Annotated in this window: 224 protein-coding genes, 1 tRNA gene, 3 pseudogenes and 1 riboswitch (1 of these 229 cut by a window edge); of the genes and pseudogenes, 128 read left to right on the forward strand and 100 right to left on the reverse strand. The window is 55.4% G+C overall.

Annotation, left to right across the window (positions count from 1 at the left end):
- Positions 1–108 precede the first annotated feature (108 nt).
- From CAP48_RS04215 to CAP48_RS04245, 8 genes are read right to left on the reverse strand one after another with little or no spacing between them, the layout of a single operon-like run.
- A complete protein-coding gene (locus CAP48_RS04215) occupies positions 109–801 on the reverse strand; it encodes a GntR family transcriptional regulator (RefSeq protein WP_100694790.1) in 693 nt (230 codons plus the stop codon).
- Positions 802–848: 47 nt separating this feature from the next.
- The gene (locus CAP48_RS04220) at positions 849–1613 is read right to left on the reverse strand and encodes an enoyl-CoA hydratase-related protein (protein WP_100694791.1); all 765 of its coding nucleotides are present in this window, start codon (positions 1611–1613) and stop codon (positions 849–851) included.
- 10 nt (positions 1614–1623) lie between these two features.
- On the reverse strand, positions 1624–2112 hold the full coding sequence (locus CAP48_RS04225) for a MaoC/PaaZ C-terminal domain-containing protein (protein ID WP_100694792.1): 489 nt from the start codon (positions 2110–2112) through the stop codon (positions 1624–1626).
- Between the two features lie 24 nt (positions 2113–2136).
- The gene (locus CAP48_RS04230; protein WP_100694793.1) at positions 2137–3069 is read right to left on the reverse strand and encodes a dihydrodipicolinate synthase family protein; all 933 of its coding nucleotides are present in this window, start codon (positions 3067–3069) and stop codon (positions 2137–2139) included.
- A complete protein-coding gene (locus CAP48_RS20395) occupies positions 3066–3755 on the reverse strand; it encodes a hypothetical protein (RefSeq protein ID WP_242444326.1) in 690 nt (229 codons plus the stop codon). The genes CAP48_RS04230 and CAP48_RS20395 overlap by 4 nt, the downstream gene beginning before the upstream one ends.
- Positions 3694–4623 carry a CoA-transferase gene (locus CAP48_RS20400; protein ID WP_242444327.1) on the reverse strand — a complete coding sequence of 310 codons (930 nt, stop codon included), beginning with the start codon at positions 4621–4623 and terminating at the stop codon, positions 3694–3696. The genes CAP48_RS20395 and CAP48_RS20400 overlap by 62 nt, the downstream gene beginning before the upstream one ends.
- 12 nt (positions 4624–4635) lie before the next feature.
- The gene (locus CAP48_RS04240; RefSeq protein WP_100694794.1) at positions 4636–5778 is read right to left on the reverse strand and encodes an acyl-CoA dehydrogenase family protein; all 1143 of its coding nucleotides are present in this window, start codon (positions 5776–5778) and stop codon (positions 4636–4638) included.
- A 39-nt stretch (positions 5779–5817) separates the two neighbouring features.
- A complete protein-coding gene (locus tag CAP48_RS04245; RefSeq protein ID WP_161495198.1) occupies positions 5818–6276 on the reverse strand; it encodes a hypothetical protein in 459 nt (152 codons plus the stop codon).
- 56 nt (positions 6277–6332) lie between these two features.
- On the opposite strand from CAP48_RS04245, the gene dapA reads away from it, so the two are divergent.
- From dapA to CAP48_RS04270, 5 genes are all read left to right on the forward strand, one after another.
- Positions 6333–7217 (forward strand): 4-hydroxy-tetrahydrodipicolinate synthase, encoded by an 885-nt coding sequence (gene dapA, locus CAP48_RS04250; RefSeq protein ID WP_100694796.1) that lies wholly within the window; start codon positions 6333–6335, stop codon positions 7215–7217.
- Between the two features lie 95 nt (positions 7218–7312).
- Positions 7313–8305 carry a TRAP transporter substrate-binding protein gene (locus tag CAP48_RS04255; protein WP_197707239.1) on the forward strand — a complete coding sequence of 331 codons (993 nt, stop codon included), beginning with the start codon at positions 7313–7315 and terminating at the stop codon, positions 8303–8305.
- A gap of 17 nt (positions 8306–8322) precedes the next feature.
- On the forward strand, positions 8323–8844 hold the full coding sequence (locus tag CAP48_RS04260) for a TRAP transporter small permease (protein ID WP_100694797.1): 522 nt from the start codon (positions 8323–8325) through the stop codon (positions 8842–8844).
- An 11-nt stretch (positions 8845–8855) separates the two neighbouring features.
- Positions 8856–10130, forward strand: a complete 1275-nt coding sequence (locus tag CAP48_RS04265; protein ID WP_197707240.1) for a TRAP transporter large permease — start codon at positions 8856–8858, stop codon at positions 10128–10130.
- A gap of 10 nt (positions 10131–10140) precedes the next feature.
- On the forward strand, positions 10141–10644 hold the full coding sequence (locus tag CAP48_RS04270) for an ureidoglycolate lyase (protein WP_100694799.1): 504 nt from the start codon (positions 10141–10143) through the stop codon (positions 10642–10644).
- 409 nt (positions 10645–11053) lie between these two features.
- On the opposite strand, the gene CAP48_RS04280 is transcribed toward CAP48_RS04270, so the two are convergent.
- The gene (locus tag CAP48_RS04280) at positions 11054–12076 is read right to left on the reverse strand and encodes a tripartite tricarboxylate transporter substrate binding protein (RefSeq protein ID WP_242444328.1); all 1023 of its coding nucleotides are present in this window, start codon (positions 12074–12076) and stop codon (positions 11054–11056) included.
- Positions 12077–12088: 12 nt separating this feature from the next.
- Positions 12089–12889, reverse strand: a complete 801-nt coding sequence (locus CAP48_RS04285; RefSeq protein WP_100694801.1) for a mandelate racemase/muconate lactonizing enzyme family protein — start codon at positions 12887–12889, stop codon at positions 12089–12091.
- Between the two features lie 32 nt (positions 12890–12921).
- Between CAP48_RS04285 and CAP48_RS04290 the strand changes: the two genes are divergently transcribed.
- Positions 12922–13997, forward strand: a protein-coding gene (locus tag CAP48_RS04290) for an IS3 family transposase (RefSeq protein WP_369806312.1) whose coding sequence is annotated in 2 segments (ribosomal slippage) — positions 12922–13177 and positions 13177–13997 — 1077 coding nt in all. Because the reading frame shifts where the segments join, the coding sequence is not laid out codon by codon here.
- Here CAP48_RS04290 and CAP48_RS04295 read toward each other — a convergent pair.
- A complete protein-coding gene (locus CAP48_RS04295) occupies positions 13979–14425 on the reverse strand; it encodes a hypothetical protein (protein ID WP_100694802.1) in 447 nt (148 codons plus the stop codon). The two genes, CAP48_RS04290 and CAP48_RS04295, sit on opposite strands and share 19 nt — an antisense overlap.
- Positions 14426–14589: 164 nt before the next feature.
- Here CAP48_RS04295 and CAP48_RS04300 point away from each other — a divergent pair, with 164 nt between their 5' ends.
- Entirely contained in the window at positions 14590–15519 is a 930-nt protein-coding gene (locus CAP48_RS04300; RefSeq protein ID WP_100694803.1) for a LysR family transcriptional regulator, read from the forward strand.
- Positions 15520–15886: 367 nt separating this feature from the next.
- On the opposite strand, the gene CAP48_RS20610 is transcribed toward CAP48_RS04300, so the two are convergent.
- The 9 genes from CAP48_RS20610 to CAP48_RS04345 all read right to left on the reverse strand — a co-directional run bounded on the left by CAP48_RS20610 (position 15887) and on the right by CAP48_RS04345 (position 23908).
- On the reverse strand, positions 15887–16087 hold the full coding sequence (locus CAP48_RS20610; protein WP_369806323.1) for a hypothetical protein: 201 nt from the start codon (positions 16085–16087) through the stop codon (positions 15887–15889).
- Positions 16087–16626 carry a hypothetical protein gene (locus tag CAP48_RS20330; protein WP_197707268.1) on the reverse strand — a complete coding sequence of 180 codons (540 nt, stop codon included), beginning with the start codon at positions 16624–16626 and terminating at the stop codon, positions 16087–16089. Before CAP48_RS20330 ends, CAP48_RS20610 begins: the two co-directional genes overlap by 1 nt.
- A 461-nt stretch (positions 16627–17087) precedes the next feature.
- Positions 17088–18386 (reverse strand): TRAP transporter large permease, encoded by a 1299-nt coding sequence (locus tag CAP48_RS04315; protein WP_100694804.1) that lies wholly within the window; start codon positions 18384–18386, stop codon positions 17088–17090.
- 21 nt (positions 18387–18407) lie between these two features.
- Positions 18408–18935, reverse strand: coding sequence for a TRAP transporter small permease (locus CAP48_RS04320; protein ID WP_100694805.1), 528 nt, complete (start codon positions 18933–18935; stop codon positions 18408–18410).
- Positions 18936–18960: 25 nt separating this feature from the next.
- Positions 18961–20019, reverse strand: coding sequence for a TRAP transporter substrate-binding protein (locus CAP48_RS04325; protein ID WP_100694806.1), 1059 nt, complete (start codon positions 20017–20019; stop codon positions 18961–18963).
- A 95-nt stretch (positions 20020–20114) separates the two neighbouring features.
- Complete coding sequence (locus tag CAP48_RS04330; RefSeq protein ID WP_100694807.1) at positions 20115–21008, reverse strand: NAD(P)-dependent oxidoreductase; 894 nt, start codon at positions 21006–21008, stop codon at positions 20115–20117.
- Positions 21005–21997 (reverse strand): transketolase family protein, encoded by a 993-nt coding sequence (locus CAP48_RS04335; protein ID WP_100694808.1) that lies wholly within the window; start codon positions 21995–21997, stop codon positions 21005–21007. The genes CAP48_RS04330 and CAP48_RS04335 overlap by 4 nt, the downstream gene beginning before the upstream one ends.
- 1 nt (position 21998) lies before the next feature.
- Positions 21999–22862 carry a transketolase gene (locus CAP48_RS04340; protein ID WP_100694809.1) on the reverse strand — a complete coding sequence of 288 codons (864 nt, stop codon included), beginning with the start codon at positions 22860–22862 and terminating at the stop codon, positions 21999–22001.
- A 14-nt stretch (positions 22863–22876) separates the two neighbouring features.
- Positions 22877–23908 (reverse strand): LacI family DNA-binding transcriptional regulator, encoded by a 1032-nt coding sequence (locus CAP48_RS04345; protein WP_100694810.1) that lies wholly within the window; start codon positions 23906–23908, stop codon positions 22877–22879.
- A gap of 300 nt (positions 23909–24208) precedes the next feature.
- Between CAP48_RS04345 and CAP48_RS04350 the strand changes: the two are divergent.
- Positions 24209–24923 (forward strand): annotated as a pseudogene (locus tag CAP48_RS04350) (type III restriction endonuclease subunit R); the annotation flags it as partial.
- A 348-nt stretch (positions 24924–25271) separates the two neighbouring features.
- On the opposite strand, the gene glmS reads toward CAP48_RS04350, so the two are convergent.
- The gene (gene glmS, locus CAP48_RS04355; RefSeq protein ID WP_100694811.1) at positions 25272–27104 is read right to left on the reverse strand and encodes a glutamine--fructose-6-phosphate transaminase (isomerizing); all 1833 of its coding nucleotides are present in this window, start codon (positions 27102–27104) and stop codon (positions 25272–25274) included.
- A gap of 509 nt (positions 27105–27613) precedes the next feature.
- Here glmS and CAP48_RS04360 point away from each other — a divergent pair.
- A complete protein-coding gene (locus CAP48_RS04360; protein WP_100694812.1) occupies positions 27614–28075 on the forward strand; it encodes an Lrp/AsnC family transcriptional regulator in 462 nt (153 codons plus the stop codon).
- 245 nt (positions 28076–28320) lie between these two features.
- Here CAP48_RS04360 and CAP48_RS20015 read toward each other — a convergent pair whose 3' ends face one another.
- From CAP48_RS20015 to CAP48_RS04390, 7 genes are all read right to left on the reverse strand, one after another.
- Positions 28321–28581, reverse strand: a complete 261-nt coding sequence (locus CAP48_RS20015; protein WP_153045652.1) for a hypothetical protein — start codon at positions 28579–28581, stop codon at positions 28321–28323.
- Positions 28582–28958: 377 nt separating this feature from the next.
- Positions 28959–30026 carry a glycosyltransferase gene (locus CAP48_RS04365; protein ID WP_100694813.1) on the reverse strand — a complete coding sequence of 356 codons (1068 nt, stop codon included), beginning with the start codon at positions 30024–30026 and terminating at the stop codon, positions 28959–28961.
- A gap of 21 nt (positions 30027–30047) precedes the next feature.
- Entirely contained in the window at positions 30048–30851 is an 804-nt protein-coding gene (locus CAP48_RS04370; RefSeq protein WP_100694814.1) for a glycosyltransferase family 2 protein, read from the reverse strand.
- Complete coding sequence (locus CAP48_RS04375; protein ID WP_100694815.1) at positions 30841–32250, reverse strand: MFS transporter; 1410 nt, start codon at positions 32248–32250, stop codon at positions 30841–30843. Before CAP48_RS04375 ends, CAP48_RS04370 begins: the two co-directional genes overlap by 11 nt.
- A 4-nt stretch (positions 32251–32254) precedes the next feature.
- Positions 32255–33631 carry a bifunctional UDP-N-acetylglucosamine diphosphorylase/glucosamine-1-phosphate N-acetyltransferase GlmU gene (gene glmU, locus CAP48_RS04380; protein ID WP_100694816.1) on the reverse strand — a complete coding sequence of 459 codons (1377 nt, stop codon included), beginning with the start codon at positions 33629–33631 and terminating at the stop codon, positions 32255–32257.
- An 88-nt stretch (positions 33632–33719) separates the two neighbouring features.
- Positions 33720–34418, reverse strand: coding sequence for a PhaM family polyhydroxyalkanoate granule multifunctional regulatory protein (locus CAP48_RS04385; RefSeq protein WP_100694817.1), 699 nt, complete (start codon positions 34416–34418; stop codon positions 33720–33722).
- Positions 34415–35260 (reverse strand): NUDIX hydrolase family protein, encoded by an 846-nt coding sequence (locus tag CAP48_RS04390; RefSeq protein ID WP_242444329.1) that lies wholly within the window; start codon positions 35258–35260, stop codon positions 34415–34417. The genes CAP48_RS04385 and CAP48_RS04390 overlap by 4 nt, the downstream gene beginning before the upstream one ends.
- Before the next feature lie 248 nt (positions 35261–35508).
- On the opposite strand from CAP48_RS04390, the pseudogene coxB reads away from it, so the two are divergent.
- From coxB to CAP48_RS04410, 5 genes and pseudogenes are all read left to right on the forward strand, one after another.
- Positions 35509–36321, forward strand: a pseudogene (coxB, locus tag CAP48_RS04395) (cytochrome c oxidase subunit II); the annotation flags it as partial.
- A gap of 88 nt (positions 36322–36409) precedes the next feature.
- A complete protein-coding gene (gene ctaD, locus CAP48_RS04400; RefSeq protein WP_100694819.1) occupies positions 36410–38011 on the forward strand; it encodes a cytochrome c oxidase subunit I in 1602 nt (533 codons plus the stop codon).
- A gap of 9 nt (positions 38012–38020) precedes the next feature.
- A complete protein-coding gene (locus CAP48_RS20405) occupies positions 38021–38131 on the forward strand; it encodes a cytochrome oxidase small assembly protein (protein ID WP_242444330.1) in 111 nt (36 codons plus the stop codon).
- A 32-nt stretch (positions 38132–38163) separates the two neighbouring features.
- A complete protein-coding gene (locus tag CAP48_RS04405) occupies positions 38164–38388 on the forward strand; it encodes a DUF2970 domain-containing protein (protein WP_100694820.1) in 225 nt (74 codons plus the stop codon).
- 31 nt (positions 38389–38419) lie between these two features.
- Positions 38420–39295: a cytochrome c oxidase subunit 3 gene (locus CAP48_RS04410; RefSeq protein WP_100694821.1), complete on the forward strand. Its 876-nt coding sequence runs from the start codon at positions 38420–38422 to the stop codon at positions 39293–39295.
- A 210-nt stretch (positions 39296–39505) separates the two neighbouring features.
- Here the strand turns inward: CAP48_RS04410 and CAP48_RS04415 are convergent, their stop codons facing one another.
- Positions 39506–39718 carry a twin transmembrane helix small protein gene (locus CAP48_RS04415; protein WP_100694822.1) on the reverse strand — a complete coding sequence of 71 codons (213 nt, stop codon included), beginning with the start codon at positions 39716–39718 and terminating at the stop codon, positions 39506–39508.
- 35 nt (positions 39719–39753) lie between these two features.
- On the opposite strand from CAP48_RS04415, the gene CAP48_RS04420 reads away from it, so the two are divergent.
- The 5 genes from CAP48_RS04420 to CAP48_RS04440 all read left to right on the forward strand — a co-directional run bounded on the left by CAP48_RS04420 (position 39754) and on the right by CAP48_RS04440 (position 43934).
- Positions 39754–40533 (forward strand): SURF1 family protein, encoded by a 780-nt coding sequence (locus tag CAP48_RS04420; protein ID WP_242444331.1) that lies wholly within the window; start codon positions 39754–39756, stop codon positions 40531–40533.
- Entirely contained in the window at positions 40530–41192 is a 663-nt protein-coding gene (locus CAP48_RS04425; RefSeq protein WP_242444332.1) for a hypothetical protein, read from the forward strand. Before CAP48_RS04420 ends, CAP48_RS04425 begins: the two co-directional genes overlap by 4 nt.
- 17 nt (positions 41193–41209) lie before the next feature.
- Positions 41210–42223 (forward strand): heme A synthase, encoded by a 1014-nt coding sequence (locus tag CAP48_RS04430; protein ID WP_100696598.1) that lies wholly within the window; start codon positions 41210–41212, stop codon positions 42221–42223.
- Positions 42220–43122, forward strand: a complete 903-nt coding sequence (cyoE, locus tag CAP48_RS04435; protein WP_100694824.1) for a heme o synthase — start codon at positions 42220–42222, stop codon at positions 43120–43122. Before CAP48_RS04430 ends, cyoE begins: the two co-directional genes overlap by 4 nt.
- Positions 43123–43274: 152 nt before the next feature.
- Positions 43275–43934: an SCO family protein gene (locus CAP48_RS04440; RefSeq protein WP_100694825.1), complete on the forward strand. Its 660-nt coding sequence runs from the start codon at positions 43275–43277 to the stop codon at positions 43932–43934.
- Positions 43935–44115: 181 nt separating this feature from the next.
- Here CAP48_RS04440 and CAP48_RS04445 read toward each other — a convergent pair whose 3' ends face one another.
- The 3 genes from CAP48_RS04445 to fghA all read right to left on the reverse strand — a co-directional run bounded on the left by CAP48_RS04445 (position 44116) and on the right by fghA (position 49526).
- Complete coding sequence (locus CAP48_RS04445; RefSeq protein ID WP_100694826.1) at positions 44116–46890, reverse strand: cation:proton antiporter; 2775 nt, start codon at positions 46888–46890, stop codon at positions 44116–44118.
- Between the two features lie 451 nt (positions 46891–47341).
- Positions 47342–48220 carry an RNA polymerase sigma factor RpoH gene (gene rpoH / locus CAP48_RS04450; RefSeq protein WP_100694827.1) on the reverse strand — a complete coding sequence of 293 codons (879 nt, stop codon included), beginning with the start codon at positions 48218–48220 and terminating at the stop codon, positions 47342–47344.
- A gap of 454 nt (positions 48221–48674) precedes the next feature.
- Positions 48675–49526 carry an S-formylglutathione hydrolase gene (fghA, locus tag CAP48_RS04455; RefSeq protein WP_100694828.1) on the reverse strand — a complete coding sequence of 284 codons (852 nt, stop codon included), beginning with the start codon at positions 49524–49526 and terminating at the stop codon, positions 48675–48677.
- Positions 49527–49625: 99 nt separating this feature from the next.
- On the opposite strand from fghA, the gene CAP48_RS04460 reads away from it, so the two are divergent.
- The 3 genes from CAP48_RS04460 (at position 49626) to glpK (ending at position 54086) form a co-directional block, all read left to right on the forward strand.
- Positions 49626–50423 (forward strand): hypothetical protein, encoded by a 798-nt coding sequence (locus tag CAP48_RS04460; protein WP_242444333.1) that lies wholly within the window; start codon positions 49626–49628, stop codon positions 50421–50423.
- A gap of 193 nt (positions 50424–50616) precedes the next feature.
- On the forward strand, positions 50617–52515 hold the full coding sequence (locus tag CAP48_RS04465) for an LTA synthase family protein (protein ID WP_100694830.1): 1899 nt from the start codon (positions 50617–50619) through the stop codon (positions 52513–52515).
- 62 nt (positions 52516–52577) lie between these two features.
- Positions 52578–54086 carry a glycerol kinase GlpK gene (gene glpK / locus CAP48_RS04470; protein ID WP_100694831.1) on the forward strand — a complete coding sequence of 503 codons (1509 nt, stop codon included), beginning with the start codon at positions 52578–52580 and terminating at the stop codon, positions 54084–54086.
- A gap of 49 nt (positions 54087–54135) precedes the next feature.
- On the opposite strand, the gene dbpA is transcribed toward glpK, so the two are convergent.
- Complete coding sequence (gene dbpA / locus CAP48_RS04475) at positions 54136–55509, reverse strand: ATP-dependent RNA helicase DbpA (protein ID WP_100694832.1); 1374 nt, start codon at positions 55507–55509, stop codon at positions 54136–54138.
- Positions 55510–55854: 345 nt separating this feature from the next.
- Here dbpA and CAP48_RS04480 point away from each other — a divergent pair, with 345 nt between their 5' ends.
- The 22 genes from CAP48_RS04480 (at position 55855) to tatC (ending at position 77275) form a co-directional block, all read left to right on the forward strand.
- Positions 55855–60603: a glutamate synthase-related protein gene (locus tag CAP48_RS04480; protein WP_100694833.1), complete on the forward strand. Its 4749-nt coding sequence runs from the start codon at positions 55855–55857 to the stop codon at positions 60601–60603.
- Between the two features lie 13 nt (positions 60604–60616).
- Complete coding sequence (locus tag CAP48_RS04485; protein ID WP_100694834.1) at positions 60617–62083, forward strand: glutamate synthase subunit beta; 1467 nt, start codon at positions 60617–60619, stop codon at positions 62081–62083.
- 183 nt (positions 62084–62266) lie between these two features.
- On the forward strand, positions 62267–63103 hold the full coding sequence (locus CAP48_RS04490; protein ID WP_100694835.1) for an ABC transporter ATP-binding protein: 837 nt from the start codon (positions 62267–62269) through the stop codon (positions 63101–63103).
- A complete protein-coding gene (gene mlaE, locus CAP48_RS04495; protein WP_100694836.1) occupies positions 63100–63882 on the forward strand; it encodes a lipid asymmetry maintenance ABC transporter permease subunit MlaE in 783 nt (260 codons plus the stop codon). The genes CAP48_RS04490 and mlaE overlap by 4 nt, the downstream gene beginning before the upstream one ends.
- Before the next feature lie 40 nt (positions 63883–63922).
- Positions 63923–64471: an outer membrane lipid asymmetry maintenance protein MlaD gene (gene mlaD, locus CAP48_RS04500; protein ID WP_100694837.1), complete on the forward strand. Its 549-nt coding sequence runs from the start codon at positions 63923–63925 to the stop codon at positions 64469–64471.
- 113 nt (positions 64472–64584) lie between these two features.
- Complete coding sequence (locus tag CAP48_RS04505) at positions 64585–65604, forward strand: VacJ family lipoprotein (protein ID WP_100694838.1); 1020 nt, start codon at positions 64585–64587, stop codon at positions 65602–65604.
- Between the two features lie 184 nt (positions 65605–65788).
- Complete coding sequence (locus tag CAP48_RS04510; RefSeq protein WP_100694839.1) at positions 65789–66397, forward strand: phospholipid-binding protein MlaC; 609 nt, start codon at positions 65789–65791, stop codon at positions 66395–66397.
- A 67-nt stretch (positions 66398–66464) separates the two neighbouring features.
- Entirely contained in the window at positions 66465–67265 is an 801-nt protein-coding gene (locus tag CAP48_RS04515; RefSeq protein WP_100694840.1) for an ABC transporter ATP-binding protein, read from the forward strand.
- The gene (locus CAP48_RS04520; protein WP_100694841.1) at positions 67262–68047 is read left to right on the forward strand and encodes an ABC transporter permease; all 786 of its coding nucleotides are present in this window, start codon (positions 67262–67264) and stop codon (positions 68045–68047) included. Before CAP48_RS04515 ends, CAP48_RS04520 begins: the two co-directional genes overlap by 4 nt.
- A gap of 2 nt (positions 68048–68049) precedes the next feature.
- Positions 68050–68292, forward strand: coding sequence for a BolA family protein (locus CAP48_RS04525; RefSeq protein ID WP_192871286.1), 243 nt, complete (start codon positions 68050–68052; stop codon positions 68290–68292).
- Positions 68285–69541, forward strand: coding sequence for a UDP-N-acetylglucosamine 1-carboxyvinyltransferase (gene murA, locus CAP48_RS04530; protein ID WP_100694843.1), 1257 nt, complete (start codon positions 68285–68287; stop codon positions 69539–69541). Before CAP48_RS04525 ends, murA begins: the two co-directional genes overlap by 8 nt.
- A gap of 5 nt (positions 69542–69546) precedes the next feature.
- Positions 69547–70215 (forward strand): ATP phosphoribosyltransferase, encoded by a 669-nt coding sequence (hisG, locus tag CAP48_RS04535; protein WP_100694844.1) that lies wholly within the window; start codon positions 69547–69549, stop codon positions 70213–70215.
- A 9-nt stretch (positions 70216–70224) separates the two neighbouring features.
- The gene (hisD, locus tag CAP48_RS04540) at positions 70225–71535 is read left to right on the forward strand and encodes a histidinol dehydrogenase (RefSeq protein WP_100694845.1); all 1311 of its coding nucleotides are present in this window, start codon (positions 70225–70227) and stop codon (positions 71533–71535) included.
- A 9-nt stretch (positions 71536–71544) separates the two neighbouring features.
- Positions 71545–72132 carry an imidazoleglycerol-phosphate dehydratase HisB gene (gene hisB, locus CAP48_RS04545; RefSeq protein ID WP_100694846.1) on the forward strand — a complete coding sequence of 196 codons (588 nt, stop codon included), beginning with the start codon at positions 71545–71547 and terminating at the stop codon, positions 72130–72132.
- Between the two features lie 16 nt (positions 72133–72148).
- Complete coding sequence (hisH, locus tag CAP48_RS04550) at positions 72149–72832, forward strand: imidazole glycerol phosphate synthase subunit HisH (protein ID WP_100694847.1); 684 nt, start codon at positions 72149–72151, stop codon at positions 72830–72832.
- A 90-nt stretch (positions 72833–72922) separates the two neighbouring features.
- Entirely contained in the window at positions 72923–73675 is a 753-nt protein-coding gene (gene hisA / locus CAP48_RS04555; RefSeq protein WP_100694848.1) for a 1-(5-phosphoribosyl)-5-[(5-phosphoribosylamino)methylideneamino]imidazole-4-carboxamide isomerase, read from the forward strand.
- The gene (gene hisF / locus CAP48_RS04560) at positions 73672–74475 is read left to right on the forward strand and encodes an imidazole glycerol phosphate synthase subunit HisF (RefSeq protein WP_100694849.1); all 804 of its coding nucleotides are present in this window, start codon (positions 73672–73674) and stop codon (positions 74473–74475) included. Before hisA ends, hisF begins: the two co-directional genes overlap by 4 nt.
- Complete coding sequence (gene hisI / locus CAP48_RS04565; protein ID WP_100694850.1) at positions 74472–74864, forward strand: phosphoribosyl-AMP cyclohydrolase; 393 nt, start codon at positions 74472–74474, stop codon at positions 74862–74864. Before hisF ends, hisI begins: the two co-directional genes overlap by 4 nt.
- Positions 74861–75250, forward strand: coding sequence for a phosphoribosyl-ATP diphosphatase (locus tag CAP48_RS04570; RefSeq protein ID WP_100694851.1), 390 nt, complete (start codon positions 74861–74863; stop codon positions 75248–75250). Before hisI ends, CAP48_RS04570 begins: the two co-directional genes overlap by 4 nt.
- A gap of 90 nt (positions 75251–75340) precedes the next feature.
- A complete protein-coding gene (tatA, locus tag CAP48_RS04575) occupies positions 75341–75616 on the forward strand; it encodes a Sec-independent protein translocase subunit TatA (protein ID WP_100694852.1) in 276 nt (91 codons plus the stop codon).
- A gap of 67 nt (positions 75617–75683) precedes the next feature.
- On the forward strand, positions 75684–76484 hold the full coding sequence (gene tatB, locus CAP48_RS04580) for a Sec-independent protein translocase protein TatB (RefSeq protein WP_100694853.1): 801 nt from the start codon (positions 75684–75686) through the stop codon (positions 76482–76484).
- Positions 76484–77275, forward strand: a complete 792-nt coding sequence (gene tatC, locus CAP48_RS04585) for a twin-arginine translocase subunit TatC (protein ID WP_100694854.1) — start codon at positions 76484–76486, stop codon at positions 77273–77275. Before tatB ends, tatC begins: the two co-directional genes overlap by 1 nt.
- A 412-nt stretch (positions 77276–77687) precedes the next feature.
- Here the strand turns inward: tatC and CAP48_RS04590 are convergent, their stop codons facing one another.
- Positions 77688–78839, reverse strand: coding sequence for a S1C family serine protease (locus CAP48_RS04590; protein WP_100694855.1), 1152 nt, complete (start codon positions 78837–78839; stop codon positions 77688–77690).
- Between the two features lie 11 nt (positions 78840–78850).
- Here CAP48_RS04590 and CAP48_RS04595 point away from each other — a divergent pair, with 11 nt between their 5' ends.
- A complete protein-coding gene (locus CAP48_RS04595) occupies positions 78851–79636 on the forward strand; it encodes a Nif3-like dinuclear metal center hexameric protein (protein WP_100694856.1) in 786 nt (261 codons plus the stop codon).
- A 223-nt stretch (positions 79637–79859) separates the two neighbouring features.
- On the opposite strand, the gene mscL is transcribed toward CAP48_RS04595, so the two are convergent.
- Entirely contained in the window at positions 79860–80315 is a 456-nt protein-coding gene (gene mscL, locus CAP48_RS04600; protein ID WP_100694857.1) for a large conductance mechanosensitive channel protein MscL, read from the reverse strand.
- A 120-nt stretch (positions 80316–80435) separates the two neighbouring features.
- On the opposite strand from mscL, the gene petA reads away from it, so the two are divergent.
- From petA to CAP48_RS04630, 6 genes are all read left to right on the forward strand, one after another.
- Positions 80436–81077 carry a ubiquinol-cytochrome c reductase iron-sulfur subunit gene (gene petA, locus CAP48_RS04605; protein ID WP_100694858.1) on the forward strand — a complete coding sequence of 214 codons (642 nt, stop codon included), beginning with the start codon at positions 80436–80438 and terminating at the stop codon, positions 81075–81077.
- 51 nt (positions 81078–81128) lie between these two features.
- On the forward strand, positions 81129–82514 hold the full coding sequence (locus tag CAP48_RS04610) for a cytochrome bc complex cytochrome b subunit (RefSeq protein WP_100694859.1): 1386 nt from the start codon (positions 81129–81131) through the stop codon (positions 82512–82514).
- A 22-nt stretch (positions 82515–82536) separates the two neighbouring features.
- Entirely contained in the window at positions 82537–83388 is an 852-nt protein-coding gene (locus CAP48_RS04615) for a cytochrome c1 (RefSeq protein ID WP_100694860.1), read from the forward strand.
- A gap of 140 nt (positions 83389–83528) precedes the next feature.
- Entirely contained in the window at positions 83529–84140 is a 612-nt protein-coding gene (locus CAP48_RS04620) for a glutathione S-transferase N-terminal domain-containing protein (protein WP_014749335.1), read from the forward strand.
- 45 nt (positions 84141–84185) lie between these two features.
- Entirely contained in the window at positions 84186–84614 is a 429-nt protein-coding gene (locus CAP48_RS04625; protein WP_100694861.1) for a ClpXP protease specificity-enhancing factor, read from the forward strand.
- A 189-nt stretch (positions 84615–84803) separates the two neighbouring features.
- Positions 84804–84879, forward strand: a tRNA-Thr gene (locus tag CAP48_RS04630).
- A 345-nt stretch (positions 84880–85224) separates the two neighbouring features.
- On the opposite strand, the gene CAP48_RS04635 is transcribed toward CAP48_RS04630, so the two are convergent.
- Positions 85225–85788, reverse strand: coding sequence for a cob(I)yrinic acid a,c-diamide adenosyltransferase (locus CAP48_RS04635; protein WP_100694862.1), 564 nt, complete (start codon positions 85786–85788; stop codon positions 85225–85227).
- A gap of 302 nt (positions 85789–86090) precedes the next feature.
- Between CAP48_RS04635 and CAP48_RS04640 the strand changes: the two genes are divergently transcribed.
- The gene (locus CAP48_RS04640) at positions 86091–86384 is read left to right on the forward strand and encodes a copper-binding protein (protein ID WP_100694863.1); all 294 of its coding nucleotides are present in this window, start codon (positions 86091–86093) and stop codon (positions 86382–86384) included.
- 250 nt (positions 86385–86634) lie between these two features.
- On the opposite strand, the gene hslU is transcribed toward CAP48_RS04640, so the two are convergent.
- The 5 genes from hslU to CAP48_RS04665 all read right to left on the reverse strand — a co-directional run bounded on the left by hslU (position 86635) and on the right by CAP48_RS04665 (position 91116).
- Entirely contained in the window at positions 86635–87966 is a 1332-nt protein-coding gene (hslU, locus tag CAP48_RS04645; RefSeq protein WP_100694864.1) for an ATP-dependent protease ATPase subunit HslU, read from the reverse strand.
- Positions 87967–87979: 13 nt separating this feature from the next.
- Positions 87980–88513: an ATP-dependent protease subunit HslV gene (hslV, locus tag CAP48_RS04650; RefSeq protein ID WP_100694865.1), complete on the reverse strand. Its 534-nt coding sequence runs from the start codon at positions 88511–88513 to the stop codon at positions 87980–87982.
- A gap of 72 nt (positions 88514–88585) precedes the next feature.
- The gene (gene dksA / locus CAP48_RS04655; RefSeq protein WP_014749341.1) at positions 88586–89035 is read right to left on the reverse strand and encodes an RNA polymerase-binding protein DksA; all 450 of its coding nucleotides are present in this window, start codon (positions 89033–89035) and stop codon (positions 88586–88588) included.
- A 100-nt stretch (positions 89036–89135) separates the two neighbouring features.
- Positions 89136–90242: a GTP-binding protein gene (locus tag CAP48_RS04660; RefSeq protein WP_100694866.1), complete on the reverse strand. Its 1107-nt coding sequence runs from the start codon at positions 90240–90242 to the stop codon at positions 89136–89138.
- Between the two features lie 352 nt (positions 90243–90594).
- On the reverse strand, positions 90595–91116 hold the full coding sequence (locus tag CAP48_RS04665; protein WP_100694867.1) for a Fur family transcriptional regulator: 522 nt from the start codon (positions 91114–91116) through the stop codon (positions 90595–90597).
- A gap of 258 nt (positions 91117–91374) precedes the next feature.
- Here CAP48_RS04665 and CAP48_RS04670 point away from each other — a divergent pair, with 258 nt between their 5' ends.
- The 3 genes from CAP48_RS04670 to CAP48_RS04680 are packed head-to-tail and all read left to right on the forward strand — an operon-like array spanning position 91375 to position 93344.
- Positions 91375–91671: a hypothetical protein gene (locus CAP48_RS04670; protein WP_100694868.1), complete on the forward strand. Its 297-nt coding sequence runs from the start codon at positions 91375–91377 to the stop codon at positions 91669–91671.
- Between the two features lie 39 nt (positions 91672–91710).
- The gene (locus tag CAP48_RS04675; protein WP_242444334.1) at positions 91711–92487 is read left to right on the forward strand and encodes a metal ABC transporter ATP-binding protein; all 777 of its coding nucleotides are present in this window, start codon (positions 91711–91713) and stop codon (positions 92485–92487) included.
- Complete coding sequence (locus CAP48_RS04680) at positions 92487–93344, forward strand: metal ABC transporter permease (RefSeq protein WP_100694869.1); 858 nt, start codon at positions 92487–92489, stop codon at positions 93342–93344. The genes CAP48_RS04675 and CAP48_RS04680 overlap by 1 nt, the downstream gene beginning before the upstream one ends.
- 9 nt (positions 93345–93353) lie before the next feature.
- Here CAP48_RS04680 and xerC read toward each other — a convergent pair whose 3' ends face one another.
- The 6 genes from xerC to CAP48_RS04710 form a co-directional block, all read right to left on the reverse strand.
- The gene (xerC, locus tag CAP48_RS04685; RefSeq protein WP_100694870.1) at positions 93354–94322 is read right to left on the reverse strand and encodes a tyrosine recombinase XerC; all 969 of its coding nucleotides are present in this window, start codon (positions 94320–94322) and stop codon (positions 93354–93356) included.
- A gap of 52 nt (positions 94323–94374) precedes the next feature.
- The gene (locus CAP48_RS04690) at positions 94375–95037 is read right to left on the reverse strand and encodes a DUF484 family protein (protein ID WP_100694871.1); all 663 of its coding nucleotides are present in this window, start codon (positions 95035–95037) and stop codon (positions 94375–94377) included.
- A gap of 12 nt (positions 95038–95049) precedes the next feature.
- Entirely contained in the window at positions 95050–95937 is an 888-nt protein-coding gene (gene dapF, locus CAP48_RS04695; protein ID WP_100694872.1) for a diaminopimelate epimerase, read from the reverse strand.
- A gap of 79 nt (positions 95938–96016) precedes the next feature.
- Positions 96017–96898 (reverse strand): lysophospholipid acyltransferase family protein, encoded by an 882-nt coding sequence (locus CAP48_RS04700; RefSeq protein ID WP_100694873.1) that lies wholly within the window; start codon positions 96896–96898, stop codon positions 96017–96019.
- Positions 96899–96915: 17 nt separating this feature from the next.
- Positions 96916–97191: a hypothetical protein gene (locus tag CAP48_RS04705; protein WP_100694874.1), complete on the reverse strand. Its 276-nt coding sequence runs from the start codon at positions 97189–97191 to the stop codon at positions 96916–96918.
- A 297-nt stretch (positions 97192–97488) separates the two neighbouring features.
- Complete coding sequence (locus tag CAP48_RS04710) at positions 97489–97674, reverse strand: hypothetical protein (RefSeq protein WP_100694875.1); 186 nt, start codon at positions 97672–97674, stop codon at positions 97489–97491.
- Positions 97675–97880: 206 nt separating this feature from the next.
- Here CAP48_RS04710 and metK point away from each other — a divergent pair, with 206 nt between their 5' ends.
- From metK to metF, 4 genes are all read left to right on the forward strand, one after another.
- Positions 97881–99047, forward strand: a complete 1167-nt coding sequence (gene metK / locus CAP48_RS04715; protein WP_100694876.1) for a methionine adenosyltransferase — start codon at positions 97881–97883, stop codon at positions 99045–99047.
- 13 nt (positions 99048–99060) lie between these two features.
- Positions 99061–99142, forward strand: a riboswitch (S-adenosyl-L-homocysteine riboswitch).
- A 69-nt stretch (positions 99143–99211) separates the two neighbouring features.
- Positions 99212–100606, forward strand: a complete 1395-nt coding sequence (gene ahcY, locus CAP48_RS04720) for an adenosylhomocysteinase (protein ID WP_100694877.1) — start codon at positions 99212–99214, stop codon at positions 100604–100606.
- 278 nt (positions 100607–100884) lie between these two features.
- Positions 100885–101220 (forward strand): phage holin family protein, encoded by a 336-nt coding sequence (locus tag CAP48_RS04730; protein ID WP_100694879.1) that lies wholly within the window; start codon positions 100885–100887, stop codon positions 101218–101220.
- A gap of 4 nt (positions 101221–101224) precedes the next feature.
- Positions 101225–102067: a methylenetetrahydrofolate reductase [NAD(P)H] gene (gene metF, locus CAP48_RS04735; RefSeq protein WP_100694880.1), complete on the forward strand. Its 843-nt coding sequence runs from the start codon at positions 101225–101227 to the stop codon at positions 102065–102067.
- A 3-nt stretch (positions 102068–102070) separates the two neighbouring features.
- Here the strand turns inward: metF and CAP48_RS04740 are convergent, their stop codons facing one another.
- Entirely contained in the window at positions 102071–102700 is a 630-nt protein-coding gene (locus tag CAP48_RS04740; protein ID WP_100694881.1) for a 5-formyltetrahydrofolate cyclo-ligase, read from the reverse strand.
- A gap of 32 nt (positions 102701–102732) precedes the next feature.
- Here CAP48_RS04740 and CAP48_RS04745 point away from each other — a divergent pair, with 32 nt between their 5' ends.
- Together CAP48_RS04745 and CAP48_RS04750 are read left to right on the forward strand one after the other, a co-directional pair.
- A complete protein-coding gene (locus CAP48_RS04745; protein WP_242444335.1) occupies positions 102733–104823 on the forward strand; it encodes a lytic transglycosylase domain-containing protein in 2091 nt (696 codons plus the stop codon).
- A complete protein-coding gene (locus CAP48_RS04750; protein WP_100694883.1) occupies positions 104823–105992 on the forward strand; it encodes a tRNA CCA-pyrophosphorylase in 1170 nt (389 codons plus the stop codon). Before CAP48_RS04745 ends, CAP48_RS04750 begins: the two co-directional genes overlap by 1 nt.
- A gap of 86 nt (positions 105993–106078) precedes the next feature.
- Here CAP48_RS04750 and CAP48_RS04755 read toward each other — a convergent pair whose 3' ends face one another.
- The gene (locus CAP48_RS04755; RefSeq protein ID WP_100694884.1) at positions 106079–106669 is read right to left on the reverse strand and encodes a UbiX family flavin prenyltransferase; all 591 of its coding nucleotides are present in this window, start codon (positions 106667–106669) and stop codon (positions 106079–106081) included.
- Between the two features lie 394 nt (positions 106670–107063).
- Between CAP48_RS04755 and CAP48_RS04760 the strand changes: the two genes are divergently transcribed.
- Entirely contained in the window at positions 107064–107864 is an 801-nt protein-coding gene (locus CAP48_RS04760) for a TIGR02444 family protein (RefSeq protein WP_161495199.1), read from the forward strand.
- 158 nt (positions 107865–108022) lie between these two features.
- Here CAP48_RS04760 and CAP48_RS04765 read toward each other — a convergent pair whose 3' ends face one another.
- Positions 108023–108394: a DUF4870 domain-containing protein gene (locus CAP48_RS04765; RefSeq protein WP_100694886.1), complete on the reverse strand. Its 372-nt coding sequence runs from the start codon at positions 108392–108394 to the stop codon at positions 108023–108025.
- 299 nt (positions 108395–108693) lie between these two features.
- Between CAP48_RS04765 and CAP48_RS04770 the strand changes: the two genes are divergently transcribed.
- Entirely contained in the window at positions 108694–108963 is a 270-nt protein-coding gene (locus tag CAP48_RS04770; protein WP_100694887.1) for a hypothetical protein, read from the forward strand.
- A gap of 87 nt (positions 108964–109050) precedes the next feature.
- On the opposite strand, the gene CAP48_RS04775 is transcribed toward CAP48_RS04770, so the two are convergent.
- From CAP48_RS04775 to rpe, 10 genes are all read right to left on the reverse strand, one after another.
- Complete coding sequence (locus CAP48_RS04775; RefSeq protein WP_242444336.1) at positions 109051–110025, reverse strand: cation diffusion facilitator family transporter; 975 nt, start codon at positions 110023–110025, stop codon at positions 109051–109053.
- Between the two features lie 452 nt (positions 110026–110477).
- Positions 110478–111722, reverse strand: coding sequence for a class I SAM-dependent methyltransferase (locus CAP48_RS04780; protein ID WP_100694889.1), 1245 nt, complete (start codon positions 111720–111722; stop codon positions 110478–110480).
- Positions 111723–111762: 40 nt separating this feature from the next.
- Positions 111763–113400, reverse strand: coding sequence for a DEAD/DEAH box helicase (locus CAP48_RS04785; protein WP_100694890.1), 1638 nt, complete (start codon positions 113398–113400; stop codon positions 111763–111765).
- Positions 113401–114091: 691 nt separating this feature from the next.
- Complete coding sequence (locus CAP48_RS04795) at positions 114092–114628, reverse strand: HIT family protein (RefSeq protein ID WP_100694892.1); 537 nt, start codon at positions 114626–114628, stop codon at positions 114092–114094.
- 34 nt (positions 114629–114662) lie between these two features.
- Positions 114663–115457 (reverse strand): indole-3-glycerol phosphate synthase TrpC, encoded by a 795-nt coding sequence (gene trpC, locus CAP48_RS04800; RefSeq protein ID WP_100694893.1) that lies wholly within the window; start codon positions 115455–115457, stop codon positions 114663–114665.
- Entirely contained in the window at positions 115454–116485 is a 1032-nt protein-coding gene (gene trpD / locus CAP48_RS04805) for an anthranilate phosphoribosyltransferase (protein ID WP_100694894.1), read from the reverse strand. The genes trpC and trpD overlap by 4 nt, the downstream gene beginning before the upstream one ends.
- Positions 116482–117051 carry an aminodeoxychorismate/anthranilate synthase component II gene (locus tag CAP48_RS04810; protein WP_100694895.1) on the reverse strand — a complete coding sequence of 190 codons (570 nt, stop codon included), beginning with the start codon at positions 117049–117051 and terminating at the stop codon, positions 116482–116484. Before CAP48_RS04810 ends, trpD begins: the two co-directional genes overlap by 4 nt.
- Positions 117052–117060: 9 nt before the next feature.
- Positions 117061–118581: an anthranilate synthase component I gene (trpE, locus tag CAP48_RS04815; protein WP_100696600.1), complete on the reverse strand. Its 1521-nt coding sequence runs from the start codon at positions 118579–118581 to the stop codon at positions 117061–117063.
- 227 nt (positions 118582–118808) lie between these two features.
- Positions 118809–119513: a phosphoglycolate phosphatase gene (locus CAP48_RS04820; protein ID WP_100694896.1), complete on the reverse strand. Its 705-nt coding sequence runs from the start codon at positions 119511–119513 to the stop codon at positions 118809–118811.
- A complete protein-coding gene (gene rpe, locus CAP48_RS04825; protein ID WP_100694897.1) occupies positions 119510–120205 on the reverse strand; it encodes a ribulose-phosphate 3-epimerase in 696 nt (231 codons plus the stop codon). The genes CAP48_RS04820 and rpe overlap by 4 nt, the downstream gene beginning before the upstream one ends.
- A 94-nt stretch (positions 120206–120299) precedes the next feature.
- Here rpe and apaG point away from each other — a divergent pair, with 94 nt between their 5' ends.
- From apaG to CAP48_RS04845, 4 genes are all read left to right on the forward strand, one after another.
- Positions 120300–120671 (forward strand): Co2+/Mg2+ efflux protein ApaG, encoded by a 372-nt coding sequence (gene apaG, locus CAP48_RS04830; RefSeq protein WP_100694898.1) that lies wholly within the window; start codon positions 120300–120302, stop codon positions 120669–120671.
- Between the two features lie 65 nt (positions 120672–120736).
- Positions 120737–122020, forward strand: coding sequence for a murein transglycosylase A (locus CAP48_RS04835; RefSeq protein ID WP_100694899.1), 1284 nt, complete (start codon positions 120737–120739; stop codon positions 122018–122020).
- A 5-nt stretch (positions 122021–122025) separates the two neighbouring features.
- Positions 122026–123195 carry an FAD-dependent monooxygenase gene (locus CAP48_RS04840; protein WP_100696602.1) on the forward strand — a complete coding sequence of 390 codons (1170 nt, stop codon included), beginning with the start codon at positions 122026–122028 and terminating at the stop codon, positions 123193–123195.
- Positions 123196–123390: 195 nt separating this feature from the next.
- Positions 123391–124152, forward strand: a complete 762-nt coding sequence (locus CAP48_RS04845) for a DsbC family protein (protein WP_100694900.1) — start codon at positions 123391–123393, stop codon at positions 124150–124152.
- A 215-nt stretch (positions 124153–124367) separates the two neighbouring features.
- Here the strand turns inward: CAP48_RS04845 and CAP48_RS04850 are convergent, their stop codons facing one another.
- From CAP48_RS04850 to CAP48_RS04875, 6 genes are all read right to left on the reverse strand, one after another.
- Positions 124368–125096 (reverse strand): pyrimidine 5'-nucleotidase, encoded by a 729-nt coding sequence (locus CAP48_RS04850; protein ID WP_100694901.1) that lies wholly within the window; start codon positions 125094–125096, stop codon positions 124368–124370.
- Between the two features lie 46 nt (positions 125097–125142).
- Positions 125143–126045: an acetylglutamate kinase gene (gene argB / locus CAP48_RS04855; RefSeq protein ID WP_100694902.1), complete on the reverse strand. Its 903-nt coding sequence runs from the start codon at positions 126043–126045 to the stop codon at positions 125143–125145.
- Between the two features lie 24 nt (positions 126046–126069).
- A complete protein-coding gene (locus CAP48_RS04860) occupies positions 126070–126561 on the reverse strand; it encodes a TlpA disulfide reductase family protein (RefSeq protein WP_192871287.1) in 492 nt (163 codons plus the stop codon).
- Positions 126562–126573: 12 nt separating this feature from the next.
- Positions 126574–127278 (reverse strand): BON domain-containing protein, encoded by a 705-nt coding sequence (locus CAP48_RS04865; protein ID WP_100694903.1) that lies wholly within the window; start codon positions 127276–127278, stop codon positions 126574–126576.
- Positions 127275–127868 (reverse strand): phosphoheptose isomerase, encoded by a 594-nt coding sequence (locus CAP48_RS04870; protein WP_100694904.1) that lies wholly within the window; start codon positions 127866–127868, stop codon positions 127275–127277. Before CAP48_RS04870 ends, CAP48_RS04865 begins: the two co-directional genes overlap by 4 nt.
- Before the next feature lie 123 nt (positions 127869–127991).
- Positions 127992–128633, reverse strand: coding sequence for a YraN family protein (locus tag CAP48_RS04875; RefSeq protein WP_242444337.1), 642 nt, complete (start codon positions 128631–128633; stop codon positions 127992–127994).
- Between the two features lie 19 nt (positions 128634–128652).
- Here CAP48_RS04875 and rsmI point away from each other — a divergent pair, with 19 nt between their 5' ends.
- Positions 128653–129615 carry a 16S rRNA (cytidine(1402)-2'-O)-methyltransferase gene (gene rsmI / locus CAP48_RS04880; RefSeq protein ID WP_369806324.1) on the forward strand — a complete coding sequence of 321 codons (963 nt, stop codon included), beginning with the start codon at positions 128653–128655 and terminating at the stop codon, positions 129613–129615.
- 280 nt (positions 129616–129895) lie between these two features.
- Here the strand turns inward: rsmI and CAP48_RS20410 are convergent, their stop codons facing one another.
- From CAP48_RS20410 to CAP48_RS04930, 10 genes are all read right to left on the reverse strand, one after another.
- The gene (locus CAP48_RS20410) at positions 129896–131182 is read right to left on the reverse strand and encodes a septal ring lytic transglycosylase RlpA family protein (protein ID WP_242444338.1); all 1287 of its coding nucleotides are present in this window, start codon (positions 131180–131182) and stop codon (positions 129896–129898) included.
- Position 131183: 1 nt separating this feature from the next.
- Positions 131184–132050, reverse strand: a complete 867-nt coding sequence (gene rapZ / locus CAP48_RS04890; RefSeq protein WP_100694907.1) for an RNase adapter RapZ — start codon at positions 132048–132050, stop codon at positions 131184–131186.
- Between the two features lie 264 nt (positions 132051–132314).
- Entirely contained in the window at positions 132315–133247 is a 933-nt protein-coding gene (gene hprK, locus CAP48_RS04895) for an HPr(Ser) kinase/phosphatase (RefSeq protein WP_100694908.1), read from the reverse strand.
- A gap of 14 nt (positions 133248–133261) precedes the next feature.
- Positions 133262–133720 (reverse strand): PTS sugar transporter subunit IIA, encoded by a 459-nt coding sequence (locus CAP48_RS04900; protein ID WP_100694909.1) that lies wholly within the window; start codon positions 133718–133720, stop codon positions 133262–133264.
- A gap of 104 nt (positions 133721–133824) precedes the next feature.
- Positions 133825–134145: a ribosome hibernation-promoting factor, HPF/YfiA family gene (gene hpf, locus CAP48_RS04905; RefSeq protein WP_100694910.1), complete on the reverse strand. Its 321-nt coding sequence runs from the start codon at positions 134143–134145 to the stop codon at positions 133825–133827.
- A 224-nt stretch (positions 134146–134369) separates the two neighbouring features.
- On the reverse strand, positions 134370–135161 hold the full coding sequence (lptB, locus tag CAP48_RS04910; protein WP_100694911.1) for an LPS export ABC transporter ATP-binding protein: 792 nt from the start codon (positions 135159–135161) through the stop codon (positions 134370–134372).
- A gap of 3 nt (positions 135162–135164) precedes the next feature.
- Positions 135165–135872 (reverse strand): lipopolysaccharide transport periplasmic protein LptA, encoded by a 708-nt coding sequence (lptA, locus tag CAP48_RS04915; RefSeq protein ID WP_100694912.1) that lies wholly within the window; start codon positions 135870–135872, stop codon positions 135165–135167.
- Entirely contained in the window at positions 135869–136495 is a 627-nt protein-coding gene (gene lptC / locus CAP48_RS04920) for an LPS export ABC transporter periplasmic protein LptC (protein ID WP_100694913.1), read from the reverse strand. Before lptC ends, lptA begins: the two co-directional genes overlap by 4 nt.
- 4 nt (positions 136496–136499) lie before the next feature.
- Positions 136500–137096 carry an HAD family hydrolase gene (locus tag CAP48_RS04925; protein ID WP_100694914.1) on the reverse strand — a complete coding sequence of 199 codons (597 nt, stop codon included), beginning with the start codon at positions 137094–137096 and terminating at the stop codon, positions 136500–136502.
- Between the two features lie 3 nt (positions 137097–137099).
- On the reverse strand, positions 137100–138089 hold the full coding sequence (locus tag CAP48_RS04930; protein ID WP_100694915.1) for an SIS domain-containing protein: 990 nt from the start codon (positions 138087–138089) through the stop codon (positions 137100–137102).
- A gap of 493 nt (positions 138090–138582) precedes the next feature.
- Between CAP48_RS04930 and purT the strand changes: the two genes are divergently transcribed.
- Positions 138583–139809, forward strand: a complete 1227-nt coding sequence (gene purT, locus CAP48_RS04940) for a formate-dependent phosphoribosylglycinamide formyltransferase (RefSeq protein ID WP_100694917.1) — start codon at positions 138583–138585, stop codon at positions 139807–139809.
- Between the two features lie 90 nt (positions 139810–139899).
- Positions 139900–140439, forward strand: coding sequence for an adenine phosphoribosyltransferase (locus CAP48_RS04945; protein WP_192871288.1), 540 nt, complete (start codon positions 139900–139902; stop codon positions 140437–140439).
- Between the two features lie 174 nt (positions 140440–140613).
- Here the strand turns inward: CAP48_RS04945 and ilvA are convergent, their stop codons facing one another.
- A complete protein-coding gene (ilvA, locus tag CAP48_RS04950; RefSeq protein WP_100694918.1) occupies positions 140614–142122 on the reverse strand; it encodes a threonine ammonia-lyase, biosynthetic in 1509 nt (502 codons plus the stop codon).
- Positions 142123–142238: 116 nt separating this feature from the next.
- Between ilvA and CAP48_RS04955 the strand changes: the two genes are divergently transcribed.
- Positions 142239–142832 (forward strand): YqaA family protein, encoded by a 594-nt coding sequence (locus CAP48_RS04955; RefSeq protein WP_192871289.1) that lies wholly within the window; start codon positions 142239–142241, stop codon positions 142830–142832.
- A gap of 82 nt (positions 142833–142914) precedes the next feature.
- Here the strand turns inward: CAP48_RS04955 and CAP48_RS20615 are convergent, their stop codons facing one another.
- The gene (locus CAP48_RS20615; RefSeq protein ID WP_153045653.1) at positions 142915–143100 is read right to left on the reverse strand and encodes a TRAP transporter large permease subunit; all 186 of its coding nucleotides are present in this window, start codon (positions 143098–143100) and stop codon (positions 142915–142917) included.
- Positions 143101–143274: 174 nt separating this feature from the next.
- Complete coding sequence (locus CAP48_RS04960; RefSeq protein WP_100694920.1) at positions 143275–143970, reverse strand: FadR/GntR family transcriptional regulator; 696 nt, start codon at positions 143968–143970, stop codon at positions 143275–143277.
- Positions 143971–144017: 47 nt separating this feature from the next.
- Between CAP48_RS04960 and CAP48_RS04965 the strand changes: the two genes are divergently transcribed.
- From CAP48_RS04965 to CAP48_RS04980, 4 genes are all read left to right on the forward strand, one after another.
- Positions 144018–144680 (forward strand): GntR family transcriptional regulator, encoded by a 663-nt coding sequence (locus CAP48_RS04965; protein ID WP_100694921.1) that lies wholly within the window; start codon positions 144018–144020, stop codon positions 144678–144680.
- 136 nt (positions 144681–144816) lie between these two features.
- A complete protein-coding gene (locus tag CAP48_RS04970) occupies positions 144817–145710 on the forward strand; it encodes a TauD/TfdA family dioxygenase (protein ID WP_100694922.1) in 894 nt (297 codons plus the stop codon).
- A 57-nt stretch (positions 145711–145767) separates the two neighbouring features.
- Complete coding sequence (locus CAP48_RS04975; RefSeq protein ID WP_100694923.1) at positions 145768–146757, forward strand: tripartite tricarboxylate transporter substrate binding protein; 990 nt, start codon at positions 145768–145770, stop codon at positions 146755–146757.
- 57 nt (positions 146758–146814) lie between these two features.
- Positions 146815–147651 carry a fumarylacetoacetate hydrolase family protein gene (locus CAP48_RS04980; RefSeq protein WP_100696610.1) on the forward strand — a complete coding sequence of 279 codons (837 nt, stop codon included), beginning with the start codon at positions 146815–146817 and terminating at the stop codon, positions 147649–147651.
- A 232-nt stretch (positions 147652–147883) separates the two neighbouring features.
- Here the strand turns inward: CAP48_RS04980 and nadE are convergent, their stop codons facing one another.
- The 6 genes from nadE to phoB all read right to left on the reverse strand — a co-directional run bounded on the left by nadE (position 147884) and on the right by phoB (position 153866).
- Positions 147884–148750: an NAD(+) synthase gene (nadE, locus tag CAP48_RS04985; RefSeq protein WP_100694924.1), complete on the reverse strand. Its 867-nt coding sequence runs from the start codon at positions 148748–148750 to the stop codon at positions 147884–147886.
- Between the two features lie 144 nt (positions 148751–148894).
- Positions 148895–149647 carry a LamB/YcsF family protein gene (locus tag CAP48_RS04990; protein ID WP_100694925.1) on the reverse strand — a complete coding sequence of 251 codons (753 nt, stop codon included), beginning with the start codon at positions 149645–149647 and terminating at the stop codon, positions 148895–148897.
- Positions 149648–149761: 114 nt separating this feature from the next.
- Positions 149762–150790, reverse strand: a complete 1029-nt coding sequence (locus CAP48_RS04995; protein WP_100694926.1) for a biotin-dependent carboxyltransferase family protein — start codon at positions 150788–150790, stop codon at positions 149762–149764.
- Between the two features lie 9 nt (positions 150791–150799).
- Positions 150800–151558 carry a 5-oxoprolinase subunit PxpB gene (gene pxpB, locus CAP48_RS05000; protein ID WP_100694927.1) on the reverse strand — a complete coding sequence of 253 codons (759 nt, stop codon included), beginning with the start codon at positions 151556–151558 and terminating at the stop codon, positions 150800–150802.
- Between the two features lie 142 nt (positions 151559–151700).
- Entirely contained in the window at positions 151701–153041 is a 1341-nt protein-coding gene (gene phoR, locus CAP48_RS05005; protein WP_100694928.1) for a phosphate regulon sensor histidine kinase PhoR, read from the reverse strand.
- A 129-nt stretch (positions 153042–153170) separates the two neighbouring features.
- Positions 153171–153866 carry a phosphate regulon transcriptional regulator PhoB gene (phoB, locus tag CAP48_RS05010; RefSeq protein WP_100694929.1) on the reverse strand — a complete coding sequence of 232 codons (696 nt, stop codon included), beginning with the start codon at positions 153864–153866 and terminating at the stop codon, positions 153171–153173.
- Positions 153867–153984: 118 nt separating this feature from the next.
- On the opposite strand from phoB, the gene ubiE reads away from it, so the two are divergent.
- The 9 genes from ubiE to CAP48_RS05055 all read left to right on the forward strand — a co-directional run bounded on the left by ubiE (position 153985) and on the right by CAP48_RS05055 (position 162763).
- Positions 153985–154752, forward strand: coding sequence for a bifunctional demethylmenaquinone methyltransferase/2-methoxy-6-polyprenyl-1,4-benzoquinol methylase UbiE (gene ubiE / locus CAP48_RS05015; RefSeq protein WP_100694930.1), 768 nt, complete (start codon positions 153985–153987; stop codon positions 154750–154752).
- A 168-nt stretch (positions 154753–154920) separates the two neighbouring features.
- Positions 154921–155919, forward strand: a complete 999-nt coding sequence (locus CAP48_RS05020) for a Tim44 domain-containing protein (protein WP_100694931.1) — start codon at positions 154921–154923, stop codon at positions 155917–155919.
- A 214-nt stretch (positions 155920–156133) separates the two neighbouring features.
- Positions 156134–156922 (forward strand): ABC transporter ATP-binding protein, encoded by a 789-nt coding sequence (locus tag CAP48_RS05025; RefSeq protein WP_100694932.1) that lies wholly within the window; start codon positions 156134–156136, stop codon positions 156920–156922.
- A gap of 196 nt (positions 156923–157118) precedes the next feature.
- Complete coding sequence (locus CAP48_RS05030) at positions 157119–158117, forward strand: ABC transporter substrate-binding protein (protein WP_100694933.1); 999 nt, start codon at positions 157119–157121, stop codon at positions 158115–158117.
- Entirely contained in the window at positions 158114–158887 is a 774-nt protein-coding gene (locus CAP48_RS05035) for an ABC transporter permease (RefSeq protein ID WP_100694934.1), read from the forward strand. Before CAP48_RS05030 ends, CAP48_RS05035 begins: the two co-directional genes overlap by 4 nt.
- Positions 158888–158940: 53 nt before the next feature.
- Complete coding sequence (locus CAP48_RS05040) at positions 158941–159780, forward strand: transporter substrate-binding domain-containing protein (RefSeq protein ID WP_100694935.1); 840 nt, start codon at positions 158941–158943, stop codon at positions 159778–159780.
- A 291-nt stretch (positions 159781–160071) separates the two neighbouring features.
- Entirely contained in the window at positions 160072–160701 is a 630-nt protein-coding gene (locus CAP48_RS05045) for an SCP2 domain-containing protein (RefSeq protein WP_100694936.1), read from the forward strand.
- Entirely contained in the window at positions 160698–162269 is a 1572-nt protein-coding gene (gene ubiB, locus CAP48_RS05050; RefSeq protein WP_242444339.1) for a ubiquinone biosynthesis regulatory protein kinase UbiB, read from the forward strand. The genes CAP48_RS05045 and ubiB overlap by 4 nt, the downstream gene beginning before the upstream one ends.
- Positions 162269–162763: an adenylyltransferase/cytidyltransferase family protein gene (locus CAP48_RS05055; protein WP_369806325.1), complete on the forward strand. Its 495-nt coding sequence runs from the start codon at positions 162269–162271 to the stop codon at positions 162761–162763. Before ubiB ends, CAP48_RS05055 begins: the two co-directional genes overlap by 1 nt.
- A gap of 107 nt (positions 162764–162870) precedes the next feature.
- Here CAP48_RS05055 and CAP48_RS05060 read toward each other — a convergent pair whose 3' ends face one another.
- A complete protein-coding gene (locus CAP48_RS05060; protein WP_100694937.1) occupies positions 162871–163548 on the reverse strand; it encodes a protein-L-isoaspartate O-methyltransferase in 678 nt (225 codons plus the stop codon).
- A 76-nt stretch (positions 163549–163624) separates the two neighbouring features.
- Positions 163625–164437, reverse strand: coding sequence for a bifunctional hydroxymethylpyrimidine kinase/phosphomethylpyrimidine kinase (thiD, locus tag CAP48_RS05065; RefSeq protein WP_100694938.1), 813 nt, complete (start codon positions 164435–164437; stop codon positions 163625–163627).
- Between the two features lie 124 nt (positions 164438–164561).
- Between thiD and ppk2 the strand changes: the two genes are divergently transcribed.
- Positions 164562–165755, forward strand: a complete 1194-nt coding sequence (gene ppk2, locus CAP48_RS05070) for a polyphosphate kinase 2 (RefSeq protein ID WP_100694939.1) — start codon at positions 164562–164564, stop codon at positions 165753–165755.
- A gap of 168 nt (positions 165756–165923) precedes the next feature.
- Here the strand turns inward: ppk2 and CAP48_RS05075 are convergent, their stop codons facing one another.
- A complete protein-coding gene (locus CAP48_RS05075) occupies positions 165924–166367 on the reverse strand; it encodes a MarR family winged helix-turn-helix transcriptional regulator (RefSeq protein ID WP_100694940.1) in 444 nt (147 codons plus the stop codon).
- 321 nt (positions 166368–166688) lie between these two features.
- On the opposite strand from CAP48_RS05075, the gene CAP48_RS05080 reads away from it, so the two are divergent.
- The gene (locus tag CAP48_RS05080; RefSeq protein WP_100694941.1) at positions 166689–167225 is read left to right on the forward strand and encodes a VOC family protein; all 537 of its coding nucleotides are present in this window, start codon (positions 166689–166691) and stop codon (positions 167223–167225) included.
- A 219-nt stretch (positions 167226–167444) separates the two neighbouring features.
- Here CAP48_RS05080 and CAP48_RS05085 read toward each other — a convergent pair whose 3' ends face one another.
- Together CAP48_RS05085 and CAP48_RS20415 are read right to left on the reverse strand one after the other, a co-directional pair.
- Positions 167445–167942, reverse strand: a complete 498-nt coding sequence (locus tag CAP48_RS05085; protein ID WP_100694942.1) for a C40 family peptidase — start codon at positions 167940–167942, stop codon at positions 167445–167447.
- A gap of 126 nt (positions 167943–168068) precedes the next feature.
- Positions 168069–168248 (reverse strand): annotated as a pseudogene (locus CAP48_RS20415) (oxidoreductase); the annotation flags it as partial.
- A gap of 221 nt (positions 168249–168469) precedes the next feature.
- Between CAP48_RS20415 and CAP48_RS05095 the strand changes: the two are divergent.
- From CAP48_RS05095 to CAP48_RS05130, 8 genes are all read left to right on the forward strand, one after another.
- A complete protein-coding gene (locus CAP48_RS05095) occupies positions 168470–169339 on the forward strand; it encodes a MurR/RpiR family transcriptional regulator (RefSeq protein WP_100694943.1) in 870 nt (289 codons plus the stop codon).
- Positions 169336–170307, forward strand: coding sequence for an isoaspartyl peptidase/L-asparaginase family protein (locus CAP48_RS05100; protein ID WP_100694944.1), 972 nt, complete (start codon positions 169336–169338; stop codon positions 170305–170307). The genes CAP48_RS05095 and CAP48_RS05100 overlap by 4 nt, the downstream gene beginning before the upstream one ends.
- A 122-nt stretch (positions 170308–170429) precedes the next feature.
- The gene (locus CAP48_RS05105) at positions 170430–172268 is read left to right on the forward strand and encodes a dipeptide ABC transporter ATP-binding protein (protein WP_369806341.1); all 1839 of its coding nucleotides are present in this window, start codon (positions 170430–170432) and stop codon (positions 172266–172268) included.
- Positions 172269–172331: 63 nt separating this feature from the next.
- Entirely contained in the window at positions 172332–173882 is a 1551-nt protein-coding gene (gene gsiB, locus CAP48_RS05110; protein WP_100694945.1) for a glutathione ABC transporter substrate-binding protein GsiB, read from the forward strand.
- 77 nt (positions 173883–173959) lie between these two features.
- Entirely contained in the window at positions 173960–174880 is a 921-nt protein-coding gene (gene gsiC, locus CAP48_RS05115) for a glutathione ABC transporter permease GsiC (protein WP_100694946.1), read from the forward strand.
- A 10-nt stretch (positions 174881–174890) separates the two neighbouring features.
- On the forward strand, positions 174891–175793 hold the full coding sequence (gene gsiD / locus CAP48_RS05120; RefSeq protein WP_100694947.1) for a glutathione ABC transporter permease GsiD: 903 nt from the start codon (positions 174891–174893) through the stop codon (positions 175791–175793).
- Between the two features lie 48 nt (positions 175794–175841).
- Complete coding sequence (locus CAP48_RS05125; protein ID WP_100694948.1) at positions 175842–176945, forward strand: P1 family peptidase; 1104 nt, start codon at positions 175842–175844, stop codon at positions 176943–176945.
- 183 nt (positions 176946–177128) lie between these two features.
- On the forward strand, positions 177129–177953 hold the full coding sequence (locus tag CAP48_RS05130; protein WP_100694949.1) for a M55 family metallopeptidase: 825 nt from the start codon (positions 177129–177131) through the stop codon (positions 177951–177953).
- 35 nt (positions 177954–177988) lie between these two features.
- Here the strand turns inward: CAP48_RS05130 and CAP48_RS05135 are convergent, their stop codons facing one another.
- Together CAP48_RS05135 and CAP48_RS05140 are read right to left on the reverse strand one after the other, a co-directional pair.
- The gene (locus CAP48_RS05135) at positions 177989–178633 is read right to left on the reverse strand and encodes a VOC family protein (protein ID WP_100694950.1); all 645 of its coding nucleotides are present in this window, start codon (positions 178631–178633) and stop codon (positions 177989–177991) included.
- Positions 178630–179448 carry an aspartate/glutamate racemase family protein gene (locus CAP48_RS05140; protein WP_100696617.1) on the reverse strand — a complete coding sequence of 273 codons (819 nt, stop codon included), beginning with the start codon at positions 179446–179448 and terminating at the stop codon, positions 178630–178632. Before CAP48_RS05140 ends, CAP48_RS05135 begins: the two co-directional genes overlap by 4 nt.
- 244 nt (positions 179449–179692) lie before the next feature.
- On the opposite strand from CAP48_RS05140, the gene gorA reads away from it, so the two are divergent.
- Positions 179693–181042, forward strand: coding sequence for a glutathione-disulfide reductase (gene gorA / locus CAP48_RS05145; RefSeq protein ID WP_100694951.1), 1350 nt, complete (start codon positions 179693–179695; stop codon positions 181040–181042).
- A gap of 167 nt (positions 181043–181209) precedes the next feature.
- On the opposite strand, the gene CAP48_RS05150 is transcribed toward gorA, so the two are convergent.
- The gene (locus CAP48_RS05150) at positions 181210–182457 is read right to left on the reverse strand and encodes an FAD-binding oxidoreductase (protein ID WP_100696619.1); all 1248 of its coding nucleotides are present in this window, start codon (positions 182455–182457) and stop codon (positions 181210–181212) included.
- Between the two features lie 132 nt (positions 182458–182589).
- On the opposite strand from CAP48_RS05150, the gene CAP48_RS05155 reads away from it, so the two are divergent.
- From CAP48_RS05155 to CAP48_RS05260, 22 genes are all read left to right on the forward strand, one after another.
- Positions 182590–183561 (forward strand): threo-3-hydroxy-L-aspartate ammonia-lyase, encoded by a 972-nt coding sequence (locus CAP48_RS05155; RefSeq protein WP_100694952.1) that lies wholly within the window; start codon positions 182590–182592, stop codon positions 183559–183561.
- 20 nt (positions 183562–183581) lie between these two features.
- Positions 183582–184877: a YbfB/YjiJ family MFS transporter gene (locus tag CAP48_RS05160; protein ID WP_100694953.1), complete on the forward strand. Its 1296-nt coding sequence runs from the start codon at positions 183582–183584 to the stop codon at positions 184875–184877.
- A 511-nt stretch (positions 184878–185388) separates the two neighbouring features.
- Positions 185389–186234: a phosphonate ABC transporter ATP-binding protein gene (gene phnC, locus CAP48_RS05165; protein ID WP_100694954.1), complete on the forward strand. Its 846-nt coding sequence runs from the start codon at positions 185389–185391 to the stop codon at positions 186232–186234.
- 23 nt (positions 186235–186257) lie between these two features.
- On the forward strand, positions 186258–187253 hold the full coding sequence (gene phnD / locus CAP48_RS05170; protein ID WP_100694955.1) for a phosphonate ABC transporter substrate-binding protein: 996 nt from the start codon (positions 186258–186260) through the stop codon (positions 187251–187253).
- Positions 187254–187307: 54 nt separating this feature from the next.
- Positions 187308–188120, forward strand: a complete 813-nt coding sequence (gene phnE / locus CAP48_RS05175) for a phosphonate ABC transporter, permease protein PhnE (RefSeq protein ID WP_369806326.1) — start codon at positions 187308–187310, stop codon at positions 188118–188120.
- A gap of 39 nt (positions 188121–188159) precedes the next feature.
- Positions 188160–188873, forward strand: coding sequence for a phosphonate metabolism transcriptional regulator PhnF (gene phnF, locus CAP48_RS05180; protein ID WP_242444340.1), 714 nt, complete (start codon positions 188160–188162; stop codon positions 188871–188873).
- Entirely contained in the window at positions 188870–189319 is a 450-nt protein-coding gene (phnG, locus tag CAP48_RS05185) for a phosphonate C-P lyase system protein PhnG (protein WP_100694957.1), read from the forward strand. Before phnF ends, phnG begins: the two co-directional genes overlap by 4 nt.
- Positions 189316–189900, forward strand: coding sequence for a phosphonate C-P lyase system protein PhnH (gene phnH / locus CAP48_RS05190; RefSeq protein WP_100694958.1), 585 nt, complete (start codon positions 189316–189318; stop codon positions 189898–189900). The genes phnG and phnH overlap by 4 nt, the downstream gene beginning before the upstream one ends.
- Before the next feature lie 9 nt (positions 189901–189909).
- Positions 189910–191217, forward strand: a complete 1308-nt coding sequence (locus CAP48_RS05195) for a carbon-phosphorus lyase complex subunit PhnI (protein ID WP_100694959.1) — start codon at positions 189910–189912, stop codon at positions 191215–191217.
- Complete coding sequence (locus CAP48_RS05200; protein WP_100694960.1) at positions 191214–192068, forward strand: alpha-D-ribose 1-methylphosphonate 5-phosphate C-P-lyase PhnJ; 855 nt, start codon at positions 191214–191216, stop codon at positions 192066–192068. The genes CAP48_RS05195 and CAP48_RS05200 overlap by 4 nt, the downstream gene beginning before the upstream one ends.
- Positions 192065–192895 (forward strand): phosphonate C-P lyase system protein PhnK, encoded by an 831-nt coding sequence (gene phnK / locus CAP48_RS05205; RefSeq protein WP_100694961.1) that lies wholly within the window; start codon positions 192065–192067, stop codon positions 192893–192895. Before CAP48_RS05200 ends, phnK begins: the two co-directional genes overlap by 4 nt.
- 34 nt (positions 192896–192929) lie before the next feature.
- Complete coding sequence (gene phnL / locus CAP48_RS05210; protein WP_100694962.1) at positions 192930–193634, forward strand: phosphonate C-P lyase system protein PhnL; 705 nt, start codon at positions 192930–192932, stop codon at positions 193632–193634.
- Positions 193624–194769: an alpha-D-ribose 1-methylphosphonate 5-triphosphate diphosphatase gene (locus CAP48_RS05215; protein WP_100694963.1), complete on the forward strand. Its 1146-nt coding sequence runs from the start codon at positions 193624–193626 to the stop codon at positions 194767–194769. Before phnL ends, CAP48_RS05215 begins: the two co-directional genes overlap by 11 nt.
- A complete protein-coding gene (gene phnN / locus CAP48_RS05220; protein WP_100694964.1) occupies positions 194769–195350 on the forward strand; it encodes a phosphonate metabolism protein/1,5-bisphosphokinase (PRPP-forming) PhnN in 582 nt (193 codons plus the stop codon). The genes CAP48_RS05215 and phnN overlap by 1 nt, the downstream gene beginning before the upstream one ends.
- The gene (phnP, locus tag CAP48_RS05225) at positions 195347–196105 is read left to right on the forward strand and encodes a phosphonate metabolism protein PhnP (RefSeq protein ID WP_100694965.1); all 759 of its coding nucleotides are present in this window, start codon (positions 195347–195349) and stop codon (positions 196103–196105) included. The genes phnN and phnP overlap by 4 nt, the downstream gene beginning before the upstream one ends.
- Positions 196106–196336: 231 nt before the next feature.
- Positions 196337–196876 carry an iron transporter gene (locus tag CAP48_RS05230; protein WP_100694966.1) on the forward strand — a complete coding sequence of 180 codons (540 nt, stop codon included), beginning with the start codon at positions 196337–196339 and terminating at the stop codon, positions 196874–196876.
- 2 nt (positions 196877–196878) lie between these two features.
- Positions 196879–197235: a cupredoxin domain-containing protein gene (locus CAP48_RS05235; protein ID WP_100694967.1), complete on the forward strand. Its 357-nt coding sequence runs from the start codon at positions 196879–196881 to the stop codon at positions 197233–197235.
- A 27-nt stretch (positions 197236–197262) separates the two neighbouring features.
- Positions 197263–198108: an FTR1 family protein gene (locus CAP48_RS05240; RefSeq protein WP_100694968.1), complete on the forward strand. Its 846-nt coding sequence runs from the start codon at positions 197263–197265 to the stop codon at positions 198106–198108.
- Positions 198109–198232: 124 nt separating this feature from the next.
- On the forward strand, positions 198233–199600 hold the full coding sequence (locus tag CAP48_RS05245; protein ID WP_100694969.1) for a 4Fe-4S binding protein: 1368 nt from the start codon (positions 198233–198235) through the stop codon (positions 199598–199600).
- A gap of 129 nt (positions 199601–199729) precedes the next feature.
- A complete protein-coding gene (locus tag CAP48_RS05250; protein WP_100694970.1) occupies positions 199730–201040 on the forward strand; it encodes a mechanosensitive ion channel family protein in 1311 nt (436 codons plus the stop codon).
- A 12-nt stretch (positions 201041–201052) separates the two neighbouring features.
- Positions 201053–201832, forward strand: a complete 780-nt coding sequence (locus tag CAP48_RS05255; RefSeq protein ID WP_100694971.1) for a 2-keto-4-pentenoate hydratase — start codon at positions 201053–201055, stop codon at positions 201830–201832.
- A gap of 552 nt (positions 201833–202384) precedes the next feature.
- Positions 202385–203437 carry an AraC family transcriptional regulator gene (locus CAP48_RS05260; RefSeq protein WP_100694972.1) on the forward strand — a complete coding sequence of 351 codons (1053 nt, stop codon included), beginning with the start codon at positions 202385–202387 and terminating at the stop codon, positions 203435–203437.
- 268 nt (positions 203438–203705) lie between these two features.
- On the opposite strand, the gene CAP48_RS05270 is transcribed toward CAP48_RS05260, so the two are convergent.
- The 5 genes from CAP48_RS05270 to CAP48_RS05290 form a co-directional block, all read right to left on the reverse strand.
- Complete coding sequence (locus CAP48_RS05270) at positions 203706–204713, reverse strand: tripartite tricarboxylate transporter substrate binding protein (protein WP_100694974.1); 1008 nt, start codon at positions 204711–204713, stop codon at positions 203706–203708.
- A 149-nt stretch (positions 204714–204862) separates the two neighbouring features.
- A complete protein-coding gene (locus CAP48_RS05275; RefSeq protein WP_100694975.1) occupies positions 204863–207313 on the reverse strand; it encodes a CoA transferase in 2451 nt (816 codons plus the stop codon).
- 33 nt (positions 207314–207346) lie between these two features.
- Positions 207347–210664 (reverse strand): carboxyl transferase domain-containing protein, encoded by a 3318-nt coding sequence (locus tag CAP48_RS05280; protein WP_100694976.1) that lies wholly within the window; start codon positions 210662–210664, stop codon positions 207347–207349.
- Between the two features lie 75 nt (positions 210665–210739).
- Positions 210740–211180: a PaaI family thioesterase gene (locus CAP48_RS05285; RefSeq protein WP_255411698.1), complete on the reverse strand. Its 441-nt coding sequence runs from the start codon at positions 211178–211180 to the stop codon at positions 210740–210742.
- Positions 211181–211220: 40 nt separating this feature from the next.
- Positions 211221–212219, reverse strand: a complete 999-nt coding sequence (locus tag CAP48_RS05290) for a tripartite tricarboxylate transporter substrate binding protein (protein WP_100694977.1) — start codon at positions 212217–212219, stop codon at positions 211221–211223.
- A gap of 344 nt (positions 212220–212563) precedes the next feature.
- On the opposite strand from CAP48_RS05290, the gene CAP48_RS05295 reads away from it, so the two are divergent.
- Positions 212564–213493 (forward strand): LysR family transcriptional regulator, encoded by a 930-nt coding sequence (locus CAP48_RS05295; protein ID WP_100694978.1) that lies wholly within the window; start codon positions 212564–212566, stop codon positions 213491–213493.
- Between the two features lie 273 nt (positions 213494–213766).
- On the opposite strand, the gene CAP48_RS05300 is transcribed toward CAP48_RS05295, so the two are convergent.
- Positions 213767–214549, reverse strand: coding sequence for a transporter substrate-binding domain-containing protein (locus CAP48_RS05300; RefSeq protein ID WP_100694979.1), 783 nt, complete (start codon positions 214547–214549; stop codon positions 213767–213769).
- A gap of 134 nt (positions 214550–214683) precedes the next feature.
- Here CAP48_RS05300 and CAP48_RS05305 point away from each other — a divergent pair, with 134 nt between their 5' ends.
- The 7 genes from CAP48_RS05305 to CAP48_RS05335 all read left to right on the forward strand — a co-directional run bounded on the left by CAP48_RS05305 (position 214684) and on the right by CAP48_RS05335 (position 221381).
- Positions 214684–215181: a DNA-deoxyinosine glycosylase gene (locus CAP48_RS05305; RefSeq protein ID WP_100694980.1), complete on the forward strand. Its 498-nt coding sequence runs from the start codon at positions 214684–214686 to the stop codon at positions 215179–215181.
- 297 nt (positions 215182–215478) lie between these two features.
- Positions 215479–216516, forward strand: coding sequence for an ABC transporter substrate-binding protein (locus tag CAP48_RS05310; protein ID WP_100694981.1), 1038 nt, complete (start codon positions 215479–215481; stop codon positions 216514–216516).
- A 4-nt stretch (positions 216517–216520) separates the two neighbouring features.
- Positions 216521–217330: an ABC transporter ATP-binding protein gene (locus tag CAP48_RS05315; RefSeq protein ID WP_100694982.1), complete on the forward strand. Its 810-nt coding sequence runs from the start codon at positions 216521–216523 to the stop codon at positions 217328–217330.
- Between the two features lies 1 nt (position 217331).
- Positions 217332–218126, forward strand: a complete 795-nt coding sequence (locus CAP48_RS05320) for an ABC transporter permease (RefSeq protein ID WP_100694983.1) — start codon at positions 217332–217334, stop codon at positions 218124–218126.
- Positions 218127–218208: 82 nt separating this feature from the next.
- Entirely contained in the window at positions 218209–219300 is a 1092-nt protein-coding gene (locus CAP48_RS05325; RefSeq protein ID WP_100694984.1) for a tartrate dehydrogenase, read from the forward strand.
- A 34-nt stretch (positions 219301–219334) separates the two neighbouring features.
- On the forward strand, positions 219335–220327 hold the full coding sequence (locus CAP48_RS05330) for an asparaginase (protein WP_100694985.1): 993 nt from the start codon (positions 219335–219337) through the stop codon (positions 220325–220327).
- A gap of 40 nt (positions 220328–220367) precedes the next feature.
- Positions 220368–221381, forward strand: a complete 1014-nt coding sequence (locus CAP48_RS05335) for an aldo/keto reductase (protein WP_100694986.1) — start codon at positions 220368–220370, stop codon at positions 221379–221381.
- A 37-nt stretch (positions 221382–221418) separates the two neighbouring features.
- Here CAP48_RS05335 and CAP48_RS05340 read toward each other — a convergent pair whose 3' ends face one another.
- Positions 221419–223488, reverse strand: coding sequence for a sigma-54-dependent Fis family transcriptional regulator (locus CAP48_RS05340; protein ID WP_100694987.1), 2070 nt, complete (start codon positions 223486–223488; stop codon positions 221419–221421).
- A gap of 531 nt (positions 223489–224019) precedes the next feature.
- Between CAP48_RS05340 and CAP48_RS05345 the strand changes: the two genes are divergently transcribed.
- The 3 genes in view from CAP48_RS05345 to CAP48_RS05355 are tightly spaced (at most 59 nt apart) and all read left to right on the forward strand, a layout consistent with a single transcriptional unit that may run on beyond the window.
- Positions 224020–226167, forward strand: a complete 2148-nt coding sequence (locus tag CAP48_RS05345) for a hydantoinase/oxoprolinase family protein (protein WP_100694988.1) — start codon at positions 224020–224022, stop codon at positions 226165–226167.
- A 16-nt stretch (positions 226168–226183) separates the two neighbouring features.
- Positions 226184–228511 carry a hydantoinase B/oxoprolinase family protein gene (locus CAP48_RS05350; protein WP_192871291.1) on the forward strand — a complete coding sequence of 776 codons (2328 nt, stop codon included), beginning with the start codon at positions 226184–226186 and terminating at the stop codon, positions 228509–228511.
- Positions 228512–228570: 59 nt separating this feature from the next.
- On the forward strand, positions 228571–228651 hold the beginning of the coding sequence (locus tag CAP48_RS05355) for an acetone carboxylase subunit gamma (RefSeq protein ID WP_100694989.1). The gene runs 426 nt beyond the window's last position; 81 of the gene's 507 nt are visible here — the first part of the coding sequence; it begins with the start codon at positions 228571–228573; its stop codon lies beyond the right edge, outside the window.

Genomic DNA, 228651 nt, shown 5'->3' on the forward strand with positions numbered 1-228651 from the left:
AATGCTGCTTGCCGCCGCACATCGGCGTGAACGGGAGGCGGTGGTAGAGCGACGGGTTGATGCCGAAGTGAATGTCGCTACGCCACGGGTTAACGATACTCGCGCAAATTAGGATGGCTCTGCGTCGAACCGCTGGATGAGGTCTTCGACGGCCGCAGCATGTTGCATACGCAATACGGCTTCGGCCTGTTGCAGGTCATGACGCCGCAGCGCCTCGATCAGCATGCGTTTTTCGCGTACAAGACCACGCTGGCGTGCCTCTCCATAACCAAATTGGCGCCGGAACGAACCGATCAGCTCCCAGCCGCGTTCGAAAACACGCAATGCCTCCATATTGCCGCCGATTTCCATTAACTTACCGTGAAACTTGCGGTTCAGCCTGAGTGAAGCGTCAAGATCGTCTCGTTCCACCGCCTCGGCAAAGTCGTCAACAATGTCTGAGAGTAGCTGAAGTTTGGCGGTTGTCAGGTATTTGATGCTGCGGCGAATCGCAAAAATGCGCAACTCCGTATTCAATTCAAACAAATCCTCGATGAATTGGCGGTCCAACCGGCGTACGGTTGCGCCCCGGTTCGGTGCGATTTCGACCAGGCCTTCCCCTTCAAGGGTGCGCAAGGCTTCACGAACGGGCATGGCACTGAAATTCAATTGGCGGGACAGTTCGGCTACTTTCAGGCGTTCGGTAGGAGAGTAGCGTCCCGCGAGAATAGCCTCTCGTATGACTTCAGTGACTTTGTCTACGACAGTCGACGAAATGTCGTCAGCCTTGGCAGGGATGGTTTTTTTTGTACGGGTAGTCATGTAAAGAATCTGGTGCGGTGACAGAGTATTTTACGCCAGACAGAGGCTTATCGGCCTGAAAAAACGGGTCTTCTTTTTTCCAGAAATGCCGCAATCCCTTCATTATGATCATGAGTCTGCCATAGTAGCAGCTTACGTTCGAGACTCAGGCTTTCGTCCAGCGATTTGGTGTAAGTCATTAGAACCTCTTCTTTGATCATTCGGACGGCGATCGGCGACATGTCGCCGATCGTCTGGGCAATTTCACAGGCGCGAGCGAGCGCGCCGCCCGCAGGCGTGATTTCGGTCGCCAGACCCCAATCGCAGGCCTTCGGGCCGTCTATTAGCGAGCCTGTCATAATCATCCACATAGCCCGGGATTTGCCTATCGCACGCGGCAGGCGTTGCGTACCGCCATCGCCCGGGAACGCCCCGATTTTGACTTCGGGCAGGCCAAACCTGGCGTTCTGGCCAGCAATGACAATGTCGCATAGCAATGTCATCTCGCAGCCTCCGCCTAAAGCGTAACCTTCGACGGCGGCGATCAGGGGCTTGGGAAAGTTCTCCAGAGTTTTCCAGGCGAGCAGCCGTTCACTCTGGCCCCACATGGGAATTCCCGTGTTTGACATTTCTTTAATATCGGCGCCCGCGCAAAAGGCCTTATCGTCGCCGGTCAGTACAACGACGCGTACTGAATCGTCATTCTGTGCTGCATGCAATGCAGTAGCGGTCTCCTGTAGCAGGGCTAGACTGAGTGCGTTACGGGCATGTGGCCGGTTAAATCGGATCACCTGGGTAGACGGGGCAAGCGCAGAGACCTGGATGTTAGGCATAGTCGTTCCTTTAGGCCGATGTCTGCTGGGCTGGTTTTCGATATAGTAGCGAGGCATGCTCGGCGTCAATCACGGTTTCGTCATGCTGATTGATCAGAGTGGTGCGCTCGATAATGATGCCGTGGGGGCCGTTACGGCTTTCTCGTTTGCTGATGAATTCTACTCGTACGTGTACCGTATCGCCGGTAACGATTGGTTTTCTGAATCTGACTTTGTCCCAGCCAAGCGAGGCGACCGACGTGTTCTGATAAAGCTGCAATTCCGCCTTCAGGCCCTCAATGATCGAAAGGCCGAATAGCCCATGAACGATGGGGACGCCGAACTGTGTGTTGCGGCAGTATTTCTCATCGGTGTGCAGTGGATGCTGATCGCGCGTGAGATCAGCGAATCGTCTGATTTCCTGGTTGGTAAAAGTGTGGGAATCTGTCAAAACAACATCACCTATTTCGACATCTTCGTAGTAAAGGTCGACGAAAGCTTCACGTGGTTTGGTTTGCATGATAAATGTCTCGAAAGAAGTAATTTAAAGTGATTTCAGACCTGCGCTGTCTACTACCGCAGCAATTCGTCTCGCGGTGTCTGCCGTTACTGGCAGAAGCGGCGGGCGCGGCGTTGCATTTTCGATGACACCCATATGGGCCAGGCCGACTTTGAGGCGCGTATGCATATCGATCAGGGGCGGCGCTCCGTAAATGGAACGGACGATCGGATACAGTCTGTCGTTCACGGAGCTCATAGCATTGAAATCATTGGCGCTTGCGGCACGCCATAGTTCGCACAGTAAATGGGGAACCATGCTGGCCATTCCCGAGAGAATGCCGTCGGCGCCAATGGCGACCTGGGCAAATAGCCAATGGTAATTGGAGGGCAAAATTGATATGTGCGGCGCTTTTTCCCGCAGCATGCGCAAGTTGTCTTCATATAGCTGGATATCGCCACTACCTTCTTTGATGGCGATAATCCGCTCATAGCCTGCGAGTTCGGCCAGAACCGAGGTGCTGAAGCCCAAACCGGCACGGACATCCTGTTGGAAAATGGATACAGGTAATTGGGTGGCATCAAGAACACTGTCGACGTAATGCAGCAGATAACGCGGATCGTTCGAGGCCCCTGCAGCAAATTGCGGCATCGGAAAGAGCACGGCGACGTCTGCTCCGGCCTGTTCGGCCTCCTTGGCCTGGATGATGGCGTCCGAAGTGCAATAGGGGATGATGCCTGCCAGCAGAGGTTTGTCTTTGCCGATGAAAGAGCGTGTGCGCGTAATCACTTCAATACGCTCCTGGGGCGACAATGTGGCGCCCTCGCCGGCGTGTCCGTTAACAAAGACAGCATTGATCCCGGTGGGGGTGGTGCAATATTCGAGCAGCCGGTCGTAACTGCTCCAATCGATTGAGAAGTCTGCCTTAAACGGCAGCACCGTGGCTACAGTGACTTCATTCAGTACAATATTGGTCATGCCGGTTTCCTTGTCAGGTTTTCTTTCAGGCCCATGCGTCCTGAGACAAACAGGCGGGGGTCCATGGATGTGAGATTGGGAGATATTTCCGGTGTGAATTCGAGCTGGTCCAGAATGTCGCGTTGAAGATCCACCCCCGGTGCAATTTCAGTCAGCGTCAGTCCCGTTGACTCAAGCTTGAAGACAGCACGCTCCGTAACGATGGTTACGTCCTGGCCGCGTTCGCGGGCCAGCCTGCCGTTAAAGCTGATCTGACCGACTTTGGCAACGAATTTGCGTAACCGGCCTTCCTTGCTGATATGGACCTTGCCTTGTTCAATTGCGACGCCAAGGCCGCCGCCGGTCAGGGTGCCGCTGAATACAATACGCTTGGCATTCTGGGAAATGTTGATAAAGCCGCCGGCGCCATCATAGCGTTCACCAAACCGGGTGACGTTGACATTTCCGTCGACGTCAACTTCGGCAAAAGAAAGAAAGGCGCAATCCAGGCCTCCTCCATCATAAAAGTCGAATTGATATGGCTGATCAAGAATTGCACGCGGATTGTAAGCTGTCCCGAATTCCCGGGCGTAGCCGGGCACGCCGCCGACGACGCCGGACTCGACGGTCAGCGTGATGTGGTCATCAATTTCTTCTTCGGCTGCCACATTGGGGATCATCGCCGAGATACCCACGCCCAGATTCACGACGTCGCCGTACCGTAATTCGAGCGCGGCGCGCGATTATACGACGTTCTGTCAGCGGATCGGGCTGTAATGTGGATATCGGCACACGGGTTTCGCCGCTGCGGCTGGGATCGTATTGCGTTGCGTAAGTTTGCTTCTGATCGGGGTCCAGGACAATATGATCAATCAGAAAGCCGGGTATTTTGACCATTTGAGGATGCAGGGTTCCGCGGCGCACCAGGCGTTTCACCTGACATACCACGATTCCACCCGCATTGTGCACTGCCTGGGCGATAGACAGATCCTCGCGCGTTGTACCTTCATGTTCCATGGAGACATAGCCGTCTTCATCGGCACTGGTGCCTCGCAAAAGTGCGATTGTCGGTGTAGGAGCACGGTAAAAAAGATACTGTTTCCCACCGATTTCGAACAGTTCGATCAGATTTTCGTGCGTGCGCGAGTTCATTCGACCGCCTTCCTGCCGTGGGTCCATATAAGTATGCAGTCCCACATGGGTGAGTACGCCGGGCTGTTTGCCCGCCATCGCCCGGCATAGTTGTGCCATCACACCCTGAGGAAAGTTATACCCTTCGATCTGTTCCTCGCGAATCAGCTTCATGAAAGGAAGCTGTAAACCGAAGTTGCCGCCAATCACGCGTTGTATCAGGCCGGTATATGCCAGCCGGCAAAAACCCTGCTCGGTTACGGCGCCGACGCCTGTGACGTGAAACAACGTCAATCTCTGTGGCGTGTGCGTGTCAAGGAAGCGTTGTTCAAGCGCCTGCAATATGCTTTCAGGCACGCCGGTTCCGCCGTTGCCGCCCACGACAAGAACGTCGTCGTTCTTCACCAGATCGGCCGCTTCCTGCGCGGTCATCAGATTGATCATGTCAGGGATCTCCTATGCGAATTCTTTCTCAAGTTGACGCGCGATAATCAAGCGCTGGATCTGATTCGTGCCTTCATAGATCTGCGCCAGCCGAAGATCGCGGAAAATCCGTTCGATGCGATATTCCTTCGAATAGCCGTTGCCCCCATGGATTTGCAGGGAGTTCGACGCATGTTTTATCGCCATGTCCGTTGTGAACAATTTGGCATGTGCTGCTTCTTTTGCTATGGGTAACCCGGCGTCGTGAAGACGGGCAGCGTGATGGATCAGCAATCGGGCGGCGGAAATATCTGTGGACATATCGGCCAGCATGAACTGCACCGCCTGGAATTTGATAATCGGCGAATTAAACTGTCTGCGTGTCTGGGCGTACGAAATTGCGTCTTCCATAGCGGCCTGCGCCATTCCCAGCGCCATGGACGACATCATAAGCCGTGAAAAATTGAAGTTTCTCATCGCCATTTTGAACGCCTGATGTTCTGGTCCGATGCAATGGTCTATCGGTACCCGCACGCTGTCAAAAATAACCTGGCAGTCTTCGAGGCCATGCATGCCTAATAGCTCTTCAGATTTTCCGCGTATGACGCCTGGCCTGTCGGTTTCCACCAATATGCAACTGATGCCTTTATGACCGGCGTTTTTATCTGTTTTTGCGAACACCATGATAAAGTCGGCTATTTGCCCAAACGTCACCCAGGCCTTGACTCCATTGATGACATACTCATCGCCGTCGCGCTCGGCTGTTGTACGCATTGCAGCAACATCCGAGCCGTGGTCCGGCTCCGTGGCGGCAGAAGCAGGCAGAATCGAGCCATCAAGAACACCGGGAATAAATGATTTCTGAAAGTCATTGCCATGTTCTTGTAGAAATAGGGCTGCTTCGACAGGTAGCGCATACGCATTGCCAAGTGCGCCGGAGCCACGCGCAATTTCTTCCATGGCAATACAAGTGGCCATGGTACCTAAATCGCTACCACCCCCGGACTCCGCCAGGCCGGCGCCAAACAGTCCCATATCAGCGAGCCCTTGATAAAGCTGGCGCGGGAAGCAGTCATTCCGGTCAATGTCTGCGGCGGCAGGCATGACGGCATGTTCGACGTAACGACGTACGGAATCACGGAGCTGTCGCTGCTCCTCGGTATAAAAAGTGTCCAAAGTGCATCTCCCTGAATTGAGAATAATTTGATCAAATATTTAGGTATTTATGTGATTTTTGGATTCGAGTATCCCGCCATGTGAAACTTCGCTGGGATCGCGATCCAGAAAATACACAACAATCTGCTTGGGCGAAGTGGTGTCATACGCGAGCATCGTCGCTTCGGTAATGCGTGCTGCGGCTACCATTCGGTCTGTTTCGGTTCGCATGAACGCATGGATTTTGATGAAAATGCGATTGACGGACGCTTTATCGTGAAATCGTCCCGCGTGGCCGTACCCACGTGCGCTTACATCAAAAAAATAGATTGATACGATGGATCGAGAAATGTCGTACGCCATGCATAAACTTTCGGTTAAGAGTTCTGTTGCAACTTCTCTTTGTGCGGACGTGGCTTCGAAATCAAATACTTCTATGAATGGCATATTGCCTCCTGCTGCTTTTGTTTTGTCTGAAAATTTATTGACAAGCATAATAATATGATGATCAAATGTCAATTAATAACTAAGATATTTGATCAAAATAATCATATCAGAGTAGGAGGAATGAACCGATGGCGGATTTTCGAGGCAATTACACGGTGATGGTCACACCCTTTGACGAGGCTGGAAAGGTGGACGAGGGCGGCTTGCGCCGCTTTGTCGACTGGCAGATCGCCGAAGGCGTGCAAGGTCTGATTCCACTTGGCAGCACGGGGGAGTTTCTGTCCATGACGCGTGCAGAGCGTACTCAGGTGGCATCGGTTGTTATTCAGCAGGCTGCAGGCCGCGTGCCGGTGCTGGTCGGCACGGCAGCGGAGTGGACGGATGAGGCAGTCGATATGAGTCGGGAAGCCGAAAGGCTAGGAGCGGACGGCGTGATGATTGTGCCTCCCTTTTACTCATCTCCGACAGAAGACGAAATTTTTATCCATTACGAACGGATCGCTCAGGTCATGAGTATTCCGATCATGGTGTATAACAACCCTAGTACTTCCAATGTGGACTTGAGTGCGCAGCTGGTCGCTCGTTTATCGCACATTGACAATGTTTCCTATATCAAGGAATCTAGTGGAGATGTCACTCGTACCACGCGCATCCTTGACTTATGTGGCGACAGGATCACCGTATTCGCGGGCTATCATCCCTGGGAAAGCTACTTGGTCGGGGCGCAGGGATACGTGTCTGTCTTCTCTAATATCGCCCCCCGATTATCGACCGAATTGTTCAACGCGACGGTCGAACGTAAGGATCCCGAGACCGGTCGTCAAATCTACCATCGCGTACTCCCGTTGCTGGATGCATTAAGTGGGGATCTGTATGTATCGGCGACCAAAGCGGCACTGAACCTGATCGGTATGCCGGTTGGAGAGCCGAGAGCACCACGCTTGCCATTACCCGCCTGCCGACTGGCTCCACTCAAATCAGTCCTGAACGGATTGGGTCTTATCGAAAACTGAAGCATTTTGTCAGCGCCGTTGACGAAATAATCTGTGCGCAAAAAGCCGGCAGATGTCGGGCCGGCCTGCTTTATTCAATAAAAGGAGAGTTGGAGATGAAAGTGCTCAAGACGAGTTTGACTCACGCGCTGTTGGCGTTACTGGCGCTATATATGATTTCTATAGCGCCAGCTCGTGCCGCCGATATCGTTCTCAAGGCCAGTCATAATGCTAACCAGGATGAACCGTACCACTCCGGGATGGAACGCATGGGGGAACTCCTGAAGCAGAAGACAGGAGACAAGGCCGAAATTCAGGTATTTGCGAATGCACAACTGGGCGATGAAATGGAAAGTGTCCAGGGAACCCAGTTGGGTATTGTCGATATCGCCGTTACTGCCAATGAAGTGATGGCCAATTTTGCCCCTGATATGAGCGTGTTCGGCCTGCCCTACCTGTTTAAAGATGCGGAGCATATGGATCGCGCCGTTGGTTCCAAACAGGTACATGACCAAGTCGACCAGATCCTGACCGCCAAAGGATATCGATTGCTGGGCATTTTCTTTGCAGGCACCCGTCACATTATGTCAAAACGGCCAATAGGATCGATCAACGATATAAAAGGCATGAAGATCCGTACTTTGAATAATCCGATCCATATCGAAGCATTCAAAAGCTTTGGCGCTAACCCCACTCCCATGCCGTATACCGAGCTTTATGGGGCTTTGGAAACGGGTGTGGTCGATGGCGCGGAGGCAGCCAATACCAATTATCACTCCCGTAAATTTTACGAAGTCGCGCCAAACTGGGCAATGACGGGCTGGATAGAAATGGTTTCGCCTGTTGTCATTGGTGCGGCGAAGTTCGATTCATTACCCAAAGATATTCAAACTGCATTACTTGAAGCAGGCGCAGAGGCGTCGAAAATGGAACGCAAAGTGTATCGCGATAGCGACCAACAGCGCCTGGCGCAATTGAAACAACTGAAAGTCAATATTACTCACCCGGATATTGAGGCTTTCCGTTCTGCCTCGCAAAAGATCTACGAGAGCTATGTCAAGACGGACGGGCAAAAACAATTACTACAGACTATCCGAACTATGGACTAAAAGAAGGAGCAGGCAGAATGAAATCACATCTACAGGAATTTGCGCGCTGGGTAAACAGATTACAGCAATTGATGTCGGCGATTGTGGTTGTCCTGTTCACCGTTATGATGGGTGTTGTCCTTTTACAGATCGGCAGCCGCTATCTTTTGAGTTATGCCACTGCCTGGGCAACGGAACTATCGACATTCTGCCAAGTGTGGCTCGTCCTGCTGGGAGCTGGTGTCGCCATGGCCCGCAACCAGCACATGGCAATCGATTTGTTGCCGGCCATGCTCCCGCTTCGTTATGCTCGTATCGCCAGTATCCTGATTGCGCTCGTTGTTCTATTGTTTTTGGGGATGATGGCTTATGGCAGCATTCCGTTGGTCAGACTGGGTACGGTACAGTCTTCTCCTGCCATGGGGGTGCCCCTGTGGCTGGTCTATGCGTGTCTGCCTATCGGTGCCGCGTACATTGCGCTTGAACTGGTGGTCTCGGTTGTGCGACGCTGGGACAATCCGTTTGCCGCTCCCGAAATCGTCGATGTAGAGGTGGCATGATGAGCATGATCATGATCTGTTTTCTAGGTTTTCTGGCTCTTGGCGTGCCGCTCGTCTTTGTATTGGGGGCTGCGGCGATGATCACGTTGTTGGTGACGACCGACGTTCCCCTGACCCTGATCAGTCAGCGCATGTTCGCCGGATTGAATTCGTTTACGCTGATGGCGATTCCGTTCTTTATTTTTGCCGGTGTCATCATGGATGCGGGAGGCATCTCGCGCCGCATTGTCGATTTTTCGTCTGCGCTGATCGGCTGGATGACAGGAAGCTTGTTGCACGTGGCCTGCGTCACATCAGCGGGCCTGGCTGCGGTATCCGGATCAGGTTCGGCGGATGTCGCGGCTGTATCCTCCATTATGCAGCCTCAATTGCGACGCCGTCGATATGATGTCGATTTTTCTGCGGCAATGATCGCGTGCGCGGGAGCGATGGCACAGGTCATTCCGCCAAGTTTGACGATGGTTGTCATCGCTGTCATCGGCAATATGTCGATTGGCGCTTTGTTTCTATCGGGAGTGGTGCCGGGGTTGCTGTGTATCGGGCTTTTGCTGATTGTGTCATACTTCTTTGCGCGAAAAGGGGGCGCGCAATACAAGGAAGCGGAGCCCTTTTCATTTGTCAAGCTGCTACGGGCCACCTATGCCGCGCTACCGGCCTTCGGCATGCCTGTACTTATCGTAGGCGGTATTATCGGCGGTATCTTCACGCCGACCGAAGCGGCTGCCATGGCGGGCTTCTATGGCATGCTTGTCGGTCTGATTATATACCGTGAACTGAAACTCAGCGATCTTCCGCAACTCGTCCTGCGGGCAGCCTCGCTGTCGGCAGCCGTCATGCTGATCATTGGCACCGCTACCGTGTTTTCGTGGCTGGTTGCTAATGCTAACGTACCAACCATGTTGGCAAGCTGGCTGCGTAGCGTATCGGAGAGTCCGCTGATGTTTTTACTTTTCGTCAACGGCTTGTTCCTGCTGATTGGCATGTTCATGGAGACCATTGCCGCCATTCTTATTGTTGCTCCTGTGCTGTTGCCGATTGCCGCCAGCTTTGGCATTGATCCGATTCACTTTGCCTTGGTTGTCGTATTCAATTGTGCACTTGGCACTGTCACGCCACCGTATGGCATCTGCCTTCTGGTGGCATCAACCGTGGCCAACCGATCGCCAATCCAGGTATGGAAAAAATCATTTCCGCCCATATTAGCCATGGTCGTGGTATTAGCACTTATTACCTTTTTCCCTGAAATGTCACTGTGGTTGCCGAGATCAGCCGGCTTATTGAACTGAGCAGACAAATATGAATTTCAGGACTTTGAGGATAGAGCCACTTACACACAGCGAATTTTCCCCGTATGGCGATGTTATCGAGGTGCATGGCGCGACACAGCATTTCACGATCAATGACGGTAATACGGAGCGCTACCATGATTTGGCGCGGCTTGACCCCGGCCCGGAAGGCAAGGTCATTGTCTCCATTTTTCGCGGCCAGCCGCACAAGGCGCCAATCGAAATCAGCATGCTGGAGCGACATCCATTAGGCAGCCAGACTTTTATGCCACTCTCCGGGAAACCCTATCTCGCTGTTGTAGCACGGCCTGACGCAGAGCCTGAGATCGAAGCTGTACGCGTTTTTTTGTGTCAGGGGAACCAGGGTGTGAACTACGCAGCTGGTGTCTGGCATCATCCTTTATTGGCTCTTGAGGTCGTTTGCGATTTTCTTGTTATCGACCGCAGCGGCCCGGGCAATAACTGTGATTTCGCCCGCTTAGTACAGCCGGGACTGATCATTTCATCTTCGTGAGCAGTACACGGCTACCGTGGTGCTTAACAGCGCGCCATTTAGCACGCTGTCATGCTTGCTCCAATCAACCCGCGTTGCGGGGCACGGGCGTATTGAGCAACTGCTGCTCCCACAAGAACGCAATGCCGCTGCCGGCGACATGCTGGACAAGCACTTCGCTTAGCTCGGCGGGGTTGAAAGAAAAGAATACAGTTTGTCGATTTTTACATAGAGAAGTTCTTTTGTACCGTCGCTGTGAAACAAGGTAAAGCCCAGTTATATGCATAATTTACTGTTGTTATGTTCCGGTCATGAAAAGAAAATGCAGTCGCTTAAGTGCTGAGTAGCCCGATTTCGATGGCGTTTTATCCCGAAATCGGCCTGAGATTTTCAAACTGATCAGCACCAATAACACCTTATGTACACCAGATTACTGTTTTATTTTTTCAAACCCTATCCGTTCCGTGGTTTCGCGCCACGCAGAGATGTCCTGCTTGATCTGCTCTCCATACGCCTGTGGGGTAGTCGCAGCAGGAAATACGCCCAGCCTTTCAAAAGTTTTTTTCACGTTTGAGTCATTGAGTGCAGCATTTAGCGCTGCGTTCAAGGTTGTGACGACCGAAGGTGGTGTGTTGGCAGGGGATACGACACCGTACCAGGTGGGGTTATTCAAATCCGGGAGGCCTGCCTCAGTGTACGTGGGCACGTCGGGCAGATCATTGAGACGCGCTTCGGACTGGACTGCCAATGCGCAAAATTTTCCGTCTTTAACGTGCGATAGAGCCGAACTCACGCTATCGAACACGGCGTCGATTTGGCCCGAATAGAGATCGTTAATAGCCGGAGCCAGTCCTTTATAGGGGACGTGAAGCATTTGCGTGCCTGTCGCTGCCTGAAAACGCATGCCCGTTAAGTGAGAGAGCGTGCCCGTACCCGCTGAGCCAAAGGCAACTTTTCCCGGAGCGTTTTTAAGGTTGTCTACAAAAGTCTGCATCTTGCAGTCTGGTGCCATCTTATGTGATGTGATCAGGATGCCTGGGGATACTACAATCCGGCCAATCGGCGCGAAATCGCCTACGGGATCATACGTTAGCTTTTCGTAGATGCTCGGTGCGATAGCGTGAGTTGAAGCATTGGCGATCAAAAGTGTATATCCATCAGGCGCAGCCCGGCGTACTTTGGTCACAGCAATAGAGCCAGCAGCGCCGGCGCGATTCTCGATCACAATCGTTTGGCCCAGCTTTTTGCTCATCTCTACTTGAACAGTGCGAGCCGCGGTGTCGGCGGGGCCCCCTGGCGCCATCGGCACGACAAGTGTGATAGGCCGGTCAGGGTAGCTATCTGTCTGAGCGAGAACGGGGAAACTTGTGGCAAGCGGACTGGAAAGTACCAATAATAAAGCCGACCTGATACTTGGTTTTTTAATGAGAGTATTCATTTTTGTCTTCTCCATACTGATTTTGTGTCAACGAAGCAGATAGCCATGCCCATCACGACCAGCATTCATTGCTTCGTCTGGTGAATTGACCTGGGCATCTTTCAGTTGTTCGTAATCTGGGGTAAAACCCAGTCCGGGGCCTTTGGGTATTTCCATACGGCCATTAATCGGATCTGGCGTGCCGACGAAAAACCGCTTGCCAGTCTGCCACATCCCGTAGTGAAACTCGACGGGCCCGCCATTCATCACACCAGCCAGTAGATGCATATTAAAAATGGGCCAGCCGCCTCCGTTTGACATGGGCAAGTTGAAAGCTTGTGCCAGGTGTGCCACTTTCAGGGATTCTGTGTAGCCTCCGTTGTAAAGCACATTTGGCTGTATTACGTCTACGGATTGATTGACGATCAGCTCCCGATAGCGCCAACGGTGTCCTTCCATTTGTCCAGCAGCGATAGGAATCGAAGTATGCTGACGTAAGTCTGCAAGCGCGCGGGCATCGTTCTGCTGAATGGGTTCTTCAAACCACGTAAGATTGCACTCTTCGATCTCACTGCACAATAGCCGTGCTTCATGGAGGTTGAAATAGCAGTTGGCGTCAATCATCAGCTGTACGTTCGGTCCGATCGCATCCCGGGCGGCCCTCACTCGTCGCGCATCGTCCTGCCATGTCCGGGACGGTTCGCCCACGACCATTTTGAGAGCTCGGTGTCCTTCTGCCACGAATTTACGTCCATATTCGGCTAGCTGATCTTCGTCGAAGAACGGATATCCGAAGGTAGTATACGTATTGTAACTATCCCCTAAAATAATACAGCTGAAGCGTAGAATTTTTCTTACACTAAGAAAAAAGGATTTTTACGATGAGCAAACGGATGACAGAAAGCCAAATTGTGGCGATGTTGAAAGAAGCGGAAGCTGGGATACCGATTAAAGAGCTGTGCCGCAAGCATCATGTAGGTAACTCCACATTTTATAAATGGCGAGCCAAATATGGCGGCATGGAGCTCTCCGACGTAAAACGACTCAAAGAGCTCGAGGAGGAGAATCGTCGCTTAAAGCAGATGTATGCTGATTTAAGTTTGAAGTCTCAGTTGCAGGAAGAAATCATAAAAAAGCTGTAGTGCCTGTTGCGACGCGTAAAGACTGGGCAAAAGCGCTACAGGCACAGCATGACATCAGCGTTGTTTTAAGCTGCATGATTACGGGGATGAGTCGCACCGCGTTTTACTATCAGCCTAAACGTTGTGATGATAGCGAGGTAATTACAGTGCTAAACACGCTGGTTGAAAGACATCAACGTTGGGGGTTCCCCAAGTGTTTTAAGCGCATACGCGCTTTAGGTTACCGCTGGAATCATAAGCGTGTACAGCGTGTTTATAATGCATTGCGACTCAACATAAAGACAAAGCGCAAGCAACGCGTGCCTGCTCGCCAACCCGAACCACTCGTCGTACCTAAAAGTACGGGTCAGTGTTGGTCGATGGATTTTATGTCGGACCGCTTAGAAAATAACGTGCGATTTCGTACATTTAATGTGATTGACGATTGCAATCGCGAGTTGCTAGGAATCGATATTGGCACGGGCTTGCCGTCTGCTCGTGTCACCCGTTACCTAGATGGGCTGGCCTCTTGGCACGGCTACCCACGTAGAGTTCGTGTCGATAATGGCCCCGAGTTCACCTCCGCGGAGTTCGTTCAGTGGGCACATCAACATGGCGTTTATATTGATTATACGCAGCCCGGTTGCCCCTATCAAAACGCCTATATTGAGCGCTTCAATCGTACGTACCGCCAAGAGGTATTAGATTTATATCTTTTTACGTCGTTGAAGCAAGTTCAACACATCACGGAACACTGGACAACGATTTACAACACCGAAAGACCGCACGATTCACTCAATGACATGACACCCATTGACTATAAATTAACATTATAAATTCTATGTGTGTGGTGTATTAAAGATGGGGTATTTACAGTATCGGCCCAGTCACGGTATCCGCCCAGCAATTCGCAGACGGTGCGCCCTTCCTTTTTACCTCGTATGTCCCAAAGGGCAATATCGATCGCCGATAAAGCGTTCGATATAACTCCTGTATATGCACGGTTATTCAACTTTTTCCATACAGTGGAGTGAATCTTCTCCGTGTGATAGGGGTCCATCCCCTTGAGCGTTGGGAGCAGATGATCGGTGATTGCCGAGATGACTGCCCAGGGCAGGAACTGGCCCGTAATACCGAGACCCGAAATCCCTTCGTCGGTTTCAACTTCGACGAAGACAAATGATCTGCTTTCGATGGACTTCCCGATTCCGGGAAGGTCTATTTCGTTTCGATGTAGTGAAGCTTTAATATCAGTAATTTTCATATTGGAGTATGGATAAAGAAGAGGCCCCTGGCCTGTTGCAATCGATTGGTTGTATGCATGCGAATGGTTTGATATGCATGCTGCGTACTTTAATCGTGTCCGAGTCATCAGTCCAATTCAATGATAATATCGATTAATGAGTTTTATAGATAGGAATTGCCACAATGAATGCAACACTCAGACACCTTCGATGCTTTGTGGAAGTGGCGCTCTGGCAGAGTGTCACCAAAGCGGCGCTTCAACTGAACGTATCACAATCGGCGCTTACACTCACACTGCAGCAACTGGAAGCGTCCATCGGCGTGCGGTTATTTGACCGAACGACGCGGACGCTGCTACTCACGGCGGCGGGGGAAGAGTTTCTTCCCACCGCGCACAGGCTACTGGAGGATTTCGATTCTGCTTTGGGAAAGATGCGCGCGATCGGGGCACGGACTCGGGGTCACGTCAATATCGCCGTGGTGCCTTCAATCATGGCACTTGTGATACCAAAAATGATAGGCAAATTTATGAAATTATGCCCGAATGTCACTGTACATCTTCGGGAAGATGGTTCCACCGCTGCAGAGCAACGGGTTTTGAGTCGGGAAGCAGACTTTGGTATCACTAGTCCATTGAACCGCCTCTCAAATCTGCGTTATACGCCCCTTTTTGACGATCAATTTGCGGTTGTATTCAATACCGGGCATCCTCTGGCAAACTTAAAACGTGTTTGTTGGAGTGATTTGAATCCGTATCCGGTTATTGGTTTTTCACAGGACAGCCGACTCGCAATGCAAGTGAGGCAGATGCAATCGCCGACCGTGCCCAATCATGTACGAAGTCCGCTATGTCAGGTCAGTCATACGGCCACAATTGAATCTTTGGTTAACCAGGGATTGGGCATATGTGCATTGCCGTCACTTTCTGCGCAAAGAGTACCGTTGAATAAACTGGAATGCCGGCTGCTTGAAGAACCAGCATATCACCGACAGGTATGTCTGGTTCAGCCCGATCAGCGCAGCCTGTCGCCTGCGGCCGAAGTTATGCTTGATCTGATCCTGGAAGAAATCCCGCGTTCAGCCGTATCTGCTGGTGTCAGGATGCTTATCTAGCACTTGAAAGTGTCATTTCGCTCGCCGCCAGCATCTACCACTGCTTACCGTACCTTGTTCTCATTCACATTCCTGGACACGTCATGGAGCTGTAGCACGGCTGCATTGCGCCCGGTACGACGGCAGACAATGTTCAGATCGACAGTTATGCCGTCCTTGCGTCGAATGGGTCGGAATATCGCTACATAAAAGAGCTTTGTTTGTGCGTTCCGAAATGAGATGCGTCAGGTATCACCATATGGTCGAACTCTCCCTTCAACAACAATGGCGTTGACACTGTCCGCTTGGGCAATTTTCGACCCGATATGCTCACGCGCTGGCGCACGTTTGTGGTCACCTTGTCTATGGAGCCTGCGCGGCCAGCAATTTAAGCGCCAACTTGCTTAATCCAGTCGCGTATGTTCATTCCAACACGCTCAATGTCTGTTCGATTCAGTGTGCCGCTATGCATAATTACGTTCCGTGACCGCTCAATAACGTCCATAAGTCCGGTGGCCCACTCGATTGTTGGAATGTGAGCTTCAAAGAGTGTCCAGTTTTGCCTCAGGATGCTGACAAGGTCTCCCATTAGGGTGTAGTTAATCGGATTGTCCTCTCGTTGGACATGCCAACGGATTTTGTCCTGCGAATCTTCTCCGATACACAGGCATCCCACCTGTTTGCACCGATTTCTTCAGACAGCACTTTGGTAATTAGATCGTGTACTGAATTCTCAAAACCTGCAATAGCAATATATATGTTGGCCATAGCGCGGGCATCATCTATGGGATGGTCGTCAAGCAGATCTAACGACAAAACTCTTGCAATCTCGGACGAATCGAATTCTGCGAGTCGGCGGTTCCGCCGTCCTGCAGTATCAAGCGCCTGCTCAGTGAGATGTGCTCGATATACAAATTCGTACAGGAGGCTTTCTGGTGAGGTCATAGCAGATGGCGTCGGAGACTTTGGAACAGAGCATCGTAGACTTGTGGTGTGATCATTCGATAGCTTTTTGTCATTCTGATTATTATTGTGCGTTTCATCTGTGCCTGGGCCTGGCGTCGAGTGAGTGCTTGCTGTCGATTGAAAATTTCCTAGCTTTACCAGGGTAGTAAAAGTCATTGCCATTTTGTCTCCTTTCTAGTCCATGCACTCAGTCTATTTGCTACTAATCTATACTATTAATACAAAATGCACCATTTCAACTAACAGGAGACAGCAAATACGATAGGTATGAACATGCGATATATCCCGAGTAGGAGTTTTTCCCCGCATAACCAATGCCCATTTTTGACACCGGCAAAATCAGGCGTTATATATTTTATCGAGTTATCCATACTGGCATAAATAGAAGCCCCGAATGCACCCGAAAGTACACCGGTTTGCAATTTTCATAAAAGTAGGGGCCCCTACGCCCCCGTTGTCTATATTGAACATCACCACCGGGACATATCCGAGCTGGCCAAAATATGCAGGAAGCGAGGATGTGAATAGCGCGGCTTCCATTCACTGCGTGAACGATTGAGAAAATTGATCTATTAAGGATGACTTTTAGCAGCAGCGCCAATTTTAAAACACAATTCCAGCCGTCATTTTCCCATTCCAAGTGCATTCGGCAGACCTGTAGCTATTTCTGGAACGAACGTAACAAGCAATACTATAAACAACAGTACTGCCAGATAAGGCAATACACTCAAGCTTAGCCTTTCTACGGAAACCTTCGAAATACGTGATGCTACAAATAAATTTACCCCCAGTGGCGGAGTGAGCAACGCCATTTCATTCGTGATGACCAGGATAATACCAAAGTGAATAGGGTCTATACCTACCAGATGGAGCATAGGGAGTACCACAGGTACGAGGATAATGATTGTGGATAATGTTTCCATAAACATGCCCAGTACAATCAACACAACGATAAGCATTAAAAGAATAATTTCCGGCTGTGTGGATATACTCAAAACTGCTTCGGCCAATTTTTGCGGAATTTGTTCATATGTCATGATTTTTCCGAACAACGTGGACGTGCCGACGATGATCAGCACGGCACCGCACATATTGACACCCTCCAACAGCGCCTTATAAATATGGATTGGCTTTAATACACGATTGACAACACCGGCCACGAATAACGAATAAACGATAGCAAGTACTGAAGCCTCTACAGTTGTCGCAACACCTGAATATATTGAACCCAGGATAATGACCGGTGTCATTAACGAAAAAAAACCCTTTTTGCAAGCTTGTAGAAATACACCCAAATTGAACGATTGGGCGTACTGGCCGCCATTGAACCCATTTCTGCGGGCGAGCAGCCAAGCCATCGCGGACATCGAAAAGGCCACGACAAACCCAGGGATAAATCCAGCAGTAAACATACCAGTTAAGGAAACATTCGCCAAAATGCCGTAAATAATCATAGGATTACTTGGAGGTATGAGGATTCCGATCGTGCCGCCAGACGACGCAACAGCACCGGCATATTCTTTGCTGTATCCATTTTTAATCATCGTCGGAACCAGTAATGCACCGACAGCTGCCACGGTGCCTGGTCCGGAACCAGAGATTGCAGCAAAAAACGTACACGCCATAATCGTTGTTATACCAAGGCCACCATACATCCTGCCGACAAGCTGCTTGACGACGTCCACAATCTGGGAAGTAATATTTCCATGTTCCATTATTACCCCTGCAATAATAAAGCAGGGTATGGCCAGTAGTGGAAACATATTCAAGCCATCAAAAATCGAATTATGAATAACGGACATTGGCAAATAATCGCCAGCCACCAATGCAACTATCGATGCTATTGCCAAACTCATGAATATTGGCATGCCCATAAGGAATAGCACTGCCAGTGAAATGAGAACGAGGGTTGAAACTTCCATGGGAGCTTCCTCTAGTATGTATTATTGGAGCGGCTGCTCAATGTCTTCCCTGACCAGTCCTGTCAAAGTGCCGTCTCGCCATCTTATGTAATAATTCTCGATGATCCGCCAGCTCATCGCTATGAAACTAAGCGGAATAATCATTTCTATGTAGGCACGTACAATACCTAATGTCGGTGATAATTCAGGAAATTCGATGCCAGAACGAATGACATCCCATGACCACCAGGCAATCAATATATTGAATACCACCCATACTAGATCACACAAAATTCTGAAATACAGCCGGTATCTGAGCGGAAATAGCAGAAACTGTGCTGAGATACGTACATGCGCGGCATGCTTGGCAACCATCGGAACCGCAGCGAACGTAGCCCAGAGAAAAGTATATCTACTTAACTCTTCACTCCAGGGCACACCAGCTCCTGTGAAACTACGCATTCCCACCTGAACCACCAGACACAGCACCATTGCGCCCATGCAGGTAACACTGAGTATTTCTTCAAAATGATCATACAGCCATCGAATTGACAGTTTTTTTTTCATCATCTGACTCCTTATCGTTTATAAGGTCTCACGATTTCTTCGACATGATTTCCTGGGCTTCATCCATCATGCTCTTGCCTCCAATCTGCTTGTAGAACTTCGGCCAGATAGCGCGCGCTTTTTCCTGCCAAATAAGTCCGTCAGTTGGAGTACTGACCTGCATTCCGTGATCCACACACTCCTTCTTGGCCTGTGCCTCCAGCTTCTCAGCGTATTGCCATTCTGCTTCAGCTGCTGCCCTTGCTGCTTTAGTCACAAGTTCTTTAGATGGTTGGTCCAAACGACGAAACCACTGTTCGCTCACCAGCATAGGTCCAACCCAAAGCATGTACGGAATTTCAGTCACGTACTTTTGAACTTCCCAGAATTTATTGTCGCGGTTGACTGAGTACGGATTCTCCTGTCCATCAACAACGCCTTGTTGCAAAGCATTAAAAGTTTCTGCCCAAGCCAGAGGATGAGGCTCTACTCCCCAGGAACGAAATGCATCCAATTGCACGTCAACAGAAGGAACACGGATTTTCAATCCTTTCAAATCATCGATTTTCGTTATAGGATGTTTTGAATTGGTAATGTGACGATAGCCACCAATAAGCCAGGACAACGGGCGCGCACCACTCTGCTTGGCAATGGTTTCGCCGATTTTGTCCGTGAAAGCAGTGTCTCCGAATAATCTGGCCGCAGCATCTGTATCCGGGAACATATAAGGGAGTGAAAATATATTCGCCTGTGCTGCAAACGGCGTTAAATTGCCGACTGCCAGAACAGCCAGTTGAATTTCCTGATCCCGTAATTGCCGGACATTGGATTGCTCGTCGCCAAGGGCGCCACCATAGAAAGTCTGAACTTTAATCTGTCCATTCGACTCCTTCTCAACGATCTCTTTGAATTTATCAATAGCATAAGTGTGCACCCCTCCATTCGGGCTTGAAGTTGCTGCACGTATCGTCATACTCTTATATTCGAGCGCGTGGGCGGATACCAGCGGACTCAGAGCAATCAATGACAAGCCGACTTTTAGAAGCGAGGATGGCTGGCGTAATATGGTGGTGAAATGCTCGCGCTTGGATGATAATAGTGATTTCATGGCATGTCTCCTGATATTGTCCGGTCTGACGCCGGTTTGTATAAATATAAATAAAAGCGAACACTTGCTTGAACAAATTCCAAGCAAGCATGGTTCTATGCTGGCCGCAATCCGGCAATATCTTCAAGTACGTGAAGCATAGAAGTGCAGTCTTCTTCTGATCTTCCCCAGGGGGCCGCCAATCCAAAAGATTGTCTCGCCGCCGCTCCGATAAACAACGGAGCACCCAATTGGTCTCCCAGCTTTAACGCCAACGTAATGTCTTTCAAGCCCATTTTCAAAGGGAACTCGGGAGTGACGTCACCACGCAAAACTTTTCTTGGAAAGTTCGTCAACATTTGACCCTTTCCAGCTGGTGTTGAGCCAAAGACACGCATCGCAATCTCCCGGTCAATGCCTGCAAGACGCGCAAAAGTGAGGCCTTCGGCAGCGACGACCATATTCACCATTGAGATATAGTTGTTTATGAGTTTGAGTCGAATTGCCGTACCCAACGGGCCGACATGCAAAATATCTTCTTCTTTACCCAACTGACTCAACACTGGCATAGCGGTTGCCAAATCGTCGGATTCGCCGCCGGCAAGCACCAATAACTCACCTCGGGCCGCCTCACTCATGCCCCGACAAACGGGAACATCCATGGACCGAATACCCAATGCGCTGAGGCGTTCGGCGCAGCAATGTATATAATTTGCATCCGATGTGCTCATCTCCAGAAGCAAGGCCCCTGAGCGAAGCCCCTTTACTGCACCTGAAGCCCCAAATAAGGCCTGCTCAACGGCTTTCTCATTCGGAAGCATCGTGATGATGATATCTGCATCGATAGCAGTCTTCTCCGGCGTCTCGCCAAAGGTAAACCGTTCATCTACCAAACGCGTCTGGGCCTCGGGTGATAGATCAAAACCAACAACCTGATGGTCGCCCTGAATAAGGCGCCGGACCATAGGAATTCCCATCTTTCCAAGGCCGAAAAAGGCGATACGCATCATAGATCCTTTTTCTTGACGAGGTCGATTGCTGCGGCGACGATAGCATTTGTATCCATACCATATTTTTGGAGTAAAAATGCCCGTGATCCTCCTTCAGCAAAGGTATCCTGCAACCCGATTCTATGCAGGCGAGCAGCCACACCCTCTTGAGCCAAACACTCGGCCACAGCACTTCCCAGGCCTCCGATAATGGAATGATTTTCGGCGGTTATCACGGCACGGCAGCGACGCGCCTGTTCGAGGACGAGCGCTGTATCCAGCGGTTTGATGGATGCCATATTAACCACTGAAATTTCAATGCCGTCCGCGGAAAGCCGATCTGACGCCTCCAGTGCAGTCTCGACCATGATGCCGACCGCAAAAACGACCAGATCTGAACCTTCTCGCAATATGCTGCCTCTTCCGAAATCAAAATCACCGGCAGTCATTTCTGGACGTTTGGATAGCGCATCACGACGCATCCTCATATAGACGGGGCCAGGGCGGGCGCAACTTGCCTTTACTATCGCTGCAATCTGTTCTGGACCGGATGGTTCGGCAATCGCAACATTTGGTAATGCACGCATCAGGGCAATATCATCGATGGCCTGATGCGACACACCTAAGAGGGTTAAGACGCCGGGCAAAAAGCCGACCATTTTTACATTGGTGCGAGGATAGGCAACCTGCATGGCTATTTGATCAAACGTTCTGCGTGTCGAGAACACACTGAAAGTATGGGTCACAGCAATGTGGCCACAGCGTGCCATGCCAGCAGCCATACCCATCATGTTAGCTTCAGCAATGCCGACGTGAACGAACTGATCTGGGAGTCGATCCCGAATCTGATCTGTTTCCGTTGAGGCCACAAGGTCAGCGCAAAGGCAGATCAGCTCAGGACGACGTTCGGCTTCGGCGAACAGGGCATCGCCGTATGCGCGAGGCATTTCCTCAGCCTGCCCTCGAGCAATAAAATCATCAACCTTCAAATCATCCAGACTAGCACCCATATTAGTTCTCCCTCACGGCCGGTTTTGATTCATGTAATTCACGTAATGCCTTGTCGGCCATATCTGGAGGTAACTTCAAATTATGTCCAAGTATCCCTTCCAAACTTGGGACGCCTTTACCCACTAACGTACGTGCGATTATTACTGTCGGTTGACCACGAAACAGCCTTGCCTTATCAAAGGCATCGACAATTTCATCAATATCATGACCATCAATCTTGAGAACATTCCAATTGAATGCAATGAATTTGTCAGCTACAGGTTCCATGTTCATGACCAATTCAGTATCGCCCTCCACCTGCATCTGGTTCCAGTCTATGATCATGCAAAGATTGTCCAGGCCATAATGGCCGGCAGCCATGGTTGCTTCCCAGACCTGACCCTCCTGCAATTCGCCGTCACCCAGCATCACATAACAGCGATAAGAACTTTTCTTGCGTTTTCCTGACAATGCCATGCCTACAGCGACTGATAAACCCTGTCCCAAAGAACCGCAGGTTGCCTCGACGATGGGGCCTAATCGTTCGGACATATTGATCTCATACGGTGAGCCATCTTGGCAATATGTCGTTAATACGTCGCTGGGCAGCAGACCGGCCTGGGCGAGCGCAGCGCCAAAGATTGCTGAATTATGTGCAGTAGACAGAAGAAACCGGTCCCGATCCGGCCAGTTTGGCTCGTCTTTCCTGTAGTTCAACTCTCGCCCATAAAGCGCAGCGAATAGATCAGCGGCTCCCAGACCTTGTTGCACGTAACCTTGGCCGGTTCCGGCAACCAGTGTGACGACATTACAGCGAAGTTCATATGCCATCAGTTCAAGACTCTGGGCAGAACGTTTTATTGGCGTGTCTGACATTACATTCATGTAATTCTCTTGTTTTAGTTTGAAGTAAGTTTGGTTGGCGCAGGACCGGTGCTTTGTCGCAAAATCAACTCAAGTTCGAGTCGCGTACTTTGCGGCATGGGATTCCCGCCACTGACTTCCAACAGCATCTCGGCTGCTCGTTGTCCCATCTGTATGGCTGGTGATCTCATGGTTGTAAGAGGAGGGTGAAAATGTGCCGCCATAGCCAAATCATCAAATCCGGTGATTGAGATATCTTTCGGAATACTGATTTTCTGCGCCTGGCATTCCAAGATTGCACCAAATGCCTGTACATCATTCCCGCACACGACTGCGGTGGGCCGCTGTGGAAGCTCAAGAAATTTACGCATGGCCGCTCTGCTGGATGGAATATCGTAGGCGCACTCAATCGTTAGCGACTGATCCGGTTCGATACCCCGGGCACGCATCGCTTCGTGGTACCCGGTTATGCGTGCTACAGCACGATCATTGTCACAAGTGATGCCGCCTATCACTCCGATGCGTCGATGCCCAAGATCCAGAAGCAAATCGGCCAGCCTGAATGCTTCTTTTTTATTATTCCAACCAATACTGGGAACGTTCTCATCAAATACCGACGTAATAACATAAGGAATTTTACGGCTATCAAGAAATTCATAAACCTCAGAGGCACGAGAAGCGCCTACCAGCACGATTCCTCCGATATTAAGTTGCGCCAGCGTTCGCAACTGCGCCATCTCGTCTTTTGAATTATAGTTGCTGGCGGCTATCAATACGTGCAACCCATGCTCAGCCATAATAGCCTGGAAACCTTCTAGAAGCTTGGCAAATATGGCGTTATCTAGCGTTGGAACCACTGCGGCGTAGGTAAATGAGCGTTGTGTTACCAACGATCTGGCATTACCGTCAGGAATGTAATTATGTGCCTTGATTGCTTCTTCAATGATGCGCAGCGTCTCGCTTGCCACCTGTTTTGGTGAGTTAATCGCGCGTGACACCGTTGATTTTGATAGCCCAGTCTCCCGGGCAATATCCACAATAGTAATTTGACGTTTTGGTATTTTCATAGCATTAAATTGGGAACGTTCCCAGAATATTAAAATCAAAATAAAATAGCGTCAAGTTAGGGTAAACGATGAATGCTCTAGATAGATCGTAGATTTTGGGCTAGGGCAATTGCAGGTCGGGGTTGAAATAGTTGTCAGCGCTCACGATAGAATCTTTTTGTTAACAAAATAACAATAGATTAATGGCCGAATGTAAATCGGAGTGATGATTGCTCGGTTGTGGAAGCCGTTGTGGCTCGGGCCCCCCGCCGCGTCTAGCTCTTGAGGAACCTATGATTAATGCGTGTTACGCCAATGGATATCGTCCACGCACTGGTGGGTTTTGACGATATTTACTACTTCATGCATGCCGATCTGCTCTATGATATTTCAGGACAGATGGTGCAGCATTTGCGCGGCTATTTGTCAGAGGATGAAGCCATCAGCAGTGTGGACCGTGTGGGCCGGGATCTACGCCTAATTGCGCGAGAAATTCATGCGTAGATGATGGCGCATTTCGAAGAGAGCGTGACGGGTGGATTCGATGTCCAGGTCAGCGGCGGCTTCACAGAGCTCAAATCATGCAATTGCACGGCTACAGCGGGTCAGGCGCCACACTATTTTTGAGAAACAGTGGGAGAGGCGGGGCGCATTAAGGCGATGTTGTTCGGCGGCTTCACAAAATGCTTGCACCTCCTCCAGAAATTTGATTCGGATACGGAGCGCCGCTTTGCTGTCATCCTTGAGCGCGATGCTGATAAGTGGTTCAAGCCTGCTAAGGGGCAATTTCAGCTTTTCTACAGATTGGGTAGCGAGCAACCGGAGTACATCCCCCACTTTGTGGTTGAGACTTCGTACAGGCATCAACACGCAAGAAGTACAGGTCAAGGCCGATGCGGCTGTCAATTGGCGTAAGCATGAGTCAGACTATGCTGATTCGGTCGATAGTAAGCCTTGGCGTTATCTGCTGGTGCCACACGACGATATTGCGAAGTCAAAGCAACTGACTGATTTTTTGAGGTTTATGAGGGCTTGAGGAGCTACAGCACCGGGCGACTTGCTCACCTCACCTATCGCTGTGGATGCAGGTGATTTTTCACGGCCTAACCTATCTCCCAAGATAGGTGGCAGTGATTTGCGTTCTTTCGCGCCCTTTGTTCTTTTTTCTCATCGATCTGAGAAAGCTGCATTGCGAGGCCCAGATTTCGGTGCATAAGGCAGTTTACATAATTTACGCCTTTATAGGAAACACCATCAAAATTGATGTTATTTCAATGGTGTTTCTGTAATTAGGAGACGTTGAGGGAATATAAAAACGACGGACTTTATTTTCTTTAGACAGACTTTATTGCTCCTTATCAACATCCAACAACAGCTTGCCTTCTTACTCCACCGTCACGCTCTTGGCCAGGTTTCGTGGTTTATCTACGTCCGTTCCGCGTGCCACCGCCGTGTGATATGACAGCAGTTGCAGCGGGATGGTATGCAGAATCGGAGAGAGTTTGCCGTAGTGCTCTGGCATGTGAATCAGGTGCATGCCTTCGCTGGCCTTGATTTTTGAATCACTGTCGGCAAACACATACAGCTCGCCACCCCGTGCGCTCACTTCCTGCATATTGGATTTGAGTTTTTCCAGCAGCTCGTCGTTGGGTGCGATGGTGACCACCGGCATTTGTTCTGTCACCAGTGCCAGCGGGCCGTGTTTGAGTTCGCCTGCAGGATAGGCTTCAGCGTGGATGTAGCTGATTTCCTTGAGCTTGAGCGCGCCTTCCATGGCTATCGGATAATGCATGCCGCGTCCCAGGAACAGGGCGTTTTCCTTGTTGGCAAAACGATCGGCCCAGGCAATGATCTGTGGCTCCAGTGCCAGGATGGCGCCAATCGCGGTAGGCAGGTGGCGCAGCTGTTTGATGTACTGGTTTTCTTGCACATCGTTTAACCGGCCTTTGACTTTGGCGATGGTCAGGGCCAGCAGGAACAGGCCAACCAGCTGGGTGGTAAAGGCTTTGGTTGAAGCTACGCCAATTTCCACGCCGGCGTGGGTAATGAAATTGAGTTTGCATTCGCGCACCATGGCGCTGGTCTGTACGTTGCAGATGGTCAGCGTGTTTTCCATGCCCAGGGTGCGTGCGTGCTTGAGCGCAGCCAGTGTATCGGCCGTTTCGCCAGACTGGGAAATGGTAATGATCAGGCTATTGGGGTTGGGTACGCTGTCACGATAACGATACTCGCTGGCAATTTCCACGTTCACTGCGATTTTGGCAATGGATTCTATCCAGTATTTGGCGGTCAGGCCGGCGTAGTAGCTGGTGCCGCAAGCCAGGATAAGAATGTTGTCGATATTTTTGAAGATTTTTGCCGCATCATCGCCGAACAGTTCTGGCTCGATCGATTCGATACCGTCAATGGTGTCGCCCACGGCGCGAGGCTGTTCGAAGATTTCCTTTTGCATATAGTGGCGATAGGGGCCCAGTTCGGCAGCGGCGGTATGAGCGTGCACGACATTGACCTTGCGCTCTACGGGTTTGCCGTCGATATCCACAATCCAGATTTTCTGCAACTGTAAATCAACCACGTCGCCATCTTCCAGGTAGACGATATTGTCGGTGGTGCCGGCCAGGGCGAGGGCGTCGGAAGCCAGGAAATTTTCGTTTTCTCCGCGACCAACAATCAGCGGTGAGCCGTGGCGTGCGCCCACGACGCGATGGGGTTCATCATGGCAGAATACGGCGATGGCGTAGGCGCCGGTCAGGCGGCGAACGGTTTGCTGGACTGTTTCGAACAGATCGCCGTTATACAGATGGTCGATCAAATGGGCGATTACTTCAGTGTCGGTCTGGCTCTCGAAAACGTAGCCATGGCTTTTGAGTTCGTCACGCAGTTCGTCATGGTTTTCGATAATCCCGTTATGAACCAGCGCGATACGTGGTTTGCTGTTGGCAGGACCGGAAAAATGCGGGTGTGCATTACGCGTGGCAGGCACACCATGCGTGGCCCAGCGGGTATGCGCAATACCGGTAAAACCGGCGATGTGGTCTTCCCGGATCTGGGTTTCGAGTTCCGATACGCGCTGTGTGCTGCGCGTGCGGCGCAATTGGCCGTCCATATGCACCGCGACACCACATGAATCGTAACCACGATATTCGAGCCGTTTCAGGCCTTCAACAAGGACCGGTGTGATGTCACGTTGCGCCACAGCGCCAACAATTCCGCACATGCGATAACTCCATTTGTTCTGAATAAGAAAGGTGTATTGTGCACCTTCCGTGGGGAAATTAATAATCTTATTTTTGTTAAAAATGAAATATTAATTCATGAAGTTATAAAATAGACGTTTTATTTCATTTGTATAGATTTTTGAAATTATATTTCATTACAAAGCTGTAATAAGAAGCAAGATTGTCGTGGCCTGCTAACATAGTCCTATATTGTGGACGGTGCGCAACCATGGACCGGATATCACCGGTACGGTGGTATTCCAAACACGGCAAAATCGCAAGTAGGACGAATCACCGATAGCAAATTCATGGGGTTGTGCGCATTGTGGGTAGCGAAGTCATGCACATGGCGACGAATGAGATAGCGAATCGCGAACAGTGCGGCATCGCGGGCAAGGTGAAATTAAGCTCGGGGCGAAATGGCTGAGCCGACCTTTGCGCACTGTGACAGGTCGCGCGTGGGCAGACTGCACGCCGGCAGGCCGCTTAATGGAATTGAGAGGAAAAAATGGAACTTGACGAGCTGGATAAGCGCATTCTGCAGCAGCTGCAGAAAGATAGTAATCTGACCAACCAGGCGTTGTCTGAGATTGTGCATGCGTCAGCCCCTACCTGTCTGCGGCGCGTACGCCAGTTGCACCAGCGGGGCATCATTCAGAAAACGGTGGCCATTGTTGATCCGACACGTGTGGCTACGACATTGACTGCGATTGTTGAAGTCACTCTGGACGTGCAAACGGCAGAGGCTTATCGCGATTTTGAAGAAAGTGTGGCCCGCGAGCAAAGTATTCTTCAGGCCTACCGGGTCTCCAGCGGTCCCGATTTCGTGCTGATTGTGCAGGTTCAGGATATGCCGGCCTATCATGCTTTGGTTCATCGATTCTTTACCGCGCAGAAAAATGTACGGAACGTGCGCAGTTTCTTCTCGGTTCATCGCAGCAAGTTCGAAACGCAGGTTGCCATAGATTGAGGCGTACCGCGCATTGCAAGCAATATGCAGCAATGACGGGCAATGCACCAGAGGGCATCTCAGAAAACGGAAAAATCTTACGCTCAGACGGTTGAAACTGCCGAAAATTCCCAGCAATTTTCTTAACAAGAATTAACATCAAAAATTGCGGTTTTCAATTTCTGTAGCAACGTTAAAAAACTTTCTGCACGCAAAAAGAATTTTCTGCTGGGCTTGAGTCCTTTGGCCAGCCGAATATGGTCTGCTCACGAACTGTGAGACGGTCTCGTATTAAAGTTAAAGTTTTGGGTCCCACCTTCTGGATTGAGGCCATAGGCAACAGCAATTGCTTCGAGAGGCCTGGACTTGCCTGATCCATTTTCTCCGGCCAAATAGGTAATTTTTGGGTGAAATTCTAAACGATCCAGAGATTTAACCGCTGCTAAGTTATAGGGATAAATATTATGAGATTCCACGGTTTCACGGCGAAAAATAAGGTGTTGTAGAAACTGGGTACGTAATGCCATAGAAATTAGTAAAAGCCGAAGTCTCGTGTGAATAAATTATTTTTCTGTCTCAGTACAAAAAACAAAGGGCACTAACGTGCCCTAGATTTCGTAGCGCGTGTACTTGTAATTTTTTTACTATCCTGGCTGCTGCGAAGCTATAGCGGAATTAGTCTCAAATTCTCATGAGAAACTGGTTGATTATCGGCTAAATTTAATGCTAAGGCACCAGTGTTTGATAGTTGAAATCGGTACAAGAAAATTTTCCCCCTAACGTGGTTGACGAGAATGCATGGTGGGGGCGATGAGGTGATCGCTTGATTAATCCATAAATTGTTACTGCGAGTTATGGGGAGATACGTTCATCCCCGTGCTTGATTCGTGTGGCGAGATCTGCGCTATCGAGTCAGGCTGGTCAGTTGCTCGAACTGAGCCAGATAGCGTGCGCTCATGCGGCCAATATCATGGTGGTCCTGTACGTATTGCCATGCCTTGTCGGCACGTGACTTGGCCTCTAATGGGTGCGCCAGCGCCTGTTGCAGGGCTGCGGCCATTGCCGCGTCATTGCCTGTCTCACATAAATAACCGCGCTCATCATCCAGCAGCTCGGCCAGCCCGCCGGCGTTGGTCGATACTACTGGTATGCGCAATGCGAACGCGTCCAGTACGCTGCTGCCTAATGCTTCTTCGCGACTGGCCATGACAAAAATATCAAACAGGCTGTATAGATCTTCGATGTTCTGGCGAAAGCCGGCCAGGTGATATACCTGTTGCAGGCCGTGCTCCCGGATCAGTGCCCGGGCCTGGTCTGAGCAATCTCCCTCGGCGCCAAAGTGCAGGAAAATAAAATCCTGTCGCAGCGCATGCAGCCGGGCGATGGCGCGAACCAGCGTCAGTGGATCTTTGACGGAAACGAGCGCGGCCGTGGTGGCCAGCACTTTTTTGTGGCCAATGGCAAATTCGTCACGGACCTGCTGCGCATGCGCTGTGTTGATCTGCCTGGGTTCGATCGTGCTGGAAATCAGGATGGGATCGATCCCCAGCCTGCGTGGCTCGGTCGCAGCCATCTGGCTGATGGCCACAAATAGATCTGCCTTGCGCCACTTGCTTAGGGTGCGCCATTGTCGTTGCGGGTTGACGGGCAGGGAGGTGCGGCGGGTAAATACCAAGCGCGCCTTGCCGAAAAAACGGCGCGTGATGGCTGCCCAGGTAAGCGAGCCAGCGGTTTGTACATGGACGATGTCGAAGTCACGGGCATGCTGCAGCAAATACAATGCCTGTTCAAATGGCCGCTGGCGTGTCACAACGGTAAAGTTTTCCTGTTGCGCCGCCTGTGCCAGTGGTTGTCCGGCTCGCGCCAGCAGAGCCACCTGGTGGCCGGCATCGCGAAAGGCACGCATGCAGTAAAGTGTCTGGCGTTCACCGCCGCGCCAGCCTTTTTCGAAATTTACCTGCAGGATTTTCATGATGACTATGCTTGTGCTGAATTAGCGCGGTGGCTTGGCCTGCCTGGTGCGGGACCACAGGCAGGCATATTTATTGAAGACCGATTGCGCAGCCATGACCGATAGCAGAAAGCCGGCCCTGCCATCCAATATGCCCAGGCGCAGAAAATAGGTTCTAAAAAAACGCGCGACCGCATGCAGTGTGGCGGTTGCCAGCGATCCCTTCTTTCCGGCGGCAGCGCGTTGCTCTGCCCAGGCAATGGCATAGCCCGCCGATTTGCGCAAATGCTCATCGACCGTCGCGTAGGTAAAGTGCAGCAGATCGCCCTTCAGGGTGGCAAGGTCAACCCCGGCGGGTAGCACCAGCGATTCGTGCACCAGGGCATTATCGTATTGCGTCAGCGTCCTGGGATGTAGTCGTTCAACGTGACCGGGATACCAGCCGCAATGACGAATGAATTGACCGAAGGCCCAGGACAGGCGCGCCACCTGATAAATCGTATTGGGTGCCGGGTTTTGCAGTACGGCTTCAATGCTGGCGCGCAGTTCTGGAGTGACGCGTTCGTCAGCGTCCAGCCACAGAATCCAGTCGGCGGTAACATGCGTTTGTGCGCGTTGCCGTTGCGGGCCAAATCCCGGCCAGTCGGCGCTGGTGTAGAAAGCCTGTGTATAACGGCGCGCAATCTGTTCAGTTGCATCGGTACTGCCCGAGTCCAGAATGACGATTTCATCGGCCCAGTCAGCAACCGAATCCAGGCACGCCGCAAGGTGATGCGCTTCATTCTTGACGATCAGCGCAACGGCCAGTGTGGCGCGTCTTGCGGGATTGGCGGCTTCAGCAGGCATCACTGTCAAGACCTTTGACATAGCGGAACAGGTTGATGATAACCGCAATTATAACCAGTGCGCTGGCAAAGCCCATGACATACATCGGGCCGTTGTGCTGGTCGATATGGAAGCTGATGGCCACGCATGCTGCGCCGATACCCTGGCCGAACAGACGTGTGGTCGCCTGCACGCCACCTGTCGCACCGCTGCGCTTTAACGGCGTGGACAGCAGCATGGCGCGGTTATTGGGCGTTTGAAAGAAGCCGAATCCCATACCAGCCACAAACATGGGGGCAACGTAATACCAAAGGGAAATGTCAGCAGGCAGCGCCATCAGCGAAATAATCCCGATAGCCATCAATGCCGCGCCGATACCGGCCAGTAGCGACGCCTTGAAATATCGGCATAGTTTGGCTGACAGTGAAGCGATGACGACACTGCCGACGGGCCAGACGCCAAACAGGAGTCCGACTTTTTGCAGGGGTATGCCCAAATTATGCAGATAATAAAACGGCAAAGCCAGCATGGAAATCATTTGTGCCGTAAACGTAAGCGCAGAGACGATGACGGCGTATTTGAAAATCGGGTAGCGAAACAGATCGACGGGCACCAGCGGGTTGGTCTGCGGTAAGGAGCGCCGGATCAGAAAGTAGCCACAGGTAGTCGCAATTGCAAGCACCAACAGGCCTCGTCCGGGATTGCGGCCGATAGCATCCAGGCCGATCAGCAACAACGCGAACGTCACAATATTCAGTATGGCGCTCAGATAATCAAAGCGACCCTTACGGGGTGAGGCCGCTTCGGGCAGATAGCCGGCTGCATACATAGCAAACAGGCAGATCGGGACCGTGAAGCCGAAGATCCATGGCCACGAGGCGACAGACAGAATAGCCGCGCCCACGGAAGGGCCCACCACAGACATGACACCGACCGTCATGGCGTTGATGCTGATGCCCGCAGCCAGTTTATGCGCCGGGTAAATATGGCGCACCAGCCCGCCGAACAGGCACATCATGGAAGAGGCACCCAGCCCCTGGAGCATGCGCGCGGCGACCAGGCTAGGCAGATTGCCCGACAGCGCGCATAGAAGCGAGGCAATCGTAAACAGTCCCAGGCCGAGCCGGAACATCCGCTTGAAGCCGACGCGTTCTGCCACCGCCGATAATGGCAACAGGGTCGCCATCACGGAAATCATATAAGCGTTGACGATCCAGATGGAGTCTGCTTCGCCGACATTCAGTTCTCGTGAGATGGTCGGCAGGGCGATATTGGCGATATTGGCATCCAGCACCGTGACGCCGATACAGCACAGCAGCGCCCCCGCCGCCCAGTAACGGGCGGGAGCGGGAAGGCCGGTGGAGTTTCTGGGCGCGGCGGGCGCGGATGTATCGGAACTGCGGTCAGAGGCTTGGTTCATGCCATCAGTCTTGTTTCTTTGTCGGTCGTGTCCAGTTCTCCACGGTTGTCTGGCGAATGCGCGACAGCGTCAGTTTGTTGGCCGGTGCATCTTTGGTCAAGGTAGTGCCGGCCGCCAGTGTAGCGCCTTTACCCACGGTAACGGGTGCTACCAGTTGCGTATCGGACCCTACGAAGACGTCGTCTTCAATGATGGTCTTGGATTTGTTTACGCCGTCATAGTTGCAGGTGATGGTGCCTGCCCCGATATTGACCTGGGCGCCGATCTCGGCATCGCCCAGATAGCTCAGATGATTGGCCTTGCTGCCCTGGCCGAGTTTCGTTTTTTTGAGCTCAACAAAATTGCCGACGTGAGAATCGGCAGCCAGTTCTGCGCCGGGACGCAATCTGGCGTATGGGCCGATTTTGACGTTTTCAGCTGCCGTGGCCTGCTCCAGGTGACTGAATGCTTCTACCTCGGTGCCGGCGCCCAATGTCACATCGCGCAGCACGCAATGCGGGCCGATGCGCACGCCGTCAGCCAATATCACCTTGCCTTCAAAAACGCAGCCGACATCAATAAAGACATCACGTCCGCATTTGAGCGTGCCGCGCAGATCAAAGCGGGCGGGATCGGCTAGCGTGACACCCTGTACCAGCAGGCGCTGTGCCTGTTCAGCCTGCCAGGCGCGTTCCAGCTGCGCCTGCTGCACGCGGCTGTTGACGCCCAGGGTTTCCCAATTGGCATCGGGCTGGGCAGCATTGACGGGTACGTTGTCCTGGACCGACAGGGCGATGGTGTCGGTCAGGTAATACTCGCCCTGTGCATTATTGTTATTGATGCGACCCAGCCAGTCTTTCAGTTTTGCCGTGGGCGCAGCCAAAATGCCGGTGTTGACCTCACAAATTTTATGCTCCTGCTCGGTGGCGTCCTTGTGTTCGACAATGCGCTGCACTTGTCCACTGTCGTTGCGAATGATGCGTCCGTACCCGGTTGGGTCGGCCAGCGTTTCTGTCAGCACCGCCATGCCGTCGGCGCGAGCCTGCAGCAATCGTTTCAGTGTGGCCGGCTGCACCAGCGGGACGTCTCCATACAGCACGATAGTGGTGTCGGCGGCATCGTCGCCTCCGACCAGGAGCGGCAGCGCCTGCTGGACGGCGTGGCCTGTGCCGTATTGGGGCTGTTGCAGAGCATATTCAATGTCGGTTTGATCGGCAAAGGCATTTTTTACCGTGTCAGCGCCGTGTCCTACCACCACAATGATGCGGTCGGGAGAAAGTTGCCGTGCGCTGTCGATGACCTGAGCGAGCATGGGTTTGCCGGCCAGGGTATGCAAAACCTTGGGCAGATCCGACTGCATGCGTTTACCCATACCTGCTGCGAGAATGACGATATTTAACATAGATAGGTGTGTCGTAAAGTTGGAATTGGAAAAAAATAGGACAAGAGACGGGACGCAGCGATGGCGTCCTTTTGTATAAAGAGATGTGTCAGGTCGTGTTGCGCCCTGCAGCGCGGCGCTTTGTGGCAGGGCGGCTGGCAGCGGTGCGTTTTTTCGCCGCGGGTTTGACCGGCTCTTGCGGGTCGGCCGGTACATCGGGCTCCGGATTGGGCGGTGTTTTTACGGGAGCGGGTTCCTTATGCATGGCCTGCGTAGCCTGGGTTGCAGCCTGTGCCAATTGCGAGAATTGTCCCTGCAGCATGTCCCACCATGCCTGCGAGGCCTGGCTAACTGAGTCGGCCGCAAAATCCTTGCTTTTTTTGTCGGTGGCTTTTTCTTTGCCGCCTGTCTTGGACTTGCCGGCTGGCTTGGCCGGTTCGGCGGCGGCCGTCTTTTTCAGGCCAAACAGATCGTCCAGCGAGCGATCCTGGTTCTGTGTCTGCAGGGTGTCGACAAACGTTTTGAGGGTGTGAATACTGGCGCGCTGGATTTCCAGTCCCTGGATCGTGCCCGAGAGCATGGACAGGTTCATGGTTAGCCAGCTTTCTATACTCTTGAGTTCCTGGATGCGCTTATCCAAGTCTTCCGGATTCAGTGCGGGTGGCATGGAAAAGACCGGATTGCCTGCGTGCTGCATTTGTGCAAACTGCTGCCAGGCCTTGTTCATCATGTCCAGGCTTTGCATGATGGGATTGCTGGCGCTGTCGGCCCCCAGGCCCGGTCGATCAAACGGATTGCTGTTCGTCATGAAGTTCTCCCTGCGTTTTGATGCTGTGCGGCAAACTGCGCGAGTAATGTTTCAGAGCTGCGGCTGAGCATGCCTTCCAGTATAACAAGGGATGCTTCCAGGGTAATCTGTCTCTGGGCTATCAGTTGAACTGCCTGCTGCTGGCTGACGATCCGGATTTCCGATACTTCGCCGTCCATATTGCGCGGCGCGACGTGTGGCGCAAGAATGCAGTCGCTGACCAAAATGTCCTCCACCTGATAGCCCTCGGGTAACCGACGGTGCATGCGCAGCAGCGTGCGCAATGGCGTGCGGCATGTGAGATCGCTTTCAGGCAGTCCGGCCTCTTCAAGCGTTTCGCGTAGCAGCGCCTGTTCCCGATCTTCCGAGCCGTTGGCAAGGCCGCCGGCCAGCGTATCCCACATGCCCGGGTCGGTTGCCTTGGTCATGGCGCGTTTGGCGATGTACAGTTGCAGGTCGGGCGTCCAGGCGTTCAAGTGGACGGCATGTGTCAGCAGGCCCAGCGGACGCATGGCCGAACGTTCCATTTTTGCAAGATTCTCTCCTTCGGCATATACTGTGAGCAGTTCATTTCGCCAGGTTTTGAGCAGACCTGCGTCGCGCAAAATAATAGCGATGTCAGCCAGCAGCGGCTCCAGTTCAAATCGGGGCGTCCCTGGATCGGCAAGGTGTACGGCGGTTGCAGTGGTCCGCACCTGCGGCAAATGAGCGATGGCGGCAAGTGCCTGTGGCGTGATAAAACCGGCCAGCTTGCCAGCGATGGTCAGCGGCAATGAATATTCTGGCGGCACTTCCTGTATTGATTGCAACAGGGCGGCGTAAAGGGCGGGAATTCGGTTCAAGGTTGCATCAATGTCGTGTCAAACATGCAACGATTGTATTCGCAAAACGTTCCCGCGCCGCTTCGCGTGCGCTTTTATATGGTTAAATGAACTATCTTTGACACAGGTTAAGGCGTCTTCGGTATAATCCTGTACCGCAAAGGGTTGTGATTGGTACGCTTTATGCGGTTGCCGTCAGCTACGATAATCAGGCGCGATCCGATCAGTTTCATACGAAAAACGGAAAAGCGCACAAAAATGAGGTCAACATGAAGAAGTTGCAAGGTTTACTTGGTCTTGGAGCGCTCCTGCCAGCCTGTACGGCTTGGGCTGACGTCCAGGATATGCCAGGTGGTCCTAAGGTATTGCAAGTCAATCTGCATAAGGGTGTCACCGAAATCGCCGAGAGCATGTACAGTCTGCATACCATGATGCTGGTTATCTGTACTGTTATTTTTATTGGCGTCTTTGGCGTCATGTTCTATTCGATCTGGGCGCACCGCAAATCCAAGGGTTTCAAGGCTTCCGTATTCCATGAGCACATGGGCGTGGAAGTGGCATGGACGGTCGTGCCGTTCATTATCGTGATCGCCATGGCGTTGCCGGCAACGAAAACCGTTGTGGCAATGAAAGATACCAGTAATGCCGATATCACGGTCAAGGCGACCGGCTATCAGTGGAAGTGGGGCTATGAATACGTCGATGGCGAGGCCAAGGGCATCAGTTTCATGTCTAATCTGACGACGCCTTACGACCAGATTGATGGCGGCGCCGAGAAATCCAATACCTACCTGATGGAAGTGGACAACGAGTTGGTTGTTCCCGCAGGTAAAAAAGTTCGCGTCGTGCTGACAGCCGATGACGTCATTCATTCATTTTTTGTACCTGAGCTGGGTATAAAGCAAGATGCCATTCCTGGTTTCCTGCGTGATGCCTGGTTCCGTACCGATAAAATCGGGGTCTATCGCGGCCAGTGTGCCGAGTTGTGTGGTCAGAACCACGCATTCATGCCAATCGTTGTCCGCGTCGTGTCTGCTGAAGACTACGACAAGTGGATTGCCGAGCAGCAGAAAGTAGCAGCACAATGAAAATGACATTCAGAACTTTATATTCGCAATATTGCGCCTGTGATATCTGCAAGCCAGGCACGCAGCAGGCAAGGAGTCAAAAATGAGTAGTACTGTAGTGGGTCACGCTCCTGATCATCACGGACATGATGACCATCACCACGCCGCCCCAACGGGCTGGCGCCGCTGGCTGTTTGCCACCAATCACAAGGATATCGGTACGATGTACCTGTTATTCTCGTTTTTGATGCTACTGGAAGGTGGCGCGCTGGCGTTGCTGATTCGCGCCGAGCTTTTTGAACCGGGCATACAGTTCTTCCGGCCCGACCTGTTCAATCAGTTCACGACCATGCACGGTCTGATCATGATTTTTGGTGCGATCATGCCCGCGCTGGTTGGTTTTGCCAACTATATTATTCCTCTGCAGATCGGCGCTTCCGATATGGCTTTTGCGCGGATGAATAACTTCAGCTTCTGGCTGCTGCCTGTTGGCGCCATTCTGCTGACAGGATCATTCTTCGTTCCTGGCGGTGCAACGGCTGCCGGCTGGACGCTTTATGCGCCGCTGTCCCTGCAAATGGGTCCTGGTATGGATATGGCCATTTTTGCTGTCCATATTCTGGGTGCTTCGTCCATCATGGGTGCCATCAATATTATGGTAACCGTTCTGAACATGCGTGCGCCTGGCATGACGCTGATGAAAATGCCGCTGTTCTGCTGGACATGGCTGATTACGGCTTTCCTGCTTATCGCTGTGATGCCCGTATTGGCTGCCGCAGTCACGATGCTGCTGGCTGACCGCCATTTTGGTACGGCCTTTTTCAACGCCGCTGCCGGTGGCGACCCTGTTCTGTATCAGCACGTGTTCTGGTTTTTCGGACACCCTGAAGTGTATATTATGATTCTGCCGGCTTTTGGTATTGTCTCGGCAATCATTCCTACCTTCTCGCGCAAGCGCCTGTTTGGTTACGCTTCCATGGTGTACGCGACTGCAGCGATCGCTGTGCTCTCGTTCATTGTTTGGGCGCACCATATGTTTGCGACCGGTATGCCGGTCACAGGCCAGCTGTACTTTATGTACGCCACCATGCTTATTTCCATTCCGACTGGCGTGAAGGTGTTCAACTGGGTTGCGACTATGTGGCGCGGTTCGCTGACATTTGAAACGCCAATGCTGTTTTCCGTCGGCTTTATCTTTGTGTTCACCGTAGGTGGCTTTACCGGGCTGATCCTGGCGGTGGCACCGATCGACATCGCTGTACACGATACCTATTATGTTGTGGCTCACTTTCACTACGTGCTGGTAGCCGGCTCCCTGTTTGCGCTGTTTGCAGGCACTTATTACTGGCTGCCAAAATGGACAGGCCGCATGTACAACGAAAAACTGGGCAAGATTCACTTCTGGTCTACCATGATTTCGTTCAACTTGACGTTCTTCCCGATGCACTTCCTGGGACTGGCCGGTATGCCGCGTCGCTATGTTGACTACGCGCCGCAGTTCACCGATTTCCACCAGATTGCCACGATTGGCGCCTTCTGGTTCGGGATCTCGCAACTGTTGTTCCTGTACGTTGTGCTCAAAACATATCGTGGATCCGGTGAAACGGCGACTGCCCAGGTATGGGAAGGCGCAGAGGGGCTGGAGTGGACATTGCCTTCTCCGCTGCCGTTCCATACATTTGAAACGCCACCTGTTGTCAAGTAACGTAACGCTATGACGCCAGAGCAAAAACGTAGGAACAGAATTACCGGTTTGATCCTGTTTGGATTGGTAATCGTCATCTTCCTGTGGGCTATTTTCGGTCATGTGTTGTCAGAAGCGTAAAGGCTTCTGACACATTCAGGAAGGATGTGGCAATGAGTGACGATTTGCGGGAATTATCCAAGAGAAAGCTGAACTTCTTTCAGACCATGAAAGCAGTGCTGTGGGGGTTGTTCGGCGTGCGCCGCGGCTCCAGCTATCAGGACGATATTTCACGGCTCAATCCGGTACATCTGATCCTGGGTGGCATCATAGCGACAGTCCTGTTTATTATTTTATTGGTGATGGTGGCGCGCTGGGCAATTACCAGCCTCACCTAGTTGTTGAAAGCGTTCCATGAGGGAGAACATTATGAGTGCGAGCCACTCGGTTCAGGTAAAAGAAGCACCGTATTATTACGTGCCGGCCGATTCGGCCCATCCGGTTAAGACCAGTTTCACACTGCTGCTTATTTTGCTTGGTGCTGTAGGCTGGGTTAACCATGTTCCGTACAGCAAGTATGTGGTGCTGGTCGGCTTTCTTGGTTTATTCGTGGTGCTGTACCAGTGGTTCGGCGATGCTATCCGCGAGTCCGAAACAGGTATGAACAGCAAGCGCGTGGACTTGTCTTACCGCTGGAGTATGGGCTGGTTCATCTTTTCCGAAGTGATGTTCTTTGCTGCTTTCTTCGGTTCGCTCTGGTATGCGCGTGAAGTGACGACGCCCTGGCTTAGCGACATGGACCACCAATGGCTGCTTTGGCCCGGCTTTACCGGCCAGTGGCCGAACCTGGGTCCTGCGGGCATTGTGAGTCACTTTGAAACGGTGGGTCCTTTCTGGCTGCCAACGATCAATACCTTGCTGCTGCTCACTTCGGGCCTGACGCTGACGCTGTCTCACCACGCAGTGCGTGCTGAGCACCGCAAGAGCGCAATTATCTGGCTGTTCATTACGATCGCGCTGGGCTTCACCTTTGTGTTTTTCCAGGCTGAGGAATACATTCATGCCTATTCCGAGTTGAACCTGCGTTTTGACTCCGGTATTTACGGTTCGTTGTTCTATATGCTTACGGGCTTTCACGGGTTCCACGTCCTGCTGGGCGCAACCATGCTGACAGTCATCCTGTTTCGTCTGATTCGCGGTCACTTTACCGTCGACAATCACTTCGGTTTCGAGGGCGCCGCGTGGTACTGGCACTTTGTGGACGTGGTGTGGTTGGGCTTGTATTTGTTCGTTTACTGGTTCTGATACACAGCTACGCGACAAAATAAGGCAAAGGGTCGGTCAGCCGACCCTTTGCTGTTTCAGCATAAAAAGACGCTGTTACAGCAAAGCGCAGTCATTGGCGGTATGATGTCAAGTGGTGTTGCCCCGCTGCCTCAATGGCAGGCTCTGGCGCATGTTGCCAACGGGCTGGCAAGCCCTGGCAAATATTTGGTAATGGATCGTGGCCGTTGTTTAGTGCGCGCTCTGCGTAAAGCCGGTACTGTCGATCCAGCCCATATGATGGGCAAATAGTACGAAAAGAAACAGCGCAATAGATAGTCCGATACGCACGGTAAGTGCGTTGACTGTGCGATTGGTTGTGCCTTTGTCGCGCATAAGGTAGAAAAAGGCGGATGCCAGACTGCCTATGATCACGAGAAAGGCGAGTCCGATAAAGATACGCATGGGTTAACTCCTGACTGGAATAGAATATTGTAGTAATGAAACGGAAATTAATAAACTGGAAAACAGTAACGATGCTGATTCTGCTGGCATTGCTGACTGTGATTTTCGTTTCTCTGGGCCGATGGCAATTGCATCGCGCCGATGAGCGCCGGGTGATTGCTCAGCGTATCGAAAGCGGACGAGCGCTGCCGCCGCTGACCATTGACAAACATATCCGGTCTTCCGATATCGTCCAATGGCGTCCTGCCACTGTAGCGGGGCACTGGCTGGGCGCGTTCAGCGTACTGCTTAACCGAAACCAGAATGGTCGCCCCGGATACTGGCTGGCAACGCCCATGTTATTGCAGGAAGGCTCGCGCGAGGCTGTCATGGTTTTGCGCGGGTGGTTTCCACAGGTGCTAACACCTGATGCCATGCCCGAGTTCCCCTTGCCCGAAGGGCGCCAGACAGTAAGTGGCGACATTGCCCTGCGTGTTCCGCGCCTGTTTGAACTGTGGAATTTTGGCGCCAAGCCGGTCGCGCAGTTGCCACAACAGATTCCGCAAAGCAGCGGACCGCTGCCGCAAGTACAGAATCTGGATCTGGCCGAGTTTGCCAAGGTCAGCGGCCTGCATATGTTGCCGCTGGTGTTGATGCAGACTGGTCCCTCTGAGCAGGGGCTGGTTCGCGATTGGCCGCATCCTTCCATTGATGCGGATACGAATACGGGCTATGCAATTCAGTGGTTCGCTTTTGCCGCCATTGCTGCACTGGCCTTATTGATCAGCCTGATCCGGCTGCGTCTGAAAAGTACAAAGGAAACGTCGTCGTCATGAATACCACCCGCCCGTCCGAATCCGGGATTGCCGTAAAGTCGGCCGTAAAGCGCTCCAATATGCCCTTGTATCTGATCATGCTGACATGTATCGTGCCTATGCTTGCGGCGGTCTTGCTTTATTATGTGCCTTCGCTGAGACCTGATGGTTCGACCAATTACGGCAATTTCGTGCAGCCGCAACGCCCCATGCCGTCAGCAGATACGCTGCGTCTGACCACGCTGGACGGCAAACCTTTTGATCTTCAGACACTGAAGGGCAAATGGCTGCTGCTGACCTCCGATGGCGGCGCCTGCCCCGATTCCTGCGCCCAGAAGCTGCATTTTACGCGTAACGGACACGCCAGCCAGGGCAAGAACGTCCAGCGCATTCAGCGAGTCTGGTTCGTCACGGATGACCAGCCTGTGCCCGATAAAGTATTGCAAGCCTATAAAGGCACGATCATGTTGCGGGCTGATCCCAAGGCGCTGAGTCAATTTCTGCTGGACGAAGCCGACAGGACCGGCGATGAAGTTGCAGTGGAAAAGAAAATGGACTCTTATTTGTGGATTATCGATCCCAATGGCAACCTGATTATGCATTACCCTGGCAATCAAACAGATCCCATACGTTTTCGCGGTGACCTGGCCAAACTGCTGCACGCTTCGACCATTGGCTGATGCTTATGAATTCGGCAATTGAGCGCATACGCACCCGCTACCGCAGGCTGGTATTTCTGACCTGGTTTTTTACGCTGGATCTGATTATGTTCGGCGCCTTTGTGCGCCTGACTGATTCCGGGCTGGGCTGCCCCGATTGGCCCGGCTGCTACGGTAAGGCCAGCCCTTTGGGCGCCTCCGAACATATCGCCACTGCGCTGGAGCAGCAACCTTTTGGCCCGGTTTCCATGTCCAAGGCATGGATTGAAATGATTCACCGGTACTGGGGCACCTTGCTGGGCATGATGATTATCGGCATCGTGTACATGGCTTGGCGCTATCGGCGCGAGCTTGGCCGGTCACCGGCGCTGGCCACGGTGACGTTGATCGCTGTCTGCGTACAGGGCGCTTTTGGCGCCTGGACGGTCACGCACAAACTGATGCCATTGGTGGTGACCACGCACTTGGTGCTGGGCATGCTGCTGCTGGCCATGATGACATGGCTGGCTGCACGCGAAAAGCCCCATGTGGGTATTGCCGCCCGTGCGCGCAACTGGCGACCGTGGATGGCTGTGGGGTTTGTGATTCTGATCGTGCAGTTGTTTCTCGGTGGCTGGGTCAGCACCAACTATGCGGCGCTGGCATGCATGGATTTCCCGACGTGTCACGGCGCCTGGGTGCCTGAGATGGATTATGCTGGCGGTTATTCCCTTGTGCGGGCGCTGGGCGAGTTGCCGACCGGTGAAATTATTTCCCAGGAAGCGCTGACCGCGATACACTGGACCCATCGCAATTTTGCTGTTTTAGTTTTTGTTTTCCTGTTCGCGCTGGCCTGTGTCGCGCGGCGGGAACCCGGTCTTAAAGGGCCTGCCGATCTGCTGATCGCGTTGCTTATTGTTCAGGTACTGACCGGACTGACAACCATTTTCTTTCAATGGCCGCTGCTTATCGCGGTGCTGCACACAGGCGGCGCTGCCGGGCTGACCATCGCCTGCGTCACGCTGCTGGTGCGTATGTCCCGCGGCGGCAAAGGTTCATTTCTGCCACTATGACAACTGCTATTCATTCTGATGCCGGACTGTTGCGACAGTATCTGGTCCTGACCAAGCCGCGCGTGACCCAGCTAGCCGTGTTTTGCGCAGTTATCGGCATGTTCCTGGCTTCGCCGGGGCTGCCGCCGGTGCAGACACTGATTGCTGCGACAGTCGGTATCTGGCTGCTTGCGGCCGCTGCATTTGCCATCAATTGCCTGATTGAGTTTGAGATTGATGCGCGCATGTTGCGAACTGCACGCCGGCCCACGGCCAAGGGCACGATCACATCTTTGCAGGTCATCGTCCTGTCGGGCATCGTAGGCGGAGCCGGCATGCTGGTGTTGTATCATCTGGTGAACCCGCTGACCATGTGGCTGACCTTTGCCACCTTCATCGGTTATGCGCTGATCTACACCATTATTCTCAAGCCCCGCACCTCGCAAAATATCGTGATTGGTGGCTTGTCCGGCGCGATGCCGCCTGCACTGGGCTGGGCGGCGGTTGCCAATGCGGTGCCGGCTGAAGCGTGGCTGCTGGTGCTGATTATTTTTGTCTGGACCCCGCCGCACTTCTGGGCGCTGGCGCTGTACCGCGAACATGATTATCGCAATGCCGGTCTGCCCATGCTGCCGGTCACGCACGGCAAGGACTTCACGCGCCTGCATATTCTGCTGTATACCTTGATGCTGCTGGTCATCACCATATTGCCATTTGTGATTCGCATGAGCGGTTATATGTACCTGATCAGCGCACTTGTGCTGGGCGCCATTTTCATCGGCTATGCGTACAAGCTCTACAAGGCGTACAGTGATGAGCTGGCGCGCAGGACCTTCCGCTATTCGATCCTTTATCTGTCGCTGTTGTTTCTGGCGTTGCTGGTCGATCACTGGATTTTGATGTCCGGCCTGGCTGGCTAACCAATTTGCTTCCTGTCGTCATGTCCTGTCGGCAAGCCGGAGGGTGACGACAAGTGTGATTTTCCCTTTACTGCGCCGGCCAACGTTCCCGGCGGTAGCTTATGTATGTGAAGTTCCGTGTGCACGGTTTTTGTTGTTTCCTGGAGTGAATAATGAAGCGGTTTCTGCCCCTGCGATTTGCGACCCGAACGGTCCTGGCAATGGCGATGGCTGTCATGCTGGCAGCGTGTGACAATGGTGCGCCAGACAATGTCGGCACAACATCTGCCAATGCATCCACCGCGAACGCGCCGGCGTCTTCAGCTGCTTTCACCGGCACCGATATCACAGGAACCGGGTTCGGCAAGGATATTGACCTGGTGGATCACGATGGCACGGCAATTGAGTTGCAGCAGGCCTACCACGGCAAGGTCATGGTGATTTTCTTCGGGTTTACACAATGTCCTGACGTTTGTCCCACTACCATGGCCGAGCTGGCGCAGGTAAAGGAAAAACTCACGCCCGAGCAGCGCGACCGGGTGCAGGTCATCATGATCAGTGTCGATCCTGAACGTGATACTCCCGCCGTCCTGAAGCAGTATGTGAGCGCCTTTGATCCGTCATTTGTGGGTCTCACAGGATCGGCTGAACAAATTGCCAAGGTTGCCGCTTCTTTCAAGGCCTACTACAAAAAAGTCGAGAGCGACCAGAGCTACACGATGGATCACAGTTCCGGCTTGTATGTGCTGGATACGGAAGGCGAGTCCCGCTTGCTGATCAAGCCCAATACGCCACCGGAAGCGATCGCGGCCGATATCCAGAACTTATTGTAGCGTAGCGGTGACTTCGCCTTTATGCGTTGCGTCATCGGCCCTGTGTTGCGGTTCCCTCATCTCGCAATCCCCCTACTGTGGTGCAGGACGGGTCCCCCGTTTTCCCGGCCCGCCAACCCGCCACAGTGCGTGAGGCGTCCGTTTGGGCGTTGCCAGGGCGTCCAGGTGCTGTTCCCGGCGATCAGTGCTTGAGATGCTCGTTTTCCGGCGTGCCGGTGCCTGAGGTGTCTGTCTCCGGTTCGCCAGTATTTGAAGTGTCAGTTCCGGGCATGGCATCGCTTGCGGTGTCGGTTCCCGGCATATTGGTGGCTGAAGTGCCCGTCCCTGCGGTGCGAAGATCTGGCTGCACCGTTCCTGACACAGGCATCGACTCCTCGCGTTGCGCTTCTGACCGGGCAGATATGCCGCCGGGTGCGGCGGCTGTTTCTGATTCGTTCTTATGATCGGTTTTGCTTGCGGTTTTTTCCGCGTATTGTTCCCATACTTCCAGCGCCCGCAAGCGCTGTTTGACCACCAGGTCGATTTTCTCTTTGATATCGGGAAATTTTTTCATCAGCGCATGAAAATCCCTGGCTTGCAGAAACAGCAGTTTTGAGTAACCCATGGAGCGCACGCTTTGCGTGAGGGTCTTGTCGGTCAGCATGCTCAGTTCTCCGAGCATTTGCCCCGAGCCCAGCTCTACGCGAGACGAATCGGGCAGGGTGATCGTCACGGCGCCCGACGCCACAAAAAACATGACTTTATGCCCATGTCTGTCGGTCTGCGGCACGGTTTGGTTGGGCAACATCAGGCGTGGCCTGAGCAGCTTGCTCAGAGGGGTCAGCGCGGTGTCGTCCATTTCTTCGAATAAGGGCACGCGCTTGACCAGTTCCTTGGCGCTAAGCGATACATCCAGGCTGGGATGGCGAAACAGGGGCTCCCAGCGCATATTGACCTGGGAGATCAGATTGTTATACACCTCTTTGGTAACCAGCGACTGTTCCAGCATTTCGTTATAGCGCGTCACTTCCAGCGAACGGGCAATACGCGCCAGGTAGTCTTCCTGTGTCCAATGCGCATAAACCGGATAGGTCAGGTTCAGGGCGCTGAGCGCGTTATCGATGGCGTGCAGCCGCGCGACCAGGATCCGTTCTGCCTTGCCGGCGATCTGCTGCCCCAGCAATGGCGTCAGGTCGTCCTTGCAGAAGCGGATCAACTGGCTGACTACCGAGTGCTTGCTGATCAGTTTGATAATGCGCTGGGACAGTTCATGAGCCAGCCATGGGCTGAAATTGAAATTGGTCTGCAAGCGCAGTGCAATTTTGAAGGCGTTGGTATAACGAATATCGTGACGCAACGCTCGGGTGTAGGCCCTGGCGCCGCCAGCGCGCGCGGCATCGCCCAGGTTTTCTGCATTGGATAAGAGTGTCTGTGCCGCCTGCCATGGGATCAGCTGCTTCTTGAGCGAATCAAAAAACAGCTCTTCTTCTCGGTTGGAGATAATGGCTAGCGCAACCGACAACCGCTCGCCCTTGTTCAGGTGATCGGTTTCGTCCTTTTGAATATCGGCCATCCCCTTGGCGAACACCGCATCCACCTGCTTCTTGGCACTGGTTTCCACTTTCAGCAGGCCGGCCAGTTCATCGGTCTGTTCCTTGACGTCATCCAGGGCGATGACCAGTGCCTGATTGCGCAGTCCCTGTTCGACCGGACTCAGCTGATCCAATCCCAGTCTGGAGATGAGCGGCCGCAAGGTCAGACCGTTGATCAGCAATGTTGCCAGCACATAGCAGGTGGTCGCCGCTGCGACAAAATGGCGCACATCTGCGGCAATTGCGGTCTGTTCGGTGACTGCCAGCGCCAGTGCCAGCGAAATGGCGCCGCGCAAGCCTCCCCAGCACATGACGGCACGAAAAGGACGACTTACGTGGGTGGACATATTCAGCAGTGTCAGTAGCGGGATCACGCCGAACACCACGGCGGCACGTGCGGCCAGCGTGGTGATAAACAGGAGGACGACCAGCAATGCTTCCTTCAGGCTCATATCCACGACCAATCGAGGAATAAGCATGGCAGCCAGAATGAAAATCAAGGAATTGGCCCAGAAGCCGAATTGCTCCCAGGCATGCCCAAGTTGCTCAAAGGTGGACGGCGACATTCTTGTGCGTCCGGCCGAACCCACGACCAGCCCCGCAACCACGGTGGCAACGACCCCGGAAACGTGGAAATAGTGTTCGGAAATGAAAAAGGTCAGATAGGCTGTGCAGATTGTCAGGCTGATTTCGGCGGTCGGCCAGCCGCGCATGTAATGAAAAAGCCGGCACGTGATATGACCGAATACGAAACCGATCAGGCCGCCAATCAGGAAGCTGTACAGGAAGTGGCCGGCAATGCTTTCAATACTGAGTTCCGCCTGACGCGTTATGACAGATATAAAAACGGTGTACAGGGCAATGGCCGCCGCGTCATTGAGCAGGGATTCGCCTTCCACGAGCGTCGTCAGGCGTTTTGGGGCACCCACCTCTCGGAAAATACCTACTACGGCCACCGGGTCGGTCGTGGCAACAATCGCTCCAAGCAGCAGACAGATCGCCAGGCTGTGGCCGGAGAACTCGGCCATGATCAGGCCCACGCTGACAGTGCAAACCAGCACGGCCACGATCGCCATGGTCAATATTGGACTGATGTCGACCATAATGCGGCGCACATTCATGGCCATGGAGGTTTCGAACAACAGGATCGGCAGGAAAACAATCAGAAATGTTTGCGAGGAGATGGAAAATCCGTGCAGGGCGTGCAGGAAGTCACCAATAAAAGGCAGGTGAACGCCATTGGCCTGGACTACCAGCCCCAACGCAGCGCCCAAAATCGCAAGTGTGACGGTATGAGGCAGACCCAGCCGACTTGCCAGAGATGGCATAAAGCAGGCAATTGTCAATAATCCGGCCAGTGCAAATACGAAGTATTGGATTTCCATAAGAGAACAATATTCTGATACTGCGGAAACCCACTATACCCGGATAATTTTTTGTGCAGACAGATATTTTTGGTGCGGACAAAAAAAAGGGGCTTCAAAAGAAGCGCCCTGAACATCCGTTTCAAAGGGGAGGGGAAAGAGGAGAAGCAGAAACGGACGGATCCGGCCAAGTGTCAAGGACACGGATGAGCGAATCATGGTGATTAGTCAGGGCCGGCCCTGCGAAGTTCCGAAAGTTCTATCCGGAATATTTCAGCCGGTTACGCTTAGAGCATGGGCTTCGGACTAAGGTGGGGAGTGCGGAGTGCGGAGTGAGGAGTGAGGAGTGAGGAGCGTGCTCGAGCCGGGTCGCACGAATCATTGCGAGCACGATAACGCAGCACCCCGCGAGCGTCGGCGCCATAGAAAAAGGGCATCACAAGGACGCCCTTTTGTGGCTGAAGCAATTGCGTTATGCGGCGAATGCGCCACGCATTTTCTTGAGCGCAGCCGATTCGATCTGGCGGATACGCTCTGCCGAGACACCAAACTCGTCGGCCAGTTCATGCAGCGTAGAGCCGCCACCTTCGTCCTGAAGCCAACGCGCCTCGATGATACGACGGGAGCGGGGATCCAGGACCGCCAGCGCGTTGGATACGCCGGCGCCTTGCATATCGTCATGGGCGCGGCGATCCAGCACCATGCCGGGCTCCTGCTCTCCATCATCGGAAAGGTAGGAGATGGGCGCGAAGTCATCGCTATCGTCGTCCTGGGACTCCAGCGACATGTCGCGCCCGGTCAGGCGAACTTCCATTTCGCTGACGTCTTCGGGACGCACATTAAGTTTGGAGGCAATGCCTTCAATGTGCTCGGGCGTAAGCGTCTGACCATCGGCACGCATGCTGCGCAAGTTGAAGAACAGTTTGCGCTGCGCCTTGGTCGTCGCGATTTTTACCAGCCGCCAGTTGCGGATGATGTATTCATGAATTTCGGCTTTGATCCAGTGCACGGCAAAGGAGACGAGCCGCACACCGCGGGTCACGTCGAAACGTTTGACCGCTTTCATGAGGCCGATATTGCCTTCCTGGATAAGATCAGCGTGAGGCAACCCATAACCCAGGTACTGGCGGGAAATGGAGACAACTAGCCGCAAATGAGACATGATCAGTTCGCGCGCGGCGTTCAGATCGCCTTTTTCCTGAAGCGTTTCTCCCAATTCCCTTTCGCGCTCTGGCGTAAGCATGGGAATGCGGTTCACTGCACTGATATAAGATTCGATCGTGCCTAGCGCCCCGGGATTGGAAATCGCTGAGGCAATCGAGTTTTGCAGCGTAAGCGCTTGATTTGACATGATTTTGTATATCTCCTGACAAGGAATATTCAAAGTACTTATATATTAGCACTCTCTGTCACCGAGTGCTAATATTGACTGCGCATAAGCTAAAAAGTTCCGTTTCGAACGGTTATGCAGCCGCACCGGCTACACCGGGATAAAACAGCCAGCATTCGGTTGCTCACATGCAACGCAGAGCTATCGGGTTCCGCGATTGCCGGCAACGCGACTGCTGTGAGCCAGTGCCAGCAAGCAACTGGCCGTCATAAAACCACAAATGACCGCGTTGCGTTCATCCAGGCTAACGCTCTTTATTATAAGACCGCCGCTATGCCTGGGTAGTTCCTTCAGTTGTCTTGTTCAGATTATGACAGCGGCGTGCGTAATGGAGCACATGGGACATCATGGCTGCCGGTATTAATAGATATCAGCGGCCCGGGAACCCGCTGGTCCCCGGTGTGCCTCTTGCTTGTTATTTCAGGCGTTCGGCGTGGAAACGCAGATGATCTTCCATGAACGTGGAAATGAAATAATAGCCATGGTCATAATGCTCATGGCGGCGCAGTGTCAATGGTTGTTCTGCCTTGGCGCAGGCCGCCTCAAGCAACTCGGGCAGCAGTTGGCCGTCGGCCAGGAATTTGTCGGCCAGCCCCTGGTCAACCAGGATGCCGTCAGGAAAAGGCGTTTTGGCTTTTTCTATCAGTTTGCTGGCGTCGTAGTTTTCCCAAGTTGTGCGATCCTGTCCGAGATAGCCGCTGAACGCCTTTTCGCCCCATGGGCACTCCATTGGAGCGCTAATCGGTGCAAAAGCCGATACGGAACGGAACAGTTCGGGATTCTTCAGTGCAATGGTCAGTGCGCCGTGCCCGCCCATGGAATGGCCGAAAATGCCGGTGCGGCTTTGATCGCCGCCAAATTCGGGGATGAACTGGAGTACTTCACGGGTGATATAACTGTACATTTTGTAATTGTCTTTCCAGCCTGGCTCGGTCGCATCTAGGTAGAATCCGGCACCGGTGCCAAAATCCCAGCCTTCGTCTTCGCCCGGCACATTCGCGCCGCGCGGGCTGGTGTCTGGTGCAATCAGGAGCAAGCCCAACTCGGCTGCCATGCGTTGCGCACCGGCCTTGGTCATGAATGTTTCTTCGGTGCAGGTCAGGCCGGCCAGGTAAATGAGCGCAGGAACCGGGCCGCGAGCTGCTTGCGGCGGTATGAAGACAGAAAACTGCATTGGCAGGCCAATTTCGCTAGACGTATGTCGATAAAAACGCTGCGAGCCATTAAAGCAGTAATGTTCACTTAAAAGTTCGAATTTTTCACTCATGGTCAAGCCCTTGCTCCAAAATATGATGATTGTTGTCGATTTTTGCCAAGTTTAAGGCTATCTTCTACCATAGCATTGTTTCGATCACGGTTACAATACATGCAAAAAATCGCCGATAACCCACAGGTTTACCGGTTCTTGCGGCCATTGCGGCTGCTTACCCAGTGTACAGTACATCTCATGGCCCGTTTACCCCGGCTTTACGCTCCTGGCATCCCTCAACTGGTTCACGCACGGTTCTTATTCCCGCTTTCAACGCGAGCAGCGTCGGGCAGCCGCACGCTCGATACGCTGCAGCAATGGCTTTTCGATGGCTATGCCAGGCATGGCGTCATGTTGCATGCCTGGACTTTGACCGATGACGGAATCTTGCTGCTGGCCACGCCGGGCGACGACAAATCGCTGTCGCGCCTGATCCAGATGCTGGGTCGGAATCTGGCCACCACGCTGCGCAAAGGTCCTGTCTTCAGCGGGCGCTACCGTTCAACGCTGGTTGAGCCGGGAGCCTGGGTCATTCCGTCGATGATCTGGCTGGAGTCATGGGTTGCCAGGGAAAAGGGCGCCAGCGACAGCGAGTTATGGCCGTGGTCTTCTGCGGGTTTTCATACGGGGGCCTTTATGGGATATTCGCCGGCACTGAACGACCACGCCGACTACTGGTCTTCCGGCAACACGCCCTTTGACCGGCAGGCGGCCTATAAGCACCACTACACTGAAGGCCTGTCTTCGGGACAATTGCAACAGATTGCACAGGCCCTGCACGGGCAATGGGCGTTGGGTTCGCCCGAATTTATCGAGCAGCTGAATGCGGTGGCCAGCCGTCGCCCCATGCAGGGCAGGCGAGGTCGTCCGCGCACCCGGCCTATCGCGCACGAGGGCGAGTCACACAAAGCATAGTCCGTTACAGCGCAGTTCGACCGGCTGGCTTGGCCAGGATCTGGCGGCTGATCAGATGCTTTGGCCTCTGGTGTTGGCTTTGAAAAGGACGTGTTCAAACCGTAGCAACCGGTCAGGCTTTTAGAAAAATATTACACTGCTTTTCAGTAGAGTTGCGTATACTCCACGTTTGCTGCGGCTTCTGGAAGTTATTTTGCGATATCAACTGCTTACGTTTGTTCTGACACTGTTTCTTGTGTTTTTCGTCAGCCGTATTCTATTAGTACTGTGGCAGCGCAAGCGCGTTGCGGCAGCCGATGGCTTTGCCCGGGTATTTCTGGGCGGCTTGCGCATGGACCTGAATCAGATAGCAACGTATGCTGTGCTGCCGGCGGTGCTTACGCCATGGCTGCAAGAGCGCCAGTGGTTCGTGACAGTGACGGGCATCTGGTTTGGTGTCTGGTGGCTCGGTTGCGTATTCATGGAAATATGTACCCCCCAGTTCATCGACGAATATGACTCGCGTCCGAATCGGCTCTTTGTCGAATATTTGAAGCACCCCAAAGAAGTTTGCGGCATGCTGTGGCGCGGCTACAAGAAAGTGCTGGCTGCGGGGTTGCTGGTTTTTGCTGTGATGATTGTGCTGGCGCTGCATCTGTTTTCAGGCTATATGCCAACGCCGCTGGGACCCTGGTGGCTCAGGCCCATTGAGTCGCTGGTATACGCGGGCGCAGGCTTTCTCATGATTCGCGGTACGCTCAAGAAGCGCCCCATTAATCCGTCTACTGTGGCGTTTGCCGGCGACGGCATGGTCAATAGCCTGGCGCTCAATTCCATGTATAGCCTGCAGTACGCGATCTATGCCATGAAATATGAAATGTCGGCTGAAGACGTCTATGGCAAAATGCCGGCCGAGCAAATGAACCGGATCGTGTGTGAGCAGGCCGGTATCGAAGTGGCGACCGATCCCGGCAAGTGTGCCGCCACACGGCATGTGCAGCCGGTAACGTGCAACGGGGCCAGGCCACTTAATATCGTGCTGATTGTTCAGGAGAGCCTGGGTGCGCAATATGTGCAGACGCTGGGTGGACAGCCGCTGACCCCCAACCTGGATGCCCTGTATGATCAGGGCTGGGGCTTTACCCGCGCCTATGCGACGGGAACCCGCTCGGTGCGAGGGCTCGAAGCGCTGTCTGCCGGGTTTCCTCCTACCATCACCCAGTCGGTATTTAAGCTGCCAGGCGCGCAAAGCGGATTCTTTACCATCGCCGATGTGCTGGGCCAGCACCATGGTTACCATTCGCGGTTTCTGTACGGAGGCGAAGCGCATTTCGATAATATGAAAGGCTTCTTCCTGGGCAATGGCTTTCGTGAGGTGGTGGACGGCCCCCAGTTCAAGGATCCGGCGTTTTTGGGTACCTGGGGCTACTGCGACGAAGATATGTTCAATCAGCTTGATCGTCTGTTGCAGGAAGATCAGACGCGCAGCGAACCGGCGCTGACTCTGGCATTCAGTGTCAGCAATCACTCGCCCTGGGAGTATCCGCAGGGGTGTATTGAAACCACGGGCAATCCGGCGTCGGTAGAGAATACCGTGCGCTATGCGGACTATGCCATCGGCCGTTTCTTTGATACGGCCAAAACGCGCGAATATTGGGACAATACGGTGTTTGTGGTGGTAGCGGACCATGATTCCCGCGTATTCGGCGCAGACCTGATTCCGCTCAGGCATTTTCATATTCCGGCTGTCATTCTTGGCGGCACAATCACGCCGCGCCGCGATGACCGCCTTATCAGTCAAATTGATCTGGCGCCTACGTTATTGTCGCTGGCGGGCGCTGCATGCGAGCATCCCATGATCGGCCAGGATCTGACTCGCCAGACGCCCGACCGGGCCATCATGCAATATGGTGACCGTTACGGCTATCTGCAAGGCGATCGCCTCACGGTTCTTGAGCCCCATCTGGATCCGCGACAGTTCCGCTATACTGCGCCGGAAACGTTCGAACCCATATCGCCTGACGAGACACTGATTCAATTGGCACGTGCCCACGCGCTTTGGCCCTTTAGTGTTTACCGGGATAAAAGCTATACTGTACCGAAACAACCTTAAGGACAGGCGGCGGAACGCCATTTGAGCTTGCAGCTGCCTGGCTTCATTTGCGGAGACCGAGTATGGATTATTTGCTGGCGCTGGATCAGGGAACGTCCAGTTCCCGCAGTATTCTGTTTGACTGCGATGGCCGTATTTTCGGCATTGCCCAGCAGGAATTCACCCAGCATTATCCGCAGTCGGGCTGGGTCGAGCATGATGCCATGGAAATCTGGCGCACCCAGCTGGTCACGATGCAAAAGGTACTACACCAGTCCGGCGTGAGTATCGAGCGAGTGCGCGCGGTTGGCATTACCAATCAGCGCGAAACATCGGTTCTATGGGACCGGAAAACCGGCCAGCCGCTGGGCCCAGCTATTGTCTGGCAGGATCGTCGTGGGGAAGCGCTATGCCGCCAGTTGCGTGAACAGGGACATGAAACGCTGATTCGCGAGCAAACCGGCCTGCGTCTGGATGCCTATTTTTCCGCGAGTAAACTGGCCTGGATGCTGGAGCATGTGCCGCAGGCCAGGGCGCGTGCTGAAAAGGGCGAATTGCTGTTCGGCACAATCGACACCTGGCTGATCTGGCAATTGACCGGCGGGAACGTTCACGCCACCGATGTCACCAACGCTTCGCGCACCTTGCTGTTGAATGCGCATACGGGGCAATGGGACCAGCAACTGCTGGACTTGTTTCACATTCCCAGCAGTCTGCTGCCGCAGGTGCTGCCCTCCAGTGCTCATTACGGAGACATCCGGGAAGACCTGCTAGGCCATGTGCTGCCCATTTGTGGCGTGGCGGGCGATCAGCATAGCGCGCTTTTCGGCCAGGCCTGCACGCGTGCCGGGATGGCCAAAAATACTTACGGCACCGGTTGCTTTGCCTTGCTGCACACCGGTGAACACTTTACTCGTTCGGAAAACGGGCTGCTGACGACACGCGTGGCACAGTACGGTGAGGGGCAACCTGAGTTCGCGCTGGAAGGCAGTGTTTTCGTGGCGGGGGCGGCCGTGCAGTGGTTGCGGGACGGACTAGGCATTATCAAAAAAAGCAGTGATGTGCAGGCGCTTGCCCTGTCGGTCCCCGACAGCGGCGGAGTGGTGTTTGTACCCGCCTTTACCGGCCTGGGTGCGCCGTACTGGAACGCCGAGGCTCGCGGAACATTGGTCGGAATCAGTCGTGCCACCACGGCAGCCCATATTGCCCGCGCGGCTGTCGAAAGTATTGCTTATCAAAGCGCTGCGCTGTTGTCGGCGATGGCGCGCGACGGCGTGGGGCTGGAGCAGCTACGGGTCGATGGCGGGGCCAGTGTGAACGATGCGCTGATGCAATTTCAGGCCGACCTGCTGGGTATTCCCGTATTGCGGCCGCAAGTGGTTGAAACAACGGCGCTGGGCGCTGCCTATCTGGCGGGCCTGCAGTCTGGGGTGTGGTCCGATGTCAGGCAGATCGGGCAGATGTGGCGCATCGACAAAACCTTTGAGCCCGCCATGAGCCGGGATCAGGCACAAGCCCGCATGGCGCAGTGGGAACAGGCGGTGGGACAAACGGTAAGCGGCACGCGCGCAAATGCTGGCGAGCCAGCCTGAGTTTTTGGAAGCCAGCTTGAGCTGTTCGGCGCAGGCTCGAACGGTTTGTTTAGCTCAGAAAGCGCATCTGGAACGATCGGCCCTTGACGGGACGCTGACTCAGGCGCTGCAAGGTATCTTCTGCTATTTTGCGATCAATGGCCACGAACGCCACGAAATCAAAAAGGCTGATTTTGCCGACCTGATCTGCCTGCAGGCCCAGGTCTTTGGTAAGGGCTCCCAGCAGATCGCCTGGTCGCAGCTTGTCCTTTTTGCCGCCACGAATGCAGATGGTGCGCATGGGCGGCGTAAAGGTCCCGCGAGCGCGCTGCAGCGAGTCCATGTCAAGCCAGGCCAGCGGCTTGCCCAGTGCCTGTTCGATGCGCTCGGCGCGAAATTTCTCTTTGGGTGTGCATAAGGTCAGGGCCAGCCCGCCTCGTCCGGCCACCCGACCGGTGCGGCCGATTCGATGAATATGGGTTTCCACGTTGGGTGACATATCGACGTTAATGACGGCATCCAGTGTGGAAATATCCAGGCCTCGCGCCGCCACATCGGTCGCCACCAGAACCGAGCAACTCTGTCCGATAAAGTCGACCAGAACATCTTCACGGTCGCGCTGGTCCATATCGCCGTGCAGGGTGCGCGCTTCAATGCCGCGTTCCAGCAGGGAACTGGTCAGCGCCTCGCATTGGGCCTTGGTGTTGCAAAAGGCCAGCGTAGAGACGGGGCGATAGGCATGGAGCAGTGTGGCGGTGGTGTCGAATCGGTCGGTGTCTTCGGTAGACACGAACCAGGAGTCGGTTTCAGGGTGATCGGGTTTGTCGTCTGCCCGAACGTGCACCGGGTTCACCAGAAATCCCTCGCTCGCTTTCAGGATGGCGGGCGGGAACGTTGCAGAAAACAGCAGATTCTGCCGTTTGAGCGGGCAGGCCTGCGTGATCGCACTGATGTCTTCGTAAAAGCCCATGTCGATCATGCGATCGGCTTCATCCAGCACCAGTACCTTGACGGCAGACAGATTTAATACATCGCGATCTACCAAATCCAGCACGCGACCGGGCGTGCCTACCACAATATGTGCACCATGCTGGAGCGATTCTGCCTGCGGTTTCAGCGCCGTGCCCCCATATAGTGCAAGCACTTTGATGTTGCCCAGTGCCCGCGCCAGCTTGCGGACCTCCTGTGCGACCTGCTCGGCCAATTCCCGCGTCGGACACAGGACCAGCGCCTGGCAGCCGAAATAGGCGGGGTTCAGCCGTTGCAGCAGGCCCAGTGCAAAAGCCAGGGTTTTACCGCTACCCGTTTTTGCCTGGGCCAGCACGTCGCGGCCCTCCAGTACGGCTGGCAGGCTGGCCGACTGAATCGGCGTCATGGTCTGAAAGCCCAGTTCGGCCAGGTTTTTCTGCTGAGCATCGGAAAGGGGAAGGGTGGAAAAAGACATGGTGACCTGGTGGTGACGAAAGGCAGGGGTTTGCCTTTCTGTGAATAAGCGCGATAGGAAAAGCGCAATGAAATCGACGACTTATTGTACCGTAATCGATGCACAGCTTTAATCTGTCCCTATTTAAAATTGAACCAAAATAGTGCGCTAATTGATAGGGTACGTCCCTAATTATTTTGCTTGCCACGACTGTCGTAATGGCGGTATTCTTTCTCATCCATTATTGCGCTGCACGATAAAGGTCCGCAGTAAGCGCTTCGATCCCGCGCGTTTATCCCGGCGCACCTTTTGCGTGGCCGCTTTTACGCAGCACCTTTTTTTACGCAGCACCCTGCGGAGTTTCCTATGTCAGTTCACTCACTTTCTTGCACCGAACAGGTGTCGGTTATCGACGCGCCCGCCATCGGGCACCGCCCCCATCGCATGCCAAAAGCTCAGGGCATGTACGATCCGGCCAATGAGCACGACGCCTGTGGTGTCGGTTTTGTGGCCAATATCAAGGGCCGCAAAAGCCATGCCATTATCCAGCAGGGCCTGAAGATTCTCGAAAACCTGGATCACCGCGGCGCAGTGGGCGCCGACAAGCTCATGGGCGATGGTGCCGGGATCCTGATCCAGATTCCCGATACGCTTTATCGCGAGGAAATGGCCAGGCAGGGCGTGACACTGCCCCCCGAGGGCGAATACGGTGTGGCCATGGTGTTCCTGCCCAAGGAAACCGCCTCGCGTCTGGCCTGTGAAAAAGAACTGGAACGCGCCGTGCGCGACGAAGGCCAGGTGCTGCTGGGATGGCGCGATGTGCCCATTGACCATGATATGGAAATGTCGCCCACCGTGCGCGATTGCGAGCCGCTTATTCGCCAGCTCTTTATTGGCCGTGGGCCCGACGTCATGGTGCCTGATGCGCTGGAGCGCAAGCTCTACGTTATCCGCAAAACAGCCAGCCACGCGATTCAAAACATGCGCCTGGCGCATGGCCAGGAATATTTTGTGCCGTCGGCTTCAGTCCGCACTGTTGTCTACAAGGGACTGCTGTTGGCCAACCAGGTTGGCATCTACTATCGTGACCTGGCCGATACGCGCGCTATCTCTGCGCTGGCGCTGGTTCACCAGCGGTTCTCCACCAATACGTTCCCGGCCTGGCCGCTGGCCCACCCCTATCGCATGATCGCGCATAATGGCGAGATCAACACCGTCAAGGGCAACTTCAACTGGTTGCGTGCTCGTGAAGGCATGATGGAGTCCGCCGTGCTGGGCGACGACCTGAAAAAACTGTATCCGATCGTTTACGAGGGCCAGTCTGATACTGCCACGTTCGACAATTGCCTGGAACTGCTGGTCACTTCCGGTTATTCATTGTCCCATGCCATGATGATGATGATTCCCGAAGCGTGGGAGCAGCATGCCACGATGGATGAGAACCGACGTGCATTCTACGAATACAACGCAGCCAGGATGGAACCCTGGGATGGCCCGGCGGCTGTGGCGTTTACCGATGGTCGGCAGATCGGCGCCACATTGGACCGCAACGGCCTGCGGCCCGCCCGCTATCTGATTACCGACGACGATATGGTGATCCTCGCTTCCGAGGCCGGCACGCTGACCGTGCCGGAAAACCGCATCATCAAAAAATGGCGATTGCAGCCGGGTCGTATGCTGCTGATTGACCTGGAGCAGGGTCGCATCATCGGCGATGATGAAATCAAATCGCAGTTGTCCAATAACCGTCCGTATGGCCAGTGGATCAAGCGCCTGCGCGTCAAGCTCGACGACATTCTCATCCACGAGAAGAATCACCCGCAAGCGATCAGTGCGCCGTCCGCCATGCTGGATCGTCAGCAGGCTTTTGGCTGGACTCAGGAAGATCTCAAGTTTATTGTCCAGCCCATGGCCAACAACGGCGAAGAAGCCATTGGCTCCATGGGTAACGATACGCCACTGGCCGTACTCTCATCCCGTCCGAAGTCGTTCTACAATTATTTCCGGCAGCTGTTTGCGCAAGTTACCAATCCGCCTATAGATCCGATCCGTGAGCAACTCGTGATGTCGCTGGTGTCCTTTATCGGGCCCAAGCCGAATCTGCTGGATATCAATAACGTGAATCCGCCGCAGCGGATCGAAGTGTCGCAGCCCATTCTGGACTTTGCCGGCATGGCGGTGCTGCGCGATATTGAAAAATATACCGACAACAAGTTCCGCAGTGCCGAGCTGGATATCACCTATCCGGCAAGCTGGGGTAGTGAAGGCATCGAAGCCTGTGTCGCCGCCTTGTGTTCCAGCGCCGCAGACGCAGTGCGCAGCGGGCTCAACATCCTGATTCTGTCGGATCGCAATATGGATGCCGAACGGGTGGCCATTCCGGCCTTGCTGGCAACGTCGGCCGTGCACCAGCATCTGATCCGCGAGGGCCTGCGCACCGCTACCGGCCTGGTGGTGGAAACCGGCTCGGCACGCGAAGTGCATCACTTTGCGCTGCTCGGTGGCTTTGGCGCCGAAGCTATTTATCCGAATCTGATCATGGAAACCCTGGCGGGCTTTCCCGAACCGGAAAAAGCAGTCAAAAACTATGTGAAAGCGGTGGGCAAAGGCCTGAACAAGGTCATGTCCAAAATGGGCATTTCGACCTATATGTCGTATACGGGCGCGCAGATTTTCGAAGCCGTCGGCCTGCAATCGGCGCTGGTTGACAAGTATTTCAGCGGCACGCCCAGCAAGATAGAGGGCATCAATATTTTCCAGGTGGCTGAAGAAGCGTTGCGACTGCATCAGGCAGCCTACAGCGAAGACCCGGTCTTGAAAAATGCATTGGACGCCGGCGGCGAGTATGAATATCGCGTTCGTGGCGAAGACCACATGTGGACGCCCGACTCCATTGCCAAGCTGCAGCATTCCACGCGTGCCAATAACTATCGCACCTACAAGGAGTACGCCCAGCTGATCAACGATCAGTCGCGCCGTCACATGACTTTCCGTGGCCTGTTCGAGTTTCGCGTTGATCCGGCCAAGGCCATTGCGCTCGAAGAGGTCGAGCCGGCCAAGGAAATTGTCAAGCGCTTTGCCACCGGCGCCATGTCGCTGGGATCCATCTCTACCGAAGCGCACTCGGTGCTGGCCGTGGCCATGAACCGCATTGGCGGCAAGTCCAACACAGGCGAGGGTGGCGAAGACGAATTGCGCTACCGTAACGAGCTGCGCACTGGCGCCAGCGGCATCAAAAAAGGCGACTCGCTGGCATCGGTGCTGGGCACGGATCGCATCGAAGTCAATGTGCCGCTGCAGGAAGGCGATTCACTGCGTTCAAAAATCAAACAGGTTGCGTCGGGCCGTTTTGGCGTCAGCGCAGAATATCTGTCCAGCGCCGACCAGATTCAGATCAAGATGGCGCAGGGCGCCAAGCCCGGCGAGGGTGGCCAGTTGCCTGGCCACAAAGTATCCGAATACATTGCCAAGCTGCGTTATTCGGTACCGGGCGTGGGCCTGATTTCTCCACCGCCGCATCATGATATTTATTCTATTGAAGATCTGGCGCAGCTGATTCACGATCTGAAAAACGTCAATCCCTCTGCGTCCATCTCGACCAAACTGGTGTCCGAGGTTGGCGTGGGCACGGTGGCGGCCGGTGTGGCCAAGGCCAAGTCCGATCACATCGTGATTGCCGGGCATGACGGCGGCACAGGAGCCTCGCCGATCTCTTCCATCAAGCACGCCGGCACCTCGTGGGAACTGGGATTGTCTGAAACCCAGCAGACGCTTGTGCTCAACAAATTGCGCAGCCGCGTACGCGTGCAGGCCGATGGCCAGATGAAGACCGGACGCGATGTGGTCATTGGCGCGCTACTGGGGGCCGACGAATTCGGTTTTGCGACGGCACCTCTGGTTGTGGAGGGATGTATCATGATGCGCAAATGTCATCTGAATACCTGTCCGGTTGGTGTTGCAACACAGGATCCGGTGCTGCGCAAAAAGTTTCAGGGCAAGCCCGAACACGTGGTCAATTTCTTTTTCTTCATCGCCGAAGAAGTGCGCGAAATCATGGCGCAACTGGGTATCCGCAAGTTTGATGAGCTTGTCGGTCGCGCCGATCTGCTGGACATGCGTGCCGGTATCGAGCACTGGAAGGCGCGGGGCCTGGACTTTAGCAATCTCTTTCACCAGCCTGAGGTGGATACCGGGGTGCGACACACCGAAGAGCAGGATCATGGCCTGGACAAGGCGCTGGATATTCAATTGCTCGAGCGCAGCAAGGCCGCGGTGGAGCGCGGCGAGAAAGTGTCGTTCATTGTGCCGATTCGCAACCGCAACCGGACGGTGGGGGCTATGCTGTCTGGCGCTGTCGCCCGTAAATATGGCCATGAAGGATTACCCGAAGACACCATTCACGTTCAGTTGAACGGCACCGCAGGCCAGAGCTTTGGTGCCTTTTTGGCTCATGGCATTACGTTTGATCTGGTCGGCGAAGGCAATGACTACGTGGGTAAGGGGCTGTCTGGCGGGCGCATTATTGTGCGCTCCCCCAATGATTTTCGCGGCTATGGTCCTGATCATATTATTGCGGGCAATACCTTGCTTTATGGCGCATTGGCTGGCGATGCCTACTTCAATGGCGTTGTCGGCGAGCGGTTTGCCGTGCGCAACTCCGGCGCAGCCACCGTTGTGGAAGGCACGGGCGATCACGGTTGTGAATACATGACCGGCGGCACGGTCGTTGTGCTTGGGCAGACCGGCCGCAATTTTGCCGCGGGTATGTCTGGCGGTGTGGCGTATGTATGGGATCCAGAAGGGGAGCTCAGATCACGATGCAACATGACCATGGTCGAGCTGGGTGAAGTGCTGTCCCATGAAGATCAGCTCAAGGAAAACCGGCAGGACGGCTGGCATTGTGTCCAGCGCGGGCAGGAGCGCCAGACCGATGAATCTATTCTGCGCACACTGGTGGAAAACCATTTTCGCCTCACGGGCAGCTTCCGCGCGCGCGATTTACTCGGAGACTGGAGCAAGGCCCGCAAGCAATTTGTCAAGGTGATGCCTTCCGACTATAAACGGGCACTGGCAGAAATTTGGCAGTCAGAACAAACCGCGCGCAAAGCAGCTTAAGGAACGATCTATTATGGGTAAAATTACCGGTTTTATTGAATTTGAGCGGGTCGCTGAATCATACGAGGCGCCGGGTGCGCGCCTGAAACACTATAAAGAGTTTGTGCTGGCGCTTGAAGACAAACAGGCGCAGGTGCAGGGTGCGCGTTGTATGGATTGCGGCATTCCGTTTTGCAATACTGGCTGCCCGGTCAACAATATTATTCCCGACTGGAATGACTTGGTGTACCGTAATGAGTGGAAGCAGGCGCTGGACGTGCTGCATTCGACCAACAATTTCCCGGAGTTTACCGGCCGCATCTGTCCGGCGCCTTGTGAAGAGGCCTGTACGCTCAATATCAATAATGATCCGGTCGGTATCAAGTCTATCGAACATGCCATTATCGACAAGGGGTGGAGCCAAGGCTGGGTCGTGCCGCAGCCGCCCCTGAGAAAAAGCGGTAAAAAAGTCGCCGTTGTCGGCTCCGGCCCAGCCGGGCTGGCCGCCGCGCAGCAATTGGCGCGCGCCGGCCATAGCGTGACGGTCTTTGAAAAAAGCAACCGTATTGGCGGGCTGTTGCGCTATGGCATTCCCGACTTCAAGCTGGACAAGAGTCTGATCGAGCGTCGGGTGGCGCAAATGGAGGCCGAGGGTGTTGAATTTCAGGCCTCTACGTATGTGGGCGCCGCAGGCGATGCCACCGAAGACGGGCTGAACGTGATCACGACCGCACAACTGGACAAGCAGTTCGACTCGGTCGTTATGGCCGGTGGTTCTGAAATGCCGCGTGATCTGCCGGTGCCCGGACGCGAGCTGACTGGCGTTTACTTTGCCATGGATTTTCTGCGTCAGCAGAACAAGCGCAACGCGGGTGACCGCATGGGAAACCAGATCTCGGCTGCCGGCAAGCACGTTGTTGTGATTGGCGGCGGCGATACCGGGTCCGATTGTGTTGGGACCAGTAACCGCCAGGGCGCGGCATCGGTCACGCAGATTGAGCTCATGCCCCGGCCGCCGGAGCACGAGAACAAGGCGCTGACATGGCCCTACTGGCCCGCCAAACTGCGCACGTCGTCCTCTCATGCCGAGGGATGCGAGCGCGACTGGGCGATCACCACCAAATGCTTCAAAGGCGACAAGGGCAAGCTGAAAAAGATAGTCTGTGTGCGGGTGGAGTGGATCAAGGACGAAACCACCGGCCAGATGAAAATGCAGGAAGTCGAAGGTTCCGAATTCGAACTCAAGGCGGACCTGGTTTTTCTGGCCATGGGTTTTGTTTCTCCTGTGGCAGCGGTGCTTGATGCGTTCGGTGTAGAAAAGAACCAGCGCGGCAATGTCAAAGCCAATGAGCAGAACTATCGCACATCCCGTGACAAAATTTTTGCTGCTGGCGATATGCGGCGCGGCCAATCACTGGTGGTCTGGGCCATCCGCGAAGGGCGTCAGTGCGCGCGTGCAGTGGACGAATTTCTGATGGGCAGCTCGCTGCTGCCGCGCTGATTTTCTGCTGGCGCGGCTGTTCGGTAATTGTTACGCGTGATTACGCAAATTCGGATAGCTCTCTTTTATTTGCGCAAGTGTCTGTTTGCAACCTGCACAGACACTTGCGCATTTGTGCGTTTTGCTTTTACCAACTCCTTTTAAACAGATACAATAGGGTCTCTTTTTCAAGAAAATTCTTTGATGACAGCAGAGTCACGTCACTCCTCCTCGCCGCTAATCCGGTTCGCGGATGTCACCCTTGGTTACGATACACGCGTCATTTTGCGGGATTTGAATCTCGAAGTACACAAAGGCGAAGTGGTTGCCCTTATTGGTGGTTCCGGTTCCGGAAAAACGACGCTGTTGCGGGCCGCAACCGGCCAGCTTCGCGCGCAAAAAGGCACCGTCACGGTTTTTGAACATGACATCAATCGCATGACGCCCCAGCAACTGGGCGGCGTGCGTCGTCGTATGGGTGTGCTGTTTCAGCAAGGCGCATTGTTCACCGATCTGAGCGTTTTTGGCAACGTTGCGTTTCCCCTGCGCGAACTGAGTCAGGACAGCGAAGCCGTGATCCTTGACAAGGTGCTGGACAAGCTGGATCAGGTTGGCCTGCGGCGCGCGGCACATTTGAGCGTGTCGGAGATTTCCGGGGGTATGGCACGCCGCGTCGCGCTGGCCCGGGCCATTGTGCTGGAGCCGGAAATTATTTTGTTCGATGAACCGTTTGCCGGTCTGGACCCGATTTCACTTGGCATGACGGCCCGCCTGATCCGCAGTCTGACCGACAAGCTCGGATGCGCCACCGTGCTTATTACTCACGATCTTGAAGAGTCTTTTCTGATTGCTGACCAGGTTTACATGGTGGGTGACGGCAGCCTGGTGGTATCGGGCACGCCCGAGCAGGTGCGCCAGACGGACAATTCACTGGCGCGACAGTTCCTCAAGGGCGCATCCAGCGGACCGGTGGTGTTCGAGTATCCGCCTTCCGACGATTTTGATCGCTGGCTGCGCCGTCATCGCGAGGGTATCAAATGATCGTCAATTGGATTACGGCGCTGGGAACACGCATTACCCGGCCCATTCTGACGCTGGGCGTTTTCTTTCGGTTTTTCCTTGCCGTACTGGCGCGTACGAGTATTGTGTTCCGACGCCCAAGGCTGGTGATCGAACAGATCCACTTTATCGGCAACTATTCGCTGATTATTATCGCGGTATCCGGCCTGTTCGTGGGTTTTGTGCTGGGTTTGCAGGGTTACTATACGCTGACCCGCTATGGCTCCGAAGAGGCGCTGGGCGTCATGGTAGCCCTCGGCCTGGTGCGCGAACTGGGGCCGGTAGTGACTGCGTTGCTGTTTGCCGGCAGGGCTGGCACCTCCATTACCGCGGAAATCGGCCTGATGAAAGCCGGCGAACAAATTGCCGCCATTGAAGTGATGGGGATCAATCCGTTAAAGCGTATTGTGGTGCCGCGTTTCTGGGGGGGCGTGATCGCCATGCCAATTCTGGCGCTGATTTTCTCGGCTGTCGGTATTACTGGAGGCTGGCTGGTCGCCGTAGTGCTCATTGGCGTGGATGGTGGCTCATTCTGGTCGCAAATGCAGAGCGCGGTCGATATCAGAAACGATATTCTGGCAGGATTTTTCAAAAGCGTCGTCTTTGGTCTGGCAGTCATGCTGGTTTCAGTCTATGAGGGCTGGATGGCGCGAGCCACCCCCGAAGGCGTCGCCCGCGCCACGACCCGCACAGTTGTGGTCAGTTCGCTATTAGTGCTTGCGCTCGATTTCCTGCTTACCGCAGTGATGTTCGGTGGTTAGTCGCGTTTTGTGACATGCACACGAAAAAGGTTAATTTCAAATGAGTAAGAAAACAGATTTTCTGGTTGGTTTGTTCGTATTGCTGGGTATTGTGGCTGCGATCTTCCTGATGCTGCAGGCCGGCAACCTGCGGACCTTTTCCATCGGGCAGACCTATCATGTTACCGGCAAATTCGAAAATATCGGCGCGCTTAAAGTGCGTTCTCCGGTCAAGAGCAACGGCGTGGTAGTCGGCCGCGTCAGCAATATCGCGTTTGACAATAAAGTATTCAAGGCGGTCGTGGGCATGGATATCGATGCCGGCTACCAGTTCCCCGAAGACAGCTCGGCGTCTATCATGACTTCGGGTCTGCTGGGTGAACAGTATGTTGGCCTGACCCCGGGCGCCGAGGAAAAGAATCTGGCCGATAATAGTGAAATCACCTATACGCAAAGTGCCGTCGTGCTTGAAGAGTTGATCAGCAAGTTCCTGTTTTCCAAGGCCGAGTCTGAAGGCTCCAGTGCGCCGGGCGGTTCTGGCGCAGAGCAGCAGGACGACTCGCCACCGGCGCTAACGCCACCGGCATCGGCACCGGCGCCTGTGCAATAATCGTTCAATTACTGGTATATTTAGGCTAACGCAAGGGCGGGATAGTCTGGTGTTTTGAGCCGCTGGCTGGAAAGACCCAGAATCGACCTGCCAAATACAACAACGAGTGTCATATGAAACAAACACAAATACGCCTGATCGGCCTGGGATCCACGCTGGCGCTGCTTGCCGGTTGTGCGACGGTTAAAAATCCCACGCCTGGCGATCCGCTGGAAAGCTATAACCGCAGCATGTTTGCATTCAATGATGCCGTCGACCGTAATCTTCTGACACCCGTTGCCAAGGGCTACAAGGCGGTTGTGCCTAGTCCGGTACGCACCTGCGTGACCAATATTTTCAATAACTTTGGTGATATCTGGTCCGGCGTCAACAGCTTTTTGCAGGGCCGTGGCCTGGATTCGGTCAATACCTTTGGGCGGGTGCTGTTTAACTCCACCATGGGCCTCGGTGGATGTATCGACGTCGCATCTATGAAAGGCGCGCCGCGCATCCGTAACGATTTCGGTACGACCCTGGGCGTCTGGGGGATCGGTCAAGGTCCTTATTTTGTCCTGCCGTTGTTGGGCCCTTCTACGATCCGCGATACCGCCGGTACGGTGGGCGATGGATTCGGCGGATCCGCGGTCTATGCGTCGCCGGGTGCAATCAACGACGTCCCGGTCCGCAATACAGTCTGGGGAATCAGTCTTGTTAATTCCCGAGCCAATCTGCTCAACGCCAGTGATCTGATGGACGATGTCGCGCTGGATCGTTACAGCTTCCTGCGTGATGCCTATTTGCAACGTCGTGAGGCGCTGCTGAACCAGAAACTGGGCCCTGTGATTCTGAACCAGCCAGATGCGCAGGACCGAGGCAATGGCGGTCTGCCCTCATACGATGACCCCGAGGCCGACAATACTGGTGCAGCTGGCGGCGCCGCCGATCCAAATCTGCCGGTATATGACGATCCGCAAGCGGATGCTGCCACGGCAGCTGGCGCTGCCCAAACCGGACAGAAGCCGGACTCCCGACCGTCGAGTGCGCCCGTGACAGGCCCTGCCCAAACTGGACAGAAGCCGGTTTCCGCGCCAGCATCTGGCCCGGCCAGTGCCGATCCGTCTTTGCCGGTCTATTCTGATCCGGAAAGCAAGTAATTGCGCGCACGATAACAACAGCCTGAAATGCGATTTTGATCCCATCGCTTTCAGGCTGTTTCATTCGGCAGGTTCTTTTACTCTTACTGACATTTCCCATGTATGCTCGGAAATACAATAAGTTAATTGGGGCAGGAGCCGGCCACCCGGGCTGCCACGTCACAGATCAGAAAGGAGATCACGTATGAAATTCGCAGGTATTCTCAGGACCACGCAGGCCGCCATGATCGCCGGGTTTCTGTCAGCAGGAGCCATGCAGGCGGCCGTGGCTGCTCAGGACCCGAATCAGTTTGTTGAGCAGATCGCCGATAACACCCTGCAGGCTGTGAACCAGAACGATGCGGCCAAAAGCGGCGACGTCAGTGCCATCAACGGCATTGTCACACAATATCTGATGCCGCATATCAATATGGAAAAAACGACTCGGCTGGCTGTCGGCCAGCCCTGGCGCCAGGCCAGCGAGCAACAGCGTTCGGCGCTGGTCAATGGATTCAAGCAGACATTGTTGCGCACCTACAGTGGGGCCTTCCGTAATGTGACGCCCAGCACCACAATCACAATGCAGCCGTTTCGTGGTGATGCCAATGCCAGCGATGTTGTCGTGCGCTCAACGATTACCGCAGGGCAGGGGCCTGTCTCGGTTGATTATCGTCTGGAAAAAGCCGGCGACGGCTGGAAAATCTATGACCTGAATGTGGAAAACATCTGGCTGATACAGAATTACCGCAATCAGTTTGCCGGCCAGATTTCGCAAGGCGGCATTGATGGCCTGATCAAGGCGCTCAATCGCTGATTGTGCGGGCGTTTGGGCTATAATGGAATGCTTGCTTCATTGGTGAGGCAAGCATTTTTTTATAGCCATGTCTGCCGTTCACGTACAACATCTTTCCAAAGTCTATGAAAGTGCCCGCAATGCGGGCTGGCGGCGTTTCCTGCCGCCGCGGGATGACGCCTCGCGCCAGCCGTTTCGGGCGCTCGATGATGTGAGTTTCACGGTCGAAGAAGGCGAATTCTTCGGCCTGCTCGGTCCCAATGGGGCCGGCAAGACCACGCTTATATCCCTGCTTGCGGGTCTGTCGCGTCCTACCGCTGGCGCGGCAAGCATTTACGGTTTCGATGTGGCATCGCAGTATAAGCAGGCTCGCCGCTCGCTGGGCGTGGTGCCGCAGGAACTGGTGTACGATCCGTTTTTTACGGTGCGCGAAACGCTGCGCCTGCAATCGGGTTATTTCGGTATCCACCGTAACGACGACTGGATCGACGAGATTCTGCATAACCTGGGCCTCACTGACAAGGCGCAGGCCAATATGCGCGCGTTGTCCGGCGGCATGAAGCGGCGTGTGCTGGTCGCCCAGGCACTGGTGCACCGCCCTCCCGTGATTATTCTGGATGAACCGACGGCCGGCGTAGACGTCGACCTGCGCCGCAGCCTGTGGGACTTTATCTCAAGACTGAACAAAAGCGGCCATACTATCATGCTGACCACCCATTATCTGGAAGAGGCCGAGGCCTTGTGCAACCGCATCGCGCTGCTCAAGCGCGGGCAAATCGTCGCCCTGGATACGACCCAGGCGCTTATGGCGCGCGTGGGCGGACGTGACCTTGAAGAGGCTTTTGTACACATTATGCATAACGGCATGCAGGAGCGCGCCGCATCATGAGCCCGCTGCAGAAGGATATCAAGTTCGGTTCCGGCTTTCCGACCCTGCTCTACAAGGAATTGCTGCGTTTCTGGAAAGTGGCGTTCCAGACGGTTGCCGCGCCGGTCATGACAGCCATGCTGTATCTGCTGGTGTTTGCGCACGTGCTGGAAGATCGTGTCCGCATGTACGATTCGGTCCCGTATACCGCCTTCCTGATTCCCGGGCTCATGATGATGAGCATGTTGCAAAACGCTTTTGCCAATCCCTCATCGTCGCTGATTCAAAGCCGCATTACCGGCAATCTGGTGTTTGTGCTGCTGCCGCCGCTGTCGCATTACGAATTTTTTGCGGCATATGTGATCGCCGCCGTCCTGCGTGCTCTTGCGGTCGGGCTCGGAATCTGGATTGTAGCCACGTTCTTCGTGCCCATCTGGCCAGCCAGCGTCGTGTGGGTATTGGTGTTTGCGGTGCTTTCCTGTTGTATCCTGGCGGTGCTGGGCATTATTGCCGGCCTGTGGTCGGAAAAGTTCGACCAACTGGCGGCGTTTCAGAATTTTCTGATCATGCCCGCGACTTTTTTATCGGGTGTGTTTTATTCCATTCACTCGCTGCCGCCTTTTTGGCAGTCGGTATCGCACTGGAATCCGGTTTTCTACATGATTGACGGTTTCCGCTACGGATTTTTCGAAGTATCGGATGTCTCGCCATGGCACAGCGTTGCCGTGGTCGCGGCCTTTTTTGCGTTGCTTTCTGCTTACGCCCTGCGTCTGCTTGCTCAGGGATATAAACTCCGGACATGACTATGTTACCTACCCCCGAACAGATTCAGCAATACATCGAATCGCACCTTCCCTGTGAGCACATCGAAGTGCGCGGCGATGGCTCGCACTTCGAGGCGCTGATCGTCAGCAGCGTTTTTGAAGGAAAGCGCCTTATCGCGCGACACCAGGCAGTGTACGCTGCGCTAGGCGAAAGAATGAAGGCCGAAATTCACGCGCTTTCAATGAAAACCCTGACTCCCGACGAGTACCGCAAGCATGGATAAACTCAGAATTGTCGGCGGGCGACGCCTGAACGGCGAAATCGGCATTTCCGGCGCCAAGAATGCGGCCTTGCCGATTCTGTGCGCGGCACTGCTCACGGCAGAGCCCGTGACGCTGCGCAACGTGCCGCAGCTCAACGACATTAGCACCACGGTGCGCCTGCTGGCTGACCTGGGCGTGAAGATCACCCAGGAACCCGGCGGTATTGTGCATTTGCAGGCTGATCAGATCAGCAGTCTGCAAGCGTCATACGAGCTGGTAAAGACCATGCGCGCCTCCATCCTGGTACTGGGCCCGCTGCTGGCGCGCTTTGGGCAGGCCAAGGTCAGCCTGCCCGGCGGCTGCTCCATCGGTCAGCGCCCGGTAGACCAGCATATCAAGGGCCTGACGGCGCTGGGCGCAGACATCGCCGTAGAGCACGGATTTGTCGTGGCAAGCGCCACACGCCTGAAGGGCGCCTCTATTATGACCGATATGGTGACGGTTGGCGGTACTGAACAATTCCTGATGGCAGCGGCATTGGCCGATGGACAGACTGTGCTGGAGAACGCCGCGCGCGAACCTGAAGTGGTGGATCTGGCCGAAATGCTGATCGCCATGGGCGCGCGTATTTCCGGCCACGGCACGGACCGGATCGTGATTGACGGCGTTGAGCGCCTGCACGGCACAGACTACACTGTGGTGCCTGATCGGATCGAAGCCGGCTCTTTCCTGTGTGCGGTCGGCGCAGCCGGCGGCGACATTATGTTGCGCAATGCCGCGCCCGATACCATGGGCGCCACGCTGGACAAGCTGATTGACGCCGGCGTGACAATCGAAACGGGTGCAGACTGGATTCGGGCCTCAATGCATTCACGGCCCAGGGCCGTGGGCTTTCGGACTCGCGAATACCCGGGGTTTCCGACAGATATGCAGGCCCAATTGCTGGCGCTGAACACGGTGGCGGTCGGCACGGCAGTGGTTGTGGAAAATATTTTCGAGAACCGTTACATGCATGTGCCCGAACTGATGCGTATGGGGGCAGATATTGAGCTGGACGGCCACACGGCAGTTATCAACGGTGTGTCGCAGCTCATGGGGGCCCAGGTCATGGCGACCGATCTGCGGGCCTCGGCCAGCCTGGTTATTGCCGGCCTGGCAGCGACCGGTGAAACCATCATAGATCGCATCTACCATCTGGATCGGGGTTACGAAAAAATGGAAGACAAGCTGCAGGCGGTGGGCGCCGACATCCAGCGACTGCGGAGCTGATCATCATGACACAGAATCCTCAACTGACCATGGCCCTGTCAAAAGGGCGTATCTTCGAAGAAACGCTGCCGCTGCTGGAGCAGGCAGGCATCGTCGTGACCGAGCATCCCGACCAGTCGCGCAAGTTGATACTGCCCACCAGCCGCGATGATTTGCGGATTTTGATTGTGCGCGCCTCCGATGTGCCCACCTATGTCCAATATGGCGCGGCCGACTTCGGCATTGCCGGCAAAGATGTGCTGTACGAATACAGCAAAGAGCACCCGGGCGGCCTGTATCAGCCGATCGACCTGGATATTGCACGTTGCCGGCTGGCCATTGCCGTTCGTGAAGGCTTTGATTATGAAGCCGCTGTGCGCCAGGGCGCGCGATTGCGTGTGGCGACCAAGTATGTCAACGTCGCGCGCGAGCATTTTGCCCGCAAGGGTGTGTATGTTGATATTATCAAGTTGTATGGCTCCATGGAGCTGGCGCCTCTGGTGGGACTGGCCGACGCCATTGTCGATGTCGTCTCTACCGGCGGTACGCTGCGTGCCAATGGCCTGGTCGCCGTCGAAGACGTCATGCCGGTTTCTTCGCGCCTGATCGTCAACCAGGCGGCGCTCAAAACACGTGCTGCGGTACTGCAGCCCATCCTGGATGCTTTTGAACGTGCGACGCCCTCGCAGGATTAATCTGAGCTTATGAAACCTGTAATTAATCGACTGGACTCCCGTAGCGACGGCTTTGCCGCAGCGCTGCGGCGGCTGCTGGCTTTCGAGGCAGGCGAAAACGCCCATATTGAGCAGGCGGTCGCCGATATTTTGCAAGACGTCAGGCAGCGCGGCGACGCCGCTGTCCTGGAATACACCGCCCGTTTCGACCGCTTGGCGGTGGCCGGTATGCCGGATTTGGAAATTTCCGCTGCAGACTGCAAGGCCGCGCTGGCCGCGCTGGAGCCGGCCCGTCGCAAGGCGCTGGAGCAGGCCGCGCATCGCGTGCGCATTTATCATGACAGGCAACGAGCCGAATCCTGGCAGTACCAGGAAGAGGATGGCACCGTGCTGGGTCAGAAAATCACGCCTATGGATCGCGTCGGCCTTTACGTGCCGGGCGGCAAGGCCGCCTATCCCTCTTCAGTGCTGATGAACGCGATTCCGGCCAAGGTAGCCGGGGTGAGCGAAGTGATTATGGTCACGCCCACGCCCGATGGCGTGCGCAACCCGCTGGTGCTGGCCGCTGCGGCCGTGGCCGGGGTCGACCGCGTGGTGGCCATCGGTGGTGCCCAGGCCGTGGCCGCGCTGGCCTATGGGACCGACAGTATTGCCGCCGTGGATAAAATCGTCGGTCCTGGCAACGCCTATGTGGCTGCGGCCAAGCGCCGGGTTTTCGGTACGGTAGGCATTGATATGGTCGCTGGTCCGAGTGAAATTCTGATTATCTGTGACGGCACAACGCCGCCAGACTGGATTGCCATGGACCTGTTTTCCCAGGCCGAACACGACGAGCTGGCCCAGGCCATTTTGCTGTGCCCCGATGCCGGATTCCTGGAACAGGTGCAGGAGGCGATTGAGCGACTGCTGCCCACCATGCCGCGCTCCGATATTCTCAGGCAAAGCCTGTCGGCTCGCGGCGCGCTGATTCTGGTGCGTGATCTTGACGAAGCGGTCACTATTGCAAATGAAATTGCCCCGGAGCACTTGGAGATTTCCACGGCAAATGCCGCGGCGCTTGCTGAAAAAATCCGCCATGCGGGTGCGATTTTTCTGGGACCATTTTCTTCCGAAGCACTGGGTGACTATTGCGCCGGACCCAACCACGTGCTGCCAACGGCGCGTACGGCTCGCTTTTCCTCGCCGCTGGGCGTCTATGATTTTCAGAAACGCAGCAGTATTATCCAGGTGTCCGAGGCAGGAGCGATTACACTAGGGGCGATTGCTGCTGAGCTGGCTGATGGCGAAGGCCTCCCGGCGCATGCACAGAGCGCGCGTTACCGCCTCAATTCCACTACCTGATGATAAGTTATGCGAACCGCTGACATTACCCGAAATACCAATGAAACCCGCGTTGCGGTTTCCCTGAACCTGGATGGCACAGGCAAACAGTCCATCGATACCGGCGTGCCTTTTCTGGATCACATGATCGACCAGATTGCCCGCCACGGCCTGATTGACCTTGATGTCAAGTGTGAAGGCGATGTGCATATCGACGATCACCACACGGTGGAAGACGTTGGTATTACGCTGGGCCAGGCCGTAGCCAAGGCCGTGGGCGACAAAAAAGGCATCACCCGCTATGGGCATTCCTATGTGCCGCTGGATGAGGCGTTGTCACGCGTGGTCATCGATTTCTCGGGTCGGCCCGGACTTGAATACCACATTCCGTTTACCCGCTCGCATGTGGGGCGCTTCGATGTTGACCTGACGCGTGAATTTTTCCAGGGATTTGTCAACCATGCTTTGGTGACCATGCATATCGACAATCTGCGTGGCTCAAATTCGCATCATCAGGCCGAAACCGTGTTCAAGGCATTCGGACGCGCCTTGCGCATGGCGCTGACGCCCGATGTGCGCAGCCAAGGCGTGATTCCTTCCACCAAAGGCGTGCTGTAATGTCGGGAATGCCTGGATGAGCAGCAAAATTGCCATTGTTGATTATGGTATGGGGAACCTGCATTCAGTAGCACGCGCCCTGCGTCATGTCGCAAGCGATGCCGATGTTTACCTGGCATCTGATGTGGCGGCGCTGGACAAAGCGGATCGGATCGTTTTCCCCGGACAGGGCGCGATGCCAGATTGCATGCGCAACCTGCAACGCTGTGGACTGATGGAAGCGGTGATTCGTGCGGCCGATAGCAAGCCCCTCTTGGGCGTCTGTGTTGGCGAGCAAATGTTGATGCAGCACAGCGAAGAGGGCGATGTACCGTGCCTGGGCATTTTCCCGGGGACGGTGCGCAAGTTTTCGGGACCGCAATTTGCCGTGAATCTACAGGAGCAGTCCGATACGTCTGTCATGCTCGTGCAGCACGAAGCACGTCCGCTCAAAGTGCCGCATATGGGCTGGAGCCGGGTGAAGCAGGCAAAGGCCCATGCGCTGTGGGATGGTATTGAGGACAATAGCTACTTTTATTTCGTACACAGTTATTATGTAGACCCGGCGCAAGAGGCCATTTCGGTCGGAGAGACCGTGTACGGACACAATTTTACCTGCGCCGTGGCGCGGGACAATATTTTTGCGGTACAGTTCCATCCCGAAAAAAGCGGCGAATATGGCTTGCGTCTTTATCGGAATTTTGTAAACTGGAATATCTGACCATTACGGTCCTGGCAGTTGGGTGAATTGTGAAATCGCCTCATGCGTTCATGATTTTATTTTTATTCTCATTTTGATAATCTAATTGTTATGCTGCTCATACCAGCCATTGATTTGAAGGACGGACGTTGTGTCCGCCTGCGCCAAGGGGACTTGCAGGACGCCACCATTTTTTCCGAAGACCCGGTTACCGTCGCGGAACAATGGTATGACCAGGGCGCAAGACGCCTGCATCTGGTCGACCTGAACGGAGCCGTTGCCGGCAAGCCCAGGAACGAAGACGTGATCAAGGCCATTGTACGTGCCGTTGGAGACGACATTCCTGTCCAGATCGGTGGGGGCATCCGGGATCTGGATACCATCGAACGGTACCTGGATTTCGGCATCCGATACATTATTATCGGCACCGCCGCGGTGAAGGATCCTGGATTTTTACAGGATGCCTGCAGCGCTTTTCCGGGCAATATCATCGTGGGGCTCGATGCCAGGGATGGCAAGGTGGCCACTGACGGCTGGAGCAAGCTGACCAAGCACGATGTGCTTGATCTGGGCCGCAAGTTCGAAGATTATGGCGTTGAGTCCATCATTTATACCGATATCGGCCGCGACGGCATGTTGACTGGCGTCAATATCGAAGCCACCGTGCGTCTGGCACAACACGTCAGGATTCCGGTGATTGCCTCTGGCGGTGTCACAGACCTGACCGATATTGAAGCGTTATGCGAGGTGGAGCAGGAAGGCGTCGAAGGCGTCATTCTGGGACGCAGCATCTACGAAGGCACCCTGGATTTCCAGGCAGCGCAGGATCTGGCCGACGAGTTGAACGGGGATGAACTGGAGTGACACATTCAACGGCTCCGGCGCATACCCTGACCACGCGCGTGATACCGTGCCTGGATGTTACAGCTGGCCGCGTCGTCAAAGGCGTGAATTTCGTTCAGCTGCGCGATGCCGGTGATCCGGTGGAAATCGCCAGGCGCTATAACGAGCAGGGAGCCGACGAACTCACTTTTCTGGATATTACCGCCACCAGCGACGGCAAGGATCTGACCTTGTCCATGATAGAGCAGGTGGCATCCGAAGTATTTATTCCGCTCACCGTCGGCGGCGGGGTGCGCGCGCTACCCGATGTGCAGCGCCTGCTCAATGCCGGCGCCGACAAGGTATCCATCAATAGTGCTGCCGTCAATGAGCCGGAACTGGTGCGTGCCTGCGCCGATTATTATGGCTCGCAATGCATTGTGGTGGCCGTTGATGCCCGACGCGTTTCGGCTGCGGGTGAGCCGTTGCGCTGGGAGGTATTTACTCATGGCGGACGCAAACCTACCGGTATTGATGCCGTTGCGTGGGCTGTGCGAATGGCGCGATACGGCGCCGGTGAACTACTCATCACAAGCATGGATCAGGACGGCACACAAGCCGGCTTTGACTTGCAACTAACCCGGACCATCTCCGACGCCGTTGCGGTGCCGGTGATCGCTTCGGGTGGCGTAGGCAATTTGCAGCATCTTTGCGATGGCGTCAATGAAGGACGCGCCAGCGCCGTGCTGGCTGCCAGCATCTTTCACTACGGCGATTACAGTATCGCGCAAGCCAAGGCGTATATGACGGAACGCGGAATACAAGTCAGGAACACGCAATGAACTGGATAGATGACGTCGTATTCGATGCAGACGGCCTGGTGCCCGCCATTGCGCAGGACTGGCAAAGCGGCCGCATCCTGATGGTGGCCTGGATGAACCGCGAGGCGTTGATCGAAACCGCGCAAACCGACAGGGCCGTTTATTGGTCGCGTTCGCGCAAGCGGTTGTGGCGCAAGGGCGAAGAGTCGGGCAATACCCAGCGGGTATGTTCGCTGCGTCTGGATTGCGACGGAGATGTGATATTGCTTACCGTTGAGCAGCAGGGCGGTGTGGCGTGCCATACCGGCAGAGAGAGCTGTTTTTATCGTGAACTTGCCGGCACGGCGCAGGAGCGGCAATGGCAAGTCACTGACGCGGTGCTCAAAAACCCCGAGAGTATGTACAAATGACGCAAGCGCACTCGTCTACCCCCACCGGTGCCGACATTCTGACCCGTCTGGCCGATGTGCTTGAAACGCGCCGGCCGCAGGCCGGCGGTGATTCACAATCGTCATATACGGCCAAATTGCTGGCGCGTGGGCCTGACGCCTTCCTGAAGAAAATCGGAGAGGAAGCAACCGAGCTGGTTATGGCCGCAAAAGATGGCGTGCCCGAGCGGATCGTGTCTGAAACGGCTGATTTGTGGTTTCATTGCCTGGTCGCGTTAACCCATTATGGGCTTCGGCCTGAAGATGTGCTGGCTGAGCTTGCGCGTCGAGAGGGCCTGTCAGGGCTGGCGGAAAAGGCGGCGCGTAACCACGAAGGCGCCGACAACACACCGGATCGCAGTGCATAACTGCAATTACGGTCATGATATTTCCCTATTGATTCGCCAATTAATTGGTATAGTATGCGTATTCACGCAATCTGATTTCAGGAGTAAAACATGGGCAGTCTAAGTATCTGGCACTGGTTGATCGTACTGGTCATCATCGCCCTCATTTTCGGTACCAAAAAGCTGCGCAACGTAGGCGAAGATCTGGGTGGTGCAGTCAAGGGGTTCAAAAAAGGCATCAAGGATGCTAATGAAGAAGCTGATTCATCCAACGACGATGGACTCAATCGCAAGGTAGCCGACACGCAGGACCCGGCCAGGCCCGACGCGGCAGCGCGCGCCAATCCGGATGCGATCGACGTGCAGGCTCGCGAAAAGTCTGAGTAAACACGTCGTGCCGATGGTCGGCATCAGTGGTGGCATATCCCGCCGATCTTCTTGAAAAGTAGCAAGCATGTTTGGTTTAAGTTTCGGAGAACTGTTCGTTATTGGTGTTGTGGGGCTTATTGTGATCGGCCCCGAACGCCTGCCGACGGTCGCCCGCACACTGGGCCACCTGGTGGGGCGTGCGCAGCGCTACGTGAACGATGTCAAAAGTGATATTCAGCGGGAAGTGGATATCCAGGAAATTTCCAAAATAAAAGAAGAAATGCAGTCTGCCGTCAGCGATGTCAAATCGTCGGTGGAAGACACTGCCAGCGCCTTGCGCAACCCGGTCAATGCCTTGCGGGACGATCTGGAGCATACCGGCAATTCGCTGCGCGATAGCGTCAGTCCGAACACCATGACAACATCGCAAGACCAACTGGATGCCGCCGGTGCAGAAAACCGTTCGACCGATACGCGCACGGACGCCCCCGGCGTAGAAAATATTGCGGCCGATGGGCGGGTGGATGCCTCCACCGCAGAAGATCTTTCTGCGGATACACGGGCAGGTGTCGCAGGCGCAGAAAATTCTGCAGCCCAGAACAAGGTGGATGGCACCTGTGCTGATGCCGGCGCGGCAGCCGGTCCGCAGTCGTCCACTGCCGGGGTCGCCGATCTGATGGCGCCTCTTGCAGAGCCTGCAGTCGAGCCGGCCGTGCGATCGGATGCGGCGACCGCTGGAAAAGCATCGGCTGCAACGGCGCCGGCCGGGCCGGCGTCTGGCGACAAGACTGCGACAGCCGCGCCTGACGAGGCTGAACCTCATGTCAAACCCACCGAAGCCGATGCGCCGGCTTCTGCCGTTACCCGTTCCGATAAGCATTCCTGATGGCCAATCCAATTCTTCCTCCCGATAACGCGCAGGAAAATCTGCCTGAAGACAGCTTTTTTTCCCATCTGATCGAATTGCGTTCCCGGCTGATCCGGGCATTGCTGGCCGTGATCGGGGTTTTTGCCATTCTGTGTATCTATCCCGGTACCGGCACGGTCTATGATTTTATTGCGCAGCCCATGATTGCGTCGTTGCCGGCCGGCAACCGGATGATCGCCACCGGCGTGATTACGCCGTTTCTGGTGCCCCTCAAAGTAACCCTGTTGCTGGCATTCATGATCACTCTGCCTTACGTGCTATACCAGGCCTGGGCCTTTATCGCACCGGGCCTGTATCGTCATGAAAAACAACTGGCTATGCCGCTGGTTGTCTCCAGTACGTTGCTGTTCTTTTTTGGAATGGCATTCTGCTACTACATTGTTTTTCATACCATCTTTCATTTCATCGCCATGGTCTCGCCCGAGTCGATCAATTTCGCCCCGGATATCGAGGCCTATCTTGGTTTTGTGATGACCATGTTTCTGGCGTTTGGTGTCACCTTTGAAGTGCCTATTGTCGTTGTCGTGCTTGTCAGCACGGGCATGGTTTCCGTGGATAAGCTCAAGGCCATGCGTGGCTATGTCATTGTCGGGGCCTTTATCGTGGCGGCAATAGTCACGCCGCCCGACGTCATGTCGCAATTTTTGCTGGCGGTTCCGCTGTGCTTGTTATTTGAACTGGGGCTGTTTGCCGCACGCTTTATCAAAGTTCGCCAGCTGAATAAACAGGATTCCGAAGCCGAAGATTAGAACGGTTTGCGCATTGGCGTGCGCCGCCCCTTCGCGGCGCACTGTTCCGTAGCCGCGCGTTGTCCCATAGCCGCACTCCGATCAAGCCAAGGTCGAATCGGCTGTCCCGGCCTCCTGCTGCTTTGTGTTTAGCGCTGGCGCTTCAATTGTCCTGTCGTCATTTCTCACTGTATTTTTTCGCTCCGCATCCACATCACTGTGCACGGGCGCGATAGCCGCATTGCCGGCGTTCAAGCGGCAAGCGGACAGAGGGTCAATTGATGATTATCAGTGGCGCCGATTCGCACCCGCCTATTGTGCTGGTGCCCCAGACCGGCTGCGGGGGATCTCAAGGCAGGAGCGACAAAAAGCAGACCGCAGAAAGACTTGGCAGGGCCTTGGCGGGACCTTCTGTGCGCCGTATCTATCGCGGTCAGTTAGTGGTGGCTATCTGGGGGCGTTTGCCCAGCGTTACGATGAAGTCATGCTTTTTGCCGCCACGCAAAACCGTGAAGGTGACTTTCGATTGGGGGGCAAACTCGGCGATTTTGTTTAGCAAATGATCGGTACCGGTAATATCTTCGCCATTGGCAGCAAGCAGAATGTCGCCCACCAGCAGGCCAGCCTGTCCGGCCGGACCGTTGGAGGCCAGCGTGGCAATAATCACGCCATTGGTGTTTTTCAAATTGAATGCGCGAGCCAGATCAGTGGTAATGTCCTGAGGCTCCACCCCCAGCCAGCCGCGAGAGACACTGCCGGTGTTAATAATTTCATACATGATGCGCATCGCGGTATCGGCCGGCGTGGCAAAGCCGATGCCCAGCGAGCCGCCGGCGGCCGATTCGGTGTAGATGGCAGTGTTGATGCCGATCAGGTCGCCCCGTGTGTTGATCAGCGCGCCGCCCGAGTTGCCCGGATTGATGGCGGCATCGGTCTGGATGAAATTCTCATAGGTGTTGATTCCCAGCCCGGTGCGGCCCAGCGCCGATACAATGCCCATTGTCGTAGTCTGGCCTACGCCGAACGGGTTGCCGATAGCCAGCACCATATCTCCGATGCGCGGTGTATTCCCGGCGTTGTAGTGAATCACGGGCAGATCAGGAAGATCGGCCTTGAGTACGGCCAGGTCGGTATCCGGATCGGTGCCGATCAGCTTGGCCGGCGCCTTGCGACCATCGGCAAGGCCGACTTCTATCGAGTCGGCGGCTTCAATCACGTGATAATTTGTCAGAATATAGCCCTTGTCAGAGGCGATGACTCCGGAGCCCAGGTTGGTGGGCCCCATTGTATTCAAATCCTTGTTATCCTTAATGAAAGGCTTGAGCGCAGGAACATCAGGCAGGTTCTTGAAGGGCGATTCGATGTTTTTCGTCGTGTAGATATTCACAACGGAAGGCGTGGCGGCCGCAACGGCCGATGCGAAGCTCAGGCTCTCATTGGCTGAGGTAAGCACCGTGGCGGGCAAGACGCGCGGATGGTCGTCGGCGTTACGCGTCAGCCAGCCCGGGCGCAATGTTGTAATAGTAAAGACCAACGCCAGGCAGACGGTGACCGCCTGAGATAACAGTAACCAAAAACGATACATAGGAAGACGTCGTGAATAAAATTCTCGTGCAGGATTTGCTGGGCTGGCTGGACCAGCACTTACAACCAGCTCTCTTTCAAGATTATGCACCAAACGGGCTGCAGGTGCAGGGTAAGCCCGAAATAAAAAAAGTGATTACGGGCGTCACGGCCTCGGCGCGACTGTTGCAAATTGCCGCAGATAAAGGGGCTGACGCCGTTCTGGTTCATCACGGATGGTTCTGGAAAGGCGAAAATCCCTGTGTGGTCGGCAGTAAATATCGCCGCATGGAACTGGCGATACGGCACGGCCTGAACGTCATAGGCTACCATTTGCCGCTGGATGCGCACCCGCAATGGGGTAACAATGCGCAATTGGCACGGGTGCTGGGCCTGATTCCCGACCGGGCCGATGATGGCAGCGGACAGCCGGTCGTGTTCGGCAGGGGCGGGTTGATCTGGTCAGGTGCCTTGCCGCCCAAGCTGCGTACGCTGGGCGATCTGGGCGCGCAGATTGAGACGGCTCTGGGGCGGACTCCGTTGCTTATAGGCAACAGTGACCAGTCCGTGAAACGCATCGCCTGGTGTACCGGAGGCGCTCAAGGCATGTTCGAGGAGGCGATTGCGCGGGGGGTTGACGTCTATCTGACCGGAGAGGCTTCGGAGCAGGTCTATCATCAAGCGATGGAGTCTGGCGTGGCCTATATCGGGGCCGGTCATCATGCGACCGAACGCTATGGCGTCCAGGCGTTGGGGCAGGCAGTGGCAGAGCAGTTTGGTCTGGATGTAGAATTCGTGGATCTGCCCAACCCGGTCTAGCCGGTGCGGGCCGCAGATGCGGCACACTCGCCGGCCAGCTGCAAAGCGCTCCCGCAGGCACGCTATGTTTTACTCAATACGACAATAGTCAGGTAGCGTCAATGTGGTAAGCACAAAAAAAACAACATCTGCAATGAATGACAGATGTTGTTTTTTCTCCAAGCCTTGCCATCAAGGGCCGGCCTCGTGAGCCAAGGCCAGCCGTGGCTACGAATATCGCAGATCAGACCGTAGGTTTCTGACGCAGCAGATCGCGGATCTCTTTTAGGAGAGCGACATCGGCCGGATCGGCGGCAGCTTCGGCTTCTTTTTCTTTTTCAAAGGTGGCGCGCGCTTTGGCGACGGCTTTGACCAGGCAGAAAATAACCAGGGCCAGCAGGATGAAATTAATAAGGATTGTCACGAAATTACCGTAGGCCAGCAGATTGGCGCCGGCATTGCTCATGGCTTCGTAAGTGCGCGCGCCCGTATAGCCTTCGGGCTCGGATAAGACAATGAATTTATTGGCAAAATCAACAGATCCACCGAGGATGAAATTGATCATGGGCATGATAACGTCTTTTACTAAAGAATCAATGATCTTTCCAAAGGCGGCGCCGATAATCACACCGACCGCCAGATCAATCATATTGCCCTTGATTGCAAACTCTTTGAACTCGTTTATAAAACCTTTACTCATGATTATGTCCTTTTTTCCACGCCCGGCACGGGCACCGGTATATAATAAACGGTTGCCAAATTATGTACACATAAAATATAGTAAATTTTAGTACCTTGAGTGTATCAACAAGGATGGATAATGAGTCAGGATTCTATACAGCAGTATGATAATCAGGGGCCCGCTACGCCTGCGGTGCTTCCCTCTGATCCGCAAAGACGCTTCTGGCTGGGTACAGCCTGTGCGGTCGGTGGTGTCGCCGGAGTGGCAACAGCCGTTCCCTTCGTCGCTTCAATGAGCCCGTCCGATCGGGCCAAGGCAGCGGGCGCGCCGGTAGAAATCGCTTTGGGTGGCATCGCCCCCGGCGCCATGATTACTGCCGAATGGCAGGGCAAGCCGGTATGGATCATCCATCGCACGCAAGCCATGATTGATGGCCTGTCCAAAAATACGCACCTTGCCGATCCCAATTCCGAGCGTCCTGACTATACGCCTGATTTTGCCAAGAACGAAATGCGTTCACGCAAGCCGGAATGGTTTATTTGCGTTGGAATTTGTACGCACCTGGGCTGTTCTCCTTCACCCCGTTTCGCCATCGGCGGCTCCGAGGGTATGGGCGCCGACTGGGAAGGCGGCTTTCTGTGTCCCTGCCATGGTTCTCATTTCGATCTGGCCGGCCGTGTATTCAAGAATCAGCCCGCGCCTGACAATCTTCTCATTCCCCCTTATTACTTCGTCGACGATAATACAGTTATGGTTGGCTTAGAAGAAGCGGAAGGCTGATCCAAATGATCCGTCTATTCTCTTGCCTAGTTAGAAAAGGAGCCCTGTAAAATGGCTGGCGAAAAAGTTGTTGAAACAACAGGATTGTTGGGTTGGGTGGATCGGCGTTTCCCACTGACAAGTCTGTGGAAAGCTCATCTGTCCGAGTATTACGCACCCAAGAACTTCAATTTCTGGTATTTCTTCGGATCACTGGCTCTGCTGGTGCTGGTTATCCAGATCGTGACCGGTATTTTCATGGTCATGCACTACAAACCCGATGCCGCCCTGGCGTTTACATCGGTCGAATACATCATGCGCGAAGTGCCTTATGGCTGGATTATCCGCTATATGCACTCGACAGGCGCTTCCATGTTTTTTGTGGTGGTGTATCTGCATATGTTGCGTGGCCTGTTCTACGGCTCCTATCGCAAACCACGCGAACTGGTCTGGATCTTCGGCGTGGCCATTTTCCTCTGTCTAATGGCCGAAGCCTTCTTCGGGTATTTGCTGCCATGGGGACAAATGTCCTTCTGGGGCGCGCAGGTCATTGTGAATCTGTTCTCCGCCATTCCTTATGTCGGTCCTGACCTGTCTATCTGGATTCGCGGCGACTTTGTCGTATCCGATGCCACACTGAATCGTTTCTTTGCTTTCCACGTGATCGCAATTCCCCTGGTGCTCATTGGCCTGGTTGCCGCCCACCTGATTGCTCTGCATGAAGTTGGCTCGAACAACCCCGATGGCGTTGAAATCAAAGAGAAGAAAGACGCCAACGGCCGTCCGCTGGATGGTATTCCATTCCATCCTTACTATTCCGTGCACGATCTGATGGGCGTGGTCGGTTTCCTTATTGTGTTTGCTGCAATCATGTTCTTTGCGCCAACCATGGGTGGCTATTTCCTGGAAGCCAATAACTTCCTGCCGGCAGACCCGTTCAAGACACCACCGCACATCGCGCCTGTCTGGTATTTCACACCGTTTTACTCCATGCTGCGTGCCACGACAGATGAGTTTACCTGGGTGCTGGTAGCCTTGGCGCTGATCTTCGCCGTGGGCCTGCTGTTTAGCAAAAACCTCAAGGGCATCTGGAAAATCATTTTCCCTGTCATTCTGGTGCTGCTTGCTGTTGCACTGCGTGCTTACGATGCGAAATTCTGGGGTGTGGTTATCATGGGCGGCACCGTCGTTATCCTGGGCTTTATGCCCTGGCTTGATCATTCTCCGGTCAAATCCATCCGCTACCGTCCGGGTTGGCACAAGCTGTTGTATGCCGTATTCCTGATCAACTTCGTGATCCTGGGTATTATTGGTACAAAAGCGCCAAGTCCAGTCCTGAATATTATTTCTCAAGTGGGTACACTGATTTACCTGGCTTTCTTCCTGTTCATGCCAATCTGGAGCCGGCTGGGCACATTCAAGAAAGTCCCTGATCGTGTGACCTTCCGTCCCCACTAAGTTGAAAAATACAGGAATGAACATGTTTAAAAAGTTAATAGGCGCGTTATTACTGGCCGTCACTTTTGCTACTCCTGTCCTGGCCGCCGAAGGTGGCGTGGAGTGGGATCGTGCGCCCAGCCGTATCAACAATATGGCTTCCCTGCAACATGGGGCAAAGCTTTTCGTCAACTACTGTCTGAATTGTCACAGTGCCAATTCCATGCGCTACAACAAGCTCACGGAACTTGGCCTGACCGACGAACAGATCAAGGAAAACCTGCTGTTTACTGGCGATAAGGTCGGTGAGCTTATGCATGTTGCCATGAGCCCGGCTGACGCCAAGGCCTGGTTTGGCGCAGCGCCCCCTGACTTGTCAGTCATGGCGCGTGCCAAGGCAGACAATATGGGTCAGGACGGTACTGACTACCTCTATACCTATCTGCGTACGTTTTACCGTGATGCTTCCCGTCCGCTGGGCTGGAACAACCTGGTATTTCCGAACGTTGGCATGCCCCATGCCATGTGGAATCTGCAAGGTCCGCGCGAGCTGATCACCGTTGACGTCCAGTCTGTGGAAAAAGACGGCAAGCAGGAATGGCACAAGGTCACCACGAAAGTGGATTCCGAGGGCTTCAAGTCTGTTGTGAGCGATGAGCTTTTGCCCGAATACCATGGCAGCGCATCGTCGCACTCTACCCTGAAGTACCTGGATCCTTCCCTGCAGGCGAAGTTTGACAACGATATTGCTGACCTGACCGCTTTCCTTGGCTGGATGTCAGAGCCGGAACAACTGTTGCGCAAGAAGGTGGGCGTATGGGTTCTGTTGTTCCTCGGTCTGTTCTTTATCGTGGTCTGGAGACTGAACGCCTCTTACTGGAAACACGTTAAGTAAGCGTTCCGGGCAGTCTTGGGCAGGATGTTGACGTCCTTCCTTTGCTGCCCATGTCAGAACCACTGTGATCCGGGTCAGTGCTTGTTGTATGATGGCACTGACCTTTTCTTTTTTTTATTTTTTGCGGGAGACTGCACACCATGATGGTGCTTTATTCTGGAACCACGTGTCCATTTTCTCAACGGTGCCGTTTCGTTCTCTACGAGAAAGGCATGGACTTTGAGGTTCGTGATATAGACCTGTTCAACAAGCCCGAAGATATCTCGGTGATGAACCCTTATGGTCGCGTGCCCATCCTGGTAGAGCGCGACCTGATCCTGTATGAGTCCAATATCATCAACGAGTATATTGATGAGCGCTTTCCGCACCCGCAACTGATGCCCGCAGACCCTGTCATGCGCGCGCGCACCCGTTTGTTCCTGCATAATTTCGAGAAGGAACTGTTTGTGCATGTCGGCGTACTGGAAGATCGTTCCGCCCGTTCCGACGAGAAAAAGCTGGAAAATGCCCGTCGCATGATTCGTGATCGCCTGTCTCAACTGGCGCCATTGCTGATCAAAAATCGTTACATGCTTGGCGAAGAATTCTCTATGCTTGACGTGACCATGGCGCCTTTGTTGTGGCGTCTGGACCATTACGGTATTGAGTTGCCAAAAAATGCAGCGCCTATCCAGAAATATGCCGAGCGTATTTTCTCCCGTCCTGCATATATCGAGGCATTGACGCCGTCAGAAAAGGTAATGCGTCGCTGATCCGTTGCAGGACAGTTAGCACAGCCGCAGACCAAAGGAAAGTGAATGGAAAAACCATCTACCAAACCATATCTGTTGCGTGCCTGGCATGAGTGGTGTACCGATGCCGGTTACACCCCTCATCTGGTGGTCCATGTGGATGCGGCCTGCCAGGTACCCAGGGAATTTGTCCGTGATGAGCGTGTTACCCTGAATGTAGGCGCCATGGCGACCAACCGCCTGATCATGGGCAACGACTGGATCGAGTTTCAGGCGCGTTTTAGCGGGGTTTCCCGGCAAATTTCCGTTCCCGTGGCGCGAGTCGAAGCCATTTACGCGCGTGAAACACAGGAAGGGATGCAATTTGAGATCGAGGATTATGATCCGGCCGCTGATACCGGTTCAGATGCTCACGATTCGACAGGGCCCGATGATGATCCGCCACCGCCTCCCAGTCCGAAAGAGAAGGCGCCCTGGCTTAAGGTTGTCAAGTAATCTGAAGGCTTGCGGCTTTTTGTGGAAACGGCGGTGATAAAAAGCCGTTGCCTGGAAAGATCGGGGCGTGATGAAAATGCGCCGAATGCGGGCTTTTGCAGCCAAAACCAGACAGCGGCAGCACTTTTTTGATCACCTGGGCCTTAAAACTGGACATATCCGCTACGCATCACATATAATCTTTCTTTCGCCGGTTTAGCTCAGTTGGTAGAGCAGCTGATTTGTAATCAGAAGGTCGAGGGTTCAACTCCTTTAACCGGCACCAGAATTTCAAACGCCCCGTTGTTACTCATACTTTTGCTATGGGTGCAACGGGGCTTTTGTTTTGGGCGCTACGGCGGCTTATATTGCGGCTGTTGATGCTTAGGCGACCTATGCCGCGGCAACTTTTATCAAGCATGCATGATGTGTGGGTTGGTGGCGCCTGGCGCAATCGACTCTAAAATTACAGATAGCTACGACATTCGTGCTCTGCCAATTCAGGGATCAGGGCATTGCTTCCAGCCGGATGCCAGGGGCATAACGACCCCAGGCAATGTGCAGGAATTTTGCAGTCTTCCAAGCCGCACGCACAACATACGGGGGTGATTGCCGGGGCCAGGCGGCGCGATTAAGGGGCCGATTGTTTATTTGCCGCCTGCCAGAAAATATCGCTTTGTCCTGCACGCTGGTTCAGCACACGCGCAATAACGAACAGACAATCGGACAGTCGGTTCAGATAATGTCGTGCCGTGTCGCTAACGGGTTCGGTCGCATTGACGGCAACTACGCTACGTTCTGCGCGTCTGCAAAGGCTGCGACAGACATGGGCTTGCGCCGCCGCTGTGCAGCCCCCAGGCAGAATGAATTCGCGCAACGGGGGCAGGGTCGTATGATGTGTTTGCACCGCCTGCTCGAGCATCGTGATGTGTTCTTCAGCCAGTGCGGTGTAGCCAGGCACGCTAAGCTCAGCGCCCAGATCGAACAATCGGTGCTGGACCTGCTGCAGCAACTGGATGATGTCCTGCTGCAGGGATGGATCAGTCAACAGCAACCCAAGTTGGCTGTTGAGTTCGTCTACATCGCCGATTGCCTGAATACGGATACTGCTTTTGGAAATACGCGAACCATCACCCAGACCGGTGGTGCCGTCGTCGCCGGTTTTGGTAATGATTGAAGTCAGTCGGTCATTCATGGTGCAGGGAAGCTCCTTTTAATCGGTGAAGATACATTGCCGACAGCCTTGTCACGCAATTTGGATAGTTTGTCGATCGATAATTTGTTAATCGTTTACAGAGCTGCATCCTGCAAAGTCACCCTGTCATCGACCTTTCAACAGGTATGGTCCGATTTTACCTGGCCGCGGGTCAGTAGGGCCATGAACGCCAAGTGTCCTGTCGCCCTGAATCGCCATGTAACGATTGAAACGCCCCTGTGTCATCGGGCGCTGTCTTTTGTCCTAAAATGAACATTGAAACGCAAATACCGGAGATGTGCATGAAAAAGTCAATTGCAACTGTAATGTTGGGGCTGGCTGCGGCTATGGCAGTTACCAGTGTGGCTTACGCCCAGGAAACCGGACGTGGCAGTGGAGAAGTGCGCCGCATTCAACCTGAACAGGGCAAGATTGCCATCAAACAGGACGCCATCAGCGATCTGAAGCTGCCGGCCATGACGCTGTCCTACAAGATTGATGCCGCGCTACTCAAGAATATCAAGCCGGGTGATTCAGTCAGTTTTACGGCCGAACGGGTTGGCAAAGATTACGTCATCAAGGAAATAAGCAACTAGCCAGAAGACCTCTCCGTGACGCCGGTCGCGGCAATGATTCGGTAGGTGCGAGTGTCGTCATCCAGAGCCCGTCTGGCGCGAGGCCTGTGTGATGAGCAGCGTATCGGGTCAATTTATACGAGCCAGCGGCCGATATAAAAAAGGTGCAGTTCAATGCGAACTGCACCTTTTTCGTTTCAGCCGTCTGTCTACTGCCATTGCTAACAGCTAACAGCTAACAGCTAACAGCTAACAGCTAACAGCTAACAGCTTACAGTACGTACCGCGCCAGGTCCTGGCTGCTGGCGGCTTCCTCCAGCTTGCTGTTGACGTATTCTGCATCGATTTTGACGACTTTGCCGCTACTGGTTGTGGCATCGAACGACAGATCTTCGAGCAGTTTTTCCATGACAGTGTAAAGGCGACGCGCTCCGATGTTTTCGGTGCGTTCGTTCACATCGAAGGCAAGTTCAGCCAGCCGATGTATGCCTTCGTCGGAAAATTCAAGCGCAACGTCTTCCGTGGCCATCAGTGCGGTGTACTGCTTAGTCAGAGAGGCATCGGTATCCGACAGGATGCGAACAAAGTCCGCAGTGGTGAGCGATTCGAGTTCTACGCGGATCGGGAACCGGCCCTGCAGCTCGGGAATCAGGTCGGAAGGGCGCGACAGATGAAATGCACCGGATGCAATAAACAGAATGTGGTCGGTGCGCACCATGCCGTATTTGGTGTTGACGGTCGTGCCTTCCACCAATGGCAGCAGGTCGCGCTGGACGCCCTGGCGTGACACATCGCCGCCGCCATGTTCCTGACGTGTCGCTATCTTGTCGATTTCATCCAGAAACACAATACCCTGTTGCTCGGCGTTTCTGACTGCGGCTGCGCGGATTTCCTCTTCGTTCACCCGTTTGGCAGCCTCTTCGTCCACCAGCAGCTTGAAGGCGTTCTTGACGGTCATTTTCGTGGCTTTTTTCTTGTCACGACTCAAACCGGCAAACATACCCTTGAGCTGTTCAGTCATATCTTCCATGCCGGGCGGCGCCATGATTTCCATCTGTGGCATAGGCTGGTTGACGTCAATTTCAATTTCGGTATCATCCAGCTGGCCTTCGCGCAGTTTCTTGCGGAATGTCTGGCGTGCGGTATTTTCCTGTCGCATGGGCTCGCCATTGCTGTCGCGTGGCGGCGCCACCAGTACATCCAGGATCCGGTCTTCGGCCGCGTCTTCAGCCTGAGTCCGCACACGACGTGTTTCCAGCTCGCGGGTTTGCTTGATGGAAATTTCAACAAGATCACGAATAATGGTATCTACGTCGCGACCAACATAGCCGACTTCGGTAAATTTGGTCGCTTCAATCTTGATAAACGGCGCATTGGCCAGTTTGGCCAGGCGGCGGGCAATTTCCGTTTTGCCCACGCCGGTTGGGCCGATCATCAGGATATTTTTGGGGTGAATTTCATTTCGCAGGGGCTCAGGCACCTGCTGACGACGCCAGCGGTTGCGAAGAGCAACTGCGACGGATTTTTTTGCCTTGTTCTGTCCGACAATATTTTTGTCCAGTTCAGACACAATTTCTTTAGGGGTCATGACACTCGCTGACATTCTGATATTCCGGTTAGAGTGTTTCAACAATGTGATTGCTGTTCGTGTAAATACACAGATCACCTGCGATCTCCAGCGACTTTTTGACGATGGTCTCGGGAGGCAGATCGGTATTTTGCAAGAGCGCAAGCGCAGCAGACTGTGCATAGGCGCCGCCGGAGCCGATAGCGGCTATCCCGTTTTCCGGTTCCAGAACGTCGCCGTTGCCGGTCAGGATCAGGGTGTGTTCGGCGTCGGCCACGATCAGCATGGCTTCGAGTCGGCGCAGTACACGATCGGTTCGCCAGTCGCGGGTGAGTTCTACGGCGGCTCGCATCAGGTGGCCCTGATATTTTTCGAGCTTGGCCTCGAAGCGTTCCTGAAGGGTAAAGGCGTCTGCCGTGGCGCCTGCGAAGCCGGCGAGGATTTTATCGTGGTATAAGCGGCGGATTTTGCGGGCAGTGCCTTTGATGACAATATTGCCCAGAGTAACCTGACCATCGCCGCCGAGCGCGACCTGATTGCCGCGTCGGACGCAAACGATGGTAGTAGCGTGAAATTGTTCCATAGAGCCTTCCTGTTGGTTCCCTAGTTAGATAGGGGCGGGGCAGAAAGATTTCAAGGAACCCGGGTCAATTAATTAATCACCGTACATTTTCTGGCGTTTTTCACGCCGTTCCTGCGCTTCCAGCGACAGGGTAGCGGTAGGCCGGGCCAGCAGACGACGCAGGCCGATGGGTTCGCCTGTTTCCTCACACCAGCCATAGTCGCGCGACTCGATCAGGGCAAGCGATTGCTGCACTTTTTTGAGCAGCTTGCGCTCACGATCACGCGTACGCAATTCCAGCGCGTGTTCCTCTTCAATGGTGGCGCGGTCGGCCGGATCAGGAACGAACTGGGTTTCACGCAGGTTCTCGGTAGTGACACCTGCATTATTGATGATTTCATCTTCCAGGCGCTTTAAGCGGTCGCGGAAAAACGCCAGTTGCTCATCGTTCATATAGTCAGATTCGGGCATGGCGAGCAGTTGCTCTTCGGTCAGAAGAGGAGCTTGCGTTGTTGCATCTGTTTTTTTAGCTGCCTTAGCCATAAAACACTCCATATATCACTTCAATAATGTTGAACAAAGCGCCGAATGGGATTGAAACAGCGCGATCACATTCGTGCGCGATTGATGCCGCCGGTGCCCGCTACTTTTGTACCAGACACTGGTTCAGCCCGTTCAGGATGACATCCTTGGGCAGTTTACGACCAATAAACACCATAGTGTTTGAAGGCTTCTCCTTAGGCCCCCATGGTTTGCCGGGTTCTGCACCCATCAGCATGTGCACACCCTGAAAAATCATGCGCTGACGCATGCCCTTCATATAAAGGATCCCCTTGTACCGATACAGGTCGGGACCGAATACCTGGACAACGCCGCTCAGGAACTCTTCAAGACGCTCCGGTATGAACGGTTTATCGGATTTAAAGACAAAAGCGCCGATTTCATCATCATGATGGGGATGATGATGATCGTGATGATCGTGTCCGTGGTGATGGTCGTCATGGGCGTGTCCGTGCTCATGATCGTGATTGTGTCCATGATCGTGGTCATGGGCTGCGTCCGGATGCTCGTCTTTCAGGAACGCCGGATCGATATCCAGAATGGTGTTCAGGTTAAATCCACTGATATCCAGCACTTTGTTGATGTCAATCTCGCCAAATTGAACCGGCATGATTTCAGCGCGCGGATTCATGTGCAGCAGGCGGTGTCGCAAGGCGGCGTATTCCTCGTCGGTAACCAGGTCTTTTTTGGATACCAGGATCCGGTCGGCGAATCCTACCTGTTTCTGGGCCTCGGGCTGGGTATCCAGCGTTTCCATGCCGTGTTTGGCATCGACGACTGTAATTACTGCATCAAGCCGGTAAAAAGCGGCCACGCTGTCGTCCATGAAGAACGTCTGGCATACCGGACCGGGATTGGCCACGCCGGTGGTCTCGATCACCACGCGTTCGAATTTCAACTCGCCTTTCTGGCGGCGATTTTTCAGATCGGTAAGCGTATTGAGCAAATCGCCGCGAACCGTGCAGCAGACGCAGCCGTTGGACAGCTCGATAATCTGCTCATCGCTTTCCTGCACCAGTAGTTCGTTATCGATGCTTTCCGGTCCGAATTCATTTTCGATGATGGCAATGCGGTTGCCGTGATATTCGGTCAGGATGCGTTTCAGGAGTGTGGTTTTACCTGCTCCCAGAAAACCGGTAAGAACGGTGACGGGGATCATTTTGTCTGCTTGTGCTTGCGTTTTTGTCATAGCGTTTAAACGTCCTACCAGCAACAGAAACCGGCTGGTTCCAAAAAGACGTCCCTAAAGTCAATCGCAGGATTACATCATAGCTTTGCAAATGTAGCAAACGTTAATTGTCTCTCGGACAAAATAAACGCGAATACTCGGGACAAACCCTAACGGCTTGATTTGTGTAATGAAATTTACATTTTGGCGAGCCCACGGATCACGCTGGATTTACACGACGCGGAACGCATCCCAATCGCGCAGGTATGGTGTTGGCTGGTGCCTTTACCTGCAGATTGGGATTATTTATGGTGCAGCAGCGCATTTCAGTTGCGATTTCAGAAGGAGTGATCAGGACGGTCGGGCGCAGTCGTTACGGCGTCGTTTGTTCCTGCTTGTTGCTACAGTCTATGCAGATGGCGCGCAATTCGGTTTCGCTGGTGGTTTGAACAAATCCAGCCGCCTGTATCATGTCCTGCAGTTGATGACTGATAAGTGGTGCGCTCAGTTCGGCGACCTTGCCGCAACAGGTGCATACGACCAGCAGATCATGATGATGGCCCGATACGTCCTGGCAGGCGGTCCACGCGTTGACGGCATCCAGCCGGTGAATCAGTCCCTCTTCCACCAGAAAGTCCAGTGCGCGGTAGACGGTCGGCGGTTTTGCCTGGGGATAGAGTTGCTTCATGGCTTCAAGCAATTCATAGGCTTTCAGGCTGCGGCCGGCTTCCAGCAGCAGCGTCAACACATGCTGGCGTATCGGTGTCAGACGCGTTCCGCGTTGCTCGCAATGGCGAATGGCTTCCAGTAACTGGTAAGCGACCGAATGGGGATGGGCAGCATGCGAGTGGGTGTGTTGCAGGTGGTCGTGGTCGGGCAGCGTTCTGGAAGTCATATGGCAGGCTTTCGTTGGACGGTGATGGGGCAATGATACTGCCATCCGGCTTGAGGAGGAAACTTTCCGCTTATATTTTAAGGTATTGGGCGACAGATGTGTATATAATGATATAACATATCATTTTCGATGCGCAGCCTTCACTTGCCAATACGCTTAACCGGTGAATAAGGCGTTGTCTTGCGCTTTTGGCCGTGCTGTGCAGTATCCGGCACTGCCTGACATTTGCGACCCAGATATCCGTTGAATCCGACAATTATGCAAAATGAAACTTTGTTCCCCGCCTTGCGACGCGTTTATCCCGCAACGATTGCCACGCCATTCGTTCAACCGGCTCGTGCGGCTGCGGCAGACACCGTTGGCGGCGTACCTGCCGGACAATTGAATTCATCTTTGACGGCGGTCGCCAGGGCGTCGCGCCGGGAGGCCGATTCAACGCCCACGATTTTTCTGGCTTCTGCGCTCGCCAGGCTCGGGCCTGTGCTGGGTGTTATCCTGCTCTTATGGGGACTGATTGCCTGGTCGGCCGGATGGCTGGGTGCATTGGTGGGCTGAGCGCCCATCACCCGCAATTTCGGACAGAAACCGATACTTATGCCAACCTTCGCCACGACCCCTCGCGCGCCGGCTGACCGGTTGGCTGACGCCTCCCCGACATCCCCGCGGCCGGTAATTCAGCTCGATGGCGTGAGTGTGGGATGGAACGGCGTGCCGGCGCTTAGCGGCGTAACCGGTGCTTTCTTGGAGGGGTCGCTGACGGCCATTCTGGGGCCTAATGGCGCTGGTAAATCGACACTGCTCAAGACCGTGACGGGCCAGCTGGCGGCAAGTGCAGGGCGGGTGACTATCCACGAACCGTTCAAAGCCGGTATTTCCCTGTTGCCGCAAATCAGTGATATTGACCGCAGTTTTCCCATTACCACCTACGATCTTGTCTCCATGGGCGCGTGGCGCCGCGTGGGCGCTTTTCGCCGTTACGACAAGGAGGAACGCCAGCGCATTTGTGATGCATTGACAACCGTTGGCCTGACAGACAAATCCCGTGACCTGATTTCCAGCCTGTCGGGCGGGCAGATGCAGCGTGCGCTGTTTGCCCGTCTTATTGTGTGTAATGCGCCGGTCATGATTCTGGATGAGCCTTTTACCGCGGTTGACGAGGGCACCTGTGATTTGTTGTTGCAGATTCTTCTGGGCTGGCACCGCGAAGGGCGCACCGTACTGGTGGTACTGCATGATGCCGGGCTTGTGCGCGCGTGCTTTCCGCAAACGCTGTTGCTTGCGCGGCAAGTGGTAGCTTGGGGAGACACGGCAAGTGTGCTTACCGATGCCAATCTGAATCGGGCCCGTTCGCTGGCGCTGGGGGGCTTCTGATGACAGAGGCGGTCGTAGCGGTGCTGGTGGCGCCGTTTACTGAGTTTGCATTTATGAGTCGGGCCCTGTTCGGCTCGGTATTCGTATCTCTGGCGGCGGGGCCCCTGGGCGTTTTTTTGATTTTGCGTCGCATGAGCCTGATGGCCGACTCCATGTCGCATGCGATTTTGCCTGGCGTGGCCGTGGCGTTTTTGCTGGCCGGTGTTTCCATGACGGCCATGCTGATCGGCGGCCTGGCTACGGGTTTGCTGGTTGCCGTGCTCGCCGGCAGCGTTGCGCGTTCTACCGGCCTGAAGGAAGATGCCAGTTTCGCCGCGTTCTACTTGATCTCTCTGGGCCTGGGCGTGCTGCTGATTTCGCTCAAGGGCTCAAATCTGGATCTGTTGCATGTCCTGTTCGGCACCGTGCTGGGCCTGGATGACAACCACCTGCTTTTTATCATGTGCGTATCCAGTGCGACTCTGGTTGTGCTGGCGCTGATGTACCGGCCGCTGGTCATTGAATGCCTGGATCCGGCTTTTCTGAAAATGGAAGGCGGGGGCGGATCGCTCGTTCACGTCGGATTTCTGATTCTGCTGGTGGTCAATCTGGTGGCCGGCTACCAGGTCATGGGCACGCTTCTGGTGGTGGGGATGATGATGTTGCCGGCTGCTGCCGCGCGTTTCTGGGGACGGACATTGGGTCGACAGCTTGTCCTGGCCGTTTGCCTGGGCATCGTGGCGTCCTATGTCGGCCTGGTGCTGTCCTATCACTTCGGTCTGCCCGCTTCCAGCGCCATCATCCTGTCAGCAGGCGCGCTGTATATATTGTCGATGCTGTTTGGCAATCAGCACGGCGTGCTGCGCTCGGGTCGCTAACCAATCGCCTTACTCTTTTTTGTCTTTATCGTCCATCTTCGCCCGCGGGTGCGCCTTGTCGTAGACCTGTGCCAGATGCTGGAAATCAAGTCTGGTGTAAATTTGCGTGGTGGCAATATTGGCGTGTCCCAGCATTTCCTGAACGGCGCGCAAATCCTGGGCCGATTGCAGCACGTGGCTGGCAAAACTATGGCGCAGGACGTGAGGATGTACCTGGGCCGGCACGCCGCTGCGCAGGCTCAGTTTCTTCAGTTGCAGTTGCACGACCCGAGGCGCAATGCGGCGACCGCGCGCACCCAGGAAAACGGCGGCCTGATCGTCGATGGCGCTGGCAGGGGGAAGCAGTTTGTGCCTGACGGCAAGCCATTGCCTGACTGCATTGACCGCCGTGCGACCCAGGGGTACGCTGCGGGTTTTGCCGCCCTTGCCGGTGACCGACACCTCGCCTTCGTCCAGATCAAGCCAACTGACCGATTCGTAGCCATCTTTGCGCGTGTACTGGATATCCAGGCTGACCAGTTCGGCCAGGCGCAGGCCGCTGGAGTAGAGCACTTCGAACATGGCCTGATCACGCAGGTCAGTCGGTTCTGTACCAGTGGCAATGGTGGGGTGGTCCAGCAGCGCCTGGGTTTGTTCCACCGATAGCGCCTTGGGCAGCGAGCGCGCGATTTTCGGGGTTCTCACGTCCAGTGCGGGATTGACTTTGACCGAGGTTTGCGGGATCCACCATTGATAAAATCCACGCCAGGCCGATAGAATCCTGGCCAGACTGCGCGCACTGTAATCCTGGGCGTGCAAGCGCGCAATGGCATGTCGGATTTGTGCATTGCTCAGACGCTCGGCAGCAACGTCCGGATAAAAACCCACCAGCAATACCAGATCGCGCCGATAGGCAGCCAGCGTGTGACTGGCGTAGCGCTGATTTGTCTGCAAATACTGCAGCCATTTTTCCATGGGATCGGGCAGTGTGCGTGTCATGGGTTTTGTCTCAGGTTTTGCCGCGCCCGGTTCAATGGCTGCGCGGCAGCAGTCAGGACGCGCTGCTCAGGCGACTGAGGCTGGCGCTGGCCAGCTTGCCAAGAATTTCAAGAAACGTGGTGCCCATGTCGGGTTTGAAGTGCTCGGCTCCTTCTGCGGCAAACACCAGCGCACCAAACGTGTGCGCGTTGTAGCTTAGCGGCACAATTGCCACCGAGCCCGGCTTGCTGTCGAACCAGTCATGTGCGGGCAGATAGCCTTCCTGGCCGCAATAGGGTTTTTGCAATGTGCTCACATAGGCCTGCAGCATATCGTCGGTGCTTTGAAAGCGCTCGTCTTTGAGGGCCGGAAGATTCCACAAGCGCAACGCGACTTCAAGCATGTCGAACTCTAGGCGAAGGCCGTCGACCACCCGTTGCGGCAGGCGTTGCGCATCCGGTTCTGCCAGCATGCGAGTACACCAAAGGGTGACGTGATCACTGATGGTTTCATTGGAGTGGGCATTGTGCAGTAATTCGGACAATTTCCATTCCAGTTCCTTGTTGCGGGTGCGCAGTGTCAGGATCTGGCGTTCGCCCAATGACAGCGTGCTGCGCGCATGAGGATGCGGCACCTTCAGCGTCGTGAAAATATCGGCGTGTTCATCAAAAAAAGCAGGATTGTCCTGCAGAAATTGAGCAACGGTTTCTGCTGTCAGTGTGGCAGCTTCAGACATGAATGCATTCCTTTATAAAGCGGTGCGGTTGCGATATTGCGTAACCAGGCGATCGATGTTTATTTCACTTGAAAATACCGTAACGGCCGGTCCGCGCATGGTAAGTTGGGTGCCGTCCCAGGCGATGTGCAGATCGCCGCCTCGGGTATGGACGGTCACTGGCGATTGCAGGCGCCCGCGACGGATGCCTGCGACGACGGCCGCACAGGCGCCGGTGCCGCAAGCGAGCGTCTCGCCTGCTCCTCTTTCATAAACCCGCAAATTGATGTTGTGGCTATCCAGAATTTGCATGAATCCGGCATTGACCCGATTGGCAAAGCGCCGATGCTGTTCGATAAGCGGTCCCTGCGCGGCGACAGGTGCGGTGGCGACATCGTCCACAATCTGCACGGCATGCGGGTTGGAAATTGCCACCAATGACAAGTTTACTGTGTCGCCATTGGCTAGCGGCAATGACCATAGCGTGTCGTCATGTTCGCGCGTGCCGGTCAGATCGCTTGAGTCAAATGCGACGGCCTCAGGTTCAAAGCGGGTTTGCCCCATATTGACCGTGACCGTTGCGTCGTCCGCCTCTTCAAGCGTGATGAGGCCGGTGGCAATTTCGGCCTTCAGCGGATTGCGCGACGACAGTTTCTGCTCGTGCACAAACCGGACGAAACAGCGTGCGCCATTGCCGCAATGCTCCACTTCACTGCCATCGGCGTTGAAAATACGATATCGAAAATCGGCCTGCGGATGGTTTGGCGCTTCAACCAGCAGGATCTGGTCGGCACCGATGCCAAACTGGCGATGAGCCAGGGCACGGGCGCGTTCGGGCGTCATGTCGATAGACTGTCGCACGCCATCGAGCACGACAAAATCGTTACCGGCGCCATGCATTTTCGAGAAAGACCAGATCATTGAACGTATTCCTGATTAAACCGCGGGGTTGAGCATTATTATCACCGATCCGGCGCGGTCGCACCATGGCAGCGCCGCCCTAGTAGAATTTCTTTTCACCTTCCGGGCGGGTCTTGAAGCGCCGATGCACCCAGTAGTATTGGGGAGGATCGGCGCGTACCCAGTCTTCGAGCTGTTGATTGCAAAACAGCGTGGCCTGCTCCAGGCTCATCTGACCCGGAAAGTCGGCAAGGGCGGGCAGAACGCGCGTGTGATAGCGCCCGGTGACGCTATCCCAGCGAGTCACAATCGGAATCACATCGGCTTTCCAGGTGCGCGCGATCTGAGCAGTCGCAGGCAGGGTGGCTGCCGGCACGCCGAAGAACGGGACAAAAATGGCCCCGTTACGGCCAAAATCCATGTCTGGCAGGTAGTAGACCGGCGTGCCCTGTCGCAGTTGCCGGATCAGCCCGCGTATTCCTTCCTTTCGGGAAATCTGGGTGACGTCATTGAAGCGACCGCGTCCCTTGAGCATCACGGCATCGACCTGCGGATCGGAAGCCGGCGTATACATGGTGGCTGACTTGGCCAGGTGCATAGACAATATGGTAGCGGCCGCGTCCAGGCCGACAAAGTGCGGTGCAAACATCAAGGTGGGGCGGCAGGAGTCGATGCTGTTCTGAATGTGTTCATAACCACTAAGATGGATCATGCGTCGGATTTTTTCTTCCGAGCCGTACCACAACACCGCGCGATCGATCATGGTCTGGGCCAGCGCACGGAAGTGTTCGCGCAGCCAGCGTTCGCGCTGCGCCGGCGACGCTTGCGGGAAACATAATTGCAAATTGGTACTGACGATGAAGTGGCGACGCTTCATCAGAACACGCATCAGGGTCGCGCATACACTGCCCAGGCCAAGGCGCAGGCTGTCCGGTAATACATTGATGGCGCGGAAAAGAAAAACGAGTAATGCGGATTTCATAATAGTTGAAGATAAGGCTAAGGCGTACTGACAGCAGACGCAATGCGTTGTGCCAGGCACGTCGCTGGCTGCGGGTCTGACAGCATAGGCGGCAGACGGGTGCGATCCAGGATTTTTTCGATTGTAATGGAGAAAGGGATGGCATTGGCCGGGTACAGGCGCTCAGAAGCAAGACGGGGCTGGTAAAACACGGGTTTGATGACCGCGTATTGACGAGGACCGAATGGGTGCCCTGGACGATTGACGGACATCATCACCCTCGGTTTTTCACAATTGGCAAAATCCGTGACCATTCGATATATTGGCACCTGAACCGATGCGGCGTACACCGCAGCGGTCCCTGATCAATAGGTGGGTATCATAGACACCAGCATCAATACGATCAGGGTAAGTAGAAGTACGATAAGATCCGATTCATCGTAATCTCCTATCAGATTGGCCCGGCTTCGGTCGGGCCTTTTACCGTTGGCTGGTTATCAGCGCTGTGGCCAAGGCGCATGTCCTTCGCCACAGCGATAGGCTCCCCAAGCCCGTATCCTCGTGAACTGCCGTTGCGTCCACATTGTCCGCCCCGGTTTTCTGCATCGCCGCTACCCACAATGACATGGCATGACCATCGTCCACGAATTCCCCAGAACATCGCCCATGACATCGCCCATGACATCGCCCATGACATCGCCCATGACATCGCCCATGACATCGCGGTCAGGGCCTTGCGGCCCAGCCGCCGCTCTTTTATCTACCGTCAACAGGGTTTTTCGGGCCTTCAGTGTCAAATTGTCTTAAAATGATTTCCGGTCGCTGAGTTAACCGACAACTTGCGGGGCGACGGCTGGAAACACAGAACACATGTCAGACTTGGCTTGTGTTCTTCCAGATACATTCCGCTAAAGCGTCGCGCCAGTATCCATCCCATTCGGTGCTGCGCGTTCTTTTAAAGAATGTCGGTTTTGTTTTTTTGACACTATTAATTGGACGCAACATGGCCCACAACGATTTTCTCTTTACTTCCGAATCCGTTTCCGAAGGTCACCCCGATAAGGTTGCTGACCAGATTTCCGACGCTATTCTTGATGCACTGCTTGAGCAGGATCCCAATTCCCGTGTGGCCGCCGAAACGATGTGCAACACCGGGTTGGTCGTACTGGCTGGTGAAATTAGCACCAAGGCCAATATTGACTATATCCAGGTTGCACGCGACACCATTAAGCGCATCGGCTATGACAATACTGAATACGGCATTGACTACAAGGGCTGCGCGGTTCTGGTCGCCTATGACAAGCAGTCTCCCGATATTGCGCAAGGGGTAGATCGTAGTGAAGAAGACCTTCTGAACCAGGGGGCCGGAGACCAGGGCCTGATGTTTGGTTTTGCGTGCGACGAAACGCCTGACCTGATGCCTGCCCCGATCTGGTATGCCCATCGCCTGGTGCAGCGCCAGAGCGAACTGCGCAAGGACGGCCGGCTGCAATGGCTGCGTCCCGATGCCAAATCGCAGGTCACGTTCCGCTACGTCGATGGCAAGCCCGTGGAAGTCCATACCGTGGTTCTCTCAACCCAGCATTCGCCGGACATTTCCCAAAGCGATATCCGTGAAGCGGTGATTGAGGAAATTATCAAGCCCACGTTTGCCGAAGGCCTGATCACACCACAGACCAAGTTTCTGATTAATCCCACAGGCAAATTCATTATTGGCGGTCCTCAGGGCGATTGCGGCCTGACTGGTCGCAAAATCATTGTCGATACCTATGGCGGCGCATGCCCTCATGGCGGCGGCGCGTTTTCGGGCAAGGATCCGTCCAAGGTGGACCGTTCTGCAGCCTATGCGGCCCGTTATGTCGCCAAGAATATTGTTGCTGCGGGCCTGGCGCGCCAGTGCCAGATCCAGGTCAGCTATGCCATTGGTGTGGCCGAACCGATCAACATTACTGTGTATACGGAAGGCACCGGTGTGATCCCCGATGACGAAATCGCCAAACTGGTGCACGAGCATTTTGACCTGCGTCCACGCGGCATCGTTCAGATGCTGGATCTGCTGCGTCCAATCTATTGCAAAGCTGCCGCCTATGGTCACTTTGGTCGCTCCGAACCCGAGTTCAGCTGGGAAGCGCAGGACAAGGCGGAGGTTCTGAAAAAAGCGATCGCTTAAGGTATAATCGTCGTGTCCTGAGGGGCGTTGCGACATGATCTTACGGTCATGCCAGGCTCAGGATACGATCAGGTAACGAACCGCGCTCATCATATACTGCTTTGCTGGTCTATGGTGAGACGCAACTCACAGTCGGCATCGCAGTATGTTTCAGGATGAAAACTATGACTGCTGATTACAAAATTGCCGATATCGCGCTGGCCGACTGGGGCCGACGTGAACTGTCTATTGCCGAAACCGAAATGCCGGGCTTGATGGCCACGCGCGAAGAATTCGCCAAATCCCAACCTCTGAAAGGCGCCCGCATTGCCGGCAGCCTGCACATGACTATCCAGACAGGCGTGCTTATCGAGACGCTCACTGCGCTGGGCGCGGAAGTCCGCTGGGCTTCGTGCAATATTTTCTCCACCCAGGATCACGCTGCGGCGGCCATTGCCGCCAGTGGCGTACCGGTGTTCGCCATCAAGGGTGAAACGCTGGCCGATTACTGGGAATATACCCACCGCATTTTCGACTGGCCGGGTGAGCAGGCCAATATGATCCTTGACGATGGCGGCGACGCCACCACCTTGTTGCATCTGGGCGCCAAGGCCGAAAAGGACATTTCCGTATTGGACAATCCGGGCAGCGAAGAGGAAACCGTGCTGTTTGCCGCGATTCGCGCACGACTGGCCACAGATGCGACCTGGTATTCGACCAGGCTGGCCAATATCATCGGGGTGACCGAAGAGACCACGACCGGCGTGCATCGCCTGTATCAAATGGCGCAAAAAGGCGAGTTGCAAGTCCCTGCCATCAACGTCAATGACTCGGTCACCAAATCCAAATTCGATAACCTGTATGGTTGCCGCGAATCGCTGGTAGACGGTATCAAACGCGCGACCGATGTCATGGTGGCAGGCAAGATCGCCGTGGTCGCAGGCTTCGGCGACGTGGGCAAGGGCTGCGCCCAGGCGCTGTCCGCCCTGCGTGCGCAGGTATGGGTCACGGAAGTAGACCCGATCTGCGCGCTGCAGGCGTCCATGGAAGGCTATAGAGTCGTTACCATGGAAGAGGCAGCGGACAAGGCCGATATCTTTGTCACAGCAACCGGCAATTATCATGTGATTACCCGTGATCATATGGAACGCATGAAAAACGAAGCCATTGTCTGCAACATTGGTCACTTCGACAACGAGATCGATGTGGCTGCGGTCGAAGACCTGCAATGGGAAGAGATCAAGCCGCAGGTAGATCACATTATCTTTCCCGATGGCAAGCGTATTATTCTGCTGGCCAAGGGCCGTCTGGTGAATCTGGGTTGCGCAACAGGCCATCCTTCATTTGTGATGTCGGCCTCGTTTACCAACCAGACGATCGCACAGATCGAACTGTTTACCCGCACGGACCAGTATCAGAAAGGTCAGGTGTATGTGCTGCCCAAACATCTGGATGAGAAGGTGGCTCGCCTGCATCTGAAGCAACTGGGCGTCAACCTCTCAACGTTGTCGCAGAAACAGGCCGACTATATCGGAGTGCCGGCGCAGGGTCCATTCAAGCCGGATCATTATCGTTATTGATCGACGCGCGCGATGTATTCGGCCGGTTTTGAGTTATTACAACTGTGATTGACTGGCCGAAGGCGTTTTCGTCACGGAATTGCCGGGCAGACGTGTTGTGGAGGCGGCAGATTTTGCGGATTGCGCAGTGCGTTCAATTGCCGGCAAAGTTGTGCAACTGAACGCAAGTGCGAATAGCAGCGTGAGCACAGGGCGCACGTTGTATTGGTATGGGTGTTCGTTGGTATTAATGTTCATTGGTGTTAGTGTTCTATTAGGGAAATGAAAGGAGAAGTAATATGACATTGCTGTTAACCTGGGTCCTGCAGGCGCTGGCCCTTATGATTGTTGCCTATATTCTGCCTGGCATTACCGTTACCAGTTTTGTATCGGCGCTAATTGCCGCTGTCATTCTGGGGCTGGTCAATACGGTCGTTTATCCCATTCTTGCCATTCTGACGTTGCCGATCACCGTCGTTACGCTGGGGCTGTTCCTGCTTGTGCTCAACGTACTGATGTTCTGGCTGGCCGGTTCGGTCTTCAATGGTTTCAAAGTCGATGGCTTCTGGTGGGCCGTGATTGGCGCCATCCTGTATTCCATCATTTCTGCAATTTTGCTGAGTATTCTGAATTAACGTTATGAGTTCTTTTTCCGACGAGGCATTCAGCCTGGAGTTTTTCCCGCCGCGCGATCAGGTATCGCGTGAGCGGCTGGTGGGCACGGCCAAGCAGTTGATGGCCATGCATCCTCGTTATGTGAGTGTCACTTTCGGGGCGGGTGGCTCCACCCGGGACGGGACGGCAGAAACCGTATCCCTGTTCTCGCAACTGGGTTGCGAAGCTGCCCCGCATCTGTCGTGCATCGGCGCCAGCCGCGAATCGCTGGTGCAGTTGCTTGATCAGTACAAAGCCAAGGGCATTCGTCGTATTGTGGCTTTGCGCGGCGATCTGCCCTCGGGCATGGGCGGCAATGATTCTGATTTTCGATATGCGTCCGAGCTGGTCAAATTGATTCGCGAGCATTCAGGCGACTGGTTTCATGTCGAAGTGGCCGCGTATCCCGAAATGCACCCGCAGGCCGACAGTCCCGAACAGGACCTGGATAACTTCGTGACCAAGGTCAACGAAGGCGCAAACAGCGCCATTACGCAGTATTTCTTCAACGCAGATGCCTATTTTGACTTTGCAGACAGGGCGGTGCAGCGCGGCGTCAGTATTCCGATCGTGCCGGGCATTATGCCCATTACCAACCATACGCAATTGCTGCGATTTTCCCAAACTTGCGGCGCCGAGGTGCCGCGCTGGATCCGCCTGCGCCTGGCGCAATTTGGTGACGACAAGGCTTCTATCCGGGCTTTTGGCACCGAGGTGATCACGCAGCTTTGCCAGCGACTGATTGACGGGGGCGTGCCGGGTATTCATTTTTATACCTTGAATAACGCCGAGGCCACATTGTCAGTGTGGAAGAACCTGCGCTATTGATCGTCACGCATCGTTGCTTGCAGGCCGTTGCGGTATGATCCAGCCGCCCGGTGTCACAATGGCGTCCAGCGGCATATCGTGGGCAGCAGGCAGATACGCGGTATCAATCAGACCTTCATCCCAACCAATGCCCACACTCATCGCCTTGTGGCCTTGCTGCATTAGCGCATGCAGGGTACGGTCATAGTAACCTTTCCCATAGCCAAGCCGGTGGCCGTCGCGCGTATAGCCCAGGGTCGGCACTAAAATCAGGGAAGGCAGCGTAGCCGGCGTGCTCATTTGCGGTTCGGGTATGTTGAAGGCGCCGGCGCGCATGGGGGCGTCGGGCGACCAGCGATAAAAGTGCAGCGGCGCATCACGCTGTTCAATGACCGGCAGACTCACCTCGTGATCGAGCGCGTGCAAATCATGCAGCAGCGAAACCAGGTCCGGCTCGCCCCGTATGGGCCAGAAACCGGCAACCGAGCCGATGGCGCCATGTGCCGGTAACCGGCAATCTTGATGGCGGCCCTGCAGCCAGTCCAAAATATGCTGTTTTATTTGTACACTTAGCATCTGGCGACGCGAGTCGGAGATGGCCGAACGGGCCGCGAGCAGGGATTGACGTAAAGTCGGTGTATCGGCGGATGTCATGACCTGTGGCGATATAGAATGTGGTACAGAACATGACTATAACAGGACAGCATATGCAACAGCAGGCGCGAGCAGATAACGGATTTAACAAAGGCGTCGCAGGCAGGCTGCGCCGACGGTCGATGCAGGCCCTGTGGGGCATGCTCGGCTCGGGCATGCTGTTGGCTGGCTGCGCCGAATCCGTACAGAACACTGAGGCCGGCAGAACATCGCTTTCTGCGCAAAATTTGGCGGTTGCCTCCACTGCCGTTGTGTACGGTCAGGCGCCGCGCGCCGTGCCGCAAGCGGCCAGGGCGGCAGTGGTGTCCGCCAGACAGGCCATGCAGCGTCGCCAATGGGAGGCGCTGCCCAGCTTGGCGCAACAGGCCCGTGACGACCATGAACTTGGCAGCTATCCGATGTATTGGTATTTGCGCCAGATGCTGAGCGACCCCGCACAGCCGGTTCCGACACAGCAAATCTATACATTTTTACAGCAAAATAAGAACCCCTATCTGGAAAACCGCCTGAAATCGGACTGGATCCTGGCTTTGGCCAAGCGTGGAGATTTTGACACCATACGGCGCATTGGTACGGTGGCCAGCCGAACATCGCAGGTCGATTGCGCTATCCTGCACGCGCGTTTCCTGGGCAACGGACAGGTCTCGGCCGCACAGGCGCTTGATGTATTCCAACCGGGCGATGCCTGCTGGAATATGCTCCAGCAACTGACGACAGCCAAGGTCATCACTGGTGAGCACCTGGAGCCGTTGCTGCGCGACGCCGTCGAATATGACAGCAAGGTCACCGCCAGGCGTTATGCGGCGCTGGCGTTCTCGTCTGCGGGGCTGTCGTCCTATGATGCCCTGGTAGCCAATCCCATGGGCTGGCTGGCAACCCAGAGCGGCTCTGCGGATGGCGAACTGCAGCAGTTGCGAGCCCTCGCCTTCAGTCGTCTGGCCCGCCAGGACAGAGACGGCGGAGCGGCTTTTCTGCAGGCGCAAGGCAGTACATTGCTAAGCGAACGCAATCGTCAGTGGGCCTGGACGCAGTTCGGACTGATTGCGGCTCTGAACCTGGAGGCGCGTGCCGACCAATGGTATCGGATGGCTGGCGGCGGCTTTCGCCTGAGCGACTACAACCACGCCTGGCGCACTCGCATGGCGCTACGCCAGCCCACCATCGATTGGAAGTGGGTGGAGCAGACCATCCGAATGATGGGGCCAGAGCAACAGAAAGAACCGGTCTGGGTCTACTGGTATGGTCGAGCCCGCGCCGGCCAGGGTGACAAGGGCGGCTCGGCAAGTGCCTGGCAATCCATTTTGCATGATCATGGTTTTTACGGTCAGCTCGCGACCGAAGCGCTGGGGCAAAAAATTACCGTTCCGGCGCAGCCGGCAGAGCCGACCTCTGCTGAAATCAGTAAAGCGATGACGCACGAAGGCCTGCAGCGCGCTATTGCCCTGTTCCGACTCGGCTGGCGCCCGGAAGCGGTAGGCGAATGGAATTTTGCGATCCGCGGCATGAACGATAGAGAGTTGATGGCGGCGGCCGAATGGGCCTTGCGCGAGCAGGTCTATGATCGTGCCATCAATACCTCTATGCTGACCAAAAATGCTTTCAATTTCCGGCAGCGATACCTGGCGCCATTCGAAGGCCGCGTCAGCAAACAAGCGCGAGCGGTCGGCGTTGATCCTGCCTGGGTATATGGGCTGATCCGCCAGGAGTCGCGGTTTGTGACGGCAGCCCGCTCGTCGGTGGGCGCCGCCGGACTGATGCAGGTGATGCCCGGCACGGCGCGACTGGTGTCGCGCAAACTGGGGCTCAGTTATTCAGCGGCCAGCGCCAATGATTTTGATACCAACACGTTGCTGGGCACGTCTTATCTGAAAATGACTCTGGACGATTTGAACGGCTCTGAGGTTTTGGCTACTGCCGGTTATAACGCGGGACCGAACCGGGCCAGGCGCTGGCGCGACTCGCTGAGCCAGCCACTGGAAGGCGCAATTTTCGCCGAAACCATTCCCTTTACCGAAACCCGCCTGTATGTCAAACATGTCTTGTCCAATGCCACCTGGTATGACGCCCGCTTCAGCGGACGGCCTCAATCGATTGTCGAACGGCTCGGACAGGTGAGGCCCTGATGGCAGTCACAGACGGGCTTGATGTTTATGTCGTAGGTGGCGCGGTCCGTGACGAGCTGCTGGGGCTGCCACAAGGGGACCGCGACTGGGTCGTGGTGGGAGCCAGTCCCCAGGAAATGGTTCGGCGCGGCTTTCAGCCCGTAGGCGGTGATTTTCCGGTGTTTTTGCATCCGCAAACCAAAGAGGAATACGCCCTGGCGCGTACCGAAAGAAAAGCGGGACGCGGCTACAAAGGCTTTACCTTCCATACGGGTCCCGACGTGACGCTGGAAGAGGATTTGAAGCGCCGTGACCTGACCATCAATGCCATGGCGCGCCGGGCCGATGGTACGCTGGTCGATCCCTTGCGAGGTCGTGATGATCTTGAACGACGGGTATTTCGGCATGCCAGCGATGCGTTTGCGGAAGATCCCGTGCGCATACTGCGTCTGGCGCGTTTTGCTGCACGCTTCACTGACTTTACCTTGGCCGGCGACACCCTGCAGTTGTGTCGCGAGATGGTGCGCAATGGCGAGGTCAACGCCCTGGTGCCCGAGCGGGTTTGGAAAGAGGTCTCGCGCGGGCTCATGAACGAAAAGCCATCGCGCATGTTTGTTGTTTTGCAGGACACCAACGCGCTCGCTGTCGTGATGCCGCAACTGCAATGGAATACAGAAGTGGCGCAATCGACCGATTTGTCGGCCGCCAGGATTCTGTCTTTACCTTCGCGCTACGCAGCATCGCTCTCGCAAACGCAGGAACATGCCGCCCTGAGTACGCACCTTAAAGTGCCTGCCGAGTGCGCCGACTACGCGCGCTTGACGCAGGTGCTCTCTGCGCGCTTTGATATGCTGCCACTGCCGCCTAGTCCCACTGCGCAGGCGTATTTGTCCAGCCGGGCGCAATATGTGCTGGAAACACTAGAAGTCACCGACAGTTTGCGCAAGCCGGCAAGATTTCGCGATCTGCTCGAAGTTGTATTGTGTACGCGCCAGTCGGCGGCAGAAAACCTGCAGGCGGAAATTACGCGGATTGAATCGTGGACCGGAATTCTGGGCTGTTATTTGCAGGTGGACGCCGGTGCTGTCGCCCGGCAGCCTGGATTGGCGCCCCATGCCATCAAAGCGGCGGTTCGCGATGCCAGATTACAGGCCGTTGTGGCGTGCCTGGAAAAAATGACACCGCGCTAAGTTGGGCACCTGGCCCGCAGGCGATAGCAGCGGTTGCGACAAGCGCAGCTGCTACGTTTCTGGCGGCGCCCATTGCAGTGGCGACGTCAGGGCGTATTCATGCCTTCCCAGCGGGTGACCGAACCGGTATCGATGTCAAACAAATCCAGCGCCCGGCCGACACTATGGTCTACCATGGCTTGAAGGCTGTCGGGTCGTGCATAGAAGGCAGGGACCGGTGGCATGACAATGGCGCCCATTTCGGTGACGGCAACCATGCTACGCAAATGTCCCAGGTGCAGCGGCGTTTCGCGAACCATCAGCACCAGCTTGCGTCGTTCCTTGAGTACGACATCGGCGGCTCGGGTAAGCAGCGACGAGGTGACGCCGCTGGCGATCTCCGAAAGCGTTCGGATAGAACAGGGCGCGATTAACATACCGCTGGTTTTGAAAGAACCGCTGGAAATGGCGGCTCCCACATCCTGAATGGCATGCACGACCGTGGCCCGGTCAGCCAGATCGCCGGGATGCATCTGCAGTTCCTGGGACAGGGTCAGGCTGGCCGAGCGGCTCATGACCAAATGGGTTTCAAAGCCGGCCCGATGGAGCAGCTCAAGCGCGCGCACGCCATAGATAGCGCCAGAGGCGCCGGTAATGCCGACAATAATACGCGCTGGCGCAGTAGCGGAGGTTGCCATAAAAAACTGCGGTTCCGGTAAGAATAGGGACGGGCTGATATTGGGCATTAACGGTTAAAGCCCGGTTGCGAAAGGGTATTATACCCGCTGGAGCACAGGCCGTTTTAATAAGCGCGCCCGCGCGACGTCGCGATCTGCGATCAGGCTGACGTCCGGGGCTGGCCGCGCCGGCATCGGCGAGGCGTGGCGGCACCAACTGCGGTCAACGCCGAAAAATGGCCTGCGGGGTATACGACAGCGCCGATGGACGCTGGTGCAGCAAGGGGCCGATCGTCGCCTTCTGGGCTGTATGTTGTTTGGTGCCGTGCGTGGCGCAGCCAGCAGGTGGCGCCATAAAGCTGCGTTGGCGGTGTCGATAAGCAAGGCGCCGGCAGACGAGAGAAGGGAGATAAGAATGAGTCAGAATACAAGTGCAGCGGATTACTGGCAATTTTCGCTGGCTGTCTATGGGCAACAGGGCGTGGCCGCGCATTGTCTGCAGTTGCAGCGCAGACTGGGGCTGGACGTCAATGTCCTGTTACTGATGCTGTGGGCAGCAGGACAGTGGGGTCGTGCGCCCACAGCAGAACAGATCGCCGATGCCGATAGCAGCATTAGCCAGTGGCGTCAGCAGATCGTGCTACCCCTGCGCCAGTTGCGCACACGACTCAAACACGGCCCGTCGCCGGCACCGGACATCATGACAGATGAGTTACGACAGGATATCAAGCGATTGGAGCTGAATGCCGAACGCATAGAGCAGGATGTGCTGGCGCAATGGGTGAAGCAGCAATCGGTCGTCATAGGTGAGCAGAAGGCAGATGAGCACGGGATTGCGCTGGCGACGGCAGGGCTAGAGGCATCGCCAGACGCAGAGTCAGCCGCGTTGCAAAATGCAAAGCCAGATGCGTCACAAAGCATACAGTCAGCCGCCTCGCCAAGCGCCCAGTCAGTTGCGTCGGCCGCCAGCCGGCCGCATAATAACGGATCAGACCATCAGCCGGGTTCGCCAGCGCCATTGGCCGATACGACAGAAAATGCCCACCGGCTGGCGGTGCTGGAACAGACAGCGGTCAGGGTGGTGGCGCACTACGAAGCGCAGTGCGCGCAGTCTGCCGCCGAAGGCGTTGAGGACGCCGAAGAGACACCGGACCCATGGCTGGCATTGCAGCACGCCCATCAGATCGTGCTGGCCGCAGCCGGTGTGCTACATTGACAACGATGGTGACTTGTACAAGGCATACGTGCGGCAGGCCCGTTCCATCCATGTCCATGTGATGGTGAAAACGGGGGTAATAAAGCCGCTGCCGGCAGCAGTGCTGCGGATGCATCGCTGCTGCTGCCGACCCTGAGCCGCTGGTTGCAATGGCCGGGTCAGAACCAGGAGGTGGTTGACACGCCCTGGCCGTCATTTAGTCGAATCGCGCCCATGACAATGCGATAGATATACCACACCCAAATCGCAATAAGCACGACCCAGCCGATCAGAATAATCATTAGCAAAAAGCCGACAATCACGCCAAGCAGCGCGATCCAGAAGGTGCGGATCAGATATTGCAGATGGTCGGCATAAACGCTATTGGCGAACTCGCCCCGCTTGGCGTAGGCCATGATGACGCCAACCACGGTAAACAGCCCGGTAAACAGCCCCAATGCATACATGGCATAGGTTATCCAGGTGAAATTGCGGGCGGTATTATCCGGTGTGGGAACCGGAGCCTGGCTCTGGCTGGTTTCTTCGTTCATAACAGTGTCTTCCTTTAGGTTCTGTCGTGACAACTACTTTAACCCGGTTTACAGCTCTACCAAATTGATATTGTATTTCAATAACATTCAGCACATCCGCATTCCGGAATGAACTGTTTGCACAGTCATAAGGGATGCTGTAGACTCTGCGCGGCGATGCTGTCGATCACGTTGATTGCGTTAATACGATGACTACGACGAATAAGCTGAATAAATCAATAAACTGAATTATCGAATAAATCCGCTTGCGGCATGGCTGCATTGCTGTCTATTCCACTCTTACACTATGGACTATAACAATGAAAAAGACGGACCTTGAAAAAGCCAAAGCGCTTAAAACAGTGGGAAAAATGAAACAGGAAGGTGCGCCGGGTCGCTTTGGGGCCGCTGCCGATGTCTCAGCCGATCGTCGTGCCAAGCGCAAGCTGGATCAGGCACAGGGGCTGGTGTCCTTCCCCGTGAAACTGAAGCAGGAAGTGATCGCGCAAATTCGCGCGCGGGCTGCGCAGGATGGTGTCAGCGCCAACGACATTATCGGTCAGTTGCTTGAGCGCGCGCTCAAGGGCTAATGGCGGCTGGGATCGCAATGCGTCGCACTATAACGCATGTCATAGGCCACGCTGAGCCGCGGCTCAGCAATGTGATGCCCGCTGTACTCACGGTTCGATATAACCGGGGTCATCTTGCGGGCGCAATCGATCGTAGTGTTCATGCGATTGCGGCTTGATAAACAGCGTTGCGACTTCCGGATGGCCATTGCGGATCTTGTTTTCAAGTGCAATCACAATCGCTTCGAGCTCGGGCACGCGCAGCGAATCGTCAAATTCGAGGCTCATTGCAACCGTGATTTGCTGCGGCGCAGTCTGCACGGTAATCAGGCCATTGACTTGCGATACGCCAACCGTGCCTTGTGCCAGCGTCACAATGGAATCGCGAATTTTCGCGCTGGCCGCTTCACCGATCAGCAGCCCCTTGGTTTCGCGGGCCACCAATAGCGCGGTCAGGGCCAGTGTGATGCCGATCAGTATCGAGGCAACACCGTCGAGTGCCGGCATATCCAGCGCCACAGACAGATACACGCCGACAAAGGCAATGAGCAGGCCGAGCATGGCTGCGGAGTCTTCCAGCAAGACGATAAAAGTGGGCGGGTCCTTGCTATGTATGATCATACGAAAAAGCGCGGAGTAAGGGCGGTTTCCCCTGAACTTTTTCAAAGTGAAGGCCCAGGAGAAGCCCTCGAACAGGAAGGCCAGCGCCAGAACGATATAGGTGACATGGGGCGATTCTACGGGCCGTGGTTCGCGGATGTGAACGATGCCTTCATACACCGAGACGCCCGCGCCGAAGGTAAGGATCAGCAGCCCGACGACGAAACTCCAGAAGTAGACCTCGCGTCCATAGCCGATGGGATGATCCTTGTCGGGCAGATTGCGGCTGCGATGTACGCCATACAGCAGCAGGATTTCATTGGTGCAATCGACCACTGAATGCACGCCTTCGCTGAGCATAGCAGAACTGCCGGTAATGGCAGCGGCGACAAACTTGCTGATAGCCACCAAAATATTGCCGGCCAAGGCAACATAAATGACCATATTCGATGCGTGATCGGTTTGCGGCGTGCTTCGGGTCAACGGCAGTTCCCCCGTCGTGCTGCGAGTTGTCGGTTCGCTGGTGCGATGATGTGATGAGAAATCAGTTGATACTATACCACTTGCGCATAGTGGGCCTGTATCATGGCCTTTCACTCGGCGCGTTTTCGGCACCGATGCAAGGCCTCAACTTCTAGCTCGGCTCTCGGCGCCCAATTCAAAGTTTTCGGCTCCGCGCTCCTGATCCAACGGGCATGGCTGTCGACTTCCAACTCTCGGTGTGAGAATCGCTCTGATCGCTTGGCGGTTCAGCCACCGCGCGGCATTGAATGCGAAAAGAAGCCGCCGTGCTTTCATTACCAAGCACGACCAAGCACGAACAGTCACACACATTAAATCCATCACATCAGTCACAAGCAGTCGCCGCCAATCGCTATCCTGTCGCTCCCAAGATGGGTAGTAATGTACTGGGTCGGACCAAAGGGGAGGCGGCGTTACAGTCGGTGGCGACGATCACCCGTGGCAAATCCGACCAGGTCCATATCCGCATTCTTGCCGATGGCCAGAACCTTGAAGAGTTCTCCCATCTCCGCCTCGGACAGCAATTTTTGCACCGGACCGATTTCACGCGCATAGCGCACTGTGTCTTCGGGATCCAGGCTGGTCAGTATCTGCAGCAGGTCGCAATTGAGCAGAAAACGCGCTTGCGAGGTATAGCCCAGCACATCCAGGCCGCCGGCCAGCGCGGCATCGGCCATGGCGGTGAAGTCTACGTGTGCCGTAATGTCCTGTATGCCCGGAAAGAGCAGGACCTGGCTGTGCGCATGATGCAGCAGGTGGCACATGAGCGTGCCCTGGCTGCGTTGTGGATGATAGTACTCATGTCCGGGGAAACCGTAGTCGATCAGCAGGGCGACACCTTGTTTCAGCCACTGTCCCATGCCGGTTACCCATGACTCGCCTTGCAAATTGATTTCGGAGCGATAGCCCGGCAGCGCAGGCATGCGGGCGCGAACTGCCCGGTCCAGCACGGCATTGGCCGGAACGCGCACGAAATCAAAATGCGGCGAGCTCTGGTTGTCTGGGGCTGTCTGCGCGGTGGGCGCCGGCGTTCGCTGCGGTTGTTTGTTGACGACATGCAGCTCATAAATTTGCTCGTCTTGGCCCCATTCGAATAGTGAAACGGGCATGGCATCGAGCACTTCATTGGCAATAACGCAGCCGGTAAAGCCCGAAGGCAGGCTGCGCAGCCACTGCACGCTATCTCCGAAAGGGGCAAGGCGTTGCTGTTGCCGCTGTGTCAGGTCCGGAGAAATATCAAGAATGTAATATCGAAGTTCTGGAAAATCGGGTAGCAGCGCCTGCAGCAAGTGCTCGGCAAGAGCGCCGGAGCCGGCACCAAATTCCAGAATGTGAGGGGTGCCAAGATGGGCAAGAATGGGGCTGACCTGCCGGGCCAGGCTGCGGCCAAACCATGGCGTCAGCTCAGGTGCTGTGACAAAATCGCCTTGCAGTGCTGAGCCTGCGGCGGCAGTCGTATCGCCAAATTTGAGAGGTGCGCCGGCGTAATAGCCGGTCTGTGGATCGTACAGCGCGGTATGCATCCAGCGCGCAAAAGGCAGCCCATGAGGGCCGCCTTCATTGATAAGCCCGGCAAGTTTGTGCCGGGCGTTTTCGCTATAGCGCTGCGCTGCTTCCTGGATTTGGGGCAGCGCAGGTCCGCTTGGGTCTGCGCGCATATCTTTCCAACGTGACTTCGGGAAAGATCATTATAAAGGCTTACGCCCAGGCGCGTGTCGAACTCGGTTTCTTTTTGCTGCGAGCAAAACCAGGTTTGTCTGAGCGTGCTGCGCGATCACCACCGAAGCCGCCGTCGGAACGGGTGCTAGGGCGAGGCTTGCGGGCCGGCGCAGGAGCGAACTCGGTGCGTGGCTTGCGCGTTGCCGGTGCTGCATCGGCTTTGACAAAACCGCTTTTTTCGGTACGTGGACGATCAGATGAAAACGGATTGCGCGACAGCGAAGTGGCTGCGCGGTCAATCAGTGATTCACGAGGTGCGTCATAGCTGCGTGCCGGACGAGCGCGTTCGGAGCGTCCCTCGGCAGAGCGTGAATCTTCACGGGCGCCGTAGGAAGGGGCGCTGCCGCCTTTACGATGGCCAAACCCTGTGCGGGCGTGATCTTTCTCGCGCGAACCGCCACCTGGACGACCTTGACGCGAACCGTTAGGCTTGCCGCTGCGACCTTTGCCGCCGGCGCCGCGACCACTCTCGGCCGATTTGACCGGTTCCAGACCAGCAATGACCTCGGCAGGCATAGGCTGACCGGTGAACTGTTCGATACGGCGGATTTTATGACGTTCGCCATGGGTTGCCAGGGTAAATGCCTGACCGTTGCGACCGGCGCGGCCGGTACGGCCGATACGGTGAACGTAGTCTTCAGCCTGCATGGGCAGGTCGAAATTGATAGCATGGCTGATGCCTTGCACGTCGATGCCGCGGGCGGCAACGTCGGTTGCAACCAGCACGCGCAGGCGACCTTTCTGCAGCATACCCAATGTGCGTGTACGCTGGCGCTGGTTCATATCGCCATGCAGCGCTGAAGCGGCAAAGCCTTCATCTTCCAGGCGTTCGGCCAGTGCGTCGGCACCCCGTTTGGTTGATGTAAAGACAATGGCTTGATCCATGGAGGCATCACGCAGTAAATGACCCAGCAGGCGCAGCTTGTGGCCGCTGTCGTCTGCATACAGCAGAGTCTGGGTAATGTTGGCGTGTTTCTGTTTCTGTCCGGCAATATCGATGCGCAGCGGATTGTTCAGCATATCAGCCGCCAGGCGGGCCACGGTGCCTTCAAACGTAGCGGAGAACATCAGTGTCTGACGATCATTCGGTGTCTGGGCAACAATGCTCTCGATATCTTCGATAAAGCCCATGTCCAGCATGCGGTCGGCTTCGTCCAGCACCAGGGTGTGAACGCGCGACAGGTTGACACGACGTGCATTCAGGTGATCGATAAGACGGCCGGGAGTCGCGACCAGTACGTCGACCCGACGCGACAGGGCTTTGATTTGCGCTCCATAAGGCATGCCGCCGACCACAGTGGCGATACGCAAATCGTCGATGCCGTTGCCATATGCCTTGGTGGCTTCTGCAACCTGCAGGGCCAGTTCACGGGTAGGAGTCAGGACCAGTACCTGCACGCCAACGCCTTTGTTGCCAGGCATGCCGGCAATGCGGTGTAATGAGGGCAGCATGAACGCTGCGGTTTTGCCACTGCCGGTTTGAGCAGAGACAATCAGATCCTTGCCTTCGAGGGCTTTGGGGATCGCTTCGGACTGGACGGGCGTAGGCTGTGTGAAGCCGGCCTTGTTCAGGGCAGCAAGTAGAATGGGTGAAAGACCCAGAGTATCAAATGACATTTGTAATCCTAAGTAGGTGTCAGGCAAGGCCTGTTCATCAGGAGTGCAGAAGGCCATTGGTTCCGGTTGTGATGCTGGGCGATTGCATAAAAAACCCAGGCCGCGCGATGGAGATGACCATCGGCAAACAGGACAAAACGACAATTCTGTCACGCAGCAAAGTCTTGCTGATATGCACAATGCATACCTGCACTTTACTGATCAGGATGAACAAACGAATGGGAAATAGCCAGACGAATCGTTGATCGGAGCATCGAGCCGACCGGATCAACCGTTGCATGACAGAGGAAATACGCATGCGGGTCTGGAGGTAGGAGCGATGATGGCTTTTGATTAATAAGCCAGGCAGCAAAAATAAATAGTTCTTGCTGCAAAGAATATGATTATATAAGTGTTTTCCCTAGAAAGCAAGCATTATTATTGCAATATCCAGCGGGTCGTGGTGCACACGGGTAAAAGACTGCCGCGCCGGGTCTGTTATCGCCGGTCTATTATTGAAGGCTGGCAAACCAGTAAAACAGAACAAAATCAATACGCCGGCAAGTCAGCATACCGGTAAACCGCTAAGCAGTCAGAACGCCAGTAAGCGCGTGAGACCGTAAGACAAGCAAGCGAGTAGGCCAACACGCCCACCTCTGCCTCAGCGTCAGCTAAGCCCCCGCCCCAGCCTCGGCTGGTTCTGCGTCAGACGTCAGGAATCGATAATTTGCTGCAGCGTTTGTTCGAAAAGGGTTTGCTGTGGCAGGGTTTGGTCAGGGTGATCAAAGAGCGCAGTAAACGACTGGGTGATGTCCCGGTGGTAGGCCTTGACATGCTGGCTGGTTTGCGCGCTGCGGCTTGGGACCGGTTGCAGCTCGTGGCTATCGGACACGCCGGCCGGCTCGCGTGGGACGCCCCAGATCGGGTTAGGGAAGTGTTTATCGTCGGCAAAGCGAGCAATGATGTGCCAATGGACATGCGGCACCATGTTGCCCAATTGGGCCAGATTGATTTTGTCGGGTTGAAAATGACGACGTTGCAGCGCTTCAACCAGATAGACCGCGCTCATCAGGCTGCTGCGTTCGGTCTGATTCAGGTCTGTCATTTCCTGCGCATGGCGGTTCAGGATCACCCGGGTAAAGGCCGGATAATCGGCCTGCTGCGCATCGACGACCCGCAAAAAGGCGTTGCGAAACAGCACGGCGCCCCCATCGCTGTTACATAGCGGACAATCGGTATGGGCGGTCATGACAAGGGCTCTCCTGAATATACTGTGTGGCGGTTTAGTGATTCACAAGGAATGACGCGAGCGTCATGCCAGGATCGGTTTCCCGCATGAATGCTTCGCCTATCAGAAAGCCATAAACCCCACTGTCCTGCATGCGACGCACGTCGTCCGGCGAGTGGATGCCACTTTCCGTAATTACGAAATGGCCCTCGGGAATATGGGCAAGCAGATCCAGTGTGGTCTGCAGGGTTGTCTCGAAGGTTCGCAGATTGCGGTTATTGATGCCGATGAGTGACGATTTCATGTCAAGTGCAATATCCAGCTCGGCCCGGTCGTGCACTTCAATCAGGACGTCCATGTCCAGTTCCTGCGCCACGGCTTCCATTTCCTTGAGCTGGTCGGCGGGCAGGGCGGCAACGATCAGCAGGATGCAGTCAGCGCCCAGCGCACGGGCATTGATGACCTGATAAGGGTCGATCATGAAGTCTTTGCGCAGCACTGGTAGCGGGCAGGCGGCGCGTGCCTGGCGCAGATAGTCGCTGGATCCCTGGAAAAACTGCACATCGGTAAGCACAGACAGGCAGGTGGCGCCATGGGCGGCATAGGTATGGGCAATTTCGGCCGCGTTGAAATTGGGTCGGATCACGCCTTTTGATGGCGAGGCTTTTTTGACTTCAGCAATCACGGCGGTTTTCTGTTGTTTGATTTTTTCACGCAACGCATTGGCAAAACCGCGAACATCCTTGCGAGCCTGGGCTTCGCGCAGCAAATCGGCCTCGCTGCGGAACTGGCGTTGCATGGCGACTTCTTCTTTTTTTACATTGAGAATTTGTTCGAGAATATCGTTCATGATGTGAACTTCCTGGTATAGGCACGGAATGTTTCTAATTTATCACGAGCAGCGCCGGATTTGATCAGTTCGCGTGCTTTATTGATCCCATCCTGTATGGTGGCAGCCTGATTGCCGGCGTAGAGGGCCAGACCGGCATTGAGCACGACGATGTCACGGGCCGTGCCCGCATCATTGTTCAATGCACTCATGACCAGGTCGCGTGACTCTTCCTTGTTGCTGACCGTAATGCTGCGAGTGGAGACCATTTGCATGTTGAAATCTTCCGGATGGATTTCGTATTCGGTCACTTTGCCATTCTTGAGTTCGCCAACCATTGTTGCGGCGCCCAGCGAGGCTTCGTCCAGATTATCTTTGCCATGAACGATCAGCACATGTTTGGAGCCCAGTTGCTGCAGTACGCGGACCTGGATGCCGACCAGGTCCGGATGAAACACGCCCATGAGCTGGTTGCCGGCACCGGCCGGGTTGGTTAGCGGTCCCAGTATATTGAAGATGGTTCGCACAGCGAGCATCTTGCGTATTTCCCCCACGTTTTTTATGCTGCCGTGGTGCGCCGGTGCATACATGAAGCCGATGCCGGTTTGTTCTACGCATTCGGCAACCTGCTCGGGCGTCAGGGCCAGATTGATACCCAGCGCTTCCAGTACATCAGCGCTGCCTGAAGACGATGATGAACTGCGATTGCCGTGCTTGGCAATACGCACGCCGCCGGCAGCGGCAACGAACATGGCCGTGGTGGAAATGTTGAAAGTGTGGCTGGCGTCGCCGCCGGTGCCGCACATATCGAGCAGGTCGTCGGGGTCGCTGATCTTGACCGGAGTGGCAAATTCCCGCATCACGGTAGCGGCCGCGGTAATTTCGCCGACGGTTTCTTTTTTGACGCGCAACCCCATGAGCAGGGCGCTGGCAATCGGCAACGGCACTTCGCCGCGCATCAGCTGGCGCATCAGGTACAGCATTTCGTCATGGAAAATTTCGCGATGTTCAATGCAGCGCGTGAGCGCGTCTGTGTAGGAAATGCTCATGGGTGGATGTCCAGAAAGTTTTGCAACAGGGCATGGCCATGTTCGCTAAGGATAGATTCGGGGTGGTACTGCACACCATAAACCGGCAGGGAGGTATGCTCCACGGCCATGATTTCTCCATCGGCCGTTTCAGCCGTAATGCGCAGGCATTCGGGCAGAGAGTGACGTTCGATCGCCAGCGAATGATAGCGGATCACGGTATGCGGTGAAGGAATGCCGCGAAACAGCGCAGATCCGTCGTGGGTAATTTCCGATGTCTTGCCGTGCATGATTTGCTTGGCGCGGATGATGTTTCCGCCAAAAGCCACGCCAATGGATTGGTGGCCCAGGCATACGCCCAGCACCGGTATTTTGCCGGCAAAGTGTTTGATCAGTTCAACTGATATGCCTGCTTGTGCTGGCGAGCAAGGTCCCGGAGAGACGCAAAGACGTTCGGGGTTGAGCGCGGCAATCTCATCGACTGTCATTTGGTCATTACGCACCACGTGGACGTCCTGTCCCAGTTCGCCAAAATATTGCACCAGATTATAGGTAAACGAATCGTAATTATCGAGCATGAGCAGCATGACAGTTCCTCAGATGGGTTGATCCAGACCGTATTGCACCTGTTCGGCGGCGCGCAGCACGGCGCGGGCCTTGGCCTCGGTTTCTTGCCATTCTTTTTCGGGGTCGGAATCGGCCACGATGCCGGCGGCAGCCTGCACATAGAGCATGCCGTTTTTAATAACGCCGGTGCGGATCGCGATGGCCACATCCATGGTGCCGTTGTAGCTCAGATAACCGGCGGCGCCGCCATAGATGCCACGGCGTACGGGCTCCAGTTCATCAATGAGTTCCATGGCCCGCACTTTGGGTGCGCCGGTCAGGGTGCCGGCGGGAAAGCTGGCGCGCAGTACATCGATGGCGTCCATCCCTGGCTTGAGAATGCCCTTGACGTTGGACACCAGATGCATCACGTGTGAATAGCGTTCAATGGCCATCTGGTCGGTCACTTGCACAGAGCCGGTTTCGGCAACGCGGCCCACATCATTGCGGGCCAGATCGATCAGCATGACGTGTTCGGCGACCTCCTTGGGATCGGCGCGCAGCTCGTCGGCCAATGTCGCATCTTCTTCGGGCGTTTCACCGCGCTTGCGCGTGCCGGCAAGCGGGCGAATGGTGATGGCGGTTTTCTCTTCGGCATTCTCGGTGAATGTTTCCTGGCGCACCAGAATTTCCGGTGACGAGCCCACGACATGAAAGTCACCGAAGTTCCAGAAATACATGTAGGGAGAAGGGTTCAGGGAGCGCAGGGCGCGATAGAGCGACAGCGGTGAATCCCGGAAGGGCTTGGCAATAACCTGTCCGACCTGGACCTGCATCAGGTCGCCCGCAGCGATATATTCCTTGGCCTGGAGCACAGCCTTCAGATAATCCTCTTTCTTGAAGTCGCGAATTTCTGTTGTTTGCAGGCTGGGCAGGCTGTAGGGAATTTCGACCGGATGGCGCAGTCGTGCGCGCAGTTCAAGCAAGCGTTTCTGCGCCTTGCTGTAGCTTTCGGGCTCATTCGGATCGGCGTAAATCATCAGGTAAGTGCGGCCGATGACATTATCGACAATGACCAGCTCGTCCACCTGCATCAGCATGATGTCGGGCACGCCTTCTTTCTGCCCATGAGGGAACGGCTTGACGTTGGGGCCCAGGGACGGCTCGATATGACGGATGGTATCGTAGCCGAAATAGCCGGCCAGGCCGCCGGCAAAACGGGGAATGCCAGGGCGCAGGGCGACCTTGATGCGTTTTTTGAATTCCTGGATGAAAGTCAGCGGATCGCCCCGATAGGTTTCGGTCACTTCGTCGTTGGTCAGCACTTCGGTCAAATCGCCGGTAGCGCGGATGACTGTTTTGGCCGGCAGGCCGATAAAAGAATAGCGGCCGAATTGCTCGCCCCCGACGACCGATTCGAGCAGGCAGGTCATGCGACCGGCTTCTTTGCCGGTATGGGCCAGTTTCAGGTAGATACCAAGTGTGGTATCCAGATCTGCATAGGTTTCCTTGATGATCGGGATGCGGTTGAAACCCTGGGCCGCGAGTGCGTTAAATTCAATTTCAGTCATCATAACGGTCTCTGTTTGTGTTTTCCTGAATGACCGGGCAGATGCAAAAATACCCGGTCCTGTTTTAAGGGATTACCGGGTATTGTGCGTACTGACTACGAATTTCGGATGCGCAAAAAAAACGGCATCCGGAACAGTCTAATGAGTGACACTCCCGGCAGACGAACGCCACCAGCGCCAATACATGGCAACCATAGCAGAACGGGCATAAAGGGAGCTTGCAGTCATTACGTTAATAAATCAGGTTGGTCTGCCGATGCGTTGTGGCGTTCAATCCACTGGGCCGCCTCGACGATAGTCTCTACTATATCATTGACTTTCAGGTTTTGTACACTGTTTCCTTCGTTATAACCATAAGGAACAATGAGAACAGGCATGCCCGCCGCTTGCGCCGCCTGGGCGTCGTTGATGGAGTCGCCGATGAAAACGCACTCTTTGGGTTCGGCTTGCAGCAGAAGGCACGCATGCAGTACCGGGCCGGCATCCGGCTTGCGGGTTGGGCAGGTGTCGCCCGATACGACAGCATCGAAAAATGATCGCAGGCCGGTTTGAATGAGCAATTGTTCGGTAAAGACCGTAGGCTTGTTGGTCACCACCGCCAGCAGAATGCCTGCCGTTTTCAGGGCTTTGAGTCCATCTATGACCCCGTCAAATAGCGTGGCCCGGTCGCCGTTGACCAGATGGTACGCATCGACGAAATGCTCGCGGGCAACGACGAATGCCTCTGTGGTGACAATGGCCTGGTCGTCACCCCCCGTCATGGCGCGACGCACCAGATGATCGATGCCTTTGCCGACAAACTGGGCAATCCGTTCCTGGTGTAGTTGTGGCAGCCCGAGCTTGACGCGCATGGCATTGGCTGCCTGCGCCAGATCGGGAATGGAGTCGACCAGTGTGCCGTCAAGGTCGAGCAGGGCGGCGCGGATACTCATGACCGGTTGACTCCGGCAATCTGTTTACGCATATCGGTAATGACCGCTGCATAGTCCTGCTGACCGAAGATGGCCGATCCGGCCACAAAGGTATCGGCACCGGCTTCGTATATGCTTGCAATGTTGTCGGTTTTGACGCCGCCGTCCACTTCAAGAAGAATGGTGTTGCCGGTTTTTTCCTGCCAGGCGTCAATGCGCTGGCGCGTAGCGCGCAGTTTATCCAGAGTGGCGGGAATGAACGACTGCCCGCCGAATCCCGGGTTGACCGACATGAGCAGGATCAGGTCAAGCCGATCCATGACATGATCGAGCACGGACAGCGGCGTTGCCGGATTCAGTACCAGTCCGGCCTTGCAGCCATTGTCGCGGATCAGCGAAAGCGACCTGTCCACATGGCGCGAGGCTTCCGGATGAAACGAAATGATATTGGCGCCCGCCTGGGCAAATTGCGGGATCAGGTCATCTACCGGTTCACACATCAGATGCACATCGATAGGCGCGTCAGTACAGGGGCGGATCGCCTTGCACACCATGGGACCGATAGTCAGATTTGGGACATAATGATTGTCCATGACATCAAAATGAATCCAGTCGGCACCAGCGTCGATCACGTTTCTGACTTCTTCCCCCAGACGGGAAAAATCGGCTGACAGAATGCTGGGGGCGATGCGGGTAACGGGTTGTAATTCCATGACAGCGTTTTTCTCCTGTAAGGGGGCGCACGAAGTACAATGAAGTTCTATTATTCCATACAAACACGTTTAGCTTTCCGAGGATCCGGCACGAATGGTAAATACAATGACGGTGGAAGTCACCCCGCGTTATCTCGAAGAACAGTCCGACCCGTCCCGCTCGCAGTATGTCTTTGCCTATACCGTGAGAATCCGCAACACCGGTACAACGGCCGCCCAGGTCATCAGTCGCCACTGGGTCATTACCGATGGTGATGAAAAAACCCATGAGGTGCGCGGGCTGGGCATCGTCGGCGAGCAGCCGCTTATCGCTGCTGGCGATATGTATGAGTACACCAGCGGCTGTCCGCTAAATACCCCCTTTGGCACCATGAAGGGCAGCTTTCATTGCGTGGGTGAGAACGGCGTGCCGTTTGATGTGGGCATCCCAGAATTCGTCCTGTCGCTGCCCCGAACGCTGCACTGATCGGCCACGGCGAGTGCCAGGATGGTTGGACTTGTCTTTCATTATTTGTCTGGGTAAATGTAAACATGAAAAATTCGCAAAAGCGCACTCCGTTCTGGCCAGTGGCTCTTGCCACCCTTGCCCTGATGGCAGGTTGCGCAACGCAAAAAGCGGGCGACCCCGCGTCGCAGGCGCCGTTTTCCATGACGGCCCCGCTGTCGGTGCCTGACATCTCCACTTTTGCGGCAACGCCGGCGCGACCGCTAGCCGGACAATATCATCAGGTCAACTGGTCATCGTTGCCCGGATGGAATCAAGATGATGCTCGCCACTTGTGGCTGACCTTTTATAACAACTGTCGTGGCCTGATGCGGCCCGTCAGCGGCTCCAAGACCATGCCCGCACGCGCAACGCCTGCCGTGTGGCAGCCAGTGTGCCAGGCGGCTGCCCAATCTGGCATTGATCCGCACAGCGATGACGCGGCCACGGTCAAAGCGTTTCTGGAGCAGCATTTGCAACCCTGGCAAGTGACAGAAAACGGTAAATCTTCCAATACCGTGACGGGCTATTATGAGCCCGTGGTGCATGGTTCCCGTTCGCAGGGGGGCCGATACCAGTGGCCCATGTATGCGGTTCCTGATGATCTACTGACCATTGACCTGGGCCAGCAGTATCCCGAACTGGCAGGAAAGCGCATCCGCGGCAAGCTCTCGGGCAATAGCGTTGTGCCCTATGATACGCGGTCGCAGATCGGGCAGCGCGATAGCAAGCCGCCGGTGATTGTGTGGCTGGATGATCCGGTCGAAGCGTTTTTCCTGCAGGTGCAGGGCTCGGGCCGGGTACGGCTGGACGATGGCAGCACGATTCGCCTGGCCTATGCCAACCATAATGGGCGCCCCTACAGCTCAATCGGCAAGTGGCTGGCCGACAAGGGCGAGCTGCCACTGGCACAGGCCAATATGCAAAACATCAAGGCTTGGGCCAAGGCCAATCCAGACCGGATCGATGAAATGCTCAACATCAACCAGGCTATGGTGTTCTTCCGTGAAGAGGCGTTGCCTGACGAGGCGGCCGGCCCCAAGGGCGCCTATGGTATCCCGCTGGTGGCTGAGCGCTCTGTCGCCGTGGACCCCGCTTACGTGCCATTGGGCAGCCCACTTTTTCTGGCAACCACACGCCCTCACTCTAAGCAGCCCATGCAGCGCGTGGTGTTCGCCCAGGATACCGGGGCGGCGATCAAAGGCGTGGCAAGAACAGACTTTTTCTGGGGATCAGGTGATGCGGCCGGCGAGCTGGCCGGTCGCATGAAACAGCCTGGCCAGATCTGGATTCTATGGCCGCGCGCTGCGGGAGCACCGGAGGCGCGATGAACACGATGAAATACGATGTGATCGTTTGCGGTGCGGGTATTGTCGGCATGGCCACTGCGCTGGCACTGGTGCGGGCCGGCGTCAACGTGGCATTGCTGGCGCCACGACGTGCGCCCGAGCCCATGCAGGGCGAGCAGTATCACGCGCGTGTCTATGCAATTTCTGAAGCCAGCCAGGCATTTCTTGCCTCTTTGGGTATTTGGGACGCCATGCCGCAGGAACGGGTTACCGAGGTCGATGCCATGCAGGTCAATGGCGACCGCGACGGACAGGTCGTGCTGCACGCCTGGCAAGCTGCCAAGCCCCATTTGGCATGGATTGTGGAGTCTGGTGAAATTGAACGCGCCCTGTTTCAGGCGCTCACGATTTACGGTTTGCCCTGGATCAACGATACGATGCAGGCCTGGCAGCCAGGACAGGTCACCACGGCTGATGGCGCAACGCTGCAGGCCCAGTTGTTTATCGGCGCCGATGGCGCCCGCTCGCCGTTGCGCAGCGCAGCCGGTATGGCGCACTCGAAAAAAGACTATGGCGACAAGGGGCTGGTGACGCATCTGACCTGCGAAAAACCCCATATGAATACGGCGTACCAATGGTTTTGCAATCACCATGTGCTGGCTTTTCTGCCCATGCCCGATACCAGCGAAGGACATCAGGTGTCGCTGGTGTGGTCGGTCGACGATGCAACGGCGGACCGGTTTCTGCAAATGGACGAGGCAACGCTGGCGCTGACGCTGCCGCAGGCGCTCGATCAAGTGGCGCAAGGCTGCCTGGGCAAGCTAAGCGTGCGCAGCCGTTTGCATGGCTTTCCCCTGACGCTGGAAAAGGCGCAAATGGCAGCTTCGGGCGTCGCGCTGGTGGGCGATGCCGCGCATCGGGTTCATCCATTGGCCGGGCAGGGACTCAATCTGGGCCTGGGCGATGTCAAGGTACTGGCGCAGACATTGAACCAAAAAGAGGCGTTCCGGTCCTATGGGGAGCTACGTGTCCTTGAACGCTATGCCCGCGCGCGTGCTGCCGATGTTATGGCCATGCGTGTGGCAACCGATGGACTGTATCAGCTGTTTTCCCGTGAGCTGCCGGCGTTGCCGTTGTTGCGCAATGCGGGCATGAGGCTGGTGCAACAGCTTCCCTGGGTCAAGCGACAACTTATTGCCGGCGCTTCAGGGCTTTGACTGACGATTGTCGGGAACAGATTTGGAAGCATGGCGACAGGGCCACATAGCTGGGCTCAGGCCTCAGGCCCAGGCCGTTATGCAGATGGACATACCGGCGGACGTGCCGGGAACAGCGTCGCCTTTCGCGCATCGTGCAAGGCTTTTTTGGCGGTGACGCCACTCAATGGTGTTCTGTTGTAAGGATGTAAGGTAATGAGATTGACTTGGATGAAAGCGCCCATCTTGCGGCAATATCGACGGGCAGTGATGGCCGGCCTGCTGGCTCTGTCAGCCGGCGGCCTGGCTGTGCCGGCAGCACAGGCACAAACGGCCGATAACGCGAAACTGCAAAGCGTGCGGGATGCAATCAACAAGGCGTTCGATGTTGAAGTGACCCAGGTTCGGCCCACAGATTATGCCAATCTGTACGAAGTCCAGCTGGGCGGCAACATCGTCTATACCAATGAAAAAGCCGAGTTCGTGCTGGCGGGCAATCTGGTCGACGCCAAAACGAAGCGCGATGTGACCACCGATCGAATCGACGAAATTTCCAAGGTGGATTTTTCTACCCTGCCACTGGCCCAGGCCGTCAAGCTGGTCAAGGGTGACGGCGCTCGCAAGATGGCTGTGTTCGAGGACCCGAACTGCGGCTATTGCAAAAAGCTGCACAAGGAACTGGCTACGCTGGATAATGTGACCGTGTACACCTTCCTGTTTCCAATCCTGGCGCCCGATTCAATGACCAAGGCCACTAGCGTATGGTGCGCCAAAGACCAGGCCACGGTATGGACCGATTGGATGAATAAGGGCGTTGTTCCTCCTGATGCCAGCTGCGAGACGCCCATCGAGAAAAATCTCGCACTGGGCCAGAAACTGGCAGTCCAGGGTACGCCTGCGATTTTCTTCGAGAGCGGTAACCGCGTCAACGGCTATGTGCCGGCCGCGCGTTTGAATCAGGAACTGGATCGCAAATAGTCGGAAAAGCCCAGGGGCGGCAGGCATATGACCATGCCGCTGTGGCTTGGCCGGTTCGCCATAGTCAGGCCGTAACGCCGTCGCGTGCTTGTATCGCTGTGGCGTCGTCTTATCGGCGGGGCCTGGCGGCACCGCCGAGGCATGGTCATAACGCTGTGGCCTGACTGCGCCAGAGCGTAACCGTGGGCCGTGGCGGGCCCATGCCTACATGGCATTTATGCCGTCAAAGCAAAGGGGTGGGTCAGTAGTCGCTGTACCGAATTGACGCGCAGATCCACATAGGCCGGGCGCATGCGATGCATGGAGCTAAAGGGCGTGCCGCGGTGAAAAATGTGCACGGTTTTCATGTTCAGCTGTTTGGCCGTTTTCAGGTTCTTCAGAGTGTCTTCGACCAATATCGTATGGGCCGGCTCGCATTGCAGCTGAACCAGTAACTGGCGCATCAGCGCCGGTGAAGGTTTGGGACGATAGCGTCCCTGCAGGCACATTTCATTGATCGAACAAATACCTGCAAAGCAGTGACGAATGTTCAGGCGCTCCAGCACAATCCTGGCATAATGCATGGGCGCATTGGTCACCACATACTTGATGCCAGGCACCGCATTGAGCATGGCAGACAGGTTTTTTTCCACACGCGTGCTCCCGGCGATATCGAAATCGTGGCTCAGATGCAGGAAGTCCCTGGCGCTGACGCCGTGGTGCTTGACCATGCCGATCAGCGTGGCGCCATAACGGGCCCAGTATTTTTTGCGCAGGACCGTTGCTTCGTCATGATCCACATCCAGCGTTTGCATGACAGCCCGTGTCATGCTCTGGTTGATATGACCGAAGATGGCGTAAGATGCGTCGTGTAAAGTATTGTCCAGGTCAAACAGCCATACCCGCGAGGTGCGGGCATGGCGAACCAAAGGCTGCAGCGGTTTGATCAATGGCGTACATATCATGCCGCAATCTCAATGTCCGCGACGCGAGATAACGCCGCAAGCACCGTCATGAGGTGATCATGGTGCCGACACCCTTATCGGTCAGAATTTCCAGCAGCAGGCAGTGGGGAACCCGGCCATCGACCACATGTACGGAATTGACGCCATTGCGGGCGGCATCCAGGGCCGATGAGATTTTCGGCAACATGCCGCCTGATATTGTGCCGTCAGTAAACAGTTCATCAATCGTTTTGGCCGACAGCTTGCGTAGCAGCTGGCCTGATTTGTCCAGCACGCCTGGCGTGTTGGTCATCAACAGCAGTTTTTCCGCCTGCAGCACTTCGGCCATTTTTCCGGCCACCAGATCGGCATTAATGTTGTATACGTCGCCTTCTTCGGGGTCGTATCCGATGGGGGAAATCACGGGAATGAACTGATCGTCCTGCAACGCTCTGACGACAGAAGGGTCAATGCTGGAGATGTCGCCTACAAAGCCGATATCCAGCGGTGCCTCGGGATTTTCCTTATTAGGCATCAGCTTCTTGCGCGCCTGGATCAGGCCGCCGTCTTTGCCCGTGAGACCCACGGCCTTGCCGCCCGCCTCATTGATCATCATGACAATATCCTGCTGCACCTGGCCGCCCAGCACCCATTCGACCACTTCCATCGTATCGGCGTCGGTTACGCGCATGCCCTGGATGAAGTTGCCTTGCTTGCCCAGGCGCTTGAGGGCGCTGTCAATTTGCGGGCCGCCGCCGTGGATCACCACCGGATTGAGTCCGATCAGTTTGAGCAGCACGACGTCCCTGGCAAAGCTGCGCTGCAGTCGTTCCTCGACCATCGCGTTGCCGCCGTATTTGATGACCACGGTCTTGCCATGGAATTTGCGGATATACGGCAGTGACTCCGAAATAATGTCGGCTTTGACCGCAGGGGAAACAGCGTTGATATCCAGGGGGGTGTCAGACATGCTAGCTCGCGTTTGCTGAAAAAGTTAGTTTTGTGCCAGAGTGTTTTCCAGCGTCTTGATGAAATCTTTCTTATCGTAATTGCCGATATAGCGTTTGACGATGTTGCCCTGGCGATCAAGCAGGAACGCTACCGGTGTGAACTTGATATCGTCAAAGGCTTTCGCAGCGCTGCCATCGCTGTCAAGGGTAACGGTGAAAGGCAACTGCTTGTCGGCCGTATAGTTCTTCACGAAATTGGGCGGATCATAGGCCATGGCGACGGCAACAGTCTCATAACCCTTGTCGTGATAGGTATTATAGTAACCGATGGTGTCTGGCATCTGTGCGATACAGGTCACACAACTGGTCGCCCAGAATTTGACCAGAACGACTTTGCCCTTGAGGTCTGACGTGTGGAACTGTCGACCGTCCAGCGCGGTAAACGTGACTTCGGGCGCCGCCTTGGACGAGGTCATCATGAAGCCGCCCGCGATGGCGGCCACAACGAGGATGGCAGGAAGAATAATTTTTTTCATGGATATTCGGGTTTATTCCAGAGGGAAGGTTTGTACGCCGCCCGAAGAAGGGTTCGCTTCAGTGCCTGGCACCGTGGTGGGTGCGCCGTCGTTGCCTGCTGCGGAATTCACGCGATTGCCGGATACAATGTCGAAGACCTTGATAACCCGGCTCACGCCACTGACGCCCGCTGCGGCCGAGGCCGCGCGCTGCCCTTCAAGATCGGTGACCTGACCCATCAGATACACGACCCCGCGGGTAGTGATCACATTGATGGACCCTGATGGGACCTCTTTGGCGGCCAGAAGTTCCGCCTTGACCCGGGAAGTAATCCACGTTTCATTGCTGCGCGTTGAGAAAGAGGCCCGAGGCCCCACGGTCAGCTGGTTATCTACGCGTTTGACATCGGTGGCATTGCGCGCCATGGTTTCTGCGGACTGCTTGGCTGCCTCGTTCGGCACTTCGCCTGTAAGCAGCACGCGCTGGTTATAGGACGATACAATCACGCGGCCGGCTTCGCCAATACTTTCGTTGATCGTATTCTGGGTGCGGCGTTCAATGTTCTTGTCTACCAATTGCATGCCAGCAGAGCGCCGGTCAACGGCCACAATTGCCGTGCCGCCCGCTGCAGCGCCAACCACCAGCGGCACGCAGCCTGCCAGCATGGTGCAAGACAATGCCATGGCAACAAGGGCGGTGGCGGGACGGGACAGGGTAAAAGGGCGCGATACGCTCATTCGGAATCTCCAAGTAACATGGCATCAATGCCATCACATAGAACGTGAAGTGCCAGCGAGTGGACTTCCTGGATACGCATGGTACGTTCATGCGGCACGCAAAGATGCACATCCTGGTCGGTCAGCAAGCCGGTGACGCTGCCGCCTTTCTTGCCGGTAAGGGCAATGACATGCATTTCGCGTTCATGGGCTGCACGGATCGCCTTGATCACGTTGGCAGAATTGCCACTGGTGGTGAAGGCAACCAGTACATCGCCAGGCTGGCCCAGCGCCTGTACCTGGCGTTCAAAAATATTGTCAAAACCATAATCATTGCCAACGGCCGTGAGAATGGAGGTGTCCGCATTCAGCGAGATGCCGGCAAACGGGATACGGTCACGTTCGAAGCGGCCAACCAGCTCTGCGATGAAATGCTGCGAATCGGCGGCCGAGCCGCCGTTGCCGCAGGCGAGCACCTTGCCATTATTGCTGATGGCGTTAACCAGCATTTCGATGGCGCGGGCCAGCGGCTCGGCCAGCACCAGGTGGCTTTGGCTGATGACGCGGGCCGAATCATCGAAGTGAAAGGAAATGCGGGAAGAAATGTCCATGTTGATATTATCGCACGTGTTAAAAAAAACCGCATGAGCAGTGGTCGTCCTCGGGACGCATAAGGTGCGCAAAAAAGGGGATTTGACGCGTTCGCAACATCGATTGTAACGGTTTTGTGCAAGTCAGAAGACGGCAGGCAGCCAGTTGACGGTATCGCCTTCAATACAGACTGCATCAAAGCGACACCGTGGCGTTTTGCCGCCGAAAGCCATGGCCGTCAGCTGAGGCAGGAACCAGGTCGCTGTCCTGCGCAGGCGCTGCTGCTTTGCGCGTGAGATGCTTGCTGCCGCGCCGCCGTGACGGTCGCTGCAACGGTAGCGGATTTCGACAATCACCATGGTGTTGTCATCGGCCCGAAAGACGGCATCCAGTTCCCCGTATCGACAGCACAGATTTCTTGCCAGCAATATCAGTCCGCGGGCCGAGAGCCACGCAATAGCGCGACTTTCCGCCTGCAGGCCGCGCCGTTGTGTTGCTGACAGCCGCTGCCCGCAGGTCGTGGCAGCGCGCGAGCCACCGTGCCTGCTGCCGCGCGCATTGTTGCGTCGGCGCGATTGTAGCTTGCGCTGCGCGCCCATCGCCAGCGTAAACGCGGTTGTATCGTGACCGGTCGCGCTATTCGGGAGGTCGGAGCTACTCGGATTATTCGAGCTATTTGGGCCGCCAGTTGTCTGGTATGCAGCCGGGGCCGGTGCGACAGGTTTTTTTCGGGTCATGGCGCGGATCCATGGGGGCGAGAGGGCTATCGGGGATAATGTGCGCATAGGATTTTTTCATACAGGGATGTCCATGACTATCGAAAGCGGACAATTTGATGCCCGATGGCAGCGTGTGCTGCACGATCTGTCCAGCCAGGACTGGCCGGCAGGGTGTTTGTATGTGGTTGCCACGCCCATCGGCAACCTGGCCGATCTGTCGCCCCGCGCGCTTTTTGCGCTGCAAAAGGCCGACTTGATCGCGGCCGAAGACACGCGCTCCTCCCGGGTATTGCTCAATGCCTGGGGCATAGAGACGCCCATGATAGCGGCGCACCGGCATAATGAAGCCCAGGCTGCGGCGACCCTGTTGCGGCATTTGGCCCAGGGCGAGCGCGTGGCGCTGATTTCCGATGCTGGCGCGCCGGCAGTCAGTGATCCGGGCGGGCGCATTGTCAGCGAAGTGCGTGCGGCTGGGCACGCCGTGCGCGTTATTCCGGGCCCGTCGGCGGTCATTGCGGCCCTGATGGGAAGCGGGGCCACCAGCGACCAGAACCCTGCCTTCGTATTTGCCGGCTTTGCGCCACAAAAATCCGTGGCGCGGCAGACCTGGCTGAAGACCTGGTGCGCGGTGCCGGCTGCGATTCTGTTTTTTGAATCACCGCACAGGGTGCGCAGCACCGTGATCGACATTGCCGCGATCGCGGGGAACGAGCGTGCGGTAACCGTTGCCCGCGAACTCACTAAGCGGTTCGAGCAAATTGCCACGATGCCGGCCGGACAGCTTGCAGACTGGTTTGCCCAAGACAGTCAGCGGTCCATGGGCGAATTTGTCCTGATTGTGCACGAGGCCGCAGGCAAAGAAGCGGCGGCCCTGGGGCAGGAGGCAGAGCAAATTGTCGCCGCCATGCTGCGTTCCTACTCGGTCAAGGATACTGCCCGATTGCTTGCTGCTTTCAGCGGGCTGCCACGTGATGTGCTGTACGCCAAGGCATTGGTGCTGAAGCGGCAGGGGGAAGAAGCGCAGGAAGGCGAAGCTCGGGATGAATGAAGTCTAGGACGGTGAAGTCCATGATGGATCAAGCCTGGGACGGGTGACGTCCAGAATGCGTCAAGCTCAGGATGGTGCATTGTTGTCGGCAACGGAATCCGTGTCATGCCGAAAGCCCGCGCGGGAATCCTGGGCAGCGCTGGGGAGCAGGACTTCAAGGCAGGACTTCAAGGCAGCACACTCCGAGCCACGAACTTCGCAAAAACCAAAAGGGCCGTTCTCCTGTATAGGAAAACGGCCCTCTCTTTGTTCCGGCCTGTCGGTTTTTTCCGCGTGTCGGTTACAGCATTTTCTTGGCTTTGGCCTGCGTTTCGGTACTGCGTTCGCCCGCAGCCGCTTCCTTGGATATGCGTTCGATTTTCACTTTGTCGCTGCCGCGATTGACAATGCCCAACCGTTTGGCGGCGCCATAGGAAAGGTCGATGACCCGGTTTCCGACAAAGGGTCCGCGATCATTGATACGCACTACGATGCTTTTGCCGGTGGACACGCGTGTCACCCGCACATAGGAAGAGATGGGCAGGCGCTTGTGCGCAGCTGTCATCGCGTTCTGGTTGAAGGTCTCGCCGTTGGCGGTTTTGCGGCCATGAAAGCCCGGACCGTACCAGGAGGCAATGCCTTCTTGTGAAAAACCGGAGGTCTCGTCAATGCTCAGCGGCTTGTAACGAATGCCACTGACCGTGTAGGACTTGCTGGTCCCAGTCAGCGCCTTGCGCGCTTTTCTGGCAATGTCTTCGCCTGCCGGCTCGGGCTCATCACGCTCGGCCAGGCTGACATCTTCACTGGGCATCTGAATCTCATACTCGCTTTCAGGGATAATGCCGTCTTCCGTAATGCGCATGGTCAGGCCGTCGACCAATTCCGCCTTGCCGCTTTCGGCAGGGGCCGGGGCAGGCGGCGTAGCGGCAACAGGTGCAGTGGCCACAGCCGCTTGCTTAACCTGCGCTGTAGTGTCGTCTTCATCCGCTTCGGGGGTCAGCGTTGTTGCGTCAGTAGGCTCACTGTCTTTCTTTGCCACGTGCGCTTGTTCTTTCGCGTCTGGCTTGATGCTGTCGCTTGTCTTTGTCGTCGCCGTGGCAGCGGCTTTAGTCGTGGCCGTTGGCTCCGCCTTTATCGTTGTCGGCTTTACCGGCGCAGCGGTATTGGCAGGCACGGAATTGCCGGCCAAGGTGCTGGCCGGTTTTGCCGCGCTGGCCGGCGCAACTGCGTTTTCATCGCTACCTTTTGGGGCCTCCGAGGCAGGCTGCTCTGGCTTGGTAGAAGGCGTTGCGGCAGCCACGTCGGCCTTTGCCGGTTTGCCGTCTGCTGCCACAGGGCTGGCTGCTGCGGTTTCATCGGCCGCTTCGGGGACGATGCCGTTGGCGGTGATGCGCATTTTCTGCGGTGCAGCGACAGGCTTCTCGATTTTCGCGCCGGGCGCGACGGCCTCAGCCGGAGAAACCATATGTTCGGAGAAATCTTGATTTTCGCGGATTTCTATGCCAGCGGCATGGACCGATGGCGCTAGAAACAGGCTGGTAATAAGGGATGCTAATGTGCTGCGTATTAAAGTCGTTGGTTTCATCATGTCATAGTGTCAACTGGGCACGATGCCTAACGCGTAAGGGTTTGTACGAACTGAAGCGCTTGGCTAGTTCTTCGGCTACATAGACCGATCGATGCTGACCACCGGTGCAGCCAATGGCAACGGTGAGATAACTACGCGTGTCCTGCATATATAAGGGAAGCCATTTTTCAATATATGCGGCAATATCGTTGATTAAGGCGGGTACGCTGTCAAATTGAGCCAGCCATGTCGCCACGGGTTCATCACGGCCCGTAAGCGGGCGCAAGTTACTGTCGTAATGAGGATTAGGCAAGCATCTTACATCAAAAACGAGGTCGGCGTCATTAGGGACGCCCTTTTTGTAGGCGAAGGATTCGAAGGTCAAAAGGACCTCTGGTTCCTCATGATCGACCACATCTTTGACCCATGCGCGCAGTTGTCCCGGCGTCAGCCCCGAGGTGTCGATAACGTGTTCCTGCTCGCGCAACGGCGCAAGAAGATTGCGTTCGTGAGTGATGCAATCCTCCAGGGATGGCGTAATTCCTGAGGTTTCGCGCATGCGGTTGCTTAGCGGGTGCTTGCGGCGCGACTCGGAATAGCGGTGAATCAGGGTCTCGTCATCGGAGTCTAGAAAGATAACCTGCATGGGCAGACCCATGCTGCGAAGGGCGGTAATGACCCCCGGCAGGCCGGCCAATTCGCCTGGTGTCCTGACATCGATTGCAACAGCTACCGACTTCAGGCGGTTTTCCCTGGCGTTGGCTACCAGGTCGTGGAGCAGGCTGACCGGCAGATTATCGATACAGGAGTAGCCGAGGTCTTCGAGCTGGCGCAGCGCAACGGACTTTCCTGATCCTGAGATGCCGGTAATAAGAACAACATGAAGCATAATAGGTATTAATCCTGAACAAAACGGTATGGTGGTCGAAAAAATGGCCTGTTGTTTCGTTTGTGTGCAGTCGTAATGGCCGAAAGGGGGTATGTCTCTATTGTCTATTTAACCATAGCCACGTGACAAAATAGACAGGGACGCTCGCCGATGCGGATTTGGCGTGATAAAACTGGCGCGGCGCGGGTTTAGTATGGTCGACCGGCACCCTGCGGTCGGTGACCGGCGATGATGGTCAGCGTCAATGTGGAACCGGACGACGGATTAAAGGTTGCTGTTTTCCATAATCGCAGCAGCCTGTCGCTCCATGAATTCTCCAAGGGTGTCAATGCCGCGCAATTTAAGAATCGTGTTGCGCACGGCCGCCTCGACCAGAACAGCAAGATTGCGTCCCGCTGCAACTTGCAGCATAACACGCCGAATAGGTATGCCCAGCAGATCCTGGGTCTGATCCTGTATCGGCAAACGCTCGAATTTTTCGCTGTTGGCGCGCACCAGATGCACAATCAGCTTGAGCCGCATTTTGCGGCGCACGGATGTCTCGCCAAAAATGGTGCGAATGTCCAGCAGGCCCAGGCCGCGCACTTCAAGCATATTACGCAGCAGATCCGGACACTGGCCTTCGATCAGCGTGGGGGACGTACGGGAAAAATCGACGGCATCGTCTGCCACCAGACCATGCCCGCGAGAGATTAATTCCAGCGCAAGTTCGCTCTTGCCCAGTCCGGATTCGCCGGTGATAAGCACACCCAGACCCAGCACGTCCATGAAAACACCATGCACCGTGGTTTTGGGGGCGAAACGCTTGTTCAGATAAATGCGTAGTACATCAATAAGATGTGCGGCATCCACTGGTGTGGAAAGCAATGGAATTCTGCTGCGGGCGCAGAATCCGACAAGATCGGGCGGGGAGTCGAGTCCTTCGGCCAGAATCATGGCCGGCACACCACCTTCTGCCAGTTCAATCAGGATTTTTTCGCGTTGAACCGTAGAGATGCGATTGTAGAAAATGAGTTCTTCCTTGCCGAACACCTGGATACGAGACGGATGAACGACGTTCAGGTGCCCGATCAGGTCAGCGGCGGAAGTATTGGCGGTCGAGTCCTGAATATGGCGGGTCCGGCCTTCCTTGCCCGCGATCCAGGTAAAACGCAGCGTCTCGTCATTGTCTGCGGCCAGGTCCTGAATACTGAGCATGAGCGCGCCCCTGATTAATTGCCGGCAGGATGAGCCAGCAGGTGATAAATGCCTTCTGCATTGGGGCTGGCCAGTAAGTGCTTGCGTGTTTCAGCGCTGGAGAGCAACTGCGCCAGCTCGGCCAGAATTTCCAGATGTTGCTGGGTTGCGCTTTCGGGCACCAGCAGGATCACCAGCAATTGCACGTGCTGCCCGTCTGGGGCATCGAAAGGGATGGCTGTGCTCAGTCGCATAACCGCAGCTACCGCCTCTTTGAGGTTGGCAATGCGGCCGTGGGGCACGGCAACGCCGTGGCCCAGCGCGGTCGAGCCCAGACGTTCACGCGAGAACAGGCTGTCGAAAACGGTGGAACGGGCGATGCCCTGATTGTTCTCGAACAGCAGCGCAGCTTGTTCAAAGGCGCGCTTTTTGCTGGTGACATTGACATCCAGCAGGATGTTTTCCTGTGGAAGGATACGGGATAGTTGGTTCATGCCGCAATTATAGGATGTTCTTACAGTAAGAAATAGAAGGGTAAGCGAAAACCCGGCCGCCGGGCCGGGTTTATGCGGAAAACGGGAAAAAAAGTACAACGTATCTAGCCGAAACTCATTCTTTTTGCCGATTCATTGGAGTGGTTTGACGCTTTCGTTTTGTATTTGATGACTTGTCTGTCGGTTTTGTCCGAAAGCAAATCAATGGCCGCATACAGGTTTTCGTCTGTCACCTCGCAATGGATGTCTTTGCCCGGTACGCGCAGCGTGACTTCTGCGCTGTGCTTGAGCGGCTCCCTGGACAGGATAACCTGGGTATCTATCACATGATCGAAGTGCCTGAGGACTTTGGCAAACTTGGTCACTACGTATTCTTTAATGGCAGGGGTAATATCCACATGATGGCCACTGATATTAAGATTCATAGTGTGCTCCTTTTGAAAGTTGAATAGGCAGACGCCGGAACAAGGCGTGGCGTCGGTAAAAAAATGAGAGTGATATGGCTCCTTTTTATGACGGGTTGATGAAACTCTGTTTTCCAGGCTTTATGAATAGTTTAAACCTTATTCAGAGTTATACAAGCCCCTGCAAGGGATCGGCGCACCTGGCCTGCGCCCCTGCGCAGGGGCGAGATTGCAGGCAACGACAGTTACATTTTAAAGTGTTCGCCCAGGTATACTTTGCGCACTTCGGGATTCATGATAATGGAATCGGGTTCGCCGTCGGTCAGCACTTTTCCTGCGCTGATGATGTAGGCGCGGTCGCAAATGCCCAGGGTTTCGCGCACGTTGTGATCGGTAATGAGCACGCCGATATTGCGACTTTTAAGAAAGCGGACAATTCGCTGGATTTCGATCACGGCGATCGGATCCACCCCGGCAAAGGGTTCATCGAGCAGAATGAAACGCGGATTGGTGGCCAGCGCTCTGGCGATTTCCACGCGACGGCGTTCGCCGCCCGACAGGGAAATGGCGGCATTCTTGCGGATATGCGTAATTTGCAACTCTTCGAGCAACAGCTCCAGTTGTTCCTGAACCCGCTTACGGGTCAGTGTTTTGCCGGTGTCCGGGTCAATCTGCAATTCCAGCACGGCCTGGATATTTTGTTCCACGCTAAGACGCCGGAATACGGATGCGTCCTGGGGCAGGTAGGACAAACCCAGCCGAGCGCGTTTGTGGATGGGCAGGGCGGTAATGTCACGACCATCAATTTCAATCCGGCCAAAGTCGGCAGGCACCAGTCCTACAATCATATAAAAGCTGGTGGTCTTGCCGGCGCCGTTGGGACCGAGCAGGCCCACGACTTCGCCACTGGATACCGAAATGGACACGTCCTGGACAACACTGCGCCCGTTATAGATTTTTTGCAGGCCAATGGCCTTCAGTTGCCCCAGCGCGTCAATGGCGTTGGTCTGCAGGCTAGAGCTGGATGAGGTATTCATGCATTAATTCTGGGTTGCTTTGCCGGGTGCGCCGGGCGCAGTTGAGCCCGCGTCCTGGGAGGGCGTCTGGTTGGTGCTGGGCATAGGTTTGTTGTCATACCGCTTGCGGCATTCGGCGACTGCCTGATCGGTTTTTGCCCGCGGCTGTGCAATGGAGCGCACTCGTCCCGGTTGCGCGGCCGAGGCAGGGCCGCCGGTTGCCGAGTAGGTGTTGTTCTCGTTGTTGAAAGTGACGACTTCGCCGTTGACCGTATCGAATGGTTTGCCACAAATAAATCGAGTCACCGTGGCATGGCCGATCATTTTGACCGTGTTCAGTTTGCCGTCGTACTCGCCACGATCCCCGCGCGCCTCAACGACTTCGTAGTTTTCAGGCCGCTCCTGCCGGATAAAGACAAAACGTGAGTCGCTGACCGTGGCAATACCATGCTGAAAGCCCTGTGCATCTTCACGCAGGCTTAGCTTGTCTGCAGTCAGTTTCATCAGGCCACGTGTGAGGATGACATTGCCGGTAAATACGCTGGTTTTATTCGCATCGTCATAGCTCAGAGTATCAGACAGCACCTGGGTATCGGGCTCTTCTTTGTTTGCCGTGTTTGCCGAGCTTGCTGCGCCGGCTGGTGTCTGGGCAACCGTGGCGGTGCCGACCAGCAGGGCGCACAGGCCAAGGCACAGCGCACGTGTCGTGATTCTGAAAGAGGACGCATTCATTGCGGGGAGGTTCCTTGCTGGTTGGGGATGGTGGTGCGACGTCGCTGACTGTCCTGCCCGGAGATGGAAACATCGGAAGACGAATACACGTCGAGCTTTCTTGTTTTGTTGTTATACATCATTCCGTTGCCGTTCATACGGGAATTTCCGTTGATCACGAGCGCCGGTTTATCAGTCGTTATGATATCTTCATTGGGGTAGATGATCAATTGCTCGCTGGTGACGTCCAGTGCCTTGTCTTCGCCATGCGGAAAGCGATGCATATGGGCGTTGCCTTGCATGATAATCTTGTTGCCGTTGTCCAGCACGGTGGCCGTATCAGCCGTGCCGATTGTTCGCGGCGAGTCTGGACGCTGGCCGGTCGCTGTGGCCTTGGTAATCACATAGCTATCGTTGTACGGATAGTGCTGCATATGCGAGCCTTCCAGCCGATTGATAGGCACCCCGTTGGCATCGGAGCTGAGCATGACGAACTGTTCGGACCAGGAATCGGGTTCCTGCGTCTTGCGTGCCGGCGGATCAACGTCAATTGCCCGCTGCGCATAGTCGGCCGCCCACCAGGTCGAGATCACCAGTGTAATCAGCATGAACAGGGCGATAAGCGCGGGGAAACGTTCTTTCATGACCTTATTGGATAACGTTGCCTGAAATGCGGCCCGGCGCAAAAAAACCGGAAAGTGTGCCCTGGGCCGCCAGGATCAGATCGGTGCATTCGCGTACGGCGCCGCTGCCGCCCGGTAACGTAGTGGTCCAATGCGCCGTCTGCTGTACATATAGCGGAGCGTTTGGCACGCTAATCGCAAAGCCGCATTTTTGCATGGCCGGCAGATCAATGACATCGTCGCCCATGAAAGCAACGTTTTCTAAACCCAGGCCCATGTCCCCAGCTAATTTGCTGAGTACGGAAACCTTGTCGCGTACATTCTGAAAGACATTGGACAGTCCCAGATCCGCGGCGCGGCGCGTCAGGATCTCGCCTTCGCGGCCGGTAATCAGCACGACGCGCACGCCTGCCTGGTGCAGCATTTTCAGGCCATGGCCGTCCAGCGCGCAAAAGCGCTTCATGAGCTCGCCATGTTCGCCATACCACAGGCTGCCATCGGTCAGGATGCCGTCAACATCGAAGGCGATGAGCCTGACCTGGGCGGCAAGTTCGCGCACGGGCTGGCTGATTTTGGAGAGCACCAGCGCTTCGGCCGGATGGGGGGTGGTGATAGGTTTCATACGTCAGATTACTTTGGCATCCATCAGGTCGTGCATATGCAGGGCGCCGACCAGTGTTTGCTCCTGATTGACCACCAGCATGGTGGAAAGTTTATGTTGCTCCATGACGGCGGCCGCTTCTGCGGCCAGCGCCTCGGGCCCGATTGTGCGGGGATTGGGCGTCATGACCTGTCCGACCGTAATGGGTCGGATATCCCCTCTTTGCATAATAAGCCGCCGCAGGTCGCCATCGGTGAAAATGCCCAGTGGCTTGCGTGTCTGATCGGCGATCACGGTCATGCCCATGCGTTTGCCGGTCATCTCTTCCAGTACGTTCTGCATTGGCGTATCGGGGCCGACAATAGGCAGTTCCTGGCCCTGGCGCATGACATCGCGCACATGCGTCAGCAGGCGGCGACCGAGTGCGCCGCCAGGATGGGAGCGGGCAAAATCGGAAGTGCCAAAGCCCCGGGCTTCCAGGCATGCAATCGCCAGCGCATCGCCCAGCGCCAATGTTACCGTGGTGCTGGAGGTAGGCGCCAGATTGAGCGGACAGGCCTCACGGGTGACGCCGACATCCAGGAAAACATCCGACAGGCTGGCCAGCTCGGAATAGCGATTGCCGCAAATGCCGATGATTTTTGAACCCAGGCGTCGGGCGATTGGCAAAATAGTCGCCAGTTCGGCGGAAGACCCTGAATAGGACACGGCGATAATAATATCGTCGCCGGTAATCATGCCCAGGTCGCCATGTGCAGCTTCGGCAGCGTGTACGAAATAGCTCGGCGAGCCGGTGGAGGCGAAGGTGGCCGATATTTTCCGGGCGATGTGTCCCGATTTGCCGATGCCCGTGACAGCGACGCGCCCGGAGGTGGCCAGCAGCAGCGTAACCGCTTGCGCAAAGCGATCGTCCAGGCGTGCGTCAAGCTGCTGCAGCTCGGTAATCTCGGTCTGCAGCGTGCGATGCGCAGAGGCAAGGGCATCGTCAGAGGTAAATGCAATTTCAGTGACCATCTGCCGATTTTAATCGTAACTGCACGGCAAGATGGATAATTTACTGGCTTCTGTCAAAATGTGCGCCGGCTTGCAGGCCATTGCCCCGCGGGCCTGCCGTAAGGGAGCAGGTTATCGCAGGTTATCGTAAGGGGCAGGTCATGCCGGTGCCACCGGCGTGGCCACTTGCGTGCCCCCGCAGATGCAGTTAATGTCCGGAAAGCTGGACACTGGCGGCACGCATATCTATGTCTTGGTCGATGCGGCGCTTACACGAGTATATGTGCCCGCGCCAAAGACAGTAAATGCGCCTGGGGACGTGCCCCGCTGTTTTTGTGATGCCGCCGTTTTATAATCCCTGTATTTCCTGCTTTGTTTGCCGGTGCCGGCAAGCCGCCGTTGCCGTAAGCGTTTGCGGGCCACGCGTGCTTGTGCTTTTGGTTGCAATACGGTACTTTTTGCGGTTTTCTGCCGGCGGCAAACAGCACAACCCATTGATTTTACCCTTCTTATCATGACCACCCATTTTCCTTCTCCCGTTTTGAGTACTCCTTTTTCCAGCGCGGCCACCCGCGTGATGCTGCTCGGTTCGGGGGAGCTGGGCAAAGAGGTCGTAATCGCCCTGCAGCGCCTGGGCGTCGAAGTGATCGCCGTGGACCGTTATGAAAATGCGCCAGCGCACCAGGTGGCCCATCGCGCCCATGTCGTAAGCATGACAGACAAAGACGCCCTGCGCCGGATCATTGACGCCGAACAGCCGCATGTGATTGTGCCCGAGATCGAGGCCATTGCCACCGATCTGCTGGTCGAGCTGGAGGCTGAAGGGCAGGTACGGGTGATACCCACGGCACTGGCCGCCAGACTAACCATGGACCGGGAAGGCATTCGCAGGCTGGCTGCGGAAACGTTGGGCTTGCCCACCTCTGCCTTTCGCTTTGTCGATACACAGCAGGATCTGCAGCAGGCCATTGATCAGGATATTGGTTACCCTTGTGTGGTCAAACCGGTTATGTCTTCGTCAGGAAAGGGTCAGTCACTGATTCGCAATGCTGACGAGGTGCAGCAGGCCTGGCAGTATTCCCAGGAAGGCGGGCGCGTGGGCAAGGGTCGAATCATCGTGGAAGGGTTTGTCCGTTTCGATTATGAAATCACGCTGCTGACCGTGCGGGCGCGCGACCCCAAAAGCGGTGAAATCGTCACGCATTTTTGCGAGCCTATCGGCCATCGCCAGGAAGCGGGCGATTATGTGGAAAGCTGGCAACCGCAGTCGATGTCGCCCACTGCGCTGCAACGGGCCAAGGACATTTCCCTGGCGGTGACCGGCGCCTTACAGGGACTGGGCGTTTTCGGAGTGGAACTGTTTGTCGCAGGCGACGATGTCTGGTTTTCCGAGGTCAGCCCGAGACCCCATGATACCGGTATGGTGACCATGATCACGCAGGTCCAGAACGAATTCGAATTGCATGCGCGTGCGCTGCTCGGGCTGCCGGTCAATACCGCTTTGCGCGCCGCTGGGGCCAGTAGCGTGATATATGGGGGTGTAGATGCCGATGCCGTCAGTTTCAGTCATGTGGCCGAAGCGCTGGCAGAGCCCGATACTGACGTGCGCCTTTTCGGCAAACCCCAGTCATTCGTGCGTCGCCGCATGGGCGTGGCGCTGGCGGCGGCCGACACGTGCGAGCTGGCCCGGGGAAAAGCCTTGCGCGTGTCCTCGACCATTACGGTGGCGGCTGTCGATTAAGACACGATGCGAATATAGCCGGTATTGCTATCGGTGAATCGGCTATAGTGTCGTTGTTTGATTTTCACCGTCACAGGAGTTTCCGACATCATGACCATGATTGACCCGCATCAAATGGTGACCAACGCCATCCGCAGCGTGCCTGACTGGCCGAAGCCGGGCATCACCTTTCGTGATATCACACCTGTGTTGCAAGATCCGCGTACGTTCCGGGTCTTGCTGGATATTTTTGTTTACCGGTATATGTGCGAGCGCCTGGACCTGATCGCCGGTATTGACGCGCGGGGCTTTATCGTGGGCAGCGTGCTGGCCTATGAACTCAAACTGGGCTTCGTGCCGGTGCGCAAGAAGGGCAAATTGCCCTTTCAGACGCTGGCTGAAGAATACTCGCTGGAATACGGCAATGCCAGTGTTGAAATGCACACCGACTCGGTGCGGCCCGGGCAACGGGTCTTGCTGGTGGATGATCTGATTGCGACCGGCGGCACGATGCTGGCGGCCGCCAAACTGTTGCAGCGGCTGGGAGCCAATGTCGTGGAAGCGGCAGCCATTATCGATTTACCTGAACTGGGCGGCTCCAAACTGTTGCGCGAAAATGGCGCGTCGGTCTTTACTGTCTGCGAATTCTAAGACTTGCGCCCAGTCCGGTTCAGACGGACTTCGCCGACCGATGTTGCGTCTTTTCTGGTGGCGTTTCAATTGCCAGCGCCAACTGCCAGTGCGCGACACTCAGTGCCAGGGTACCAGCATCCAACTGTCCCTGTCTGACTGCCTGTATCCAATTGCCTCAAAAGCCGGCCGCCTTTACAGAAACAGCTTGTATGCCGGGTTTTTGCTTTCGTTCTCGTAGGGATAGCCGATTTGCGACAGGAATTGCCTGAACGCCTTCTTGTCGGCAGGCGGAACCTGAATGCCGATCAGCACCCGGCCATAGTCAGAGCCCTGGTTGCGGTAATGGAACAGGCTGATATTCCACTCGGGGTTCATGGTGTTCAGAAAACGCATCAGGGCCCCGGGGCGTTCCGGGAACTCAAAACGGTACAATTCTTCATTATCTGCCAGCGGCGAATGGCCGCCCACCATGTATCGCAAATGTGATTTGGCCAAATCGTCATGGCTCAGGTCCAACGTCTCGAACTTCTTGCGGCGCAGGGTATTGGCCAGTTTCTCGGCTTCGGCCAGTGAACTGATCTGAATCCCCACAAAGACATGCGCTTTTTGCGCGTCCGAGATACGATAATTGAATTCGGTCACGCTGCGGTTGCCCAGCAGCATACATAACTGTCGGAAACTGCCGCGCTCTTCGGGCATGGTCACGGCAAAAATGGCTTCCTTGGCTTCGCCCACATCGGCCCGCTCTGCGACAAAGCGCAGTCGGTCAAAATTCATGTTGGCGCCCGAGGCAATGGCAATCACGGTCTTGTTTTTCCAGCCGTGTTCGGCAGCGTAGCGCTTGGCCCCGGCCAGACCGAGGGCGCCGGCCGGCTCGACCACATTGCGGGTATCCTGAAAGACATCCTTGATGGCGGCGCACAGCTCATCGGTATTGACGGTGATGATGTCGTCGGCATACTTGTGAATCAGGCGGAAGGTTTCGCTGCCCACCTGTTTGACGGCTGTTCCGTCGGAAAACAGACCGACATCATTCAGGTGGACGCGACGCCCGGCACGAAAGCTGCGCGCCATGGCGTCCGAATCCTCGGTCTGAACGCCAATAACGGCCACTTCCGGACGCAACTGTTTGATATAGGCAGCAATGCCGGCAAGCAGGCCGCCGCCGCCAATGGGGACAAAGACCGCATCAAGTTTGCCGGGGTGCTGATGCAGAATTTCCATGGCAACCGTGCCTTGTCCGGCGATCACGTCGGGATCGTCAAACGGATGCACGAACGTGAGCTTTTCCTTTTTTTCAAGGGTGCATGCAAATTCAAAGGCGTCACTATACGAGTCGCCGTGCAACACTGCTTCGCCACCCAGGCGTTTTACGGCTTCTACCTTGACAGCGGGTGTAGAAGTGGGCATCACGATCACGGCGCGGCAACCCAGTCGCTTGGCGGACATGGCGACCCCCTGGGCATGGTTGCCCGCAGAGGCGGCAATGACCCCGTGCTTGAGCGCTTCGGGGGGTAAATTGGCCATTTTGTTGTAGGCGCCGCGGATTTTGAAGCTGAACACCGGCTGGGTATCTTCACGTTTGAGCAGCACTGTATTCTGAATTCGCTGCGAGAGCAGGGTTGCCGGTTCAAGGGATGTTTCGATTGCGACATCGTATACACGGGATGTCAATATGCGTTTCAGGTAGTCGGTTGACATGTTATTTTTGAAAGAAAAGAGAATACAGGCGAGCGCTTAAGGTTAACATAGCGGATCTGATTTTAGGATTAAAGCCGGAACCATCGTTTTCAAAAAGTCGGTCCAATAGGGAAGTTATGGAACATGAAGTAATGTTGTGGGTCAGGGAAATGCTGGCTGTGTTGTCCCTTCCAGCTGTCGGCTTGCCCGGCATTTTCGTAGTGGCCCTGGTGTCGGCCACGTTGTTGCCGCTGGGTTCCGAGCCGGTGGTCATTGCTTATCTGAAGATCGCGCCCGACATGTTCTGGCCCGCGATCCTGGTCGCCACTGTCGGCAACACCATTGGTGGTGTGATTACCTTTTATATGGGTACGGCGGCAAAGGTCGCCTACGAGAAATTTCAGCAAAAGCAGGCGATGGCTGCAGGCGAAATTACAGATGAAATCGGCCGGGCGGTGGCGGCCGAAGAAAAATATCTGTCTGAAGGCGACTTGCCGGTCCCTGCCGCCCAGCACAAAGAAGGCGGCAAGTGGCATGGGAGGATGACTTATTATTTCGAGCGCTTCGGTCCTGCCGCACTGCTGTTTTCCTGGTTGCCTGGAGTAGGCGACCCATTATGCGGTGTTGCGGGCTGGATGCGCCTGCCCGTGCTGCCGTGCATCGTTTTTATGACCATTGGCAAATTTCTGCGCTATGTGCTGATGACCGCTGCCGTTTTGTGGATCTGGTAGGAGGCCAGGAAGACATAAGGGTGCCTTCATATGGGGAGCCGGATGAATGTTGCCCCAAGCGCTACAGGCCACCATTTGTCAGTCAGTTTATCCGGGATGGCAGCCACGTAACTATGGCAGGGGAATACACGATTAAAAGCAACATTAGTAACATTGCGCCAAGCAACGGGACCGTCAGTGCGATTACTTTGGTAACAGACACGCGTGCGATACCAGAGCAAAGAAAAAGGCATGTACCAACAGGTGGAGTAATCAACCCGAAGGCCATGCCAAGCCAATCTAATGTGTAATATATTAGATGTCAGAAGGAACGGTGGACAACAAGGGATTACACGGATAAAGTGGCAATACATGCGTTGGTTGATCGGCGCGGTAGAGCTATTACGACGTCCATCGACATATATTGAGGGTAGTAGCCGCGACTAGGTTGATTGGTCTCAGACTAGTCTGGCCGATTTACTTCTGTTCGCATCGCGTGTATGGCGTCGATGTAGTTTGACAAATCTTCCAAAGACCTTTCTGGATTTCGTAAGCGCATGCTGTTTACAAGACTTTGTCTCAGATCATTGAAACCTTCATTTTGTGCTACTTCCTTTTGTGGGAACATTAGCGTTTCGATAAGTAGGTTTACGCATATACAGAGTAATTGATTGTGGGCCGCGCGAGCGATGAGTTTGAGTAGGTCATTATCAGCAGACGTTCGGGATTTAAGCGGCTGACTCTGATTGGCGCATTCGTCCAGCGCGTGAAAATCATTTTCCGTGGCACGCGCGCATGCCGTCCGTACCGTAATTTCTAAAACCATGGTACGAAAAGCATACAGCTCTTGAATCGTAAACCGGCCAAGAAGCAGCAGATCGCACACCGATTGACTTAAAGTTGCAGTATCACCATCGCATATAAAGGCCCCTGCATTTTTACCCGCATCAAACTTAACAATGCCCGCTTGCTCCAGAGTTCGCAGCGCCTCACGAACAGCAGGGCGCCCAACATTGAATTGTGCAGCCAGAACGCGCTCCGATGGCAATCTGTCGCCTGGCTTTAGCTGTTTGGCAGCGATATTCTTGCGGATTTCCTGGCAAATTTTGTCGAAGACTCTTGGCTTTTTCCGGTCTCCGTGCTGAGAGCTAATGAGCATGGTGTAATATCTCCGATATTGAATAACCTCGAGACCTCAAATCATTCATGACGCATTTTCCATCTCCTCAATTTGTCACGCTTCCCAGCCAAATCGCGCGTTCGATAGCAGATGCAATCATGAAAAATGAAGTAAAACCAGGCGCCAGCCTCCGGGAGATTCCCTTGGCTGAAAAGTTTGGCGTGAGCCGAAGCAGTGTCCGGGAAGCGCTTCGGATCTTGGAACGGGATGGGGTAGTTTCTATCCGTCCGCGACATGGCGCCAAAGTCACCGAGCTGACAGCTACTGAAATGGCTGAAATCTACCAAATCAGGGCTGCACTACTGGGCGTCGCTTTCGAGCTATATGCTGCTCGCGTAAATATCAATGATCTGAAATTCCTCGAAGAAAAACTAGTAAAAATGGGAGCTATTGTTGCTAGCAGCGATGACATTAAAGCCTTAGTTCATGCGGATCTTTCGGCGAGTATGGCCGACTTCGTATTCCAGAATTGCGGCAATAAGAAGCTCGCAGCTTTACTGAATCAAATGTCTTTGCAAGTGGCCCGGTACACGTTGTTAGGTTTATCGACCGAGATTCGTCGCCAACAATCAATTCACAATTGGGACAAAGTACTCGATGCGTTCAGGTTACACGATGCAGCGCAGGCCAACCGTGTTGGAAAAAAGATGGTTAACGACACTTTAGACCACGCGTTGTCATTATTGTAGATAATACAAAACATATTGTCGACAAAAAAATAATATTCCCTGAATCACTAAAATAATAGAAAAAATACTTGAATAATAGGGGGAATTAATTTATTCTATAATTGTCGACAATGAGACATAAAAAGGAGGAGGCGTAATGACATTCGGGAAAACTACTTGTCGGAATTTCGAAAACGATCTCAAGATCACGAAATTAACTGAGCACATAGGAGCAAATATCGAGGGTGTGGATTTATCCGATCCCCTGGACGAAGCCACCGTACTCGCAATAAAAGAAGCGCTTGAGCAAAACGGGGTTGTTGTGTTTCGCAATCAGGCTCTGTCACCCGTTGCCCACAGAGACTTTAGCGCCAACTTCGGTCCCTTGGTTGGGCACGTACTCAACCGATTTAATATGGAAGAGTGTCCTGAAGTCACCATTCTTTCGAACGCGGTGAACGATAAAGGCGAGAAAATCGGGGCTGACCGTGCCGGGATGATCTGGCATTCGGATATGTCCTTTGTTAAGCGGCCGAGCCTAGGGTCATTGCTTTATTGTGTCGAATGTCCGCCGGTTGGTGCGGACACGCAATTTGCAAGTATGTTTGCCGCTTACGATGCGCTTTCAACGGAAGGTAAAGTTCGCCTCGCATCTTTAAAAGGTGTTCACGATTATCCTTGGCATTATCGTACTTATCTGTCTCACCGGACTCCGCTGACGACAGAAGAAGAGGCGAAAACACCACCGGTCTTACATCCGGTTATCAGGACTCATCCGAGTACAGAGCGTCAGGCTTTGTATGTCGGTGAGGGTCTCACCAGGACCATCGATGGTATGGACGAAGAAGAAGGCAGAAAGCTTGTCGTTGAATTGAGTAATTTTGCAACCCAACCGCAATTTGTGTATTCCCATAAATGGCAGCCAGGCGATCTGGTTTTCTGGGACAACCGATCCACCATGCATCGCGCAACAGAATTCGATGATAAGTACCTTCGGCTGATGCGCCGTACAACGATTCTAGGCGACGAGCCTTTTTACCATCCCAACTGACTGCGACCGGATCAGAAAGAAAACACAACTCAGTGCAGTAGTATTAAGGAGATCCGCATGAAACGCAGAGATTTTATGGCTTTGCTGGCTGCTACGGTGGGAACGGGTTTGGCCCCCGCAGTAGGTGCAAGCTTGCCCGAAAACTGGCCTGAGAAACCAGTACGGATGATCGTACCGTTTCCAGCCGGGGGCGCCACCGATATCATCGCACGTATTTTGGCAGCAAATCTGGAAAGGTTTCTTGGGCAGCCTTTCGTCGTGGACAATCGCGCTGGCGCCTCCGGCATAATAGGTGAGAGTGCTGCAGCGCGTGCGGCTGCAGACGGATACACTGTTTTGTTAACGGGGAACGGACCACATGCCGTAAACACTGGGCTGTTTGATCCAATGCCTTATGACCCGTTGAAAGACTTTGCGCAAATTTCCCTGACGTCCATCTTGCCGCTAGTTCTCAATGTGCATCCATCCGTACCGGCAACTAATCTGCCAGAGTTTGTGACTTGGGTGCAAGACAATCCTGGAAAGTTTAATTATGCATCACCGGGTGTGGGGTCGCCTCCGCATCTGACAATGGAATTATTCAAACATGAAAATAATTTGGATATTGTTCACGTCCCATATAAAGGCAGCAGTCTCGCAATTACAGACCTTATAGGCGGGCAGATTACCGTCATGTTTGATAACGCGCTGGCTTCATTTCAGCATATAAAAAACGGCAACGTTCGCGCTCTCGGTGTTGGTTCAACCGAAAGACTTTCTTCTCTTGCTGATGTACCAACCTTTAAGGAAGCCGGCTTTCCCCAGTTCGAGGCTTATACATGGACTGCACTGGCCGCTCCCGCAGGGGTTCCGGAATCAATTATGAATAAATTGGCAGACGCTACAGCTAAGACCCTCAAAGATGCCGGGGTCAAAGAGAGGTTGACAGCACAAGGAGCGATTGCTGTTAGCTCGACGCCTGCAGAACTTGAAGAAAGGGTTCGTAGCGAAATAATAAAATGGACGAATGTTATCAAGCTTGCCAAGATAGAAAAAATCCGACTTTGATCTTCCGCAGAAATGATCGGCGGTTTTTAGTATTTATTCATGGATAAAGGAAAGAAATTGAAATTATTGCGTTATGGCCCGAAGGGGGCAGAAAGACCTGGTGTGCTGGATGCCAAAGGGATGATCCGCGATTTATCCGGTGTTATTTCCGACTTGACTGTCCAACAGTTGGTGCCCCAAGCGATGGACACTCTGCGCTCCATCGATATTGACGCTCTACCCGAAGTTCCGGATGGGGTCCGGTTGGGTGTTCCATACACAGGCATGCGCAAGTTCATTTGCATAGGGTTAAATTACCGCGATCATGCAGAAGAGTCCGGACAACCAGTGCCCAAAGAGCCCATCATCTTTACCAAGTGGACTAGCTGCGTGCAGGGCGCCAACGACCCTATCGAGCTTCCCCTGAACTCCAAGAAAACGGACTGGGAAGTAGAGCTTGGCGTAGTAATTGGGAAAAAAGCGAAGTGTATTGAACCTCAGGATGCTGCGCAATACATTGCAGGTTATTGTGTTGTCAATGATATTTCGGAACGCGAATATCAGCTGGAGAAAAGCGGTCAGTGGGATATTGGCAAGGGATGTGACACTTTTGGTCCGATTGGGCCTTGGCTCGTCAGTTCGGACGAGATTCCTGATGCGCAAGCGCTGAGTTTATGGCTTGAGGTAAATGGTAAACAGTTCCAGAATAGCAATACGGAACAAATGGTTTTTGATGTGAATCATCTGATCAGCTATGTCAGCCGTTTTACGACTTTAGAACCTGGTGATCTTATTTCTACAGGCACTCCGCCAGGCGTCGGGCTCGGCCAAAAGCCGCCCGTTTATTTGAATAGGGGAGACATAATCACATTGGGTATTCAAGGTTTGGGCCAACAACGTCAGGAAGTGAACTGATTTAGTTGCGCGGTGTCAGGCTACTCAACTACTTTTTTTGTAGCTGTTTTGTCCACTATAGAACGATAGTCGGACAGGCGGCTTCAGGGTCAATATATGTCCAGAGCCGGACGCGCGCTCGTTCTTTACGATCATCAGCGCGCTGACAGTAGCGTCGTCCGTTGATGGTTCGTTAGTACTCGGCATGATTGACGAGTTCTTTATTACGCATGAAGGCGATTTCTTGTATCGCTCAAACCGACGCGTCCGTTTCCCGCAGGCTGACTACCGGCGGCAATTGCAGGCGTTTAAAGGCGCTCTTGTTGGCCAGATCCGACACCCTGGCAAAAAGTGCGTCCTGCTCCGATTTGGGCACTTTATCGTCCAGGATTTCCTGGGCGAGTGCGCCTTCATTCACCGTTCCGAAAAGCACCTGCAATACCGGATCCAGGATGTCGTAATCGGGCAGGTTGTCAGAATCCTTCTGGCCCGGGGCAAGCTCTGCTGACGGCGCCTTGTCGATGATCGCCTGTGGAACCACTTGCCTGCCGGCGCTTGTGTTCATATGGCGGGCAAGCGCGTAGACCTCGGTTTTGTACAGGTCGCCGATCAGGTTCAGGCCGCCGCAGGTGTCTCCATACAACGTGCAGTATCCTACCGACGCTTCGGACTTGTTACCTGTGGAAAGGACAAGATGTCCATTCATATTGGAGTAGGTCATTAGTACAATGCCTCGCGCCCGTGCCTGCAGATTCTCCAGGGCCACGCCGCTGGCAGGCGCTCCCAGGCTGGCTTGCATCGTGTCCGAGACCTGGGTGACGATATCCATGATTGGACATGTGAGCAGTTCAACGCCCAGGCCTTCGCACAACTGAATGGAATCCTGCACGCTGCCCTTGCTGGAATAGGACGAGGGCATGGTGATCGCCGTGACATTGTCGCCACCGATCGCCTGTGCAGCCAGGGCGATCGTGATGGCGCTGTCAAGGCCCCCGGAACTGCCGACCAGCACTTTGGTAAAACCGTTATCGGCCAGATAATTGCGCAGACTGGTGCTGATGCGCTCTTGGTAGCGTTGCAGAACAATGGGTTCAATGGACGGGTTCTGATTCGTACTCATGAAGGATTCCTTTTGGCAGCGAGTGACAGGCCGGGTGGCATGTCCAAGGCCTGGTGATTTTTTGTTTGCGAAAATCCGCCTGTTCGCTGTATCCGAGGCGGCATCGCGGGATCTGGAGTGCAGGGAAATCGTGCGCCCATTGTCTTAAAGGGCCATCAGCAGGCCTTCTTTTTCAAAGACGGCATGGATTTGGCGCGCAAACTCCAGCGCATGAACGCCGTCGCCATGCAGGCATAGCGTATCGGCTTCGATTGTTACCTTTTTTCCCGACTGGGTAATCACATATCCTTCTCTTACCATAGTGAGGGCTTGCGCGACCGACGTTTCAACGTCTTCGATCAGCGCGCCGGGCTGATTGCGCGGCATCAGCGTGCCGTCATCCTGGTAGGAGCGGTCGGCAAAGACCTCCTGCATTACGTTAAGGCCCAGGCCGCGGGCAATCTCTGCCTGTTTGCTGCCGGCCAGGGCAAACAGTGTCAGTTGCGAGTCGACATCCAGCACCGCCTGCGCGATGGCTGCCGCCAGCTCTGCATGGTTGGCTGACATGTTATACAAGGCACCGTGTGCTTTCACGTGATAAAGCCTGCCGCCTTGGGAGCGGGCGACGGCGGCAAGGGCGCCGACCTGTACCACGATCAGGTCATAGGCCTGGGCGGGGGTGAGCGCAAAGGGGCGTCGCCCGAATCCCCGTATATCGTCCAGGCCGGGGTGTGCGCCTGGCTTGACGCCTTGCTGCAGCGCCAGCTGCATGGTGCGACGCATCGTATGCGCGTCGCCTGCGTGAAAACCACAGGCGATGTTGGCCGAAGTCACATAGGGCATGATGGCAGCGTCATCGCCCATGGTCCAGGCGCCGAAACTTTCGCCCATATCACAATTGAGATCGATTTTTTTCATACGTCTATTCCATGAGCCAGAGGCAGGTGAAAACACAGAAATCATACTGGCATTCTATACCTAACGGTCTGGCAAATAGCGCCAGTGGCCTGACGCCGTGTGTATGGGATCAACTTATGTCTGCTGCGAAAAAGCGGCAGCAATTTGTGTGGCCAGCGGATCAAGGGCCTGGTGTAATTGCTCGAACAAGGCTTCGCGGTCCTGGAAGATCCGTTGCGCCTGACCCAGGCTGATCAGTGACAGATGCAGCGTCTCACCAGGCAAACAGCGCGCCAGAACAGGCAGGTCGACGCTGGCGACATTGGCGATTTTGGGATAGCCGCCGGTGGTCTGGCGATCGGCCATCAGGATGATAGGAAGCCCGTCTGGCGGGATCTGAATGGTGCCAAAAGCGGTAGGTTCGGAAAGAATCTGCAGGTCGGGTTCCGGTTGCAGCGAGGGGCCTTGCAGGCGATAGCCCATGCGATCGGAGTTCGCGGTGATGGTATAGGAGCCGTTAAGAAATCGGTTTTGTTGTCTGGTGTTAAACAGCATCCAGTGTGCGCCACGCGTCACCCGGATACGACTTCTGGCGGCCAGCCCGAGCCCCGCGGGCAGATAAATCCGAAAATCGTCCAGAAACTGGGCCAGCGCGCCCACGGCCGGTGTCTGAATGCTCCGGTTAAGGACAAGCGTATCGTCTTTGAGCAGTGCGCGTCCGTGCACGCCGCCCATGCGGCTTTTGAGATCGGTGCTGGCGCTTTCCATGCTGGTGGTCAGCTGTACGCCGCCGGCAATCGCCATGCTTGCCCGGGCGTGTCCCGAGAGCCGGTCCGTCGTGGCAGGGGGTGCATCAATTTGCAGAATCTGGCCGGCGCGGATCAGGTGAGGACGATTGATGGCAAGCGGTTTTTGGTCGCACCGAATCGAAAATGGCGCGCCGCAAACGGCGATGCAGGCGTCCTGGGTGAATTTGATTTGCGGCCCTGAAAGCGTCATTTCCAGTACAGGCAAGGGCTCCCGGTTGCCCACCAGGGCATTGGCCAGCCTGTAGGCGACCTGATCCATGACGCCGCACACCGGCGCGCCATAGGCTTGATAACCGTGGCGGCCGGCATCCTGATACAGCGACAGCGGACCAGGCCTGAGCACCTGCAACGTCATGTTGTTTCCTTATTGCGTATCATGACTTTCCGATTTGATTCGGTCATACTCGTGACGATCAATGGCTTCGAACTGAACCTCGTCGCCCGGCGCATAAAGCGCATAGGGAGCGGTGTCCGGGTCGAACAGGCGCAGCGGTGTCGCGCCGACAATATGCCAGCCCCCCGGCGAATCGTTCGGATAAATAACAGTCTGGCAGTTGGCGATGGCAACCGATCCGGCAGGCAGGCGGTTGCGTGGCGTACTGCGTCGGGCAATGGCAAGACGGCTGTCGGACAGGCCCATGTAGCCCATGCCTGGCGCAAAACCCAGCATGAAAACGCGAACCGGGGCGGCGGTGTGCAACCGGATTACCTCATCGACGGATATTTTGCAATGCTGGGCGATATCAATCAAATCGATGCCCAGTTGCAGGTCATAGCAGACCGGGATACGAATCAGCCGGGTGGCCTGGGCAAGGGCGCCCGCGGTATTGTCAGTGCCCGACTGCCCGGACAGCGGCGCCAGCAGGCCTGTCAGGGTGTTGATCAGGTCTTTGTGTGCAGGCGGATCCGGATAAAAGGGGTGCAGATATACCCCCAATGTGGTGAAGGTGGGCACCAGATCGCTGATGTAGGGCAGACCGGCATGATGAATCAGCTCGGCCGCCTGACGCGCTCGCGCGTTGATGCCCGGATCAATCCGATCGCCGAAGCGGATGATCAGGCAATGATCCCCTTCTGAAGTAAAGGCCCAGGGAGCGGTGGAGTTGACCGTGTGTGAACTCATGCTTTGTGCAAATGCGGTTCGAAAGCGGAACCTGTTAATGTGTGTTCGACACAGTTTATCAGCAATACCGTGGGCGCTGCGCACGGTACGGGTAAAACCTGATGGACCGCAGTGCGGCCTGTCGCGGACTACCGGTCAGCACTCAGGCATCGGCAATCCCGGCCTTTTTGGCGCTACTGTCTTGCGGGTCGTATACCACGGCTTCTGTCGGAAAAACGATCTTGAATGTACTGCCCTTGTTGATCTCGCTATCGATGACCAGCTTGGCGTTATGCCTGATCACAATGTGCTTGGTAATGGCCAGCCCCAGTCCGGTTCCGCCGGAGGCGCGCGAACGGCTTTTGTCCACGCGGTAAAAGCGTTCGGTAATGCGTGGGATATCTTTCTTTTCAATCCCCAGTCCCGTGTCGGTCACGCTAAAGACAGCTTCGCCATGATCGTTGCGGCCCCAGCCGATGGAGACCTTGCCGCCTTCCGGGGTATAGCGTACGGCGTTGGTCAGCAGATTGGTCACGGCAGACGCCAGCTCATTCATCTGTCCGACGACAGCCAGTACCGGATCAACGTCAAACTCAAAGGCGTGCGATTCGCGCGAGATTGACTGGGCCTGTACGGCGGCCTCGTTAATAATGGGCGCCAATTGCACGGTAGTGCCGTCGATAATCTCGGTTGACTCCAGCGTAGACAGGGTAAGCAGGTCGGCTACGATGGCCAGCATGCGTTGCGCCTGCTCGTGCATGAGTACTTCATATTGATTGCGCTGTTCTTTTGTCAATGCGTCGTTCGGAAGATCGCGCATGGTTTCCAGAAAACCGATCAGTACGGTCAGCGGCGTGCGGATTTCATGCGAGACATTGGCGACGAAGTCCCGTTGGGTCGTTTGCAGTTTTTCCAGTTGCGTAATGTCCTGGCACAGCAGCAGATATCCTTCATTGGCGTGCTGGGTAAGCTGAAACTGCAAGGAGCAGACCTGACCGCCGATTTCCTTGCGGCTGCGCAAAGGCCGGCTCCATTGGCGACTTTGCGCGTAATCGAAAAACTCGGGCAGACGAATGATATTGAAGATGTTATAGCCCTTGTCTTTCTCATACACCAGATCCAGAAGTCGCTGGGACTGGGCGTTGCACCATTCGATCTGAAAGGATTTGTCAAGGGTGACGGCTGCGGCGGGTAGGGCCTGGGCTGCCGACAGGACGTTGTTGGTCAGTTCGCGCAGCGCGGTATATTCGTTCTGCCGGCTGCGCACATATTTGTAGATGGGCGTGACAATTTCGTCATAAACGCCCAAGTCGGGCGGCGGCGCGCTGGCAGGCTGGCTGGCCCACTTGCGCGTCAGCTTCTGATGACGCAACTGCCTGGCCTGGTAGGCCAAGCCACAAAGTGCCAGAAACACAACGCCACTGACGCCGCCCGCGAACCACTGGATGCCCAGCGCCAGCGCGACAACAACAAGATAGGCGAGCAAAAGAGTGGAGCGGGGCATGGTTGATTATTTCCTGAACAGCGGGCTATGTGCCAGCCGCCCAACATTGACGAAAAGCCTGGCGCGCCGGCAGTTAACCAGCTTCAATAGCAAACAAACCGGGCCCGGTATACCGGGCCTGTTAGGGAATCAGGCCGGCAGTTTAGAGGTGAAACGATACCCGCTCCCGCGAACAGTTTCAACCAGATTATGATGATTGCTTGGCTCCAGGGCCTTGCGCAGGCGGCGGATGTGCACGTCAACGGTGCGTTCCTCTAGGAACACATGGTCGCCCCAGACCTGGTCGAGCAATTGACCCCGGGTAAATACGCGTTCCGGGTGTGTCATGAAAAAATGCAGCAGGCGAAATTCGGTCGGACCCAGCGGCAGGTTTGCTCCATTGCCCGTGATGCGGTGCGAGACCGGATCTAGCTTGAGACCCGCGATTTCGATTTCGTCGTCAGTCAGTTGAGGCGCACGGCGGCGCAGGACGGCCTTGATGCGCGCCATCAGCTCTTTAGGAGAAAACGGCTTGGTAATGTAATCATCGGCGCCGCTTTCCAGCCCTTCGACCTTGTCGGCTTCCGAACTTTTGGCGGTCAGCATGATGATGGGGATATCGCGCGTACGCTCGCTGCCGCGCAGGTTGCGCGCCAGATTCAGGCCGGAGGAGCCGGGCAGCATCCAGTCCAGCAGAATCAGATCGGGCAGTTCTGCGTTGATCAGTACCTTTGCTTGTTCGGCATCCAGCGCACGCAGCACTTTATGGCCGGCAAAGGACAGGTTGACAGAAATGAGCTCTTGAATTGCGGGTTCGTCTTCAACGACAAGAATTGTGCTGGCCATAATGAAGTAAAATTAAAAAGTCATCCAATTGACATTAACCGGAAATACCAGCCTCAATAGTATTGCCTGATTGTGTCATGTTTGTGACAACCCTGCCTACTTTCAATAAAGATTGCATATGAATTCAGAACGCCCTACGCCGGCCGGGCAATCCGGTACCACGCATTTCGGTTTCCGTACTGTTGATGAACAGGAGAAGGCCGAAAAGGTGGCGCAAGTGTTTCATTCGGTGGCGCAACGCTACGATGTCATGAATGATCTGATGTCCGGCGGCATGCACCGCATTTGGAAGCGCTTTACGATCGGGCGTGCCGCAGTGCGGCCGGGCATGCGAGTGCTGGACATCGCCGGCGGTACTGGCGACTTGGCTCTGGCATTTGCCGCTAAGGTCGGGCCCACCGGTCAGGTGTGGCATACCGATATCAATTCTTCTATGTTACAGGTAGGCCGGGATCGCCTGATTGACCAGGGGGTATTGCTGCCTACCGTGGTTTGCGATGCGGAGCACTTGCCGTTTCCTGATGCGTTCTTTGATGTGGTCACCGTGGCTTTCGGTTTGCGTAACATGACGCACAAGGAGCAGGCCCTGCAACAGATGCAGCGAGTGCTCAAGCCCGGCGGGAAATTGCTGGTGCTGGAGTTTTCCCGGGTGGCGCCGCCACTGGCGCCGGCTTATGACTGGTATTCTTTCAATATTCTTCCATGGCTTGGTAAAAAAGTGGCCGATGATGAAGACAGCTACCGCTATTTGGCAGAATCCATACGCATGCATCCGGATCAGGAAACGTTGGCGCAAATGATGCGTGACGCCGGCCTGCCTCGCGTTAATTATTTCAATCTGACCGCAGGGGTGGTGGCGCTGCACGAAGGGGTCAAGCTGTTCTGACGCCTACAGACGTGGCCGGTCTCTGACCAGGTTGCCTCACGTCCCCACAGAAGGGAACCGCATTTGCGTACCGAAACAATCTTGCTTGCATAATTATTCAGGTTTTTGTAAGATTGGCTTGTTTGCTAATTTATTCATTGTGGGTCAATCCCACCGGAGCAATAATCAATGTTCAAAAAGTGGTCTAAATTTCTTTCAGCTGCGCTGATCGTCGTCTCGTCGGTCAGTCTGCTGACCGTGACCTTTGATGCTGAAGCCCGCCGTATGGGCGGTGGCGGCAGCTTCGGTCGCCAGTCTTCCAACATTATGAAGAATAGGGCTCCGGCCGCACAGGCCCCCAATGCGGTTAATCGCAGTTCAGCAGCGCCAGCCCGCAATTCTGCCAATGCGGGTGCAGCGACTCAGCGCAGTGGATTCTCGCGATTTCTGGGTCCGATAGCCGGCATAGCCGCCGGCCTGGGTATTGCCGCATTGCTGTCCAGCCTTGGGCTGGGCGGCGCGATGCTTGAATTCCTGTCCAGTGCGCTTCTTATTGCCATTGTCATTTTTGGTGTGATGTTTATCGTGCGTCGTTTGCGTGGTGGCCAGGCCCGTCCGGCCTTTCAGGGCCCATCGTCCATGCAGCGTCAAGCCGGCACGCCTGCACCAGGTTCGCGTCATGAGTACACTGCGCCGGCAAGCGCGGGTAATAACAATGGTGGCATGCAACAGCAAGCTGGCCTGTCAGCCACAGACTTTGCCGGCCAAACGCAGGCAGCGACCGACCCCGCAGACAAAAGCTGGTTTATTCCGGGCGATTTTGATACGGCTGCCTTCCTGCAAACAGCCAAGAAGCAGTTCGTTACCATCCAGGGCTTATGGGACACGGGCGATATTGAAGACCTGAAAAACTATCTGACCGAAGACCTGGTTGCAGAGCTGACACCACAAATTACCAGCCGCGCGGGCCAAAGCCAGACAGAGGTGGTGCTGTTGAACGCGGAGTTGCTTGGTATTGAACAGGTCCAGGATGGCCACCTTGCCTCTGTGCGGTTCTCGGGCATGTTGCGCGAAGATGCGCAGGAAGCGGCCTTCCGCTTCGAGGAAGTCTGGAACCTTTACAAGGAAAACAACTCGGGCTGGTTGCTGGCCGGTATTCAGCAGATCCCGGTGGAAAACGCTTCCTGACCGCACCTTTAACGCGATAGTCGGCTACCTGGCCGGCACGGCGGGCGTGATCATGTATCCATGGTCGCGCCCTTTTTGTGTCCGGCGCCTTACCGGTTGATGACTGCCGGCTGCCGATTCTTATTATAACTAATAGCTATATAAAAATAATTACTAATTATTTTTTCTCTTAAGAAGATTTGGTTATAGTGTCCAGTCGTAAAGGGAAAAAATCGTGAATCTTAGCTTCAACAATGTTTATAAGCAGTTCGGTTCGCTTTCGGTTGTTGAAAACTTCAGCGCCGAATTTCGCTCCGGCGAGATCGTTGCGCTGGTGGGACCGTCCGGGTCGGGCAAGTCCACGCTTTTGCATATGGCTGCAGGGCTGGAGGACACGACATCGGGTAATATCAAGACCGATACGCAGCCGGTCATCAAACCGGATCCAAGCCGCACCCTCGTATTTCAGGAGCACGCGCTCTATCCGTGGCTGACAATCAAGCAAAATGTGGCCATGGCGCTGGAGTTTCAGCAAGTGGCCCGCAAGCAGGCCTATGACCGCGCTGCGGCATGGCTGCAAAAAGTGGGGCTGGGCGGCTTCGAAAATTATTATCCCCATCAGGTTTCTGGCGGTATGCGCCAGCGTGCAGCCCTGGCCCGCGCTTTTATAGCCGAGCCGGAAGTGCTTTTGCTGGATGAACCATTTGGCGCGCTGGATGCGCTCACTCGCCTGAGTCTTCAGGATGTGCTGCTTGATCTGGTCGAACAGGCCAGGCCAACCGTCTTGCTGGTCACGCATGATGTCGATGAGGCGCTGTTCCTGGCTGATCGGGTCATGGTGTTCAGTGCAAGGCCCGCTAGCGTGCTGAAGGAGTTTAACTTGACCCATCGGGAACGCTCGCACGATCTATCGGATCTGGCGGCTGAAAAACGCGAGATTCTCAGTCTGCTGGGAATCTCGGTCAAGCATGAAAGCAAGCCCGATGCTCAGCCCGATACCAAGCCTGTCGAAATGACTAGCTGATTGGCCGCAAGGCGATTGCTGCCGCTTTACTGGCGATCGCCTTGGGTTTCGTAATCCCGTAATTCTGTTCCTGTCGTCTTTGGCGGTATCAAGAGGCGCTTGGACTTTCGGATGAAAGGCGATCGAATCGACCTGCGGCTTACGGACCAGAGATGTGCCAATAACAAAAAACATTCAATTTTAGAGAGAATCAGACATGAATATTCGCAAATGGAGTGCATTGCCACTGGTGGCTTCACTATTGCTATCTGGCGCCGCCATGGCGGCCGACAAGCTCAAGGTGGGCTATCTGCGTGTGATGGATGACGCCCAGGCGATGGTCGCGCACGAAGGCGATTTCTACAAAAAGCAGGGACTGGACACAGAGCTGATGGAATTTAAGTCCGGCACTGACCTGATCAAGGCGATTGTCGGCGGCCAGGTCGATGTGGGCGTACTGGGTTTTACCAACGCCATTGCGTGGGCCTCTCGCGGCGCAGACCTGAAGGTTGTGGGCGGCGCTCAGCGCGGCTACCACTCGCTGGTGGTGCGTGATGATGCCGGGATTGACGCTGTGGCCGATCTGAAAGGAAAAACGCTGGCATCCCAGAGCCAGGGCAGTACTGCAGACACCGTGCTGCGCGGCGTGGTGTTCAAGGAAGCCGGACTCAACGAGGGCGATGTCAGCGTGATGGGTGTCAGCCCCGCAGTCGCCGTGCAGTCTTTGGTGGGCAATCGGGTGAACGCGGCGTTCCTGTTCGAACCGTATGACCGTATCGCACAACTGGTTGCACCGGTCAAACAAATCTATGAGGTTGGACAAAGCTGGCCATTCCCGTGCATGGTGGTTATCACTTCCGGCAAAGTGCTGGACAGCCGTAAGGACGATATCTGGAAGGTGCTGGATGCCCAGCAGCAAGCGATCGAGTTGCTGGATAAGCAACCGGGTGAGGCCTCCAAGCTGATTGCCAGTTATTTCATTGCCGAGCCGACGCTCAAGACCCTCAAGCAGGGCGAATTGACGCGTGAGACCGTGATCGAAGAGGCGATCAAGACCCAGGAGTTTACGCCGACTGTCACCGACAAGGACATAGAGCGTATGACCGAACTGGCTCGTATCATGGAGCGCGATGGTTCCCTGAAAACCAAGGATGGCAAGCCATTTGACGTTAGCAGTGTCCTGGATCTTGAATGGCAGAAGGCACGTAAACTGTGAGTAATAACACCCGGATCGGCGGCTTGAAAAAGCCGCTGGCGGTGGTGCTGGCCATCGCTTTCATTCTTCTGGTCTGGCAACTTGTCGCGCTGACACTGCCGGACTTTCTGATGCCTGGCATTTTGCCGGTGCTCGAGCGCCTGTCCGAGAGCATTCGCAGCGGAGAGTTCTATAGTGGTCTGGCTGGATCACTGGCGCGTCTTGGCACCGGCTATGGCATTGCCCTGATTTGCGGCATTGCCTTTGGCCTGCTGGCGGCCAGTCTGAATTTCTTTCGCGAAGTGCTGCGTAATGTGATTGTGATTCTGCAGTCGCTGCCCAGTATTGCCTGGGTTCCGCTGTTTCTGATTATCTGGGGTTTTGGCAACAAACCCATGATTGTCGTAGTGGCGCTGGCGGCTTTTTTTCCGGCGGCACTCAGTGTCATGAACGCCACCGAGTCGGTGCACAAGGTTCATATTTCCGCTGCGCGCGTCATGGGCGCCAGCCGCTGGGGTCTGGTTCGCCGAGTGTACTTGCCTGCGGTTATGCCTGAATTGATCACTGGTGCGCAACTGGCTTTCGGCAACGCGTGGCGCGCCCTGATTTCCGTGGAAATGCTGGTGGACTTTGGCAAGGGCCTGGGCCGCTCGCTGAGCTTTTCGGGCGATACCGGCGATATGACGGGTGTGATGGCCAATATTCTGGTCATCGCCATCCTGGCGGCGCTTATCGATCAGCTGATTCTGGAGCGCATCAAGCATCGCCTGCTGCGTTACCAATACGTCTGAGTCTCAATCATGTCCTGCAAGTGCTGCCTGGGGCAGCGCAGGAAGGTGTGTCCATGACCATTGCGTACGTCCGATTTGTTCTTTTCGGCATGCTGCTGCTTTCAGCCTGCGCCGCGGCGCTCGCGCCCCAATGGGCCCATGCAGCGGCAGCGGACTTGTTCGCTCAGGCTGCGGCCCGGGGCGACTTGCGCGTGGCGGTCACCCACGTAACGCCGCCCGCTGTGCCCGGCGCCAAAGTCAGAACCGCAGACCGGCTTGATGCGCCTGCAATCGCGGCGCTGGCCAAAATCCTGAATCTGCCGGTTAAGCTGATGCAGCTTGCGCCGGCCGAGGCGGCGGCTGCCCTGGCAGAAGGGTCCATTGACCTTGCCCTGTACAGCCTGCCTGCGACGGCGCCCGAGCCGCCCGGGGTGACCCGGGTGCCCACGTCCTATCGCACCTATCCCAAGGCCGTCATTCGCACCGATACCGACATTGACTCCCGGGCCGACCTCAAAGGGCGCACCGTTTGTTTGGCCGGTACTGCCGAGCATGCTGCCTTAGAAGCCACCGCAGCGGGAGCGGTCTTGTTGCCCTTTGCTGTGCCTTCAGATGCGCTGGTGGCGGTGCGCGAGGGCCGGTGTGACCTGGGCCTGATTGACCAGACGGTCTGGCAGCCCTTGATGGATTATCCGGAATGGAAAAAGTTTTCCGCCACCATTGAGCTGTCCGACCACCCGCGTACACTCACCTGGCTGGTGTCGTCTGAACATACGCAGGAAGCGGACTGGCTGCGAGCCAGGATGCAGCAGTGGGACAGTGCCGGACAGTGGGCGTCATTCAGTAAACAGTGGGCCACCGACGTGGCGTTTGACGTCTATCTGGACCAGGAAGTGCCGGACTGCCACGGCTAAGTGGTCGTTGCCTGTGCCAGAACCGTTCGCAGACCCTATTTCAGATCCTGTCTCTGACCTTGTTTAAGATCTTCGCTCAGACTCTGTCTCCTCTCAGACCCTGTCTTAAACCTTATTTGAGATCCGCGCTCAGATCCCCTTCCAGACTTTTTTAAGATCCTCTCTCAGATCGTCGCGCCACTGTTGCCGACATGGCTGCGTCACAATGCAGCGGGCATAAATTTCGGCTGGTCCAGGCACGAAAAGGGTACACTATCGGATTCAGAATCTTGCGTGGTCTACCGGATTTTTATGTTGCTTTCCGCCTTACCTGATCCTAACGTTCCCATCGTGCGCGCCCTGAACCTGCTTCTGGATCGTGAGCCCTGGGCCAAGAAGCGTATCGCCGCGCACGCCGGCAAAACCGTACGCATTCGCATCAGCCGGCTTGACCTGCGATTTACCCTTGGGCATGATGGCGGCCTCGCGCGTGCCGATCCGGCGGTGATTTCCGATGTCGCCCTGACTATCCCTGATAGCCGACTGTCCGAAGTGCCGGCGGCGTTGCGCAATCGGCAAGATCCAGCACAGCTGGCCTCGCTGCTGCATCTGGAAGGAGACGCCAGCCTGGCGCAACTGGTTTCCGAGCTGGCGCGCGATTTGCGCTGGGATTCCGAGCACGAGCTGGCGCGGTTCACCGGCGGCATGCTGTCAAAACAAATTCATTTGCTGCTGCAGCGGGCAATAGTCGGCACCACCGCAATCGCCGGTCGTCTATCGGAGAATGTCAGTGAATACGTCTCTGAAGAAGCCGGCATGGTGCTGGGCAAGCCTGCGCTGCATGCCTGGGAAAATACGCTGCGGACTGCGACCGTGCAACTGGACCAGCTTGACGCAAGGTTGCGGGCGCTTGAAGCGCGACAGCGCAGGAGTGGACGATGATCATGTCCGGCTTGCGCCTATTGCGTATTTTATTCGTGTGCCTGCGCTATGGCCTTGATGAACTGGTGCTCAGCGGGCTCAAGCATCCCATAGCCAGTTTCCTGCTCAAAGTAGTACGGCTGGGTCGTCGCTTTCCACAGCCGCGCGGCGAACGCTTGCGACTTGCGCTCGAGTCGCTGGGGCCGATTTTTATCAAATTCGGGCAAGTGCTCTCTACCCGGCGTGATCTGATTCCGCTGGATATTGCCGATGAGCTGTCGGCCTTGCAGGACCGGGTCCCCCCCTTTCCTTCTGAACAGGCGATGCAAAGCATTCAAAAGGCATTCGGCATGCATCCATCGGAGCTGTTTGCGCTGTTTGAAACCGAACCGGTGGCCTCGGCCTCTGTTGCCCAAGTGCATTTTGCTGTATTGCACGACGGTCGCGAGGTTGCTGTCAAGGTATTGCGACCGGGCATGCTGGCGGTGATCGAGCGCGATCTGTCGCTCATGAGCCTGTTTGCTGGTTTTGTGCAGCGCCTGTTGCCTGACGGTCGTCGCCTGCGGCCCCGGGAAGTGGTCAGCGAATTTGACAAATATCTGCATGACGAACTCGATTTACAGGTAGAGGCGGCCAACTGCAGCCAGCTGCGCCGCAACTTTGAGTCCAACCCGAAACGTGCCGATCTGCTGATGGTGCCCGAAGTGGTCTGGGAATATACCAGCAAGACCGTCATGACCATGGAGCGCATGCACGGTGTGCCAGTCAGCCAGATTGACAAGCTGCAGGCGGCGGGTGTTGATATTAAAAAACTGGCTCGTAACGGCGTGGAGATTTTCTTTACTCAGGTGTTCGAAGACGGTTTTTTTCATGCGGATATGCACCCCGGCAATATTTTTGTCTCGCTGCAGCCGCAAACGCTGGGGCGTTATATCGCGCTCGATTTTGGAATCGTCGGATCCCTGTCTGAGTTTGATAAGAACTACCTGTCTCAAAATTTCCTGGCATTTTTCCGCCGCGATTATCGTCGCGTGGCCCAGTTGCATATTGAATCGGGTTGGGTGCCGGCCAACACCCGCGAGGAAGAACTTGAAGCTGCCGTGCGTTCAGTGTGCGAACCGTATTTTGATCGGAAACTGTCGGAAATCTCACTGGGCCAGGTGTTGCTCAGACTGTTCCAGACTTCGCGTCGCTTCAATGTGGAAATCCAGCCGCAACTGGTGTTGTTGCAGAAAACCCTGTTGAATGTGGAAGGCATGGGTCGTCAACTCGATCCTGATCTTGACCTGTGGCAAACGGCCAAGCCGTTTTTGGAGCGCTGGATGTGGGATCGCATCGGTCCGCGCGCGTTTGTGGCCCAGGTGCGCAAAGAAGCCTCGCAATGGTCGCATTTGCTGCCCGAGATCCCAAGGCTGGTGCATACGCAACTGGCGCGCGAGGACAGCCTGCCTGCCATACGCAAGGAACTGACTCAACTGGGCAAAAGCCATCGCCGCAGCGAACGCATTTTCGTTGTGATGACGCTCATTCTTACGCTGCAGGCCGGACTCATTCTGTGGCTCGTGGCCACTTTGCTGGATTGGCAATAATGAGTATACGTTTCGAAACCCGTATTCTCACCCGACAGCAATGCATTGATGCGGTCCGCAATGGTACATTGCCCAGGCCGCTGGTATTTACCAACGGGGTCTTTGATATTCTGCATCGCGGGCATGTCAGTTATCTGGATGAAGCCGCGCAGCTGGGTGCCAGCCTGGTCGTGGCCGTCAATACCGATGAGTCGGTGCGTCGGCTGGGCAAGGCCCCCGATCGTCCGCTTAACGGCGAGCAGGATCGGCAAGCCATGCTGGCTGCGCTGGCCTGCGTTTCTGCTGCGACGGTATTTGAAGAAGATACCCCTTATGAGCTGATTGAACAGCTGCGTCCCGACATTATCGTCAAGGGGGGAGATTATGACATGGCCAAGCTGCCGGAAACCAAACTGGTGCAAAGCTGGGGCGGCCGCGCTGTGGCCATTCCGTTTCGCTTTCAGCGCTCGACAACGGCACTGGTCAACGCCATCCGGGGCAAAGATACCCGGTAATCATCGGACAGAAAGGCCGTTGCCGCATTCTGCCCTGTGCAGATGCCGCAACGGCCTTTCTGTCTCTTTTGCTGCCTTCGCCGGGCAAAGGTGGCGATACAAAGGGATCAGAACTTGAAATGGGAAACGGTGGTCCCGCGCAATGGCTTGGCGTACGTGTCAAACAGCGATTCGGTTTCGAATGCCGCTGCGCTGACACGGGTAATGCGCAATGCTGTCATGACCGGCGCCTGACCTACGATGGCCACCAGGCGACCGCCGATGGTCAATTGGTATTTCAGTGAATCAGGAATGTTCGGAATGGATCCGGTCAGCAGGATGGCGCTGTATTCGCCGGTTCCCCAGCCGGCGCGTCCGTCGCCGATTTCAACTTTAACATTGGCGATTTGCTCGCGCTCCAGGTTGGCCTTGCCAAAAGCTGCAATATGGCGATCAATTTCCACACTGACGACGGTGCTGCACAAGCGACTGACAATGGCGGCCTGGTAACCCGAGCCGGTGCCGATTTCCAGTACACCGTCTGTCGGCGTCAGTCGCAGCTCCTGAGCCAGCCGTGCCTCGATTTTTGGCGCCAGCATGGCTTCACAGCTATTGATGCCCTCGACTTCCAGCGGAATTTCGATATCGGAATAAGCCATATTCTGATAGCGGATGGGCACAAATCGTTCACGAGGGATAGCAGACAAAGCGTCCAGTACGTCCTGGTCCAGCACGTGCCAGGGACGGATCTGCTGTTCGATCATGTTGAAACGGCTTTGTTCGGCAAGAGAAGTCAGAGCATTCATAGGAAGAGTATCAAACGTGGTCCTGAGATTGGAGTTCATCGCTCATTTTACCCGCAACTGGCGCGTAGCTCAGGATTCATGACCATAAGGCATGAAAATGATGGACCGGACCATGCCCGTGGCCAACGTTCAGTTCGCCTGATCGGGCAATCGCAGTCTCCAGGTACGTCTTGGCCAGTTTTGCCGCCTGCGGCACATCGCCGGTGCCGGGAATCAGCGCGCAAAGCGCGGCAGACAGGGTGCAGCCGGTGCCATGCGTGTTGGGCGTCTCTGTGCGCCTGCCAGGCAGCTCGATCATGCGATCGCCATCGGTCAGCAGATCGATGGTGTCACTGCCCGGCAGATGGCCCCCCTTGAGCAGAACCCACACGGTACGGTGATGATCCATCAGCTTGCGCAGGCGCTCGGCCACACGATACATTTGTTTGATGGAATCGGCTTCGGTCTGCCCAAGCAGTACGCCCGCCTCAGGCAGGTTGGGGGTGATGACGGTTGCCAGCGGAATGAGCGCTTCGCGCAGGACCGAAATGGCCGGCTTGTCCAGGAGCGTATCACCGCTTTTGGCAACCATTACCGGATCCAGTACAATGTGGTCGGGCATCCAGTAAGCGAGCCGCTCTGCCACCATGCGCGTGACAGGGGCCTGGCCCAGCATGCCGATTTTCACAGAGTCAATATGAACGTCGGCAAACAAGGTGTCGATCTGCTGGCCAACGAAGTCGGGAGTCACCGCCTGTACGCCAGTGACTCCCTTGGTGCTTTGGGCGGTCAGCGCGGCCACCACGGCGCAGGCGTACGTGCCTAGTGCACTCATGGTTTTTACGTCGGCAACAATGCCGGCGCCGCCGGACGGATCAACGCCGGCAATGGTCAAAGTATTAAAAATCATACGGCCTCTCTGTCGCGCAGTATTGTTGTCATACGCATATGATAATGTCTTCGCCTGAATTAATGTTAATGAATGGATGAAGGCGCGATCTTACAATGCGCTTTTATTCATATGAGGACGTCAAATGGCTACCCGAAAATCTACCGATAAATCGAGCCGTCAGGGCAGCAAACCCAAAGACCATGCTACGGGACCTCTCACGCGCGAGGCCGCACAAGGCGATATCCAGTCAGGGGCAACGCCAAAGCAGACTCGCGACAATACCGTCACTGACAAGCAGCGCTCGCGCGTCGATGCAAAAGCGGCTGCGTTTGCATCCGATCTGGTCGGTACCGACAAGGCCGCCCGCAATGAACGCGCCCGCCTGTTGCTCGAGAGTGTATCGGCAGATGATCGTCGTGAACTGTTGCGCGTGCTGCGAGAAGAAAAAATTCGCGCCGACAACAACAGGCCACCGTCCGATGACCCGGACCATTTGCTTCAGGATAACTGGAAGGAGGATGGTCGCTATCCCTACAAATACCTGATGTCACGTCGCAATTACGAGTTCCAGAAATATGACCTGCAGGTCGAATTACTTAAACTGCAATCCTGGATTAAAGAGACCGGGCAGCGCGTTGTCATTGTGTTCGAAGGTCGCGACGCAGCCGGCAAGGGCGGCACCATCAAGCGCTTCATGGAACATTTGAATCCGCGAACAGCCCGTGTGGTGGCCCTGCAGAAGCCGACGGAACGCGAACTGGGTCAGTGGTATTTCCAGCGTTATGTCGAGCATCTGCCTACCAGCGGCGAAATAGTGCTGTTTGATCGCTCCTGGTATAACCGGGCTGGGGTAGAGCGGGTCATGGGCTTTTGTACCGATGCCCAATACATGGAGTTCATGCGCCAGGCGCCGGAATTCGAACGCAATCTGGTCCGCAGCGGCATTATCCTGATCAAGTTCTGGTTCTCTGTCAGCCAGGAGGAACAGAAACGCCGCTTCAAGGAGCGTCGCCACCATCCCCTGAAACAGTGGAAGCTGTCGCCCGTGGACATGGCCTCGCTGGACAAATGGGATGATTACACGCGCGCCAAGGAAGCCATGTTTTTCCATACAGACACAAGCGATGCACCATGGATCGTGGTCAAATCCAACTGCAAAAAGCGCGCCAGGCTCAATGCCATGCGTTATGTCCTGCAACAGTTTGACTACACCAATAAAGACAAGGCGCAAATTGGCAAAATTGACCCGCTGATCGTGGGCCGATCCAACGTGGTCTATGAGCAGGGAGAGCACGTACTGGGAAGCCAAACGGGGCCCAGGCAGGAAAGTCGCTAGCAGTAGCATTCTCTGCTTGTTCTGATGAGAACGCCTAGCGGTTCTGAGCTGTCCATTTGCCGACAGCCCACGGATTCAGACTTGGTCTAATTCTGGCGAAGGGCTAAGGGCTCCGCCTTACTGAATATCGCTTCGCCTAGTGTTGCGGTCTGTTGGACAGGGTTCCCTCTAGCCGCGTGCCACCAATTGCTGGCTGCGGCTTAGGATGAGATCCAGATAGCGTTGTAGCGCCTCGCGTTCCGTGGATGTCAAATCCTGCAACAGATAATCGTTGCGCGCCAGCATAAGCGGAGATACTTCCTTGTAGGCAGCCTGGCCGGCTGGCGTCACCACGAGAATCTGCTGCCGCTTGTCTCCCATGTCGGCCTTGCGGGAAAGAAACCCTTTTTTTTCCAGTCGCGCAATGGCCCGGCTGACCTGCATTTTATCCAGCGTCGTGTGCTGCGCGATATCGGTGGCACGCATATGCCTGTCCTGATTGACAGCAACCAGTACGCGCCAGTCGTCGCGCGATATGCCAAGACGAGTTTCATAGACAGTGGCAACCGAATGACTGACCACGTCGGCCAACTGCGAAAATTGGTACGGTAAAAAGGCATGCAAATCGATCATGAAAAACTCATATCACTCTTAATTAATAACACAGGATACTATTTTCCTGGGTATGGTGCCATTATTCGTCTTGCAAATTATCCTAATAGATCGGGCATATAACAGCACGACTTATGAACACGCGTATTGACGGGCACAAGAAATTACGATTTAATAGTAACGTTTGTTACTAATTAGCACGTGCGTGGCTTTCGTGTTTCCGATCTGCCGCGAAATGAGAACCGTAAGACAAAAAGCCCCGCGCTGCGCCGGGGAGGCCTTGTTGCCTGAGCACGCGCAGGTAAAACATTTGAATCAGCATATCAGACAAAGAGGGTAGACATGGACATTCAAAAAATTCATCACGTAGCCTATCGTTGCAAAGACGCCAAAGAGACTGTGCTCTGGTACAAGGAAAATCTGGGCATGGATTTCGTGCTGGCCATTGCCGAGGATCGCGTGCCCTCCACCAAAGCCAATGATCCCTACATGCATGTGTTTATCGACGCCGGTCATGGCAACATTCTGGCATTTTTTGAGTTGCCTAATTCACCCGAAATGGGCGTTGATCCCAATACGCCCGACTGGGTCCAGCATATCGCTTTCGAAGTGCCCAGCGTACAGGTGCTGGAGCAGACCAAGCAGGCCCTGCAGACCAAAGGCATTGATGTGGTGGGAATCACCAATCATGTGTTATTCAAATCTATTTATTTCCGGGATCCGAACGGACATCGGGTTGAATTGGCCGCGCCAACGGCAACGCCGGAGATGAATCAGAAGCTGGATGCGGTCAAGTGGGAAATGCTGGAAGAGTGGAGCAAGACCAAGCGGGCACCCAACCACGCCGCGTGGCTGCACGAAGCAGAGTTTCAAGCGTGATAGCACCATAGGCGCGCGGCGGGGCAGAACGTTGATGCATGCCATTGCGGTTTATGGCGCGTTATTTCTAAGACGCACAATTTATATGGCATGGCGCGTTAAATATTGACGCGGGTTATTGAAACACCATGCGCGCTCGCCGGCAGGGCCTGGGTAGCCGGGCGTAACGTTGCGGTCAATGACGCGTTAATTATATGGTGGGCTATTCATTGGCCTGCGTTATTGAAATGCCGTGCGCGCGTCAAGAAAGCGTTCTGCAAAGTAGCGGCTGTCCAGCGAGTCAACGCGTACCTGGCCATTGTTACGGCTGGACGGCGCATGGACAAATTCGTTATTGCCAATGTAGATCCCCATATGGGAATAGGGTTTGGACGTATCGAAAAAGACGAAATCGCCTTCTTTCAGATCGGACCGGGAAATAGGCTTGGACAGCTTGGCAATCATGGCCGTGTTATGCGGAAAACGAAAGCCTGTCGATTCCTGGAAGACATAGCGCACGAACCCGCTGCAATCCATGCCATCCGGGGTGGTGCCGCCGTAGCGGTAGGGGGTACCGGTCAGTGTCAGGGCGCGTTCAAGCACCGGATCGCGATAGGCTGTCTCAAGTGCAGGTCTGGAATAGGAAGCGGGAACGTCTGCCACTGGCTCGCGACTGGCGCAGCCGGCAAGCAGGCCGGCAACGATAACGGTAGCGATGGGAAGCGGAAAACGGAACATGACCAATCCTGATGCGTAATCTTGGAAATTCCAGTATCGCAACTTCCTGGCTGCGGCAAAAGGGGGCAAGCGTGAATTTCTCAAAAATTATCGAATAATTCACTTAAAAACAACAACTTAATCGCATTAATTCAGGTTGTTTGTGAAGAGCGTTTTCAGCCGAGACGGCTGGCTGCGCCAGAACTGAGGCGAAATCTCAATGCGCGCGCCCAGCCCGGGTGCGGCGTGCCAAGGCCAGCGGGCATCATAAAGCATGCCGCGCGCCACGCCCACCAGATCCGCCTGCCCGGTTGCCACCACAGACTCGGGCCAGTTGCGTTTCGGTGATCAGGGCCGACACCAATCGCCCGTCCTGCGCTAGGGCTTACGATGGCAGGGGCTGCAAGAGCAGTAAAAAGTCAAAAAAAATGGTATAAAGCAACATCTTTGTAATTTTATTTTCAGAAAAGCGGTGAATAGTAAATTTATTTACATCGCTGGAGAGCGCCTTCGGCCATTCTCCGAAACCGTATCACACTTCATTGCCCATGATTGAAACCGAATTTACGCGGGCGCTGGCCAAACGACTGCCAGAGTTGACTAAGCCCCAGCGGCGGCTTGGCGCCTATGTGCTCGAACATCCGTTCAAAGTCGCCATCATGTCGATTGACGAATTTGCACAGGCAGCGGGTGTTTCCAGCGCCAGTGCCAATCGCTTTGCGCGGGCGCTGGGTTACCCGGGTTATGCGCAGTTTCGGCAAAACATTATCAAAGGCTTCGAAGGCGTACTGGAATCGGTCAATCGACTGAAAAAAGAACAATCGTATCCGGCCAGCAATCAGGAAATCATGTCTAACGTACTTGTGGAGGGTCAGCGTAATCTGGAGAAAACCCGCCTTAACCTGAACGCCGAGACCTGTGACAAGGCGGTCGATATGATTCTGGCCGCCCGGCGCATTTTTATACTGGGCCTTGGGACCAGTGGCTATTTGGCCGGATTGCTGGAACGACGCCTGTTTGCGCACAATGACATGGTGGTCAGCCTTGCCGGTCCCGGCGGCTCAACCTACGCCGCCCGTCGATTGGCGCTGGTTGATGAGCAGGACTTGGTGATTGCGTTAACGTTCCCCCGGTATCTGGCCGATACGGTCAGGATCGTGCAAAAAGCCCATTCGCGTGGCGCCAGCGTGCTCGGTCTGACGGATAAGGCGACCTCTCCTGTTGTGCCGCACTGCGATTGCATTTTGTATATTTCCAGTGACAGCATTTACGATACCAATAGCGACCCAGTGGCACTGGCCCTGATTGATGCGTTGATGGCCGCGCTGGACTATCGATCACCCTTTTCAGTTGAAATTGCCACTGAAGTGGCAGAAACCATTACCCCCTGGCTCATTCACGGAGAAACATCGGCATGACAACTGCCATTATCGCCATTCACGGCGGGGCCGGCGCCCTGTCTCGCGAAACCATCACGCCGCAACAGCAGGCCGCCTACGAAGGCGCCTTGAACGATATCCTGGTCCAGAGCAGTGCCGTACTCGCGCAGGGTGGCTCGGCACTGGATGCCGTGACGCTGGCGGTGCGCATGCTGGAGGACTGTCCCCTGTTTAATGCCGGACATGGCTCGGTATTTACCAGTGCGGCCACGCATGAAATGGACGCTGCCATCATGGATGGCGCCACGCTGGGCTGCGGCTCGGTGGCATCGGTCTCTACGGTGCGCAATCCGGTGCTGGCAGCAAGAGCGGTAATGGAAACCAGCGATCACGTTTTCTTTTGCGGCAAACCGGCAGAAGCGCTTGCCGAGGCGGCGGGTCTGGAAATGGTCGAACCGGACTACTTCAGCACGCCCCTGCGCCGCGAACAGCTTGATCGTGTTCGCGCCACCGGCACCGGTGGCTTTGTCCTGGATCACGACGCGGTGGAAAAAGTGCAGCGCGACAATGCCGCACCGCTGGATGAAGACAAAAAAATGGGCACGGTTGGAGCAGTCGCGCTGGACCAGGCTGGCAACCTGGCTGCAGCGACATCGACCGGCGGTATGACCAACAAACAGCCTGGCCGGGTTGGCGATTCGCCCATCATCGGCGCCGGCTGCTACGCCAGCAATCACAGTTGCGCAGTGTCCAGCACCGGTACCGGCGAAATGTTTATTCGCAGTGTCGCGGCGTATGACGTGGCTGCACAAATGCAATACGCCGGTCGCACGCTGGTGCAGGCGGCCGACAATGTCGTGTTCGACAAACTGCCGGCTATCGGCGGCGTGGGCGGCCTGATTGCTGTTGACGCCACGGGTAATGTGGCGTTGCCATTTAACTCAGAAGGCATGTATCGGGGCTACTTGCGGATCGGGCAAGATCCGGTAGTGGAAATTTATCGCTGACTCGATACCTGAGCGGCGCTGTAGGCGGTACGGAGAAACAGCAAGTGAATACAAATGTGATTAATACAAACACCGACAAGCCAGCGGCAAACAATACTGAAGCGCTCGCGCCGGACCACGTTCTGGACGTACGCAATCTGAGTGTCAGTTTTGTTGGTTCTGAAAGAACGGTGCAGGCGGTTCAGGATTTGTCCTTTACCGTTGGACGCGGCGAAACGCTAGCCATCGTCGGCGAATCCGGCTCCGGTAAATCGGTGACCTCGCTCTCGCTTATGCGCCTGGTCGAGCATGGTGGCGGTCGCATCACCAGTGGTCAAATGCTGTTCCGTCGGCGCCAGGGGCAGGTTGTGGACCTGACCGGCCTGTCCGGTGCGCAATTGCGCGCCATTCGCGGGGCCGATATGGCCATGATTTTTCAGGAACCGATGACGTCGCTCAATCCGGTATTCTCGGTCGGCGACCAGATCGCTGAATCGATTCGCCTGCACCAGGGACTGAGCAATCAGCAGGCCATGGCGCAAGCCTTGCGCATGCTCGATCAGGTGCGCATTCCCGAAGCCCGTGCCGTGCTGTCACGGTTCCCTCATCAACTGTCCGGCGGCATGCGTCAGCGTGTCATGATTGCCATGGCACTGGCCTGTAAGCCGGCTCTACTGATTGCCGACGAACCCACGACTGCGCTGGATGTGACCATTCAGGCGCAGATCCTGCAATTGATCCGGGAACTGCAGAAAGAAATGAACATGGGCGTGATCTTTATCACGCACGATATGGGCGTGGTGGCCGAAGTGGCCGATCGCGTTCTTGTCATGTTCAAGGGAAACAAGGTCGAACAGAACAGCGCCCAGGCCATTTTCCATAATCCGCAACATGCCTATACGAAGGCGTTGCTGTCGGCCGTGCCGCGGCTGGGGTCAATGAATGGCACGTCATTACCGGCCCATTTTGACTTGCTGTCCCTCCAACAGGCGGGTGCTGATGAAACGGTGACCCCGCACGAGCCGGTGGTGCTGGAGCCCGATCGCCAGGCCGGTCCGATCCTGCAAGTCAAGGACCTGGTCACGCGGTTCGATGTGACCAGCGGCATTTTCAATCGCGTTGCCAAGCGCGTGCATGCCGTTGAAAAAGTCAGTTTCGATCTATATCCGGCTGAAACCCTGGCCCTTGTCGGAGAGTCCGGTTGCGGCAAATCCACGACGGGCCGCTCGCTGCTGCGCCTGATCCAGGCGCACTCGGGACAGATTCTGTTCCAGGGACGCGATATCAGCAAGCTCAGTACGCAAGATATGCAGGCAGTGCGGCGCGATATTCAGTTTATTTTCCAGGACCCGTACGCCTCGCTGGATCCGCGCCAGACCGTCGGCTACTCCATCATGGAACCTTTGCTGATCCATCGCGTGGCCAGTGGCCGCGACGCGTTGGCGCGCGTCGAATGGCTGCTGGAAAAAGTCGGCCTGCCGCCAGCCATGGCACAGCGCTACCCGCATGAGTTTTCCGGTGGTCAGCGTCAGCGGATTTGCATTGCCCGGGCACTGGCGCTCAACCCCAAGGTGGTCATCGCAGATGAGTCTGTCTCGGCGCTCGATGTATCGATTCAGGCGCAAATTGTGAATCTGTTGATGGATCTGCAAAAAGAATTTGGTATTTCATTTCTGTTTATTTCACATGACATGGCAGTGGTTGAGCGGATCAGCCATCGAGTGGCAGTCATGTATTTGGGGCAGATTGTCGAGCTGGGATCGCGTCGTGAAATATTCGAAAACCCCCAGCATCCTTACACACAAAAACTCATGGCAGCGGTTCCCATTGCCGATCCGCAGCGCCGGCACAGGCTTGCTACGTTAATGGCAGGCGATATTCCCAGTCCGGTGCGCGCAATTGGCGATGAGCCGCAGGTATTGCCGCTGGAGCAGGTGGGTACGGACCATTTTGTTGCGCGTCACTCGGTCGGTATCTACTGATTTTTATGCCGTTCTGTCTGAACGGCGTTTAACCTCTTTTTATCCTTAGCAGGGAGATTTTTCATGAAGTCTTTTTATCTTCGCAAAGCAGTGCTGGTCCCGGCCATGATGGCGTGCCTGGCCTTTTCCCACACCGCGCTGGCAGCCAAAGATGTCACGGTAGCGGTCCCTTATGGTTTTGATTCCCTTGATCCCTATAACACCAATTCGACACAGTCGCAGGCGGTGGGCAAGGGCTGGTACGAAGGGCTGTTCATGTTCGATCTTGATTTCAAGATCCACCCGCTGCTGGCTACCGGTTATGAGGTCAGTGAAGATGGCCTGACCTATACATTCAAGCTGCGTGAGGGCGTTAAATTTCATGATGGCACCGACTTTAATGCCGAAGCGGTCAAAGTCAATTTCGAGCGAGTCATGGATCGCAGTAATGCGCTGGGACGCTACAACCAGTTCAAGGACATTGCGAAGGTCGATGTGATCGATCCGACCACCGTTAAAGTTATCCTCAAAGCACCGTTCTCCGCCTTCATTAACAATCTGGCTCACCCCTCAGCCATGATGATTTCGCCTGCGGCCCTGGAGAAATACGGCAAAGATATCAATCTGCACCCGACGGGTACGGGACAATATACGTTCGTTGAATGGAATCCGGGTCAGAATGTGAAGATGAAAAAATTCGACGGTTACTGGAACAAGGAACAGCTGGCCAAGGTCGATACTATCAATTTCCGTGTGGTGACCGATAACAATACGCGCGCTGCGGTCATGCAGACTGGCGAGGCGCAGTTTACCTATCCGATTCCGTATGAACAGACATCGATCCTGAAGAAAAATGACAAGCTTGATTTGCTTGCCGAGCCGTCCATTATTGCGCGCTATATCGCCATGAATAATCAGGTCAAGCCTTTCGACAATCCGAAAGTGCGCGAAGCCATGAACTATGCGATCAATAAAGAAGCCCTGAACAAGGTTGTATTTAACGGATACGCACGTGTTGCCGAAGGTGTGGTTCCAGACAAGGTCGAATTTGCGCAAAAAATGAAACCCTGGCCCTATGACCCGAAAAAGGCCCGCGAACTGTTGGCTGAAGCCGGTTACCCACAAGGATTTGAGACCACGCTGTGGAGCGCTTACAACGATGGAACTTCTGTCAAGGCGATCCAGTTTATTCAGCAACAATTGCGCCAGGTCGGTGTAAAAGTATCGGTCGAGGCTCTGGAAGCCGGCCAGCGCGTACAACGGGTTGAATCGGTGCAAAAACCGGAAGACGCCAAGGTGCGTATGTATTACATTGGCTGGTCAGCCTCTACCGGCGAGGCCAACTGGGCATTGAGCCCGTTGCTGGCAGGCGATTCATGGCCGCCTACCTTCGCCAACTTCTCTTATTATAAAAACGAGCAAGTTGACAAGGATCTGTCCGACGCCTTGAAAACGACCGACAAAGCCCAGAAAGCCGAGTTCTATAAAGATGCGCAGGAACAGATTTACAAGGATGCGCCCTGGGTATTCCTGAATACGGCCGATACCGTAGCGGCACGCAGCAAAAAGCTTGACGGTTTTCATGTCATGCCCGATGCTTCTTACTACTTCAGGGATGTCAGTCTGAAGGACTGATCCGGCCTGCTTCGCAGTTTAATTGCAATTGAAATAGCCGCGACACTTCAGGGTGTCGCGGCCCAATGGATTCAAAAATGCTTTCCTATCTGGTTAAACGGATTTTCGGAATGATACCGACGCTGATGCTGGTCTGCGTGGTGGTGTTCCTGTTCGTACATATGCTGCCCGGCGATCCGGCCAGGCTTGCTGCAGGGCCCGAGGCAGATGCCGAGACGGTGCAGAACATCCGCGAGCAACTGGGGCTGGATTTGCCTCTGCCGCAACAGTTCGGTCATTATCTTCTTAACCTGAGCCAGGGTGACCTGGGAACATCATTACGCACCAAGCGGCCGGTTTTGACGGAAATTGCCGCGCGCTTTTCGCCCACGCTGCTGCTGACCATCGCCAGCATGGTCTGGTCTGTGATTTTCGGTCTGGTGATCGGCGTGGTGTCTGCCGTGTGGCGCAACCGCTGGCCCGATCGGCTGTTTATGACATTGGCGGTTTCAGGCATTTCCTTCCCGCCATTTGCTTTGGGAATGATCCTGATCCAGATTTTTGCTGTCCAGTTGGGTTGGCTGCCTTCGGTGGGCGCGACCAGCTGGCAGCATTATATTTTGCCGTCCTTTACCCTGGGGGCGGCCGTAGCAGCCATTATGGCGCGCTTTACCCGAGCCTCGTTCGTCGAGGTGATTCAGGAAGACTTCGTGCGTACGGCGCGAGCTAAAGGTTTGTCTGAAAAAATCGTCATCGTCAAACATACGCTGCGCAACGCATTGATTCCCGTGATTACGATGATGGGCCTGCAGTTCGGCTTTCTGCTGGGGGGCTCAATCGTGGTGGAAACCGTCTTTGGCTGGCCCGGGATGGGCACGCTGCTGGTTGATGCCGTCTCGGCACGGGACTATCCGATTATTCAGGGTCTGGTTCTGCTGTTCTCCTTTGAATTCATTTTGATTAATCTGATTGTTGACGTGCTGTATGGCGTGATCAATCCGACTATCCGTTACAAATAACGGGACAGACATGACGCAAGTAACTTCTTCTCCGATAGAATCGCTGCCGCCACAAAGGGAACGCATCCGCACCCCGATGACGGAATTTATCCGCAAGTTTCGCAAGCAGCACCTGGCTGTGGTCGCGGCATGCTTCATTATTGCGCTTGTCATTGTTGCCTGCCTGGCGCCATGGCTCGTGCCTTTTGATCCAGAGAACTATTTTGACTACGATCGTATTAACCAGCCGCCGTCATTTCTGCACTGGCTGGGTGTCGATTCGCTGGGTCGCGATATTTTCAGCCGGATTGTGATGGGCACACGTATCTCGCTTGCTGCGGGCTTTATTTCAGTGGCACTGGGCGCCATTATCGGCACGGTGCTGGGCCTGCTTGCCGGCTACTACGAGGGCTGGTGGGAACGGTTCGTCATGCGGATTTCAGATGTATTGCTGGCTTTCCCTGGCATTTTGCTTGCCATCGGCGTGATCGCAGTGCTCGGTCCCAGTATGGTCAATGTCGTTATTGCCGTTGCGGTATTCAGTATTCCGGCATTTGCACGGCTGGTACGGGGCAATACCTTGTCGCTGAAAAACATGACATACATCGAGGCGGTGCGAAGCATCGGCGCCTCTGATTTTACGATTATTTTCAAACATATTCTGCCGGGTACGATATCGCCTATCCTGGTATACGGCACTATGCGTATCGGGACATCCATTATTACGGCGGCATCGTTGTCGTTTATCGGGCTGGGCGCACAACCGCCGACGCCGGAATGGGGCGCAATGCTTAACGAGGCGCGCTCAGATATGGTGCTGGCCCCGCATGTGGCCATTTTCCCGTCATTGGCCATCTTCCTGACCGTGCTGGCATTCAATCTGCTTGGCGATGGCTTGCGGGACGCACTGGATCCGAAGATCGACCGGCAATAACTTCGTGGTGTCCGCAGCCAGGCTGCCGACACTGCCAAACGAGTGTATATGACTGATTTTGATAATCAATTGGCGACCGTGACAGCGCCAGTGGTGGGCATCTTGCCTGCCGGGCCGCACAATCGCATCACCGATGTGCCCGGTGTAAAAGTGGGACACGTCACATTGGCTCGTGGTGCGATCCAGACTGGCGTCACCGTTATCTATCCGCACGCGGATGATTTGTTCCTCAACAAGGTGGCGGCCGGCGCGTCGGTCATCAACGGCTTTGGCAAAAGCACGGGATTGCTGCAGTTGCAGGAACTGGGTGTCATTGAAACGCCGTTGGCGCTAACCAATACTTTTTCCGTACCGATAGTGGCGCAGGCCCAGATACGCCAGGCGATTGCGGCCAACCCGAAAATCGGACGCGAATGGCCGACGGTCAATCCGCTCGTGCTGGAGTGCAATGACGGGTATCTAAATGACATTCAGGCCATGGCCGTGGCGGAAACGGACTACTTGAACGCTTGCGCTAACGCCGCTGTGTCATTGGAGCAAGGCGCCGTGGGCGCAGGGCGGGGCATGAGCAGCTTTGGACTGAAGGGCGGCATCGGCACGGCTTCGAGGATTGCACAACAGGAAGGATCGCTGGCAGCCAGTGCGCCGGACTATATCGTGGGCGCGCTTGTGCTGTCCAATTTTGGCAAGCTGCGCCAGTTGCGCGTCAATGGCAGCATGCTGGGCCTGGATATCAAGAGGCGCATGGCGCTGCGCGCGGCAACGCGTCAGCCAACGCCAGGCATACCCGAAGATTCGCCTGATAAGGGGTCGATCATCATTGTGCTGGCTACCGATGCCCCACTTGACGCCCGGCAATTGCGGCGCTTAAGCCTGCGTGCGGCGGCCGGCCTGGCACGTACGGGTTCTAGCTTCGGACATGGCAGTGGTGATATTGCAATTGCATTTGCACCCGTCATGCGAACCGGCGAGCAATTGCATGCCGTTGGGGCACAGCCTGCGCCCCTGCATGAAGTACAACTGGATCCATTATTTGATGCTGCTGCCGAAGCCACCGAGCAGGCAATCATCAATTCGCTGTGGTCTGCCTCGGCGGTAACAGGACGTGATGGAAACACACGATTGTCAATCACGGACTGGCTGCACGACTGAAGCGCGATAATGGCCGCCAAGATGGGCGTTGCACTCTGCATTGTGCGGCGCCCGTACGATGATATAAGCAGGAAAGTCGGTAAAGCCAATAATGGGCAGCAGAATCACAAACTTGCAGGACTACAGGATCACAAGATCTAAAGATCACAGAATCACAGAATCACAGAATCACGGGATAAATCAATGAAGGTACTGGTATCAACAGACATAGAAGGCGTTGCGGGCGTCGTGGACGCGCAGCAGGTTCGCGCCGGTAATGTGGAGTATGAACGTGCACGACAGTGGATGACGGCAGAGGCCAACGCGGCCATTGCCGGCGCCTTCGATGGCGGCGCCACGGCGGTGTATGTCAATGATTCGCATGGTGCCTTCCGTAATATGGTCGCTTCTGATATTGACGAGCGCGCCATCTTAATCAGCGGCAAGCCGCGCGTATACAGCATGATGACCGGTCTGGAATTCGGCGTGGGCGGTGTGGCACTCATCGGGCATCATTCACGGGCTCAGGGCCGTGGTGTACTGGCCCACACCATTAACAGCTTCGCTTTTGCCCGGGTCATGATCAACGATATGGAGTTGGGCGAACCCGGGCTTTATGGTGCGCTTGCCGGCGAGCTCGGCGTGCCCGTCATTTTCGGCAGTGGCGACCAATTTCTCATCCAGGAGAACCGGGATCTTTTTGATACTGCCGGATGGGTCGAAACCAAACAGGCCATGGGACACGGCAGCGCGGCAACGCTGACGCCGCAAGCCGCTTGTGCGCGCATACGTGAGGGTATGTGCAAGGCTGTCCAGGCGAGCCTGAACCAGCCAATGAAACCTTTTGTGATTAGCGCGCCTTATGAATGCCGGCTGCAAACCAACTCTGCGGCGCTGGCCGATGCATTCTGTCTGCTGCCCGGTACGGTCCGTATTGATGGCGTCACGCTCTCGTTTACGGCAGATAGTATTGAGCATGTTATTCGCACTTTGAACGTGTTTTCCACCATGTCGGTTGCGCTGCGCTAGTTCCATTGTCCATCGCGTGCGAGCGCCGCAGCGGTTCAACCCAGCGCGCGGATACCCGCAGCAGTCCGGATGATCGCGCGCAGGGCGGGCTTGCTGTCCGAGCTTGATGGAAAGACCGATACCGGCGCCTTCAGTTGCAGGCTAGCCAGCAGTGCTTGCACTGTCTTTGGCTCGGGGTGATAGATATGAAGCGCTTCCAGCGACAAGCCGTGATCGGGCATGGATAATACGGGCAACCGGGGCGTCTGCCACTCAATAAGCGCCGGCGCCATACCATCCAGGGGCGATATGCCGGTTTCAGGAATCGTAATCAGCCAGTCCAGGTTTGCGCGCTGCATGGGCGTGACGGGGCCCAACGGCTGGGTGCTGGCGGCTGCATGGGTTCGGATATTGGTAGTGCGCACGACCCAGGCCGACAGCGAGGCCGTGCTGTCCGGCGTCATGGTATCCAGTCCAAACCAGCGTGGCCGCTGCGGCGCGGGCGCGTTCGGGTCAATGGCGATCACTTCCAGATAACAGTCGGGGCCGCAGCGCAACAGACGATTATGTGTGCCCATTTTTGCGTGTTCTCCGCCAGGCAGGGGTTCGACGCCCAGACAGGAGCGCACATAAGCGGCGCCTGCATCCAGGTCGGCAGCGGTCACGACAATGTGATCGATCGTGGTCTGTGGCGCCGTCATGATACCTCCGGTTTTTTGGCTCCGGCTTGCAGGCCGGTTGTGTCGTCGCTTGTGCCGCTACGGTGCGAAAACGTATCGAGTACCGCGAGCGCCAGCGCATCGATCGAGTCCGAAATTACGACTGGAAATGCGTCCCGGCGCGACGGCGGGATGGCCAGCGGCAATTCGGTGCAGCCCAGGATCACCGCCCGCGCGCCCATATCGACAAGGCGCGTGACGGCCCTGGCCGCCGGTGCAAAGGCCTGTTCATTTTGGTTGCATTTGACCGCGGCAATGGCCTGCACGGACCAATCACGAATGCTATTGTCGTTACCCGTCATGGGTTCATATCCCGCAGCGATCAGGGCATCCTGGTAAAGCCGCAGCTGCATGGTAGCGGGTGTGCCCATGATGCCCACCGGTCCATCACAAATGCCATTGCGCCGCAGGTCCTGGATCACCGACTCGACAATATGCAGGACCGGTACCTGTACACTGTCGCGCAGCTGTTCAAACCACAGATGCGCGGTATTGCAGGGAATGGCAATGCATTGGGCGCCCCAGCGCTGCAGGTCCTGCATGCCCTGGCGCATGGCAGGCAACGGACTTGGCCCACCTTCCAGTTGCGCCGCCGTGCGATCAGGAACGCGCGGATCATTGCGCAGCAATACCGGAATATGGGCCTGATCAGCCGTAACCGGGGTCAATTGCACCAGCCTGGCGGCAAAGGTGGCCCCGGCAAGCGGTCCCATGCCGCCGAGTACGCCAAGTACGGGCCAGACAGGGGGTGCTGCGGACAGCGCTGAAGAAAAGGAGGTCGTGTGAGGCAGTGACATGAACATGGTTCTCCGTAAGGCATGATTATACTGCCTGCCGCGGTCGGCAATACATTACCTCCAGGGTTTTGCGCGTCTTGCCGCAGCGCTGGGGTTACAATCAGTCGGGGCTGAAGCGATGTTGCTGCCGGCGGTGATTACGTATGGGCATTGCAGCATCGCCCGATAGCATGCGCGTAATCCGCTACGGGTTGCGGTCGCAGAATCGCCCGACAATATTGCGCATTTTGAACTTGGAGTCAGTATGGACAGTTTCGACTATGATTTTTTTGTAATCGGCGGCGGCAGCGGCGGCGTACGCGCTTCGCGCATGGCCGCACAAACCGGCGCCCGGGTGGCGGTGGCAGAAGGCTCGGATCTGGGCGGCACTTGCGTCAATGTCGGTTGTATTCCAAAAAAACTCTACAGTTATGCTGCCCATTACCATGAGGCGTTTGAAGAGGCGCGCGGATTCGGCTGGCGCGTCGGCGAGACCTCGCTGGACTGGTCAGTGCTGAAAACCAACCGGGCAAAGGAAATTTCCCGCCTTAACGGCATCTATCAGTCGCTGATTACCAACGCAGGGGCCACGCTGCTGTCTGGCTGGGCGTCCCTGGCGGGACCCAATACAGTTCGCATGGACGACGGCAAGACGTACACGGCCAGGCATATTCTGATTGCAACCGGTGGCTGGCCCGTCGTGCCCGATTTTCCGGGCCGCGAACATGTGATTACTTCAAATGAAATTTTCGATGTCCCGCAATTTCCGCAGCGGCTGGTCGTGGTTGGAGCCGGGTATATTGCATGTGAATTTGCGTCTATTTTCAATGGGCTGGGTGCCCAGGTACATATCGTGATTCGCCGCGACCGCATCCTGCGCGGCTTTGATGAAGAAATATGCGCATTCACTGCCCAAGAGATGGAAAAGGCTGGCGTCAATTTTCACTTTGAAACCAAGGTGGATGCCATAGAGAAAAATGACGACGGTACCTTGTCGGTGCGGTTGAATGATGGCACGACCATGCAGGCCGACCAGGTGCTTTATGCGACTGGGCGCGCGCCCAATGTGCAGAGACTGAACCTGGAGGCTGCTGGTGTGCAGGTGAACCATAATGGCGCCATTCAGATCGATGAAAATTATCGTACTTCAGCGTCATCCATTTATGCGCTGGGGGATGTGACTGACAGAATCCAGCTGACGCCGGTTGCGCTGGGAGAGGCAATGGTGCTGGTGGATCATTTGTTCGGGAAGGGTCAGCGCCGAATGAGTTATGAATTTATTCCAACTGCAATTTTTACCCATCCCAATGTGGGTACGGTCGGATATAGCGAAGATGAGGCGCGCCAGATGTATGGCGAGGTCACGATTTATCGGTCGGAATTTCGCCCGCTCAAGCACACGCTCAGTGGCAGTACCGCCAGGATGATGATGAAGCTCATTGTTGATAATAAATCCGATCGCGTCGTGGGCCTGCATATGGCAGGCGACGATGCCGGAGAAATCGTGCAGGGATTTGCCGTTGCGGTCCGTATGGGCGCGACCAAGGCAGATTTTGATGCCACCATCGGCATTCACCCGACTGCGGCCGAGGAATTTGTCACCATGCGTGGCTAATAACGCAAACGTCAGGCGCATAGCGAAGGCGAGTTCCGCCGGGGCGGCTGGTCGCGCCGCCGCTTCTATTTTGAACGTTCACCTTGTCGTTGCCCGGCGCCCGCCGCGGCCCGAGAGCGACGGGCTTTTGTGCCTGCGTTGCGACATCGGGCGACGTGCCTGCTGGTTTAACCGAAACGACTCAGCGCAAATGGCGCCAGTTCTGTTGCACTTGTCTGGCCTGCCATCGCGCGGGCTAGCAGCGTGCCCGTGTTGACAGAGCCGGTCAGTCCCAGATGCCCGTGTCCAAAACCGGTCCATAATCCCGGCATACCGGCGACGGGACCGATGACGGGTAACGAGTCGGGCATGCAAGGCCGATGCCCCATCCACGTGGTAAAGCCGCTGGTATCCAGATTGTCCAGGCCGGCCAGTGCATGTGTTTTGAGCAGCAGGGCCCGTTGCGTATTCATGGGCTTGCGCGTGCCGCCAAATTCGACGGTGCCGGCTACCCGCAACTGACCCTGCATCGGATTCATGAAAACTTTCCGGTCTGCCAGTACCACAACGCGCGACAGATTAACGCCCGGGTTGGGCGCCTGCAGGTGATAGCCACGCTGGCTTTCCAGCGGAACTCGCAGGTTCAGTGTTGCCAGCAGGTCGCCAGAGCCCATGCCCGCGCATACCACCACATGATCGGCCTGCCAGGATTGTTCATGGCCGTGTACATGCCAATTGTCATTGTCACGACGCAGTCCGCTGATTCCTGCAGTGACGAATGTCACGCCAAGTTCGGTATTGGCTGTGACCAGTGCTTGTGAATACTGAAACGGGTCGCTGACCCAGCCGTCATTGGGCAGAAACCAGCCGCTGCAATAGCGGCCACTGATTGCCGGCTCTAATTCGGCAATTGCCGAGCGGCCCATCGAGTGCATCTCCAGACCGAACTCGGCCCGAAGCTGCCACGATGCCTTGTCCTTGTCACGCTCATTGTCATTCGGATATAAATGCAATTGCCCGGTGCTCTTGATCAGGTGGGCGCAGCCGATCTGCCGGGCCAGCTCCTGATGGTTGCGTACTGAACCGGTGAGCAACTGGTGCAGCGCGACGGCGATCTGCTGAACGCGTTGCGGCCTGGATGCAGCAATGAAGCGCAGAAACCACGGCATGGCCGACAACAGATAGCCTGGTGGAACATGCAGCGCACTCGTGCTGTCAAGTAACATGGACGCCGCCTGCCGCAAGACGCCAGGCATGGCCAGTGGCGCTATCGAGCCTTCAGACAGTGCGCCGGCATTGCCGAAAGAGCATTGCGATCCCGGGTTCTGTGCGTCAAAAATCGTGACCTGCCAGCCCGCCTTGGCAAGGGAATGTGCTGTACACAAGCCGACAATACCGGCGCCGATAATTGCAACTGAGTTATTTTTCCTGGACATGGATGATTCTCGATATGGCTTGTTGATAGGCTGCATTGTACTGGCTCAAACCCGGGTAGAATATGCTGATTGATATAAACCGATAGGAACACCACCCATTGCCCGGCAGACCCATGATGAAACAGGAGTAATATGCAGACTTTGCCCACTTATGACGACGTAGTTGCCGCAGCAGAAAGAATCAAGGGCTACGCGCATCGTACGCCGGTGCTGCGTTCCAGGACCATAGATGCGCAGCTGGGCGCCAGCCTGTATTTCAAGTGTGAAAACCTTCAGCGCATAGGCGCATTCAAGTTCCGTGGCGCCTTCAACGCGATCGCGGCACTGGACAGTGCACACCGGCGCGCTGGTGTGATCGCGTTTTCTTCGGGCAACCACGCACAAGGGGTGGCGCTGGCCGCCTCACTGCTCAAGGTCAAGGCCACGATCGTGATGCCGCTGGATGCGCCGGCCGCCAAGCTGGCAGCCACGCGCAGCTATGGCGCACAGATCGTGCAATATGATCGCTACACGGAAGATCGCGCCGCCATCACTAAGGCATTGGCCCAGGAACACGGCTATACTCTTATCCCGCCCTACGATCACCCCGATGTCATCGCCGGGCAGGGTACGGCCACCATGGAGTTGATGCAAGAGACGGGCCCACTGGACCTGCTCTTTGTCTGTCTGGGCGGTGGCGGATTACTGTCGGGCTCGGCCCTCGCAGCACGAGCCCTTGCTCCGCAATGCCGGATCTATGGTGTAGAGCCCGAGGCCGGCAACGACGGACAGCTGTCCCTGCGCGCCGGGCATATCGTACATATCGATATGCCCAAGACAATAGCCGATGGTGCGCAGACACAGTTTTTGGGTAACTACACTTTTCCTATCATTGCCCGCGAGGTTGCCGATATTTTGACTGTCACCGACCAGCAATTGGTCCAGGCCATGCGCTTTTATGCCGAGCGCATGAAAATACTGGTGGAGCCTACGGGGTGCCTGTCGCTGGCCGGCGCCAGCAGTGTCAAAGACCTGTTGCAAGGTAAGCGTGTCGGCATCATTATCAGCGGCGGTAATGTTGATCTGGCCAATTTTTGCGCTTTGCTGGGTGCCGATACTCAGTGACCAAATCAGCAAACTGGCCGATGTTGATGGCAGGACTTTGCGCCAGCCTGGTAGGCATCGGGCTGGCGCGCTTTGCGTACACGCCGCTGTTGCCGGCCATTATCAATGCACAGTGGTTTGCGGCTTCCACAGCCGCTTACCTGGGCGCGGCCAATCTTGCCGGGTATCTTGTAGGTGCGTTGCTGGGCGCCGGCATTGCGCGGTACATTGGAACCCGCGCTGCCTTGCGCCTCATGATGCTGCTGGCGACGCTGGCGTTTTTTGCCTGCGCCATGCCGATATCATTTGTTTGGTTTTTCCTTTGGCGTTTTTTGTCGGGCGTCTCTGGTGGCGCACTGATGGTGCTTGCTGCCACTGCAATCCTGCCCTATATCCAGCCGTCGCGTCGCGGACTGGCCAGCGGCGTGATCTTTACGGGCGTGGGATTGGGTGTCGCGGCATCGGGTACGCTGATGCCAATGCTGTTGCAACTGGGATTGACCCAAACCTGGCTCGGACTGGGGCTGCTGTCTTTTCTTTTGACTGTGCTGGCCTGGCCCGGTTGGCCCCAAGACCTGCCGACATCACAGTTTGCTTCCGAGAATCCATTCATGTCTGAGGCGGCCACAACGCACAATCTTATTGCCGCTGCTGCCGCGCAACGAACCGCAGTTCAGGCTACCGTAAAGGCAGAAGACAAGGCCAACGGCGCAGATCCTCGAATGACGATGCAAACCCCGCCATTGCGCGCGCCGTCTACGGGTACCGGTAGTCGAGCCCTGCCCGTGCTCTATCTTGTCTACGGCCTGAATGCGGTGGGATTAGTGGCGCATATGGTGTTTCTGGTCGATTATGTCGCACGCGGATTGGGCTGGGGCGTCAATACAGGATCCTTGTTTTGGGTTATTTATGGTCTGGGTGCGATGGCTGGCCCCCTGTGCAGCGGCGCCGCGGCCGATCGCATTGGCTACGCGCCGGTCCTGCGTTGGGCACTGCTGCTGCAGTTGCTCATGGTGTGTCTTCCCGTTGTCAGCACATCGCCCATCCTGCTCGGTATCTCCAGCTTTGTAGTGGGTGCGTTCACGCCAGGTATCGTACCGCTTGTTTTGGGGCGCTTGCGCGAGATGCTGCCACATTCGCCAGCTGATCAGAGAGTGGCCTGGAGCAGGGCCACAACCGCTTTTGCGCTAATGCAGGCGGCCGCCGCCTATGCAATGTCATTCGTGTTTGCCCGTTCCAACGGACAGTATCCGCTGCTTTTTATGCTGGCGGCGCTGGCGCTTGCTATTGCATTTATCCTGCTCCTGCTGGTTCCTGGCAACAAGCCCCGCGCCTGAAAGCGGGTCTTTTGACCATGCGCTAGCCTACGCCGCCTCGAGCACAAAACCTGCACCGAGCGAATAGGCATGCATTGGCACGGATGGTGTCAGCGCCCAGCGTGGTCCCGCTCCCATTTTCATCCGCAACGGGTGCGACGGGCGCCCGTTCTAACGCGCATGCACTTTCGTTTTGCCGACGCGCCTGTTACATCTTTTTGGTGGCATCAACTTGTCTAGCAAATGCCAGCAGTCTTTTTGGCAAACATGCCAAATCCTTGATTAATTATAAAAATAATCTTGTGCCGGGGACTTGCGCATGTCTAGTAAATCAGCATGCAAATAGCACAACTGTAATATCTTTGTAAGATGACATTAACTTGGGTGTCACACAGTTTCCTTAACATGGCGGCACTTGAACAATAGCGGCGATGCATAGCAGGCAGGCTGCGACCTGCTCATAACTGCTACTTGCACTCGCGCTTTTTATTACGGTGCGGATCAGGTAACCGCAAATATAGAAAGGAATACCATGACACATGCAATCCGGGTTCAGAATCTGAACAAGACATTCGGCACAAGGCAAGTTTTGCACAACCTGGAACTGGATGTGCCGCCGGGCGCCATGGTGGCATTGATTGGCGCCTCCGGTTCTGGCAAGTCCACTTTATTGCGCCATCTGGCTGGCCTGGCCATCGGTGATCGCCAGGCGGGAGGTGACATACAAATGCTGGGCCGGCAGATGCAGAAGGATGGAATGCTCAACAGCAACGTTCGCCGCCTGCGCTCGGACATTGGTTATATTTTCCAGCAGTTCAACCTGGTAGGGCGGCTGTCGGTGGTAAAAAATGTGCTGCTGGGCAGCCTGGGACGCATGTCGCGCGTACGCGGGGCCCTGGGCCTGTTCAACAAGGAAGAAATCAATAATGCGTTGCAGGCACTGGAGCGGGTGGGCCTGTTGGAGTATGCCTATCGCCGCGCATCGACGCTATCGGGCGGCCAGCAGCAACGCGTTGCCATCGCCCGTGCCTTGTGTCAGAAGGCAGAAATTATCCTGGCCGATGAGCCCATTGCCTCGCTGGATCCGGAATCGGCGCGCAAGGTCATGGAAACTCTGGCCGATATCAATAAGCGTGACGGCAAAACGATCATTGTCACGCTGCATCAGGTTGACTACGCAGTGAAATACTGTCGTCACGCAGTCGCGCTCAAAAGCGGCAAAAAGTTTTTCGACGGCCCGATCGCCGGCCTGAGCAATGGTTTTCTGAGCGAGCTGTATGGCTCGGAAATCGGTACGGCACTTCTGTTCGGCGAACAGGAGGCACCCCAGCCAACACCCGCCAGAGACCCGGCACGCCTGGTTCTGGCAGCAGCTTAAACCTTATTTCATTAGGAATTTTCATGTTCAATTCGATCATTCGCCGTGTCGGCGTTTCCCTGTTTGCACTGGGTATGGGGGCGGCTGCAGTTCAGGCCCAGGAATCCAGGGAACTTAATTTCGGCATTATCTCTACGGAATCTTCCCAGAACCTGAAAACCGTATGGGAACCGTTTCTGGCCGATCTTTCCAATAAAACCGGCTACAAAATCAAGGCTTTCTTTGCGCCTGACTATGCCGGCATCATCCAAGGCATGCGCTTTGATAAAGTCGATATTGCGTGGTACGGCAACAAATCGGCCATCGAAGCCGTGGATCGGGCCAATGGTGAGGTGATATATCAAACCGTTGATAAAGACGGCAAACCTGGCTACTGGAGTCTGCTGGTTGCCCACAAAGACAGCAAAATCAATTCGGTCCAGGACATGCTGGACAATGCCAAGACGCTCAATTTCAGCAATGGCGATCCGAACTCCACATCCGGTTACCTGGTGCCAGGCTACTATGTGTTCGCAGAAAATAATGTGGACGCCAACAAGATTTTCAAGCGCGCGGTCAATGGCAGTCATGAAGTGAATGCTTTGTCTGTTGCCAACAAACAGGTCGATGTGGCTACCTTCAATACCGAAGGGCTGGAGCGTTTGAACCAGACCAGTCCCGATAAAGCCGCGTTGCTCAAGGTGATCTGGAAGTCTCCGCTGATTCCGGCCGATCCTATCGTATGGCGTAAAAATCTGCCGGATGATGTCAAGGCCAAGCTCAAGGCGTTTTTTGATAGCTATGGCGACAAGCCCGAAGAGCTCAAAGTGCTCAATGCACTGGCGTGGGGCAAGTTCAAGCCTTCGAGCAACGACCAGTTGCTGCCTATCCGCCAATTGGAACTGTTCAAAAAACGTTCGCAAATTGCCGGTGACAGCAAACTGGGTGAGCAGGATCGCAAAAAACAGATCGCCAGCCTGGATGAAGAACTGAGCAAGATCTCGGCCCGCCTCAAAGAGATCGAAGGCAAAAACTCGTAATTGGCTTGATCACGATGGTGGCCTGCGCCTGTCGCGGGCTGCCATAAACCGGAAATGAATATGTCAGTACTTACGACTCGCCCGATACCTGCCGCCGCGCCCGCGCAGCCGCCGCGCATGACATGGGCGAAAATGCTCGGATGGGGGTTCTGTCTGCTGTTTCTGGCCTGGGCCTGGAAAGGCGCTGAAATGAACCCCGTGCTGTTGTGGACAGACGCGGGCAACATGGCCACGTTTGCCGCCGACTTTGTTCCGCCGGATTTCTCTGAATGGCGTATGTACCTGAAGGAAATGCTGGTCACCATCCAGATCGCCGTCTGGGGCACCGTACTGGCCATTATTGTTGGTATTCCACTTGGCATACTGTCATCGTCCAATCTGGTGCCATGGTGGATCTGCCAGCCGGTGCGACGCCTGATGGATGCCTTGCGATCCATCAATGAAATGGTGTTTGCCATGTTGTTTGTGGTGGCGGTTGGGCTTGGACCCTTTGCTGGCACCCTGGCGCTATTTCTTGGCACGACAGGCGTGCTGGCCAAGCTGTTTGCTGAGGCAGTGGAAGCGATCGATCCCGGCCCGGTGGAAGGGGTCAGGGCCACTGGCGCCAGCGCTTTGCAGGAAGTGATTTTTGGAGTGATCCCCCAGGTTATGCCGCTGTGGGTGTCATACGCGCTGTACCGGTTTGAGTCGAACGTACGCTCGGCTACCGTGGTTGGCATGGTTGGCGCCGGCGGCATTGGTGTGTTATTGTGGGAAGCAATCCGGGGCTTCGCCTTCGGACAGACTGCAGCCATTTTGCTCATCATTATCGTGTGTGTGAGTGTGATCGACGTGGTGTCGCAGCGACTCAGAAAATTCTTCGTATGATGGAACCAGGCAGGCAACTGCCTTTTTAAAATGATGAACTTGTCTAGACAAGATGAACCGCTCTACCAGACACTGGCTTCGACGATTCGTGCCGAGTTGTCTATGTATAAGCCGGGTGACCTGTTGCCAGGAGAGTTGCGATTGGCCGAACGCTTTGCCGTTAATCGCCATACCGTGCGGCGGGCGCTGGATCTGCTGGTGCAAGAGGGAAATATTATCCGCATCAAAGGCAAGGGGACCAAAGTGCTGACCCGCCCGCTGCTGTATCCGGTACAGGCAAAAACGGCATATACCGACCAGTTTTCAGCCATGGGGCTTACGGCAAGAGCGCAACTGCTTAAGGTTTATCAACGACCGGCAAACCAGGACGAGCTCACGCAGTTGGCGCTGGCCCCGGGTAGCACAGTACTGGAATATCGCACGCTGCGATTCATCGATGACGAGCCCATCAGTGTCATGACGCACTTTTTTTCTGCCGATTACGAAACCCTGCTGCGGGATTACAAGCGTGATTCCATGCGCCAGTATCTTAAGGATCGCGGCTGTCATTTGCAGCGTGCTTCCAGCGTGATCGGCGCCAGGCTGCCCACCATTGACGAGGCCTCGCGCCTGTTGATTCCACAATCGGCGCCGGTGCTGACTGTGACCACCCTCTCGAAGAACCAGCACGGTCATCCCGTGGAGTTGACGTTTTCAGTCAGCCGCGCAGACCGTTTCCAATATCAGGTAGTTTTAAACGGAGAACACATATGAATGCGGACTTTGCTCCAACAGAGCGACAACGCTGGATGCAGGTGCTCGCGCGTGCTGAAGACGCGCTGGCCGGATACGAGTCGCTGCTTGGCGGCGTGCCTTATCAATGTATACGCAAGCCGGAAACCGGCATGGCTATGGTTCGGGGCCGCACTGGCGGCACCGGACAGGCATTCAACCTGGGCGAGATGACGGTAACGCGTTGCGTGGTGCAATTGCAGGATGGCCGCGCGGGCTACAGCTATATTGCGGGGCGCAACAAGCGTCATGCGGAACTGGCGGCCCTGGCCGATGCGCTGCTGCTGGGCCAGGAAAAAGCGCAGCTTATGCCATCGCTGATTGAACCCCTGGCGCGCAGTCAGCAACAGGCGCGTCAGGCCAGGCAGGCACAAGTTGCCGCTTCCAAAGTGGAATTCTTCACCCTTCTCAGAGGAGAAAACGAATGACTGCTCCTGTTCTGGTTACCGCCTTTGCAGACCCGGTGCTTAACGCGCAGACGAGCTTTCGCGCCGCTCTCAAGACGATGTCCGAGCCTGGCACGATTGCCCGGGCCGACTTTGCCGATGCATTGGATGTGATGCATCCGGCCACCTTCTCCCTTGCCTTGACACTGTTTGACGACGACACAAAAGTCTGGCTAAGCCCAAGCGTGGACACCCCCATGATCCGCGCCAACCTGGCATTTCATTGCGCCTGCCCGGTGACCGACGACCCGCAACAGGCCGACCTGGCCATCATGGTCGCGAGCGAAGTTGATGATCTGGCGCGTTTTCGAACCGGCAGCGATCGCGATCCAGAGCAGTCCTGCACGGTGATTGTTCAGCTCGATAGCCTTGAAGGCGGGCGGCAAGTCGTGCTCGAGGGGCCAGGCATCGAATCGCAACGGGCCATCAGCCCGTCGTTGTGCGAGCGCTTCTGGTCGGCACGCAATCAGGTGACCGATTTTCCCCGGGGGCTGGACTTTTTCATGACCAGCCAGCATCAATTGATGGCTTTGCCACGCAGTACCGTGGTCAGCTTCGCATAGGAGAATACGATGTATGTTGCTGTAAAGGGCGGCCAAGCCGCTATAGAAAATGCGCATCGGCTGCTTGACCAGAAGCGTCGCGGTCATCCTGACGTGCCACCATTGTCACTGGCCCAGATTGCGCAGCAAATGCCCCTGGCGGTTGCCCGGGTGATGAGCGAAGGTTCGCTGTATGACCGTGAGCTGGCGGCACTTGCCATTAAACAGTCTGCAGGCGATTTGATGGAAGCCATCTTTTTGTTGCGGGCCTATCGCACCACGCTAAGCCGTTACTGTGTCAGCCGACCGCTGCAGACTGAGAGCATGCAGGTTGAGCGACGGATTTCAGCCACTTACAAGGACTTGCCCGGTGGTCAGTTACTGGGGCCGACCTTCGACTATACGCATCGTCTGCTGGACTTTACCTTGCAGGCAGAAGGCGACTTGCCCCTGGACATGGCGCGCGGGCAGATGCCGACGACGGTCGACAAGGGCCAAGCGGCAGGGCACGACGTTCTTGACGTGGCTAAAGGTATAGACGGTACAGACGCTGATGAGAGCGCCCAGTCTGCGTCGCAAGCGCATTTGGCTGACACCGCGCAAGTGGACGCTGAGCAGGCCGGTTGCGTCGCGGACACTGACGAGCCAGTTTTTCCGCGGGTATTGGGCTTGTTGGCTCAGGAAGGATTGATACGCGAAGAGACCGACAGCGATGCGCCCATTCCCGACATCACGCGCGAGCCGCTGGACTTTCCAAGCAACCGGATGCAGCGCCTGCAGGCACTGGCCCGTGGTGATGAGGGATTTCTGCTTGCGCTGGGTTATTCCACGCAGCGCGGTTACGGACGCAATCACCCGTTTGCCGGCGAAATCCGTATTGGCCTGACTGAAATCTGGCTGGAGCCCGAAGAGCTGGATTTCGCCGTCCCGGCAGGGGATATCGAAATCACCGAATGCGAGATGGTGAATCAGTTTGTCGGATCAAAAGATGAGCTAGCGCAATTTACACGGGGTTATGGATTGGCGTTTGGCTATAACGAGCGCAAGGTCATGGGCATGGCATTGGTTGATCGTGCATTGCGCGCGGCCGAGTATGACGAGGAGATTACCTCTCCCGCACAGCAGGAAGAGTTTGTACTGATGCATTGCGATAACGTCGAAGCTGCCGGTTTCGTATCACATTTGAAATTGCCTCATTACGTTGATTTCCAGGCCGAGCTTGAATTGATCCGCAAGATGAGAAAACAGCAAGCGCAGGGCAAGCGTCATGCAGAGCAGCAGGCTACACAGGCTACACCGGCGGAACAGGCGTTGACGCAAAAGGAGAAACGCGCATGAATACGATGGCAGAACCCTATAACTTTGCCTATCTTGATGAGCAAAGCAAGCGCATGATTCGTCGCGCGCTCCTTAAGGCTGTAGCCATTCCCGGCTACCAGGTTCCTTTCGGCGGGCGCGAAATGCCACTGCCTTACGGCTGGGGCACTGGTGGCATGCAACTGACCGCTGCCATCCTGGGACGTGACGACGTGCTCAAGGTGATTGACCAGGGCGCGGACGACACGACCAACGCGGTTTCCATCCGGCGCTTTTTCTCGCGTACGGCGGGTGTGCGCACCACGGTCGACACAACAGAAGCGACGGTGATACAGACGCGACACCGCATTCCTGAAACGGCCTTGAACAATGATCAGATCATGGTTTTTCAGGTGCCGATTCCCGAGCCGCTGCGCTTTATCGAGCCCTCGGAAACCGAAACCAAGACGATGCATGCCCTGAACGACTATGGTGTGATGCACGTGAAGCTGTATGAAGACATTGCCCGCTATGGCCATATTGCGACAGCTTATGCCTATCCGGTACTGGTGGACGGGCGCTATGTGATGGACCCGTCTCCCATTCCCAAGTTCGATAACCCGAAACTGCATTGCAGCGCGGCGCTCATGCTATTTGGCGCCGGCCGTGAAAAGCGTTTGTATGCCGTGCCACCATACACCGATGTCGCCAGCCTGGATTTTGAAGACCATCCGTTCGACGTACAGAAGTGGGACCACAGTTGTGCGATTTGTGGCTCAACGGAATCGTTCCTGGATGAGATTATTACCGATGACAAGGGCAGTCGCCAGTTTGTCTGCTCCGATACCGATTACTGCGCACAGCGCGTGGCACAAGCAGGAGAAGAAAAATGAGTGCATTGCAGGCAATTAACAATGAAGCAAGGCTTGCTGTGACTGATGAGCAGGACGGCGAGCCGCTCTTTCAAGTTTCGGATATTGGCCTTCTGTTCGGCCCGGACAAGGGATGCCAGGCGGTCAGCTTCGACTTGTATCCTGGCGAAGTGCTGGGTATTGTCGGGGAGTCGGGATCTGGTAAGTCTACGCTACTCAATGTGCTCTCGGGCCGTTGCCAGCCCGATGCCGGAACCATCCACTACCGGCACGCCGATGCGGACGTGACCGATCTGTATGCCTCCTCCGAGGCGCAACGGCGCACCTTGCTGCGCACCGAATGGGGCTTTGTCGAGCAGAATCCGCGAGACGGCCTGCGCATGACGGTCTCTGCCGGGGCTAATATCGGCGAGCGCCTGATGGCGCAAGGCGTACGCAATTATGGCGTGCTGCGTGGCGAATCGGAACGGTGGCTGCGCCAGGTGGAAATTGATGAAGCGCGTATTGACGACCTGCCACGCACTTTCTCGGGGGGCATGCAGCAGCGGCTGCAAATTGCACGCAATCTGGTGTCCCGGCCCCGCCTGGTGTTTATGGACGAGCCCACGGGGGGACTGGATGTATCGGTACAGGCGCGCCTGCTGGATATGTTGCGCGCTCTGGTGCGCGATCTGGGCCTGGCTGTCATTATCGTGACGCACGATCTGGCCGTAGCGCGCCTGCTGGCAGATCGCTTGATGGTTATGCGTCGCTCGCGTGTTGTCGAAAGCGGGCTCACCGATCAGATCCTGGACGACCCACAGCATCCCTATACGCAACTGCTGGTCTCATCTGTATTGCAACCGTGATAGTACAGATGCAATCAATGCATTCGGAGAAACAATGAATACCGTTCTGCAAGTTAATAATTTATCCAAGACCTTTACGCTGCATCAGCAGCAAGGCGTGCAATTGCATGTCCTGGAGGGCATCAGCTTTTCAGTCGATGCGGGAGAATGTCTGGTGCTCCATGGTCAGTCGGGCGCCGGCAAGTCAACGTTGCTGCGCACCTTGTATGGCAACTATTTGCCCGGTGCAGGCTCTATCCGTGTGCGCCATCGCGATTCCATGACCGAGCTGGTCGGCGCTGCGCCGCGCCGAATCATGCAGGTTCGTCGCGAGACGATGGGTTATGTCAGCCAGTTCCTGCGCGTGATTCCGCGCGTGAACTGCCTGGATGTGGTTAGCGAGCCGGCCCTGTTGCGTGGCTGGAGCCTTGAGCAGGCCAACGCGCGTGCCGCCGAGCTGTTGACGCGGCTTAATATCCCGCAAAGACTGTGGTCGCTGGCGCCCAATACGTTTTCGGGCGGCGAGCAACAGCGCGTGAATATCGCCCGCGGCTTCATGGTCAATTGGCCGTTGATGCTGCTGGACGAACCCACTGCATCTCTGGATGAGGTAAACGGTCGGGTTGTGCTGGAGATGATCGACGAAGCCAAGGCTGCCGGCTGCGCATTGATTGGCATTTTTCATGACAGGGTGGCACGCGAGGCGGTGGCCGATCGCTGCCTGGATATTGCAACACGGGAGATGAAACATGTTGCGTGAACGAGTTATCACAAATGCAAAAGTTGTCACGGCCAATGAGGTTATCAGTGGCACGGTGTTCTTGAGGGACGGCAGGATTGATGACATAAGCGAGGGCAGTAGCAGTCTGGCGGCGGCCGAAGACTGGCAGGGCGATTATATGATCCCGGGTCTGATCGAACTGCACACCGATAACCTTGAAAAATACATGAATCCGCGTCCCGGCGTAGACTGGCCCTCTGAAAACGCCGTACTGGCGCATGATGCGCAAATCGTGGGCGCGGCAATCACAACTGTATTTGATGCGCTGTCTATCGGCGATGTGAACCCAAAGGGAAAGCGTCTGCTGCAGTTGCCGAAAATGATCGAAGCGATCTCTCATGCCGAAGGCCAGGGGCACACGCGTGCCGAACACAGACTGCATTTGCGTTGCGAAGTCAGCCATGAAAAAACCCTGGGGATTTTTGAAGATCTGGTGGGCAATAACCTGGTGCATCTGGTGTCAATCATGGACCATACGCCTGGCCAGCGCCAGTTTGTGAAGTATGAAAAATATCGCGAGTACTATCAAGGAAAATATCATTTGAATGATGCCGACATGGACGCCTTTATCGTATTGCAAAAACAGAACGCAGAGCGCTACAGCGAAGGCTATCGTCGTCGTATTGTGGACATCTGCCACGAGCGCGGCCTGTCCCTGGCCAGTCACGATGACGCCACCAGCGAGCACGTGCATGAATCAGCCGGTTTCGGTATGACCATTGCCGAATTTCCCACCACGCATGAAGCGGCGGCGCTCAGTCACCAGCTCGGGCTGAAGGTTCTGATGGGCGCGCCCAATGTTGTGCGCGGCGGCTCGCATTCGGGCAACATTGCGGCGGCGGATCTGGCGCGCCAGGGCGTGTTGGATATTCTGTCCAGCGATTACTATCCGGCCAGCATGCTGCAGTCGGTACGAATATTGAACCAGTCCGAGTTGGGGATCAGCCTGCCTGATGCCGTCAATATGGTCAGCCTGGCGCCGGCCAGGTCCGCCAATTTGCCGGATCGCGGGCAGATCAGCCCGGGCCTGCGCGCCGATCTGGTGCAGGTCAAAGATACGGGCCAGCAATTCGTAGTGCAACAGGTGTTGCGCGAAGGCAAGCGGGTTTTCTGATGTCGGGACAACTGGTGTATGTGATGGGCCCCTCCGGCTCGGGCAAGGACAGTCTGCTGCAACAGGCGACTCGCCGCACCGGCTCCCGGTTGCATCTGATGAAGCGCTATATCACCCGATCGGCGGAATCCGAGGGCGAAGATGCGTTCTCTGTGTCGCCCGAGGACTTTGACGCCATGCAGGCGCGCGGCGCGTTTGCCATGAGCTGGCGCGCCAATGGCCTGGCCTACGGCATTCCGGCAGAGCTCGATACCCGGCTGGCACAAGGGCAAACGGTGCTGGTCAATGGCTCGCGTGCCTATTGCGAATCTGCGGTGCAGCTGTATCAGTCGGTGCTGGTGGTGTTGGTTCAGGTGGAATCGCAATTGTTGTTGCAACGCCTGCTGCGACGCGGTCGTGAAAGCGTTGAAGAAATTACGGAAAGGCTGGCACGCAATACGCGGCTGGACAATACCTTCATAGAGGGCTTGCGTGAACAGGGGGCGCGTTTCGCGGTCATCGACAATTCAGCTGACCTCGATAGCGCGGTAACACAGTTTTTGGATACAATCGAACAAGCCACGATATCGGAACAGCAATGAAACTGACTTTCCTGGGCACCGGCAACTCTGCGCAAATGCCGGTTTATAACTGCGATTGCATCGCCTGTGCCCGGGCAAGGCACGATCTTCGCTACGGCCGTCTGCCCTGTAGCGCCTTGCTGCAGACCGATGATGGCCAATGGCTGATCGACAGTGGTCTGATGGATTTGTCCACCCGCTTTGCGCCAGGCGCCCTGCAAGGCATATTTCAGACGCATTATCATGCCGATCATGCCCAGGGTCTGCTGCACTTGCGCTGGGGCGTTAATCTGCGGATTGCCATATACGGCCCGCCCGATGAGAACGGCTTTGCCGATCTGTACAAGCATCCGGGCATTCTGGACTTCTCTCAACCCTTTCATGCGTTCGAAGAACGACGGTTTGCCGGGTTCACCATGACGGCCTTGCCGTTGGAGCATTCCAAACTGACCTATGGTTATCTGATCCGTCCGGATCGCGGTGACAGCCTGGCTTACCTGACTGATACGCAAGGTCTGTCGGCTGCGGTGCAGGACTTTTTGCGGACACTGCGTCCTGTGCATTGTGTTCTTGACTGTTCCTATCCGCCACTGCCGAAACCGGGACGAAACCACAACGATCTGAACCAGGCGCTGGCCATCCACGCTGCCATCGGCGCTGGAACGACCTGGCTGACTCATGCCGGCCATGAACTGGATCGCTACCTGATGTCGCATCCTGACGCGCTGCCCGCGGGCGTGCGCCAGGCATTCGATGGCGATTGCATTGAGTTATAGCCGCCACCAGTAACGGGCCTGAACGTGGCTGTATACCGGCCATGTCGCGGGTAGCACGCACGTCCCGACGTCAGGTTTTTTCCGTTGTTCTCACGCACAGTCGCATAAAAGTTTCGTGGCTAATTCACTTTTATCTCGGAATTATTTGACTTTTATTAAGGCGTCTGTCAGTCCACTTCCGGTAATATAAACGAGAAATATTCGCATTTACTAAATTGGTGGACTTTTACCATGATCAAGAAAATCGTCCTGATCAGTGCCGGCATGGCACTGTCTCTTTCGCTGTCTGCACAGGCCGCTGAATACCCTATTGGCAAGCCGCATATGAAACATGGCATGGAAATCGCTGCGGTCTATCTGCAACCCATTACCATGGACCCGCCGGGCATGATGCGCGAAGCCAAAGATTCAGACATTCATCTTGAAGCCGACATTCATGCCACCGGCGATAACAAGAACGGCTTTGAGGAAGGCGCGTGGATGCCATACCTGAATATTAAATACAAACTGCAAAAAGAGGGCGGCAAGGTCCAGGAAGGCCCGCTCATGCCCATGGTCGCCAACGACGGCCCGCACTATGGCGATAATGTCAAACTCGAGGGACCCGGCAAGTACAAGCTCACATTCATTATCGGTAATCCAGAGACCAATAAAATGAACCATTTTGGCCGTCATACCGATAAGGAAACGGGTGTGGAACCGTTCTTTGACACCTTTGAAGTCGATTACGAGTTCACCTATGCCGGCACCGGCAAGAAAGGTGGTTACTGATCATGGTAAAACGTGCGCTGGCGATAGTCGGTCTGGCGCTTTCCGTCACCTTGGCCCAAGGGCTGCTGGCCGGCAGCGCCTGGGGCGAGACGCCCACATTTACCCTGCGGTTCAAGCAAGACGGAACGTTCGAACCGCAGCGACTTGAAGTGCCTGCCGGACGTTTCAAGGTCAATCTGATCAACGAGAGCGATGTGCCGGTAGAGTTCGAGAGTCTGCCCTTGCGCAAGGAAAAGGTGCTGGGGCCTGGCCTGTCCTCCTTTCTCGTTTTCAAAATTTCCAAGCCCGGCGAGTATCCGTTTTTTGATGATTTCCACCAATCCGTAAAAGGAACACTGGTGGTCAAGCCTGCCGAATAGGCCTGTATCCATTCAAAAGGAATCCAATTGGAGCAAGTGGCATTTATTGTCTGGCGCGAAAGCGTTGAAGCCCTTCTTGTGGTGGGCATCCTGTACACCTGGCTGCGGGCGTCTGCCAGTGGCCGCCGTGGTTTGCCCTGGCTATGGGGTGGCGTAGCGGCAGGGTTGCTGCTCGCCGTTGCGCTTGCCCTGGTATTCATGGGGGTTTCTACCTGGCTGTCCGATACCGGGCAGGAATGGTTCCAGGCCATCATGGCTTTGCTTGCCTGCGGATTGGTCGTGCAAATGGTGCTGTGGATGAAAAAACACGGCCCTCGCCTGAAAACGGAACTGGTCAGCGACGCATCAGTGAATGTAGAACGCAATAGTTGGTGGGGGCTGCTGGTTCTGGTCATGATCGCCGTGGCCAGGGAAGGCAGTGAAACCGTGGTGTTCTTGTGGGGTACCGTATTGGCCGGGGCGCGACAGGAACAGGCGCTGGCGCTGATGGTGGCCGGTATAGGGGGATTCCTGCTCGCGTTGCTTACCTTCTATGTTTTACAACTGGGTGGGCGAATCATTACCTGGCGGCGCTTCTTTCAGATTACCGAGATTCTGTTGCTGCTGCTGGCCGGCTCACTGCTCATGAACGGCATCGATCACCTGATTTCGCTTGAAGCCATCCCGGCGTTTATGGATCCACTGTGGGATACTGGCGCCGTCATTGACGACAGCGCTGGCATCGGCAAAGTCCTTGCCGATTTTGCCGGTTACCGGGCCATGCCTTCCCTGACGCATGTTGTTATTTTCTTCCTGTATTGGTTTATTATTGCGGTTTTGTTCCGGCGGTTGCGCCCGGCAACCGTGTCCGCTGCGGCCTCTGTCCACGGCTGACACATACTGCCCGAGCCGGCTTTTCGATCAGCGCCCAGCGTCGCGCCCTGTACTGGCGCGACGTGCCGCTCTTGCATTGTTATCCTACTCACAACGTTGAGTTCGCTCTTTCAAGGTGTGCTCCATGAGCGCCATTTTTCAATCGTTTGCCTATCGGCTTTCGTCATTCCTGCGAGACCATAAACGGCTGCTGCGCAATATACAGTGGTGTGTGGTCGCCGTTTACTTTTTCCTCATTCTCGTTCCGGCAGCATTGCCCCTGCCGGGCAATTCCGCACATATTTTTTCCAATCTGACCGTTTTTGCCCAATTTGCTTTCTGGGGTATTTGGTGGCCGTTTGTGCTCGTGTCCATGCCACTGATGGGACGGGCGTGGTGCGGCTGGTTCTGTCCCGAGGGCATGCTTAGCGAATGGGCCAGTGAACGCGGACGCGGTCGCGCCATCCCCCGTTGGATGCGTTGGGGAGGCTGGCCATTCGTTGCTTTCGCGCTGACAACAATTTACGGCCAACTGGTCAGCGTCTACCAATATCCCTGGGCCGTTCTTGCTGTATTGGGGGGCTCGACAGCGGCGGCCATGATTGTCGGCTATCTTTACGGTCGCAACAAACGGGTCTGGTGCAAATATTTGTGTCCGGTCAACGGGGTATTTCAGCTACTGGCCAAACTGGCGCCCTGGCACTACAAGGTCAGCGAAGACGCCTGGCGCCATCCGGTGCGACGCATCGAATCGGTCAATTGCGCACCGCTGGTGCCGCTGCGTCATATGAAGGGAGCGGCTGATTGTCACATGTGCGGACGTTGCGCCGACTACCGCGGCGCCATTGCGCTGACCGTGCGCTCGCCAGAAGAAGAGATCGTGCACGTGTCCGAGACCGGTGGCTGGCAAACTGCACTTATCGTTTTCGGGCTGATGGGCATTGCCGTGGGGGCCTTCCTGTGGAGTGCCAGCCCATGGTTTGTCGCGCTGAAACAAGCGATGGCCGAGTGGCTGGTGAACCATGATATTTTCTGGCCGCTGCAACAGAACGCGCCCTGGTTCATTCTTACTCACTATCCGGAGGTCAATGATGTTTTCAGCTGGCTCGACGGAGTCACCATTTTGCTGTTTATTTTGTGCACGGCGCTCGTTACCGGCGGTGCCCTGTGGCTGGGCCTGCAAAGCATCCGGCTAGTGGTGGGCAAGCGAGTCAAACTAGCGGTGAATACCGTCGCCCAGGCGCTGATTCCTGCAGCAGGCGCCGGCGTCTTTCTGGGGTTGACGGCCACCACCGTCACCTTGTTGCAGAATGACGGTGTTGCGACAGGCTGGGTAGGGCCGGCCCGCCTGGCGCTGCTGTCCCTGTCTTTGCTGTGGACACTGCGACTGGCATGGAAAATTCTGGCTCAACACCGTTTGCCGCTGCCGCGACGCATGGCCTGTATGTTGTTGCTGCTCGCAGGCCTGGCGCCATTCACCTATGCGTGGCTACTGTTCTTCGTGATCTGGTAAGGGCATTTTTTGAACGAGTGACTCAGGCACGTTTCCAGCCTTTATACAAACCCATTCGTACTTTACACAGATGACGGGCTGCAACCAGTTTGCTACTATGTGACCCTATGTATACTCTGATGGTCATTCATGAAAGAAACGCCTTCTGACTGGCTGGCGCTAGCCGGCCTGCAGCTTTCTCCCTTTGCCGCCCAGCTTGTCACTCTGGGCGTCATTCTGATTCTGCTGGTGCTGCTGCACGGCATCTTGCACTATGGCGTGCTGCGCATATTGCAGGGCAGGATGCGCAATCACCGGTTCCTTTTTTTTAAACTCATCGGCCACTCGTCGCTGTTTCGTCATGCAGCCATGCTGGCGCAGGGCCTTGCTCTCGGTTGGTTAACCAGTTGGTGGGTACCGGCGGGCTCCCTCCACGAAGGGCTGCTTGGCTTTTCGCGTATCTGGATGCTGGTCTACACCATGCTGGCTTTTTTTGCGTTTCTTGACCTTGTGCTCGATTGGTGCTTTCGCAAACAGGTCGCGGTCCAGTTCCCGCTAAAGGGAATCGTTCAAAGCCTGAAAATCATCGGCGCCATTGCCGTTGTCATTTTCATCGTCTCGGTCCTGATCGGGCAGTCACCCGTAATCCTGATCAGTGGCCTGGGCGCCATGACGGCGGTGCTTATGCTGATCTTCAAGGACCCCATCCTGGGTCTGGTCGCCGGCATCCAGCTGTCTGCCAACAATATGCTCAGTATCGGCGACTGGCTGGAAATGCCAAAATACAACGCCGACGGCGCAGTCATCGATATCGGCCTGACAACGGTCAAGGTGCGCAACTGGGACAATACGGTAACCACCGTTCCCACATACGCGCTCATTTCCGACTCATTCAAGAACTGGCGGGCCATGTCCGAGTCTGGCGGCCGTCGTATCAAGCGCGCCATCCATATTGATGTCAATAGCATCAAGTTCATTTCCGAAACGCAGATGCAGCGCCTGACCAAAAGCCGGCTGCTGTCCCAGTACATTCTTGAAAAATCCCGCGAGGTAGAAGCCTATAATCGGTCCCGCAGCGAGGACTTGTCGTCGGCCCTGAACGGTCGCAGGCTGACCAATATCGGCACCTTCCGGGCGTATCTGGAAGTTTATCTGCGAAATCATCCGAATATTCATCGTAATATGACCATGCTGGTGCGCCAGCTGGCTCCCGGCACCACCGGCGTTCCCATTGAAATCTATGCGTTCACCACAACGGTGGCCTGGGCAGAATACGAAAGCATTCAGTCCGACCTGTTTGACCATATTTTTGCGGTCGTCGGCGAGTTCGATTTACGTGTATTCCAGGAACCTACCGGGTATGATATGTCGGCACTCAGGCTGGCCGTCGCCGGCGCTTCCGATATCAGTGCAACTGGCAACACCAGTGGCAACGCCTCTGGTGCAGAACCCAATTCATAACTAGGAGACATCATGGGCCCAACCCCTCGTGAGCTGGCACAGCAGCTGCAACAACAATTTGATGATCGCGTGCATTTTGCGCCGTTGCTGGCTGCAGGCAGGCCATTGAACCTGGAGCAGGCTTACGCAGTACAGGAAGAACTGGTTCGAATTCGCATGGCGCGTCACAATGCGAAACACGCTGGATTGAAAATCGCCCTGAATGCGCCCGCCGCCTGGCAAAAGCAAGGCCTGACCGAGCCGGTTTATGGCCAATTGCTCGACACGGCATTGCTGTCCTCTGGCGCCGTCCTGTCCATGGGTGACTATACACACATGAAATTCGAATTCGAAGTCGCCGTGCGTATCGGCAGGGAGCTCTCAGGAGATGATCTGCGCCGCGCAGACGATGCCGCCGACTGGATCGAAGCTGTGACTCCAGCGGTCGAGGTGCTCGACGACCGGTGTCCGGACAAAACCTCACCGGATGCACCCACGCTGGTGGCATGCAATGTCAACAATACCAGCGTCGTTCTGGGGGCGTGGCAGCGGGTCCCAGCCAATTTCGATTGGGATATCACCATAACCTCGCATGGCACCGTGATTGAACAGGGCAATGTGGCAGACATTGTTAATCCCCTTGAGTCCGTATACTGGCTGGCCAAGGCCATGGCCAGGCAACAACGCAGTATTCCTGCCGGCGCGGTGCTTATCACTGGCAATCTGATGACCGTGCGCTTTCCTGCTGCAGGCGACCAGTTTACTTTCGAACTTCAAGGTCTGGGATCGGTGTCGTTCAGCTGCGCCGCGTAAACTCACCTGCGGCATTGGTATTGCCCGGCATTCTATGTCGGGCTGTGTGCTCTGATCGCTGGCGCCCTTCTGGTCAACGATTTGCTGGCTGGCGTTCGCTTGGACACGACGGTCTCTCGGGTGGCGGCGTCTGAGCTGACGGTCTCTGATGGGCCGCTCTCTGGGGGTGACGTTCTCGTGAACGGTTTTTCGTGAATACCTTTTGCGTCAATGACGTGGCGATAATCCGCGTGATTCAAAATGCATTGTTGTCTGATACTGCATGAGACTTATAAGTTCTGTAAGCGGCGCTGCTGACGTGTCAGGCACACCCCGCTGCATGATGTCATCTCGTGCGTTCCAGCCCATTCCATTCATCCTTTCCGCCTCGCGCCGTCGCGCTGCCGCGTCGCCAAATTATCACTGTTGTGCCCTTGCGGGCTGTTGCGGCTTTGAAAAATTTGATTGAGCGCACAAATTTTATGTATTTCTGACGCTTTTGGACTATCCAGGTTTTATTCATTTGTTTCAGAATGTCGTCTTTTTCAATTTGGCATTCTGCCGGTCCTACCGATGTTTCTCAAAGATGTTGTCAATGGGCTCTGCGGGCCATTCAAACTGAATTCGGCCATGGCTGGTGCAGAGGTTACGCTGTCTTATTTCAATTCGGTCCTGCCGCAGCTCCTACCCAACACGCGGCTGCAACAAGCGACGCAAACACCTTATCCGTTCAATGCGAATCTGGCAGCCTTTCCACTTACTTCACGGGCAAGCGTGGTCTTGCTGCAGGCAGAGCCTGCCTACCTGCAATTAGCGGCGCCCGCGCCAACGGACGTTGCCGTCGCTACCGAAAAGTGGTTTCTGGTGCGTGCAGGCGAGACCGCATACTTCACGGACAATGAGAACAAATGGACATTGCGGCCAGGAGACCTGCTGCTGATTCACAGCCGCAGTCCAGCCACGCTGTGCCCTCGCACCCGGCTGGGCTGTACAATCATTGCGCTGCAGGAACACAGTGTCGGACATTGGAAAATGTTGCTCCAGCAGGCACGCACCCGGTACTTTTGCGCAGACAGTGGCTGGGCCCGGGTGTTGTCGGTGTATATGCGGGAGTTGAACGAGCGGTTCATGGACCGAATCGCCGCGGTGCCATCAGACCAGGGCGTCTGCCTGGAAACAGTTCTTTCACTGGCCGTTATGATGTTCGGACAAGCCCGGCAACTTGGGGCAGGAGAGTGGGCGTCTGATAAACGGCGGCAGGCACGATATAAACTGTACACTGACATCACAGTGTGGCTGTATTTGAATTTTGGTGAAGCTGGCCTGACAGGCCAGAAAGTCGCGCGGGAATTTCGTATTTCGGTGCGTACGCTGCACAAGCTGTTCCGCGAGTTCAACGATTCGGCATCGTTCGCCACGTTCCTGAATGATATCCGGATGCAGAACGCCAGAAACATGTTGCGTGATTCTTCGCTCGTGCATATGACTGTCGGGGATATCGGCTGGCAGTGCGGCTTTTCGGATCCGGCGCATTTTGGCAAGGTCTTCAAAAAATGCCACTCAATCACACCGCGGCAAATGCGCGATATTGCACATGGTAATGGTCAGTCCCGGGTGTCATGCTAAATGCTGTTGGCGCCGGCGTCGCATAGTCGTATTGCGCACAGGTCGCACTCCAGCAGTTATATTCAGAGCGGTTGCTTCGCACGGCCGACCCAAAACCCATTCTTCGGCCATTGGATCGTATTGCTCAATGGATATAACATGCCTCTGGTGGTGACGATGGCAACCGTCATTGTGCAAGCGCAGACGGATATTTCGATTCAGTCGTGCGCTTTGCCAAGCTGGCACGACCGATCGTTGTAGTGGTTATAGCGGCACATGATTCAGTGAATTAATCGAGAGTGATGTTCTCTCGCTTGATGACTTCAGCCAACTGCTTGGTCTCGTTCGTAATACGTGTGGCGAAATCCTTAGGGTTGGTCATGACAATGGTTCCTTGCGCACTCAACACCGTATTTGCCGCCGGGACAGACATAGCCTTCCTGGCGTGTTCGTACAATTTATCCACAATGTCGGCGGGGGTGCCTGCCGGCGCCAGCAGACCCAACCAGAACGTCACATTGATATTCGGAAAGCCCGCTTCGGCCATCGTGGGAACATCGGGCATCTGGGAAATACGTTGCATCGGCGTTACCGCAAGCGCCTTGAGCTTTCCAGCGCGAATATGTGGAACGCTGGCCAAGGTGTCGAACGAGGTATCCACTTCGCCGGCAATCACTGCCATGCTCGCCTGCGATGCAGCCTTGTACGGGACATGCGTGGCCTTGAACCCCCCGTCATTGCTCAACATTGCATACGCCAAGTGTGCGAGATTCCCTACACCGCCGGACCCGTAAGTCAGCTCAGACGGATGGTTCTTGGCAAATGCAACCAGATCCTTTACGGAGTCGATAGCGTGTTTTTTTGCCCACTCGGCGTTTACGTTCAGCACAAAAGGGGCATCCAACACTAGTGAAATTGGGGCAAAGTCCGTCGACTTGTACGGAGAATTCTTGTAAATCAACGGATTGCCGGTAATGCTGCTGCTATTTGTCGCCAATAGAGTGTAGCCGTCCGGCGCTGATCGGGCGACTTCCGTGGCACCAATGGAGCCGTTGGCCCCGCCTTTGTTTTCCACAATCACCGACTGTCCAAGAGATTTGGAAAGATTGTCGGCCAGCAGGCGAGCCATGGCATCGGTAATGGAACCCGCGGGAAAGGGGACCACGATTCGAATGAGCTTGGCAGGCCATTTTTTATCCTGGGCAAACGCCATTGTGGAACTCAACCCAAATGCTGACACTCCCGTGACGCTTGCGGCTGCAATTAGAAAATCCCTACGCGAGCTGAACATAGCCATGATATGTCTCCAAAAAGTTGACGAACAATAAAACAAAGGTTCAAGTAGCGATAGCTATTGGTAGCCCGGTACAACGCTCGCAGGGCTGACGTTTGGTGTCAATGGGAAGCCGCTACTTGAGAAAAAATCAAAAAAACATGTTGTGATTCCTAGGTTACTTTCCTCGTTGCACAGGTGCCCGTGATTCCGCGATCCTCAAGTTCCTGTTGCTGCTCCTGGGTCATTCCAAGCACTCGCCAGAAGACCTCGCGGCTGTGTTCGCCCAGGGTGGGCGCCGGGCGTACAATCCGGGTTGGACTGTCCGTCTCTCTGAACCAGGGAGTCGTAGCCAGATACTCGCCCAAATAGGCGCGAGGTATCTTCGTAAAAAAACCTCTGTGTTTCAAATGCGGATCGTTCAGAACATGCCAGACTGGCCTGACCACGCCAGCGCCAACGCCGGCCGTTTGCAGCTTTCGCATGGCAGTGTCCGCAGATCGTTGCCTGGACCAAGCGCTTATCTGAGCATCAATCAGCTGTTGCTGGGAGCGACGGCCCTTAGCGTGGTTCATCGATAAATCTGTGCGGAAGTGATGAGCATGAATGACGTTGACCAAGGCTTGCCACTGCGTTTCGTTGGTAACGCTCAGGACTAGCCACTCGTCATTGCCTGCACATGGATATACACCGTGTGGGAAAAATATGGGGTGTGCATTACCGTTTCGCGGGGTGGTTTTCCCGCAAGCGGATTGCTCGACGATGAACGAGGCGGCCATTGGGAGCATGCATTCGACTTGCGACAGGTTAACGTGCCGCCCTTTCCCCGTGCGTGCTTTTACGAATAGCGATAGGAGGGCAGCGGCGCCACCATTCCATCCGCCTATAGGATCGCCGTACGCGTACGAAGTGAGTGATGGCGGATTCTGTGGAAATCCGGTGTGATGCGGTAGGCCACTAGCCTGTTCAAGCGTACCGCCATAAGCCCGGGTGGAGCTCCACGCGTTGCCAGCGCCAAATGCGGGCATGGACACCATCACCAATTGGCTATTTACCTTGGATAGGGCGGCATAATCAAGGCCCAGCTTGGAGAGCACCTCAGTTGAATAGTTTTCTATTACGATGTCAGCAGTTTCTACCAAATCGAGTAAAACCGCGCGGCCTTCTTGGCGCGTCAAATCCAGAGTAATGCCAAGCTTGTTTCGGTTCATCAGCGCAAAGTTCGAGTTTTTTTCGTACAGTCGCTCTTGGTAAAACGCTTCGGTGTAGTGCGTCCCTCTCCACCAATCCGGATACTGAGTGCCTTCTACTTTGATGACTTCGGCGCCAAAGTCCGCAAGGGTTCGCGCAGCCAGCGGCCCTGCCCAGCCCATGGTCAAATCGATCACGCGAATTTTGCGAAGCGGCGGCACCATCACCTCTGCGGCAGTTCGATGTACTTTTAAAGCCAGCGCTTGGTCGGTGCGATAAAACAGATTGTCTGCGCCCATCGTCGGCGCAGCACCACCTGGCAACGGCCCGGCATCACCGAGCGGAAATGGAACGACTACACCTTCAAATTGGCTGTTCCCGGACGTCACAGGAACGAACGCGCCTCGCTCACGATGAACTTGCTGCGCAAGCAGTTCTTCCATTGTCGGCACGATAACAGCCGGAAATTTGGCCTTGCCAAGCTCCTCAAACCATTCATCGGCCGTCTTGGCGAGCAACGCCGGAACTAAGAATTCATCAATCTCGTCGGCATGCTTTATGCGTGTCGGTCCATTGACGAATCGCGGGTCCTGAGCATGCTGTGGATGCCCCACTGCCGAACAGAGCGCAGCCCATTGAGGGCCGGTGTGCGCGAAAATGCCAATCCAGCCTTTGCGGGTCTTGTAGATACCGCCCGGGTGCGTTGTGCAAAACCGGTTGACGCCCAGTCGCGCTTTGGGATGCCGCCCATCTTGCACCATACCGGCCTCCATCTCGACCACAGAGAAAGCGACCTCATGAATGCTAAGCACGTAGCGACGGCTTCCATCGGATTCCCCTAGCAGCGCTGAGATGGCGCTTGAGAACGCGCCGATGCCTGCAACAATTTCAGTCTGTACATCGTGCGGTAGATGGGGCGGCCCTTCCACCGCGCCGCTACCGTAAACCGCACCGGCCAAGGCGCGGCAAACCGCGGGCGTTCCCACGAAATCGCTGTACGGACCGCTTTCACCGAACCAGGTCAAACACACTTCAATCGGCACGTTTTCGCGGTTCTCCGCTACTCTAGCGCCATAAACAGGGCGCTTCAGCACCTCAATGCCTTCATCTAGCGCTCTGGCGTCAAGAACCACGTCGCAGGTTTTCGCCAGTCGAGACAACCAGGCGTGTTCCTCAAAACGTTTGCCTCCCAACGTGACGTTGCGTTTATTTGTGTTGAGCCAGGCGTTCAACGCGCTTTGCGATTCGGTGTCTGAACTTGTCAGTAGCGGGGGAACGGCCCGGAGCGGATCTCCTTCGGAATCCTCCACCTTGATGACCTCGGCGCCAAAATCCGCAAAAATTTTGCCTGCATAAGCTAACGCCGCGCCACTGCCGATCTCCAGGACGCGCAGTCCTGCTAGAGCAAGCTGTCTGTCAGGTTCGTGCTTCATCACAGTCTGTTCCCTTGTATTTGTATGCCATGTTTACCAGGTGTCGACAAAGGATCGACGGGGACGAGCCGCGCGCAACGGTGCGGAAGCGATGCCTTGACGAATCCATGTGCGCGTTTCGGCGGGATCGATGACTGCGTCTATCTCAGTGGTGGACGCAACGTTAATAGCATGACCACGTTCATATGCACGTGCTACCAATTGATCGTAAAGCGCTTGTCGTTCTGGCCCTTCAGGAACGTTTTCGAGTTCTTTTTTGAAGCCCAGGCGGATTGAGCCTTCCAATCCCATCGGCCCAAATTCTCCTGTTGGCCAAGACACCGAGCAGCTGGTGCAACGAAAACCACCGCCTGCCATGGCCATCGCCCCAAGTCCATAGCCCTTTCGCAGCGCAATGGCCAGGATTGATACACGCAATTTGGCTGCCGTTACAAACATACGCGATACGTGGCGCACCTGGGCCTTCGCTTCTTCGTCGGGACCCACCATGAATCCGGGAGTATCGATCAGCGAAATGATCGGAAGGCCATGTACATCACAAAGATTCATAAATCGGGCCGCCTTGTCCGCCGCATCGGCGTCAATGGCACCGCCCAAATGATGCGGGTTATTGGCGATGATGCCCACCGGTTGGCCTTCGACACGCGCAAGCGCTGTATGCATGCCATGTCCGAAGCCCGAACGAAGCATCAATACACTGCCCATGTCGGCAATGCCTTCAATGACACGACGACTGTCGTAGACCCGTAAACGATTTTCCGGGACCATGTGGCGAAGTTCCAGCGGATTGGGCGCTGACCAGTCTTTTGTTCTACCCTGAAACATTGAAAGATAATGTTTCGCAACCGTAACGGCATGCGCCTCGTTGTCCACGAGGATATCGATGACACCGTTCGCAAATTGCACGCTCGCCGGGCCGACCTCTTCAGGCTTGAATATGCCCAGGCCGCCGCCCTCAATCATCGCGGGCCCGGCCATTCCGATATTGGAATTCTTGTCGGCGATGATGACGTCACATACGCCCAGAAATGCAGCGTTGCCAGCAAAACATCGACCTGACACGATACCCAGCAGTGGAACTTCGCCGCTGAGTTCCGCCAAGGCCGCAAATGAAGGCTGGTACAACCCGGACACAAATGGGAAATCCACGTCTCCAGGGCGGCCGCCCCCGCCTTCAGCGAATAGTACAAGCGGCATCTCGTCACGGCGTGCACGCTCGACCAGACGATCGGTCTTGATGTGATTGCGCTTTCCCTGCGTGCCTGCCAGAACTGTTGCATCATAGGCCATCACTGCACTTAGGGAGCGTTCATAACCGAACTGGGCACCGTTGATGTTGCCAATACCCGTGACGATACCGTCAGCCGGTGTGTTGACAATCAAATCCTCTTTTGTGCGACGACTTGCCTGTGCGGCCACGACTAATGCGCCATACTCGACAAACGAACCGTCATCACACAGATCAGCAAGGTTTTCGCGGGCTGTTCGTTGTCCGCGTCCGCGCCGCTTTGCCACTGCGTCAGGGCGAGCGTCGTCGTACAGAATGGCATGGCGATCAAGTACGGCTTGCAAATCTGCGCGGATGGTCGTCAAATCGACCGTTTCAACGGCCAGCTCTGCGTCTGTACCGTCCAACGCCTGTTCCAGCACCACGAGGATATCGCCCTCAGCCGTCTGGCTGCCGTTATCTGCCCGTATTTCCGCGACACGTCCATTGAATTCAGCTACCACGGAGTGTTCCATCTTCATCGCTTCGATGACCGCAATGGGCTGGCCTTTCAGGACCGTATCGCCTGTTTGAACCGACACGTCGATAATACGTCCGCTCAGTGGCGCGCAGCAGGCAACGAGCCCTTCGGCAAGGTCTTCGTGTACGATATTTTTCGCTATTGGCGACGAGGCGGTGGTGGGAACCGTCTCGCTAATGAGCTGATTCTGCGCCTCTTGCTCAATCGCGAGTGCAGACGCAGCAGCAATCAATTCCCCAAGAATCGATTCGATATAACGGGTATGGTTTTTTTGATAGAGAAAATCATCGCGATCGACAAGTGCCTTAAGTAAATGAATGTTTGTCGAAACACCCGTAATCCTGAACTCAGCCAAACTGCGTCGCAAGCGCCTGACAACGTGTGAAAAATCATCACTGTTGCTCGACACAATCAACTTGGCTAACAGCGTATCGAACGCCGGCGCCGGACAGTAGCCGCTATAGGCATGCGTATCCACTCGCACATCAGGGCCTGTGGGCGGATCAAAACACGCCAGAGGACCGTGTGCCGGTCGTGTCAAGCCATTGGCGTGCGTCGACTCTGCCGTCACTCGTACTTGAATCGCATAGCCCTTTGTCTTTGGGGAAGTCGCAGGATCCAGTCCCAACGATTTGAGACTCTTTCCTTGTGCAATGCCGATTTGCAGCATGACCAGATCGACCCCGGTGACTTGTTCGGTGATTGTGTGCTCGACTTGAAGTCTGGGATTGGCCTCGATGAAAACGAAATCTGTTTGTACGCCGCTTTCATTTTCTTCAACGAGAAATTCAAACGTACCAAGACTGCGATATTTCACCGTTGAGGCCAGTTTGCTTGCTGCGGCAAGAATGTCTGTTCGCAATTGGGTCTGCAGAACAGGGCTCGGCGCTATTTCAACCACTTTCTGGAACCGGCGCTGCAAGGTGCAATCGCGCTCGCCGAGCGCAACGACATGTGATCCGTCCCCCACAATTTGCACCTCGATATGACGCGCGCGGTTTACCAAGCGTTCCGCGTAAAGGGTATCTACCCCAAATGCGGACATCGCCTCCGAGCGGCAGCGAGCATAGAGTTCAGGGATTTGATCTCTGGATTTTACGACGCGCATGCCGCGACCTCCGCCACCGCCAACCGCCTTGATGACGATGCCAACGCCGCCCTGCTCATCGAAGAATTGCGCAATGTCATCCAGGGTGGCGCCTCCATGGGTAGCTGGCATCACAGGTACGCCGCACTCCCTGGCTAGTTTCAATGCGCTGCCCTTGTCTCCGAACAAAGCCAGTTGCGTGACTTCTGGACCAATGAAGGTAATACCTGCAGCAGCGCACGCTTGAGCAAAATCTGGCCGCTCGCTCAGAAAACCGTAGCCGGGGTGAATGGCATCGCAGCTTTCACTTTTTGCGACAGCGATAATGGCATCGATATCGATATATGCGCCGGGACCCGCTGCATCCAATGCGACAGATGAGTCCGCAAGGATTCGGTGTCGTGAACTGGAGTCATCGCTTGAATAAATCGCGACGCTTTGCAGCCCCAGATCACGTATGGCGCGAAGAATACGAACAGCAATTTCGCCACGATTGGCAACCAATATTTTCTTCATGATTTCCTGATGTCTTGTCTTAATAATGCTCTTGCTCAACGCTGGAATTTGCACGTCAGAGGCTAAGTAAGAAATTTACCGGTTTCTCGGTACCAGTCTGAAGACAGCACGCGCAGCAGCCAATACCACGCCATTGCCGTTCTGGACTTCGCCCTCGCAAAACGCAATACTTCTGCCTCGCCGCTTGCAGGTGGCAATAATGTCTACGTCTGATGTGGCAGGCTCATAAAAATGGGTCGACATATCAATTGTTGCTGCCCCGACATTGAGCGGGTCGTGCGCTCGCGCCACGACACTCAATGTGAAGTCCAGTGCACTCATCAACGCACCGCCGTGAATGTCACCGCGACTATTGACAAGGTCGCAGTTCAATTTCAAGTGTGTACGGCAATAACCACCTTCCAGACTGATGCTTTGCAGGCCAATATGGGTCATGAATGGCACATCAATCCCAAAATGTCCCAATTGACATTCATCGACTTCTATAGACGACGGCTGATTTTTTACACTGTTCAAACTTGAATCCTCTAACGTGTGCTTAAAGATAAATCATGGGTCATTGTGCGGTCACATGCGCCTTGTCCACGACCTGCTGCCACTTATCGAGTTCTGCATGAATAAACTCTGTAACCTGAGTCGGTGCTAACTGCACGGGAATAGAGTTGTTGTCGGTCAACCATTTCACATTCCGTTGTGCAGCATTGGCCTGTTGGGCGACGTTATTGAGCTTGGTGACTATTTCCTCTGGCAAGCCGGGCGGCCCAAACAGTCCAACCCAAGCTTGAGACTCATAGCTGGGATATCCGGATTCAGCAATGGTGGGGATGCTTGGCAATGAAGGCAATTGCTGCTTTGATGTCACCGCCAGTGCCTTGGCCTTGCCGTTTTGAATAAATGCTGAAGCAGATGTCGCGTCCAGGAATGCAGACGGAATCTGCGCACCAACGAGGTCCGTTGCAGCGGGAGCAGCGCCTTTGTAGGGGATATGGCGCAGGTTTGCACCGGTTACGAGTTTGAATAGTTCGCCCGACAAGTGTGCAGAGCCGCCCACGCCACTTGAGCCAAAGGCGAGGCCTCCCGGCTGTTTTTTCGCATAATTGACGAATTCCTTTACGGTGTTTACGGGTGAATCGGCCGGTACCAATAACACGTTAGGCGCAAGCGCCAGGATCGCTATGTTTGAGAAATCAATCTTTGGATCATAAGGAAGATCCGGTTGCAATGCCGGGTAAATAACGTGCTGCGTAGCCGTTACCAATAGCGTATATCCGTCGGGTTTCTCACGCGCAACCACCGCGCTACCTATTTGCCCACTTGCACCAGCTTTGTTCTGAACGACCACGGTGGTGTTCAGCGCACTGCCCAGATCAAGCGCCAGGCGACGTGCAATCAAGTCTGTGAATCCGCCGGGAGCGAACGGCACAACGATGTTAATGGGTTTCTCTTTCGGCCATTCCGCAGCAGAGGCGCTATTTGAAAAGCCCAACGTCGATGCAATGATAAGCATCGGAAAGACTGAGAACACTCGGCGGTTCGGTTTGTAACTGGTCAGCATTTTGTCTCCGTAAATTTTGCCCTCATTCACCGTTATATTTGTTAATAACGACGCTGGAGCGTTTTTATTGAATGCTCAACTTCTGACTGATACCGTTTGCCCTAGCCGTTACATCACAAAGAGCCGGTGTTGCCCCTTAGAAACCTTGGATCACATGGCAGCAGTGTGGCTGGATGCGGGCTAGCGCTAACCGAATCTCTTTGACAACAAATCATGGTTTGTCGTGCTCATGGGCATGGTATTCAGTGGTGTAATAGTAATTTCCATACTTCTGTGACACAATTCACATCTTTCTCTAACAGCTATAGCGGTTCGGCATAGATCTCAATCGGGGTGAACTGACGATGGACTTAAGACAACTTCGGACCATCTTGGCTATTGCCGAAACGGGGAGTCTGACTAAAGCTGCTGAGCTTCTTCACGTCGTTCAGCCGGCGTTATCCAGACAATTGAAGCAGCTGGAGGATGAACTGGGTACCCCATTGTTTGAAAGAAACCGTCTCGGAATGGTGCTGACGGTTCCCGGTCGCCGCTTTGTTGACCAGGTGCGGGTTTCATTAAAGGGACTTAATCACGCGAAGGCTGAGATTGGAGCGGCCGCGGCGAATTTGATGGGGTCAGTCGCTGTTGGTATGCTGCCAGGTCTTGCCGCGGCGCTGGCCGGACCACTGGTCACGTCTTTGCGCCGGCAATACCCGGATTTGAAAGTTCGAATCGCTACCGGTTTCTCGGATTTCCTGCAGGACGGCCTTGAAGACGGCAAGCTGGACATTTGCCTGATGGGCGACTACCTGCAATCCGAGATGCTCCTGACGTCCCCCGTTTTTCGCGAACCCATTTACGTTGTCGGCTTACCCGCTTGCGGATTATCACAATTGCACCCCGTCACCCTTGCAGAAGTTGCAAAGAGACCCATGGTGGTTCCTGAAGCGCAGAGTCTTCGCAATGCTATTGACCGTGCGTGCACCATCATTGGGGTGAACCTGAATCTGGTGGCTGAATCAGATAGTACCGCCGTCATTCTCGACCTGGTTGAGCGTGGCGTAGGTTATACCATCCTGCCGGTCATGCCGATTACTCCTATGCTGAAGGCCAGGCGCATCGTGGGCGCACCTATCATCAGTCCTCACCTTCGCCGGACCGTGATTATCGGCAGCCCGGTAATCAATCGCAATCCGCATACGGTCAGCGCACTTCAAGGAGAACTTATCGGCTTGCTTCGGCCGTACGTTCAGCAATTTAGATGCGTGGGTGTGGAGTGGCTGGCTGATTGATATGCCATGCTGCTGAAGCAGTGTGTCAATCTGGGTCTGGCAAGCCGGAGCCCGACAGATGACGTTGACGCTATCGGTCCGCGCTTGCGGGTTCGCCGATAGGGGCGCATGTCGGCAAGACTGCCCAAAAAAAGATTCGATCATCTCCGCGCAAATGCGGGATATTGTGCGCGGCGATGATGAATCCGGATGTCATATTAAGTGTTGCTCTCGTCGACAGCTACACGACACGCACTTTGAAGTAGTTATTTTCAGCACGGTCACTCAGCGCAGTTACTTCGCCGGATCGGCCGGAATCCATTTTTCGGCCATTTGATCGTACTGGCCACTGGCTTTGAGCAGGTGCATCCACTGGTCCACATATAGTTTGAAGCGTATGTCGTTGTCAGGGATCAGATAGCCCATTTCGGCGTATTGCAGTGGCTGCTCGGGATTGACGGCACACAGTTTCGGATTCAGTTTACTTTGCACACGGGCCTCGGCTGCCTCGGTCACAAATGCATCTGCGCTGCCGTTGGCCACTTCATCAAAAATGGTCAGATTGTCCTTATGCATGGTCAGCGACGCATTGGGCAGCATGGTGCGCGCAAATTTCTCGTTGCTGCCACCAGGGTTGGCCACTATCTTTACCTCTGCACGATTGAGAGCTTCGATACTTTGGTACTTTTCCTTATCTTCGCAACGGACAATCGGTGTTTTTCCGTTCACCATATAGGGCGCGCTGAAAAACGCCTGTCTTTGGCGTTCCGTGGACACGGAAATGCCGCCTGCGCCGATATCACATTTGTCTGATGTGAAATCGCTCATCAGATTCGACCAACTGGTCTTGACAATATTCATTTTGGCGCCCAAAGATTCGGCCAGCGCATTCATCAGATCAATATCCAGGCCTTCGAAATGCCCGTCCTTGTCAAAGCTGAAGGGTTTGTAATCGCCTGGCGTACACACGCGCAGGACCTTGCTGTCCGTGACTTGTTTGAGGGTGTTGGGCGCAGTCTGTGCCAGCAGCGATAACGGAAAGGTGCAGAGCAGGGCAGCAAGCAGGGTCTTTTTCATGGTCGATCTCCAAAGACAAGGAAAAGGGAAAAAAAACAGCAAGTGTGGCGCAATATTGCCTGCAGCACAATCAGGCTTATCCCAATATGCGGGTACACTAGCTGGTGTATGTTTAACATTCACGATTGAAAACAATGAGTTCTTCGCCCTGGCTTACCGGTTTTGCGCCCATTCACTCACCGCATATCACACATCTGATACTGGGCAGTTTCCCATCGGAAGCCTCGCTTTCGCGTCAGGGTTATTACGGACATCCGCAAAACCAGTTCTGGCGCCTGATGGGGGCGATTCTGGGGGAGCCCATGGCGACGCTGGATTATCAGACACGTACGGAAATTCTGTTGGCCAATCGGATCGGGCTTTGGGACGTCTATTCCGGCTGCGAGCGCATTGGCAGCCTGGACAGTGCGATTCGTCGGGGACAGCTCAATCCGCTGCATGTTTTGTTTGAAATGGCGCCCGCGCTGCGCCATGTCGGCTTCAATGGCAAGGCTGCAGCAAAAGCGGGGCAGGCGCATATTCCGTCTCATATCCGCGCGCAGACACTACCCTCGAGCAGCCCTGCTTACACGCTTGCCTTTGATGCCAAGCTGCAGCAGTGGCGACAGTTTTTCAGCCACGATCAGGCATGACACAATTGCAAGTCGCGCCGTCGTATCCGGGACCGCGGCGCGGGGAGTATCTGGTATGCCCTTAGTAATAATCACGACTGTCGTCTCACTATAGGGTTCTGATACAATAGCCCGGTTCGCCGCTGTGCAAATCAGCGCTGTTGTCCGGTCGCAGACAGGCTGCTGTTCTTTGCCTTGCTGTGTTGTTGTGTTTACCGGTATGGTGCACGGGAGCGATTCGGGCTGTCCCAAACGGAACAACGCAATGGCAGTCGTAATATTTCAACCATCTCAAGAAGAAAAATCAAGGAGCATCACATGAGTCTGTCACGTCGTCATTTACTGAAGGCCGCCGGTCTGACCGGGCTGGCAACCGCCTGGCCTGGCATCGGCCTGGCCCAGAATGCACCGAAGCTGGAAAAAACCGATGTGTCCATTGCTGTGGGTGGCAAGGGCCTGGTGTACTATCTGCCGCTGACTATTGCAGAGCAAAAGGGCTTTTTCAAAGAAGAAGGGCTCAATGTCAAGATTGCCGATTTCGCCGGGGGCTCCAAAGCCTTGCAGGCTGTGGTCGGTGGCAGCGCCGATGTCTGCTCGGGCGCGTTCGAACATACCATTAACCTGCAGTCCAAGAAACAATATTTCCGTGCGTTCGTGCTCCAGGGCCGCGCCCCCATGATCGTACTGGCCGGCAGCAAGAAAACGATGGCTGGGTACAAGTCGCCGGCCGATCTCAAAGGCAAGAAAATCGGCGTCACGGCGCCCGGTTCGTCCACGAATATGCTGGTGAGCTTTTTCCTGGCCCAGCACGGGCTGAAAGATTCTGATGTGTCCATTATTGGCGTGGGCGGTGGTGCCGGTGCGGTCAGCGCGCTGCGTGCCGGACAAGTCGATGCGCTTAGCAACCTGGATCCGGTCATCAGTCTGCTCGATGGCACCGGCGATATCTTTACCATTGCCGATACCCGGACCATGAAAGATACGCAAACAATTTTTGGCGGTCCTATGCCCGCCGGCTGCCTGTATACGTCGCAATCCTATATCGATCAAAATCCCGGTACGGTCCAGGCTTTGACCAATGCCATGGTCAAAGCCGACAAATGGATTCAGACAGCCGGTGCGGAAGAAATCATGAAAACGGTCCCCAAAAATTATTTGTTGGGCGATCCCGATGTCTACAAGCTGGCCCTGACCAAAAGTTTTGAGGGATTATCGCCAGATGGCAGGATTGATCCCAAAGGCGCCGAAACGTCCCTGAAAGCACTGTCAGTCTATATTGCCGGCTTCAAGGCAGACCAGATTGATCTGTCCAAATGCTGGACCAATGAATTTACCGATAAATCCGCAAAAGCCTGACAACATGACTGATGCTGCTTTAAGCCTGGACAATATCACCTGCACGTTTGTCTCTAAAGACAACCGCGACCAGAAATACACCGCAGTGCGGGAGGCGACGCTGCATATCGCGCCCGGCGAGTTCGTCTCCGTAGTGGGACCCACTGGCTGTGGTAAGTCCACGCTGCTCAATGTAGGGGCAGGCCTGCTTGCCCCCTCATCGGGGCAGGTGCGGGTGTTTGGCGAGCCCCTGACCGGGATAAATAAGCGGGCAGGCTATATGTTCCAGGGCGAAGCCTTGCTGCCGTGGCGCAATGCGCTGGACAATGTGACTGCCGGTCTGGAGTTTGCAGGTACCGACAAGCAACAGGCCAAGCAGCTGGGGCTGGACTGGCTGCGTCGCGTGGGACTGTCCCAGGCCGAGTACAAGTTCCCTCACCAGATGTCCGGCGGCATGCGCAAGCGCGTCATGCTGGCCCAAACCCTTATTCGCGATCCCGATATCATTCTCATGGACGAGCCGTTTTCGGCGCTGGACGTGCAGACTCGTCAGCTCATGGAAAATGAAGTGCTCGATATCTGGATGAAGCAGCGCAAGGCAGTGCTCTTTATTACCCACGACCTGGACGAGGCAATCGCCATGAGCGACCGCGTGGTCGTACTCTCGGCGGGCCCGGGAACCCATATCATGGGCGAGTTCCACATCGATCTGCCGCGTCCGCGCGACGTGGCCGAGGTTCGTGCTCACCCGCGCTTTGTTGAACTTCACCAGGCCATCTGGAGCGTGCTGCGTGATGAGGTTCTCAAAGGCTACGATCAACAGAAACGGAAGTAATATGTGGAACTCGCTTAAACCTTCACCCAGAAATTATCGTGCATGGCAGTTACTGATTGTCGTCGTGCTGCTTGGGTCCTGGTACTTCATTACCCTGAACGATACGGCCGCGTTCTTTTTTGGCCAACCGCTGGGTGTGGCCGAGGTCATCTGGAACTGGTTCATCGTCAATGCCGATATCTACAGACATTTGGGAATCACGCTGATTGAAACCCTGCTGGCCTTTTTCCTTGGTACCGTGTCCGGCATGGCCTTCGGCCTGTGGCTTGGGCTTTCCCGTACCGCCAGCCTGGTGCTCGACCCATTCCTGACTGCCCTGAACTCCATGCCGCGGGTCATTCTTGCGCCTATTTTCGCCATGTGGTTCGGGCTGGGTATCGGATCCAAGGTCGCGCTGGCGTTTACGCTGGTATTTTTTATCGTGTTCTTCAACGTGTTCCAGGGAATTCGAGAAGTGAGCCCCACGCTGCTCGATAACGCGCGCATGCTGGGCGCCAATCGTCGCCAGTTGCTGCGTCACGTCTATATTCCTTCGGCAACCAGCTGGGTATTTTCCAGTTTGCACGCTTCCGTCGGCCTGGCCTTCGTGGGTGCGGTCGTGGGCGAATACCTGGGTTCAGCCAGTGGTGTAGGCTATCTGATCCTGCAGGCCGAAGGCACATTCGATATCAATACCGTGGTCGCAGGCATTATTGTGCTGACCGTATTTGCCCTTATTCTGGACGGCATCGTCAGTATTACCGAGAAGTACGCCCTGACCTGGCGTCCGGCAGCCGGCGAAACCGAAAAGCTGTAACCATTTGTCCCGGGACGCACCCGGGGCAATCGCCTCACTATCTTCAACACATCGGGCGTTGCATCGCCAGGAATTTGCACTCATGAAAAAACAGATCAAAATCGCCGCTATACCCGGAGACGGTATCGGTACGGAAGTCATGCCAGAGGGACTGCGGGTTCTGCAGGCCGCAAACGAAAAATTCGGTCTGAACATGGCGGTTACCGAATTTGAGTGGGCCAGTTGCGATTACTATGAAAAGCACGGGCAGATGATGCCCGATGACTGGTTCGAGACGCTTAAATCTTTTGATGCGATTTATTTCGGCGCCGTCGGCTGGCCTGACAAAGTGCCCGATCATATTTCCCTGTGGGGCTCCCTGCTCAAGTTCCGTCGAGAGTTCGACCAGTACGTGAATTTGCGGCCTGTTCGGCTGATGCCCGGCGTGCCGTGTCCACTGGCCAATCGCAAGCCGGGCGACATTGACTTTCTGGTGGTGCGCGAGAATACCGAAGGCGAATACTCTTCAGTGGGTGGCAAGATTTTTGAAGGCACCGACAGGGAAGTGGTGCTGCAGGAGTCCGTTTTTACGCGCAAGGGCGTTGACCGCATTCTTAAATATGGCTTTGAACTGGCCAGCAAGCGCGAGCGCAAGACGCTCACAGCCGCGACCAAGTCCAATGGCATTTCAATCAGCATGCCTTACTGGGATGAGCGCGTTGTGGAGATGGCCAAGCAGTACCCTGACGTGAAATGGGACAAACAACATATTGACATCCTGAGCGCGCGCTTTGTGCTGCAACCTGATCGCTTTGACGTCGTGGTCGCCTCGAATCTGTTCGGCGATATTCTGTCTGATCTGGGACCTGCATGCACCGGCACAATTGGTATTGCTCCGTCAGCAAACCTCAATCCCGAACGTGATTTTCCATCGCTGTTCGAACCCGTCCATGGTTCCGCGCCGGATATTTTTGGCAAGAACATTGCCAATCCGGTCGCCATGATCTGGTCGGGCGCCATGATGCTTGAGTTTTTTGCGGCAGATAATCCGAACGCTCAGAAAGCGGCAGACGTCATTATGCAAGCGGTGGAAGAAACCCTGCTCAACGGGCCCAAAACACCAGATCTTGGCGGTGTAGCAGGAACTACCGAAATGGGTAAAGCCATTGCGCAGTTGGTTGCCAGTCAGGATTAAACGGCGTCAGCTATAAAAAATCGGTGTAAGCAGCATGAACGACAAACCCACGATTTCCATTGGTGCCCTGGGAGGCACGATCAGCATGACAGGCACGCCAGGCGAGCAGGGAGTCACGTCCAGCCTAGGCGCGCGCGAGCTTGCTGAATCGGTGCCGGGACTCGACCAGGTAGCAACACTTAAATTGCATACCCTGGCCAGAATCGGCAGTGGCTCCATCCGCTTTGCGCATTTGTTTGATACGTTGGCATGGGCCCGGCAACAGGTACTTGAGGGCTCGCAGGGTGTCGTGATTACCCAGGGCACCGATACATTGGAAGAAACGGCCTTTTTGCTGGATTTATTCTGGAACTGCCGCGAGCCGCTGGTATTGATGGGCGCCATGCGCAATCCGCAAATGCCGGGCGCCGACGGTAGCGCCAATTTGCTGGCCGCGGTCCAGGTAGCCGCCGATCAGGGCAGTCGCGGTCGGGGCGCGTTGGTGGTCATGAATGACGATATTCACGAGGCCCGACGCGTGCGAAAAATGCACACGACCCGTGTAAACGCCTTTGAATCGCCGGTTGTCGGCCCCGTTGGCGTGATCCAGGAAGGTGACGTACAGTATCTGCGGAATACGCCCGAGACAGAGCGACTGCCGGTGCCATCTGCGTACCGCGGCAAGGTATTGTTGCTTGAACACAGTCTTGATGATGACCCGGATCTTGTTTCCTACGCGCTCAAGGCGGGTTATGTCGCGATTGTCGTTGCCGGCTTTGGGTCCGGACATGCGTCGGAACGCATGCGCGACGCGCTGGTCGCCGCCGCGGCGCAGGTGCCTGTCATTATGTGTAGTCGCACCGGCGCGGGCAGCACTACGAGAGCAGTGTACGGGTATAAAGGGGCAGAAATTGACCTCCAACAGCACGGAATTCTGATGGGCGGCTGGTTGTGTCCGCGCAAGGTCCGGTTACTGCTTAGTGCCGCGCTATGGAACGATTTCGACCGCCATGCAATAAGCCAGTTGCTGCAAGCATGGTCACAATAACAGTCAGTTTATTTCCAATGAAGTTGGACGAGGAGATGTGATGTTGTATCGGTATTTGGGTAAAAGCGGTTTGAGCATATCTCCGCTCACTTTAGGGACGATGATGTTTGGCGGACAAACGGATGAAGCGCAGGCGCACCGGATTATTCACGACGCGCGTGAAAAGGGCATCAATTCCATTGACACCGCCGACATCTACAATGGGGGTGAGTCCGAGCGCGTGCTGGGGCGTGCGCTTAACGGCAATCGCGATGACTGGGTCTTGGCGACCAAGCTGGGCAATCCCGCAGGGAAGGGTCCCAATGAACAGGGCATCTCCCGCAAGTGGATTATGCAGTCGGTCGAAGCCAGCCTGAAGCGACTCGGCACCGACTATATCGACATCCTTTACATGCATCGTGAAATCCCGAACGAACCGCTAGGCGAGGCGATACGTGCGATTGCCGACCTGATTAGGCAGGGCAAGCTGCGGTATTTTGGTGTCTCTAATTTCCGTGGCTGGAAAATCGCAGATACCGTCAGGCTGGCCGATGAGTTGGGTATAGATCGTCCGGTAGCCAGTCAGCCACTATACAACCTGGTGACACGCAATGCCGAGCTGGAACAGTTGCCTGCTGCTGCGAACTACGGCATCGGTGTTATTTCGTACAGTCCATTGGCCCGTGGCGTACTGACCGGCAAGTACGAGGTGGATGCGCCTGCTCCGCCTGATTCACGTGCGGGGCGTGGCGATAAACGTATCCAGCAAACCGAGTTTCGCCCGGAATCCCTGCGCGTGGCACAAAAAATCAAGGCGCATGCCCAGGCGCAAGGCATATCGACGGCCGATTTTGCCTTGGCGTGGGTGTTGAATAATGAATACGTGACCTCGGCCATTGTGGGGCCGCGTACGTTTGAACAGTGGCAATCCTATCTGAACGGCTTGGAATACCAGTTGACCGAAGAAGACGAGGCGCTGGTCGATACACTGGTTACCCCCGGGCACGCATCCACACCCGGCTACAACGATCCGGGACATCCGGTGCGCGGTCGCGAGCCAAGACGTCGCGGGTAAAGCGTCACGAGATCTCGCCACACACGCAAAGGTGGCACTAATGCGTGTGGCGATCCTGTCGCGTTTTTTGCAATTGGTCAATGAGCCCCAGTTTATTTAGTTTCGCATACAGGGTGCTTTTTGCGATACCCAGTTCCCGAGCTACGAGGGTGAGGTTTCCGCTACAGGATTGGAGCATATGTTGGATCACCTGAGATTCGTTGGCCTTAAGCTTTCCGAGGGTGGTCGTGGCCGTTGGCGTAGCCATGAGCCCATTGCCCGGTGGAACAGCTTGCATATGCGCTGGCAGGTCTTTGACATGCAGGACGCAAGACGGGGACGTGAGGTACATGCTTTCGATGGTATTGCGCAGTTCGCGGATATTGCCAGGCCACCGATATTGGCATAGCAATGCCATAGCGTCATCCGATATCGTTTTCGCTTCCATACCATATTGAGCGCTAAGGCGTTGCAGCAGATGCCGTGCCAGTAACGGAATATCTTCGGCGATGTCGCGCAATGCAGGCAACAGGATGTTTGTGACCGAGATGCGATAATACAGATCTTCACGGAAACGACCTTCGGCCACTTCGCGCTGCAGGTTTCGATGGGTGGCAGCAATCAGTTTGAATTGAACTTTTCGTGGCCTTGTTTCTCCGATACGGTAGATTTCTCCTTCTTCCAGCAGGCGCAATAAATGAGGCTGCAGCCCCAGTGGCATCTCGCCAATTTCATCAAGAAACAGCGTGCCGCCGTGTGCTGCTTCAGCCTTGCCGATCATTCCACCCTTGCGAGCGCCGGTAAATGCCCCATCGACATAGCCAAACAATTCACTTGCCAGCAGATCGGCGGACATGGCCCCACAGTTGATGGCGACAAAAGGGCGGAGCACGCTCTTAGCTGCATCCGCTTTGGAAGCAGCAGCACTTGCATTTTCTGCAAACTGATGCATGGCACGAACCATATTTTCCTTGCCCACGCCGGTCTCGCCCAGTAGCAGCACGGATACGTTTGTTATTGCCAGGCGTCGCGCTTTGTCGATCGCATCGCGCAGTGGCGGCGCATTTCCGATGATGCGATGAAACGGATCCGGACCCGACAGTCCGTCTTGCGACGTACGAGCCGGTGGCTTGCGACATGACTGGACATATTGAAGTCTGCTACTGCTACGCGGCAGGGTCAGGATCGAGCCGATTTTTGAGCCGTCTGCCTGGACGGTTTCAACGCAGTCCGGGTCCAGCCAATCCGGCATGGGCGGATTCCCGTCGGGCTCAGGCATCCTGATGTTCAGCGCGGCGATAGGCGACATCAGGTTAAGATCTGCACCGATGCCTTGGTCACGCAGCATATCTCTGGCGTGTTGATTGAGCTGGAATGGGCGTCCGTGTCTGTCGACGATGATGATGCCATCCTGAGTACGGGAAAACCGGTCAAGACCGAGTTCGAGTAGCTGGTTCCGAAAATACAATTCTTGCTTGCACAGCAGATTCTCGATATGACTGGCCGTGTTTACCACAAGCGCCAGACTGTTGGGCGTGTACGTTTCCTGCAGGCCGGAAATATCGATCGCGCCCAGTATGCGTCCATCCAGCGGATTGCGGATCACCGCCGCAGCGCAGGTCCATGTTTTGACCTGGGTACAGAAATGTTCAGCCGAATGAATTTGTACCGGCATGCCGGTTGCAAGTGCAGTCCCAATGGCATTGGTTCCCGAAAGCAACTCATTCCAGTTCTGGCCGGAAGTCAGCGATATGTTCTCGGCTGCCCTTTGGGTGCAGCTGTCGCCTTCGACAGAGAGAATGACGCCTTGCGGATCAGTCAGAATCATAACCGTGCCGGTTTGGTCAAGAACGTCTTTAGCCTGTTGCATGACTGGACGGCAACTGTTCAGCAGTTCGGCATGCCGTTCACGCAATTTTAGAAAAGAGCCACTATCCAGGGCGGGTGGCGTCGCTGGCTGGAACGGGTCAATTTGCGCATGCAGGCACCGTTGCCACGAGTCTGTGACAAGACGACGTAGAGCATCTGACTCGCACGGGCCGCCGTGAACAATGCGCTCCCAGACACGCATGATAACGTCGTTGTTTTTTGGGTCGGATAGCCGTTGTGATCTCTCTGTGTTGATCATATTGTCTCCCGCTGTACATTCCTACTTTTACAACCTTTGGCCGTTTTTTGCCGCATCTGGCGCGCTACTGCCTGCTCGCGGGCCGGCTTCCCCTTCACCGCAAGAAAGCCACGGAATCCGCCCGCAAGGAATTGGGTCGTATTGCCACAATATATCGTTGCCGTCCTTGCTATTGCAATATACGGAAAACCGCTGGGCCTGGCTTTTGCTGGAAGGCAAATTCATTTTTTGTCGTGCTGCTGTTACCGAAGCGTGTTGCTGCTTCGTTCAAAATTCGTACGTTGTTGTACGGTGTCGGACGGTATTCGAACGCTTTGCACTGCACTTTTCTATTCGTATAAACACTAGGAAAAACGAACGACGAAAAATTTTTTCAAGAAAATCAACCTATTGAAAGCTGCAAAAAAAGCTGGCCCGAAAATTGCTTTATGGGCTGTACAACAGTTAACGCTGTTGTGCATGCAATCGAACGGATGCACTGGCAATGCGCCCGTCCGGTTGTGAAGTTAGCAATTATTCGGAGACAAAAATATGCAAACTGAATCAATGCCCGTTCAGGTCATGGGTATCGATGCCGGCGGCACGATGACCGATACCTTCTTCGTCAGCAGCGATGGCAGGTTCGTGGTGGGCAAGGCCCAAAGTAATCCCGGCGACGAATCCCAGGCTATTTATGAGTCATCGCAAGATGCCCTGGCACCGTGGGGGCGCAGCGTCCAAGACGTCTACCCTGAGTTGCTCACCTGCGTGTATTCCGGAACCGCCATGCTCAATCGCGTGGTCATGCGCAAGGGGCTGGACGTTGGCCTCATGTGCAATAAAGGATTCGAAGATATTCACTCAATGGGTCGCGCACTGCAGAGCTATCTTGGCTACGCGCTGGAAGACCGCATCCATCTGAATACCCACCGCTATGACGAACCGCTGGTGCCGCTATCGCGTACCCGTGGCGTGACAGAAAGAACCGATGTACAGGGCAAAATCGTGATTCCGCTGAACGAGGACGAGGTACGGTCCGCCACGCGCGAGCTGGTGCACAATGGCGCAAAGGCGATTGTCATCAGCCTGCTGCAGTCTCACAAGAACGGACACAACGAACAGCGGGCACGCGATATCTGTCTGGACGAGCTCAAGAAAATCGGCCAGGATATTCCTGTCTTTGCCACCATTGACTACTATCCTTCCCGGAAAGAGAGCCATCGAACCAACACGACCGTGCTGGAAGCCTATGCGGCAGAACCATCACGGGCCACGCTCAAGCGCGTGAGCGACAGGTTCAAGAAGCACGGCGGCAAGTTTGATCTGCCGGTCATGGCCACCCATGGCGGTACGATTGGCTGGCGAGCCAAGGAGCTGGCCCGCACCATCGTGTCCGGTCCTATCGGCGGCGTGATCGGTTCCAAGTATCTGGGCGAGTTGCTCGGGTATGACAATATTGCCTGCAGTGATATCGGTGGCACCAGCTTTGATATGGCGCTTATCACCAAAGGCAATTTTGCCATCAAGTCCGATCCCGACATGGCCCGGCTAGTGCTGTCGTTGCCGCTGGTTGCCATGGACTCGGTTGGGGCGGGCGCTGGCAGTTTCGTTCGTATCGATCCTTATAGTGGTGCCATTAAGCTCGGGCCCGACAGCGCAGGTTATCGTGTTGGCATGTGCTGGCCTGAAAGTGGCCTTGATACCGTCTCGGTGACCGATTGCCATGTGATCCTGGGCTATCTGAATACCGACAACTTCCTTGGGGGGGCCATCAAGCTGGATGTTGACCGTGCACGCCGCTGCCTGAAGAAACAAATCGCCGACCCACTGGGCTTATCCGTCGAAGACGCCGCATCGGGTGTGATCGAGCTGCTTGACCTGCAACTGCGTGAATATACCCGTTCCATTATCAGTGCCAAGGGTTACAACCCCGCCGATTTCGTCTGCTTCTCCTACGGTGGAGCCGGCCCGGTCCATACCTACGGCTATACCGAGGGCCTGGGCTTTGAGGATGTGGTTGTACCGGCATGGGCAGCGGGTTTCTCGGCATTCGGTTGCGCTTGCGCCGAATACGAATATCGCTATGACAAGAGCGTTGACATTGCTGTGCCGCCTACCGCAGAAGATCAGGTCAAGATTGAAGCGGGCAAAACACTGACCCAAGCGTGGGGCGAACTCGCAGAAAAAGTGATTGAGGAATTCATCATCAATGGCTTTAAGCGTGAAGATGTCATGTTGCGCCCAGGCTATAGCATGCAGTATCTCGGTCAGTTGAATGATCTGGAAATCGACGCTCCTATCAGCGCCGCCGCGACGGTCAGCGATTGGGAAAAACTGGTTGCCGCATTCGATGAAACCTATGCCCGTGTGTATGCCACATCCGCCAGTTCCCCCGAACTTGGCTTCGGTGTCACCAGTGCCATCATGCGAGGCAGTGTCGTCTCTCAAAAACCTGAGTTGCCAGAAGAGCCACTCGCGGGTGAAACGCCGCCAAAAGACGCGTTGCTTGGCAAGCGCCCATTCTATCGGCGCAAGGAATGGCAGCAGGCTGATGTCTGGTCCATGGAAAAACTGCAAGCTGGAAACCGTATCGTCGGTCCTGCTGTGATCGAATCCGACTCCACGACCTTCGTGGTGCCCAAAGGATTCGAAACCAGACTGGATACGCACCGCTTGTTTCATCTGAAAGAAGTCAAATAGAAAGCAGGAGACACATATGAATAATATGATGACAAAGAACGTGTTCGGTCCGGGGGAGTTGCTGGGCAATGGCAAGACGCTGCGCGAACACCGTGACGAGGTTTTATCAAAAACCCGCGAAACCGGGCATTACAACGGCCTGTCCAAGCTGACCTTCAAGGAAACGGACCCGATCCGCTATGAGAAAATGTTTTCCCGGTTGCGTGGCGGTCTGGTTCATGCGCGCGAAACCGCGAAGAAAATCGCGGCCTCTCCGATCGTGGAACAGGAAGGCGAGTTGTGCTTTACGCTGTATAACGCCGCAGGCGACTGCATCCTGACTTCAACCGGCATCATTATCCACGTGGGTACCATGGGCGCGGCGATCAAGTACATGATCGAGAATGAGTGGGAAGCTAACCCCGGCATCAACCCGGGTGATATGTTCACCAACAACGATTGCACCATCGGCAATGTCCACCCTTGCGATATTGCGACCATTGTCCCCATTTTCTGGGCAGACCGGCTGGTGGGGTGGGTCGGCGGCGTGACGCACGTTATTGACACCGGTTCCATCAGCCCCGGCTCCATGTCCACCGGACAAACGCAGCGGTTCGGCGACGGGTACATGACGACATGCCGCAAGACGGGCGTCAACGACCAGCCTTTGCGTGACTGGCTGCATGAAAGCCAGCGCTCCGTACGTACACCGAAGTACCTGATTCTGGATGAGCGTACCCGTATCGCCGGGTGCCACATGATCCGGGCGTTGGTCGAAGAGGTGATCGAAAGCGAGGGCGTCGACGCATTCGAGTATTTCGCCTATGAAATTATCGAAGAAGGCCGTCGCGGCTTGCGACAACGACTCAAGGATATGACCATTCCGGGCGTCTATCGCAAGGTGGCCTTCGTTGATGTGCCGTACGACCATGAGGACGTCAACCTGACTTCGTCCTACGCCAAGATGAACACCATCATGCATGCGCCCACAGAGCTGACCATCAGACCGGATGCTTCATGGCGCATGAATTTCGAAGGCGGTAGCCGCTGGTGCTGGCACAGTTTCAATGCCAATCAGGTGGCGTTCACCAGCGGGATCTGGGTCATGCTTACTCAGACCCTGGTGCCAACGCAACGGATCAATGATGGCGCTTATTACGCAACCGAGTTCCACATCCCTAAAGGCACGTGGATGAATCCGGACGACCGTCGTACCGCGCATGCCGATGCCTGGCACTACCTGGTCTCTGCATGGACGGGTATGTGGCGTGCCATGAGCCAATCCTATTTCAGCCGGGGTTATCTGGAAGAGGTCAATGCAGGTAACGGCAATACCAGTAACTGGCTGCAGGGCGGAGGTATCAACCAGGATGGTGAAATTCACGCTGTTAACAGTTTTGAGACGGCGGCGACCGGCACCGGTGCTTGCGCGGTCAAGGACGGTCTGAACCACGCAGCCGCGGTTTGGAATCCTGAGGGCGACATGGGGGATATCGAAATCTGGGAAATGGCCGAGCCTTTGCTGTTCATGGGCCGCACGGTCAAATGCAACTCAGGTGGTTATGGCAAGTACCGCGGCGGTTGCGGCCTGGAAACCTTGCGCATGGTATGGCACGCGAAGGACTGGACCATGTTCTTCTCGGGCAACGGCTACATGAATAGTGACTGGGGGATGATGGGCGGTTATCCTGCCGCCACCGGCTATCGCTTTGAAGCCCACCACACCGGGCTGAAAGATCGCATTGCCAATCGCGAGTCCCTGCCGCTAGGTGCCGATGCCAACCCGAACCGCCCGGATTACGAGAAACATCTGGGCAAAGCTGCGGTGGTCAAGCGCGACAAGCAGTGTATGACAACCGAAACCGTATTTGACGATCACGATCTGTACCTCAATTACATTCGTGGAGGTCCAGGATTTGGCGATCCGCTGGATCGGGATCCTCAGGCGATTGCGCGGGACCTTAACTGCCGCTTCGTGCTGCCTGAGTACGCTGAGCGCGTTTACGGTGCCGTCATTGCGAAAGATGCCGATGGTGTATGGACAGTAGACGAAGCCAAAACCGAAGAGCGCCGCGGGCAAATCCGCAAGGCGCGCCTGCAACGCGCCATTCCGGTAAAAGAATGGATGAAGCAGGAGCGCGAACGGATTATTGCCAAAGAGGCATCATTGCCCGTACGTCATATGTACTCCACCAGCTTCGGGTTGAGCGAGAAATTCACCAACGAATTCAAGTCCTTCTGGGATTTGCCTGCCGATTGGTCGCTACCCGAATCAGAGCTGGGCGTACCGTCCTTCGGTTCTACCTATCGTAATGATATTTCCGAAATGCCCGACGTTCGTACCGTGGTGCTGGTGGAAGAGTAAATCGCCCGGGATCGGCACCCAAACGACCGGTCCCGTGACAACAAGATTGGAGATAAGTTATGTCAGTTTATACAAAGGAACAGGTCAGTAATCTGGTAGATGGCAAACTGGACTGGGATACAACTTTGCGCATGTTGCAA

Origin of the sequence: Advenella sp. S44 (assembly GCF_002810445.1) — a bacterium.
Lineage (GTDB): Bacteria > Pseudomonadota > Gammaproteobacteria > Burkholderiales > Burkholderiaceae_B > Advenella.

Excerpts from the sequence above, each read along its gene's own strand:
- CAP48_RS04215 (WP_100694790.1), bottom strand. The coding sequence starts at position 801 with ATGACTACCCGTACAAAAAAAACCATCCCTGCCAAGGCTGACGACATT.
- CAP48_RS04220 (WP_100694791.1), bottom strand. The coding sequence starts at position 1,613 with ATGCCTAACATCCAGGTCTCTGCGCTTGCCCCGTCTACCCAGGTGATC.
- CAP48_RS04225 (WP_100694792.1), bottom strand. The coding sequence starts at position 2,112 with ATGCAAACCAAACCACGTGAAGCTTTCGTCGACCTTTACTACGAAGAT.
- CAP48_RS04230 (WP_100694793.1), bottom strand. The coding sequence starts at position 3,069 with ATGACCAATATTGTACTGAATGAAGTCACTGTAGCCACGGTGCTGCCG.
- CAP48_RS20400 (WP_242444327.1), bottom strand. The coding sequence starts at position 4,623 with ATGATCAATCTGATGACCGCGCAGGAAGCGGCCGATCTGGTGAAGAAC.
- dapA (WP_100694796.1), top strand. The coding sequence starts at position 6,333 with ATGGCGGATTTTCGAGGCAATTACACGGTGATGGTCACACCCTTTGAC.
- CAP48_RS04255 (WP_197707239.1), top strand. The coding sequence starts at position 7,313 with ATGAAAGTGCTCAAGACGAGTTTGACTCACGCGCTGTTGGCGTTACTG.
- CAP48_RS04260 (WP_100694797.1), top strand. The coding sequence starts at position 8,323 with ATGAAATCACATCTACAGGAATTTGCGCGCTGGGTAAACAGATTACAG.
- CAP48_RS04265 (WP_197707240.1), top strand. The coding sequence starts at position 8,856 with ATGATCTGTTTTCTAGGTTTTCTGGCTCTTGGCGTGCCGCTCGTCTTT.
- CAP48_RS04270 (WP_100694799.1), top strand. The coding sequence starts at position 10,141 with ATGAATTTCAGGACTTTGAGGATAGAGCCACTTACACACAGCGAATTT.
- CAP48_RS04280 (WP_242444328.1), bottom strand. The coding sequence starts at position 12,076 with ATGGAGAAGACAAAAATGAATACTCTCATTAAAAAACCAAGTATCAGG.
- CAP48_RS04295 (WP_100694802.1), bottom strand. The coding sequence starts at position 14,425 with ATGAAAATTACTGATATTAAAGCTTCACTACATCGAAACGAAATAGAC.
- CAP48_RS04300 (WP_100694803.1), top strand. The coding sequence starts at position 14,590 with ATGAATGCAACACTCAGACACCTTCGATGCTTTGTGGAAGTGGCGCTC.
- CAP48_RS20610 (WP_369806323.1), bottom strand. The coding sequence starts at position 16,087 with ATGGGAGACCTTGTCAGCATCCTGAGGCAAAACTGGACACTCTTTGAA.
- CAP48_RS20330 (WP_197707268.1), bottom strand. The coding sequence starts at position 16,626 with ATGGCAATGACTTTTACTACCCTGGTAAAGCTAGGAAATTTTCAATCG.
- CAP48_RS04315 (WP_100694804.1), bottom strand. The coding sequence starts at position 18,386 with ATGGAAGTTTCAACCCTCGTTCTCATTTCACTGGCAGTGCTATTCCTT.
- CAP48_RS04320 (WP_100694805.1), bottom strand. The coding sequence starts at position 18,935 with ATGATGAAAAAAAAACTGTCAATTCGATGGCTGTATGATCATTTTGAA.
- CAP48_RS04325 (WP_100694806.1), bottom strand. The coding sequence starts at position 20,019 with ATGAAATCACTATTATCATCCAAGCGCGAGCATTTCACCACCATATTA.
- CAP48_RS04330 (WP_100694807.1), bottom strand. The coding sequence starts at position 21,008 with ATGATGCGTATCGCCTTTTTCGGCCTTGGAAAGATGGGAATTCCTATG.
- CAP48_RS04335 (WP_100694808.1), bottom strand. The coding sequence starts at position 21,997 with ATGGGTGCTAGTCTGGATGATTTGAAGGTTGATGATTTTATTGCTCGA.
- CAP48_RS04340 (WP_100694809.1), bottom strand. The coding sequence starts at position 22,862 with ATGAATGTAATGTCAGACACGCCAATAAAACGTTCTGCCCAGAGTCTT.
- CAP48_RS04345 (WP_100694810.1), bottom strand. The coding sequence starts at position 23,908 with ATGAAAATACCAAAACGTCAAATTACTATTGTGGATATTGCCCGGGAG.
- glmS (WP_100694811.1), bottom strand. The coding sequence starts at position 27,104 with ATGTGCGGAATTGTTGGCGCTGTGGCGCAACGTGACATCACACCGGTC.
- CAP48_RS04360 (WP_100694812.1), top strand. The coding sequence starts at position 27,614 with ATGGAACTTGACGAGCTGGATAAGCGCATTCTGCAGCAGCTGCAGAAA.
- CAP48_RS20015 (WP_153045652.1), bottom strand. The coding sequence starts at position 28,581 with ATGGCATTACGTACCCAGTTTCTACAACACCTTATTTTTCGCCGTGAA.
- CAP48_RS04365 (WP_100694813.1), bottom strand. The coding sequence starts at position 30,026 with ATGAAAATCCTGCAGGTAAATTTCGAAAAAGGCTGGCGCGGCGGTGAA.
- CAP48_RS04370 (WP_100694814.1), bottom strand. The coding sequence starts at position 30,851 with ATGCCTGCTGAAGCCGCCAATCCCGCAAGACGCGCCACACTGGCCGTT.
- CAP48_RS04375 (WP_100694815.1), bottom strand. The coding sequence starts at position 32,250 with ATGAACCAAGCCTCTGACCGCAGTTCCGATACATCCGCGCCCGCCGCG.
- glmU (WP_100694816.1), bottom strand. The coding sequence starts at position 33,631 with ATGTTAAATATCGTCATTCTCGCAGCAGGTATGGGTAAACGCATGCAG.
- CAP48_RS04385 (WP_100694817.1), bottom strand. The coding sequence starts at position 34,418 with ATGACGAACAGCAATCCGTTTGATCGACCGGGCCTGGGGGCCGACAGC.
- ctaD (WP_100694819.1), top strand. The coding sequence starts at position 36,410 with ATGAGTAGTACTGTAGTGGGTCACGCTCCTGATCATCACGGACATGAT.
- CAP48_RS20405 (WP_242444330.1), top strand. The coding sequence starts at position 38,021 with ATGACGCCAGAGCAAAAACGTAGGAACAGAATTACCGGTTTGATCCTG.
- CAP48_RS04405 (WP_100694820.1), top strand. The coding sequence starts at position 38,164 with ATGAGTGACGATTTGCGGGAATTATCCAAGAGAAAGCTGAACTTCTTT.
- CAP48_RS04410 (WP_100694821.1), top strand. The coding sequence starts at position 38,420 with ATGAGTGCGAGCCACTCGGTTCAGGTAAAAGAAGCACCGTATTATTAC.
- CAP48_RS04415 (WP_100694822.1), bottom strand. The coding sequence starts at position 39,718 with ATGCGTATCTTTATCGGACTCGCCTTTCTCGTGATCATAGGCAGTCTG.
- CAP48_RS04420 (WP_242444331.1), top strand. The coding sequence starts at position 39,754 with ATGAAACGGAAATTAATAAACTGGAAAACAGTAACGATGCTGATTCTG.
- CAP48_RS04425 (WP_242444332.1), top strand. The coding sequence starts at position 40,530 with ATGAATACCACCCGCCCGTCCGAATCCGGGATTGCCGTAAAGTCGGCC.
- cyoE (WP_100694824.1), top strand. The coding sequence starts at position 42,220 with ATGACAACTGCTATTCATTCTGATGCCGGACTGTTGCGACAGTATCTG.
- CAP48_RS04440 (WP_100694825.1), top strand. The coding sequence starts at position 43,275 with ATGAAGCGGTTTCTGCCCCTGCGATTTGCGACCCGAACGGTCCTGGCA.
- CAP48_RS04445 (WP_100694826.1), bottom strand. The coding sequence starts at position 46,890 with ATGGAAATCCAATACTTCGTATTTGCACTGGCCGGATTATTGACAATT.
- rpoH (WP_100694827.1), bottom strand. The coding sequence starts at position 48,220 with ATGTCAAATCAAGCGCTTACGCTGCAAAACTCGATTGCCTCAGCGATT.
- fghA (WP_100694828.1), bottom strand. The coding sequence starts at position 49,526 with ATGAGTGAAAAATTCGAACTTTTAAGTGAACATTACTGCTTTAATGGC.
- CAP48_RS04460 (WP_242444333.1), top strand. The coding sequence starts at position 49,626 with ATGCAAAAAATCGCCGATAACCCACAGGTTTACCGGTTCTTGCGGCCA.
- glpK (WP_100694831.1), top strand. The coding sequence starts at position 52,578 with ATGGATTATTTGCTGGCGCTGGATCAGGGAACGTCCAGTTCCCGCAGT.
- dbpA (WP_100694832.1), bottom strand. The coding sequence starts at position 55,509 with ATGTCTTTTTCCACCCTTCCCCTTTCCGATGCTCAGCAGAAAAACCTG.
- CAP48_RS04480 (WP_100694833.1), top strand. The coding sequence starts at position 55,855 with ATGTCAGTTCACTCACTTTCTTGCACCGAACAGGTGTCGGTTATCGAC.
- CAP48_RS04485 (WP_100694834.1), top strand. The coding sequence starts at position 60,617 with ATGGGTAAAATTACCGGTTTTATTGAATTTGAGCGGGTCGCTGAATCA.
- CAP48_RS04490 (WP_100694835.1), top strand. The coding sequence starts at position 62,267 with ATGACAGCAGAGTCACGTCACTCCTCCTCGCCGCTAATCCGGTTCGCG.
- mlaE (WP_100694836.1), top strand. The coding sequence starts at position 63,100 with ATGATCGTCAATTGGATTACGGCGCTGGGAACACGCATTACCCGGCCC.
- mlaD (WP_100694837.1), top strand. The coding sequence starts at position 63,923 with ATGAGTAAGAAAACAGATTTTCTGGTTGGTTTGTTCGTATTGCTGGGT.
- CAP48_RS04505 (WP_100694838.1), top strand. The coding sequence starts at position 64,585 with ATGAAACAAACACAAATACGCCTGATCGGCCTGGGATCCACGCTGGCG.
- CAP48_RS04510 (WP_100694839.1), top strand. The coding sequence starts at position 65,789 with ATGAAATTCGCAGGTATTCTCAGGACCACGCAGGCCGCCATGATCGCC.
- CAP48_RS04515 (WP_100694840.1), top strand. The coding sequence starts at position 66,465 with ATGTCTGCCGTTCACGTACAACATCTTTCCAAAGTCTATGAAAGTGCC.
- CAP48_RS04520 (WP_100694841.1), top strand. The coding sequence starts at position 67,262 with ATGAGCCCGCTGCAGAAGGATATCAAGTTCGGTTCCGGCTTTCCGACC.
- CAP48_RS04525 (WP_192871286.1), top strand. The coding sequence starts at position 68,050 with ATGTTACCTACCCCCGAACAGATTCAGCAATACATCGAATCGCACCTT.
- murA (WP_100694843.1), top strand. The coding sequence starts at position 68,285 with ATGGATAAACTCAGAATTGTCGGCGGGCGACGCCTGAACGGCGAAATC.
- hisG (WP_100694844.1), top strand. The coding sequence starts at position 69,547 with ATGACACAGAATCCTCAACTGACCATGGCCCTGTCAAAAGGGCGTATC.
- hisD (WP_100694845.1), top strand. The coding sequence starts at position 70,225 with ATGAAACCTGTAATTAATCGACTGGACTCCCGTAGCGACGGCTTTGCC.
- hisB (WP_100694846.1), top strand. The coding sequence starts at position 71,545 with ATGCGAACCGCTGACATTACCCGAAATACCAATGAAACCCGCGTTGCG.
- hisH (WP_100694847.1), top strand. The coding sequence starts at position 72,149 with ATGAGCAGCAAAATTGCCATTGTTGATTATGGTATGGGGAACCTGCAT.
- hisA (WP_100694848.1), top strand. The coding sequence starts at position 72,923 with ATGCTGCTCATACCAGCCATTGATTTGAAGGACGGACGTTGTGTCCGC.
- hisI (WP_100694850.1), top strand. The coding sequence starts at position 74,472 with ATGAACTGGATAGATGACGTCGTATTCGATGCAGACGGCCTGGTGCCC.
- CAP48_RS04570 (WP_100694851.1), top strand. The coding sequence starts at position 74,861 with ATGACGCAAGCGCACTCGTCTACCCCCACCGGTGCCGACATTCTGACC.
- tatA (WP_100694852.1), top strand. The coding sequence starts at position 75,341 with ATGGGCAGTCTAAGTATCTGGCACTGGTTGATCGTACTGGTCATCATC.
- tatB (WP_100694853.1), top strand. The coding sequence starts at position 75,684 with ATGTTTGGTTTAAGTTTCGGAGAACTGTTCGTTATTGGTGTTGTGGGG.
- tatC (WP_100694854.1), top strand. The coding sequence starts at position 76,484 with ATGGCCAATCCAATTCTTCCTCCCGATAACGCGCAGGAAAATCTGCCT.
- CAP48_RS04590 (WP_100694855.1), bottom strand. The coding sequence starts at position 78,839 with ATGTATCGTTTTTGGTTACTGTTATCTCAGGCGGTCACCGTCTGCCTG.
- mscL (WP_100694857.1), bottom strand. The coding sequence starts at position 80,315 with ATGAGTAAAGGTTTTATAAACGAGTTCAAAGAGTTTGCAATCAAGGGC.
- petA (WP_100694858.1), top strand. The coding sequence starts at position 80,436 with ATGAGTCAGGATTCTATACAGCAGTATGATAATCAGGGGCCCGCTACG.
- CAP48_RS04610 (WP_100694859.1), top strand. The coding sequence starts at position 81,129 with ATGGCTGGCGAAAAAGTTGTTGAAACAACAGGATTGTTGGGTTGGGTG.
- CAP48_RS04615 (WP_100694860.1), top strand. The coding sequence starts at position 82,537 with ATGTTTAAAAAGTTAATAGGCGCGTTATTACTGGCCGTCACTTTTGCT.
- CAP48_RS04620 (WP_014749335.1), top strand. The coding sequence starts at position 83,529 with ATGATGGTGCTTTATTCTGGAACCACGTGTCCATTTTCTCAACGGTGC.
- CAP48_RS04625 (WP_100694861.1), top strand. The coding sequence starts at position 84,186 with ATGGAAAAACCATCTACCAAACCATATCTGTTGCGTGCCTGGCATGAG.
- CAP48_RS04635 (WP_100694862.1), bottom strand. The coding sequence starts at position 85,788 with ATGAATGACCGACTGACTTCAATCATTACCAAAACCGGCGACGACGGC.
- CAP48_RS04640 (WP_100694863.1), top strand. The coding sequence starts at position 86,091 with ATGAAAAAGTCAATTGCAACTGTAATGTTGGGGCTGGCTGCGGCTATG.
- hslU (WP_100694864.1), bottom strand. The coding sequence starts at position 87,966 with ATGTCAGCGAGTGTCATGACCCCTAAAGAAATTGTGTCTGAACTGGAC.
- hslV (WP_100694865.1), bottom strand. The coding sequence starts at position 88,513 with ATGGAACAATTTCACGCTACTACCATCGTTTGCGTCCGACGCGGCAAT.
- dksA (WP_014749341.1), bottom strand. The coding sequence starts at position 89,035 with ATGGCTAAGGCAGCTAAAAAAACAGATGCAACAACGCAAGCTCCTCTT.
- CAP48_RS04660 (WP_100694866.1), bottom strand. The coding sequence starts at position 90,242 with ATGACAAAAACGCAAGCACAAGCAGACAAAATGATCCCCGTCACCGTT.
- CAP48_RS04665 (WP_100694867.1), bottom strand. The coding sequence starts at position 91,116 with ATGACTTCCAGAACGCTGCCCGACCACGACCACCTGCAACACACCCAC.
- CAP48_RS04670 (WP_100694868.1), top strand. The coding sequence starts at position 91,375 with ATGCAAAATGAAACTTTGTTCCCCGCCTTGCGACGCGTTTATCCCGCA.
- CAP48_RS04675 (WP_242444334.1), top strand. The coding sequence starts at position 91,711 with ATGCCAACCTTCGCCACGACCCCTCGCGCGCCGGCTGACCGGTTGGCT.
- CAP48_RS04680 (WP_100694869.1), top strand. The coding sequence starts at position 92,487 with ATGACAGAGGCGGTCGTAGCGGTGCTGGTGGCGCCGTTTACTGAGTTT.
- xerC (WP_100694870.1), bottom strand. The coding sequence starts at position 94,322 with ATGACACGCACACTGCCCGATCCCATGGAAAAATGGCTGCAGTATTTG.
- CAP48_RS04690 (WP_100694871.1), bottom strand. The coding sequence starts at position 95,037 with ATGTCTGAAGCTGCCACACTGACAGCAGAAACCGTTGCTCAATTTCTG.
- dapF (WP_100694872.1), bottom strand. The coding sequence starts at position 95,937 with ATGATCTGGTCTTTCTCGAAAATGCATGGCGCCGGTAACGATTTTGTC.
- CAP48_RS04700 (WP_100694873.1), bottom strand. The coding sequence starts at position 96,898 with ATGAAATCCGCATTACTCGTTTTTCTTTTCCGCGCCATCAATGTATTA.
- CAP48_RS04705 (WP_100694874.1), bottom strand. The coding sequence starts at position 97,191 with ATGGTCACGGATTTTGCCAATTGTGAAAAACCGAGGGTGATGATGTCC.
- metK (WP_100694876.1), top strand. The coding sequence starts at position 97,881 with ATGGCCCACAACGATTTTCTCTTTACTTCCGAATCCGTTTCCGAAGGT.
- ahcY (WP_100694877.1), top strand. The coding sequence starts at position 99,212 with ATGACTGCTGATTACAAAATTGCCGATATCGCGCTGGCCGACTGGGGC.
- CAP48_RS04730 (WP_100694879.1), top strand. The coding sequence starts at position 100,885 with ATGACATTGCTGTTAACCTGGGTCCTGCAGGCGCTGGCCCTTATGATT.
- metF (WP_100694880.1), top strand. The coding sequence starts at position 101,225 with ATGAGTTCTTTTTCCGACGAGGCATTCAGCCTGGAGTTTTTCCCGCCG.
- CAP48_RS04740 (WP_100694881.1), bottom strand. The coding sequence starts at position 102,700 with ATGACATCCGCCGATACACCGACTTTACGTCAATCCCTGCTCGCGGCC.
- CAP48_RS04745 (WP_242444335.1), top strand. The coding sequence starts at position 102,733 with ATGACTATAACAGGACAGCATATGCAACAGCAGGCGCGAGCAGATAAC.
- CAP48_RS04750 (WP_100694883.1), top strand. The coding sequence starts at position 104,823 with ATGGCAGTCACAGACGGGCTTGATGTTTATGTCGTAGGTGGCGCGGTC.
- CAP48_RS04755 (WP_100694884.1), bottom strand. The coding sequence starts at position 106,669 with ATGGCAACCTCCGCTACTGCGCCAGCGCGTATTATTGTCGGCATTACC.
- CAP48_RS04760 (WP_161495199.1), top strand. The coding sequence starts at position 107,064 with ATGAGTCAGAATACAAGTGCAGCGGATTACTGGCAATTTTCGCTGGCT.
- CAP48_RS04765 (WP_100694886.1), bottom strand. The coding sequence starts at position 108,394 with ATGAACGAAGAAACCAGCCAGAGCCAGGCTCCGGTTCCCACACCGGAT.
- CAP48_RS04770 (WP_100694887.1), top strand. The coding sequence starts at position 108,694 with ATGAAAAAGACGGACCTTGAAAAAGCCAAAGCGCTTAAAACAGTGGGA.
- CAP48_RS04780 (WP_100694889.1), bottom strand. The coding sequence starts at position 111,722 with ATGCGCGCAGACCCAAGCGGACCTGCGCTGCCCCAAATCCAGGAAGCA.
- CAP48_RS04785 (WP_100694890.1), bottom strand. The coding sequence starts at position 113,400 with ATGTCATTTGATACTCTGGGTCTTTCACCCATTCTACTTGCTGCCCTG.
- CAP48_RS04795 (WP_100694892.1), bottom strand. The coding sequence starts at position 114,628 with ATGACCGCCCATACCGATTGTCCGCTATGTAACAGCGATGGGGGCGCC.
- trpC (WP_100694893.1), bottom strand. The coding sequence starts at position 115,457 with ATGAACGATATTCTCGAACAAATTCTCAATGTAAAAAAAGAAGAAGTC.
- trpD (WP_100694894.1), bottom strand. The coding sequence starts at position 116,485 with ATGAGCATTTCCTACACAGACGCGCTCACGCGCTGCATTGAACATCGC.
- CAP48_RS04810 (WP_100694895.1), bottom strand. The coding sequence starts at position 117,051 with ATGCTGCTCATGCTCGATAATTACGATTCGTTTACCTATAATCTGGTG.
- trpE (WP_100696600.1), bottom strand. The coding sequence starts at position 118,581 with ATGACTGAAATTGAATTTAACGCACTCGCGGCCCAGGGTTTCAACCGC.
- CAP48_RS04820 (WP_100694896.1), bottom strand. The coding sequence starts at position 119,513 with ATGAGTATCCGCGCCGCCCTGCTCGACCTTGACGGCACACTGGTCGAC.
- rpe (WP_100694897.1), bottom strand. The coding sequence starts at position 120,205 with ATGGAATTACAACCCGTTACCCGCATCGCCCCCAGCATTCTGTCAGCC.
- apaG (WP_100694898.1), top strand. The coding sequence starts at position 120,300 with ATGGTAAATACAATGACGGTGGAAGTCACCCCGCGTTATCTCGAAGAA.
- CAP48_RS04835 (WP_100694899.1), top strand. The coding sequence starts at position 120,737 with ATGAAAAATTCGCAAAAGCGCACTCCGTTCTGGCCAGTGGCTCTTGCC.
- CAP48_RS04840 (WP_100696602.1), top strand. The coding sequence starts at position 122,026 with ATGAAATACGATGTGATCGTTTGCGGTGCGGGTATTGTCGGCATGGCC.
- CAP48_RS04845 (WP_100694900.1), top strand. The coding sequence starts at position 123,391 with ATGAGATTGACTTGGATGAAAGCGCCCATCTTGCGGCAATATCGACGG.
- CAP48_RS04850 (WP_100694901.1), bottom strand. The coding sequence starts at position 125,096 with ATGATATGTACGCCATTGATCAAACCGCTGCAGCCTTTGGTTCGCCAT.
- argB (WP_100694902.1), bottom strand. The coding sequence starts at position 126,045 with ATGTCTGACACCCCCCTGGATATCAACGCTGTTTCCCCTGCGGTCAAA.
- CAP48_RS04860 (WP_192871287.1), bottom strand. The coding sequence starts at position 126,561 with ATGAAAAAAATTATTCTTCCTGCCATCCTCGTTGTGGCCGCCATCGCG.
- CAP48_RS04865 (WP_100694903.1), bottom strand. The coding sequence starts at position 127,278 with ATGAGCGTATCGCGCCCTTTTACCCTGTCCCGTCCCGCCACCGCCCTT.
- CAP48_RS04870 (WP_100694904.1), bottom strand. The coding sequence starts at position 127,868 with ATGGACATTTCTTCCCGCATTTCCTTTCACTTCGATGATTCGGCCCGC.
- CAP48_RS04875 (WP_242444337.1), bottom strand. The coding sequence starts at position 128,633 with ATGCGCACATTATCCCCGATAGCCCTCTCGCCCCCATGGATCCGCGCC.
- rsmI (WP_369806324.1), top strand. The coding sequence starts at position 128,653 with ATGTCCATGACTATCGAAAGCGGACAATTTGATGCCCGATGGCAGCGT.
- CAP48_RS20410 (WP_242444338.1), bottom strand. The coding sequence starts at position 131,182 with ATGATGAAACCAACGACTTTAATACGCAGCACATTAGCATCCCTTATT.
- rapZ (WP_100694907.1), bottom strand. The coding sequence starts at position 132,050 with ATGCTTCATGTTGTTCTTATTACCGGCATCTCAGGATCAGGAAAGTCC.
- hprK (WP_100694908.1), bottom strand. The coding sequence starts at position 133,247 with ATGCTCAGTATTCAGGACCTGGCCGCAGACAATGACGAGACGCTGCGT.
- CAP48_RS04900 (WP_100694909.1), bottom strand. The coding sequence starts at position 133,720 with ATGAACCAACTATCCCGTATCCTTCCACAGGAAAACATCCTGCTGGAT.
- hpf (WP_100694910.1), bottom strand. The coding sequence starts at position 134,145 with ATGAATCTTAATATCAGTGGCCATCATGTGGATATTACCCCTGCCATT.
- lptB (WP_100694911.1), bottom strand. The coding sequence starts at position 135,161 with ATGAATACCTCATCCAGCTCTAGCCTGCAGACCAACGCCATTGACGCG.
- lptA (WP_100694912.1), bottom strand. The coding sequence starts at position 135,872 with ATGAATGCGTCCTCTTTCAGAATCACGACACGTGCGCTGTGCCTTGGC.
- lptC (WP_100694913.1), bottom strand. The coding sequence starts at position 136,495 with ATGAAAGAACGTTTCCCCGCGCTTATCGCCCTGTTCATGCTGATTACA.
- CAP48_RS04925 (WP_100694914.1), bottom strand. The coding sequence starts at position 137,096 with ATGAAACCTATCACCACCCCCCATCCGGCCGAAGCGCTGGTGCTCTCC.
- CAP48_RS04930 (WP_100694915.1), bottom strand. The coding sequence starts at position 138,089 with ATGGTCACTGAAATTGCATTTACCTCTGACGATGCCCTTGCCTCTGCG.
- purT (WP_100694917.1), top strand. The coding sequence starts at position 138,583 with ATGACCACCCATTTTCCTTCTCCCGTTTTGAGTACTCCTTTTTCCAGC.
- CAP48_RS04945 (WP_192871288.1), top strand. The coding sequence starts at position 139,900 with ATGACCATGATTGACCCGCATCAAATGGTGACCAACGCCATCCGCAGC.
- ilvA (WP_100694918.1), bottom strand. The coding sequence starts at position 142,122 with ATGTCAACCGACTACCTGAAACGCATATTGACATCCCGTGTATACGAT.
- CAP48_RS04955 (WP_192871289.1), top strand. The coding sequence starts at position 142,239 with ATGGAACATGAAGTAATGTTGTGGGTCAGGGAAATGCTGGCTGTGTTG.
- CAP48_RS20615 (WP_153045653.1), bottom strand. The coding sequence starts at position 143,100 with ATGGCCTTCGGGTTGATTACTCCACCTGTTGGTACATGCCTTTTTCTT.
- CAP48_RS04960 (WP_100694920.1), bottom strand. The coding sequence starts at position 143,970 with ATGCTCATTAGCTCTCAGCACGGAGACCGGAAAAAGCCAAGAGTCTTC.
- CAP48_RS04965 (WP_100694921.1), top strand. The coding sequence starts at position 144,018 with ATGACGCATTTTCCATCTCCTCAATTTGTCACGCTTCCCAGCCAAATC.
- CAP48_RS04970 (WP_100694922.1), top strand. The coding sequence starts at position 144,817 with ATGACATTCGGGAAAACTACTTGTCGGAATTTCGAAAACGATCTCAAG.
- CAP48_RS04975 (WP_100694923.1), top strand. The coding sequence starts at position 145,768 with ATGAAACGCAGAGATTTTATGGCTTTGCTGGCTGCTACGGTGGGAACG.
- nadE (WP_100694924.1), bottom strand. The coding sequence starts at position 148,750 with ATGAGTACGAATCAGAACCCGTCCATTGAACCCATTGTTCTGCAACGC.
- CAP48_RS04990 (WP_100694925.1), bottom strand. The coding sequence starts at position 149,647 with ATGAAAAAAATCGATCTCAATTGTGATATGGGCGAAAGTTTCGGCGCC.
- CAP48_RS04995 (WP_100694926.1), bottom strand. The coding sequence starts at position 150,790 with ATGACGTTGCAGGTGCTCAGGCCTGGTCCGCTGTCGCTGTATCAGGAT.
- pxpB (WP_100694927.1), bottom strand. The coding sequence starts at position 151,558 with ATGAGTTCACACACGGTCAACTCCACCGCTCCCTGGGCCTTTACTTCA.
- phoR (WP_100694928.1), bottom strand. The coding sequence starts at position 153,041 with ATGCCCCGCTCCACTCTTTTGCTCGCCTATCTTGTTGTTGTCGCGCTG.
- phoB (WP_100694929.1), bottom strand. The coding sequence starts at position 153,866 with ATGGCCAGCACAATTCTTGTCGTTGAAGACGAACCCGCAATTCAAGAG.
- ubiE (WP_100694930.1), top strand. The coding sequence starts at position 153,985 with ATGAATTCAGAACGCCCTACGCCGGCCGGGCAATCCGGTACCACGCAT.
- CAP48_RS05020 (WP_100694931.1), top strand. The coding sequence starts at position 154,921 with ATGTTCAAAAAGTGGTCTAAATTTCTTTCAGCTGCGCTGATCGTCGTC.
- CAP48_RS05030 (WP_100694933.1), top strand. The coding sequence starts at position 157,119 with ATGAATATTCGCAAATGGAGTGCATTGCCACTGGTGGCTTCACTATTG.
- CAP48_RS05040 (WP_100694935.1), top strand. The coding sequence starts at position 158,941 with ATGACCATTGCGTACGTCCGATTTGTTCTTTTCGGCATGCTGCTGCTT.
- CAP48_RS05045 (WP_100694936.1), top strand. The coding sequence starts at position 160,072 with ATGTTGCTTTCCGCCTTACCTGATCCTAACGTTCCCATCGTGCGCGCC.
- ubiB (WP_242444339.1), top strand. The coding sequence starts at position 160,698 with ATGATCATGTCCGGCTTGCGCCTATTGCGTATTTTATTCGTGTGCCTG.
- CAP48_RS05055 (WP_369806325.1), top strand. The coding sequence starts at position 162,269 with ATGAGTATACGTTTCGAAACCCGTATTCTCACCCGACAGCAATGCATT.
- CAP48_RS05060 (WP_100694937.1), bottom strand. The coding sequence starts at position 163,548 with ATGAATGCTCTGACTTCTCTTGCCGAACAAAGCCGTTTCAACATGATC.
- thiD (WP_100694938.1), bottom strand. The coding sequence starts at position 164,437 with ATGATTTTTAATACTTTGACCATTGCCGGCGTTGATCCGTCCGGCGGC.
- ppk2 (WP_100694939.1), top strand. The coding sequence starts at position 164,562 with ATGGCTACCCGAAAATCTACCGATAAATCGAGCCGTCAGGGCAGCAAA.
- CAP48_RS05075 (WP_100694940.1), bottom strand. The coding sequence starts at position 166,367 with ATGATCGATTTGCATGCCTTTTTACCGTACCAATTTTCGCAGTTGGCC.
- CAP48_RS05080 (WP_100694941.1), top strand. The coding sequence starts at position 166,689 with ATGGACATTCAAAAAATTCATCACGTAGCCTATCGTTGCAAAGACGCC.
- CAP48_RS05085 (WP_100694942.1), bottom strand. The coding sequence starts at position 167,942 with ATGTTCCGTTTTCCGCTTCCCATCGCTACCGTTATCGTTGCCGGCCTG.
- CAP48_RS05095 (WP_100694943.1), top strand. The coding sequence starts at position 168,470 with ATGATTGAAACCGAATTTACGCGGGCGCTGGCCAAACGACTGCCAGAG.
- CAP48_RS05100 (WP_100694944.1), top strand. The coding sequence starts at position 169,336 with ATGACAACTGCCATTATCGCCATTCACGGCGGGGCCGGCGCCCTGTCT.
- gsiB (WP_100694945.1), top strand. The coding sequence starts at position 172,332 with ATGAAGTCTTTTTATCTTCGCAAAGCAGTGCTGGTCCCGGCCATGATG.
- gsiC (WP_100694946.1), top strand. The coding sequence starts at position 173,960 with ATGCTTTCCTATCTGGTTAAACGGATTTTCGGAATGATACCGACGCTG.
- gsiD (WP_100694947.1), top strand. The coding sequence starts at position 174,891 with ATGACGCAAGTAACTTCTTCTCCGATAGAATCGCTGCCGCCACAAAGG.
- CAP48_RS05125 (WP_100694948.1), top strand. The coding sequence starts at position 175,842 with ATGACTGATTTTGATAATCAATTGGCGACCGTGACAGCGCCAGTGGTG.
- CAP48_RS05130 (WP_100694949.1), top strand. The coding sequence starts at position 177,129 with ATGAAGGTACTGGTATCAACAGACATAGAAGGCGTTGCGGGCGTCGTG.
- CAP48_RS05135 (WP_100694950.1), bottom strand. The coding sequence starts at position 178,633 with ATGACGGCGCCACAGACCACGATCGATCACATTGTCGTGACCGCTGCC.
- CAP48_RS05140 (WP_100696617.1), bottom strand. The coding sequence starts at position 179,448 with ATGTCACTGCCTCACACGACCTCCTTTTCTTCAGCGCTGTCCGCAGCA.
- gorA (WP_100694951.1), top strand. The coding sequence starts at position 179,693 with ATGGACAGTTTCGACTATGATTTTTTTGTAATCGGCGGCGGCAGCGGC.
- CAP48_RS05150 (WP_100696619.1), bottom strand. The coding sequence starts at position 182,457 with ATGTCCAGGAAAAATAACTCAGTTGCAATTATCGGCGCCGGTATTGTC.
- CAP48_RS05155 (WP_100694952.1), top strand. The coding sequence starts at position 182,590 with ATGCAGACTTTGCCCACTTATGACGACGTAGTTGCCGCAGCAGAAAGA.
- CAP48_RS05160 (WP_100694953.1), top strand. The coding sequence starts at position 183,582 with ATGTTGATGGCAGGACTTTGCGCCAGCCTGGTAGGCATCGGGCTGGCG.
- phnC (WP_100694954.1), top strand. The coding sequence starts at position 185,389 with ATGACACATGCAATCCGGGTTCAGAATCTGAACAAGACATTCGGCACA.
- phnD (WP_100694955.1), top strand. The coding sequence starts at position 186,258 with ATGTTCAATTCGATCATTCGCCGTGTCGGCGTTTCCCTGTTTGCACTG.
- phnE (WP_369806326.1), top strand. The coding sequence starts at position 187,308 with ATGAATATGTCAGTACTTACGACTCGCCCGATACCTGCCGCCGCGCCC.
- phnG (WP_100694957.1), top strand. The coding sequence starts at position 188,870 with ATGAATGCGGACTTTGCTCCAACAGAGCGACAACGCTGGATGCAGGTG.
- phnH (WP_100694958.1), top strand. The coding sequence starts at position 189,316 with ATGACTGCTCCTGTTCTGGTTACCGCCTTTGCAGACCCGGTGCTTAAC.
- CAP48_RS05195 (WP_100694959.1), top strand. The coding sequence starts at position 189,910 with ATGTATGTTGCTGTAAAGGGCGGCCAAGCCGCTATAGAAAATGCGCAT.
- CAP48_RS05200 (WP_100694960.1), top strand. The coding sequence starts at position 191,214 with ATGAATACGATGGCAGAACCCTATAACTTTGCCTATCTTGATGAGCAA.
- phnK (WP_100694961.1), top strand. The coding sequence starts at position 192,065 with ATGAGTGCATTGCAGGCAATTAACAATGAAGCAAGGCTTGCTGTGACT.
- phnL (WP_100694962.1), top strand. The coding sequence starts at position 192,930 with ATGAATACCGTTCTGCAAGTTAATAATTTATCCAAGACCTTTACGCTG.
- CAP48_RS05215 (WP_100694963.1), top strand. The coding sequence starts at position 193,624 with ATGTTGCGTGAACGAGTTATCACAAATGCAAAAGTTGTCACGGCCAAT.
- phnN (WP_100694964.1), top strand. The coding sequence starts at position 194,769 with ATGTCGGGACAACTGGTGTATGTGATGGGCCCCTCCGGCTCGGGCAAG.
- phnP (WP_100694965.1), top strand. The coding sequence starts at position 195,347 with ATGAAACTGACTTTCCTGGGCACCGGCAACTCTGCGCAAATGCCGGTT.
- CAP48_RS05230 (WP_100694966.1), top strand. The coding sequence starts at position 196,337 with ATGATCAAGAAAATCGTCCTGATCAGTGCCGGCATGGCACTGTCTCTT.
- CAP48_RS05235 (WP_100694967.1), top strand. The coding sequence starts at position 196,879 with ATGGTAAAACGTGCGCTGGCGATAGTCGGTCTGGCGCTTTCCGTCACC.
- CAP48_RS05245 (WP_100694969.1), top strand. The coding sequence starts at position 198,233 with ATGAGCGCCATTTTTCAATCGTTTGCCTATCGGCTTTCGTCATTCCTG.
- CAP48_RS05250 (WP_100694970.1), top strand. The coding sequence starts at position 199,730 with ATGAAAGAAACGCCTTCTGACTGGCTGGCGCTAGCCGGCCTGCAGCTT.
- CAP48_RS05255 (WP_100694971.1), top strand. The coding sequence starts at position 201,053 with ATGGGCCCAACCCCTCGTGAGCTGGCACAGCAGCTGCAACAACAATTT.
- CAP48_RS05260 (WP_100694972.1), top strand. The coding sequence starts at position 202,385 with ATGTTTCTCAAAGATGTTGTCAATGGGCTCTGCGGGCCATTCAAACTG.
- CAP48_RS05270 (WP_100694974.1), bottom strand. The coding sequence starts at position 204,713 with ATGGCTATGTTCAGCTCGCGTAGGGATTTTCTAATTGCAGCCGCAAGC.
- CAP48_RS05275 (WP_100694975.1), bottom strand. The coding sequence starts at position 207,313 with ATGAAGCACGAACCTGACAGACAGCTTGCTCTAGCAGGACTGCGCGTC.
- CAP48_RS05280 (WP_100694976.1), bottom strand. The coding sequence starts at position 210,664 with ATGAAGAAAATATTGGTTGCCAATCGTGGCGAAATTGCTGTTCGTATT.
- CAP48_RS05290 (WP_100694977.1), bottom strand. The coding sequence starts at position 212,219 with ATGCTGACCAGTTACAAACCGAACCGCCGAGTGTTCTCAGTCTTTCCG.
- CAP48_RS05295 (WP_100694978.1), top strand. The coding sequence starts at position 212,564 with ATGGACTTAAGACAACTTCGGACCATCTTGGCTATTGCCGAAACGGGG.
- CAP48_RS05300 (WP_100694979.1), bottom strand. The coding sequence starts at position 214,549 with ATGAAAAAGACCCTGCTTGCTGCCCTGCTCTGCACCTTTCCGTTATCG.
- CAP48_RS05305 (WP_100694980.1), top strand. The coding sequence starts at position 214,684 with ATGAGTTCTTCGCCCTGGCTTACCGGTTTTGCGCCCATTCACTCACCG.
- CAP48_RS05310 (WP_100694981.1), top strand. The coding sequence starts at position 215,479 with ATGAGTCTGTCACGTCGTCATTTACTGAAGGCCGCCGGTCTGACCGGG.
- CAP48_RS05315 (WP_100694982.1), top strand. The coding sequence starts at position 216,521 with ATGACTGATGCTGCTTTAAGCCTGGACAATATCACCTGCACGTTTGTC.
- CAP48_RS05320 (WP_100694983.1), top strand. The coding sequence starts at position 217,332 with ATGTGGAACTCGCTTAAACCTTCACCCAGAAATTATCGTGCATGGCAG.
- CAP48_RS05325 (WP_100694984.1), top strand. The coding sequence starts at position 218,209 with ATGAAAAAACAGATCAAAATCGCCGCTATACCCGGAGACGGTATCGGT.
- CAP48_RS05330 (WP_100694985.1), top strand. The coding sequence starts at position 219,335 with ATGAACGACAAACCCACGATTTCCATTGGTGCCCTGGGAGGCACGATC.
- CAP48_RS05335 (WP_100694986.1), top strand. The coding sequence starts at position 220,368 with ATGTTGTATCGGTATTTGGGTAAAAGCGGTTTGAGCATATCTCCGCTC.
- CAP48_RS05340 (WP_100694987.1), bottom strand. The coding sequence starts at position 223,488 with ATGATCAACACAGAGAGATCACAACGGCTATCCGACCCAAAAAACAAC.
- CAP48_RS05345 (WP_100694988.1), top strand. The coding sequence starts at position 224,020 with ATGCAAACTGAATCAATGCCCGTTCAGGTCATGGGTATCGATGCCGGC.
- CAP48_RS05350 (WP_192871291.1), top strand. The coding sequence starts at position 226,184 with ATGAATAATATGATGACAAAGAACGTGTTCGGTCCGGGGGAGTTGCTG.